176 protein-coding genes, 8 tRNA genes, 1 other RNA gene and 38 pseudogenes (2 of these 223 cut by a window edge) are annotated in these 230,686 nt (G+C 67.1%); 111 read left to right on the top strand and 112 right to left on the bottom strand.

Annotated elements, in window-relative coordinates; genetic code table 11:
* The 8 genes and pseudogenes from CKW46_RS01685 to CKW46_RS01650 form a co-directional block, all read right to left on the bottom strand.
* Positions 1–966, bottom strand: partial view of an arabinosyltransferase domain-containing protein gene (locus CKW46_RS01685; protein ID WP_482052708.1) — the 5' portion only. It extends 2,307 nt beyond the left edge of the window; the window shows 966 of its 3,273 coding nt (coding positions 1–966); its start codon is at positions 964–966; the stop codon falls past the left edge of the window.
* Entirely contained in the window at positions 966–2,930 is a 1,965-nt protein-coding gene (locus CKW46_RS01680) for a galactan 5-O-arabinofuranosyltransferase (RefSeq protein ID WP_015357625.1), read from the bottom strand. The genes CKW46_RS01685 and CKW46_RS01680 overlap by 1 nt, the downstream gene beginning before the upstream one ends.
* Before the next feature lie 2 nt (positions 2,931–2,932).
* On the bottom strand, positions 2,933–3,697 hold the full coding sequence (dprE2, locus tag CKW46_RS01675) for a decaprenylphospho-beta-D-erythro-pentofuranosid-2-ulose 2-reductase (RefSeq protein ID WP_011742444.1): 765 nt from the start codon (positions 3,695–3,697) through the stop codon (positions 2,933–2,935).
* Entirely contained in the window at positions 3,698–5,089 is a 1,392-nt protein-coding gene (gene dprE1 / locus CKW46_RS01670) for a decaprenylphosphoryl-beta-D-ribose oxidase (protein ID WP_015357623.1), read from the bottom strand.
* A gap of 99 nt (positions 5,090–5,188) precedes the next feature.
* Complete coding sequence (locus tag CKW46_RS01665) at positions 5,189–5,554, bottom strand: GtrA family protein (protein WP_085979938.1); 366 nt, start codon at positions 5,552–5,554, stop codon at positions 5,189–5,191.
* 134 nt (positions 5,555–5,688) lie between these two features.
* Complete coding sequence (locus CKW46_RS01660; RefSeq protein ID WP_012396854.1) at positions 5,689–6,174, bottom strand: GreA/GreB family elongation factor; 486 nt, start codon at positions 6,172–6,174, stop codon at positions 5,689–5,691.
* Between the two features lie 194 nt (positions 6,175–6,368).
* Positions 6,369–7,534 (bottom strand): annotated as a pseudogene (locus tag CKW46_RS01655) (SPFH domain-containing protein).
* A 32-nt stretch (positions 7,535–7,566) separates the two neighbouring features.
* Positions 7,567–7,797 carry an NfeD C-terminal domain-containing protein gene (locus tag CKW46_RS01650; RefSeq protein WP_012396852.1) on the bottom strand — a complete coding sequence of 77 codons (231 nt, stop codon included), beginning with the start codon at positions 7,795–7,797 and terminating at the stop codon, positions 7,567–7,569.
* Positions 7,798–7,853: 56 nt separating this feature from the next.
* On the opposite strand from CKW46_RS01650, the gene CKW46_RS01645 reads away from it, so the two are divergent.
* Positions 7,854–9,080 (top strand): peptidoglycan DD-metalloendopeptidase family protein, encoded by a 1,227-nt coding sequence (locus tag CKW46_RS01645; protein WP_482052706.1) that lies wholly within the window; start codon positions 7,854–7,856, stop codon positions 9,078–9,080.
* Positions 9,081–9,089: 9 nt separating this feature from the next.
* Here the strand turns inward: CKW46_RS01645 and CKW46_RS01640 are convergent.
* Positions 9,090–9,785 (bottom strand): annotated as a pseudogene (locus CKW46_RS01640) (NAD-dependent epimerase/dehydratase family protein); the annotation flags it as partial.
* Positions 9,786–9,802: 17 nt separating this feature from the next.
* Positions 9,803–11,005 (bottom strand): annotated as a pseudogene (locus tag CKW46_RS01635) (ISAs1-like element IS2404/ISMul1 family transposase).
* 143 nt (positions 11,006–11,148) lie between these two features.
* Between CKW46_RS01635 and CKW46_RS01630 the strand changes: the two are divergent.
* Positions 11,149–11,808 (top strand): annotated as a pseudogene (locus CKW46_RS01630) (amidohydrolase family protein); the annotation flags it as partial.
* A gap of 29 nt (positions 11,809–11,837) precedes the next feature.
* On the opposite strand, the pseudogene CKW46_RS01625 reads toward CKW46_RS01630, so the two are convergent.
* A pseudogene (locus tag CKW46_RS01625) lies at positions 11,838–13,932 on the bottom strand (PE family protein).
* Positions 13,933–14,114: 182 nt separating this feature from the next.
* Here CKW46_RS01625 and CKW46_RS01620 point away from each other — a divergent pair.
* Complete coding sequence (locus CKW46_RS01620; protein ID WP_011738479.1) at positions 14,115–14,420, top strand: ArsR/SmtB family transcription factor; 306 nt, start codon at positions 14,115–14,117, stop codon at positions 14,418–14,420.
* The gene (locus CKW46_RS01615) at positions 14,417–14,833 is read left to right on the top strand and encodes a VOC family protein (protein WP_011738480.1); all 417 of its coding nucleotides are present in this window, start codon (positions 14,417–14,419) and stop codon (positions 14,831–14,833) included. Before CKW46_RS01620 ends, CKW46_RS01615 begins: the two co-directional genes overlap by 4 nt.
* A gap of 110 nt (positions 14,834–14,943) precedes the next feature.
* On the opposite strand, the pseudogene CKW46_RS01610 reads toward CKW46_RS01615, so the two are convergent.
* Positions 14,944–17,675 (bottom strand): annotated as a pseudogene (locus CKW46_RS01610) (PE family protein).
* Positions 17,676–17,961: 286 nt separating this feature from the next.
* Between CKW46_RS01610 and CKW46_RS01605 the strand changes: the two are divergent.
* Genes CKW46_RS01605 through CKW46_RS01595 form a run of 3 tightly spaced genes read left to right on the top strand, consistent with a single transcriptional unit; the run spans position 17,962 to position 19,317 of the window.
* Positions 17,962–18,264, top strand: coding sequence for an alpha/beta fold hydrolase (locus CKW46_RS01605; RefSeq protein ID WP_238559462.1), 303 nt, complete (start codon positions 17,962–17,964; stop codon positions 18,262–18,264).
* A complete protein-coding gene (locus CKW46_RS01600; protein WP_238559461.1) occupies positions 18,265–18,603 on the top strand; it encodes an alpha/beta fold hydrolase in 339 nt (112 codons plus the stop codon).
* Positions 18,604–18,624: 21 nt separating this feature from the next.
* Positions 18,625–19,317 (top strand): SRPBCC family protein, encoded by a 693-nt coding sequence (locus tag CKW46_RS01595; protein ID WP_238559460.1) that lies wholly within the window; start codon positions 18,625–18,627, stop codon positions 19,315–19,317.
* 44 nt (positions 19,318–19,361) lie between these two features.
* On the opposite strand, the gene wzm is transcribed toward CKW46_RS01595, so the two are convergent.
* The 5 genes and pseudogenes from wzm to CKW46_RS01570 form a co-directional block, all read right to left on the bottom strand.
* A complete protein-coding gene (wzm, locus tag CKW46_RS01590) occupies positions 19,362–20,192 on the bottom strand; it encodes a galactan export ABC transporter permease subunit Wzm/RfbD (RefSeq protein WP_015357615.1) in 831 nt (276 codons plus the stop codon).
* A pseudogene (glfT1, locus tag CKW46_RS01585) lies at positions 20,189–21,117 on the bottom strand (galactofuranosyltransferase GlfT1). The gene wzm and the pseudogene glfT1 overlap by 4 nt, the downstream one beginning before the upstream one ends.
* Complete coding sequence (gene wzt, locus CKW46_RS01580; RefSeq protein ID WP_015357613.1) at positions 21,110–21,952, bottom strand: galactan export ABC transporter ATP-binding subunit Wzt/RfbE; 843 nt, start codon at positions 21,950–21,952, stop codon at positions 21,110–21,112. The pseudogene glfT1 and the gene wzt overlap by 8 nt, the downstream one beginning before the upstream one ends.
* A gap of 3 nt (positions 21,953–21,955) precedes the next feature.
* A complete protein-coding gene (locus CKW46_RS01575) occupies positions 21,956–22,489 on the bottom strand; it encodes a bacterial proteasome activator family protein (RefSeq protein WP_015357612.1) in 534 nt (177 codons plus the stop codon).
* Positions 22,490–22,501: 12 nt separating this feature from the next.
* Positions 22,502–24,475, bottom strand: coding sequence for a DUF6541 family protein (locus CKW46_RS01570; RefSeq protein WP_015357611.1), 1,974 nt, complete (start codon positions 24,473–24,475; stop codon positions 22,502–22,504).
* 130 nt (positions 24,476–24,605) lie between these two features.
* Between CKW46_RS01570 and CKW46_RS01565 the strand changes: the two genes are divergently transcribed.
* On the top strand, positions 24,606–25,802 hold the full coding sequence (locus CKW46_RS01565) for a cysteine desulfurase-like protein (RefSeq protein ID WP_482052704.1): 1,197 nt from the start codon (positions 24,606–24,608) through the stop codon (positions 25,800–25,802).
* A 39-nt stretch (positions 25,803–25,841) separates the two neighbouring features.
* Here CKW46_RS01565 and CKW46_RS01560 read toward each other — a convergent pair whose 3' ends face one another.
* The gene (locus tag CKW46_RS01560; RefSeq protein WP_482052703.1) at positions 25,842–26,834 is read right to left on the bottom strand and encodes an NAD(P)H-quinone oxidoreductase; all 993 of its coding nucleotides are present in this window, start codon (positions 26,832–26,834) and stop codon (positions 25,842–25,844) included.
* A gap of 39 nt (positions 26,835–26,873) precedes the next feature.
* Here CKW46_RS01560 and CKW46_RS01555 point away from each other — a divergent pair.
* Positions 26,874–26,963: transfer RNA gene (locus CKW46_RS01555), tRNA-Ser, on the top strand.
* Positions 26,964–27,462: 499 nt separating this feature from the next.
* Entirely contained in the window at positions 27,463–29,622 is a 2,160-nt protein-coding gene (locus tag CKW46_RS01550) for a PPE family protein (protein ID WP_117438142.1), read from the top strand.
* A gap of 25 nt (positions 29,623–29,647) precedes the next feature.
* Here CKW46_RS01550 and lipE read toward each other — a convergent pair whose 3' ends face one another.
* Both lipE and CKW46_RS01540 read right to left on the bottom strand, forming a co-directional pair.
* Positions 29,648–30,892: a lipase LipE gene (gene lipE / locus CKW46_RS01545; RefSeq protein ID WP_482052702.1), complete on the bottom strand. Its 1,245-nt coding sequence runs from the start codon at positions 30,890–30,892 to the stop codon at positions 29,648–29,650.
* A 36-nt stretch (positions 30,893–30,928) separates the two neighbouring features.
* Positions 30,929–31,753, bottom strand: a complete 825-nt coding sequence (locus CKW46_RS01540) for a crotonase/enoyl-CoA hydratase family protein (RefSeq protein ID WP_012396834.1) — start codon at positions 31,751–31,753, stop codon at positions 30,929–30,931.
* A gap of 23 nt (positions 31,754–31,776) precedes the next feature.
* On the opposite strand from CKW46_RS01540, the gene CKW46_RS01535 reads away from it, so the two are divergent.
* A complete protein-coding gene (locus CKW46_RS01535) occupies positions 31,777–32,361 on the top strand; it encodes a TIGR03086 family metal-binding protein (protein WP_015357608.1) in 585 nt (194 codons plus the stop codon).
* A 26-nt stretch (positions 32,362–32,387) separates the two neighbouring features.
* Here the strand turns inward: CKW46_RS01535 and CKW46_RS01530 are convergent, their stop codons facing one another.
* The gene (locus CKW46_RS01530) at positions 32,388–32,846 is read right to left on the bottom strand and encodes a DUF4334 domain-containing protein (protein WP_015357607.1); all 459 of its coding nucleotides are present in this window, start codon (positions 32,844–32,846) and stop codon (positions 32,388–32,390) included.
* Positions 32,843–33,928 carry an aromatic amino acid aminotransferase gene (locus CKW46_RS01525; protein ID WP_015357606.1) on the bottom strand — a complete coding sequence of 362 codons (1,086 nt, stop codon included), beginning with the start codon at positions 33,926–33,928 and terminating at the stop codon, positions 32,843–32,845. Before CKW46_RS01525 ends, CKW46_RS01530 begins: the two co-directional genes overlap by 4 nt.
* 86 nt (positions 33,929–34,014) lie before the next feature.
* On the opposite strand from CKW46_RS01525, the gene CKW46_RS01520 reads away from it, so the two are divergent.
* A tRNA-Ser gene (locus CKW46_RS01520) sits at positions 34,015–34,103 on the top strand.
* A gap of 32 nt (positions 34,104–34,135) precedes the next feature.
* Positions 34,136–34,208 (top strand) — tRNA-Arg (locus CKW46_RS01515).
* Between the two features lie 105 nt (positions 34,209–34,313).
* Here CKW46_RS01515 and CKW46_RS01510 read toward each other — a convergent pair.
* Together CKW46_RS01510 and CKW46_RS01505 are read right to left on the bottom strand one after the other, a co-directional pair.
* A complete protein-coding gene (locus CKW46_RS01510) occupies positions 34,314–35,342 on the bottom strand; it encodes a phosphotransferase family protein (protein WP_240274401.1) in 1,029 nt (342 codons plus the stop codon).
* Between the two features lie 5 nt (positions 35,343–35,347).
* Positions 35,348–35,695: a nuclear transport factor 2 family protein gene (locus CKW46_RS01505; protein ID WP_015357604.1), complete on the bottom strand. Its 348-nt coding sequence runs from the start codon at positions 35,693–35,695 to the stop codon at positions 35,348–35,350.
* Positions 35,696–35,819: 124 nt separating this feature from the next.
* Between CKW46_RS01505 and CKW46_RS01500 the strand changes: the two genes are divergently transcribed.
* The 4 genes and pseudogenes from CKW46_RS01500 (at position 35,820) to CKW46_RS01485 (ending at position 40,359) form a co-directional block, all read left to right on the top strand.
* The gene (locus tag CKW46_RS01500) at positions 35,820–36,764 is read left to right on the top strand and encodes a class I SAM-dependent methyltransferase (protein ID WP_482052701.1); all 945 of its coding nucleotides are present in this window, start codon (positions 35,820–35,822) and stop codon (positions 36,762–36,764) included.
* A 174-nt stretch (positions 36,765–36,938) separates the two neighbouring features.
* On the top strand, positions 36,939–38,420 hold the full coding sequence (locus CKW46_RS01495) for a PE family protein (protein ID WP_482053499.1): 1,482 nt from the start codon (positions 36,939–36,941) through the stop codon (positions 38,418–38,420).
* 157 nt (positions 38,421–38,577) lie between these two features.
* Positions 38,578–39,781, top strand: a pseudogene (locus CKW46_RS01490) (ISAs1-like element IS2404/ISMul1 family transposase).
* Positions 39,782–39,849: 68 nt separating this feature from the next.
* Entirely contained in the window at positions 39,850–40,359 is a 510-nt protein-coding gene (locus tag CKW46_RS01485; RefSeq protein ID WP_015357601.1) for an adenosine-specific kinase, read from the top strand.
* A gap of 16 nt (positions 40,360–40,375) precedes the next feature.
* Here the strand turns inward: CKW46_RS01485 and CKW46_RS01480 are convergent, their stop codons facing one another.
* Positions 40,376–42,178 (bottom strand): AMP-dependent synthetase/ligase, encoded by a 1,803-nt coding sequence (locus CKW46_RS01480; protein WP_482052700.1) that lies wholly within the window; start codon positions 42,176–42,178, stop codon positions 40,376–40,378.
* A 259-nt stretch (positions 42,179–42,437) separates the two neighbouring features.
* Here CKW46_RS01480 and CKW46_RS01475 point away from each other — a divergent pair, with 259 nt between their 5' ends.
* Positions 42,438–43,457 (top strand): AraC family transcriptional regulator, encoded by a 1,020-nt coding sequence (locus CKW46_RS01475; protein WP_482052699.1) that lies wholly within the window; start codon positions 42,438–42,440, stop codon positions 43,455–43,457.
* 91 nt (positions 43,458–43,548) lie between these two features.
* Here the strand turns inward: CKW46_RS01475 and CKW46_RS01470 are convergent.
* Positions 43,549–44,898 (bottom strand): annotated as a pseudogene (locus CKW46_RS01470) (WS/DGAT/MGAT family O-acyltransferase).
* A 52-nt stretch (positions 44,899–44,950) separates the two neighbouring features.
* Positions 44,951–46,450: a flavin-containing monooxygenase gene (locus CKW46_RS01465; RefSeq protein ID WP_117437192.1), complete on the bottom strand. Its 1,500-nt coding sequence runs from the start codon at positions 46,448–46,450 to the stop codon at positions 44,951–44,953.
* 305 nt (positions 46,451–46,755) lie between these two features.
* Here CKW46_RS01465 and CKW46_RS01460 point away from each other — a divergent pair.
* Positions 46,756–47,840 (top strand): annotated as a pseudogene (locus CKW46_RS01460) (NAD(P)H-dependent amine dehydrogenase family protein).
* Positions 47,837–48,610: an SDR family NAD(P)-dependent oxidoreductase gene (locus CKW46_RS01455; protein ID WP_015357595.1), complete on the top strand. Its 774-nt coding sequence runs from the start codon at positions 47,837–47,839 to the stop codon at positions 48,608–48,610. The pseudogene CKW46_RS01460 and the gene CKW46_RS01455 overlap by 4 nt, the downstream one beginning before the upstream one ends.
* A 34-nt stretch (positions 48,611–48,644) precedes the next feature.
* On the opposite strand, the gene CKW46_RS01450 is transcribed toward CKW46_RS01455, so the two are convergent.
* Positions 48,645–49,679 (bottom strand): D-2-hydroxyacid dehydrogenase family protein, encoded by a 1,035-nt coding sequence (locus tag CKW46_RS01450; protein WP_015357594.1) that lies wholly within the window; start codon positions 49,677–49,679, stop codon positions 48,645–48,647.
* 122 nt (positions 49,680–49,801) lie between these two features.
* Between CKW46_RS01450 and CKW46_RS01445 the strand changes: the two genes are divergently transcribed.
* Positions 49,802–53,728 carry a Pls/PosA family non-ribosomal peptide synthetase gene (locus CKW46_RS01445; protein WP_020726918.1) on the top strand — a complete coding sequence of 1,309 codons (3,927 nt, stop codon included), beginning with the start codon at positions 49,802–49,804 and terminating at the stop codon, positions 53,726–53,728.
* 14 nt (positions 53,729–53,742) lie between these two features.
* Positions 53,743–55,050, top strand: a complete 1,308-nt coding sequence (locus CKW46_RS01440; protein WP_482052698.1) for a M1 family metallopeptidase — start codon at positions 53,743–53,745, stop codon at positions 55,048–55,050.
* Positions 55,051–55,062: 12 nt separating this feature from the next.
* Here the strand turns inward: CKW46_RS01440 and CKW46_RS01435 are convergent.
* Together CKW46_RS01435 and CKW46_RS01430 are read right to left on the bottom strand one after the other, a co-directional pair.
* Positions 55,063–55,450, bottom strand: a pseudogene (locus tag CKW46_RS01435) (DUF2237 family protein).
* Positions 55,451–55,514: 64 nt separating this feature from the next.
* The gene (locus tag CKW46_RS01430) at positions 55,515–55,850 is read right to left on the bottom strand and encodes a PE family protein (RefSeq protein WP_117437196.1); all 336 of its coding nucleotides are present in this window, start codon (positions 55,848–55,850) and stop codon (positions 55,515–55,517) included.
* Between the two features lie 544 nt (positions 55,851–56,394).
* On the opposite strand from CKW46_RS01430, the gene CKW46_RS01425 reads away from it, so the two are divergent.
* Positions 56,395–56,778: a hypothetical protein gene (locus tag CKW46_RS01425; RefSeq protein WP_012396793.1), complete on the top strand. Its 384-nt coding sequence runs from the start codon at positions 56,395–56,397 to the stop codon at positions 56,776–56,778.
* A 129-nt stretch (positions 56,779–56,907) separates the two neighbouring features.
* Here the strand turns inward: CKW46_RS01425 and CKW46_RS01420 are convergent, their stop codons facing one another.
* The 3 genes and pseudogenes from CKW46_RS01420 to CKW46_RS01410 all read right to left on the bottom strand — a co-directional run bounded on the left by CKW46_RS01420 (position 56,908) and on the right by CKW46_RS01410 (position 60,178).
* Positions 56,908–57,657 (bottom strand): SDR family NAD(P)-dependent oxidoreductase, encoded by a 750-nt coding sequence (locus CKW46_RS01420; protein WP_117437198.1) that lies wholly within the window; start codon positions 57,655–57,657, stop codon positions 56,908–56,910.
* Positions 57,654–58,892: pseudogene (locus CKW46_RS01415) on the bottom strand (MBL fold metallo-hydrolase). Before CKW46_RS01415 ends, CKW46_RS01420 begins: the two are co-directional and overlap by 4 nt.
* Before the next feature lie 14 nt (positions 58,893–58,906).
* Complete coding sequence (locus CKW46_RS01410; RefSeq protein ID WP_015357589.1) at positions 58,907–60,178, bottom strand: sulfotransferase family protein; 1,272 nt, start codon at positions 60,176–60,178, stop codon at positions 58,907–58,909.
* 128 nt (positions 60,179–60,306) lie between these two features.
* On the opposite strand from CKW46_RS01410, the gene CKW46_RS01405 reads away from it, so the two are divergent.
* The 3 genes from CKW46_RS01405 (at position 60,307) to CKW46_RS01395 (ending at position 61,665) form a co-directional block, all read left to right on the top strand.
* Entirely contained in the window at positions 60,307–60,792 is a 486-nt protein-coding gene (locus tag CKW46_RS01405; protein ID WP_482052697.1) for a TM2 domain-containing protein, read from the top strand.
* A gap of 71 nt (positions 60,793–60,863) precedes the next feature.
* Positions 60,864–61,247: a YbjQ family protein gene (locus tag CKW46_RS01400; protein WP_117437201.1), complete on the top strand. Its 384-nt coding sequence runs from the start codon at positions 60,864–60,866 to the stop codon at positions 61,245–61,247.
* A 58-nt stretch (positions 61,248–61,305) separates the two neighbouring features.
* Positions 61,306–61,665, top strand: coding sequence for a hypothetical protein (locus tag CKW46_RS01395; protein ID WP_011741970.1), 360 nt, complete (start codon positions 61,306–61,308; stop codon positions 61,663–61,665).
* Positions 61,666–61,756: 91 nt separating this feature from the next.
* On the opposite strand, the gene CKW46_RS01390 is transcribed toward CKW46_RS01395, so the two are convergent.
* The 5 genes from CKW46_RS01390 to CKW46_RS01370 all read right to left on the bottom strand — a co-directional run bounded on the left by CKW46_RS01390 (position 61,757) and on the right by CKW46_RS01370 (position 68,965).
* Positions 61,757–67,297 carry a PE family protein gene (locus tag CKW46_RS01390; RefSeq protein ID WP_482052696.1) on the bottom strand — a complete coding sequence of 1,847 codons (5,541 nt, stop codon included), beginning with the start codon at positions 67,295–67,297 and terminating at the stop codon, positions 61,757–61,759.
* Positions 67,278–67,412, bottom strand: coding sequence for a PE domain-containing protein (locus tag CKW46_RS01385; protein WP_482052695.1), 135 nt, complete (start codon positions 67,410–67,412; stop codon positions 67,278–67,280). The genes CKW46_RS01390 and CKW46_RS01385 overlap by 20 nt, the downstream gene beginning before the upstream one ends.
* 457 nt (positions 67,413–67,869) lie before the next feature.
* Positions 67,870–67,959, bottom strand: a tRNA-Ser gene (locus CKW46_RS01380).
* Positions 67,960–67,988: 29 nt separating this feature from the next.
* A complete protein-coding gene (locus tag CKW46_RS01375) occupies positions 67,989–68,447 on the bottom strand; it encodes a nucleoside deaminase (protein ID WP_012396801.1) in 459 nt (152 codons plus the stop codon).
* Positions 68,444–68,965, bottom strand: a complete 522-nt coding sequence (locus CKW46_RS01370) for a tRNA adenosine deaminase-associated protein (RefSeq protein ID WP_011741974.1) — start codon at positions 68,963–68,965, stop codon at positions 68,444–68,446. The genes CKW46_RS01375 and CKW46_RS01370 overlap by 4 nt, the downstream gene beginning before the upstream one ends.
* A gap of 131 nt (positions 68,966–69,096) precedes the next feature.
* Here CKW46_RS01370 and CKW46_RS01365 point away from each other — a divergent pair, with 131 nt between their 5' ends.
* The gene (locus CKW46_RS01365; RefSeq protein WP_482053498.1) at positions 69,097–70,041 is read left to right on the top strand and encodes a prephenate dehydrogenase; all 945 of its coding nucleotides are present in this window, start codon (positions 69,097–69,099) and stop codon (positions 70,039–70,041) included.
* On the opposite strand, the gene CKW46_RS01360 is transcribed toward CKW46_RS01365, so the two are convergent.
* From CKW46_RS01360 to CKW46_RS01330, 7 genes and pseudogenes are all read right to left on the bottom strand, one after another.
* A complete protein-coding gene (locus CKW46_RS01360; RefSeq protein WP_036450676.1) occupies positions 70,004–70,603 on the bottom strand; it encodes a putative glycolipid-binding domain-containing protein in 600 nt (199 codons plus the stop codon). The two genes, CKW46_RS01365 and CKW46_RS01360, sit on opposite strands and share 38 nt — an antisense overlap.
* A gap of 4 nt (positions 70,604–70,607) precedes the next feature.
* A complete protein-coding gene (locus CKW46_RS01355; protein WP_015357580.1) occupies positions 70,608–71,354 on the bottom strand; it encodes an ABC transporter permease in 747 nt (248 codons plus the stop codon).
* Positions 71,351–72,031, bottom strand: a complete 681-nt coding sequence (locus CKW46_RS01350; protein WP_012396805.1) for an ABC transporter permease — start codon at positions 72,029–72,031, stop codon at positions 71,351–71,353. Before CKW46_RS01350 ends, CKW46_RS01355 begins: the two co-directional genes overlap by 4 nt.
* Before the next feature lie 9 nt (positions 72,032–72,040).
* Positions 72,041–72,766 (bottom strand): annotated as a pseudogene (locus CKW46_RS01345) (ATP-binding cassette domain-containing protein); the annotation flags it as partial.
* A 22-nt stretch (positions 72,767–72,788) separates the two neighbouring features.
* Positions 72,789–73,992: pseudogene (locus CKW46_RS01340) on the bottom strand (ISAs1-like element IS2404/ISMul1 family transposase).
* 142 nt (positions 73,993–74,134) lie between these two features.
* Positions 74,135–74,506: pseudogene (locus CKW46_RS01335) on the bottom strand (ATP-binding cassette domain-containing protein); the annotation flags it as partial.
* Positions 74,507–74,525: 19 nt separating this feature from the next.
* On the bottom strand, positions 74,526–75,473 hold the full coding sequence (locus CKW46_RS01330; RefSeq protein ID WP_482052694.1) for an ABC transporter substrate-binding protein: 948 nt from the start codon (positions 75,471–75,473) through the stop codon (positions 74,526–74,528).
* Between the two features lie 115 nt (positions 75,474–75,588).
* Here CKW46_RS01330 and CKW46_RS01325 point away from each other — a divergent pair, with 115 nt between their 5' ends.
* Positions 75,589–75,966, top strand: coding sequence for a LapA family protein (locus CKW46_RS01325; protein ID WP_011741980.1), 378 nt, complete (start codon positions 75,589–75,591; stop codon positions 75,964–75,966).
* Between the two features lie 62 nt (positions 75,967–76,028).
* Here the strand turns inward: CKW46_RS01325 and CKW46_RS01320 are convergent, their stop codons facing one another.
* Both CKW46_RS01320 and CKW46_RS01315 read right to left on the bottom strand, forming a co-directional pair.
* Positions 76,029–77,081 (bottom strand): phosphotransferase family protein, encoded by a 1,053-nt coding sequence (locus CKW46_RS01320; protein WP_020726931.1) that lies wholly within the window; start codon positions 77,079–77,081, stop codon positions 76,029–76,031.
* Positions 77,082–77,166: 85 nt separating this feature from the next.
* Positions 77,167–77,775: a histidine phosphatase family protein gene (locus CKW46_RS01315; protein ID WP_015357576.1), complete on the bottom strand. Its 609-nt coding sequence runs from the start codon at positions 77,773–77,775 to the stop codon at positions 77,167–77,169.
* A gap of 409 nt (positions 77,776–78,184) precedes the next feature.
* On the opposite strand from CKW46_RS01315, the gene CKW46_RS01310 reads away from it, so the two are divergent.
* The 7 genes and pseudogenes from CKW46_RS01310 (at position 78,185) to CKW46_RS01280 (ending at position 88,133) form a co-directional block, all read left to right on the top strand.
* Positions 78,185–80,986, top strand: coding sequence for a PE family protein (locus CKW46_RS01310; RefSeq protein ID WP_482052693.1), 2,802 nt, complete (start codon positions 78,185–78,187; stop codon positions 80,984–80,986).
* 208 nt (positions 80,987–81,194) lie between these two features.
* Positions 81,195–83,249, top strand: coding sequence for a PE family protein (locus tag CKW46_RS01305; RefSeq protein ID WP_482052692.1), 2,055 nt, complete (start codon positions 81,195–81,197; stop codon positions 83,247–83,249).
* Between the two features lie 172 nt (positions 83,250–83,421).
* A pseudogene (locus CKW46_RS01300) lies at positions 83,422–84,474 on the top strand (phosphotransferase family protein).
* A gap of 1 nt (position 84,475) precedes the next feature.
* A complete protein-coding gene (locus tag CKW46_RS01295; protein WP_482052691.1) occupies positions 84,476–85,240 on the top strand; it encodes an SDR family NAD(P)-dependent oxidoreductase in 765 nt (254 codons plus the stop codon).
* A gap of 17 nt (positions 85,241–85,257) precedes the next feature.
* Entirely contained in the window at positions 85,258–86,565 is a 1,308-nt protein-coding gene (locus CKW46_RS01290; protein ID WP_482052690.1) for an acyl-CoA dehydrogenase family protein, read from the top strand.
* The gene (locus tag CKW46_RS01285; RefSeq protein WP_015357571.1) at positions 86,562–87,164 is read left to right on the top strand and encodes a TetR/AcrR family transcriptional regulator; all 603 of its coding nucleotides are present in this window, start codon (positions 86,562–86,564) and stop codon (positions 87,162–87,164) included. Before CKW46_RS01290 ends, CKW46_RS01285 begins: the two co-directional genes overlap by 4 nt.
* A complete protein-coding gene (locus tag CKW46_RS01280) occupies positions 87,165–88,133 on the top strand; it encodes an NADPH:quinone oxidoreductase family protein (RefSeq protein WP_015357570.1) in 969 nt (322 codons plus the stop codon).
* Positions 88,134–88,139: 6 nt separating this feature from the next.
* Here CKW46_RS01280 and CKW46_RS01275 read toward each other — a convergent pair whose 3' ends face one another.
* Entirely contained in the window at positions 88,140–90,020 is a 1,881-nt protein-coding gene (locus CKW46_RS01275; RefSeq protein WP_482052689.1) for an alkyl/aryl-sulfatase, read from the bottom strand.
* 179 nt (positions 90,021–90,199) lie between these two features.
* Between CKW46_RS01275 and CKW46_RS01270 the strand changes: the two genes are divergently transcribed.
* Positions 90,200–90,685 carry a lipoprotein LpqH gene (locus CKW46_RS01270; protein WP_015357568.1) on the top strand — a complete coding sequence of 162 codons (486 nt, stop codon included), beginning with the start codon at positions 90,200–90,202 and terminating at the stop codon, positions 90,683–90,685.
* A gap of 114 nt (positions 90,686–90,799) precedes the next feature.
* Here the strand turns inward: CKW46_RS01270 and CKW46_RS01265 are convergent, their stop codons facing one another.
* The 4 genes and pseudogenes from CKW46_RS01265 to CKW46_RS01250 all read right to left on the bottom strand — a co-directional run bounded on the left by CKW46_RS01265 (position 90,800) and on the right by CKW46_RS01250 (position 93,525).
* Positions 90,800–92,314, bottom strand: a complete 1,515-nt coding sequence (locus CKW46_RS01265; RefSeq protein ID WP_482052688.1) for a sensor histidine kinase — start codon at positions 92,312–92,314, stop codon at positions 90,800–90,802.
* Positions 92,292–92,996, bottom strand: a complete 705-nt coding sequence (locus tag CKW46_RS01260) for a response regulator transcription factor (RefSeq protein ID WP_015357566.1) — start codon at positions 92,994–92,996, stop codon at positions 92,292–92,294. The genes CKW46_RS01265 and CKW46_RS01260 overlap by 23 nt, the downstream gene beginning before the upstream one ends.
* 121 nt (positions 92,997–93,117) lie before the next feature.
* Positions 93,118–93,274 (bottom strand): annotated as a pseudogene (locus tag CKW46_RS01255) (DUF6131 family protein).
* Positions 93,275–93,285: 11 nt separating this feature from the next.
* Positions 93,286–93,525 carry a hypothetical protein gene (locus tag CKW46_RS01250; RefSeq protein WP_117436520.1) on the bottom strand — a complete coding sequence of 80 codons (240 nt, stop codon included), beginning with the start codon at positions 93,523–93,525 and terminating at the stop codon, positions 93,286–93,288.
* 122 nt (positions 93,526–93,647) lie between these two features.
* Between CKW46_RS01250 and CKW46_RS01245 the strand changes: the two are divergent.
* The 3 pseudogenes from CKW46_RS01245 to CKW46_RS01235 form a co-directional block, all read left to right on the top strand.
* Positions 93,648–94,851 (top strand): annotated as a pseudogene (locus CKW46_RS01245) (ISAs1-like element IS2404/ISMul1 family transposase).
* 197 nt (positions 94,852–95,048) lie between these two features.
* A pseudogene (locus CKW46_RS01240) lies at positions 95,049–96,252 on the top strand (ISAs1-like element IS2404/ISMul1 family transposase).
* Positions 96,253–96,273: 21 nt separating this feature from the next.
* Positions 96,274–96,606, top strand: a pseudogene (locus tag CKW46_RS01235) (ISAs1 family transposase); the annotation flags it as partial.
* Positions 96,607–96,608: 2 nt separating this feature from the next.
* Here CKW46_RS01235 and CKW46_RS01230 read toward each other — a convergent pair.
* The 3 genes and pseudogenes from CKW46_RS01230 to CKW46_RS01220 form a co-directional block, all read right to left on the bottom strand.
* Positions 96,609–97,034 (bottom strand): annotated as a pseudogene (locus CKW46_RS01230) (dihydrodipicolinate reductase); the annotation flags it as partial.
* A 40-nt stretch (positions 97,035–97,074) separates the two neighbouring features.
* Positions 97,075–98,229: a hypothetical protein gene (locus CKW46_RS01225; RefSeq protein ID WP_482052687.1), complete on the bottom strand. Its 1,155-nt coding sequence runs from the start codon at positions 98,227–98,229 to the stop codon at positions 97,075–97,077.
* Complete coding sequence (locus CKW46_RS01220) at positions 98,226–99,557, bottom strand: hypothetical protein (RefSeq protein ID WP_482052686.1); 1,332 nt, start codon at positions 99,555–99,557, stop codon at positions 98,226–98,228. Before CKW46_RS01220 ends, CKW46_RS01225 begins: the two co-directional genes overlap by 4 nt.
* 84 nt (positions 99,558–99,641) lie before the next feature.
* Between CKW46_RS01220 and CKW46_RS01215 the strand changes: the two genes are divergently transcribed.
* Positions 99,642–100,085 (top strand): hypothetical protein, encoded by a 444-nt coding sequence (locus tag CKW46_RS01215; protein ID WP_015357562.1) that lies wholly within the window; start codon positions 99,642–99,644, stop codon positions 100,083–100,085.
* Between the two features lie 3 nt (positions 100,086–100,088).
* Here CKW46_RS01215 and CKW46_RS01210 read toward each other — a convergent pair whose 3' ends face one another.
* From CKW46_RS01210 to CKW46_RS01200, 3 genes and pseudogenes are all read right to left on the bottom strand, one after another.
* Entirely contained in the window at positions 100,089–101,462 is a 1,374-nt protein-coding gene (locus CKW46_RS01210; protein ID WP_482052685.1) for a CHAT domain-containing protein, read from the bottom strand.
* On the bottom strand, positions 101,459–103,192 hold the full coding sequence (locus tag CKW46_RS01205) for a hypothetical protein (protein ID WP_240274392.1): 1,734 nt from the start codon (positions 103,190–103,192) through the stop codon (positions 101,459–101,461). The genes CKW46_RS01210 and CKW46_RS01205 overlap by 4 nt, the downstream gene beginning before the upstream one ends.
* A gap of 83 nt (positions 103,193–103,275) precedes the next feature.
* Positions 103,276–103,713, bottom strand: a pseudogene (locus tag CKW46_RS01200) (lipoprotein LpqH).
* On the opposite strand from CKW46_RS01200, the gene CKW46_RS01195 reads away from it, so the two are divergent.
* Positions 103,712–104,341, top strand: coding sequence for an enoyl-CoA hydratase/isomerase family protein (locus tag CKW46_RS01195; RefSeq protein ID WP_308205588.1), 630 nt, complete (start codon positions 103,712–103,714; stop codon positions 104,339–104,341). The pseudogene CKW46_RS01200 and the gene CKW46_RS01195 overlap by 2 nt on opposite strands.
* Here the strand turns inward: CKW46_RS01195 and lucA are convergent.
* Together lucA and CKW46_RS01185 are read right to left on the bottom strand one after the other, a co-directional pair.
* Positions 104,247–104,736, bottom strand: a pseudogene (gene lucA, locus CKW46_RS01190) (lipid uptake coordinator LucA); the annotation flags it as partial. The gene CKW46_RS01195 and the pseudogene lucA sit on opposite strands and share 95 nt — an antisense overlap.
* A gap of 85 nt (positions 104,737–104,821) precedes the next feature.
* Positions 104,822–104,907, bottom strand: a tRNA-Ser gene (locus tag CKW46_RS01185).
* A 78-nt stretch (positions 104,908–104,985) separates the two neighbouring features.
* On the opposite strand from CKW46_RS01185, the gene ffs reads away from it, so the two are divergent.
* The 3 genes from ffs to CKW46_RS01170 all read left to right on the top strand — a co-directional run bounded on the left by ffs (position 104,986) and on the right by CKW46_RS01170 (position 108,391).
* Positions 104,986–105,082, top strand: an RNA gene (gene ffs, locus CKW46_RS01180) — signal recognition particle sRNA small type.
* 98 nt (positions 105,083–105,180) lie between these two features.
* Entirely contained in the window at positions 105,181–106,467 is a 1,287-nt protein-coding gene (locus tag CKW46_RS01175; protein WP_482052684.1) for an aspartate aminotransferase type Ic, read from the top strand.
* Positions 106,468–106,525: 58 nt separating this feature from the next.
* Positions 106,526–108,391, top strand: coding sequence for a DNA polymerase III subunits gamma/tau (locus CKW46_RS01170; RefSeq protein WP_482052683.1), 1,866 nt, complete (start codon positions 106,526–106,528; stop codon positions 108,389–108,391).
* A gap of 84 nt (positions 108,392–108,475) precedes the next feature.
* Here CKW46_RS01170 and CKW46_RS01165 read toward each other — a convergent pair whose 3' ends face one another.
* From CKW46_RS01165 to CKW46_RS01145, 5 genes are read right to left on the bottom strand one after another with little or no spacing between them, the layout of a single operon-like run.
* Complete coding sequence (locus tag CKW46_RS01165; protein ID WP_117435427.1) at positions 108,476–108,916, bottom strand: RDD family protein; 441 nt, start codon at positions 108,914–108,916, stop codon at positions 108,476–108,478.
* Complete coding sequence (locus CKW46_RS01160) at positions 108,913–109,458, bottom strand: hypothetical protein (RefSeq protein ID WP_172900612.1); 546 nt, start codon at positions 109,456–109,458, stop codon at positions 108,913–108,915. Before CKW46_RS01160 ends, CKW46_RS01165 begins: the two co-directional genes overlap by 4 nt.
* Positions 109,455–109,697, bottom strand: coding sequence for an LPXTG cell wall anchor domain-containing protein (locus CKW46_RS01155; protein WP_117435426.1), 243 nt, complete (start codon positions 109,695–109,697; stop codon positions 109,455–109,457). The genes CKW46_RS01160 and CKW46_RS01155 overlap by 4 nt, the downstream gene beginning before the upstream one ends.
* 12 nt (positions 109,698–109,709) lie before the next feature.
* Positions 109,710–111,029: a class I SAM-dependent methyltransferase gene (locus CKW46_RS01150; RefSeq protein ID WP_015357554.1), complete on the bottom strand. Its 1,320-nt coding sequence runs from the start codon at positions 111,027–111,029 to the stop codon at positions 109,710–109,712.
* A complete protein-coding gene (locus tag CKW46_RS01145) occupies positions 111,026–112,405 on the bottom strand; it encodes an FAD-binding oxidoreductase (RefSeq protein ID WP_499019358.1) in 1,380 nt (459 codons plus the stop codon). The genes CKW46_RS01150 and CKW46_RS01145 overlap by 4 nt, the downstream gene beginning before the upstream one ends.
* A gap of 79 nt (positions 112,406–112,484) precedes the next feature.
* On the opposite strand from CKW46_RS01145, the gene CKW46_RS01140 reads away from it, so the two are divergent.
* Positions 112,485–112,922 carry an SRPBCC family protein gene (locus CKW46_RS01140; RefSeq protein ID WP_015357552.1) on the top strand — a complete coding sequence of 146 codons (438 nt, stop codon included), beginning with the start codon at positions 112,485–112,487 and terminating at the stop codon, positions 112,920–112,922.
* Here CKW46_RS01140 and CKW46_RS01135 read toward each other — a convergent pair.
* Positions 112,919–113,680: an Rv3717 family N-acetylmuramoyl-L-alanine amidase gene (locus CKW46_RS01135; protein WP_020785288.1), complete on the bottom strand. Its 762-nt coding sequence runs from the start codon at positions 113,678–113,680 to the stop codon at positions 112,919–112,921. The two genes, CKW46_RS01140 and CKW46_RS01135, sit on opposite strands and share 4 nt — an antisense overlap.
* Positions 113,681–113,778: 98 nt before the next feature.
* Here CKW46_RS01135 and CKW46_RS01130 point away from each other — a divergent pair, with 98 nt between their 5' ends.
* Together CKW46_RS01130 and recR are read left to right on the top strand one after the other, a co-directional pair.
* Positions 113,779–114,222: a YbaB/EbfC family nucleoid-associated protein gene (locus CKW46_RS01130; RefSeq protein WP_011741924.1), complete on the top strand. Its 444-nt coding sequence runs from the start codon at positions 113,779–113,781 to the stop codon at positions 114,220–114,222.
* Between the two features lie 11 nt (positions 114,223–114,233).
* Complete coding sequence (recR, locus tag CKW46_RS01125) at positions 114,234–114,845, top strand: recombination mediator RecR (RefSeq protein WP_117435423.1); 612 nt, start codon at positions 114,234–114,236, stop codon at positions 114,843–114,845.
* Positions 114,846–114,860: 15 nt separating this feature from the next.
* Here the strand turns inward: recR and CKW46_RS01120 are convergent, their stop codons facing one another.
* Positions 114,861–115,556, bottom strand: coding sequence for a type 1 glutamine amidotransferase (locus tag CKW46_RS01120; RefSeq protein ID WP_117435434.1), 696 nt, complete (start codon positions 115,554–115,556; stop codon positions 114,861–114,863).
* Between the two features lie 4 nt (positions 115,557–115,560).
* Positions 115,561–116,802 (bottom strand): Mur ligase family protein, encoded by a 1,242-nt coding sequence (locus tag CKW46_RS01115; protein ID WP_482052682.1) that lies wholly within the window; start codon positions 116,800–116,802, stop codon positions 115,561–115,563.
* A 145-nt stretch (positions 116,803–116,947) separates the two neighbouring features.
* On the opposite strand from CKW46_RS01115, the gene CKW46_RS01110 reads away from it, so the two are divergent.
* The 3 genes from CKW46_RS01110 to CKW46_RS01100 are packed head-to-tail and all read left to right on the top strand — an operon-like array spanning position 116,948 to position 118,993.
* Entirely contained in the window at positions 116,948–117,937 is a 990-nt protein-coding gene (locus CKW46_RS01110; protein ID WP_482052681.1) for a DEDDh family exonuclease, read from the top strand.
* A 46-nt stretch (positions 117,938–117,983) separates the two neighbouring features.
* Positions 117,984–118,433, top strand: coding sequence for a hypothetical protein (locus CKW46_RS01105; protein ID WP_015357546.1), 450 nt, complete (start codon positions 117,984–117,986; stop codon positions 118,431–118,433).
* Positions 118,433–118,993, top strand: coding sequence for a TetR/AcrR family transcriptional regulator (locus CKW46_RS01100; protein WP_482052680.1), 561 nt, complete (start codon positions 118,433–118,435; stop codon positions 118,991–118,993). The genes CKW46_RS01105 and CKW46_RS01100 overlap by 1 nt, the downstream gene beginning before the upstream one ends.
* On the opposite strand, the gene leuA is transcribed toward CKW46_RS01100, so the two are convergent.
* Complete coding sequence (gene leuA, locus CKW46_RS01095; RefSeq protein WP_482052679.1) at positions 118,990–120,810, bottom strand: 2-isopropylmalate synthase; 1,821 nt, start codon at positions 120,808–120,810, stop codon at positions 118,990–118,992. The genes CKW46_RS01100 and leuA overlap by 4 nt on opposite strands.
* Positions 120,811–121,495: 685 nt before the next feature.
* Between leuA and CKW46_RS01090 the strand changes: the two genes are divergently transcribed.
* Positions 121,496–123,325 carry a hypothetical protein gene (locus CKW46_RS01090; protein ID WP_252872267.1) on the top strand — a complete coding sequence of 610 codons (1,830 nt, stop codon included), beginning with the start codon at positions 121,496–121,498 and terminating at the stop codon, positions 123,323–123,325.
* A 6-nt stretch (positions 123,326–123,331) separates the two neighbouring features.
* Here the strand turns inward: CKW46_RS01090 and CKW46_RS01085 are convergent.
* A pseudogene (locus tag CKW46_RS01085) lies at positions 123,332–123,598 on the bottom strand (hypothetical protein); the annotation flags it as partial.
* A 127-nt stretch (positions 123,599–123,725) separates the two neighbouring features.
* Here CKW46_RS01085 and CKW46_RS01080 point away from each other — a divergent pair.
* A pseudogene (locus tag CKW46_RS01080) lies at positions 123,726–124,929 on the top strand (ISAs1-like element IS2404/ISMul1 family transposase).
* Here CKW46_RS01080 and CKW46_RS01075 read toward each other — a convergent pair.
* A pseudogene (locus tag CKW46_RS01075) lies at positions 124,925–127,993 on the bottom strand (ABC transporter ATP-binding protein); the annotation flags it as partial. The pseudogenes CKW46_RS01080 and CKW46_RS01075 overlap by 5 nt on opposite strands.
* A 140-nt stretch (positions 127,994–128,133) precedes the next feature.
* On the opposite strand from CKW46_RS01075, the pseudogene CKW46_RS01070 reads away from it, so the two are divergent.
* Positions 128,134–129,336: pseudogene (locus CKW46_RS01070) on the top strand (ISAs1-like element IS2404/ISMul1 family transposase).
* Between the two features lie 18 nt (positions 129,337–129,354).
* Here the strand turns inward: CKW46_RS01070 and CKW46_RS01065 are convergent.
* Positions 129,355–129,690 (bottom strand): annotated as a pseudogene (locus CKW46_RS01065) (ABC transporter transmembrane domain-containing protein); the annotation flags it as partial.
* Positions 129,691–130,041: 351 nt separating this feature from the next.
* Between CKW46_RS01065 and CKW46_RS01060 the strand changes: the two are divergent.
* From CKW46_RS01060 to CKW46_RS01050, 3 genes are read left to right on the top strand one after another with little or no spacing between them, the layout of a single operon-like run.
* On the top strand, positions 130,042–131,307 hold the full coding sequence (locus CKW46_RS01060) for an aspartate kinase (RefSeq protein ID WP_012396734.1): 1,266 nt from the start codon (positions 130,042–130,044) through the stop codon (positions 131,305–131,307).
* 1 nt (position 131,308) lies between these two features.
* On the top strand, positions 131,309–132,367 hold the full coding sequence (locus tag CKW46_RS01055; protein ID WP_015357542.1) for an aspartate-semialdehyde dehydrogenase: 1,059 nt from the start codon (positions 131,309–131,311) through the stop codon (positions 132,365–132,367).
* A 7-nt stretch (positions 132,368–132,374) separates the two neighbouring features.
* A complete protein-coding gene (locus CKW46_RS01050; protein WP_482052678.1) occupies positions 132,375–133,511 on the top strand; it encodes a DUF4185 domain-containing protein in 1,137 nt (378 codons plus the stop codon).
* A gap of 41 nt (positions 133,512–133,552) precedes the next feature.
* Here CKW46_RS01050 and CKW46_RS01045 read toward each other — a convergent pair whose 3' ends face one another.
* Entirely contained in the window at positions 133,553–137,560 is a 4,008-nt protein-coding gene (locus CKW46_RS01045; protein ID WP_499018616.1) for a PE family protein, read from the bottom strand.
* A 197-nt stretch (positions 137,561–137,757) separates the two neighbouring features.
* Between CKW46_RS01045 and CKW46_RS01040 the strand changes: the two genes are divergently transcribed.
* The 9 genes from CKW46_RS01040 to egtE all read left to right on the top strand — a co-directional run bounded on the left by CKW46_RS01040 (position 137,758) and on the right by egtE (position 146,513).
* The gene (locus tag CKW46_RS01040) at positions 137,758–138,114 is read left to right on the top strand and encodes a hypothetical protein (RefSeq protein WP_408582291.1); all 357 of its coding nucleotides are present in this window, start codon (positions 137,758–137,760) and stop codon (positions 138,112–138,114) included.
* Between the two features lie 118 nt (positions 138,115–138,232).
* Positions 138,233–138,661, top strand: a complete 429-nt coding sequence (locus CKW46_RS01035) for a hypothetical protein (protein ID WP_020785275.1) — start codon at positions 138,233–138,235, stop codon at positions 138,659–138,661.
* A gap of 162 nt (positions 138,662–138,823) precedes the next feature.
* Positions 138,824–140,272, top strand: a complete 1,449-nt coding sequence (locus CKW46_RS01030; RefSeq protein WP_117438212.1) for a catalase — start codon at positions 138,824–138,826, stop codon at positions 140,270–140,272.
* 47 nt (positions 140,273–140,319) lie between these two features.
* Positions 140,320–140,967, top strand: coding sequence for a sensor domain-containing protein (locus CKW46_RS01025; protein WP_482053496.1), 648 nt, complete (start codon positions 140,320–140,322; stop codon positions 140,965–140,967).
* Between the two features lie 135 nt (positions 140,968–141,102).
* On the top strand, positions 141,103–142,392 hold the full coding sequence (gene egtA, locus CKW46_RS01020) for an ergothioneine biosynthesis glutamate--cysteine ligase EgtA (protein WP_015357534.1): 1,290 nt from the start codon (positions 141,103–141,105) through the stop codon (positions 142,390–142,392).
* Entirely contained in the window at positions 142,389–143,690 is a 1,302-nt protein-coding gene (gene egtB / locus CKW46_RS01015; RefSeq protein ID WP_012396726.1) for an ergothioneine biosynthesis protein EgtB, read from the top strand. Before egtA ends, egtB begins: the two co-directional genes overlap by 4 nt.
* The gene (egtC, locus tag CKW46_RS01010; protein WP_015357533.1) at positions 143,690–144,403 is read left to right on the top strand and encodes an ergothioneine biosynthesis protein EgtC; all 714 of its coding nucleotides are present in this window, start codon (positions 143,690–143,692) and stop codon (positions 144,401–144,403) included. The genes egtB and egtC overlap by 1 nt, the downstream gene beginning before the upstream one ends.
* Positions 144,400–145,365, top strand: a complete 966-nt coding sequence (gene egtD, locus CKW46_RS01005) for an L-histidine N(alpha)-methyltransferase (RefSeq protein WP_015357532.1) — start codon at positions 144,400–144,402, stop codon at positions 145,363–145,365. The genes egtC and egtD overlap by 4 nt, the downstream gene beginning before the upstream one ends.
* Complete coding sequence (gene egtE / locus CKW46_RS01000) at positions 145,362–146,513, top strand: ergothioneine biosynthesis PLP-dependent enzyme EgtE (protein ID WP_482052676.1); 1,152 nt, start codon at positions 145,362–145,364, stop codon at positions 146,511–146,513. Before egtD ends, egtE begins: the two co-directional genes overlap by 4 nt.
* 15 nt (positions 146,514–146,528) lie before the next feature.
* Here the strand turns inward: egtE and CKW46_RS00995 are convergent, their stop codons facing one another.
* On the bottom strand, positions 146,529–147,227 hold the full coding sequence (locus CKW46_RS00995) for a class I SAM-dependent methyltransferase (protein ID WP_482052675.1): 699 nt from the start codon (positions 147,225–147,227) through the stop codon (positions 146,529–146,531).
* A 28-nt stretch (positions 147,228–147,255) separates the two neighbouring features.
* Positions 147,256–148,719, bottom strand: a pseudogene (locus tag CKW46_RS00990) (glutamate-cysteine ligase family protein); the annotation flags it as partial.
* Positions 148,720–148,913: 194 nt separating this feature from the next.
* Here CKW46_RS00990 and glpK point away from each other — a divergent pair.
* Positions 148,914–150,380 (top strand): glycerol kinase GlpK, encoded by a 1,467-nt coding sequence (glpK, locus tag CKW46_RS00985; protein ID WP_499019356.1) that lies wholly within the window; start codon positions 148,914–148,916, stop codon positions 150,378–150,380.
* Positions 150,381–150,609: 229 nt separating this feature from the next.
* On the opposite strand, the pseudogene CKW46_RS00980 reads toward glpK, so the two are convergent.
* The 3 genes and pseudogenes from CKW46_RS00980 to CKW46_RS00970 all read right to left on the bottom strand — a co-directional run.
* Positions 150,610–152,885 (bottom strand): annotated as a pseudogene (locus CKW46_RS00980) (PE family protein); the annotation flags it as partial.
* A 159-nt stretch (positions 152,886–153,044) separates the two neighbouring features.
* Positions 153,045–153,749, bottom strand: a complete 705-nt coding sequence (locus CKW46_RS00975; RefSeq protein ID WP_482052673.1) for a PadR family transcriptional regulator — start codon at positions 153,747–153,749, stop codon at positions 153,045–153,047.
* A 133-nt stretch (positions 153,750–153,882) separates the two neighbouring features.
* A complete protein-coding gene (locus CKW46_RS00970; protein ID WP_117437296.1) occupies positions 153,883–154,788 on the bottom strand; it encodes an RDD family protein in 906 nt (301 codons plus the stop codon).
* Between the two features lie 104 nt (positions 154,789–154,892).
* Between CKW46_RS00970 and CKW46_RS00965 the strand changes: the two genes are divergently transcribed.
* On the top strand, positions 154,893–155,885 hold the full coding sequence (locus CKW46_RS00965; RefSeq protein ID WP_482052672.1) for a stage II sporulation protein M: 993 nt from the start codon (positions 154,893–154,895) through the stop codon (positions 155,883–155,885).
* A 4-nt stretch (positions 155,886–155,889) separates the two neighbouring features.
* On the opposite strand, the gene CKW46_RS00960 is transcribed toward CKW46_RS00965, so the two are convergent.
* From CKW46_RS00960 to CKW46_RS00940, 5 genes and pseudogenes are all read right to left on the bottom strand, one after another.
* Positions 155,890–157,212 carry a DUF58 domain-containing protein gene (locus CKW46_RS00960; protein WP_482052671.1) on the bottom strand — a complete coding sequence of 441 codons (1,323 nt, stop codon included), beginning with the start codon at positions 157,210–157,212 and terminating at the stop codon, positions 155,890–155,892.
* Positions 157,212–158,189, bottom strand: coding sequence for an AAA family ATPase (locus tag CKW46_RS00955; RefSeq protein WP_015357524.1), 978 nt, complete (start codon positions 158,187–158,189; stop codon positions 157,212–157,214). Before CKW46_RS00955 ends, CKW46_RS00960 begins: the two co-directional genes overlap by 1 nt.
* Positions 158,186–159,324, bottom strand: a pseudogene (locus tag CKW46_RS00950) (DUF4350 domain-containing protein). Before CKW46_RS00950 ends, CKW46_RS00955 begins: the two are co-directional and overlap by 4 nt.
* Positions 159,324–159,974, bottom strand: coding sequence for a DUF4129 domain-containing protein (locus CKW46_RS00945; protein ID WP_482052670.1), 651 nt, complete (start codon positions 159,972–159,974; stop codon positions 159,324–159,326). The pseudogene CKW46_RS00950 and the gene CKW46_RS00945 overlap by 1 nt, the downstream one beginning before the upstream one ends.
* Positions 159,975–159,994: 20 nt before the next feature.
* Positions 159,995–161,194 carry a hypothetical protein gene (locus CKW46_RS00940; RefSeq protein ID WP_482052669.1) on the bottom strand — a complete coding sequence of 400 codons (1,200 nt, stop codon included), beginning with the start codon at positions 161,192–161,194 and terminating at the stop codon, positions 159,995–159,997.
* 117 nt (positions 161,195–161,311) lie between these two features.
* Between CKW46_RS00940 and CKW46_RS00935 the strand changes: the two genes are divergently transcribed.
* Positions 161,312–161,776: a GatB/YqeY domain-containing protein gene (locus CKW46_RS00935; protein WP_012396712.1), complete on the top strand. Its 465-nt coding sequence runs from the start codon at positions 161,312–161,314 to the stop codon at positions 161,774–161,776.
* A 10-nt stretch (positions 161,777–161,786) separates the two neighbouring features.
* Here CKW46_RS00935 and nrfD read toward each other — a convergent pair whose 3' ends face one another.
* The 4 genes and pseudogenes from nrfD to CKW46_RS00915 form a co-directional block, all read right to left on the bottom strand.
* Positions 161,787–162,758, bottom strand: a complete 972-nt coding sequence (nrfD, locus tag CKW46_RS00930; protein WP_482052668.1) for an NrfD/PsrC family molybdoenzyme membrane anchor subunit — start codon at positions 162,756–162,758, stop codon at positions 161,787–161,789.
* Positions 162,755–163,546, bottom strand: coding sequence for a 4Fe-4S dicluster domain-containing protein (locus CKW46_RS00925; RefSeq protein ID WP_252872600.1), 792 nt, complete (start codon positions 163,544–163,546; stop codon positions 162,755–162,757). The genes nrfD and CKW46_RS00925 overlap by 4 nt, the downstream gene beginning before the upstream one ends.
* A gap of 95 nt (positions 163,547–163,641) precedes the next feature.
* A pseudogene (gene fdnG / locus CKW46_RS00920) lies at positions 163,642–166,808 on the bottom strand (formate dehydrogenase-N subunit alpha).
* A gap of 109 nt (positions 166,809–166,917) precedes the next feature.
* A complete protein-coding gene (locus tag CKW46_RS00915; protein WP_015357518.1) occupies positions 166,918–167,568 on the bottom strand; it encodes a TetR/AcrR family transcriptional regulator in 651 nt (216 codons plus the stop codon).
* 41 nt (positions 167,569–167,609) lie between these two features.
* On the opposite strand from CKW46_RS00915, the pseudogene CKW46_RS00910 reads away from it, so the two are divergent.
* Positions 167,610–168,803 (top strand): annotated as a pseudogene (locus CKW46_RS00910) (MFS transporter); the annotation flags it as partial.
* A 252-nt stretch (positions 168,804–169,055) separates the two neighbouring features.
* Here the strand turns inward: CKW46_RS00910 and CKW46_RS00905 are convergent.
* The 3 genes from CKW46_RS00905 to CKW46_RS00895 all read right to left on the bottom strand — a co-directional run bounded on the left by CKW46_RS00905 (position 169,056) and on the right by CKW46_RS00895 (position 172,169).
* On the bottom strand, positions 169,056–170,771 hold the full coding sequence (locus CKW46_RS00905; RefSeq protein ID WP_482053495.1) for a selenocysteine-specific translation elongation factor: 1,716 nt from the start codon (positions 170,769–170,771) through the stop codon (positions 169,056–169,058).
* A complete protein-coding gene (gene selA / locus CKW46_RS00900) occupies positions 170,759–172,060 on the bottom strand; it encodes an L-seryl-tRNA(Sec) selenium transferase (RefSeq protein ID WP_482052667.1) in 1,302 nt (433 codons plus the stop codon). Before selA ends, CKW46_RS00905 begins: the two co-directional genes overlap by 13 nt.
* Positions 172,061–172,074: 14 nt before the next feature.
* Positions 172,075–172,169, bottom strand: a tRNA-Sec gene (locus CKW46_RS00895).
* A 32-nt stretch (positions 172,170–172,201) separates the two neighbouring features.
* On the opposite strand from CKW46_RS00895, the gene selD reads away from it, so the two are divergent.
* The 3 genes from selD to CKW46_RS00880 all read left to right on the top strand — a co-directional run bounded on the left by selD (position 172,202) and on the right by CKW46_RS00880 (position 175,541).
* Positions 172,202–173,215: a selenide, water dikinase SelD gene (gene selD, locus CKW46_RS00890; RefSeq protein WP_482052666.1), complete on the top strand. Its 1,014-nt coding sequence runs from the start codon at positions 172,202–172,204 to the stop codon at positions 173,213–173,215.
* A 200-nt stretch (positions 173,216–173,415) separates the two neighbouring features.
* The gene (locus CKW46_RS00885) at positions 173,416–173,970 is read left to right on the top strand and encodes a type 1 glutamine amidotransferase domain-containing protein (protein WP_015357514.1); all 555 of its coding nucleotides are present in this window, start codon (positions 173,416–173,418) and stop codon (positions 173,968–173,970) included.
* A gap of 44 nt (positions 173,971–174,014) precedes the next feature.
* Entirely contained in the window at positions 174,015–175,541 is a 1,527-nt protein-coding gene (locus CKW46_RS00880) for an HNH endonuclease signature motif containing protein (protein ID WP_482052665.1), read from the top strand.
* A 19-nt stretch (positions 175,542–175,560) separates the two neighbouring features.
* On the opposite strand, the gene CKW46_RS00875 is transcribed toward CKW46_RS00880, so the two are convergent.
* From CKW46_RS00875 to CKW46_RS00855, 5 genes and pseudogenes are all read right to left on the bottom strand, one after another.
* Entirely contained in the window at positions 175,561–177,789 is a 2,229-nt protein-coding gene (locus CKW46_RS00875) for a SpoIIE family protein phosphatase (protein ID WP_482052664.1), read from the bottom strand.
* On the bottom strand, positions 177,786–178,412 hold the full coding sequence (locus tag CKW46_RS00870; RefSeq protein ID WP_012396699.1) for a SpoIIE family protein phosphatase: 627 nt from the start codon (positions 178,410–178,412) through the stop codon (positions 177,786–177,788). Before CKW46_RS00870 ends, CKW46_RS00875 begins: the two co-directional genes overlap by 4 nt.
* Positions 178,405–178,815, bottom strand: coding sequence for an anti-sigma regulatory factor (locus tag CKW46_RS00865; protein WP_117437283.1), 411 nt, complete (start codon positions 178,813–178,815; stop codon positions 178,405–178,407). Before CKW46_RS00865 ends, CKW46_RS00870 begins: the two co-directional genes overlap by 8 nt.
* Positions 178,805–179,194 carry an STAS domain-containing protein gene (locus tag CKW46_RS00860; RefSeq protein WP_117437282.1) on the bottom strand — a complete coding sequence of 130 codons (390 nt, stop codon included), beginning with the start codon at positions 179,192–179,194 and terminating at the stop codon, positions 178,805–178,807. Before CKW46_RS00860 ends, CKW46_RS00865 begins: the two co-directional genes overlap by 11 nt.
* A gap of 31 nt (positions 179,195–179,225) precedes the next feature.
* Positions 179,226–180,121, bottom strand: a pseudogene (locus CKW46_RS00855) (STAS domain-containing protein).
* 159 nt (positions 180,122–180,280) lie between these two features.
* Between CKW46_RS00855 and CKW46_RS00850 the strand changes: the two are divergent.
* The 8 genes and pseudogenes from CKW46_RS00850 to CKW46_RS00815 all read left to right on the top strand — a co-directional run bounded on the left by CKW46_RS00850 (position 180,281) and on the right by CKW46_RS00815 (position 184,654).
* Entirely contained in the window at positions 180,281–180,649 is a 369-nt protein-coding gene (locus tag CKW46_RS00850) for an STAS domain-containing protein (RefSeq protein WP_117437306.1), read from the top strand.
* Between the two features lie 71 nt (positions 180,650–180,720).
* Positions 180,721–181,230 (top strand): DUF6328 family protein, encoded by a 510-nt coding sequence (locus tag CKW46_RS00845; RefSeq protein WP_012396694.1) that lies wholly within the window; start codon positions 180,721–180,723, stop codon positions 181,228–181,230.
* 353 nt (positions 181,231–181,583) lie between these two features.
* Positions 181,584–181,754: pseudogene (locus CKW46_RS00840) on the top strand (PAS and ANTAR domain-containing protein); the annotation flags it as partial.
* A gap of 3 nt (positions 181,755–181,757) precedes the next feature.
* Positions 181,758–182,120, top strand: coding sequence for an ANTAR domain-containing protein (locus CKW46_RS00835; protein ID WP_499019353.1), 363 nt, complete (start codon positions 181,758–181,760; stop codon positions 182,118–182,120).
* Between the two features lie 251 nt (positions 182,121–182,371).
* Positions 182,372–182,521, top strand: coding sequence for a hypothetical protein (locus CKW46_RS00830; protein WP_231991688.1), 150 nt, complete (start codon positions 182,372–182,374; stop codon positions 182,519–182,521).
* An 89-nt stretch (positions 182,522–182,610) separates the two neighbouring features.
* The gene (locus CKW46_RS00825) at positions 182,611–182,922 is read left to right on the top strand and encodes a DUF4193 domain-containing protein (protein WP_012396691.1); all 312 of its coding nucleotides are present in this window, start codon (positions 182,611–182,613) and stop codon (positions 182,920–182,922) included.
* Positions 182,923–182,961: 39 nt separating this feature from the next.
* The gene (locus tag CKW46_RS00820) at positions 182,962–184,332 is read left to right on the top strand and encodes a cytochrome P450 (protein WP_482052663.1); all 1,371 of its coding nucleotides are present in this window, start codon (positions 182,962–182,964) and stop codon (positions 184,330–184,332) included.
* 70 nt (positions 184,333–184,402) lie between these two features.
* Complete coding sequence (locus CKW46_RS00815; RefSeq protein ID WP_020726850.1) at positions 184,403–184,654, top strand: hypothetical protein; 252 nt, start codon at positions 184,403–184,405, stop codon at positions 184,652–184,654.
* A gap of 36 nt (positions 184,655–184,690) precedes the next feature.
* Here CKW46_RS00815 and CKW46_RS00810 read toward each other — a convergent pair.
* The 4 genes from CKW46_RS00810 to ponA2 all read right to left on the bottom strand — a co-directional run bounded on the left by CKW46_RS00810 (position 184,691) and on the right by ponA2 (position 189,427).
* Positions 184,691–184,764: transfer RNA gene (locus tag CKW46_RS00810), tRNA-Pro, on the bottom strand.
* Between the two features lie 60 nt (positions 184,765–184,824).
* Positions 184,825–185,931 carry an L-cysteine desulfhydrase Cds1 gene (gene cds1, locus CKW46_RS00805; RefSeq protein WP_012396688.1) on the bottom strand — a complete coding sequence of 369 codons (1,107 nt, stop codon included), beginning with the start codon at positions 185,929–185,931 and terminating at the stop codon, positions 184,825–184,827.
* Complete coding sequence (locus tag CKW46_RS00800) at positions 185,928–186,941, bottom strand: metallophosphoesterase (protein WP_015357503.1); 1,014 nt, start codon at positions 186,939–186,941, stop codon at positions 185,928–185,930. Before CKW46_RS00800 ends, cds1 begins: the two co-directional genes overlap by 4 nt.
* Before the next feature lie 77 nt (positions 186,942–187,018).
* Positions 187,019–189,427 carry a transglycosylase/D,D-transpeptidase PonA2 gene (ponA2, locus tag CKW46_RS00795; RefSeq protein WP_015357502.1) on the bottom strand — a complete coding sequence of 803 codons (2,409 nt, stop codon included), beginning with the start codon at positions 189,425–189,427 and terminating at the stop codon, positions 187,019–187,021.
* 360 nt (positions 189,428–189,787) lie between these two features.
* Here ponA2 and CKW46_RS00790 point away from each other — a divergent pair, with 360 nt between their 5' ends.
* A complete protein-coding gene (locus CKW46_RS00790; protein ID WP_117437279.1) occupies positions 189,788–190,138 on the top strand; it encodes a WhiB family transcriptional regulator in 351 nt (116 codons plus the stop codon).
* A gap of 147 nt (positions 190,139–190,285) precedes the next feature.
* On the opposite strand, the gene bagB is transcribed toward CKW46_RS00790, so the two are convergent.
* Together bagB and bagA are read right to left on the bottom strand one after the other, a co-directional pair.
* Complete coding sequence (gene bagB / locus CKW46_RS00785; RefSeq protein WP_117437278.1) at positions 190,286–191,446, bottom strand: ATPase BagB; 1,161 nt, start codon at positions 191,444–191,446, stop codon at positions 190,286–190,288.
* The gene (bagA, locus tag CKW46_RS00780) at positions 191,443–192,465 is read right to left on the bottom strand and encodes an ATPase BagA (RefSeq protein ID WP_012396684.1); all 1,023 of its coding nucleotides are present in this window, start codon (positions 192,463–192,465) and stop codon (positions 191,443–191,445) included. Before bagA ends, bagB begins: the two co-directional genes overlap by 4 nt.
* A 76-nt stretch (positions 192,466–192,541) precedes the next feature.
* On the opposite strand from bagA, the gene sp36 reads away from it, so the two are divergent.
* From sp36 to CKW46_RS00765, 3 genes are read left to right on the top strand one after another with little or no spacing between them, the layout of a single operon-like run.
* On the top strand, positions 192,542–192,703 hold the full coding sequence (gene sp36, locus CKW46_RS00775; protein WP_012396683.1) for a Sp36 family protein: 162 nt from the start codon (positions 192,542–192,544) through the stop codon (positions 192,701–192,703).
* Positions 192,704–192,724: 21 nt separating this feature from the next.
* Positions 192,725–193,180, top strand: coding sequence for a RidA family protein (locus CKW46_RS00770; protein WP_011741882.1), 456 nt, complete (start codon positions 192,725–192,727; stop codon positions 193,178–193,180).
* 5 nt (positions 193,181–193,185) lie between these two features.
* The gene (locus CKW46_RS00765) at positions 193,186–193,992 is read left to right on the top strand and encodes an MBL fold metallo-hydrolase (RefSeq protein ID WP_015357501.1); all 807 of its coding nucleotides are present in this window, start codon (positions 193,186–193,188) and stop codon (positions 193,990–193,992) included.
* On the opposite strand, the gene crp is transcribed toward CKW46_RS00765, so the two are convergent.
* Both crp and CKW46_RS00755 read right to left on the bottom strand, forming a co-directional pair.
* Positions 193,989–194,663, bottom strand: coding sequence for a cAMP-activated global transcriptional regulator CRP (crp, locus tag CKW46_RS00760; protein WP_012396681.1), 675 nt, complete (start codon positions 194,661–194,663; stop codon positions 193,989–193,991). The genes CKW46_RS00765 and crp overlap by 4 nt on opposite strands.
* A 98-nt stretch (positions 194,664–194,761) precedes the next feature.
* Positions 194,762–195,130 (bottom strand): hypothetical protein, encoded by a 369-nt coding sequence (locus tag CKW46_RS00755; protein WP_012396680.1) that lies wholly within the window; start codon positions 195,128–195,130, stop codon positions 194,762–194,764.
* Positions 195,131–195,302: 172 nt separating this feature from the next.
* On the opposite strand from CKW46_RS00755, the gene nth reads away from it, so the two are divergent.
* The 4 genes from nth to marP are packed head-to-tail and all read left to right on the top strand — an operon-like array spanning position 195,303 to position 198,661.
* Entirely contained in the window at positions 195,303–195,983 is a 681-nt protein-coding gene (nth, locus tag CKW46_RS00750; protein WP_020726845.1) for an endonuclease III, read from the top strand.
* A gap of 19 nt (positions 195,984–196,002) precedes the next feature.
* The gene (locus CKW46_RS00745) at positions 196,003–196,647 is read left to right on the top strand and encodes a TlpA family protein disulfide reductase (RefSeq protein ID WP_482053494.1); all 645 of its coding nucleotides are present in this window, start codon (positions 196,003–196,005) and stop codon (positions 196,645–196,647) included.
* A 17-nt stretch (positions 196,648–196,664) separates the two neighbouring features.
* A complete protein-coding gene (locus CKW46_RS00740) occupies positions 196,665–197,462 on the top strand; it encodes an NUDIX hydrolase (protein WP_036451171.1) in 798 nt (265 codons plus the stop codon).
* A 5-nt stretch (positions 197,463–197,467) separates the two neighbouring features.
* Positions 197,468–198,661 carry an acid resistance serine protease MarP gene (gene marP / locus CKW46_RS00735; protein ID WP_020726844.1) on the top strand — a complete coding sequence of 398 codons (1,194 nt, stop codon included), beginning with the start codon at positions 197,468–197,470 and terminating at the stop codon, positions 198,659–198,661.
* Here marP and CKW46_RS00730 read toward each other — a convergent pair.
* The gene (locus CKW46_RS00730; RefSeq protein WP_015357497.1) at positions 198,654–199,619 is read right to left on the bottom strand and encodes an alpha/beta fold hydrolase; all 966 of its coding nucleotides are present in this window, start codon (positions 199,617–199,619) and stop codon (positions 198,654–198,656) included. The two genes, marP and CKW46_RS00730, sit on opposite strands and share 8 nt — an antisense overlap.
* On the bottom strand, positions 199,620–200,138 hold the full coding sequence (locus tag CKW46_RS00725; protein ID WP_482052662.1) for a phage holin family protein: 519 nt from the start codon (positions 200,136–200,138) through the stop codon (positions 199,620–199,622).
* 225 nt (positions 200,139–200,363) lie between these two features.
* Here CKW46_RS00725 and CKW46_RS00720 point away from each other — a divergent pair, with 225 nt between their 5' ends.
* Positions 200,364–201,062 carry a chymotrypsin family serine protease gene (locus tag CKW46_RS00720; RefSeq protein ID WP_015357496.1) on the top strand — a complete coding sequence of 233 codons (699 nt, stop codon included), beginning with the start codon at positions 200,364–200,366 and terminating at the stop codon, positions 201,060–201,062.
* An 8-nt stretch (positions 201,063–201,070) separates the two neighbouring features.
* Here the strand turns inward: CKW46_RS00720 and acs are convergent, their stop codons facing one another.
* Positions 201,071–203,053, bottom strand: coding sequence for an acetate--CoA ligase (gene acs / locus CKW46_RS00715; RefSeq protein ID WP_482052661.1), 1,983 nt, complete (start codon positions 203,051–203,053; stop codon positions 201,071–201,073).
* Between the two features lie 172 nt (positions 203,054–203,225).
* Here acs and CKW46_RS00710 point away from each other — a divergent pair, with 172 nt between their 5' ends.
* Genes CKW46_RS00710 through CKW46_RS00690 form a run of 5 tightly spaced genes read left to right on the top strand, consistent with a single transcriptional unit; the run spans position 203,226 to position 209,075 of the window.
* Positions 203,226–204,857 carry a peptide ABC transporter substrate-binding protein gene (locus CKW46_RS00710; RefSeq protein WP_482053493.1) on the top strand — a complete coding sequence of 544 codons (1,632 nt, stop codon included), beginning with the start codon at positions 203,226–203,228 and terminating at the stop codon, positions 204,855–204,857.
* A 1-nt stretch (position 204,858) separates the two neighbouring features.
* Positions 204,859–205,785, top strand: coding sequence for an ABC transporter permease (locus tag CKW46_RS00705; RefSeq protein WP_012396670.1), 927 nt, complete (start codon positions 204,859–204,861; stop codon positions 205,783–205,785).
* The gene (locus tag CKW46_RS00700; RefSeq protein WP_482052660.1) at positions 205,778–206,641 is read left to right on the top strand and encodes an ABC transporter permease; all 864 of its coding nucleotides are present in this window, start codon (positions 205,778–205,780) and stop codon (positions 206,639–206,641) included. The genes CKW46_RS00705 and CKW46_RS00700 overlap by 8 nt, the downstream gene beginning before the upstream one ends.
* Positions 206,638–208,293 carry a dipeptide ABC transporter ATP-binding protein gene (locus tag CKW46_RS00695; RefSeq protein ID WP_015357492.1) on the top strand — a complete coding sequence of 552 codons (1,656 nt, stop codon included), beginning with the start codon at positions 206,638–206,640 and terminating at the stop codon, positions 208,291–208,293. Before CKW46_RS00700 ends, CKW46_RS00695 begins: the two co-directional genes overlap by 4 nt.
* 11 nt (positions 208,294–208,304) lie before the next feature.
* Entirely contained in the window at positions 208,305–209,075 is a 771-nt protein-coding gene (locus CKW46_RS00690; RefSeq protein WP_015357491.1) for a hypothetical protein, read from the top strand.
* Between the two features lie 492 nt (positions 209,076–209,567).
* Here the strand turns inward: CKW46_RS00690 and CKW46_RS00685 are convergent, their stop codons facing one another.
* Entirely contained in the window at positions 209,568–210,425 is an 858-nt protein-coding gene (locus CKW46_RS00685) for an HAD-IB family hydrolase (protein ID WP_012396665.1), read from the bottom strand.
* Between the two features lie 519 nt (positions 210,426–210,944).
* Here CKW46_RS00685 and ssd point away from each other — a divergent pair.
* The 7 genes and pseudogenes from ssd to CKW46_RS00650 all read left to right on the top strand — a co-directional run bounded on the left by ssd (position 210,945) and on the right by CKW46_RS00650 (position 215,487).
* Positions 210,945–212,006: a septum site-determining protein Ssd gene (ssd, locus tag CKW46_RS00680; protein ID WP_482053492.1), complete on the top strand. Its 1,062-nt coding sequence runs from the start codon at positions 210,945–210,947 to the stop codon at positions 212,004–212,006.
* Positions 212,003–213,171: pseudogene (locus tag CKW46_RS00675) on the top strand (TadA family conjugal transfer-associated ATPase). Before ssd ends, CKW46_RS00675 begins: the two are co-directional and overlap by 4 nt.
* A complete protein-coding gene (locus tag CKW46_RS00670) occupies positions 213,168–213,956 on the top strand; it encodes a type II secretion system F family protein (protein ID WP_482052658.1) in 789 nt (262 codons plus the stop codon). Before CKW46_RS00675 ends, CKW46_RS00670 begins: the two are co-directional and overlap by 4 nt.
* A gap of 25 nt (positions 213,957–213,981) precedes the next feature.
* On the top strand, positions 213,982–214,584 hold the full coding sequence (locus CKW46_RS00665) for a type II secretion system F family protein (protein ID WP_482052657.1): 603 nt from the start codon (positions 213,982–213,984) through the stop codon (positions 214,582–214,584).
* Between the two features lie 24 nt (positions 214,585–214,608).
* A complete protein-coding gene (locus tag CKW46_RS00660) occupies positions 214,609–214,809 on the top strand; it encodes a DUF4244 domain-containing protein (RefSeq protein ID WP_117437266.1) in 201 nt (66 codons plus the stop codon).
* 35 nt (positions 214,810–214,844) lie between these two features.
* A complete protein-coding gene (locus tag CKW46_RS00655) occupies positions 214,845–215,132 on the top strand; it encodes a TadE family type IV pilus minor pilin (RefSeq protein WP_275540301.1) in 288 nt (95 codons plus the stop codon).
* A gap of 31 nt (positions 215,133–215,163) precedes the next feature.
* Positions 215,164–215,487 (top strand): Rv3654c family TadE-like protein, encoded by a 324-nt coding sequence (locus CKW46_RS00650; protein WP_020726834.1) that lies wholly within the window; start codon positions 215,164–215,166, stop codon positions 215,485–215,487.
* Between the two features lie 8 nt (positions 215,488–215,495).
* Here the strand turns inward: CKW46_RS00650 and CKW46_RS00645 are convergent, their stop codons facing one another.
* Together CKW46_RS00645 and CKW46_RS00640 are read right to left on the bottom strand one after the other, a co-directional pair.
* Positions 215,496–216,527 (bottom strand): PAS domain-containing protein, encoded by a 1,032-nt coding sequence (locus tag CKW46_RS00645; protein ID WP_011741858.1) that lies wholly within the window; start codon positions 216,525–216,527, stop codon positions 215,496–215,498.
* 491 nt (positions 216,528–217,018) lie between these two features.
* A complete protein-coding gene (locus tag CKW46_RS00640) occupies positions 217,019–219,334 on the bottom strand; it encodes a DEAD/DEAH box helicase (protein WP_482052656.1) in 2,316 nt (771 codons plus the stop codon).
* 248 nt (positions 219,335–219,582) lie between these two features.
* Here CKW46_RS00640 and cspA point away from each other — a divergent pair, with 248 nt between their 5' ends.
* From cspA to topA, 3 genes are all read left to right on the top strand, one after another.
* On the top strand, positions 219,583–219,786 hold the full coding sequence (gene cspA, locus CKW46_RS00635; RefSeq protein ID WP_007166602.1) for a cold shock protein CspA: 204 nt from the start codon (positions 219,583–219,585) through the stop codon (positions 219,784–219,786).
* A 144-nt stretch (positions 219,787–219,930) separates the two neighbouring features.
* Positions 219,931–220,509: a hypothetical protein gene (locus CKW46_RS00630; protein ID WP_011741857.1), complete on the top strand. Its 579-nt coding sequence runs from the start codon at positions 219,931–219,933 to the stop codon at positions 220,507–220,509.
* A gap of 203 nt (positions 220,510–220,712) precedes the next feature.
* Complete coding sequence (gene topA / locus CKW46_RS00625; RefSeq protein WP_482052655.1) at positions 220,713–223,517, top strand: type I DNA topoisomerase; 2,805 nt, start codon at positions 220,713–220,715, stop codon at positions 223,515–223,517.
* A gap of 10 nt (positions 223,518–223,527) precedes the next feature.
* Here topA and CKW46_RS00620 read toward each other — a convergent pair whose 3' ends face one another.
* Complete coding sequence (locus tag CKW46_RS00620; RefSeq protein WP_482052654.1) at positions 223,528–225,117, bottom strand: adenylate/guanylate cyclase domain-containing protein; 1,590 nt, start codon at positions 225,115–225,117, stop codon at positions 223,528–223,530.
* Between the two features lie 155 nt (positions 225,118–225,272).
* Between CKW46_RS00620 and CKW46_RS00615 the strand changes: the two genes are divergently transcribed.
* Positions 225,273–226,478, top strand: a complete 1,206-nt coding sequence (locus CKW46_RS00615; RefSeq protein ID WP_482053491.1) for a DNA polymerase III subunit delta' — start codon at positions 225,273–225,275, stop codon at positions 226,476–226,478.
* Between the two features lie 79 nt (positions 226,479–226,557).
* Positions 226,558–226,633, top strand: a tRNA-Thr gene (locus tag CKW46_RS00610).
* Between the two features lie 10 nt (positions 226,634–226,643).
* On the opposite strand, the pseudogene CKW46_RS00605 reads toward CKW46_RS00610, so the two are convergent.
* Positions 226,644–226,835 (bottom strand): annotated as a pseudogene (locus CKW46_RS00605) (hypothetical protein).
* A 191-nt stretch (positions 226,836–227,026) separates the two neighbouring features.
* On the opposite strand from CKW46_RS00605, the gene CKW46_RS00600 reads away from it, so the two are divergent.
* The 5 genes from CKW46_RS00600 (at position 227,027) to CKW46_RS00580 (ending at position 229,431) form a co-directional block, all read left to right on the top strand.
* The gene (locus CKW46_RS00600) at positions 227,027–227,416 is read left to right on the top strand and encodes a hypothetical protein (protein ID WP_499018599.1); all 390 of its coding nucleotides are present in this window, start codon (positions 227,027–227,029) and stop codon (positions 227,414–227,416) included.
* A gap of 223 nt (positions 227,417–227,639) precedes the next feature.
* The gene (locus CKW46_RS00595) at positions 227,640–227,834 is read left to right on the top strand and encodes an antitoxin VbhA family protein (protein WP_036427006.1); all 195 of its coding nucleotides are present in this window, start codon (positions 227,640–227,642) and stop codon (positions 227,832–227,834) included.
* An 11-nt stretch (positions 227,835–227,845) separates the two neighbouring features.
* A complete protein-coding gene (locus CKW46_RS00590) occupies positions 227,846–228,484 on the top strand; it encodes a Fic/DOC family protein (protein WP_117437261.1) in 639 nt (212 codons plus the stop codon).
* Between the two features lie 94 nt (positions 228,485–228,578).
* Positions 228,579–228,980, top strand: a complete 402-nt coding sequence (locus CKW46_RS00585; protein ID WP_482053490.1) for an alpha/beta fold hydrolase — start codon at positions 228,579–228,581, stop codon at positions 228,978–228,980.
* A 58-nt stretch (positions 228,981–229,038) separates the two neighbouring features.
* Positions 229,039–229,431: an alpha/beta fold hydrolase gene (locus tag CKW46_RS00580; RefSeq protein WP_482052653.1), complete on the top strand. Its 393-nt coding sequence runs from the start codon at positions 229,039–229,041 to the stop codon at positions 229,429–229,431.
* Between the two features lie 564 nt (positions 229,432–229,995).
* Here CKW46_RS00580 and CKW46_RS00575 read toward each other — a convergent pair.
* Positions 229,996–230,686, bottom strand: a pseudogene (locus CKW46_RS00575) (PE family protein) (it continues 1,189 nt past the right edge of the window).

Genomic DNA, 230,686 nt, shown 5'->3' with positions numbered 1-230,686 from the left:
CGGTGCCTCGGGCGTGCCGAACCAGCGGTAGTAGTTCGCCATGTAGCTGGCGTGCTCGGACACCCGGGCCATGGTCAGGATGTAGCCGTCGTCGGAGGTGTTGGCGCCGACGAAGTGCCACCACACCAACACGGCGGTGACCAGCCCGTCCAGCGCGCCGATCGACCACCAGCGCGGCGGCAGGATGCGCCGATGCCGGGTGCCGTCGGCGGTATCGAGGATGTGCAGAGCGACCAGGGCGACCGCGGTGGACAGCAGGCCGATGATCATCGCGGCCATCTTCAACGGGGTGGGGCTGCTGCTGTAGCGGGTGTCGATGGTCGCGGAGAAGCTCAGGCCCGGCGGTGTCGGCCCGGTCAGATCGGTGAACACCCCGACGATTTGCGGCCGGAAGTCGTAGCCGCTGCGTTCGCCGCGCAACGGCTCGCCCGGATGCTCGGCGTTGGGGCCCTGCTTGAGCCCGACGAATTCGGCGGTGACGCTCTCGGCGTGCGCGGTGAAGGTCAAACGCTGGCAGGCGGGGCTGAGCACTTGGCTCAGCGGCGCGGAGACCACCGGGACGTTGCGCACCACGAGAACCAGATCGTCGTTGGCGCGCTGAACGAGTAGTCCACGGTCGACGGCGTTGGGGGCTTGCTTGGGCACCGTCGACAGCAGCACCGTCTTGCCATTTTTCTGCGGGCCGGCCAGCCCGGCGGCCGCCGAACAGGGGATGGTGACTTCCAGGTCGGTGGCCACATAGCTGATCAGCGGTGCCTCGACGCTGCTGAACGTGCCATTCTGCGGCCAATTCAGCTTGGCCGTGGTCTGGTCGACCGGCAGCAGCGGGGTTGCCAGCGCCAGAAGGGTCCCCAGCAGACCCGTGACCACGGCGACGAGTCGGGCAATCCGGTACTTTGCTCCCGAATCGCTCACGGACGTAGATGGTAATTGTTCCAATGCGCCGGGTGCGGTCTTGGTCGCCATCAGGCGCTCGCCGCCGGCTTGCGGATGGCCAGCACGAAGGGGCCGATGGTCTCGACGGTGAAGCGTGGGTCGGCGAACAGCGCGGCCTTGAGGTCGACGGTGTAACGCCGGACGTTGGGCTGGTTGGGGTAGACGTCTTCGGCCAGCCGCAGCGTGTAGCTAGCGCCCGAACCGGGACCGGCGCCGCGTCGCATCAGGAAAACCGTTGGCGCCGGCCAGGGCAGTTTGTCCAGGGCCTGGACGAACTCGTCGGATGTCTTGATCTTGCCCCAGCTCTCGATCTGGGCCGCGCGCTTGTCGAACTGCGCCAGCGGGTTGGCGTAATGCGACGTCAGACCCTGAAAACCCCAGTAGGGGTAGTAGGACAGGAAGCTGTAGTCGGCGGTCATCACGACGACCTGATCGCGCGGCTTGCCGGTGACCTTGCGGATGGTCGTGTCGATCGTCGAGTAGTACTTCTCGGAACCGGGCGGGCGCTGATCGCCGCGCTCGCCGTAACCGTCGGTGTCGGTGTAGGCAATCGTGAGGTCGGGCCGCAACACGTCGGGAATGTCCTGGCTGAACGCGATCGCCCCGGCCAGTCCGATCGCGGCGGCGACGGGCAGCGCGGCGCGGCTGCGGACGGTCAGCGCACGCGTTCCTTCCAGGAAGCCAAAGACCCCGGCCGTGGCCAGCAGCACGGTCAGGGTCGGCTGCAACCGGAACGACAACAGGGTGGTGCGCGCCAGCGTGGTCAGCATCGACAGCAGTGACCACAGGTAGACGGCCAGCACGCCGATGGCCAGGGCGCCGGCCCGGGTCGAGGACCGTGCCCGCACCACCAGCCACAGGGTGCCCAGCATGCACAGCGCGCCCAGCAGCGAGAACTGCAGCATCGGGAAGGTCAGTTCGGCGCCGTCGGCGGGCAGGTAGTGCTGGGCGCTGCCGGTGTCGCTGACCGGGTCACGGGCCGCCCGCAACAGGTAGGGCAGCCAGGTGGTGGACGCGATCGTCGCAGCGATCACGGCGATCACGGCCAGCCGTCGCAGCGGATCCACCGCGGCCCTGAGCCCGCCGCGGCGCCACCGTGACACGACCAACAGCGCGGCCATCAGCGTGACCGTGAACGCGCTGTAGGCCACCAGCAGCGTGTACCAGGTGGCGGCGAAGCCGAGGAAGATCCCGGCGCCGACCACCGCGGCCCAGCCCCGAGCCGCCTCGGCGCCCAGCGTCACGTCAGCGTGGCTTTCGGCGTCGGGCGCCACGCTGGCGTGACGTTCGGGGGCGGGCGGGGCGCCGGCGCGCAGGCCCGACCACGTCAGCACCAGCACCGGCGGCAGCAGCACCGTGATCATCGCGGCGTAGGGCTCCGGCGAGCTGTAGGCCAGTGTCACCGCCGTGGTGGCGATGGTGACCAGCAGCGCGTACTCGAAGCGAATCATTCGCCACCACAGCACCAGCGCGACCGCGACCGCGACCGCGATCGAGGTGATGGCCCACGGCTTGAACATTTCCCAGGCGGGGCTGCCGGTCAGTGCCGCGGCGCGACCGCCGATCCAGAACCAGCCCGGCGGGTAGAACGGCGGCAGTCCGATGTAGGTCATGTCGTGCAGTGCCGGGCTGTCGGTCAGCCGGGTCAGGTATTCGGTGCGGAACTGCTGGTCCACCGAGATGCCGAACAGGTACAGCCGGGTGGCCCCCAGCGGCATGCCGAGCGTCACCACGGTGAACGCCGAGACTAACACCAAGCCACCCAGCTGAGCCGGCCGCCGCAGCCGGCCGCCGCGTCGCCAGGCCCAGCCGGCGCCGAGCAGGCCGGCCAGGCAGCCGACCTGGCCGACGGTTGTCAGCGCGTGCAGCTGGTTGGACGACGGAAAGGCCGGCCACTGCACCTGCGAAATGGCGGATAGGGCGACCACCGCGACCGTCACGGCCACCAGTACCGCGGCCGCCATCTGGCCGAGGGTGGCCAGTGCATTACGCATGCTCAGATTGGCAGCCTGCGGAAGATGCTCCGCGGGATGTGACGCAACACCATCATCACGTAGCGAAATGCTGCTGGCGCCCAAACCAGTTCCTTACCTTTTGCGGCGGCGGTCACCGCGAGGTTGGCGACGTACTCCTTGTCCACTGTCAGTGGAGCTTCCTTGACGTGTGCGCTCATCCGGGTGCGCACCTGACCCGGCCGGATCACCAGGACACGAACCCCGTGTTCACGCAGAGCCTCGGACAGCCCGAGGTAGAAGCCGTCCAGGCCGGCCTTGGTGGATCCGTAGACGAAGTTGGAGCGTCGTACGCGTTCACCGGCCACCGTGCTCATGGCGATGATCTGGCCGAAGCCCTGGGCCCGCATCTTCTCGCCCAGCAGCACGCCCACCGACACCGCCGCGGTGTAGTTGATCTCGGCGATCTGCACGGCCTTGTGCTGGTTTTGCCACAGCTCTTCGGCATCGCCGAGCAAACCGAACGCGACGATGGCCACGTCGACGTCGCCGCCGCCGAATGCCTGCTCGATCACCTTCGGGTGGCTGTCGGTGTCCATCGCGTCGAAGTCGATCAGCTCGACCGAGGAGGCGCCGGCGGCCTTCATCTGCGCGACCGCGTCGTCGCGGCCAGGGTCGTCGGGCAGGCAGGCCAGCACGATCCGGGCCGGAGCGTTACGCAGGTAGCGCTGGCAAATGGCCAGACCGATTTCGGAGGTGCCGCCGAGCAGCAGCACGCTCTGGGGATTTCCTACGGCGTCCAGCACCATTTAGAGCAGCTCCAAACGTCGGGCCATGTCGGAGGCGAACACCCCGCAGGGGTCCACCTTGCGGCGCACGGCGATCCATTCGTCGATGCGCGGATACATGGCGTGAAAGGTTTCAGCGGTGGTACGAGAGTCCTTGGCGGTGTAGAGGCGGCCGCCGAATTCCATGACCCGGCGATCGAGTTCGCTGACGAACTCGTTCAGACCCGCCTTGATCGGGAAGTCGACGCAGATGTTCCAGCCGGGAATCGGGAAGCTCAGCGGGGCCTGATTCCCGGCGCCGAACAACTTGAACACATTGAGAAATGAGTAGTGCCCGCTGGCCTGGATGTCGCCGATGATCCGCTTGAACTCGTCGACCGCCTCGGTGGGAACCACGAACTGATATTGCAGGAAACCCGCCGGACCATAGGCGCGGTTCCACTCACCGAACATGTCCAGCGGGTGGTAGAACTGCGTCAGATTCTGGACCTTGCCCCGATAGGTGCCGGACTTGCGGTACCAGAGCTCGCCGATGGGCCCGAAGGTGTATTTGTTGGCCAGCCCATTGGGGAATACGTCGGGAAATGTGAGCAGTTGCGGCGCGTCGAACTTCAGCGGATCCCGTTGCAGCTTGGTGGGGAGCTGGTCGATGGTGGCCAAGCAGCCGCGCGACACCGCGGCACGGCCCAGCTTGGGCGGCCCGCTGATCGCGTCGAACCAGGCGCTGGAATAGGTGTAGTTGCCTTCGCTGCCGTCGCTGTGCAACGCGATGGTTTCGTCCAGGCTGGCGGTGACGTCCCCGTCGGCGATGAAGTACGCGGTCTCGGTGGGTGTCATCTCGATGGTGGCGCGCAGGATGATCCCGGTCAGGCCGTTGCCGCCGACGGTGGCCCAAAACAGCTCGGTGTCTGCGGTCTCGGTGCCCGTCGGAGTGAGGTGGCGGACTTCGCCGTCGGCGGTCAGCAGGGCCAGGCTGCGCACATGGTTGCCGAAGCTGCCCGCGCTGTGGTGGTTCTTGCCGTGGATGTCGCATGCGATCGCACCGCCGATGGTGACTTGCCGGGTGCCCGGCAATACCGGGACCCACAGGCCCAGCGGTAGCGCCGCCTTCATCAGCTGGTCGAGATTCACCCCAGCATCGACGTCGACAAGCGTGCTGTCGGCGCTGATCGAGTGGATCTTGTTCAGCGGGCTCATGTCGATCACCAACCCGCCGCCGTTTTGCGCGTTGTCGCCGTAGGACCTGCCCAGGCCGCGGGCGATGACGCCCCTGGCGCCGGTGTCGGCGACACGCGCGACAGCCGTCGCGATCACCTCGGGATCTGGGGTGTGGAGCACCTCGGCCACCGACGGCGCGGTTCGACCCCATCCGGTCAGCCGGGTGGGTGTGGTGGGAACGGGCGCGCTAAACATCGTCAAAGAGGGTACCGCTTGGTTCGGCAAGGATGCCCACGCTCACGCCGGTATCGGGCGTTTTTGCCGGCGGGAAAGTGCAGTTTGGGCGGGACCGGCTCAGTGTCTACGGAAGATCACGGCCCGCTGCACCACGAAGTTGATCACCGTAGCAACGGCCTGGGCGATCACGAATGCGACCGGTATCGCCCACCCGCGATAGTGCATAAGTGCAAGACAGAGGTGGTTGATTCCGACCTGCACGGCGAAGGTGACCCCGTAGAGAGCCATCACGGCGGCAAATCGCGCCCCGCTTGGTGCCGCCTGGAACGTCCACCGGCGATTGATCAGGTAGGCGGTGATGGTGCCGATCACGACGCTGATGAACTTGGACAGGTCGACCTGCAGGCCGACCACCTTGTAGAGCACCACGTACACGCTGAAGTCGACGATTGCCGCGAAACCGCCGGTCACGATGAAGCGGATCATCTGAGTCGTCAGATGCAAATGCTGGCGCTGGTGCTCTTCGGCGGGCGCGGCAGCGGGCTCTGGCGGGATCATCGGGGGAAGTCTAACCAGGTTGGCGAGCGATTCTGGCGTTCTGTCGGGAACGGGCGCTACTAGGTGGGCAACTTGATCGAGAGGAGTTCCACCTGGCTCGGTCCGCGCGGGGTGGAGTAGGTCACCGTGTCACCCGCCTGGCGCCCCGCCAGGGCCTGCCCCAGCGGGCTGTGCGCGGTCAGCGTCTCGTACTCGTGGCCGACCGGGTTCTCCTCCACGATGGCGATCACGTGCATCGTGACCACCTCGCCATCGTCGAAGCGCAAGGTGACCTCGGTGCCACTTGGCAGCGTTTCGGACCCGGTCGCGTTGGATGGCCCGGCTTTCAGTCGCCGATCGAGCTCGTGGATCCGTTCGGTCAGCACGGCCAGTTCGTCGGCGCGCTGAATCGCCTCAGCCGCGTCGCCGTGATCGCCGATCATTCCGCGGTCGTTTTTGACCTCGATCTCCAGCCGGTCGTGGCGTTGCCGGAGCCGGGCCAGCTCGGCGGCGAGGTTATCGCGCGCTGCCTCTGCCAGCCCTGGTGATTGGACTTCCTCACTCACGTCCGTCGACCTTTCGTCCGATGTGGGTTGCCCGTAGTTCCGTTTGCTAATAACTCATCGGCCATGTGGCGTTCCAGTGTTACACCACTGACAGGCCGCCGTCGCCCGTATTCGTGAAGCGTTTACAGCCCGATAAAGTCCTGCGGCTTGCCCCGGACCGTCGTGGCCACCCGCCGGTGGCGCCAACCGCCTTGCTAGACGTTGTCTGTGGTTCCGGCGTTCCAGGGCGCCACCGCGTTCTCCCCGTCGTTGTCGTCAGCGACGCTGCCGCGCATCGCGTCGAAAATGGCGACCCCTTGAGAGACCAGCCCCGCGGCCACCTGGCTGAGCCCGTCGGCGCCATTGAGCACGGTGAGATTTGCGCCCGAGAGACCCAGGGCGGCCTTTTCGACGATGTCGGGCAGCTGGTCGATGAGCATGCGATCCAGCGCCACCCGGTTGTGCGACGCCGCAGCCTCGGCCTGGATCTTCATCTTCTCGGCGTCGGCGACGGCCAGGATGCGGACCCGCTCGGCTTCGGCCTCGGCCGGCTTGACCACCTCAGCGACCAGCTCCTGCTGGCGCAACTCGGCGGCCCGCTCGGCCAGTTCGGTGCGCATCTCGAGCACCTCGCGCTGGGACTGGGCCTCGGCCAGCGGACCGGCCTGGGCGGCCTGGGCCTGAGCCTTGTCGACCTCGGCCTTGTATTGCGCCTTGACAATGGCGGTCTCACGGGCGAATTCGGCTTGCTCGCGCTGCGATTCCTGCTCTGCCTCGGCGGACAACTGGTTGGCCTGCGCCTGGGCGATCTGTGCTTGCTGCTGGATCGCCGCATTGTGCGGTGCCGACATCGCGTCGATGTAGCCGAGCCCGTCGTCGTCGATCGACTGGATCTGCAGGGCGTCGACGTTGAGGCCGATTCGGGCCATCTCTTCCTTGGAACCGTCGAGCACCTCGGTCGCGAGCTTTTGGCGCTCCCGGATGATCTCTTCGACGGTCATGGAGCCGATGATCGAGCGCAGGTGGCCGGTAAAGATGCGCCCGGTCAAGACCGACATCTGGTCTTGTTCGGAGAGGAATCGTTGCGCCGCTGGTCTTGTTCGGAGAGGAATCGTTGCGCCGCGGCGATGATGCTCTCGGTGTCGTTGCCGACCTTGAAGGCGATGACCGCCCGGACGTTGAGCGTGATGCCCTGCTGGGTCACGCATTTCTCGGCGACCTCGGCTTCACACATCGCCAGCGTGAGGAAGCGGACCTTACGGAAGAACGGAACGACGAAGGACCCGTGGCCGGTTACCACGCGAAACGGCGCGTTGCCTTTGACCCGGCCCCCGGATATCAGCATCGCCTCATCCGGATCGGGAACCTTGTAACCGAGCATTGTTGGACTCCTTGAATTTTTCGTGGTTTGGATCAGAGAAGTTCGGTTACGACCAGATCGTTCCAGGGCTCGACGAGCACCGTCCGGGCTCCCCGAACCCCTACCACCAGCACCGTGGTGCCTTTGGGTAACGGATGGTCAGATCGTGCCAGGAAGGCCTCCTTGGAGCCCCGAACGGTGAGCAGGACCTCGCCGGCACCGTGTTTGCCGCGGGTCGCGACCACCAACGTCCCGACGCAACCGATCACCGAGGCGTCGCTCACACTTGCATATTCTTCCAGCTACTGGCTTTTGCGTTCTCGGGTGATAGAGAGACTGCATGCGGATTCTGGCGGTAACACGCGCGCACAACGCCGGACGGACGTTGGTGCGCACGTTGGACTCGTTGGCTGCGTTCAGCGACGACATCTATGTGATCGATGACCGCAGCACCGATGACACCGCCGAGATTCTGGCGAACCACCCTGCGGTGACGAATGTGGTGCGTGCCCGTTCTGATCTTCCCGCCACGCCCTGGCTGATTCCGGAGTCCACCGGGCTGGAACTGCTGTATCGGATGGCCGATTTCTGTCGCCCGGACTGGGTGATGATGGTCGACGCGGATTGGCTTGTCGAGACCGACATCGATGTCCGTGCGGCCCTGGCCCGCACCCCCGAGGACGTGGCGGCGCTGCTGTGCCCGATCGTGTCCAGTTGGGACGATCCCGAATACCCCGAGCCGATTCCGGTCATGGGAACCGCTGAAGCGCTGCGCGGGCCCTTCTGGCGCTGGTCTCCGGGTCTGCGTGCCGGGATCAAGCTGATGCACAACCCGCACTGGCCGGCCAATATCACCGACCACGGTCGGATCGGCCGGCTGGAGGGGGTCCGGCTGGTGCACGACGGTTGGTCGACGCTGGCGGAGCGGATCTCGAGAGTCGAGCACTATCTCCGGCTCGATCCGGATTACCGGCACAACTTCGGGGTGGCCTACGACCGGTCCCTGCTGTTCGGTTACGCGCTCGACGAGGTCGACCTGCTCAAAGCCGACTATCAGCGGCGCATCCGCGGCGACTTCGACCCGCTCGAGCCGGGCGGGCGGCTGCCGATTGACCGGGAACCGCGGGCCATCGGCCGTGGATACGGGCAACGCGCCGGTGGTTTTCACCCCGGTGTCGACTTTGCCGCCGACCCGGGAACACCCGTGTACGCTGTGGTGTCCGGGGCGGTCAGCGCTGTCGCTGATGTCGACGGCTTGTTGTCGATGACGATCTCGCAGGGCCCGGACCTCGACGTCGTCTATGTGTTTCGCCCGGTAGAGCGAAACGGGATGTCGGTTGGGGATCGGGTGCGCGCGGGTGCGCGGCTCGGCGCGATCGGCGCGGATGGCGACTCGGACGACGGCTATCTGCATTTCGAGGTCCGCCAGCGCGGCTCGCACGTCAACCCGCTGCGCTATCTCGCCAACCTGGGGCTGCGGCCGTGGCCGCCGCCCGGGCGGCTGCGGGCGGTGTCGGGCAGTTATCCGCCGGCCACCCCGTGCACGATTACCGCGCCCCAGCGCTAGTGGGGACGGTCATCCGTTCGCGGTCGACCTGTCGCCGAGCCCGTCCAGCTCGTATGCGTGCTGGGGCTGATCCTTAGCCCAGGCGATGTACCGGTCGATGCCTTCCCAAATATCGACTTGCGGCTCGAATCCGATGCTTCTCGCCAATGAGATATCGGCGGAAAATCGCTGGACCTCCCCAGGGCGGGCATCGCGATGTTCGATTGTGGCATCGAATTTACCCGCGACGTACTCGACGATATTCTTCACGCAGGTGTCTTTACCGCTGGCAAAATTGATCGTCTGGCCACGCAGGGACGGGGTCTGCAATATCAGGTTGTAGGCGTTCACAATATCGCTGATATAGAGATAATCGCGGCTCGAAGTGCCCGCGCCGAAAATTGTCAGCTTCTTGCCATTGATTGCCTGCCGGACGAGCCGCGGAATCAGCGCGCCGAATCGGCCGGTCTTTTGGCGAATTCCAAAGATGTTGAACGGGCGGACGATGGTGACGTCGATTCCGAAGGAGCGAAAATACGAGTAGCACAGCCGGTCGGCGGCGGCCTTGGACGCGGCGTAGGGGCTATTCGGTTTCAGTTCGGCGTGTTCGTCGAGGCGCTGGCCTTCCTCGAGATTGTGCCCATCTCCGTAAACTTCGCAGGTGGACACGTATATCAGCCGGTTGCGGTAGCGGCGCACCGCTTCGAGTGCTCGGTAGGTGCCCAGGGCTCCGGCGTTGTTGATTAGCAGGCTTGTGAGCTGGGGAATTGTGGATTGAGGAGGTCTAGGCGGCGGTTGGCGGTCAAAGCGGTGATCCGGCAGGCTTCGGCGATGTTGTCGGCGCCGTTGAGGCGGTGCAGATTGATCGCGGTGTTGCGTAGCGTTGCTAGGACCTGTGCGCCGTTTCCGGTATGTGCCCTTTGACGGTCTTCGTCGAAGGTGACGTCGCGTATCCAGTGCAGGCTGTTCTCGATTCCCCAGTGTTGACGCATCCAGGTCATGATCGCGGTAGGGCGGGCGTGCTCGAACGGCAGGCTGCAGATGGCATAGACCACCTCCACGCTGCGCTGGTCGGTGGCGGTGATCAAGCGTTCACGAGTGATCCGGATGATTTGTTTTGCGTAGGGGAAGCCGATTCCTCGTACAGCGGTGATGATTTGCAGGGTGCGGGTCTCGACACGGCCGTGGCCGCGGGAGTCATCGGTAGCGGCTGCGGGCACCTCGGCCCAGGGCAGCGCGGTGATACGCGCAAGTATTTTGGCTTGGTTGGACTTGACGATCATCAGGTAGTGCAACTTCAAGGTGGCGCAGATCAACTTCGCGGTGACGACCTGGGTATGCATCGCATCCACGGTGACCAGCCACCGCAAGCTACCCGGCAGCAGCGTGAGCAGGGCACGTACGCAGGGAATTTCATTGCTTTTCTCGGCGACAGCGAGTTGACCGAGCACCAATCGGGCACGGTGGGCGAACACCGACACGAGATGCGTGGCTGTCGCTTTGGCGCGTAAAGCACCACGCAGCATCTTGCCGTCCAACGCGATCGGCACCAATCCACTGGGGTCGCTGCTGGCCACGTGTGCAGTGAAATAACTGCCCATCCTGGCGTTGAGGTCGGCGGGGTCTAGCCGAGACAAAACAGCGCGAAAGGTCTTCTCACTGGGCCGCCGGAACCGGACCCCTAATTAGGCCAACACATCATCGGGAGCGGTGGCCGCCCATGTAGCAAAACCAGCATAGCCGCGCATCCCCGCGGCAGTGGCCAGAACCGCGATCGCCAACAAAGCCATCAGCGAATACCTCCGACCGCGTGGGTCCCTCGGGTCTGGCACCGAGACCAACACATCGAGAAACTCCGATCCGATGAGCTCGCTGCGCTCACCAGGACTCCAGCGGTCGAACACCTCTGGAACCGACGACACAGGCAATACTGAAACGGTAGGCACGGGCAACTCCAGACCAACGACGAACAGTAACCAACTCGATCGTTCTCCAGATAGCCCGTGCCTACACTCAGGCCCCAATAGCGCGGCACCAAAGATCATCAACCCAGCTCACAAGCCTGCTAATCAACAACGCCGGAGCCCTGGCCCGCACCGCCGGGCTGGGCATCCGGGGCGGTGCCGTTGTTTCCGGGTCATTCCAGGGGTTCGACCAAGGGTATTTGCGGGAATCGCTGGCGCGGTTGGGGCCCGGTTTTGTCGGGGTCACCCAGTTGCCCTCGACGATTTCGGACGCGGAGATACGCGATCTTGATGCCGCCGGAATCCGTGCGGTCCGGTTCAATCGCTATCGCGGTGGGCCCGAGACCATCGACGAATTGAACTCGTTCGCCCGCCGGGTTCACGACATTGCGGGTTGGCATGTCGAGCTCTATGTCGATGCCGCGCACCTCGGGCAGTTGGCCGATCAGCTCATTGCGCTGCCAGCGGTCAGCATCGACCATCTGGGCATGTCAGCCGAAGGGGTTGAGCTGTTGCTGCCGTTGGTGGACAAGGGGATTCGGGTCAAGGCGACCGGCTTTGGCCGGGTCGGTTTGGATGTGCGGGACACGGTGAAGAAGATCCACGCGGTCAACCCCGATGCCCTGATGTTCGGCACTGACCTGCCCTCGACGCGTGCTCGGCGCCCGTTCGAGGACAGCGACATCGATCTGATCAGCGAGGCGCTCGGGGACGCGGGCGCCAGCAAGGTGCTGTGGGAGAACTCTGCCGCGTTCTATCGGCTGGCCGAGGCCCAGGACCGGTAAAGTGCGTGCGGCGAGCGGGCCGTCCCTGATTAGCCCGATGCGCCGCCGGTGCCCGGTGTCCCGCCGGCGCCCTGGTCACCGGTCTGGCCCGACATTGCGCCGCTGCCGCCGGTCCCGCCGTCGCCGCCCTCGCCGCCAGTGCCGGCGTCACCACCGTCGCCCGCGTCGCCCATCTGGCCGAACATTCCACCCGAGCCGGCGGCGCCACCCGTGCCGCCGTTACCGCCATTGCCGCCGGCGCCACCCGTGCCGCCGTTGCCGCCATTGCCGTCGGTGCCGGCAGTCGTGCCAGTGCCAGCGCTGCCGCCATTTCCTCCGTTACCGCGCATGGCGCCGGCGCCACCGGCGGCACCCGAGCCACCCGTGCCGCCGTTGCCGCCGTTGCCGATCATGAGGTCGGTGGCGTTGCCGCCATCGCCGCCGTTGCCCCCCGCCCCGCCGCCGGACCCGCCGCTACCGCCGACCCCACCGTTGCCGCCGGACCCGCCCATGCTGGCGGTGCCGCCGTTGCCGCCATTGCCTCCCAGGGTGCCGGGCCCGCCGGTTTGGCCATCACCACCGCCGCCACCCAGGTCGACGCCCGTGCCACCCTCACCGCCGTTGCCGCCCTGCTGCCCGGCGAACACCCCCGGGCTACCCGGTCCGCCGTCGCCACCGATACCGGTGGTGTCAATGCCGTCGGTCCCGGGGTCAGCCTGCTCGAAGACCGGGTTTGGGGTGGGGTTGACGCCGGCGGCGCCAACGGTTCCGTTGCCGCCGTTTCCGTAAAGACCGCCGTTTCCGCCGGCGCCGCCGTTACCGCCGTCGGCGCCGGGTGTGGTGGGGGTGTAGCCGTCGCCACCTTTGCCGCCGTTTCCGGCCACGGTGGTGGGGGTGGCGCCGTCGGAGCCGTGGATGCCGGTGCTGGCTCCGGTGCCCCCGGCGCCGCCGGTCCCGCCGAGCCCTGGATTTCCGCCGTTGCCGCCCTTGCCGCCATCGAGATGGGTGGCATCGCCGGTCCCGCCGGTGCCGCCGTCGCCCTGTTGACCCTGGGCGCCGAACAGGCCGGCTTGTCCGCCGGCGCCGCCGTTTCCACCGGTGCCGCCGGTCCCGCCGTTGCCGCCGTCGCCTCCGGTGGCGCCGGGCGTGGTGGCGGCCGCGCCGATGCCGCCGATCCCGCCGGCCCCGCCCAGGCCGCCGGCCCCGCCGCGCCCGCCGCCGCCCAACAGCAGCCCGCCTTTGCCGCCGGCGCCGCCGTTTCCGCCGTTGCCGGCGGCCCCGCCGTCGCCTCCGGTTTGACCGGCTGGCCCGGAGATACCGGTAGCGCCGGCCCCACCGTTGCCGCCGGCCCCGCCCGCCGCTCCTTGGCCCAATAGGAATCCGCCGTCGCCGCCGGTGCCGCTGCTAGACAGGCCGCCGGCCCCGCCGCTGCCGCCGGACCCGCCGCTGCCGTTGTCGCCGGCCCCGGACAGCCACCCGGCCTGCCCGCCGGCCCCGCCCATCCCGCCGCCGCCACTAGTGCCGGTCCCGCCGGCTCCGCCGGTCCCTCCGGCTCCGGTCAACCAGCCGCCGGCCCCGCCGGTACCCCCGGCGCCTCCGGTGGCGCCCGCTCCACCGGCCCCACCAGCGCCGCCATTGCCGATTAGGCCCGCCGCGCCTCCGTTGCCGCCGGCCTGCCCCGCCGCTCCGGTTCCGCCGTTACCCCCGTTGCCCCACAGCAGGCCGCCATCGGCCCCGTTCTGCCCGGTCCCGTCGGCGCCGTTGGCGCCGTTGCCGATCAGGGCCCCGCCCCAGCAGTGCCTGGGTGGGCGCGTTGACCACGTTGAGCAGGTCTTGGGGCAGGCTCTGCAACGTTGCGGCACTCGAGGCTTCCGCACCGGAGTAGGCGTCGGCGCCCGCGGTCAACGCGGCCACGAAGCGGTCATGAAACTCCGCCGCCTGGGTGCTGACGGCCTGATAGGCCTGGGCGTGGTTGCCGAACATCGCGGTGACCGCCGCTGAGACCTCATCAGCGCCCAACGCACTCAACAGGGCCGTGGTCGGCGCCGCCGCCCACGCATTGGCCGTCTGCAGGCTGGATCCGATGGTCGAGACCTCAGCAGCGGCGGCGTTGAGCACCTCCGGGCTCGCGAAGACATAAGACATCGTTAGTTCCCCCGGCCGTTAGGCGCCGGACACCACCAAATCCGCGATCACCGCACCATGGGCACAGCACTCACTAGGAAAATGATAACACACGTTTCCGAGTTTGGGTAACGATTGCCCACCTGGGCGTGAGCGGCCGGCAAACCTTTATCCGTTGACAGGCAAGTAACGGCTTGCATATCGTGCGGGAGGTGGGCGATGTCTTCAAGGCGCTGGCGGATCCCACCCGGCGTGTCATCCTCGGCGAGCTGACCGATCGGAACGGCCAAACTCTCTTCGAGATCTGCGCTCGTCTGACTACGAAACATGGGATTTGTTCGACACGACAGGCGATTTCGCAGCACCTCGATGTGCTGGAGGCGGCTGGGTTGATCGAAACGCAGCGCGGCGGCCGGCAAAAATTCCACTATCTCAACACCGCTCCCCTTGGCCAGATCGCCAAGAGGTGGCGCATCGATACCGCCGACTCCGGAAGAGGGACTACATGAGGATCAATCTGGCCAGTGTCCTGGTCGACGACCAAGACAAGGCACTGCGCTTCTACACCGAAATCCTCGGTTTCCAGACCAAACACGACGTTCCGATGGGCCAGTTCCGATGGATTACCGTTGTCTCACCGGAGGACCCCGACGGCACCGAGCTGGTCCTCGAGCCCGACGAGCACCCGGCGGCCAAGCCGTTCAAGGACGCGCTGAGCTCCGACGGGATTCCGTTCACGGCCTTCGCGGTCGACAACGTGCAAGCCGAGTTCGACCGACTCCGGGCCCTCGGTGTTCGCTTTACCCAGGAACCCACCGAGATGGGGCCGGTGACCACCGCGGTTCTCGACGACACCTGCGGCAATCTCATTCAGATCCAACAGGCCGGCTCGCAGCCCGCGAGTGAAGGGTCGGGCGGTTGATAGATGCCGAAATCTCGGGTGCGCGCGAAAAGTAAGGATTCTGCCGGGCCGCGGCGCTGTGCCAACTGGCCAGGCCCACCGGTGGTTACTCCGTAGGCGGGTGTCGCGTATCAGGGGAACCCAGGTCCGCCGTCGCCACCGTTGGCTCCGGTGCCATCGCCGCCGGAGCCTCCGGGGCCCGGGGTACCGGTGCCGGGGGAGGTACCGGCCATACCGGCTTGGCCGGTAGATCCTGTGGCCCCGGTATCCCCGGACAGGCCGCTGGTGCCGTAGGGGGGACGGGGGTCGACGGGGTCGTAGCTAACGCCGCCGCTGCCGCCGTCGCCACCGGCACCGCCCTCACCGCCGGTCCCGCCGTTGCCGGCTGCGCCGCCGGTGCCGTTGGTGCCGGATTGTCCGTAGCTGCCGCCAGCACCCGCGGCGCCGCCGTCGCCCCGTTGCCTCCGGTGCCTCCCGTGCCGCCGGTGCCTCCGTCCCCGCCGTCGCCACCGTTCCCGGGGAGCGACGAGAGGCTGTTGCCGGTGGAGTCGCCGCCGTTGCCGCCGATGCCTCCGGTGCCCCCGGTGGCTCCGGTGCCGCCGTCGCCTCCGGCGCCACCTGTACCGCCGTTGCCGCCGTTGCCGTAGAGGCCGCCGGACCCGCCTGCTCCGCCCGCGCCGCCATTGCTACCGGTGCCGCCGGTGGCGCCGGTGTCGGCGTCGCCGCCGTCGCCGGCGTAGGCGGAGTTGCCCCAGGGAATGACGTAGTTGGCGTCGCCCCCGGCGCCGCCGTTGCCGCCGCTGCCCCCGCCGTACCCGCCGTTGCCGCCGTCGCCGGCTTGGCCGGTGAATCCGTTGGCGCCGGACGACGTGCCGCCGGTGCCGCCGTCGCCGCCTGCGCCGCCGCCGTCGCCGCCTGCTCCGCCGTCGCCGCCCCAGCCGCCTACCAGGGGACCGGTGCCGCCGGTGCCGCCGGCGCCGCCTTGGGTGCCGGGGCCGCCGATACCGCCGGTTCCGCCATTGCCTCCGAAGGGATTCGTGTCGCCCTGGCCGCCGCTGTTGTAGCCGTCGCCGCCGGTGCCGCCTTGTTGTCCCGCGGTGGTGCCGTCGCTGCCGGTCGTACCGTTTCCGCCGTTGGTGGTGGTGCCGTCGGTTCCGGAGGTGGCGGTGCTGGTGACGGGGTGGGGGGTGGGGTTGGTGCCGGTGGTGCCGGTGGCGCCGTTGCCGCCGTTTCCGCCGGTGCCGCCGTTGAGGGTGGGGTCGGTGGAGGTGTAGCCGTCTCCGCCGCGTCCGCCGCTGCCGTTGGTGGTGGTGGGGGTGGTGCCGTTGATGCCGTGGGCGGCGGTGTCGGTGCCGTCGCCGCTGGTGCCGCCGGCCCCGCCGAGTCCGCCGATGCCGGGGTTGGCGTGGGTGGCGTCACCGTTGGCGCCGGTGCCGCCGTCACCGGCGATCGCGCCGTCACCGCCGTCACCGCCGGCTCCGCCGGCCCCGCTGGTGCCGGTGGCGCCGTGGGTTGCGCTGCCCCCGGCGCCGCCGCCCCCGCCGGTTCCGCCGTTGCCGCCGTTGCCGCCGGCCCCGGCGTTTCCACCGTTGGTGCCGGCGGTGGTGGCGTTGGTGCTGTTGGCTCCGGCCGCCCCCGCCGCCCCCGCCGCCCCCGCCGCCCCCGCCGCCCCGCCGGTCCCGCCGGCCCCGCCGTCACCGGCGATCAGGCCGCCGGCTCCGCCGGCTCCGCCGTTGCCGCCGTTGCCGCCGTTGCCGTAGTCGCCGCCGTTTCCGCCGTTTCCGCCGTTGCCGCCGTTGCCGCCGTTTCCGCCGTTTCCGCCGTTGCCGCCGTTGCCGCCGTTGCCGCCGTTGAGGGTGGGGTCGGTGGAGGTGTAGCCGTCTCCGCCGCGTCCGCCGTCGCCGGCGTTGGTGGTGGGGGTGGTGCCGGCCAGGCCGTGGGCGCCGGTGTGTGAACCCGTCCCGCCGGTCCCGCCGGCGCCGCCGGCGCCGGGGTTACCGCCGTTGCCGCCGTCGAGGTGCAGGGCATCACCGTTGGCGCCAGCGCCGCCGTTGCCGGCGATCGCGCCGTTACCGCCGGTGCCGCCGTTACCGCCGGCCCCGGTTATCCCGGTGCTGCCGAACCAGCCGGTGCCACCGCCGTTACCGCCGGCCCCGCCGTTACCGCCGTTACCGCCGCTGGTCCCGGCGGTCGTCGCGGTTGCGCCCGCGCCTCCGGCTCCGCCCGCACCGCCGTTACCGCCGGCTGCACCGGCCCCGCCCGCCCCGCCGGCGCCTCCTGTGCCGGCCAGCTAACCGCCGTGCCCGCCGGCGCCGCCCGCGCCGCCCGTCCCGCCCGCGCCGCCGGCTCCGCCGCTGCCGATCAACCCGGCGTCGCCACCGCGGCCAGCGGCCTGACCCGCCGCCCCGGCCCCGCCGTTGCCGCCGTTGCCCCACAAGAGGCCGCCCGCCCCGCCGTTGTGGCCGCTGCCCGCGGCCGCGTCAACACCGTCACCGATCAACGGGCGCCCCAACACCGCGATCGTCGGAGCGTTCACCGCACCGAGCACATCGTCGCCGACGGTCTGCAACACCGCCGCACCAGCGGCCTCGGTCCGGCCATAGGAGCCCGCGGCCGCGGCCAACGCCGCCACGAACCGCTGATGAAACGCCGCCGCCTGCGCACTGACCGCTTGATAGGCCTGAGCGTGGCCACCGAACAACCCCGCCACCGCTGCCGACACCTCATCGGCACCCAACGCGCCCAACACCGTCGCGGTCGGACCCGCCGCAGCCGAACTGGCCGCACCAACATTGGAACCGACACCAGTCAGTAGCGCGGCCGCCGACTCCAGCTCCTGCGCAGAAACCACCAGATAAGACATCACTGATCACCCCACCCCGGAACGGACCAAGACCACACCGCCCGGAATTCACCGGAGGTGACCATCAACGAAACTCAGATGGTAGCGGTATGAGACCCGATGTTTCCTGAATTGGGGCAAGAAGTTTTTGGACGGTGTGGGTCGCCCTCACCGCGGTCATAGAAGAATGGCTGCCAGATGTCCGGTCGGCACGGTGGGCAACTCCCCGACGGACTCGCGAAGGGCCGGCGCAGGACCAATGCCGCCGCGACGAATGCCACGACTACGGTCGGCGACTTAGGAGACCATGAACGACGATTCAGAGCTGGCTGAATGGATCAGCGAGCAGCATTGGCGGCAACCAGTGCAGAGCACCGCAATGACCGTCGCAGACGGGGGCCGGTTTCGGGTCACCCGAGTCGGTGCGGGTCAGGGATCTCCGGTGGTGCTGCTCCCCGGGATGTTCGACAACCGTCGTCTGTATTTGTGGCCGGGTGGGGGTGGGCTGGCCGAAGCACTGGCCGATAGCGGCCTGGACGTATGGATCGTCGAGCGGCGCGGAGCAGGTGGGGTAGCCGTCGATACCGGGGTCCGCGCGGGCTGGGAGTAGATGGTTCGCATCGATCTGTCGGCCGTCCAACGGCTGATCGCCACCCACAACGGTCGTCCGGCATTCTGGGTGGCGCACTCGTTTGGTGGGGTGGCATTGGCCCGCGCCGCCGCACAGACGATGCAACAAGCGCAGGTCGCGGGGCTGGTGTTGGTGGAAAGCGCCGTCGATATCCCGTTGCTGGCGAATCGGGTGGTGGCCGCGACCGTGCAGGCCAGCATGTGGCGCGGTATGTTCCCGGCCCGGCTGTTTCGGCTCGGTCCCGAAGACGAGCCAGTGGCCGCCTTCCAAGACGCGATCTCCTGGGGCCGTGCCGAACGCGCTGGCGGCGAGTTGTAGGCGGCGCTGCAGGCCGTACACGTGCCCGCACTGGCCATCACAGCTCCCCGCGACGTCATCGCCCCCGCTGGGCGCTGCAAGCGGCTTGCGCAGGCATTCGGCAACGCTGACCGGCGCATCCAATCCGCTGCACGCCGCCACGGATTCGCCCGCAATCACAACCACGAATCCCCGCTGCTGCATCCCTCGGCGAGTGCGGACGTGTTTCCGTTCCTACGTGACTGGTTTTCCGCGCGCCTCGACGAGTGCCCGCCGGACACCGCGGCTACCGCCCCGGTCGGGCGGCACCGCCTGCAATACACCGTCGAACTCGACGCTCCACCTGAGTGGACCTTCGACGTGCTCACCCACCATTGGGCGACTTTGTGGCCGGTACGCCACCGGCGGGTGCGGGCCGGGGTGCATCCCCGTGCGCCGGACGGTCTGCGGTCGGTCCGGGCGCAACGCGCGTTGGGCGTCTGGCCGATCCAGGAGGAGATTGTCGGTCACCGGCCGGCGCGGCTGATCGAATATCGGACCATTCGCGGCCCGGTGCGCAATCATTTCGGCCGCATCGAACTCACCGCCGTCCCCGGACGCGGCACACAGCTGGACTACTCGATCAGCTCCGACACCCCGGCGTGGTTGCCCGGGCGCTTGCTGGCCGCCGTGCTGGATGTGACCTGGCGTTTCTACAGCCTGCCCCGGCTACGGCACCAAACCGGCGGCGGCTGATAGGCAAAGCACCAAGACGGGTTGGGTTGATACCGCTGGCGGCGCTACACCCAGTAGGGCACCCGCGCGCGGTATTGCCGCATCGCGAACGCCGCCAGCACCCAGCCGACGATCGTCAGTGCGATCACCACCAGCCAGTGCCTCAGCTCTTGATGGGCACCCAGCAATGGCGCGCGGACGATGTCGAGGTAGTGCAGCAGGGGATTGAGTTCGACAATGCGTGCCCACCGGCCCGCGCCCTGGCGGTGCAGGGTCTCGTCGTTCCAGATGATCGGCGTCATGAAGAACAGCAGCTGCACCAGCGAATTGAGCAGCGGTGCGATGTCGCGATAGCGAGTCGCCAGGATGCCGAAACATAATGACACCCATACACAATTGAGCACGATCAACCCCAGCGCCGGCACCACCGACAGGTCCGCCCAGGACCACGGCTTGGGAAAGATGATCGCGACGACGAAGTAGATCACGATGTTGTGTGCGAAAAAGATCATCTGCCGCCAAACCAGCCGGTAGACGTGCACGCTCAACGGTGCCGGCAGCTGTTTGATCAAGCCTTCGTTGGAGACGAAGACGTCGGCGCCGTCCAGGATGGCCGCGTTGATCAGATTCCAGATGATCAGCCCCAGGGTGACGTAGGGCAGATGTGCGGACAGCTCGAGGTGGAAGAGCTTGGAATACAGCCCGCCCATCGCCAGGGCGGTGGTGCCGGTCGCGATGGTGATCCAGAACGGCCCCAGCACCGATCTGCGGTAGCGCTGTTTGATGTCCTGCCAGCCCAGGTGCAACCACAGCTCGTGGCGCCGAAAGCCCTCCAGCAGGTCACCCCGGGCGCGGGCGAACGTCCTGGACTGGGCCGCCGCGTCGATGAACGTCATCTGGATCCTCCAAGATCGGGCTTTCCGAACTTCTCGTGACGCCCCAAGCGGCGCAACCGAATCCACTCCCGCAGACCCTTGGGGTCGTGGCGGGTCACCAGGAAGAACCAGCCGAACCTCAGCCACTCTTGGGGCAGCAACTTACGCAGGCCGGGCTGAGACAACACGTAGCCGCGGTTGCGGTAGGTGAAGAACCGTTTGCCGGGGTCGTCAGGGTATTGGGTGTGCATCCGGCCGCCGAGGATCGGTTTGAACTCGTCCGATCCGCACGGGTGCAGATAGGCCGTGTCCAGGCAGGTTCCGAAGGGTAGTCCGGACCGAACCAGCCGGCGGTGGATCTCCACCTCGTCACCCCGGATGAAAAGCCTCAGGTCCGGGACGCCGATCGCTTCCAGCGTCGACGCGCGGAACAGCGCTCCGTTGAACAGCGAGGCTATTCCTGCCAGCAACTCCTGGCCCGCCTCGGTGCGCAATTCGCTGGCGTGCCTGCGCCACACCAGGCCACGCCGCAACGGAAAGGCCAGGCGCTGCGGGTCGTCCATGTTGCAGACGACCGGCGACACTTCGGCCAGCCCGTACTTTTCGGCGCATGCCAACAGGGTCGCCAATACGCCGGTGTCCCGGGGCGCCCGTCGTCGTCGGCCAGCCACACCCAGTCGGCCCCCAGCGCCAGCGCGTGCAACATGCCGAGCGCGAAACCGCCCGCGCCGCCGAGGTTTCGACGTGACTTCAAGTAGGTGGTGGGGATCGGTTGTCCCGCAACAAGATCGCCAACCCGGTTGGCGCCGGAGCCCTCGGCAGCGTCGTTGTCGATCACGATCAGGTGATCGGGCAACCTGGTCTGGGTGCTCAGCACGTCCAGCGACTTGGCCAGCTCATCGGGGCGCCGGTGGGTGACCACGACGGCGATGACGGTGTCACTCATCCCCGGAAGCTTTGTGCGCCAGCGGCTGTTGAGCGACGTTGTCACGCTGCGTTTCGGCCAGCACGTCGCGCACGTGGCGGGCCGCGTCTTCGCCCTCGTAGGCCCGCACGACGTCCTCGATCCCGCCGCTGAGCTTGATCTCGCCGTGGTCGATCCACATCGCCGTCTTGCACAGCCGCGCCAGGAACTCGTTGGAATGGCTTGCAAAAACCAGGATTCCGGAACGCTCCACCAAACTCTGCAGCCGGGACTGGGCCTTCTTGAGGAACTCCGCGTCCACCGCGCCAATGCCTTCGTCAAGCAGCAGGATTTCCGGGTCGATGCTGGTCACCACGCCCATGGCCAGCCGGACGCGCATGCCGGTGGAATAGGTGCGCAATGGCATGGACAGGTAGTCGCCCAACTCGGTGAATTCGGCGATTTCGTCGACCTTGGCCAGCATCTGCTTGCGGGTCTGCCCCAGGAACAGGCCGCGGATGATGATGTTCTCGTAGCCGGAGATCTCGGGGTCCATGCCGATCCCCAGGTCGAAGACCGGCGCCACCCGGCCGGTGACCTTGGCCAGCCCACGGGTCGGCTCGTAGATGCCGGACAACAAGCGCAGCAGCGTGGATTTTCCGGCCCCGTTGTGGCCGACCAAGCCGACCCGGTCACCGTGTTCCAGGGACATGGTGATGTCCCGCAGGGCCTCGATGACGACGACGTTGGAGCTGTTGCGGCCGATGGAACCGCCGGCCTTGCCCAGGAAGGCCTTCTTCAGCGAGCGCGACTTGGCATCGAAGATGGGGAATTCGACCCACGCGTCGCGGGTTTCGATCCGTGGCAGTTCAGACACGGTCTAGAGGTACTGTCCGGTGCCGTGACCGTGGGGTTCCGGTTTGCCGATGCCTGGAGGCAGCGCACCCTGGCGCATCTGCTCCAGCTGCGCGCGCGCTGCCATCTGTTGGGCGAACAGGGCGGTCTGGATGCCGTGGAACAGCCCTTCGAGCCATCCGACCAGTTGCGCCTGTGCGATGCGCAACTCCGCGTCCGACGGCGCGGAGTCCTCGTTGAACGGCAGGGTCAGCCGGTCGAGCTCTTCGCGCAGTTCGGGTGCCAGACCGTCTTCGAGTTCGCGGATGCTGGTGGCATGGATGTCGCGCAACCGGTTGCGGCTGGCTTCATCTAGCGGTGCGGCCCGGACCTCTTCGAGCAGTTGCTTGATCATGGTGCCGATGCGCATCACCTTGGCGGGCTGTTCCACCAGGTCGGTCAGTGAGCGCTCGTCGGAGTCTTCGTCGGTTACCGCCATGAGCCTCGGGTCGATGCCACCGATGACCTCGACGTCCTCGGCCTCCGGGTCATCGTTGCCGGTACTCAATCCAGTCACCATCCTCTTACGTACCTACTTGGAGTGCGTCTGTGCGGTCTTGCCGCTCCACTCGTAAATTCGGGCTCCACCGTTGTCGTAAATTTTCTTCCACGACGGGGAATTCTCCAGAGAGACTAGCCCGTCGGGAACGGCGAACCCTCTGACCGTCGGGCTGCTGGTCAGGATGTAGCGAATATTGAGCACCTTGATCGACTCGACTACCCGGGGATCGGAATCGCCTCTACCTGCGTAGGCCCAGAAAATAAACCGGTGGTATCCCGGCCCCTGCTGCACGGGATAGTCGTAGTGGGTCCACAACGGATGCAGACCCGCCACGGCGTACATCCAGGCGGTGCCGTCGGTGTTGGCATTGCCGATCATGGTGTCGCGCGCGCCGGGCAGCGTCGCCAGGTACGCCATGGCGTCGAGGTCCTTCTGGTCGATCATCACCGAGTCGTACTTGTCGCCGAACAGGAACCGATGGCGCGGAAAGTAGTGCCAGGTGCTGACCAGGCAGACCCCCAGCAGTAGCGCCACGGTGACCGAGACCCAGAACGGTTGGGGCAGTGGCCGGAATCGATCCGTGAGTCCCCGCGCCGCCGCCACCACCAGCGTGACGATCCAGAACAAAGCCACGCCGGCCATCAGCATCAGCAGCAGCGTGGTGGCGGCCGCGATGCGGCGTGGATCGTTGTAGAAGAACTCGCCGAGCGACCCGGCCATCGCATCGATCGGACCGCCCAAGGGGGTTCCCGCATTGACGTTCATGACGACCAGCAGCAGCCACACCGCCAGCGGCCACCAAATCTTTTTGATCAGCAGAATGAACCCGCCGATCGCGGCCAGCGCAATCAGCGCGTACTGCACCGGGAAGTCGTTGAGATGGCGCGAATGCTGGAACACCGCATCGAACACGCCCCGCTTCTTGCTCAGGTAGGTGAGAAACGAATGCCCGGCGATGATGTCTTCCTGCTGTTCCACGCTGATGAACTGCGGCAACATGATCAACCCGGAAATCGCGGCCACCCCCGCCAGCGTCGCCAGATCGGCCAGCCGGCCCCGCACCGGATGCCACAGCGCCTCGAACAACCACCAGGCTGCGACCAAGAGCACGACCACCATGCCGCCCGCGATGTGCACCGACAGCACCCCCACCAGTGCCAGCACCGCTATCGGAATGCGGTCGCGGTGCCGCGGTGTCGAGGTGATCAACACCATCGCGGGTACCGCGACGCCGTAGGAGGCTAGATTGGGCATGGCCGCGGTGCCGAATTCCACGCAGGGCAGCGCGGTGAACGATGCGGACAGCGCCGCTGCTGTCGCCGCGGAGCCCGCGGTGCGCCATTCCGTCAGGTGGCCGCGCATCGCGCGCCAGGTCAGCGTTGCCGCGCTGACCGGAAACAGCCAGATCGCTGCGGCCAGCGAGTTCAGTGTATAGCCGGTGGTGGGCGCCGCGCCGGTGAGTTGGCAGAACACCGTGGTCAGGCCATGAAACACCGAGGGGTAGTACAGCAGCGCATGGGTTTCGACGTTGCGCAGCTCGCCCATGTGGGTAGGGGAGGCCTGGCCGGTGTCGAGAATGAAGCGCACGGTGTTGGCGTGCCAGACCGCGTCCCAGGTGCTGGGGATGGACTGCCAGTGCGGGATGCCCCGGTAGGCCGCCCAGGCAATGAACAGCGTCCCCAGCGCCACGCCCGCCGCGACGGTGAGCGCCGGGCCGCGGCTGACACCGCGGGCTTCTGCCTCCTTGTCGCGAAAGCGGCCGAGTAGCAGCTGGAAACCCGTTACCGCCGCGGCCACGACCGCCAGCGCCAGCAGCGCTGTCCAGCCGTTCCACGGGATGCCGAGCGCGCCGTAGGGGACGATCGCCAGTGCGATCACGCCGTAGGTCAGCGGCGGGCCCACCGCGATAGCGATCGGCCAACTGAGCTGCGCGATACGTGCGATGAGGGTCCCCGGCGCGATCAGCAGGATCAATGCGATCAGCGTTCCGAACCACAAGGTCACTCGACTAGTATGGCGGGGCCGGGTGACCTGGCTCCGGAAGCCGGAACGGTTGGAATGTCTGGAACGATCCGGGCCACCCGCTAAACGTCACCAATCCGCGTGAGTGGCTAGATTCTCTAAGGTGGCAGGCATGGCATATGACGTCGCCCGGGTGCGTGGACTGCACCCGTCCTTGGGCGACGGGTGGGTGCATTTCGATGCACCCGCCGGCATGCTCATTCCCGATTCGGTCGCGACCACTGTGTCCACGGCCTTCCGGCGTTCGGCCGCCAGCACCGCGGGCGCGCATCCGTCCGCCCGGCGCAGCGCCGCCGTGCTGCAAACGGCGCGGGAGGCGGTGGCCGATCTGGTCAACGCCGACCCGGCCGGTGTGGTGCTGGGCGCCGACCGTGCCGTGCTGTTGTCGGCACTGGCCGAGGCGTCGTCCTCACGCGCGGGGCTGGGGTACGAGGTGATCGTCAGCCGCCTCGACGACGAAGCCAACATCGCCCCCTGGCTGCGCGCCGCCCACCGCTACGGGGCCAAGGTGAAGTGGGCCGAGGTCGACATCGAGACCGGTGAGCTACCGACCTGGCAATGGGAGAGCCTGATCAGCAAGTCGACCCGGCTGGTCGCCGTCACCTCGGCTTCGGGAACCCTGGGCGCGGTCACCGATCTGCGGGCGATGACCAAGCTGGTTCACGACATCGGCGGCCTGGTCGTCGTCGACCATTCCGCCGCGGCGCCCTACCGGCTTTTCGACATCAAGGAGACCGAGGCCGACGTGGTCGCGATGAACGCGGTCGGCTGGGGCGGTCCGCCCATCGGGGCGATGGTCTTTCGGGAACCGGCGCTCATGCACAGCTTCAGCTCGGTGTCGACCGATCCGCACGCGACCGGCCCGGAACGGCTGGAGACCGGTTTACACCAATTCGGATTCCTGGCCGGTGTGGTCGCCAGCATCGAATGCCTCGCCTCGCTCGACGAGTCGGCGCGCGGAACGCGGCGCGAGCGCCTGTCGGTATCGATGCAGTCCGCGTCGGCCTACTTGAACCGGATCTTCGACTACCTGATGGTCTCGCTACGGTCGCTGCCGCTGGTGATGTTGATCGGCCGACCGGAGGCGCGGATACCGGTGGTCAGCTTCGCGCTGCAGGACGTGCCGGCCGACCGGGTGGTGCAGCGCTTGGCCGACAACGGCATCCTGGCGGTTTCCAACTCCAGTTCGCGGGTTTTCGATGTGTTGGGCGTCAACGATGTCGGCGGCGCGGTGACCGTCGGGCTGGCCCACTATTCGACGATGGCCGAAGTGGACCAGCTGGTGCGTGCGCTGGCCTCGTTGGGCTGAGCCCGGGGGTTGGGGGTTTCCCGACGGCCTACGTTCGGGCTAGCCGTCGACGGTGAGCAGGATCTTTCCGTAGCTCTGACCTGACAGCAGCAGTTGATGCGCCTGTGCCGCCTGCCCGATGGGCAGTCGGGAGCCGATGATGGGCCGCACCCGGTTGCTGGCGATCATCGGCCAGACCGAGGCCGTCACGGCCTGGGTGATCACGGCCTTGCCGTTCGGACCCTGCAGCGGCCGGGCCCGCAGCGTGGTGCCGATGACGCGAGCACGTTTGGTCAGCAGTTTGCCCAGGTTGAGTTCCGCTTTGATCCCGCCCTGCATGCCGATGATCACCAGCTGTCCGTCCACGGCCAGCGCGTCGACGTTGCGGTCCAGGTAGGCCGCGCCCATGATGTCGAGGATCACGTCGGCACCCGAACCGTCGGTCTCTTGCTTCAGGCGCGCCACGAAGTCCTCGTCGCGGTAATTGATGGTGATCTGGGCTCCCAGATCGCGACACAGCTGCAGCTTCTCGGACGACCCCGCGGTGACCGCCACGCGGGCGCCCAACGCGGTGCAGACCTGGATTGCGTGGCTGCCGATGCCGCAGGCGCCACCGTGAATCAGCACCAGCTGACCCGGCCCCAGGTGCGCGGTCATCACCAGGTTCGACCACACCGTGCAGGCGACCTCGGGCAGCGCCGCGGCGTCGATCAGGCTGACTCCGGGGGGCATCGGTAGCACCTGGCCGGCCGGAACGGCCACATACTCGGCGTAGCCACCACCGGCCAGTAGTGCGCAAACCTCTTGTCCAGCAGACCATTCCGTGACACCGTCGCCGATATCGGTGATGGTGCCGCTGACTTCCATGCCGATGATCTCGCTGGCTCCCGGCGGCGGGGGATACTTGCCGGCGGCCTGCAAGACGTCCGCGCGGTTGACGCCGGCGGCGGCGACCTTGATGACCACCTCGCCTGCCCCGGCCGTGACATCGGGTACTTGCTGCCAAACCAGATGATCCGCGGATTCGGCGACGATGGCGTGCACGAACGCCACGCTACTACCTCGGAATCGGGCCCAGCTACCCTTAGCAGCGGTGGCGTGGCAGAGCGGCCTAATGCACTCGCCTTGAAAGCGAGAGACGGCTAAAACCGTCCGGGGGTTCAAATCCCTCCGCCACCGCCATGTGATCGATCGAGCCGTCGGCGACCGTGCTGGTGGTCGCGCTACCGCGTGGTCGCGCCCTATGCGGAGCTCAGTAGCGGCTCAGTAGCGGCTCGATAGCAGCCCGGTAGCGGCTCAGTAGCAAGGCACCCGGACCGCACTTCCGCGCGGTGAGCATTCGGCTGGCACGGCCCGCACGTGCCGTAGAGACTTTGCCGGCCGAGGATTTTCGTGAGCAAGATCGACCCCCGGCAAGTTTTCGACAGCGCCTTTGAGTATTCGTATCTACGCATTCTTGTTTGAGCATTCGCGGCTGGGTATTCGCAACCGAGTAGTCGCATTTTGGCATCTTCCGGAGTCCCGTAACTTCGGGATCAAAACCCCGGCGACGCCACCGTTGCTGTCACGAAAAACTGGCAACTGGAGGGCATTTCGTATAGAAAGTGATGGCAGAAGGCGGCCGCTGCACTGCCGTGCATTTGGTTATTAATGGCACCCCTCGAGGACAGGGAGAGCATTAGTGAATTTCTTGGTCGATCCGCCGGAATTAACGTCGGCGCGAATTTATTCCGGTCCAGGTTCGGGGCAGATGTTCTCGGCCGCGCAGGCCTGGGATGGGTTAGCTGCGGAGTTACGCCTGGCGGCGTCCTCGTTCGAGTCGGTGACCGCAAACCTGATGGCTGGGGCCTGGCAGGGCGCGTCGGCGACGGCGATGGCGGCAGTAGCTACTCCCCATGCGGGACTGTTGCAGGGCCTGGCGGGCCAGGCCGAACAGGCCGCCGCCCAGGCCCGGGTAGTGGCAAGCGCCTTTGAGGCGGTGCGCGCGGCCACGGTGCACCCGGCCTTGGTCGCGGCCAACCGCGCTCAGTTTGTGTCGCTGGCGCTCTCGAACATCTTCGGGCAGAACGCGTCCGCGATCGCGGCGGTTGAGACGGACTACGAGGAGATGTGGGCGCAGGACGTGACCGCGATGGTCGGTTATCACTCGACCAGCTCGGCGGCCGCCGAACAGTTGACCCCGTTTCATCGGATGTTGGCGGGCCTGTCTGGCCGGTCGGTCAGCTCGGCGGTGGCTGGCGGTCGCCTCGGCGGCTTTGTCATCCCGGGCCTGTCCATCGGCAACCGTGGCCTGCTGAACCTCGGTCTCGGTAACGCCGGGAACCTGAACCTGGGCTGGGGTAACGCCGGCAACCCGAACCTCGGCAGCGGAAACACCGGTGGAATCAACCTGGGCAGCGGCAACACCGGTAGTTTCAACCCGGGTTGGGGAAACGCGGGCAAGCTCAACCTGGGCAGCGGCAATATCGGCAACATGAATCTGGGTAGCGGTAACACCGGGATTCTGAATGTGGGTAGCGGCAACATCGGGGATTTCAACCTGGGCAGCGGCAATATCGGCAACCTCAACCTGGGTAGCGGCAATATCGGCAAGGGCAACTTTGGGATTGGGAATACCGGCAACTTCAATCTCGGCGGCGGCAACACCGGCGGTCACAATTTCGGTAACGGCAACAGCGGCAACCACAACGTAGGCGGCGGAAACTACGGAAATTCGAATTTTGGCAGCGGGAATATCGGTTCCGGAAACTTCGGCTTCGGGAACTCCGGCAACAACAATATTGGCTTCGGCAACAGCGGCAACAACAATATCGGATTCGGTCTGACCGGAGATGGTCAGATAGGCATCGGCGGCCTGAACTCGGGCTCCGGAAATATTGGTTTCGGGAATTCGGGCAACAACAATATCGGCTTCTTCAACTCGGGTGACAATAATGTCGGTTTCCTGAATTCGGGCAGTGAGAACAAGGGCTTCATCAACTCGGGTCTTGGCACGGGGCGAGGCCCGAACTTGAGTGCGGGCATTGGAAATTCCGGCGACCTCAACACGGGCCTGTTCAACTCGGGTGGGTCGAGCGCGACTACCAACACCGGTTGGTTCAACTCGGGTTCCCACAACACGGGCATCGGAAACTCCGGCGATACCAACACGGGTTTCTTCAACTCCGGGAACCTCAATACGGGCTTGTTCAACTCGGGTGACGTCAACACGGGGCTCTTCAATTCGGGGAACAACAACTTCGCCGCCTTCAATGCCGGCAGCACGAACACCGGCAGCTTCAATGCGGGAAGCTCGAACACACTGGCCTTTAACTCGGGCGACTCGAACACCGGTTACGCAGGGTCGGGTAACTACAATACGGGGGGTTTCAACTCGGGGGCCAGTAACACGGGCTTTTTCTACTCCGGGGATCTCAATACGGGCATCGGCAGTCCAGTTGATCAGAACCTCGCGAATTCGGGATTCATGAATACCGGAACCGGAAACTCGGGAATCAGGGGAACCGGTGACTATAACTCCGGATTCGCTAATAGGGGAACTTATAACTCGGGTGCTGATAGCGCCGGGCACGAGGCCGGGATGACCAGTAACTCGGGCGTTCTGAACATTGGAAGCAACAATGCGGGATTCCTGAACTATGGCAACTATAATTCCGGATTCAGAAACACCGTCTACCCATCGGGAACGCCCGTTGGGAATACTTCTGGATTTGTCAATGTGGGAGCGGTCAATTCGGGATTCTTCAGTACCGGGACGGGCGATTCCGGCTTCGGGCAATTAGCTGACTATTCCTCGGGTGTGCTCAACGCCAAGGACTACATATCAGGTTACTTTCACTAAAATTCGCGGGCCCCGATCGGCGACATCACTCGACGGTTTTCGGGGGAATCTCAGCGGTGATGGCATTCTTGAGGGCGACGTAGCGTTTGGCGTCGGGATCCCTGCCGGGCTTTCCGCTGTTGATGAGGCCGACCGATAGCCCGCGGTCAGGGTCGGCCCAGGTGGCGATATTGACCAGCCCGAGATGTCCGAAGGCCGCCGGTGCATTTCGGCCGAACGGTCCGAATCTGTTTGAACCCAACATGAATCCGGTTCCCCAGCGCAGGGGAGCGAGTCCCGTCGCGAAATCGGGCCGCAAACGCCGGCATTCTGTGACCGCGCTGCGCACCGTTTCGGGCGCCATGATCCGAACCCCGTCGAGTTCGCCACCGCGGCGCAGGATCTCCATGAAACGGGACAGCTCGTTGGCGGTCGACACCGTGTTCGACGACGGGATGATGGTGCGCAGGAACAGCGGCTTGTTGGTGTAGGGGATGACCTCGTGCACGGTGCCGCCGATCGCCTTGCGGAACGCCACGGCGATCACCGGGGGCAACGGGCGCCCGGTGGCGTGGCTGGGCGCCACCAGCGGGAGGTCCTCCTCGGCGACGCCGAAGTTGGTCCAGCGAAAGCCCAGCGGGTCGAGGATCTCGGTGGCAAGGATGTCGCGAATCTCCTTGCCGGTGGTGGCCCAGATGATCTCGCGCATCAACGGTCCCCAGGTCAGCGCGTGGTAGATGTGCACCAGCCCCGGCGGGTAGAGCGGCCGCAGCTCGCCCAGCTTGCGTGCGGCGTACTCGTGGTCGTCGGCCCGGGTGACGTCGGGGCGGGGCCCGGTGGGGAAGGGGACGCCGGCACTGTGGGTCAGCACGTGCCGGATGGTGGTGCGGTCTTTGCCGTGGCTGGTGTAGCTGGGTATGTACTCGCAGACGCGGTCATCGAGCGAGAAGTGCCCGCGTTCGGCCAGCATGTGCACGACCGTGGCGGTGATGGCCTTGGCCGAGGAATACGTACAGAACGGTGTATCGGTGCTGACCGGGATTTTCTCGGCGTCGGGCGCATCGCTGGGTGCGTTACCCCAGCCGTGGCCAATCGCCCGGTTGAGCACCACCCGGCCGTTGTGCCTGATGCACAACTGGATCGCCGGATGCATCCCGGCTTGGTACCAGTACCGAGTGGCCTGCCAGATCCGCTCGATAGCCGCACTGTCGATTTCGGAGTGATCTTCCGCACCGAGCGCCGTGACGGCGTCAAGGTCGGCCGGGACTCGAATCCTGCCGTCTTCGGTCATACTCGCCACACCGCGAGGGTACGTGGAGGCCGCCGCCTACTCCCCGGTGAACTGGGGAGGCCGCTTGGCGAAGGTCGCCGATATTCCCTCGGTGAGGTCCTTGGACGGCAGAAACGCCGCATTCCAGGCCGCGACGTAGCGCAGGTTTTCCGCGACGGCCGACGCGCGCTGCTGGTCGAGGACGTCTTTGACGCCGTACACCGCCAGCGGGGGATTGGCGGCAATTTCGGTGGCGGTGGCGTGGGCGGCGGCCAAGGTTGCATCGGCGTCTTCGAACACCTGGTTGACCAGGCCGATCTTCTCGGCCCGAGCGGCGTCGATATCCCGACCGGTCAGCGCCAGCTCCCGCAGATGCCCGTCGTTGAGGATCATCGGAAGGCGGGCCAGGCTGCCCATGTCGGCGACGATGGCGAGCTTGACCTCGCGTATCGAGAACTTCGCATCGGCGCTCGCGTAGCGCATGTCCACCGCCGAGATCAGGTCGACGCCGCCGCCAATGCACCAGCCGTGCACCGACGCGATGGTCGGGGTCCGGCAATCGGCGACCGCATTGGTCGCCTTCTGCATCCGCAGCACCTCGGCATGAAAGTCGGTGCGGGGACGCGCGAGCGCCCCTTCGGCCATCAGCGGGGCGAAAGTTCCGCCCATCGCCGGCACGTCCAGTCCGTAACTGAAGTTCTTGCCCGACCCGGTGATGACGATCGCCCGCACATCACGGTCGGCGTCCAGCGCCGCGAAGACTTCCGGCAGCTCCGACCAGAAAGCGGGCCCCATTGCATTGCCCTTGCCCGGCCCGATCAACGTCACCTGTGCGACCTGGTCTTTGATCTCGACGGTGACAGATTCGTATGTTTCGCCCATGTCCAGACCGTAGCGTGGCGGACATGGCCTCTGATTTGCGACCCGGACCAGATTCTCCGCCGACCGACGAGCTGGCCAGCGCCGAACGCGCCCTGGCGGTCCTGCAGCAGGTGCTGCACCCGATCGGAGATGGTGACCTGTTCCGGCCAACGCCGTGCCCCGAGTACGACGTGTCCGGGCTGACTGGGCACTTGCTGAACTCCATCGTGGTCCTCGGCGGTATGGCCGGCGCCGAATTCACGATGCGCGACCACACCTCCACGCCGGAAGGCCAGGTGGTCAGCGCCGCGCGCCCGGCACTGGATGCCTGGCATCGCCGCGGCATGGATGGCGACGTGCCGCTGGGCCCCGCCTCGATGCCCGCCAGGGTGGCCGTCTCGGTGTTCTCGATTGAATTCCTGGTGCACGCGTGGGACTACGCGACGGCGGTGGGGCATGACATTCACGTCCCGGACTTGCTGGCCGACTATGTCCTGGGTTTAGCGCAGAACCTGATCCAGCCGCACAAACGCGGTGCCGCCGGGTTCGATGATCCGGTCCAGGTTGGCGACGATGTCCGCGGGCTGCACCGGCTGGTCGCCTTCACCGGCCGCAACCCGATCAGGTAGGCACCCTCGACGCCTCTGCGCGGGCCCTACACCCGTTCCAGATAGAAGTAGTAGTAGCGGCCGTTATCGAGAACGCCTTTGCCGTTCATGATGCCCATCACCGCGTCGTCGTCGATCCGCTTGAAGTGGTCGTGCACGGGCTGGCCGTCGTAGACCATCGTGGCGGTGGTTTCGCCCCGAAAGTCCTCGAGCCACAGGCTGGCCTCGCCCTTGCCCATCGCCACGTTGGAGAACTTCTGCCCATCGGCGTCCAGGCACACCAGCGGCTGCACATCGGTGGGGGAGGTGAAGGTCTTGCCGAACCAGCGGGCCTTTTCCAACTGCCCGTTCATCTTGTGACCGGTGTCGAACTCACCGCCCTTCCACTCGCCGATCATGCCGTCGATGCTTGCCGGTTCCAGGGTCGCCCAGAAGTCGTCGAGCTCGGCATCCGGAATCGCACCCACACGGTTTTTGAACTCGGTGAACGTGTCACGGGCGTTCATCGCGCACCGTCGCGGTGGGTGATCCAGCAGCGGGCGAACCGCAGCAGGGCGTCGTTCTCTTCGGGAGCGGCAATGGTGACTCGCACCCCGTCGGCCCCGTAAGGGCGGACCACGATGTGCGCCTTGGCGGCCTGTGTGACGAAGTCGGTGGTCCGGTCTTCCAGCGGTAGCCACACGAAGTTGGCCTGTGACGGCGGCACGGTGAAGCCGGCGGCACGCAGTTCGGCGCTGACCCTGCCGCGTTCGGCCACCACCGCGTCGGTGCGGGCCAACAGCTCATCGGCGGCCTGCACCGAGGCGATGGCCGCGGCCTGGGCGAGGCTGGACACGGTGAACGGCACGTAGACTTTGTCCAGCGCGGCGATCACGTCGGGCTGCCCCACCGCGTAGCCGACGCGCAGGCCCGCCAGGCCGTACGCCTTGGAGAAGGTCCGCAAGACCACGACGTTGCTGTGAGTGCGGACCAGGTGCGGGTTGTCGGGAACCGTGCCGTCGCGCAGGTACTCGACGTAGGCCTCGTCGATGGCGACCAGGATGTGCGGCGGAACCGAGCGAACGAACTCGGCGAGAGCCTCCGGCTGCACCACCGTCGACGTCGGGTTGTTCGGGTTGCAGACGATGATCAGCCGGGTGCGCTCGGTCACCGCGGCCAGCATCGCCTCGAGGTCGAAGGTGTGGTTGGTCAGCGGCACCTGAATGGCGGTGGCGCCGGCCACCTGCACCTGGGGTGGGTAGAGCTCGAAGCTGCGCCACCCGAAAATCACCTCGTCTCCCACCGACGCGGTGATCTGCACCAGCTGCTGGCACAGACTCACCGAACCGCACCCGACGGCGATGTGCTCGGGGCCGAAGTCCGCCGCGCTCAGCGAGCTGACGTGGCGGGCCAACGCCGCCTTGACCGCAAGGCAGCCGTTGTCGGGGTAGCGGTTGATCGACTGGGTGGCGTGTTCGATGGCCGCGCGCACGCTGGGCAGGGGGCCGAACACCGTCTCATTGCTGGCCAGTTTGATGGCTCCCGGCACTGTTTTGCCGGGAACGTAGACTGGCAACCCGGCCAATACGGGGCGTAGGCGGGCGGTCACTTCGACAGCATATGTTGCGGCTGTGTACGCTAAGCCTCCGGCGGCTCGGGGTGTTCCCAGCGTCGGGTACCCTCAGGAAGTCCAAAGGAGGCGTGCCAGAGCGGCCGAATGGGGCTCACTGCTAATGAGTTGTCCCCCTTCAAGGGGACCGGAGGTTCAAATCCTCTCGCCTCCGCGCGGTTCCTTCGGGGACACAACTGAACATCGGCGCCCGTAGCTCAACGGATAGAGCATCTGACTACGGATCAGAAGGTTAGGGGTTCGAATCCCTTCGGGCGCGCTTGATGATGTCTGAGGACATCCGAGTTGGCGGGAATCGGCCCGAATCCTCGACGGGGGTTCGGGCTTTTCTGCGTCGGCGCCGCGCCGCCGCCCGGGTTGCGGGCTAGGCGCCGATCAGCCCCAGTGCCCGTTCGAACAGGTGCACTGTGGCGGCATGGAGCTGATCGCCCACTTCTTTCTCGGCCTGGCCCGCGCAGGCGCGTGCCAGCGTGCCCTCGATGACGATGCCCAGCTTGAAGCAGGCCAGCACGGTGTACCAGGTGATGTGAGATAGATCTCGCGTGGTGTTGGCCGCATATCGCTGCAGCAGATCGTCGGTGCTGGCCAACCCGTCCTGGGCGCCCAGGGCGTGGCCGAACACGCTGGCCCCGTCGGACTGCCGCCAGGTGGCCAGCAGCCAGCCCAGATCCAGCAGCGGGTCGCCGATGGTGCACATCTCCCAATCGCAGATGGCCACCACCTCCGGCCCGGTGCGGGAGAACATGACATTGGCCATGTGGTAATCGCCGTGCAGGATGCCGGGCGTCCACGCCGTCGGGCGATGGCTGTCCAGCCAGCAGGACACTTCCCCGATGCCGGGGATGTCGGGTCCCGGGTAGCCGTCGTACTGCTGATAGGACTCCAGTTCGGCAAGCCAGCGCGGCACCTGGCGTTCCAGAAATCCCGCCGGCTTGCCGAAGTCGGCGAGACCCACGGCGGCATGGTCGACCGCGCCGAGCTTGGCCAGCGCGTCGGCCATCGACAGGCCCATCTGAAACCGGATGCTCGCGTCCCCGGCGTGCAGCGGCGGCAGCCCTTCACCGGCATTGAAGCCTTCGACGGGTTCCATCAGATAGAAGACCGCATCACCGAGCACCGTGAGGTCCGGGCAGGCGGCGATCAAACGTGGGTGTGGAACGTCGGTGCCGGCCAGCGCCGCAAGCACCTTGGTCTCGCGCAGGATCACGCTGTTGCTGCGCGGACGCAGGTGGCGGGGGCCGCGGCGCAGCACGTAGGTGCGTCCGGAGCGGGTGAACCGCAGCATCACGTTCTGTGTTCCACCGGTGACCGCGCAGACGTCGTACAAGGGACCTTCACCCAGTCCCTGCCCGGACATCCATTCCGCGACCGCGTCGGGATCCACCGGGTGCATCGGCGTCAGCCCTTGGCTTGTGGCGTGTATCGAACCGTTTGGGCCCGGATCATGCCGCCGTCGAAGATGAAGGTGTCCACGCCGTCGTCCACGCGGTGGTGCGCGGAATCGGCGGCCCATTCCAGGAACAACAGGTCGCCGTCGAAGACTTGGGATTTCAGGTCCCAGGTGGCCCCGGGCAGGTCGTCGAGCAACTTGACGAACACCTGGCGGATGGCATCCTTGCCGCGCGCGACACCCGCAGCGGTCAGGAGCACGGAGTCGTCGTCGTAGTCGGCGATGATCTCGTCGAGGTCACCGGCGGCGAGCGCGCGGCCGTGGTGGGCGAATACTTCCTGCGGCGTCCGTGTCATGGTGCTCCCTTGCAACCTGTAGACCCTCTGGGAAAAAGCGTAGGACACTCCCGGCGAGCGGCCACGGCCCGCGGCGGCTGCAAGACTGGATGGCTGGAACCCATTTCTGCTTGGGAGGCTGGCAATGCCACGAACCGACAATGATTCCTGGACCATCACCGAGAGCGTCGGAGCCACCGCCTTGGGTGTGGCAGCCGCCCGGGCCGCGGAGACCGAGAGCGAGAACCCCCTCATCGAGGACCCGTTCGCGCGAGTCTTTGTCGACGCCGCCGGCGATGGCATGTGGAGCATGTTCGCCAACCCCGCTTTGCTGGCCGGCGCATCAGAAATCGAGTCACAGGTGGGGGCGCGGGTCCGCCAGATGATCGACTTCATGGCGACGCGGACGGCGTTCTTCGACGAGTTCTTTCTGGGTGCCGCCGACGCCGGTGTGCGGCAGGTGGTGATCCTGGCGTCCGGTCTGGATTCCCGCGCCTGGCGGTTGCCGTGGCCGGACGGCACCGTCGTATACGAGCTTGATCAGCCCAGGGTGCTGGAATTCAAGTCCGCCACATTGCGTCAGCACGGTGCCCGGCCGACGGCGCAACTGATGAATATCCCGATAGATCTGCGCCAAGACTGGCCAGCGGCCTTGTTGGACAGCGGTTTTGACGCGTCTAAGCCGACTGCCTGGTCGGCGGAAGGGCTGGTGCGCTACCTTCCGGCGCGGGCTCAGGATCTGCTGTTCGAGCGCATCGATACGCTCAGCCCCGCCGGAAGCTGGCTGGCAACCAACGTGCCCCAGGAAGGCTTCTTGGATCCCGATCTGGTGCGCCGTCAACACGAGGAAATGCAGCGGATGCGAGCGGCGGCCGGCCGACTGGTGGAGATCCAGATGCCGGCCGTCGAAGACCTTTGGTACGCCGAAGAGCGCACCCCGGTCGCGGATTGGCTGGGTGAGCACGGCTGGCGCGCGTCGGCCACGACCTCGGCCGAATTGCTGACCCGCTACGGGCGTCCGGTGCCCGACGATGCCGAAGGACCCGTCCCGCCCACCCTTTTCGTGTCCGCACACCGGCCCGCGGCCTGATTAGCGCACGCCCGAACGCATTTAATGCGCAATTTATCCAAGAGATGAACGACGCTCACGGGTTCGGCTTAGGTTGGAATGGAAATGTAGTCGGTCTAGGGATTTCAACGTAATCGGCTGCGCTTCCGGAATGCCCACGATTGCCGACCACGGATGGAGGCAGCGTTGTCTCAGATGCCGCACATCGCGGTCGCCCCAGATCTTGTCGCTTCGGCCGCGAACCAGCGGGAGCGCATCGGTTCGGCGCTCAGCGCAGCAAATCTGACCGCCGCGGCGCCGACAACGACGGTGATGGCCGCCGGTGCTGACGAAGTGTCCACGGCCGTGGCCGCACTCTTCGGCGGGCACGCCCAGGAGCATCAGGCTTTGGTTGCCCGGGCGGAAGCCTTCCATCAGCAGTTTGTCCAGTTGATGACAACGGGTGCCGGGTCGTACGCGGCGGCCGAGGCGGCGAACACCACCCCCCTGCAGGCCGTCGGCCAGGAATTGCTGGCAGCGATCAATGGCCCCACCCAGGCCATCTTCGGGCGTCCGCTGATCGGCGACGGTGCCGCCGGGACGGCGACCGACCCCAACGGTGGCGCCGGAGGGCTGTTGTACGGCAACGGCGGCAATGGCTACTCCGAAACGACGGCCGGAGTAGCGGGGGGCGCCGGTGGCGCTGCCGGGTTGATCGGCAACGGCGGAAGTGGCGGGAACGGTGGAATCGGCGCCGCGGGCGGCGCCGGCGGCAGCGGTGGGTGGTTGTGCGGCAATGGCGGTGCTGGCGGGCAAGGCGGTGCTGGCGCGGCCGCGGTGGACGGCCTTGGCGTTGGCAATGGCGGGAGCGGGGGAGTCGGTGGTGCCGCCGGGCTCTTCGGTTCGGGAGGCGCGGGTGGCTCCGGCGGGGTCGGTGGGCTGAACGCCGGTGCCCAAGGCGTCTTCGATATCAGCGCCGGTGATGGTGGCGCCGGTGGCCATGGCGGCCATGGCGGTCTGCTGTATGGCTCGGGAGGTACCGGTGGACAGGGCGGTGGCGGCGGCGACGGGTTCCTCGCCACAAATGCCGACGGCGCCACCGGTGTGGTCGACTTCATGGGTGGGAGCGCAGCGGCCGGTTCCGCCGGCAACGGCGGGGCGGGCGGTGCCGCCGGACTGTTCGGTGCCGGCGGGGCGGGTGGTGCCGGTGGCATCGGCGGGCTCGCCGGGCCTACCGACAACGGTGATTTCATCATCGCGAGCTCTAGTTCAACAATCACGATCGGTTCCCTATTCGGCACTGGGGGAACCGGTGGCGATGGGGGAATCGGTGGCCACGGCGGATGGCTATTCGGCAACGCCGGCGCCGGTGGGCCAGGGGGATCCGGCGGTGCTGGAACCTACATCAGCCCAAGCGGCCGCCTCACCGTGGCGGAGTTTGCCGGCGGTGTGGGTGGTGGCGGTGGAGCCGGTGGAGGCGCGGGTGTCTTCGGCAATGGCGGCCTCGGCGGCCTCGGCGGGGCCGGCGGGGTAAGCGGCGACCACTCCGGTGGGAACGGTGGTGAGGGCGGCAACGGCGGTGATGCTCAGTTCGGCGGCCACGACGGAGCCGGGGGCCCAGGGGGTACCGGCGGCGGGGGAACCGCCGATGACGGCGTTGCCGGTTCGAATGGTTCGCCAGGACTGTTTTTCGGCTGAGCTGACCGAATACCCAGGGCTCCGGCGTTGTTGATTAGCAGGCTTGTGAGCTGTGTTGATGATCTTTGGTGCCGCGCTATTGGGGCCGGAGTGTAGGCACGGGCTATCTGGAGAACGATCGAGTTGGTTACTGTTCGTCGTTGGTCTGGAGTTGCCCGTGCCTACCGTTTCAGTATTGCCTGTGTCGTCGGTTCCAGAGGTGTTCGACCGCTGGAGTCCTGGTGAGCGCAGCGAGCTCATCGGATCGGAGTTTCTCGATGTGTTGGCCTCGGTGCCAGACCCGAGGGACCCACGCGGTCGGAGGTATTCGCTGATGGCTTTGTTGGCGATCGCGGTTCTGGCCACTGCCGCGGGGATGCGCGGCTATGCTGGTTTTGCCACATGGGCGGCCACCGCTCCCGATGATGTGTTGGCCTAATTAGGGGTCCGGTTCCGGCGGCCCAGTGAGAAGACCTTCCGCGCTGTTTTGTCTCGGCTAGACCCCGCCGACCTCAACGCCAGGATGGGCAGTTACTTCACTGCACACGTGGCCAGCAGCGACCCCAGTGGATTGGTGCCGATCGCGTTGGACGGCAAGATGCTGCGTGGTGCCTTTACGCGCCAAAGCGACAGCCACGCATCTCGTGTCGGTGTTCGCCCACCGTGCCCGATTGGTGCTCGGTCAACTCGCTGTCGCCGAGAAAAGCAATGAAATTCCCTGCGTACGTGCCCTGCTCACGCTGCTGCCGGGTAGCTTGCGGTGGCTGGTCACCGTGGATGCGATGCATACCCAGGTCGTCACCGCGAAGTTGATCTGCGCCACCTTGAAGTCGCACTACCTGATGATCGTCAAGTCCAACCAAGCCAAAATACTTGCGCGTATCACCGCGCTGCCCTGGGCCGAGGTGCCCGCAGCCGCTACCGACGACTCCCGCGGCCACGGCCGTGTCGAGACCCGCACCCTGCAAATCATCACCGCTGTACGAGGAATCGGCTTCCCCTACGCAAAACAAATCATCCGGATCACTCGTGAACGCTTGATCACCGCCACCGACCAGCGCAGCGTGGAGGTGGTCTATGCCATCTGCAGCCTGCCGTTCGAGCACGCCCGCCCTACCGCGATCATGACCTGGATGCGTCAACACTGGGGAATCGAGAACAGCCTGCACTGGATACGCGACGTCACCTTCGACGAAGACCGTCAAAGGGCACATACCGGAAACGGCGCACAGGTCCTAGCAACGCTACGCAACACCGCGATCAATCTGCACCGCCTCAACGGCGCCGACAACATCGCCGAAGCCTGCCGGATCACCGCTTTGACCGCCAACCGCCGCCTAGACCTCCTCAATCCACAATTCCCCAGCTCACAAGCCTGCTAATCAACAACGCCGGAGCCCTGCTGATCACCCGCGGGCCGAATCGCCGGAATTGATGGCAGCATGGAACCGTGACGGGAAAGGTTTCCACGACGACGGTGTCCTGGGATGTGGTTTCGGTTGACAAGCCCGAGGATGTCAACGTCGTCATCGGCCAGGCGCACTTCATCAAGACGGTCGACGATCTGCATGAAGCCCTGGTCGGGGTCAGCCCGTCGCTGCGGTTCGGGCTGGCCTTTTGCGAGGCGTCGGGCCCACGCTTGGTCCGCCGCACCGGCAACGACGCCGAGTTGGTCGACCTTGCCACCGACACCGCCCTGGCCATCGCGGCCGGCTACAGCTTTGTGATCTTCCTGCGCGAGGGCTTCCCGGTGAACATTCTCAACCCGGTCAAGGCGGTGCCCGAGGTCTGCACGATCTTCTGCGCCACCGTCAATCCCGTGGAAATCGTGGTCGCGGCGACTCCCCGGGGTCGCGGCATCGCCGCGGTGATCGACGGCCAGACGCCGCTGGGCGTGGAGACCGACGTGGATGTGACCGAGCGGCGCGAACTGCTTCGCGCCATCGGCTACAAACTTTGACGGCCTCGCGCCGCGGTCACTGCTTGCGGTAGAGCGAATCGATCTCGCCGGCGAATCGTTCGGCGACCACGTTGCGCTTCACCTTCAGCGTGGGGGTCAGCTCACCGGTGAGGACGGTGAAGTCCACCGGCAGGATGCAGAACTTGCGGATTGATTCCGCTTGGGAGACCACCTGATTAGCCTGTTTGACGGCCTGATCGATCTCGGCGGTGAGGTCGGGGTCATCGATGAGGTCCGCAACCGAGGCGGCGGCGGCCTTGCTGTGGTGCTGCTTCCAGACCTCGAAGCCTTCCGGATCGATGGCGATCAGCGCGCCGACGAAGGGCCGGTTGTCCCCGACCACCATCGCCTGGCTGATCAGCGGGTGCGCCCGCAGCTGGTCTTCGAGGACCGCCGGTGCCACGTTCTTGCCGCCGGCGGTCACGATGATCTCCTTCTTGCGACCGACGATCGACAAGAATCCGGCGTCGTCGACCGACCCCAGGTCACCGGTGTGGAACCACCCATCGACGATCGCCTCGGCGGTGGCCTTCTCGTTGTGCCAATAGCCGGTGAACACCACCCCGCCGCGGACCAGCACCTCGCCGTCCTCGGCGATCGCCATGCTGTTGCCGGGCAACAGGTTTCCGACCGTGCCCACTCGCTCTTGACCGATCCGGTTGGCGGTGATGGCAGCGCTGGTTTCGGTCAGTCCGTAGCCCTCGTAGATCGTCAGCCCGATGCCGCGGTAGAAGTGACACAACCGGGTGCCCAGCGGCGCTCCCCCGGAGACGGCGGCGTGACAATCGCCGCCCAGCGCCGAGCGCAGCTTCTCGTACACCAGCCGATCGAACAGTGCATGCCGGGCCCGCAGCAACAGGCCTGCGCCGCCGGTGTCCAGCGCCTTACTCCAGGCGATCGCGGTTGCGACGGCGAGATCGAAGATCATGCCGCGGCCGCTGTCGCGAGCCTTCAACTCGGCTGTGTTGTAGACCTTTTCGAATACCCGGGGCACCGATACCACGACCGTCGGCTTGAAGACGCCCAGCGTCGCCACCAGGTTCTTGATGTCGCCGGTGTAGCCGATGGTGACTTTGTTGGCGAACGCAAACATCGACAGCGACCGGGCCAGCACATGGGCCAGCGGCAGAAATACCAGCAGTCGCTCGCCCTTGCGCAACAGCGTCGGAAAGCATGGCGCCGCGCCGCGCGCTTCGTAGAGCAGATTGGAGTGGGTCAGCTGACAGCCCTTCGGGCGCCCGGTGGTGCCCGAGGTATAGATCAGTGTCGCCGGGTCGGAGGACCGCAGCGCTGCCAGCCGGTCGTCGAGTTGGTCGCGGGCTACCGATTTCCCTGCTTCGGCGAGCTTGTCGAGCGCCGCGGGCCCATCGGAGTCGAGGTGCAAGATCTTGCGCAAGCTGGGCAACTCATCGCTGAGTTGCTTGATCAGCTGGGCATGGGCATCGGTCTCGGCGACCGCCAATACCGCCCCCGAATCCTCCAGGACCCAGCGCACTTGCTCAGCCGAAGACGTGTCGTAGATCGGCACGGTCACCGCCCCGACCGAGAGGATCGCGTAGTCGAGGATCACCCACTCGTAGCGAGTGGCCGACAAGATGGCCACCCGATCGCCGGCATTGACCCCCTCGGCGATCAAACCCAGTGCGGCGGCCCGGATCTGCTGGGCGGCCTGGGCGCAGGTCACGTCCGTCCAGGTGCCGTCGACAAGCCGCTGAAAGATCACATGATCTGGGTCGTCTCGCTCATGCGTGTACACGCAGCTGGCGACGTTGTCCTCTGCGGTAACGGTGAAATCCGCGGGAACATCCCATTCACGCATGCTCAGCAACCTCTCCCAAGTCAGATCCGAAAGTCAGATAGCGGTGCCGGGGCCAAACAACTGAGTCAAGCTCTGTCGGCTCGCACCCATTCGAGATTAGGCGCCCAGCCGCCACCTTCCCAGTACCGGCTGAAAGCCTACGTTGCGGATCGGCCCTTGTGCCGCCATTCACACTTTGACCTGTAGATATCCAGCCGACCACCGGCCACGCCGACTCTGGTCCTTGACACGACGCGAGCTTGTGCAGAGTGTCGAGTGCATGTCCGTGGTGCGCGGGACCGGGCTCTCGAACTACCCGAACCTGGTTTCCGAATTGGGCGGAGACCCGGCGGCGCTGCTGCGCGCGGCCGGTGTCTGCGAGCAAGACGTCGGCAACTACGACGCGTTCATACCGGTGCGCGCGGTCATCCGAGCGATCGAGACAGCCGCGGCCGCCACGGGCACGCACGACTTCGGGCGGCAGCTGGCGCAGCGGCAGGGCATCGAGATTCTCGGACCGGTTGGGGTGGCGGCGCGCACCGCCGCGACGGTGGCGGATGCCCTGATGATCTTTCACACCTTCATGGCCGCCTACAGTCCGGCCATCCACATCGAGATCACGCCGCTGGCCCATACGCAGCGCTCGTTCGTCGCCATCGAGATTGTGCCCGACGATCCGATCCCCTGCCCGCACACGTTGGAGCTGGCACTGGGCGTCTCGTTGGGGGTGTTCCGTTTGCTGATGGGTGCCGACTACACCCCGCTGGCGGTGCATCTGCCGCACGACCCGTTGACCCCTCCGACCACCTATGTGCGGTATTTCGAGTGCACGCCCCACTTCGCGGAGCGCCGCAGCGGATTCACGGTGCGCAGCACCGACCTGGTCCGTCCGCTGCACCGCGACGAACTGGCGCACCGCGCGGTGGTCGACTACCTGAGCAGCATCACCCCGCTGGGCGCCGGGATCGTCGAATCGGTGCGCACCATGGCCCGCCAGCTGCTGCCCACCGGGGAGGCGACACTCGAGGTGGTCGCCGCGCAATTCCACCTGCATCCCAAGACCCTGCAGCGCAGGCTTGCCGACGAATCCACCACCTTCGCCGCACTCATCGACGAGGTGCGCAAGGAGACCGCCGATCGCTACCTGCGGACCACCGCCATGAGTCTGTCGCATCTGGCGCGCGAACTCGGCTACGCCGAGCAAAGCGTGCTGACCCGCTCGTGCAAACGCTGGTTCGGAATCGGGCCGGCCGCCTATCGCGCCAAGACCCGCGTGCGGGCTACCCCGCGACGGAGATAGCGACAACGACTCTTCCGGCATCACCGACTACCGGACCGCCGCGAGTGCGGACGGTTCCCAGCCAGCGGTAGACATCGGCGCTCGAGTTACGTCACAGCCCGACCGCACGCTCCAGCTCCTTAAGCGAGGTCTCCAGATGTCCGAGCATCCGCTGCAGATGCGGCACGCTGCTGCGGCAACCGACCAGCCCGAAGTCCAGCCGGTCGGCGGTACTGGTCAACGTGATGTTGAGCGCTTGTCCGTTGATTGGCGGCGACACCGGATAGTTGCGGACCAGTCGGGCACCGTTGAAGTATCGAGGCTCCCGGACGCCGGGGACGTTGGAAATGCAGACGTTGAACGGCGGCGGTGTCACCGTCGACAGACCCGGAAGCGTATTGAGCGCAGCGGGGCTCAGCAGCAGCAGCGACAGGGCCAACGCCTGCGCCCGGGGCAGTTGTGCCAGCACCTTCTTGTTGTCGCGCATCGAGGCGTGGATGACGGCCAAGCGCTGCGCCGGATCGTCAAGATGTGTCGCCAAGTTGCACAACACCGCACCGACCATGTTGCCCCCGACCGAATCACGCTCGGTGCGCAGGCTGACCGGAACCATCGCCACCAGCGGTGCGTCGGGCAACGCGTCGTTGTCTTCCAGGTAGCAGCGCAGCGCACCCGCGCACATCGCCAGCACGACGTCGTTGAGGCTCACTCCCGCAGCGTTTTTGACCGTCTCGACGCGGTCGATGTCCCATGACTGCGCGGCGCAGCGCCGCGCTCCGCCGATGGCGACATTGAGCATGGTGCGCGGCGTTGCGAACGGCAACGTCAGCTGCTGTTCCAATAGCGCGGACCGCGCCAGGCGCAGTGACGAGGGAGCCAGCCCCGCAACCGATCCGAGCATCCCGCCGAGTTAGCGCAGCGGGCCGGGCCGGGTCTGAACCCCGCGCGGCCGCTCCGGCGCCGGCGACCAGGTAGCGCGGAAGTTGGTGTCAGCGGGATCGGCCGGAAGCGACCGGCGCATCAGCGCGAGTCCGGAGACGCCGTCGATCAGCGCGTGGTGCATCTTCGAGTAGATCGCAAAGCGCCCGTCGTTGAGGCCTTCGATGACGTGTGTCTCCCACAACGGACGATGACGATCGAGCAGGTGGGCATGCAGCCTCGAGGTCAGTTCCAGCAGCTCACGCACCCGCCCCGGAGCCGGCAGGGCCGAACGCCGCACGTGAAAGCCGAAGTCGATGTCATCGTCGACCGACCAGCCCAGATTGGTGAGCACGCCCTGAAACGATGCGGGGCGCTTGCGGAACAGCGGGGCCACCTCGCGGCAGTCGAGCATCGCCTGGTGAGTCTCATGCACGAATGCCCGTCCCGCCCCCTCGGGAGGTTCGAACAGTTGCAGCGGACCGACATGCAGCGGATGCTCGCGCGACTCTGCTGACAAGAACAGCGCGTCAACCGGTGACATCAGTTCCATCGTCTTGTTACTCCTCGTGGTGGCTCGGCCCGTCTGCGGGCAGTCAGCCCGTCAAGGCCAGCGGGGGTGTGTCGGCGGCGGCCGACGCACTGAATTGCAGGTGGTCATCGTCGACCGGACCTTCGCGCAGCGTCGCGCGGTCTGCGCGGTAGTCCATGCAGGTCCGCCATGGGCCTTCGGTGCCCTGGTGGGGGAACGCGGCGGCGGCACGCTTGACGTATCCGGCGGTGATCTCCAGCAGCGGCCTGGTTGGCATCGACGCGGGCGCGTGCGGGCGACATATGTTGTGACCGTTGGCATCCATGTGGGCCAGCAGTCGGCAGAAGTGCTCGCACACCAGCCCGACCTTGAGCGTCCATGACGAGTTGGTGTAGCCGAAGACGTAGGCGAAGTTGGGGACGTCGCTGAGCAGGAAACCCTTGAAGGCCACCTTCTGGGAGACATCGACGGGTTCACCGTCGACCGACAGGCCGATGCCGCCGAAGGCGAGCAGGTTCAGGCCGGTGGCGGTGACGATGATGTCGGCTTCCAATTCACGCCCGGACTGCAGCCGGATCCCGCGCTCGGTGAACGTCTCGATCTGGTCGGTGACCACCGAGGCCCGCCCGTCGCGAATGGCCTGGAACATGTCGGCGTCCGGCACGGCGCACAGCCGTTGATCCCAGGGGTTGTAGTCGGGCCGGAAATGCTCGTCTACCGGATACCCGGTTGGCAGCAGCCGGGCGTTGAGATGGCGGATGACTCGCCGCGCCGCCCCGGGGTAGCGCTGGCAGAAGTGCCACACGAGTCGTTGCTTGGCGACATTCTTCTTGCGGGTGAGGGCGTAGGCCCGCTTCCGGCCGACCAGCTTGGGCAACGTGTTGGCGATGCGGTCCTTGGACGGCACCGGAATGATGTAGGTCGGCGACCGCTGCAGCATCGTCACGTGGCCGGCGGTCTCGGCCATCGCCGGCACCAAGGTGACCGCCGTCGCGCCGCTACCGATGATCAGCACCCGCTTGCCCCGGTAGTCCAGGTTTTCGGGCCACTGTTGCGGGTGCACCACCTGGCCGGCAAAGCGCTCGCGGCCGGGGAACTCCGGTGTGTAGCCCTCGTCGTACCGGTAATAGCCGCTGGCGCAGAAGAACCATTCGCAGCTCATGGTCACGCGTTCGCCGGAGCAGAGGCGCTCGATCGTGACCCGCCAGCGCGCATCCCGGGTAGACCAGGCCGCCTCTATCACCTTGTGCCCGAAGCGGATCGCCCGTGCGAGGCTATTCTCTGCGACCGTCTCCCGAAGGTAGGACATGATGGCGCCGGCACTGGCGATCGCCTTCTCGTTTTCCCAGGCCTTGAACTCGTAGCTGAACGTGTGCAGATCGGACTCCGAACGAATCCCGGGGTACCGGAACAAGTCCCAGGTTCCGCCGATGTCGTTGCGCGCCTCGACGATTGCAAACGTCTTTGCCGGCTGATGTTCCTGCAGGTAGTAAGCCGCGCCGATGCCCGAGATCCCGGCACCGACGATCAACACGTCGACGTGTTCGATGCTGCTGGAGTTCATTTTCGCGTGTCCTGTTCGGGTTGGCTGGCCCCACGGACCGCATTGTCCGCAGGGCGGTGGTTGAACCACCAAGAACACTTTGCGGCAGGACACGGCCCTCAGTCTTGACAGCAAGCGACAACTTTTTGACCATCAAGGACACCGGGTACCGACTAGGTCACAGCAGGTCGGTGGTGGTTTTCAACCCCGCGTCACGGAGCGCCCGGGCCCCTTCCCCTGCCGCCGGTGCACCCGCTGCGCGCCTCCCGCCGCCGTCGTTGACAGTGCCCGCCATATCGACATACCGTGCGTTTGGGAGGTCGCCGATGAGTGGTCCCGCCAAGCTTCGAGTCATCCAATGGGCGACCGGGGCGTTGGTAAGGCCGCCATCGAGTGCATACTCAATCACCCGCAGCTCGAGCTGGCCGGTTGCTGGGTGCACAGCGCCGCCAAACACGGCCTCGACGTCGGAACGATCATCGGCGCGGCCCGGTTTGGCGTTACCGCCACCAACGACGTCGACGAGTTGCTGGCGCTGGACGCCGACTGCGTCATGTACAGTCCGCTGGTCGCCGATGAGCAAGACGTCAAAGCGATTCTGCGCTCGGGCAAGAACGTGGTCACCCCGGTTGGCTGGGTTTATCCCGACCTCAGCAAACCGCGCGTCAAAGCGGTCGCCGATGCGGCGGTTGCCGGCAGGGTGACACTGCACGGGTCAGGCATCCACCCTGGCGGCATCACCGAACGATTTCCGCTGATGGTCTCCTCGCTCTCGTCCGCGATCACCCATGTCCGCGCCGAGGAGTTCTCCGACATCCGCACCTACAACGCGCCCGATGTGGTGCGCGACATCATGGGATTCGGCGTGCCCCCTGCCCAAGCCATGCAGGGACCGATGGCGGCGCTGCTCGAATCCGGATTCAAGATGTCGGTACGAATGATCGCCGACCACATGGGATTTCACATCGACCCAACGATCAGAGCGACACACGAGATCGCCGTGGCGACCTCCGACATCGCCTCCGATGTGCTGCCCATCGCCGCGGACACCGTCGCCGGCCGCAAGTTCCGCTGGCAGGCACTCGCCGACGGAAAGCCGGTGATCACCGCCGCGGTCAACTGGCTGATGGGGCAGGCCGACATGGACCCGGACTGGTCGTTCGGGGAGCGCGGCGAACGTTTCGAGATCGAGATCACCGGCGACCCGAGCGTGAGTCTGGTGTTCAAAGGCCTGCAGCCAACATCGATTACCGAAGGGCTGCAACGAAACCCCGGCGTCGTCGCGACCGCCAATCACTGCGTCAACGCCATCCCCGTTGTCTGCGCCGCCGATCCCGGCATCGCGACCTACTTGGATCTGCCGCTGTTCGCCGGCCGGCCGGCACGAGCCAGTCGAGGTCTCGAGCGGTGAGCTACTCGCATCCGGAATCACTACGGGGGCACGTCGCGATCGTCACCGGCGCCGCCCGCGGGGTCGGCAAGGGCGTCGCGGCCGCGCTCCTCGAACGTGGTGCCGCGGTGCTGCTGGTCGACATCCTCGACCAGGCCCTGGCCGCCACCACCGCCGAACTCGATTCGACGGGTCGCGCCAAAATGCTGGTCGCCGACCTGCGCGATCCCGACAGCGCGCAGCGGATCGTCGCGGCCGCGGTCGACGCCTTCGGCACGGTACACGGCCTGGTCAACAACGCCATCGCGACCAACGAGCCCAAACCATTCGTCGAGATCACCACCGAGGATCTGGCCCTGGACCACGACGTCGGCCCGCGGGCGACGTTTCTGCTGATGCAAGCGGTGTACCCGGTGATGGTCGAGGCTGGCGGGGGCTCGATCGTGAACCTGGGCTCAGGAACCGGCACCGGCGGCGAAGCCAAGTGGGGTGGCTATGCCGCGGCCAAGGAGGCGATCCGCGGATTGTCGAAAGTCGCCGCGCTGGAGTGGGGGCGCGACAACATCCGCGTCAATGTCATCTGCCCGTTCGCCGAGTCGGATGGGGTCAAGCTCTGGAAGCAGTTCGCCCCCGATGACTACGCCAAGGCACTGCGTCGGGTTCCGATGCGGCGCATCGGCGATGTTCGCACCGACGTGGGGGCGCTGGTGGCGTTTCTGCTGAGCAGCGATGCCTCCTTCATCACCGCGCAGACGATTCACGTCGACGGCGGAACCGGCTGCTTCCGATAGCCGCCCGGTGCGCGCGGACGCACTGGCCTGCCGGTCATGACGGTGGCCGCCGAACCGCTTGCGGGTTGGCGATCCGGATGGGGGCGCCGTCCAGCCAGGCGACCACCGCTTCCACGGTGTCGGCGTAGCAGGCACTCAGCATTTCGCGGGTGACATACCCGAGGTGGGGCGACAGGGTCACGTTCGGCAGCGATCGCAACCGGTGATCGACCGGAAGCGGCTCCACGTCATAGACATCGAGTCCGGCTCCGGCGATTCGCCCGGCCTCGAGCGCACCGATCAGCGCGCCCTCGTCGGCGATCGGGCCCCGGGACGTGTTGATCAGGTAGGCGCCGGGCTTCATCGCCGCCAGCTCGCCCGCGCCGACCAAGGCCCTGGTGCGCTCCGAAAGCACCACATGGATGGACACCATATCGGATTGGGCGAAAAGCACCGGCTTGTCCACCCGGCGCACGCCGTGGGCCGCGGCGGCCTCCTCGGTGAGATTCTGGCTCCACGCGATGACGTCCATCCCGAACGCCTTCGCGTATTCGGTCATCCGCTTGCCGACCCGGCCGAGACCGAGCAGTCCGAGCGTCTTGCCGGACAGCGTCATGCCCGTGGTGGTCTGCCAGCCACCCGCACGCAGCTGACGATGCTCTTCGGCCAGGTTGCGCACCGTCGCGATCAGCAGCCCCCAGGCAAACTCAGCGGTGGCGTCGCGCGCGGCCCTGAATCGGGGATGGGCGAAGTTCGAATGAGCGACCAGCACCCCGCGCTCGGTGGCCGCGGCCAGGTCCAGGTTGGGCAGGTTCATGCCGACGATGGTGATCAGCTTCAGGCGCGGCAACCGCTCGAGCAGCGAGCGCGGAAAGGCCATCCGCTCGCGCATGGTGCACACCGCGTCGAAGGCCGCCAGCGCCTCGGCGGCCTCGGCCTGGCCAAGATGGCGGTCGAAAACGGTGAGGGTGGCCCTGCCCCGCACCGGTGACCAGTCGGCGAGGTCGGTGGCCACGCGCGCGTAGTCGTCGAGAATCGCCACCCGGGGAACGTGGTCTTGGCCGAAGCCATGCGATGCCGGCTGGCTCATTTCCAGGCCCCTATCAGCTATCGACTCGTGTACCGCCCCCTCGCCACTGCATTGTGCCCGGCCTGGCGGCGCATCACCGTGCCGCTCGAGCGGCAATCTCGCCACAGTTGAGTAGGGTTCCTATGGTGGTGACGCCCGAGATCCCCGCGCACTATCTGTTGTCGAGCGCCGCACCCAACCCGCGCACCCTGATCGACATCATCTACGAGACGGCCGCGCGGTACCCGGACGCCGCGGCGATCGACGATGGAACAGTTCAGCTCACCTACAGCGAGCTGGTCGAAGACATGGAGGCCAGCGTGGCCTGGCTCGCCGCCAGGGGCGTGGGCCGGGGCGATCGGATCGGCATCCGGATGCCATCCGGAAGCTATGGGCTGTACACCGCGATCCTGGCGATACTTGCCGCCGGCGCGGCCTACGTGCCCGTCGACGCCGATGATCCCGACGAGCGCGCCGAGCTGGTCTTCGGGGAAGCCAACGTGGTCGCGGTGATCACCGAGGGCGGCATCGAGCGAACACTCGGGGCATCGCGCGGCTGGCGCGCCGGGGCGCCGCTGGTTCGAGACGATGCGTGGATCATCTTCACCTCCGGATCCACCGGTACCCCCAAAGGCGTTGCCGTCACCCACCGCAATGCCGCCGCGTTCGTCGATGCCGAAGCCCAGATGTTCCTGCAAGATAACCCGATTGGCCCCGGCGACCGGGTGCTGGCCGGTTTGTCGGTCGCCTTCGACGCATCGTGTGAGGAGATGTGGCTGGCCTGGCGCCACGGCGCCTGTCTGGTCCCCGCGCCGCGATCGCTGGTGCGCAGCGGGATGGACCTGGGGCCCTGGCTGGTGACCCGCGACGTGACCGTGGTTTCGACCGTGCCGTCGTTGGCCGCGCTGTGGCCGGCGGAGGCACTCGAAGCGGTGCGGCTGTTGATCTTTGGCGGCGAGGCGTGCCCTCCGGAATTGGCCGAGCGGCTCGCGGTGGATGGCCGGGAACTGTGGAACACCTACGGCCCGACCGAAGCCACCGTGGTCGCGTGCGCCGCCCGGCTCGACGGCACCGGGCCGATCAGCATCGGGCTGCCGTTGCCGGGGTGGGACCTGGCCGTCGTCGACGCCAACGGTCAGCCGGTCGGCTACGGCGAAGTCGGCGAGCTGGTGATCGGTGGGGTGGGGTTGGCCCGCTACCTCGACAGCGACAAAGACGCCGAAAAGTACGCCTCGATGCCGTCCCTGGATTGGACGCGCGCCTACCGCAGCGGCGACCTGGTGCGCCTCGAACGTGACGGGCTCTACTTCTGTGGGCGCGGCGACGACCAGGTCAAAGTGGGTGGCCGGCGCATCGAGTTGGGTGAGGTCGACTCGGCGTTGGTCCACCTGGCCGGAGTCAGCGGCGGCGCGGCCGCCGTACGCCGCACCGCCACCGGCACGCCGGTGCTGGTCGGTTACGTGGTCAGCGCCGATCCCGCGTTCGACATCGCCGCGGCGCGCCGTCAACTCGCCGAACATCTGCCCGCCGCGCTGGTACCGCGCCTGGTGCAAATCGACGAGCTGCCCACCCGCACGTCGGGCAAAGTCGACCGCGATGCGCTGCCCTGGCCGCCGCCCGGCAGCAGCGACACCGAAGAGACACCCGATCTGGCCGGCACGACGGGTTGGCTGGCCGGAATGTGGCGTGACCTGCTCGGCGCCGCCATCTCCGGCCCGGAGGCCGACTTCTTTGCACTCGGCGGCGGCTCGCTGGCGGCCGCGCAGCTGGTCGCCATGCTGCGCCACCAGTATCCGCAGGTCACCGTCGCCGATCTGTATGACCATCCCCGGCTCGGATCGCTGGCCGGGTTCCTCGATGAGCTCGGGCCGCCGCCGCAGGTTGACGAACGTGTCGTTGGCCCCACCCCCCGGCTGACCCAACTGATCCAGACGGCCGCGGCGATACCGCTGACCACCTTGGCGGCGTTGCCGTGGGTGACCTGGCTGGCGGTGGGCAACAACATCGCCCATGACTTGCACCTGGTGCCGTGGACCGTGTCGGTGAACTGGTGGCTGATCGTCGTGGCGTTCGTCGCGTTCGTGACACCGTTGGGCCGGATGGGCATCGCGGTGCTGTGTGCACGCATCCTGCTGCGCAAGGTGACACCGGGCAGCTATCCCCGCGGCGGATCGGTACACCTTCGGGTGTGGTTCGCCGAGCGGCTGGCCGAGGCCAGCGGGGCCGAAAACATGGCCGGGGCCCCGTGGCTGGTCTACTACGCCCGCGCGCTGGGCGCCGACATCGGCAAGGGCGTCGACCTGCAGGCGATGCCGCCGGTCACCGGACTACTGACGGTGGGGCACCGCAGCGCGATCGAGCCCGAGGTGGACCTGTGCGGACACTGGATCGACGGCGACCTGTTTCACGTCGGCGCCATCACGATCGGCAACGACGCAACGATCGGGTCGCGAACCACACTGTTGCCCGGCGCGGTGGTCGGCAAGAACGCCGATGTGGCACCCGGCTCCGGGGTGATCGACAAGATCAAGAACGGCCAGTACTGGAAGGGGTCACCCGCGGCCAAATCAGGCCGGGTCAATCACCCGTGGCCGGACCAGCGACCGCCGCGCCGAGGGCAGTGGGTGGCCGTGTACGGGTTGACCTCGCTGCTGCTTGCCGGTCTGCCGCTGCTGGCCGCGGTCACCGGCCTTGCGGTGATCGCGGCGGCGGTCCGGCACACCCGCAGCCTGTCCCAAGCGGTGCTGCCGGCGCTGTTGTGGACCCCGGTCGCGACGCTGGCCGCCACCGCCGTCTACGTGCTGGTGACGGTGCTGGCGGTGCGCGCGATGTCGATCGGGCTGCGCGCGGGCTACCACCCGGTACGCAGCCGGACGGGCTGGCAACTGTGGACGACCGAGCGGCTGATGGACGCTGCCCGCAACTATCTGTTCCCGCTGTATGCCAGCCTGCTGACGCCGATCTGGTTGCGGATACTGGGCGCCAAGGTGGGCCGCGGCACCGAGATCTCCACCGCCCTGGTGATCCCCAAGTTCACCGTGATCGAGGATGGCGCGTTCCTGGCCGACGACACCATGGTCGCCGCATACGAACTGGGCGGCGGCTGGATATATGCCGCGCCGACGACGGTGGGCCGGCGGGCGTTCTTGGGCAATTCGGGCATCACCCAACCGGGCCGGCGCGTCCCCGACGACGGGCTGGTGGCGGTGCTGTCGGCTACGCCGCCCAAGGCCAAACGCGGCTCCTCCTGGTTGGGCAGCCCGCCAATGAGGTTGCGGCGCAAGCCCGCCGAAGCCGATGCCGCGACCACCTTTGAACCGCCCCTGCGGTTGAAGCTGATGCGGGCCGCGGTGGAGACATGCCGGCTGCTCCCCATGATGGTGACCGTCGCGATCGGCCTGGCCGTGCTGGGCGGTCTGCAGGCGGTGGTGTTGGCGTTCGGGCCGTCAGGGATTTGGTGGGCCGCGCTGCTGGGCGGATTGGTTCTGCTGGCCGCCGGTGCCGTCGCCGGGGTGATCTCGGTCGTGGTGAAATGGCTGGTTGTCGGCCGGATCAAGGCCAGCGAATATCCCCTGTGGTCGTCGTTCGTGTGGCGCAACGAGCTGGCCGATACGTTCGTCGAAACCGTCGCGGCTCCGTGGTTCGCCCGCGCGGCCGGCGGCACACCCGTGCTGAACATGTGGCTGCGTGGCCTGGGGGCCCACATCGGCCGCGGGGTGTGGTGTGAAAGTTACTGGCTGCCGGAGGCGGACCTGGTGACCCTCGGCGCGGGATCCACCGTCAACCGCGGCTGCGTGGTGCAGACCCATCTCTTCCACGACCGAATCATGCGGATGGACAGCGTCGTTCTGGAACCCGGCGCGACCCTCGGCCCGCATTGTGTGGCGTTGCCCGCGGCCCGGTTGGGCTCGGGCGCGACGGTCGGTCCGGCCTCACTTGTTGTCCGCGGCGACGAGGTACCCGGGTCGACGCGCTGGCAGGGCAATCCGATCAGGCCGTGGCAGACTCGCCGCAAGAAGTCCAGCGGCACAAAACAATCCGAAGGCGGCGCAAAGGACACTGCCGCGTGAAAGCATCCGCCAAGATGCCGAAGAAAGCTATCAAAATCATCGATCCATACCTGCCCCAGAACGGCAACTTCGGCTACCGGGTTTCACGCTACGAGCTGGACCTGGAATACAAGGTTGCGATCAACCGACTGTCGGGAACGGCGACGATCACCGCGGTGACCCTGACCGAGTTGCAGGAATTCACCCTCGATCTATCCGATGCGCTGTCGGTGTCGAAGGTGTTGGTCAACGGCAAGCGCGTCGCGCGCTTTGCCAGCCGCAACGGCAAGTTGCGCATCGGGTTGACCTCGAAGCTGGCTACCGGAGTGGCGTTTTCGGTTCTCGTGCGTTACAGCGGAGCGCCGCGGCCCCTGCAAACGCTCTGGGGTGAAGTCGGATTCGAGGAACTGACCGAAGGGGCGCTGGTGGCCGGCCAACCCAACGGCGCGGCCTCGTGGTTTCCGTGTAACGACCATCCCAGCGCGAAAGCGGCGTTTCGCATCCAGATCAGCACCGAGAGCTCCTACCGGGCGATTGCCAACGGCAAGCTCGTCGGGCAGCGGGTACGGGCGTCACAGACCGTGTGGACCTACGAGCAGCCCGAACCCACCTCGACCTACCTGATCACCCTCCAGGTCGGCGTCTACGTCATGGCCCGGATGTCCAGGTCCCCGGTGCCGATCAGGGCGGCGCTGCCCGAACGGCTGCGCTCCGAGTTCGACCACGACTTCGCCGGGCAGCCGGCGATGATGCAGTTGTTCATCGATCTGTTCGGCCCGTATCCGCTGGCGAACGGATACACGGTCGTGGTCACCGACGATGCTCTGGAGATACCGCTGGAGGCGCAAGGCATCTCGATCTTCGGCGCCAATCACTGCGATGGCACCCGTTCCAGCGAACGGCTCATCGCGCACGAACTGGCGCACCAGTGGTTCGGTAACTCGGTGACGGCGCGGCGATGGTGCGACATCTGGCTGCACGAGGGATTCGCCTGCTACGCCGAGTGGCTCTGGTCGGAGCACAGCGGCGGGCCCAGCGCCGATGAGCTGGCCCGCTATCACCACCAGGAGCTGCGGGGGAAACCGCAAGACCTGCTACTGACCGATCCCGGGCCCCAACTGATGTTCGACGATCGCGTCTACAAGCGCGGCGCGTTGGCCCTGCACAGCCTGCGCGGGCGGTTGGGTGACGCGAAATTTTTCGCCCTGCTCAGGGATTGGACGAGGCGGTACCGGCACGGCACGGTCATCACCGACGACTTCACCGGCCTGGCCGCCAACTACGCCACCGAGTCGCTACGGGACTTGTGGGACACCTGGCTGTATTCGACCGCAGTGCCCTGACGCCGCCGGCCACTACAAGTTGGCCAGGTCATCGGGTACATCGACGGCGTGTTCTTGCAGCACCTCGAGTGGCACCAACTTCCAGTGCCCGCTCGTTGGTGGATGCCAGCATCACCGGCGCGGCGCAGCCGTCATAGTGGGCACGCAGCCAATTCACCGCGACGACGCACCAGCGGTCGCCTGGCAGCAGTCCGGGAAAGCGGTACTCCGGCACCGGGGTGGACAGGTCGTTGCCGATCGAACGCTGATGTTCGAGGAACTCGGCGGTCACCACCGCGCAGATCGTATGCCGGCCAACGTCCTCGGGCCCGGTAGCACAGCAGCCGTCACGATAGAACCCGGTGGGCGGCTCAGTCCCACACTGCTCCAACGGGTTACCCAGCACGTTGCGATCAGCCACCTGCCCAGTATCGCTCGTTCAGGCGCGAAATTGGCTGAAGCGGCGGGGATACCCAGCCACACGATCAGACGTTCGCCAACGCCGATCCCGACCGCCATCCGACGTCGATCAGGTTTCTGGCCACCGCCACGTCGGTGTCGGCGTACATCCGCGCGATCGCGTTGACGGCCTCGCCGGCCCTCCTGAGCTCTTCCTGCGCCGCCTGATTGAGGGCAAGCATTTGTCCGGCGTGTTTAGTGAACGCCAGCATCGCCTGGGTGGAAACCTCGTCGGCCCCAGCCGGCCGCACCGAAGTTATGGAAGTGGCCGCCGTCACGCCGGCCTGCAGACCCCGAAAGGCGCCTTCGGCCAACTGCGCACCAATATCGGCGGCGACCGGATCGATCGACATCGACTGCATCTGGTCCTCCTTAGTTGCGCGGACTTGGGCCCGATGACCGCAACGGCCGGATGAGCGCACACCAGTCCCGGATGGACCGTGACCGTGTGAGCGACACCACGACCAATGTTTATAGCGACAGTAGTAATTGGCCATAGTTGTATTCGTCAAGACTTTTACCATGGCGTTAGATTCCCGATGTTGAGCCCGGGGTAACGCCGGTAGCCGTTATGCCACCGCATATTTCGCGACTCGGCTCGTTCGGAGGCCCCTCCCGACGACTGAGCGGGCAGGACAGATGCGTGCGCTCGCAAACCGCGCCGCAGCGCTCATCGCACCCCCGGGAATCGCCGCGAGGCGGCTCCCGAACCGGCCGGCATTGCCCGCCCCCACCGATGCCGCCGGACCCGTCTTTCGAGCATCCGATGATGCGCGGCCCGCTACTGACGTTTGTCGGGCCGAGGTTTCACACGACGAAGGTGCGACGCACGCTGTACCAAAGCCGCCCCAGGGCCATACCCCCTCGGGTTTGCTGGCAAATCTACTTCGCGGTAGGTTCAGCCGCGTGATACTTACCGGTGCCTTTCTCGCGGACGCCGCTGCCGCGGTAGACAACAAACTCAACGTGTCGGGCGGCGTGCTGTCCCGTTTCGCGGTCGGGCCTGATCGTCTGGCCCGGTTTGTCCTGGTAGTGCTGACCCAGTCGAACCCGGGCAGCACGGATCGGCAGCTCACTGTCGAGGCACGGCCTCCCGCGGATGCCGAAGCCACCCGGCTGCAATTCGAGGTTCCGGAGGCCGCCGTGGCCGAGTTTCCGGGCTTCGCCTTCTTCGAGATCCAGCTGCGCCTTCCCATCGACGGCCGCTGGGAACTCGTGGCCAGCTCCGACACCGGGTCGGTCACGCTTCCGGTGCTGGTCACCGAGATGCCCCAACAGTTGGGCTTCTAGGCCCCCGTCAGTACCCTCCCCGGCCGCCCATCGGGGTCTGTGAGCGCCAGAAACGCGGTCCGATCGGGAAGCGGGCTCGGGACATCGGCGGTGACTTCCGGGGCATAGCCGTTGCCCTGCAGCGTCGCCTCAGACGCAATCCGACGCGCCGTCGACAACGAACACCGCCCCGTTGGTGTAGCTGCTGTGTTCGGTGCACAGGAACGCCACCGTGGGTGCGATGTCGCCGACTGATCCGAAGCGGCGCACCGGAATATGAGCAAGCTCCGCATCCACCAGCTCGGTCGCGAGATGCATCGGCGCGGTCATCGGGGTATCGATCGTGCCCGGCGCCACGGCATTTACCCGGATGCCCTTGGCCGCCCACTTGACCGCCAGGTTTCTGGTGACACAGATGATTCCCGCCTCGGCGGCTCCGTAGCCGGGGACCAAGGTGACCGCGCGCAATGCCGACATCGATGCCATGTTGACCACGCTGGCGCCTCCCACCGCGGTCGATGCCTTCAGCGAGCGGTAGAGACCCATGGTCAGCCGGTACGGACCGGTCAGATTGAGCTGTACCGAAGCGTCAAAACCATCCGGCTTCGATTCATCAAGTCCCCCAGGGAAATTCGCGCCGGCGTTGTTGACCAGGACATCCAGCCGGTCGAAGTGCTGTGTCAGCTGGGCTATCGAATCCGGGTCGGTGAGCTGCAGTTGCCGGTAAGTCATGCCGGACAAGTCGGTGTCGTAGTCCGCGGACCCCGGCTTGGTTCCGGTGACGGTGACCTGGGCCCCCGCGTCCCGGAACAGCATCGCGATCCCATGTCCGATCCCGCTGGTACCGCCGGTGATCAGGGCCGCAGTCCCAGTGAAATCGAAGCTCACCCGCGCCGTCATGAGTGGCTCGCTATCTGATGCTCTAGCCATGCGCTTTCCCAGAAGTTGGTACTGCAGGCGAGCAGGTTTTCGTGGGCTTGTCTGAGTACCTCACGGGCGCCCGGGTGGTCCCGCTCGATCAGCTCGGCAAGGTGGATCGCTTGCACCCGGGCGGCCGGAGACCAGATGAGCGCGGGCTCGATCCACAATCGCATCCGCGCCCGCCAGGTCCACCACATCGGCGGCGACAGCGTCGAATCCCACCGGATACAGCTCGGTTGTCGAGCGATGGTGGAACCAGCCCGAGTAGTTCTCCCAGATCGCCCGCACGTCCCAGGCCACCGTCCCATATCCCTGGCCGACGTCGTATTCGGCGGGGAGCACGATCTCGCGCATCAGGGTTTCCACATCCTTGCCGGCGTTCATCCCGGCGACGGTCTGATCGTGGACGTATGTGATGGCGTCGCGCAGTCGGGTGAGCTCGCAATAGATGAGCTCGGCGCCGGTGATCGGGTCAAAATGACCGGTCACCAGAATTTCGGGGCGCAGCGCGCGCACCCGCTCGATCGAGGCGATGGCAGCCAGCGCGTCGCGGTACCGGTCGCCACGCATGGTGACGAGGTTGGGGATGTGGCCGAATAGCGGACCAAAGGTATTTCCGCACAGACATATTCGTTCCTCCGGCAGCCAGACCACCAACGAGTCGGTCGTTTCTCCCCCCGGTACCGACACCAGCTCCATCCGTCGGCCGCCGACTTCCAGGACGAGCGTGTCCGCGAAATCAAGATCGACGTTGGGCACGCTCTGGCCGGCAGGCGGGTGGTACCGAGACGTCGCTGGATCGCCTGGATGCCGGCGCTCAGCGTGTCTTTGAAGGCGAAGGCACTGCGGCTGGCCCGATACGGGATGAGGCGCTCGTTGTCGTCGCGCCAGAGGGTCCAGTTCGCTTGTGCGACAACCTTTGTCTCGGGGTCGCGCACGCTGTCCAGGCCACCGACGTGGTCCACGTGGCCCTGGGTCAAGATGATGTAGCGCACCGGCGAGCAGTCCACGGCATCGAAATTCGCGCGGTGCACCGGGCCCTCAAATCCCATCCCTGTGTTGACCACCACCCGACCGTCAGCGGTGGTCAGCAAGTAGGAGTTCGACAGTCCCAGTGAACACCACAAGCCTGGCGCGATCTGCTCAGCCCGCTCAGCGGCCGCCGGGCGCATCGCATCGGCGCCCGGCCTGCTGCGGTAGACCGGTTCGAACATCGCGGTCGTCTCCTTCACTCGGGGCGGACATCAAACCTGTCGAAATAGAAGTCGAACCGTTCCCGAAGTTGCTCGGCCGAGCTGCCGAAATGACGTTGCAGGTGGTAGCGCACCCGACCGTGCTTGCCGCGCGGATTGCCGTCCAGGTACTGCTGAAACAGTCCGCGAACCTTCGGGGTTATCGCGACGCCGCTGCACCGGTAAAGCTCGTCCAGCAGCGCCATTTCGTTGCCGTTGAGCTGATGGAAGCCGATGTCGATGCTGCGGTCGGGCGGCACAATGTCACGGTCACGCACGCAGGCCCACAGCAGTGGATACACGCGGTCGCTCCAGTAGTCCAGCAGCCAGCCGGCGTCGATGCTGGTGCGGCGCAGCCGGTCAGAGTAGGCCATCATGGTGATGGTCGACTGGATCACCGCCACCGGATCACGGTGCGTGAAAGCCACCGTGGCGTCGGGAAAGGTCGCCATCAACGGGCCCAGCTGCTCGCAATGCTGCGGGCTCTTGAGGACCCAGGTTTGCGGGCCGCGCAGAAACGTCAGCGCCTGCAGCACCTTCTTCAGGTAGGCGTAATGGCGGCGTTGGTCGAGCCCCAGATAGTAGTCGCGCCAATCGGGCACCCGCGCATGCCATTCCAGGACATAGGAGGCCAGGTCCAGGTCGAGGAGCTCCACTTCTTCCTCGATCGCTTCGGGAAACCGGTCATGCATGGCGGCCACCACCGGAGCGGTGGCCATCAATGCATCATGCTCGGTTTTGGCCCTGGTGTAGCGCGGGTCCACGCCGAAGATGTCGGGGCCTTGGCCTCGGGCCGGGATCGGGTCTTGACTCTCCCAGTACGGCAGCGCACGCCGGCGCGGATCGGCAGCGAGCAGATTCACCAGATGGGTGGTGCCCGACCTCGGCATGCCCACCACGACGAACGGTTTTTCGATCCGGATCGATTCGATCTCGGGGTATCGGCGGATGAGGTCGGTCAATGAGAGGCGGTTGCGCAGCAGCCGAACCACTCGCTGCCGCAAGGACGAGCGGGTGAGCTGGGTGAGACCTTGGTCGCCTTCGATCGCTGCCACATGGGCCCTCAAGCGGTTTCCGAAGCCGTCGGTGTCGCCAAGGTCGTCGCCGACCCCGGCCTGGTCCACAGCTTCGGCGAGCAGTGCCGCGATGTCGAATTCGACGTGTCTGGACTCGGTGAACTGCAGAACCTGGCGCTGGACGTCGGTCAGCACGGGCCTCGTCAGATCGTCAAAGTCGATGTCAGCGATGTCAGTGCTGGAAGGTTCCACCGGATCCCCACTTCGACTTCGACATACTCCAAAGACGGTAGCCGCGGGTGTGGCCGTTTCGTCAAGCGACACCGGCTGGGGCCGGGGTAGCGTGGGGAGGCGAGATTACGAGGGGGTAGTGCTAGCCGATGGCGACACCGAATCAACCCGGAGGTTCCTCCGACGAGCCCCCCTGGGTCGGGCAGCCTTACGGCCAGCCGGGCCCCAATCCCCAGTTCCCACCGTCATGGGGGTATCCGGCTCAACCCGGGGGCCAGCCACAGCCATACCCCGGCAACCCGTCGTACCCGTACCCCAATTTCGCCCAGGCGCCAGATCCGCAGGCGCCCTTTGGACGCGATGCGATCAGCGGTGTGCTCCTTTCCGATAAGTCGGCCGCCACCGCCGGACTGCTGCAGCTGTTTTTCGGTTTCGCCGGGATCGGCCGGTTCTACGTCGGCTCGAATTCCGTTGCCACGGCTCAGTTGTGCCTCGGACTCGGCGGCCTGGCCTTCACCGTTTTCTGCCTCATCGGCTTTCCGTTTCTCATTGCCGCGGTGCTGTGGGGAATCGTTGACGCGATCATGATCTTCACCGGCAACGTTGCCGACAGCTACGGCCGCAAGCTGCGCTAGGCGCCCCGCCCACGCAGCGGTAGTCTGCAGCGCAATCACGTCGTATCGAACGTCCGCAGAAAGGTGGCCCGGTGCTCGTTGTCACGACCAATGACATTCCCGGTTGGGAAATCCAGCGGGTGTGCGGCGAAGTCTTCGGACTGACCGTTCGTTCCCGAAATGCCTTCTCCCAGATAGGCGCCGGATTCAAATCGATGTTCGGCGACGAGTTGCAGGGCATGACCAAGAACCTGGCCGAGAGCCGCAATGAGGCGATGGCCCGGCTGATGACCGAGGCCCGCAACAAGGGCGGCAACGCGATTATCGGGATGCGCTTCGACACCACCGAGCTCGGTGACGTATGGACCGAGATCTGCGCGTACGGCACTGCGGTGCAGGCGGTGCCGGTCACCGATGCCGCACGCTACACCGCGTCGCAGCTCGGTTATGGCGGCGCACCCCAGCCTCAGCAATAGCCGCGGGGCGCTCCGAGCCCCGCCGAGCGTGCCGTGACCATGGCTGTAGGTTCGGGGAGTGATAGTGGGGGCTTTTCTAGCCGAAGCGGCCGCTGCGGTGGATAACAAGCTCAACGTATCCGGCGGCGTTTTGTACCGATACTGGGTCGACACCGACCGGGCAGCACGGTTTCTGCTGGTGGTGTTGACCCAGACCGAAACCGACGACCCCCACCAGCGGATCGAAGTCGAGATCAGACCTCCTACCGATGACGAACCCCTGCTGATGGGATTCGAGCTGCCCGACGCCGCAACCACCGCCGAGGTCGGGTTCGCCATCTTCAACGTTGAGGTGAGCCTGCCCGTCGACGGCCGTTGGGTAATTGTGGTGACCGGAGGAGCGGGAGCGATCTCGCTTCCGTTGTTGATCAGCGGGTAAAACGGGCCCGGCTCGGCTAGATCCCAGTTATTCGCTTGTCCTGCAGGCCATCTTCTAACGCCGGACCGGGAATGGTTGGGTGTGGCATCGCTCAGCCCGGGTTGCCTGGTTCACCGTTGATCCCGTTATCGGAAGGCGCGCCACCCGCGCCCGTCCCGCCGAGGCCTCCGAACCCACCGCCGCCGCCTTGGCCGCCGATGACACCGAACCCGCCGTCACCACCGTCGCCGCCGTCGCCGCCGAAGCCGCCTAGTTTGCCATCGCCGCCTATCCCTCCAACGCCACCGGTACCGCCGGAGCCACCAGTGCCGCTTCCGCTAGCGCTACCGCCGCCGCCGTCACCGCCGGTGCCGCCACTGCCGCCGACCGTGAACAACGTGTCGCCCCGACCACCATTGCCGCCGGCCCCGCCGGCGCCTCCGACACCACCTACCCCGTCCTCGGTGGCACCTCCCAAGCCGCCGGAACTGCCCGCCCCGCCAACTCCACCATTTATGACGATGGTGCCGATAGCGGCATTGCCACCCTTGCCGCCGATACCACCGGCGCCGCCGACACCATCCCCGAATGCTTGACCACCGTTGCCACCGTTGCCACCGAGGCCGCCGCCCTCGCCCGCGCCGCCGGTGGCGTTTCCTCCGGCGCCTCCGGCCCCTCCTGCGCCTCCGGTGCCGTAGGTGCCAGTGGCGCCCGACGCTCCGCCGTCGGTACCGGCACCACCTGCCCCGCCCAGACCGCCCGAGCCGCCGTTGCCGCCGAGGCCGCCATTCGACGGGATGATGCCATCGCTACCCGCTCCGCCGGCCCCGCCGGCCCCGCCGGCACCACCGGTGCCGCCCTTGCCACCGTCGCCGCCACCAACTCCATTCACGCCGGCTCCACCGGCACCACCCTTACCGCCATCGCCACCTTGGGAGCCGAAACCGCCGGTAGCTCCTGCCCCCACGCCATCTGCTCCCGACGCGCCGACACTGCCGTTCCCGCCGGCCCCGCCATCGCCGCCGTGGCCGGCATCGCCAGCGGCACTAGCGCCATTGACGCCGGCAAGTCCTGCGGCGCCGCCAGCCCCGCCATCGCCGCCGTTGATACGGAAACCGCTCGGGTGGATATGGCCATCGCCGCCGCGGCCACCCACTCCGCCGTCACCGCCGTCACCGTTACGTGCGCCGCTGCCCCCACCGGCGCCTCCATTCCCGCCGGCCCCGGCGTCGCCGCCAGCCCCGGGGCCAGGGACACCCGGGCTGGCGGTGCCGTTCGCGCCGGCCCCGCCATTGCCGCCGGCACCGCCGTCACCGTTAACACCACCGACGCCACCGGAGTCACCGCCGGTTCCCCCGGCACCACCTGCGCCACCGATACCACCGGCAGCACCGGTGTTGAATCCGCCGCTTAGGCCTGCACCGCCGGCACCGCCCGCACCGGCGTGCCCGCCGTCACCAGCTGAACCCGCGATACCCGCACCGGCGCCCGCGGCACCACCAGCGCCGCCATCGCCGCCGGCTCCACCACCACCGGCCGTAGCCGCACTATCGCCACCGAGGCCGCCAACACCGCCCGCGCCACCGGCACCGCCGTCTCCGTTGACGCCAGTAGACCCGGCGCTGCCGCCAGCACCGCCAGCCCCGCCCATGCCGCCGTCGTAACCGAACAGGCCCGGTCCTTCGGCATTGCCGCCGGCGCCCCCGACGCCGCCATCGCCGCCGGCACCGCCGGCACCCGTGTTACCCGCACTGCCACCGCTGCCACCCGTGCCGGCCGCACCACCGGAACCGGCCGCACCACCGGCACCACCTGCGCCGCCGTCGCCGCCGTCCACGCTAGCGGGGACGCCGCTGGCCCCGGCACCACCCGTGCCGCCTGCGCCGCCTGCACCGCCAGCACCGCCGCTGCCGTTGACTCCGCCCGCAACACCATTGCCGCCGACGCCACCAGCTCCACTGGCACCCCCGGCCTTCCCGGCCGTGCCCGGGTCGCCCGAGACCACTCCTGCGCTGCCGTCGTCACCAGCGCCACCAGCACCCCCGGCGCCACCATCACCAGCGCTACCGGCTGCACCCGCAGCGCCTCCGGTGCCGCCGGTTCCCGCCGCGCCACCAGTTCCGGCGGCGCCACCAGTACCGCCGGTTCCGCCGTCACCGCCGGCCACACCGGCGCCGATACCACTGGCCCCGGCACCGCCGCCGCCACCGGCACCACCGTTGCCGCCAGCACCACCAGCACCGTTGACGCCGTTGAACGCGGCGCTGCCGCCGGCACCACCAGCACCACCAGCCCACCCGGCCGTACCCGAGTCACCCGGGTTGACGCCTACGCCACCGTGGTCGCCGGCGCCACCAGCACCGCCGGCACCACCGGCGCCACCGGTACCCCAAGCTCCCGTGGTACCTCCGCCGCCTGGGAACCCTGCCGCACCGCCGGTCCCTCCGGCGCCACCGGCACCACCATCAATGCCAGCACCGATGCCGCTGCCCCCGGCCCCGCCAGCGCCTGCCGCGCCACCGTTTCCGCTGGCGCCACCGACGCCGTCAACACCTCCGGCGCCACCGCCACCGCCAGCCCCGCCATCGCCGCCGCGGGCACCGGCCGCGCCGCTGCCGTCGATACCGGCACCGCCGAACCCGCCAGCACCGCCGTCACCTGCGCTGCCACCCGTGCCGCCGGCGCCCACACCGAAGCCTGCGTTGCCGCCGTTACCGCCCGCGCCTCCGGCACCACCCACACCGGACGTGCTCGTGCTGGAGCCACCATCACCGCCACGGCCACCGATACCGCCGGCGCCGCCGTCACCGTTGACACCGCCCACACCACCGGAGTCACCACCGGTTCCCCCGGCACCACCAGCGCCACCGATCCCGCCAGCCGCACCGGTGTTGAAGCCGCCACTGAGTCCCTCACCACCGGCACCACCGGCACCGGCGTGGCCACCATCACCACCGAGACCCGCAGCCCCGACACCGCCACCCGCGGCGCCACCCGCACCGCCATCACCACCAACACCACCGGAGCCCGCCACGGTCGCACTAGCGCCACCGGCCCCACCCGCAGCCCCGGCACCCCCATCACCACCGGAGCCATTAACACCGCCGGCCCCGGCACTACCCCCAACGCCACCAGCACCACCGGAGCCACCAGCAAAACCGGCCTGGCCCGCCAGGCTGGCATCACTACCCGCACCACCAGCGCCACCATCACCACCGGTACCGGACACACCCGCAGCACCGCCGACGCCACCGGTACCGGCCGCGCCACCGACGCCGGCCGCACCCCCAGCACCCCCGGTCCCGCCGTCACCGCCGGCCACACCCGCACCCACACCACTGGCCCCGGCGCCACCGCCACCACCAACGCCACCAGCACCACCAGCACCGCCAGCACCGTTCACGCCACCACCAACACCGTTACCGCCCGCACCGCCAGCGCCCCCAGCGCCACCGGCAAAACCAACCGCACCCGCCTCACCCGGCGCAACACCAGACACACCCTGGTCACCGGCGCCACCCGCACCACCAGCGCCACCAAAGCCACCATTACCGTCAGCACCGGCCACAAACCCACTGCCACCAGCACCCGCAGCACCACCGATGCCACCATCACCACCGGCACCACCAGCTAGGCCCGCACCGACCGCGCTGGCACCACTACCGCCACCACCGGCGGCACCACCACTACCCCCGGCACCACCGGTGCCGGTGGCCTCGGCCGCACCGCCGACACCGCCAGCCCCACCATCGCCGCCGCGGGCACCGGCCGCACCACCACCATCGATACCGGCACCACCGAACCCACCGAACCCGCCATCACCGGCCTGACCACCCGTACCGCCCGCACCAGCAACCATGCCGCTATCACCGCCGGCACCGCCAGCACCCCCAGCACCACCCACACCGGCCACCGTGGTGCTCGAACCACCATCACCACCACGGCCACCGCCACCACCAGCACCGCCGTCACCGTTGACACCGCCCACACCACCGGAGTCACCACCGGTTCCCCCGGCACCACCAGCGCCACCGATCCCGCCAGCCGCACCGGTGTTGAAGCCGCCACTGAGTCCCTCACCACCGGCACCACCGGCACCGGCGTGGCCACCATCACCACCGAGACCCGCAGCCCCGACACCGCCACCCGCGGCGCCACCCGCACCGCCATCACCACCGGAGCCCGCCACGGTCGCACTAGCGCCACCGGCCCCACCCGCAGCCCCGGCACCCCCATCACCACCGGAGCCATTAACACCGCCGGCCCCGGCACTACCCCCAACGCCACCAGCACCACCGGAGCCACCAGCAAAACCGGCCTGGCCCGCCAGGCTGGCATCACTACCCGCACCATCAGCGCCACCAGCACCGCCGGTACCGGCCACACCCGCAGCACCGCCGGTGCCACCAGTACCGGCCGCGCCACCCACGCCGGCCGCACCCCCAGCACCCCCGGTCCCGCCGTCACCGCTGGCCACACCCGCACCCACACCACTAGCCCCCGCGCCACCGCCACCACCAACGCCGCCAGCACCACCAGCGCCGCCAGCACCGTTCACGCCACCACCAACACCGTTACCGCCCGCACCGCCAGCGCCCCCGGCACCACCGGCAAAACCAACCGCACCCGCCTCACCCGGCGCAACACCAGAAACACCCTGGTCACCGGCGCCACCCGCACCACCAGCGCCACCAGCACCGCCAACACCGGCACCCGCGGTCTGCCCGGCGTTACCCCACAGCCATCCACCGGAGCCTCCGGAACCCCCGGCACCGGCGGCACCACCGGCGCCGCCATCGCCACTAGCACCGCCCGCCATATCGAAGCCCACACCGCTGGCCCCGGCACCTCCGCCGCCGCCTAGCCCGCCCGAAGCGCCCTCGCCACCGACCCCGCCGGCGCCGAACAACAACGATCGGCTCGCACCCCCGACAACACCAGCACCACCCGCGCCACCGACACCGCCAATACCTCCCCTGCCTCCTGGAGTACCGCTGTCGACGCCAGCTGCCCCACCACCACCGACCCCGCCCGCACCGCCGGCTCCGCCGGTGCCAAACAACAACGAACGCGCCACACCCCCGGCGCCACCAGCACCACCATGCCCGCCGATGCCACCGGCGCCGGCACCCACGCCCCCAGCACCACCCACACCACCGGAGCCACCCGCACCCCACAACCAGCCACCACTGCCCCCGGCCCCACCAGACCCGCCGGTCATACCCGCAGCACCGACGCCACCGGCACCACCCACGCCACCGGTGCCGATAAGACCCGCGGAACCACCGGCTCCACCGTTGGCTCCGGCCGCCCCCGACCCACCATTTCCGCCGTTGCCCCACAAGATCCCGCCGGCCCCACCGGCCTGCCCAGTGCCCGCGACCCCATCAACTCCATTACCGATCAACGGACGGCCGAACAACGCCATACTCGGCGCATTGACCACCCCCAGCGCCTGCTGTTCGAGCTCCTGCAACGGCCACATATTCAGCGCCTCGGCCTGCCCATAGGCGCTCCCGCCCGCGGTCAGCGCCCGCACGAAGTCGTCGTGGAGCAACGCCACCCGAGCACCCATCGCCTGGTACTCCCGACCGAAACCACCAAACAATTCCGCAATCGCGGCCGACACCTCATCACCGGCAGCCGGCAACACCCCCCACCGTGGCACCGGCCGCCGCCAGATTGGCCTCCCGAAGCCCCGCACCCAGACCCGCCAAATCCCGAGCAGCCGCCTTCAACAGACCCGGACCCACCGAAACAAACGACATCACACCACTCCTCTGCGATAGGCGGGCACCATCGGAAAAATGGGCTAAACCGCTCGTCACCCATCGGCTCCAGTGCCGATTCCCGCGTATCGTAAGTAGCGATGTGGCGAAATATATTGCCACACAGGTTATTTGAAACAAATCTGTCTAGTACGTGAAACCAATGTCTCGAACGGGAAGGCGCCGCCTCAAAACGGCTCTAGGCCGAGACCACACGTTGAAGGGACGCGACACCCGCCACTGGAGGGAGCAGTGGCTGGAGAGTTCTATGGTCGACCCGGTGCGTCACCGTTCGCGCGACCACGATGGCCACGGAGCTGTGATGCTGCCCGGCCTTGGTCCGCTCGTCGAAGATTGCGCGCCAATCCACGCCAAGAACAAAAACCCCGGCCGACGGCCGGGGAATCTGTAGCCGATGACGTGACCCGTGGTGTCACCCACGGGTCGACTCATCGCTTGGCGGTGGCGGAGGGATTTGAACCCTCGGACGGTTTTAGCCGTCACACGCTTTCGAGGCGTGCTCCTTAGGCCGCTCGGACACGCCACCGCCGAGCAGCTTACCGAACCGATGGCCCGTCACCCCAATCGCTGGCGGCCGAAGAACTCTTCCAGGGGCGCAGCGCACTCCTGCGCGAGGACACCACCGCGCACTTGCGGGCGGTGATTAAGCCGACGATCGCGCACCACATCCCACAAGGAACCGACCGCGCCAGTCTTGGGTTCCCACGCACCGAACACCAAACGAGCCACCCGCGCCAGCACCAGAGCACCCGCACACATGGTGCACGGTTCGACCGTTACCGCCAGCGTGGCGCCTTCGAGCCGCCACCCATCCCCGAGCACTCGCGCCGCCGCCCGCAACGCCAGGATCTCGGCGTGGGCGGTCGGATCGCCGAGTTCCTCGCGGGCGTTTACCGCGCGGGCGAGTTCGGTCCCGTCAGCGGAGATCACCACCGCACCGATGGGTACGTCGCGCGGACCGGCCGTCGCTGCTGCCGCCAGGGCGGCGCGGACCAGATCTTCGTCCGCGATCACCGACCGAGGCGGTCGATTATCGCCGACAGCTGCTCCGCGAAGCCCATTTCCCGGGCGATGCGGCCGAGTTGTTCGTCGGCGTAGAGGTCAGTCTCGTCGAGGATGACCCCCAGCACGGCCTCGGGCAGGCCGATATCTGCCAGCAGGCCCAAATCGCCTTCCTCGAACGGGTCGGCATCCTCGAGGTCCTCGGGATCTATTTCAGAGTCCAGGCTGTCTAGGACTTCAGCCGCGATGTCGTAGTCAAGTGCCGCGGTGGCGTCCGACAACAGCAGCCGTGTCCCTGAAGGCGCCGGACGCAGGATGACAAAGAACTCGTCATCGATGTCCAGGAGCCCGAAGACAGCTCCCGAGCTGCGCAATTCCCGCAGCTCGGTTTCGGCCTCCGACAGCGTGGCCAAGGCCTTCGGACTCATCGCGGCGCAACGCCATTTGCCTTCTTCACGAACCACGGCAACGCCGAAACCGTCCGGCGTTTCCGCGGACGGGCCTTTCGCTGCGGCCCGTTGTGCTCCCATGGGCGCTTACGGTAGTCGCTGGCCAGGTTTGTGACCAGATGACCCTTGACCAGCGCCGCTGGGCAAGCGCGGCGGCGGACACGCACAAGCAATACAAGTGTGCCAACCTTGGGACTGTGCAGACGACACCCGTGTGTGTACTCGGGCTGGGCTTGATCGGTGGTTCCATCATGCGGGCCACCGCTGCAGCAGATCGTGTGGTCTTCGGCTACAACCGGTCGGTGGAAGGCGCCAACGGCGCCCAGTCGGACGGATTTGAGGCCACCACCGATCTCGCCGAAACACTGGCCCGGGCCGCCGACACCACCGCATTGATTGTGCTGGCCGTTCCTATGCCGGCGTTGCCGAGCATGCTGACCCACATCCGCGAGTTGGCCCCTAACTGCCCGCTGACCGACGTGACCAGCGTCAAGACCGCCGTCTTGGAGGAAGTCATCGAGGCCGGTCTGCGCGAGCGCTTCGTCGGCGGTCACCCGATGACCGGCACCGCACACTCCGGTTGGGGGGCTGGTCACGGCGCCCTATTCACGCGGGCACCCTGGGTCGTCAGCGTCGACGACCACGTGGATCCCGTGGTGTGGTCGATGGTGATGCAGCTGGCGCTGGACTGCGGAGCGGTGGTCGTGCCGGCCAAGTCCGACGAGCACGACGCGGCCGCGGCGGCGATCTCACACCTGCCCCACCTGCTCGCCGAGGCACTGGCGGTCACCGCCGCCGAAGTCCCCCTGGCTTTTGCTCTGGCCGCGGGTTCGTTCCGGGACGCCACCCGCGTTGCCGGCACCGCTCCCGACCTGGTTCGGGCGATGTGCGAGGCCAACACCGGACAGTTGGTGCCGGCTGCGGACCGAATCATCGAATTGCTCAACCGCGCACGCGATTCGTTGGCCTGCAATGGCTCGGTGGCCGACCTGGTCGACGCGGGCAACGCCGCGCGCACCCGCTACGAGAGCTTCCCGCGCTCCGACATCTCCACGGTGACGATCGGCGAGCCGCGCTGGCGCGAACGACTGGCGGCGGCCGGCCGGGCGGGCGGCGTGATCAAATCCGCTCTGCCAAGCCTGGATAGTCCAGGATGAAACCTTCATCGTCGACGGTCACGGTGGTATCGGCGACCGGGGAGCGCAACTTGATGCCATCCAGGCGGCCCTCACTGCTGTAGCTCACGGTGGCCGCGTCGACACTCATCTCCGGCACGTTGACGTAGACCATCGGCAAGGTGATCATCTCCGCACGCTCGTGGATTCCGAGGCGCCGGATCGGCAGCGCGTTGAAGAACGGGCTGAACACCAGGTCGATGTCCAGCGCGCCGTTGTACCCCGCTCGGCTCTCACCCTGGTGGTCGGTGACCAACCACATGTTCTCTTCGTCCCGGGCGATCGCGAGCTGACGTTCCCGCTCGGCCAGCGTGACGGTCAGTCCGAACCGCTTGGTGGCGCCGGTCTCGTCGGTCTGCAGATCGTAGAAAGCGCCGAATGCGGGATTGCTGGCGGTAGCGGCCGCCACAATGCGGCCATTTGCCCTGATCCGCTTGCCGGACACCTGAATTCGTACCGATTCCATGCGCGAGACGTCTTGAGCACGCCACGTCAACATAGCCGTCCAGAGGCGCCGAGCCGGATCAGAGGAAACTGAGTTCACATCTCTACCGTAGGACGTGTGAACCAACCGCGGCGGAATTGGGACTAACTGCAACGTCAATTCGGTCATCTGGCTGGTGCCAGAACCTGCTCACGCGGCCGGTACCGGGCACCGACGCCCATCCCGCCAACGCCAGCAGCCCGTCCAAAGACAGCGCCAGCGCCGCCACCATCAGCGCACCGACTAAGGCGATATGGAACTGACGTTCCTTGATCCCATCGATCAGGTAGCGGCCCAGCCCGCCCAGGCTGGCGTAGGCAGCCACCGTCGCGGTGGCAACCACCTGCAGCGTCGCGCTGCGCAACCCGCCGAGTATCAGTGGCAGGGCGTTGGGCATCTCGACGCGCAACACCACCTGGGCCTCGGTCATCCCCATCGCACGGGCGGCATCGACCACCAGCGGGTCGACGCTGGCGATGCCCGCGTAGGTGCCGGCAAGTAGCGGCGGCATGCCCAACAGCATCAGCGCGACTATCGGCGGCCCCAGACCCAGCCCGAACAACAGCACACCGAGCAGCAACACGCCCAGCGTCGGCAAGGCGCGCAGCCCGTTGACCGCGCTCACCACCAGCAACTGACCACGGCCGGTGTGGCCGATGATCAACCCAATCGGTATGGCAACCAGTGCCGACGCCGTCACGGCCAGCGCGGTGTATTCCAGGTGCTCGGCGGTACGGTGAGCCAGGCCGGCCGATCCGGTCCAATTTGCGGCGGTGGACAAGTAGGACAGCGCCTGTTGCAGGAAGTTCATCGAGCCCCACCCACGATCGGAGATCTGAACCGACGCCGGCCACGCGAGCTGCGCTCCCACGGCGTGGCCAACCTGCCGGCCACGTTGAGCACCATGTCGATCAGAATGGCCAGGACAAACATCACGGTGATGCCGGCCACGATCTGGTCACTCTTGTCCATCAGGTAACCCGCGGTGAACCAGGTGCCCAGACCGCCGATGCCGATCACCGCCCCCACCGAAACCATCGCGATATTGGTCACGACGACCACCCGCAGGCCGGATACCAGCACCGGAATTGACAGCGGCAGTTCGACTTTCAGCATTCGCGCAATCGGCGAATAGCCGACCGCCACGGCGGCATCCCGGACCTGCGCGGGCACCGCATCCAGGGCCTCCAGCACCGCACGCACCAGCAGGGCGGTGGTGTAGGCCGACAGCGCGATGATCACGTTCGCCTCTTGCAGGATCCGCGTCTTGATGATCAGCGGCAACACCACGAACAGCGCGAGCGACGGGATGGTGAAGACCACGCTGGCGGTTGCCGTCGTCAACCGACGAAGCGTCGGTGCGTGCTGCACGAACAAGCCCAGCGGGATCGCGATCGCCGTACCGATCAGCACCGGAATCAACGACAGCCGCAGATGGACCATGGTCAGCGCCCAGGCGGTGCCGAGGTGGGTCATCAAGTAATGCATACCCGGGCCTTATCGCCGGCTTTTCAACGCGGACAGCACGTCATCGGCCAGCACTCCACCGATGACCTTGCCGCCGTCGTCGACGGCCACACCCATGGATGACGGCGACGACAGCGCGGCATCCAGCGCCTGGCTAAGGTTGCCGTTCGGCCGGAACACCGCCCCGACCACGGTCATGGCGTCCGGCAAGGTCGCACCATCGCGATGGCGGCGCAATCCGTCGGCGTCAATCCAGCCCACCGGGACGTCATCGTCGCTGACCACCAGCGCCCAGCCATCGGGCGGTTGCGACCGCCCCAGACTGCTCACACAGATCCGCTCGAGGTCATGCAGCTCGAGCCCCGCCCCATCGAAGAGTTGCAGCAACCGGTAGCCACGGCCCAAGCCAATGAATTTCGACACGAACTCATTGGCCGGGCGGGCCAGCAGCCGGGCGGGCTGGTCACATTGCTGCAACCGACCGCCCGGCGCGAACACCGCCACCACCTCACCGAGTTTGAACGCCTCGTCGATGTCGTGCGTGACGAAAACGATGGTCTTGTGTAGATCGCTTTGCAGACGCAGGATTTCGTTCTGCAGGTCATGGCGTACCACCGGGTCGACAGCAGAGAAGGCCTCGTCCATCAACAGGATCGGCGGGTCAGCCGCCAGCGCCCGCGCCAGCCCGACCCGCTGTTGTTCGCCACCGGAGAGTTGGGCCGGATAACGGCTGGCCACCTTGGGGTTCAGACCTACCCCAGGGCTCCGGCGTTGTTGATTAGCAGGCTTGTGAGCTGGGGAATTGTGGATTGAGGAGGTCTAGGCGGCGGTTGGCGGTCAAAGCGGTGATCCGGCAGGCTTCGGCGATGTTGTCGGCGCCGTTGAGGCGGTGCAGATTGATCGCGGTGTTGCGTAGCGTTGCTAGGACCTGTGCGCCGTTTCCGGTATGTGCCCTTTGACGGTCTTCGTCGAAGGTGACGTCGCGTATCCAGTGCAGGCTGTTCTCGATTCCCCAGTGTTGACGCATCCAGGTCATGATCGCGGTAGGGCGGGCGTGCTCGAACGGCAGGCTGCAGATGGCATAGACCACCTCCACGCTGCGCTGGTCGGTGGCGGTGATCAAGCGTTCACGAGTGATCCGGATGATTTGTTTTGCGTAGGGGAAGCCGATTCCTCGTGCAGCGGTGATGATTTGCAGGGTGCGGGTCTCGACACGGCCGTGGCCGCGGGAGTCGTCGGTAGCGGCTGTGGGCACCTCGGCCCAGGGCAGCGCGGTGATACGCGCAAGTATTTTGGCTTGGTTGGACTTGACGATCATCAGGTAGTGCGACTTCAAGGTGGCGCAGATCAACTTCGCGGTGACGACCTGGGTATGCATCGCATCCACGGTGACCAGCCACCGCAAGCTACCCGGCAGCAGCGTGAGCAGGGCACGTACGCAGGGAATTTCATTGCTTTTCTCGGCGACAGCGAGTTGACCGAGCACCAATCGGGCACGGTGGGCGAACACCGACACGAGATGCGTGGCTGTCGCTTTGGCGCGTAAAGGCACCACGCAGCATCTTGCCGTCCAACGCGATCGGCACCAATCCACTGGGGTCGCTGCTGGCCACGTGTGCAGTGAAGTAACTGCCCATCCTGGCGTTGAGGTCGGCGGGGTCTAGCCGAGACAAAACAGCGCGGAAGGTCTTCTCACTGGGCCGCCGGAACCGGACCCCTAATTGGGCCAACACATCATCGGGAGCGGTGGCCGCCCATGTGGCAAAACCAGCATAGCCGCGCATCCCCGCGGCAGTGGCCAGAACCGCGATCGCCAACAAAGCCATCAGCGAATACCTCCGACCGCGTGGGTCCCTCGGGTCTGGCACCGAGGCCAACACACCGAGAAACTCCGATCCGATGAGCTCGCTGCGCTCACCAGGACTCCAGCGGTCGAACACCTCTGGAACCGACGACACAGGCAATACTGAAACGGTAGGCACGGGCAACTCCAGACCAACGACGAACAGTAACCAACTCGATCGTTCTCCAGATAGCCCGTGCCTACACTCCGGCCCCAATAGCGCGGCACCAAAGATCATCAACCCAGCTCACAAGCCTGCTAATCAACAACGCCGGAGCCCTGAGACCTACCCGTTCGAGTACTTCGTAGGCCGCTTTGCGGGCGGCCCGGCGGGACTGCCCCTTCAACACCGGCACCGTCGCGACATTGTCGATCACCCGCTGATGGGGCATCAGCCCCGCGTTTTGGATGACGTAGCCGATTCCGAGGCGCAACTTCACCGGGTTCACCGTGGAGACGTCGGTGCCGTTGACGGTGACGGCGCCCGAACTCGGCTCGACCATGCGATTGATCATGCGCAGCGCCGTCGTCTTGCCACAGCCCGATGGGCCGACGAAAACGGTCAGCATGCCGTCGGCGACCTCGAGGCTCAGTTGGTCCACGGCGGTGGTGCCGTCGGCGTACACCTTGTCGACATTGTCAAACCTGATCAATGCGTTTCCCAGTTGGTCTCTAGGGCCGGATCGGATGATCGAAGCCGTTGTCGTGCAGCCATTTCCGTGCGGCCTCATTAGGGTCGATGCCACCGTTGCCCGATACCGAAGCGTTGAGCTCAGCCACGCCTTCGGTGGTCAACTTCGCGGACACCGCATCCAGGACGTCTTTGATGCGATCGGACTTCTTCTGCGAATTGAGCAGCGGCACAATGTTGCCGGCCCGAAAGTTGTGCTCCGGATCGGCGAGCACCACCAGGTGGTTCTGCCGGATCGCCGGTGACGTGCTGAAAATGTCGGCGGCGTCGACCGTTCCGTCCAGCAACGCGCGCACTGTTACCGCGCCGCCGCCGTCGTTGATCGTCACGAAATTCTGAGGTGAGATGTCGAGCCCGTATTTCTCGCGCAGCCCACGCAATCCGGACGGCCTGTTCTGGAACGCCGAGGGCGCCGCGAACCGCAGATTCGCGGAATGCGGGGCCAGGTCCGCGATCGTCTTCAGGTTCCACTTGCCGGCGGTCGCACTGGTGACGGTGACCGTGTCGGTATCCGAAGCCGGCGACGGCGTGAGAACCGACAGATCGCCGGGCAGCCGCCGGTAGAGCTCCAGTTCGACGGCGTCCAGCAGGGTCACGGTGGCGTGTGGGTCGAAGTACAGCAAGAGGTTTCCGATGTACTCCGGAACCAGATCGATGGAATGGTCCTTGAGCGCCGGGATGTAGGTTTCGCGGCTGCCGATTCCCAACCGCATTCCGACCTCGAAGCCATTTGCCCGCAACGCCTGTGCATAGAGTTCGGCGACAATCTGCGATTCCGGGAAGTCGCCAGACCCGACCACGATCGAGTTGATGCCACAGCTGGTGGTCCCGAACGGGTCCGAACTGCCACAGGCCGCGACCGAACACACCATCACAACGCACAGCGCTGCGGCGAGTGTTGCGCGGCACATGCGCCGCAGCGTCCCCATGCACCCGACACTATCGTCCGCAATGGTGTGTTGCCGCGCAGACGTGAAAGCGCAGCAAAGTTGCCAGCGGAGATTTAATTACCTTCACCGCGGAAAAAAGGGTAAACATGACGGTATGAGCAGCAACCAATCTGGCTCAGCTGGTCCCCCACCCCAGACCAAAGCGCCCTCGACGCCGGCGCCAAAGCCCGCTCCGAGTTCGGGGGAACCCCCGATCAAGTTCACCCGGGCGGCCGCGTTGTGGTCCTCACTGATCACCGGCTTCCTGGTGCTGATCGTCTTGCTGATCTTCATCGCCCAAAACACCGCCTCGACGGCTTTCGCCTTCTTCGGCTGGCATTGGAGCCTGCCCCTGGGCGTGGCGATACTGCTGGCGGCCGTGGGGGGCGGTTTGCTGACCGTCGCGGTCGGCACCGCGCGGATTCTGCAGCTGCGCCGCGAGGCGAAAAAGAGTCACGCGCAGGCACTGCGGGCCACCAACCCCGGGCGTTGACCGGCCGCGTACGCCAATCGGGCTCGCACCCCGGAAAACCCGGGCAGACATTCGATCTGAGGCTAGGAGATCGGCTTGCTGATCTCCGCCAGGCCACGAGAGATCAACGGCGAAACGACCTCGGGGGCCTCATCGGAGGCATCGGTTTTCCCATCGGCCAGCTCGGACATGCGTCTGCGGAAGTCGATACCGGCGGCGATGATGGCGAGTTTGAAGTAGGCCAACGCCATGTAGAACTCCCAATGCCCCAGCGACATCCCGGAAACCAGCGAATACCGGTCGGCCAACTCGTCGGCCGTCGGTAGCAATGGGGACGTCCAGGCGGCCTGGGTGTTGACGATCAGGTCCAGTGCGGGGTCGCGATACACGCACATCAGCGCCGCGTCGCTGAGCGGATCCCCCAGCGTCGAAAGTTCCCAATCGACCACCGCGCGAACCCGCGTCGGGTCATCGGCGTCCAAGATGGTGTTGTCGATCCGGTAGTCGCCGTGCACGATCGACGTGCGACTCTGCGTCGGAATAGCTTGCTGCAGAGCCGAATGCAGTCGCGCGACGTCGCCGTCACGGCGGTCGTCAGGCAACCGCACCAGGTCCCACTGCGACCCCCATCGACGCACCTGACGCTGCAGGTAGCCGTCGGGTTTGCCGAAATCGCCAAGCCCAACGGCGCCCGGATCGATGCTGTGCAGGTCGACGAGCACCCGGATCAGTGAGTCAACACAGCCGTCGATCGCCCTGCTACCCAGCACTTCGAGCTGGGCCCGCCGGCGCACCACCTGCCCGGCCACGAACTCCACAATCTGGAAGGGCGCGCCCAGCACCGTGTCGTCCTCGCACAGCGCGATCGCGCGGGCCACCGGAACCGGGGTGTCCTGCAGCGCCGCCACCACCCGGTATTCACGAGCCATGTCGTGCGCCGAAGGCGTCAACCCATGCAACGGTGGCCGCCGCACCAGCCAACTCGTCGCATCGTCGTAGACCCGGAATGTCAGATTGGAGCGGCCGCCGGAGATCAGCTCGCCGCGTAGCTCACCCTCTCGCCCCAGACCGAGTGAACGCAGATACCCGTCCAGCGCGGCCAGGTCGAGGCCGTCGAGTCGGTCTACCGAAGTCACCGAACTTGTTTACCACCGCCCACCACCCATTTGCTCCCCGGGCGTGTCGGCACGTCGAAATTCGTCGGCGGCAGCTGCCACTGGGCTACCACCGCTGGTTTCGGGGCAGCAGATCCCACACGTGTTCGGTCGAATTCACCGTGGCCACCGTGGCCTGGCCGGTCCGCGAGAACAGCAGCCGGGTGATCGAGGCGTAGTCGATAGGAAACGACAAGAGCCGCGCGGTCCCCAGAATCTCGTGCAGCACCACGTTGATCACTCCGCCATGGCTGAACACCGCGACCGTGTCGTCGGAGCCAGCCGCGGACACCACGTCGTCAACCACCGCACGAACCCGCGCACGAAAGGCGTCCTCATCGACCGCGCTGGGCAGCTTCCCCTGCGCCATCCGCGCCCACTCCTGGGGCTTCTCGGTGCGGATCTGCTCGACGGGAATGTAGTGCGGCAGGTCGCGGTCGTATTCGGCGAAGCGATCGTCGATGTCGATGGCCAGGCCGCGCGCGGTCGCGACGGGTTCGGCGGTCTGGACGGCACGGCGCTGTGGACTGCTGATCACCCGGGTGATGGGGAATCGGGAAAGCGCCTCGGGCAGGCGGCTGACCTGCGCTACCCCGGTGTCGGACAGGACCGGATCCGAACCTTCGCCATGCTCGCTGCGCAGCGGCAGCGCGTGCCGGACCAGCAGCATCTGCATATGGGCTCCCATGCGGTGGTTGGTGTGGTGCGCTGCCCACGGTCGGGGTCGCTCGGCCCAGCCTCGCACGTGGCCTCGCCGCATGGGGTGGCCGGTGCCCGCTGTGGTGGCCATTGTCCGAGCGCGGAAATCGTGGGTTCATGCCTGGTTTGGGCAGGCGCTGGCCGGGTTGTGGCTTTCGCGGGTGAGCCCCCCCCGGTTTGCGTGCGTGAGACGCGAACGGTGTCTGACGGTCAGCAATGTTGCTGTTCATCACCGCGGGGTTGAGACGGCCGCGAGAGCGTGGTCCGGGGTGGCCCTTCTCAACATTTGATGGCGGATTTGATTCGCCAATACGGCGCTGGCCTGCGCATTTATCGTCAGCGATGTTGTTGGGCCAAAGGCCTTGTCGACCGATGGGTGGTGCGCTGTGTCGTTTGTGAATGTGGCTCCGCAGCAGTTGAGTGCGGCGGCAGCGGAGGTGGCCGGCATCGGGTCAGCGGTGAGTACTGCCAGCAGGGCGGCGGCGGCTCCGACGATGGGGTTGTTGGCCGCTGGCGCCGATGAGGTGTCGGTGGGGATCGCTGCGTTGTTCGCCGATCACGCGCAGGAGTACGAGGTGGTGCTCGAGGAGTTTCTGGACGGCCTGCAGGGAGGGTTCGGGCGGACCCTTGACGCCGCCGCGAAGGCCTACGCGAGTGCGGAGGCCGCCAGCGCCGCCGCGTTGGGGCAGGTGTGGGACGCCACGGCCGGGCCGACCGCAGTGCTGTCCGGTGCCTACGAGGCGGCGGCCGCCACGGCCAAAGCCGGGGAGGGCCCGGTGGGGGTGGTGCAGGCGGTGATCGGCGCGGAATCTGACGCATTGTTGGTGCAGCCAGCACATACGCTGAGCCAGGCCTGGATCACCAGTCCGCTGGGCCAGGTGGTGGATCCGGTGATCAATGCGCCGTTCGAGGCAGCAATCGGGCGGGACTTGATCGGCAATGGCGCACCGGGGGTGGCCGGAGTCAACGGCGGCGCGGGCGAGGCGGGTGGCTTGCTGTTCGGTGATGGCGGGACGGGGGCGGCGGCCACGGCCACCACCGTTGCCGGCCGCGGTGGAGATGCGGGGTTGATCGGGACCGGCGGGGCCGGCGGAGCGGGTCTGGCTGGCTCGAGTGCGGCCACAATGGCCGGCGGAGCCGGCGGCCGCGGTGGATTGTTGCTCGGCGACGGCGGGGCCGGCGCGCCCGGGGCGGCGTCGTTTGACCCGAATGTTGCCGGGGGCGCCGGAGGCGCCGGCGGTGACGCCGGGAAAATCGGCGATGGTGGTCGCGGCGGCGACGGCGGGCACGGCGCCACCGGTACCGCCGGCGACGCGACCCATCTCGAAGGCGGCAGGGGTAGTGACGGTGGGGCCGGCGGCAAAGGAGGCAACGCCGGCGACTACGGCCACGGTGGGGCCGGCGGCACGGGTGGCCAGGGCGGCCAGGGCGGCACGGGCGGCGCCGGGCTCACCCCGGGCGACAAAGGGTTTCAAGGCGGTCTCGGGGGTAGCGGCGGGGTTGGCGGGGCTGGCGGCGAGGGCGGCCTGATCAAGGGCAACGGTGGCGTCGGCGGGGCAGGTGGCATCGGCGGGACCGGCGGCATCGGCGGTGACGGCTCACGAGGCGATACACCTCTAGGTCCCTTCAATGTTGACGGCCATTCCGGTGGGGACGGCGGTCGCGGCGGCCTCGGCGGCAACGGTGGTCACGGCGGCGTTGGTGGTGGGCACACCGCCGGAAACGGATTCAACGACGGCACCACGGGCGCCGGTGGTGCCGGCGGGCACGGCGGGAGTGGCAATCAGGGCGGTTACGGCGGCCTCAGCGGTGATGAATCGAGCAGAGCCGCCACGGGCGCCACCGGAAACGACGGTAACGACGGTAACGGCGGTAACGGCGGCAAGGGCGCCAACGGCAATGCCGCACTCGGCGCCAACCGCAACGGCGGCAATGGCGGTATCGGCGGTACTGGTTTCATCGGCGGCAACGGCGCTGCCGGAGTCAGCGCGGGAGGCGCAGGAGGCGCCGGCGGCGCCGGCGGTGAGGGCAACGGCGCCAACGACGTCGACGGCGGAATCGGCGGAAACGGCGGCGCCAGCACCGGAGGCACCGGCGGAAACGGCGGCGCCGGCGGAAACGGCAACGGCGGCACCGCAGGCACCGGCGGCAAAGGCGGGGATGGCGGCACCGCCAGCGATGACGGGGTTGGCGGCGACGGTGGTGGCGGGGGCCGAGGGGGCGACGGCAACACCCGATACACCCCAAGAGGAAACGTCGGTGGCCACGGCGGCAACGGCGGCGACTGTGGAAACGGCGGGATCAACGCCAACGGCGCGGCCGGCGGCGCGGGCGGCAACGGTGGCGCCGGCGGCGGCAGCACGTTGTTGGCCAACGGGCACGGCGGGGCCGGCGGGAATGGCGGCAATGGGGGCATCGGCGGCGAGAATGCGTCCAACCGCGGGGCGACTGGTGGTGCCGGCGGCACCGGCGGCGCCGGAACCACCGCCGGCAATGGGGGCCACGGCGGGACCGGCGGGACCGGCGGTGACGGCCAGACCGCTGCCGGCGTTGGTGGTAGCGGGGGTACCGGCGGCAACGGTGGTTCCTCCAACACTGCCCACGGCGTCGCCGGCAAGGGCGGGGCTGGCGGCGACGCCGGCGACGCCGGCCGCGGAGCACAGACTGGCGCCCAAGGCGGGCACGGCGGCAAGGGCGGGCTTGGCGGAGACAACGTCTACGGAGCCGGCGGCGCGGGCGGCGACGGCGGGCGCGGCGGCTCGGGCGGCTACGCCGGTAACGGTGGCCCCTGGTCAAGTCCCGGCACCGGCGGCACCGGCGGCACCGGCGGCACCGGCGGCACAGGCGGCACCGGCGGCGACGGCGGGTGCGGCGGCAGCGGCGGCGCCGGTGGAGACGGGGCGGGCACGTTCGCCGGCAACGGCGGCAACGGCGGCCTAGGTGGTGCCGGCGGCCTGGGCACCGACGGCTACGGCGGCTGGGGCGGCGAGGGCGGGTGGGGCGGCAACGCCGGCACCACCAGGGTGAGCTCCGCCGTCGGCGGCTCCGGCGGCAATGGCGGCCACGGCGGCACCAGCACCCTGAACGGACAGCAGGTTGTCGGCAGCGACGGTGGCCCCGGCGAAGGCCCCGGACCAAACCGCTCGGGCGGCGAGGGAGGCAGTCGCGGTCGCCCTGGTGGCCGCTAGTCGCCAACGTGATGTTGGCCCGCAGGGCCCCGGCGCGGCAGCCACGAGACGGCGTTGCCGCGTGGTGGAGATGAGCGGGTTGGGTGGGGATGGGTGAATTTTCCCGGAAAACCGGAATCGTCGGTTTTCAGATGGCTAGTATCGCTGTGCTCGCGGTGTGGTGATTGCGTGTTGGTGTTGGGCGAGCTACCAGTCGGGGGAGACGGTCATGTCTTTTGTGTTTGCTAGCCCGGAGGTGTTGGGGACCGCTGCCGCCCAGGCGGCGGTGATCGGCTCGGGTGTGCAGACCGCCGGGGCGTGGGCGGCGGGGCCGACCACGGCGTTGGCGGGAGCATTGGGCGCCGATGAGGTGTCGGTGGCGGTGGCCCGGCTATTTGATGGTCATGGGCAGGCCTATCAGACGATCAGCGCGCAGGCGGCGGTGTTTCATGGCCGGTTTGTCGCGGCGTTGGATGCGGCCGCGGATTCCTATGCCGGGGCCGAGGCGGCGGGGGTATCGGTGTTGCAGAGCGCCGGCGCCGATGTGATGGGGGCCCTCAATGCCCCGACGATGGCCTGGTTGGGGCGCCCGCTTATCGGTGATGGCGCCAATGGGGTGGATGGCACCGGAGGCAATGGCGGCGCCGGCGGCCTGTTGTGGGGCAATGGGGGTCGGGGCGGATCGGGTGCGGCCGGTCAGGCCGGGGGCCGTGGGGGCAGCGCCGGGTTGATCGGTACCGGCGGTGTCGGCGGGGCCGGCGGGGCCTCCGCGAGCGGGGCCGGCGGTGTCGGGGGCGGCGGGGGCGCCGGCGGCTGGCTGTTCGGTGCTGGGGGCCAAGGCGGGACCGGCGGCAATGGCCTGACCACCGCCGGGGTGGGGGGTCATGGCGGCGGCACGGGGTTGTTCGGGGCCGATGGGGCCGGCGGGGCCGGCGGCATCTCGGGTACGGGTGTGGGCGGTGGCGGCGGTCATGGCGGTAACGGCGGCTGGGTGGCCGGCGACGGTGGAGCCGGCGGGGCCGGGGGCACCTCCAACACTGGGGCCGGGGGCTCCGGTGGAGGCGCGGGCCGAGGCGGCTGGATGTTCGGTGATGGCGGGGCCGGCGGGGCCGGCGGGGCGGGTGCCCAGGGTTTGACCGGACAAACCGGCCAGACCGGACACGACGGCGGGGCCGGCGGTGCCGGCGGTGCGGGCGGAGCCGGAGGCGCGGGCGCAACCGCGACGACCGCCGGGACCAGCGGCGGCAACGGCGGTAACGGCGGTGGCACCGGCTGGTTCGGCAGCACCGGGATAACCGGGGCCGGCGGTAACGGCGGCACCGGCGGTAACGGCGCGATCGCCGGCAACGGCGGCGCCGGCGCCAACGGTGATGCCCTGCACCTCGACGGCGGTGACGGCGGCAACGGCGGTAACCCCGGCATCGGCGGACTCGGCGGGGCCGGCGGCACCAGCGGCGACGGCACCGACACCGCCGCCCACGGCATCAACGGCACCACCCCCACCACCACCACCAACGGCAGCGGCGGACGCGGCGGAGACGGCTACACCTCCACCGACCCCACCCTCAACGGCGGCACCGGCGGCAACGGCGCCTACGCCGGCCAAGCAGGCGGCACCGGCGGCAACGGCTACGCCGACTTCGACCAGCCCTTCGGCGGTAACGGTGGCGACGGCGGCAGCGGCGGACCCGGCACCATCGGCGGCACCGGCGGCTACGCCGCAATCGCCGGCGGCTGGGGCGGTGACGGTGGGGCAGGCGGCGACGGCAGCGGCGCCGGCGGAAACGGCGGCAACGGCGGCCTCGGGTTAGGCACCTCCGTCTTACCCGGCCAGGGCGGCGAGGGCGGCGACGGCGGCAACGGCGGCAACGGCGGCGGCACCGGCGGAACAGGCGGCAACGGCGGAAACGGCTTTCACGGCCCTGGCGGCGCGGCCGGTGACGGCGGGACCGGCGGTATCGGCGCCACCGGAGGCACCGGTAGCAACGGCGGAGCAGGCGTGGCCGGCGGCACCGGCGGCCTCTACGGCGACGGCGGCAACGGCGGAACGGGCGGCAACGGCGGAAACGGCGGCATCGGGGCTACCGGCGGCAACGGCGGCGCCGGAGGCGAAACCCCCTCAACCCAGAGCCCCGACGGTCAGCCCGGGGCAACCGGGGCGATGGGGGCTAGCGGCCAAGACGGCATCGCCGGCGCCACCCCCGGCACCGGCACCGGCGGACCCCCCGCCGGTGGACCCGACGGGAACGGGGGTGACGGCGGACCCGGCGTCCCTGGGCCCTAAGTGGCGATGCCCTGCTCGTCGCTGGGGCGCTGCTATATCCACGGCTCGCGCGCGTTCACCGAATACTCGGCGTATCAGACCACCGGGGTTCCGTGCGGCCACTGCTCGTCCGGGCCCGCCCCACTCCCACCGAGAATGCTATTCTCCAAAATGAGAGTTTGGAGTGCGGCCGATGGAGACCGAAGGCGGGACCTCGCTGAATGCGGCTGTTCTGGGGCGCTGGCTGGATAGCCGCCATGCGCCCGGCAGCGGCGAGGAGCCCGTGCTCGAGCAGCTCGGGGGCGGTTCGCAGAACACGCTGTATCTGGTGCGCCGCGGCGATCAGAGCATGGTGCTGCGCATGCCCGGCCCGCGTGCCGACGCGGCCCGCATTGACGGCTTGTTGCGCGAGATCCGGCTGGTAAGGGCCCTGTCCGGCACCGACGTGCCGCACGCAGAACTGATCGCTACCGACGAGACCGGATCGGTGCTGGGCATGCCGTTCTACCTGATGAGGGCCATCGATGGATGGAGCCCGATGGACGGCGGGTGGCCCGCACCCTTCGACACCGACCTGCCAGCCCGCCGCGGGCTGGCGCTGCAACTCGTCGAGGGGGCGGCCAAACTGGGCCGGGTGGACTGGCGCGGCCAGGGCCTGGAGGGCTTCGGCCGCCCGGACGGATTCCATGAGCGCCAGGTCGACCGGTGGCTGCACTTTCTCGCGGCCTACCAGGTGCGCGAACTGCCCGGGCTGGACGCGGCCTCGGACTGGTTGCGCCGCAACCGGCCGGCGCATTACACGCCGGGCATCATGCACGGCGACTAACAGTTCGCCAATGTCATGTTCGCCCACGGGGAACTCGCCCGACTGGCCGCGATTGTGGACTGGGAGATGACCACGATCGGCGACCCGCTGCTGGATCTGGCCTGGTCATTGCTGGGCTATGACGGTGAAGAGCCGCGCGCCGACGGGTTCTATCTGGACATGAGTGCCATGCCGAAGCGCAGCGAACTGCTCGAGCACTACGAGAAGGTCAGCGGGCTGTCCACCGACAACATCGACTACTACCTGGTGTTGGCGAACTGGAAACTGGGCATCGTGCTGGAGAAGACCTACGCCGCCGCCGTGCGCGCCGGGCCCCACACAGGCGGGGTGGATCCCAAGATCAAGGACGCGTTCGCTGCGATGATCCCCCGGCTGATCGCCACCGCCGCCGAGCTGGCCCGCGCAACCAAGGCGCGTTGAAATGGGTTATGCCGACCAGCTTTTCGACCTCACCGACCACGTTGTCCTGATCACCGGGGGCAGCCGCGGCCTGGGCCGGCAGATGGCCTTTGCGGCGGCACGCTGCGGCGCCGACGTGGTGATCGCCAGCCGCAACCTGGATAACTGCGTGGCCACCGCCACCGAGATCGAGTCCGAGACCGGGCGCTCCGCCCTGGCCTATCAAGTGCATGTGGGGCGCTGGGATCAGCTCGACGGGCTGGTCGCGGCGTCCTACGAACGCTTCGGCAAGATCGACACACTGATCAACAACGCGGGCATGTCGCCGCTCTACGACAAGCTGAGCGACGTCACCGAGAAGCTGTTCGATGCGGTGCTCAACCTCAACCTCAAGGGCCCGTTCCGGCTCTCGGCGTTGGTCGGTGAGCGGATGGTGGCTGCCGATGGAGGCTCCATCATCAACGTGAGTTCGGCCGGTTCGCTGCGCCCGAGCGCCGACATCATTCCCTATGCCGCGGCAAAGGCCGGGCTCAACGCGATGACCGAGGGCCTGGCGCGGGCATTCGGACCGACGGTGCGCGTCAACACATTGATGGCTGGGCCGTTTCTGACCGATGTCAGCAAGGCCTGGAACCTCGATGCGGCCACGCAGAATCCATTCGGCCACCTAGCCCTGCGGCGCGCCGGAAACCCACCCGAAATCCTCGGAGCGGCATTGTTTCTGGCTTCTGACGCATCCAGCTTCACCACCGGATCGATCTTGCGCGCCGACGGCGGCATTCCCTGAAAGACAGGAGCACGCGAATGCCTTGGGACTACTCCACCGAACCGGAGTTCGAGAAGAAGCTCGACTGGATCCGCGGGTTCGTGCGCGAGGAGGTGGAACCGCTCGAGGTGGTGTTCCCCGGCTGCGAGTTCCTGCCGCTCAACGATGAACGCCGCCGCATCGTGGATCCCCTCAAACAACGAGTTCGCGACGAAGGCTTGTGGGCCCCACATTTGGGTCCGGAACTCGGCGGGCAGGGCTTTGGCGCGGTGAAACTGACCCTGATCAACGAGATCCTGGGACGCAGCCCCTGGGCTCCGATCGTGTTCGGCACCCAGGCACCCGACACCGGCAACGCGGAGATCATTGCGCGGTTTGGCACCCCGGATCAAAAGGACCGCTACCTGCAGGGCTTGCTGTCCGGCGAGATCTTCTCCTGCTTCTCCATGACCGAGCCGCAGGGCGGTGCCGATCCGCGCGTCTTCACCACCCGCGCCGTCCGCGACGGTGACGATTGGGTGATCAGCGGCCGCAAGTATTTCTCGTCCAACGCCTCGGTCGCATCGTTTTTCATCGTCGTCGCGATCACCAATCCGGATGTGGCCGTTCACCACGGAGCGTCGACGTTCCTGGTCCCGGCTGGAACCAAGGGCTTGACCATCGAAGCCAACCACCACCTGGTCGGCGCCCTGCCCCACGAACCGGGTCACTCCCTGGTGCACTACGACGACGTTCGAGTCGGTGCGGATGCGCTGCTTGGGGAACCGGGGCAGGGATTTCTGATCCTGCAAACCCGCCTGGCCGGTGGCCGGCTGCATCACGCGATGCGCTCCATCGGGGTGGCGCAGCGTGCGGTCGAGATGATGTCACGTCGAGCGAAAAGTCGATTCACCCAGGGCAGTTCGCTGGCCGATAAGCAGTTGGTGCAAGCGTTCATCGCCGACTCCTACACCGAGCTGATGCCGTTCCGGCTGGCGGTGCTACACGCGGCCTGGATGATCGACACCGCCGGCGAGCACGCGGCGCGCGCCGAGATCGGCGCCTGCAAGATCCGGGCATCCCAAGTGCTCAAATCGATTGGTCTGCGTGCCATCCAGGTGCACGGCGCGCTGGGCACCACCGATCAGCTACCGCTGGTCAGCGTGCTACTCGGCGGTGTTGCGCTGGGGCTGGCAGACGGCCCCACCGAAGCCCACAAGGTGAACCTGGCGCGGATGCTGCTGAAGAACTACGAGCCCGAAGACCCGCAGTGGCCCAGCGAATCACTGGCCGTCCGGCAAGCGGCCGCCCGCGCCAAGTACGGCCAACTCGTCGACCGTGTTCCGGCCCTTCCCGATTCACCGTGAGCGATCGAGTCACCGCCGCAGTCGAGCGCGCGCTCGATGACCGCCAGCGCGAGGCCACCGAGGAAGTGGAGCGCATTCTCGCCGCCGCGGTGCGGGTGATGGAACGCGCCGCTCCCGAACCTCCACGGGTCAGCGACATCGTCGCCGAGGCCGGTTCGTCGAACAAGGCGTTCTATCGGTATTTCGCCGGCAAGGACGATCTGATCCTGGCCGTGATGGAGCGCGGTGTCGCCATTGTGGTGTCCTACCTGGAACATCAGATGGCCAAGGAGTCACGCCCGGACACCAAGATCGCGCGCTGGATCGAGGGCACGCTAGCCCAGGTTGCCGACCCACACCTGATCAGCATGAGTCGCGCGGCCGCCGGGCAACTGTCGAATTGGCTTGCAACCGACCGGGAAATGCTGCGCCCGCTGCGTGATCTACTCACCGCACCGGTCACCGCACTGGGCAGCTCCGACGTGGATCGTGACGTCGAGGCGGTCTACGGTTGCACGGTTGCGACGATGCGCAGGTACGTGGGTTCGGCCGAGCGGCCCGGCCGAGACGACATCGAGCATCTCGTACGGTTCTGTCTGCTCGGGCTGGGAGTCAGTTGAATGCGCGCGATCGTCTGTAACGCCTACGGTCCACCGGAAGATCTGGTGCTGGACGAAGTTCCCGATCCCGTTCCCGCACCCGGTCAGGTGCTGGTGCGGGTTCGCGCCGCGGCGGTCAACTTTCCCGACGTGCTGTTCATCGCGGGCAAGTACCAGATCAAGATCCCACCCCCGTTCGTCCCCGGCAACGAGATCGCCGGCGAAGTCGTGGGCGCCGGCGCAGGCGTGACTCTGGTTCCGGGGCAACGCGTATTCGGCACGACGTTCGGGGCGTTCGCCGAGTTGGCGCTGCTCGACGGGGCCGCGGCCCAACCCATCCCCGACGACGCCGACTTCGCGTCCGCCGCCGCGTTCGGCGTCACCTACCGCACCGCCTATCATGCGCTGCGCTCGGTAGCCCAAGTGTTGCAGGGTGATTGGGTTGTGGTGCTCGGCGCGGCAGGCGGTGTGGGCCTGGCCGCCGTCGATCTGGCGGTGGCGATGGGTGCCCGGGTGCTGGCAGCGGCATCCAGTCCGGAGAAGCTGGGTTTGTGCCGCCAGCGCGGCGCCGAGGCCGTCGTCGACTATGACCAGGAGGACCTGAAGCTGCGAATCCGGGAACTGACCGGAGAGAGCGCCCGCGTCGTCCTCGATCCCGTCGGCGGATCGTACGCCGAACCCGCGCTGCGTGGTCTGGCCCGCGGGGGCATCTTCGTCACCCTGGGCTACGCGGCCGGATCCATTCCGGCCATTCCGCTCAACCTGGTGATGCTCAAGAACCTCACCATCCGCGGCATGGAGATCCGCACCTTCATGGGCGACTACCCCGACGAGTGCGCCCGCGATGTCGCAGAGCTGTCACAGATGTTCGCCGCCGGAAAGATCCGGCCGCACATCGGCGCCCGCTTCCCATTGGCCGACACGCCTGCCGCGCTGCGCTACGTCGCCGAACGCAAGGTGCTGGGCAAGGTGGTGATCGACGTCGCGTGATGGCCGCTAGGGCACGATGATGTTGAAGTCGGGGTCCGGCTCATCGAGCACACCGGCCAGCGTCTGCAACACCGACTCGTCCCCGGAGACCTCGAGCCCGGGCGAGGTGACGTCGCCCATCGCCACGGCCAGCAGCCGAGACTTGTTCTGCAGCTTGACGGTTGCCGATGCCGTCGCTTCATCCGCGGCGACCTTGCGGTGCATCAGCACACCATTGCTCAGCGCAAGCCGGTAGTTGGCGTTGAGGTCCTCGAACGTCACATCGATGGTGAGGTCCAGGTCCCAGCTGCGCGGACCGTCGATGCGGATCGCCAGGCTGTCGAAGATCTGTTCCGGAGTCAGCTGGGTCAGCAGAGTCGGCGAGGTGGTTTGCACGGCGGTGCCGAACTTGCCGTCGCGCAACTCGGCCGCGCCGCACAGGAAGAAGTTGCGCCACACCGCGTTCTCGGCGCCATAGGCCAACTGCTCCAGTGTGTCGGCGTAGAGAGTCCGGGCCGCGGAATGCTCGCTGTCGGTGAACACCGCGTGATCGAGCAGCGTGGCCGCCCAGCGGAAGTCGCCGGAATCGAAAGCCTGCTGGGCGAGTTCAACCACCTGATCGATCCCGCCCATGGCCTCGACGTAGCGAGGCGCGAGCTCTTCGGGGGGATGCGGCCACAGCCGGCCGGGGTTGCCGTCGAACCAACCCATGTATCGCTGATAAACGGCTTTGACGTTGTGGTTGACCGACCCGTAGTAGCCGCGGGTATGCCAGGCCTGCTCCAATGCCGGCGGCATCTGGAACATTTCAGCGATCTCCACACCGGTGTAACCCTGGTTGAGCAGCCGCAGCGTCTGGTCATGCAGGTACGCGTAGAGGTCTCGTTGCAGCGCCAGGAATTCGACGATGCGTTCACGGCCCCAGGTCGGCCAGTGGTGGGATGCGAAGACCACGTCGGCGCGGTCGGCGAACGTATCGATCGCCTCGGTGAGGTAGCCCGACCAGGCATGCGGGTCACGCACCAGCGCGCCGCGCAGCGTCAGCAGGTTGTGCAGATTGTGGGTGGCGTTTTCGGCCATGCACAGGGCGCGGAACTTCGGGAAATAGAAGTGCATCTCGGCGGGGGCTTCGGTGCCCGGCGCCATCTGGAATTCGATCTCCACGCCGTCGATGGTGTGTTTTTCCCCGGTCGAACGGATGTCGACAGTCGGGTTGATGATGGCGACCTCGCCGGTCGATGGCGTCTGGCCGAGCCCGCAGCCCACTTGCGCCTGCGGTCCACGTTCGAGCAATGTGCCGTACATGTAGGTCGCACGGCGGGTCATCGCCGGTCCCGCGTAGACGTTCTCCTGAACGGCATGCTCGGTGAAGCCTTGCGGGGCGAGCACCTTCACCTTGCCCGCGTCCACGTCGTCCTGAGAGGTAACGCCGAGCACTCCGCCGAAATGATCGACGTGACTGTGGGTATAGATCACCGCGACCACCGGCCGGTCCGCATCGCGGTGGGCGCGGTACAGGGTCAACGCGGCGGCCGCGACCTCGGTGGATACCAAGGGGTCGATGACGATGATTCCGGTGTCACCCTCGACAAAGGTGATGTTGGACAGGTCGAATCCGCGAACCTGGTAGATGCCCGGCACGACTTCGTACAAGCCTTGTTTGGCAGCCAGTGTCGATTGGCGCCACAGACTGGGATGCACCGATGTGGGCGCGGGGCCGTCGAGAAACGAATACGCGTCGTTGTCCCACACGACTCGGCCGTCGGCGGCCTTGATGACGCACGGGGTCAAGGCCGCGATGAAGCCACGGTCAGCGTCGTCGAAATCTCGGGTGTCCTGTAGCGGTAGGGAGTGTTCGCCATGAGCCGTTTCGATCGCCGCGGTAGGGGGTTTGTGGTCCACCGGCACTACATTGCCATCAGCATCACCGCCGTCGATAGGCCGGTGCAGCGACTTTGCGCGGCGATGTGTCAGCGAACTCGGAAATATTTTTCTCGCGGTCCCTAGACCTCGGGTCCAGTTAACCCGCATACTGCCGAAGCCGTCCTCAATGCCGATGGCCGCTACACACGGGCAAAGGAGCACAGGTGAAGCGTGGACTGACGGTCGCGGTTGCCGGAGCGGCCATTTTTGTCGCGGGTCTTTCCGGATGTTCGAGCAACAAGTCGACCACAAGCGGTGGCGAAAGCTCGAGTACGGGCTCGACATCAGCAAGCACCGGAGGCGGTCAAGCCTCCGGCACAAAGGTCCTCATCGATGGGCAAGACCAGCACGTGACCGGCTCCGTCGTATGCACGACGGCCGCGGGCAACGTCAACATCGCGATCGGTGGAGCAGCCACCGGTATCGCCGCGGTGCTCACCGACGCCAACCCCCCGGAGGTCAAGTCGGTCGGGCTCGGCAACGTCAACGGCGTGACGCTGGGCTACACGTCGGGCACCGGCCAGGGCAACGCCTCGGCGACCAAGGACGGCAGCAGCTACAAGATCAGCGGCACGGCGACCGGGGTCGACATGGCCAACCCGATGTCCCCGGTGAACAAGCCGTTCGAAATCAACGTGACCTGCCCCTAGTCCGCCCACGGTGACGATGCGGGCCCAAGCGCCCGCGGTGGGCGGCCCAGCAATTCGGCTGGCCCAATGATCAACAGCGTCCGCTGAGTTGCCGGGGCTACTGCGGTCGGCAACTCAGCCGGGCGGCACGCCGGATCGTTGCCACGCGTCAAGTGGCAGCCGCACCGCACACTCGGTGCGTCCGGGTGAGCTGTTGACGGTGATGGTGCCGTTGTGCGCCTTCACCACGGCCGCCACGATCGCCAGGCCCAGGCCGGTGCTGCCGCCCTTGCGGGAGCGGGAGGTATCACCGCGGGCGAACCGCTCGAATATCTCCGACTGCATCGCCTCGGGAATGCCCGGACCGTTGTCGATCACCTCCAGCACCACATGCGTCGGCCCACTACTGAGCCGGGTGGTGACGACGGCGCCGGGGCCGGTGTGGATACGAGCATTGGCCAGCAGGTTGGCGACGACTTGGTGTAGCCGTGCGGCATCGCCGGTGACGACTACCGGTTCTGCGGGCAGGTCAAGCTCCCACTGCTGATCCGGTCCGGCGATATGCGCATCGCTGACGGCATCGACCGCCAGCCGGGACATATCGACCGGCTCGCGTTCCAGCGGACGGCCGGAGTCCAGCCGGGCCAGCAGCAACAGGTCCTCGACCAGACTGGTGATCCGCTCCGTCTCGGACCCCACCCGGCTCATCGCATGGGCGACCGCGGCACGGTCGTCACCCATTCGTTGCGCCAGCTCGGTGTACCCGCGAATCGCGGCCAGCGGGGTGCGCAGCTCATGACTGGCGTCGGCGACGAATTGACGAACCCGCGTCTCGCTTGCCTGCCGGGTCGATAGTGCGGCGGCAATGTGATCGAGCATCCGGTTGAGCGCCGACCCAAGCTGACCCACCTCGGTGTCGGGGTTGGCGTCGGTCTCCGATACCCGCACCGGCAATTCGACTTCGCCGCGATCCAACGGCAAATCGACGACTTCCGTTGCGGTTTGGGCCACCCGGCGCAACGGGGCCAGTGCCCGCCGAATGATAATCGCGCCGGCGGTGGTGGCCGCGACCAATGCGACGACGGTGACGATGCCGAAAATGATCAGCATTCGGATCATGGTCGCGTCCACATCCGACATCGAAAGGCCGGTGACGATGAGTTCGTCACCGCGGCGGCTCAGGGCGGACACCACCCGGTAGCGGCCCAACCCATCGAGGTTCAGTGTTACCGGATCTTGGCTGCCGGCGACGGCCGCCAGCTGGGCCTGCGCCGTCGGGCTGATTTCGGCACGGTCCCCACTATTGGTCAGATACCCTGCAACGATCGCCTTGCCGTCCCTGACCACGGCGCCGACCATGCCGGCCGGCTGGCCCGGGGCATCCAGAAACCGCGGCCCGGGGCCGGGGCGCCAGTATCGGTGCTGGTGCCGCCAGAACCGATGGGACGACTCGGGGTACATCAACGCCGATCGATGCGACGTTCCGCCCAGTTGCCCGTCGAGCTGTGCGACCAGGTGGTGATGCAGCGCCAGTTCGGTCGCGGCGGTGATTCCCACACAGACAACGGCTAGGACGAGGATCTGCCCGACCAGCAGGCGCAGCCGAAGCGACCAGGCGCCCGGTTTCCTAACGAGCCGGTTTGAGGACATAACCTGCGCCGCGCAGCGTGTGAATCATGGGTTCGCGACCGTTGTCGATCTTCTTGCGCAGGTAGGAGATGTAGAGCTCGACGATGTTGGACCGGCCGCCGAAGTCATAACTCCATACCCGGTCCAGAATCTGCGCCTTACTCAGTACCCGCTTGGAGTTACGCATCATGAACCGTAGCAATTCGAATTCGGTTGATGTCAACGAAATCGGCTCGCCGGCGCGTGTCACTTCATGACTGTCCTCATCGAGCACCAGGTCCCCGACGACCAGCTGAGCCCCGCTGTCCACGGTGGTCACACCGGTGCGTCGCAGCAGCGCCCGCAGCCGCAGCACAACCTCCTCGATGCTGAACGGCTTGGTCACGTAATCGTCTCCGCCAGCGGTCAACCCGGCGATGCGATCCTCCACCGCATCCTTGGCCGTTAACAGCAGCACCGGCAGCCGTGGGTTCTCCTTACGCAAGCGATGCAGGACTTCCAGCCCGCTCATGTCGGGCAGCATCACGTCGAGTACGACGACGTCAGGGCGCTCGGCGCGGGCGGACGCGATCGCAGACGCGCCATCGGAGGCGGTGGCGATGTTCCAGCCCTCGTAACGCAGTGCCATTGACACCATCTCGGCCAGAACGGGTTCGTCATCGACGACCAACACGCTTACCGGTTGACCATCGGCCCGGCACATCACAACGCGCTCAGCCGAACTGCGGGGGGCGGTCACGGTTTCCAGTATCCGCTCCGGGCTAGGCCGAAGCTATGCCGTTGCTATGCGCAGGCTGTGAAAGGCGGGCGTTGAACTCCGGCGGTCAGTACCAATACCGCCGGCCGGCCACCGGGCGCCCCACCGAACCCATGACCCACAACACCGCACCGATCACCAACAGGATGACACCAAGGGTGGTCAACAAATGAATATCGAACACAAATTCCCAGGATAAACAGGATGGCACCGACGACGATCATGACGACTTCCTTTACATTGCGAGTGCGTGATCGATTGATTCCATTGCGCTAGGTTGCGGCAAATGGCAGTCCCTTACTTTCGGGTTGACACCGAAGTAATTAAGTGGCCCAGCGAGCACCGTGACTGCAACGGTTCCCACTGAGGCACAACTTGTTTGCTGACCCTTGAAGTAGCCTCGCTGCCATGTCGCGAATACTCCAATGAGCAACCACACGAGCACAATCGCCCCCAGGGCTCCGGCGTTGTTGATTAGCAGGCTTGTGAGCTGGGTTGATGATCTTTGGTGCCGCGCTATTGGGGCCGGAGTGTAGGCACGGGCTATCTGGAGAACGATCGAGTTGGTTACTGTTCGTCGTTGGTCTGGAGTTGCCCGTGCCTACCGTTTCAGTATTGCCTGTGTCGTCGGTTCCAGAGGTGTTCGACCGCTGGAGTCCTGGTGAGCGTAGCGAGCTCATCGGATCGGAGTTTCTCGATGTGTTGGTCTCGGTGCCAGACCCGAGGGACCCACGCGGTCGGAGGTATTCGCTGATGGCTTTGTTGGCGATCGCGGTTCTGGCCACTGCCGCGGGGATGCGCGGCTATGCTGGTTTTGCCACATGGGCGGCCACCGCTCCCGATGATGTGTTGGCCTAATTAGGGGTCCGGTTCCGGCGGCCCAGTGAGAAGACCTTCCGCGCTGTTTTGTCTCGGCTAGACCCCGCCGACCTCAACGCCAGGATGGGCAGTTACTTCACTGCACACGTGGCCAGCAGCGGCCCCAGTGGATTGGTGCCGATCGCGTTGGACGGCAAGATGCTGCGTGGTGCCTTTACGCGCCAAAGCGACAGCCACGCATCTCGTGTCGGTGTTCGCCCACCGTGCCTGATTGGTGCTCGGTCAACTCGCTGTCGCCGAGAAAAGCAATGAAATTCCCTGCGTACGTGCCCTGCTCACGCTGCTGCCGGGTAGCTTGCGGTGGCTGGTCACCGTGGATGCGATGCATACCCAGGTCGTCACCGCGAAGTTGATCTGCGCCACCTTGAAGTCGCACTACCTGATGATCGTCAAGTCCAACCAAGCCAAAATACTTGCGCGTATCACCGCGCTGCCCTGGGCCGAGGTGCCCGCAGCCGCTACCGACGACTCCCGCGGCCACGGCCGTGTCGAGACCCGCACCCTGCAAATCATCACCGCTGCACGAGGAATCGGCTTCCCCTACGCAAAACAAATCATCCGGATCACTCGTGAACGCTTGATCACCGCCACCGACCAGCGCAGCGTGGAGGTGGTCTATGCCATCTGCAGCCTGCCGTTCGAGCACGCCCGCCCTACCGCGATCATGACCTGGATGCGTCAACACTGGGGAATCGAGAACAGCCTGCACTGGATACGCGACGTCACCTTCGACGAAGACCGTCAAAGGGCACATACCGGAAACGGCGCACAGGTCCTAGCAACGCTACGCAACACCGCGATCAATCTGCACCGCCTCAACGGCGCCGACAACATCGCCGAAGCCTGCCGGATCACCGCTTTGACCGCCAACCGCCGCCTAGACCTCCTCAATCCACAATTCCCCAGCTCACAAGCCTGCTAATCAACAACGCCGGAGCCCTGCAATCGCCCCGACAACTCCGCGCCCACGCATGGTCAGGGCTCCGGCGTTGTTGATTAGCAGGCTTGTGAGCTGGGTTGATGATCTTTGGTGCCGCGCTATTGGGGCCGGAGTGTAGGCACGGGCTATCTGGAGAACGATCGAGTTGGTTACTGTTCGTCGTTGGTCTGGAGTTGCCCGTGCCTACCGTTTCAGTATTGCCTGTGTCGTCGGTTCCAGAGGTGTTCGACCGCTGGAGTCCTGGTGAGCGCAGCGAGCTCATCGGATCGGAGTTTCTCGATGTGTTGGCCTCGGTGCCAGACCCGAGGGACCCACGCGGTCGGAGGTATTCGCTGATGGCTTTGTTGGCGATCGCGGTTCTGGCCACTGCCGCGGGGATGCGCGGCTATGCTGGTTTTGCCACATGGGCGGCCACCGCTCCCGATGATGTGTTGGCCTAATTAGGGGTCCGGTTCCGGCGGCCCAGTGAGAAGACCTTCCGCGCTGTTTTGTCTCGGCTAGACCCCGCCGACCTCAACGCCAGGATGGGCAGTTACTTCACTGCACACGTGGCCAGCAGCGACCCCAGTGGATTGGTGCCGATCGCGTTGGACGGCAAGATGCTGCGTGGTGCCTTTACGCGCCAAAGCGACAGCCACGCATCTCGTGTCGGTGTTCGCCCACCGTGCCCGATTGGTGCTCGGTCAACTCGCTGTCGCCGAGAAAAGCAATGAAATTCCCTGCGTACGTGCCCTGCTCACGCTGCTGCCGGGTAGCTTGCGGTGGCTGGTCACCGTGGATGCGATGCATACCCAGGTCGTCACCGCGAAGTTGATCTGCGCCACCTTGAAGTCGCACTACCTGATGATCGTCAAGTCCAACCAAGCCAAAATACTTGCGCGTATCACCGCGCTGCCCTGGGCCGAGGTGCCCGCAGCCGCTACCGACGACTCCCGCGGCCACGGCCGTGTCGAGACCCGCACCCTGCAAATCATCACCGCTGCACGAGGAATCGGCTTCCCCTACGCAAAACAAATCATCCGGATCACTCGTGAACGCTTGATCACCGCCACCGACCAGCGCAGCGTGGAGGTGGTCTATGCCATCTGCAGCCTGCCGTTCGAGCACGCCCGCCCTACCGCGATCATGACCTGGATGCGTCAACACTGGGGAATCGAGAACAGCCTGCACTGGATACGCGACGTCACCTTCGACGAAGACCGTCAAAGGGCACATACCGGAAACGGCGCACAGGTCCTAGCAACGCTACGCAACACCGCGATCAATCTGCACCGCCTCAACGGCGCCGACAACATCGCCGAAGCCTGCCGGATCACCGCTTTGACCGCCAACCGCCGCCTAGACCTCCTCAATCCACAATTCCCCAGCTCACAAGCCTGCTAATCAACAACGCCGGAGCCCTGCACCGACCAGCGCAGCGTGGAGGTGGTCTATGCCATCTGCAGCCTGCCGTTCGAGCACGCCCGCCCTACCGCGATCATGACCTGGATGCGTCAACACTGGGGAATCGAGAACAGCCTGCACTGGATACGCGACGTCACCTTCGACGAAGACCGTCAAAGGGCACATACCGGAAACGGCGCACAGGTCCTAGCAACGCTACGCAACACCGCGATCAATCTGCACCGCCTCAACGGCGCCGACAACATCGCCGAAGCCTGCCGGATCACCGCTTTGACCGCCAACCGCCGCCTAGACCTCCTCAATCCACAATTCCCCAGCTCACAAGCCTGCTAATCAACAACGCCGGAGCCCTGGGCAAACCCCGGACTGACGCCGGATCCGAAGATCGTCGAGCCGCCGTGGCGGCAGGCCGCCAGAATCCGGTCACGGCCGGCGCCCAGGTTGTGCCCGGTGATGAACGCCGCCGTGGTCACCACATTCACTCCGGCCGACAAGATGCGCACCAGTTCGTCCACGTCAATCCACATCGGGTTGTAGACCACGCAGTCCGGTTTGAGGGCCAGCAGCGCCTCGACGTCATTGCTGGCGGTGATGCCCAGCGGTGCCATGCCGCACAGTTCGCCGGCGTCGCGCCAGGCCTTCTCCTGCGACCAGGCGTAGCACCCCACCAGTTCCAGCGCGGGGTGAGTCGCGATCGCCTGCAGCGAACTCTTGCCGACGTTTCCGGTGGTCCATTGCACGACCCGATAACTGTTTGGCACTCGCTCAGCATAAGAATCGGGGCGGATCTTCGAGGGGGAATCAGTAGGCGGACTCACTGGCCAGGATCTCGGCCAGAAAAGCGTCCGGTGGCGGCCGGTCCAGCCGGTCGCGCACCCAGCGGCGCACCCGGTCGCGGGTCTGGCGTGATTCCGCGATGTCGGCCCCGATCACTACCGACGTGGCGGCCCAGTTGTGGTCCCATGCCGAGGTCTGGGTCATGGCGCGCCGTTGCGCGTCGACGAGTGCGACCGTGGCCCGGCCGCCGGCATCCAGCGCGCCGGTGCCGCTGGCCTCACCGGAGCGCACTCGGACCGGCACGTCGGTGGCCGGCTGTGCTCCGATGAGGGCGGCCCGCACGACGGCGACAACGGCGGACCCGGCCGGTCCGCCGGGCTCGATCGTCCAGTCGACGGTGTCTTCGGCCGCATCGAATATCGCCGGCGGTACTCCGTCCCAGTTGATCGACGCCACGCCACGGCCGATCGACGCCGCGCCGCGCGGGCCTTGCCCGGCGCCGGCGGCCAGCGCATAGTCGTCGCGCCGTCCCGTCGGCATCGTCACCGCGACCGATGAATCATCAATTGCGGCAGAAAGTTCCGTCCAGCCGGCGCCGTCCGTGCCCACCTCGTCGGCAAGATGAGCCCCGGCCCGCACCAGTGCGCGAATGCGTGCATCATCGGTCCGGACATGTGCGGTCAGGGCGCCGGCGTGCGGCGCCAGCAGTTCGGCGACGTCCGAATCCAGGGTGTCGTCGGTGAAGAAGCCCTGTGCCCCGACCGTCAGCAGTGCGACCTCGACGTCGAGCAGCGCCCGGTCCAGCCCGGCGATGTCGTCGCGTTGACTGGCCGGCCACCAGCGCCGCAGCCAATGGCCGACGGCCAGGCGTCGCAGGCCGGCGGCGGAGCCCGGGATGAGCTCGACGCCGCGGAGGTCGACGTCACCCGCCGGGTGCCCGGCCACCGCCGAGAGCACCGCGACGTGTCCGGATTCGCCGACCACACGCCAAAGCCAGTCGGCGCGCGCCGCGTCGGTGAAGGTGATGCGGGTAGCCGCCTCCCCGCGCGGGTCATCAATGACCCAGGACAGCACCGCCCCACTGACTTCCAGCAGCGCAATCAGTGGAGACGCCGGGAGTTGCTCGTCGGGGCCAGTGGCACCGGTGCTCCACAATCCTGACTCGGCCACCAGTTTCATCCGGCCACCTGCAATTCCAGCATCGACTTGATCCGCTGCCGATGGTCGAGACTCACCGAACGCGCGACACCGTCGAGTAGCGACCGCACGTCGTCGACGTCCGCGCAGGGCTCCTGCCAGACATCGCGCCCGTGCAGTCGTGCCCAAAGTCGGCTCAGGTAGGGCTGGGCGTAGGCGGCCAAGTCGTCGACCACCTGACGTTGTCGTGGATGAATCGGCCCGCCGTCGGCAAGGTAGCGGCGGGCGTGCAGCACGTAGGCCTCTTTGCGCAGCCGCGACTGAATCTGCGCGGCCAATGCGTAGCGGTTGGTCATGGTTCGGTCCAAGGGGGCCAGTTCGACGGCGACTTCGATCCCGGCCACCAGGGTCGCCTGCTTGTCCTCGCCGAGCAGGCCCCATGGGGCGCAGGCCCGGTCGACTTCCTCCTCGCACAGTAAGGGGATGTCTGGCAACGCATCTCGGTCCAGGGCGCGGCGGAGGGTGGCACGCACCCGATCCACCACGGTCCGGTCCAGGGGACGGTCGCTGGCGGAGCCGGCATTGACGGTGGGGGGTTGTTGTGGCGCAACCGAACTCAAGTCCAGTGCGACTATCGACCAGGGCAGCTCGCCAGATTCGACGCGCGCCAGTGCGCCGAGGTCGTATGCGGTGGTGGAGCCGGCCAGCATCGACCAGGCGCGCTGGCGTGCGATGACGGCACCGTGGTTGGGAGCGGGGCCCAGCGCCGTGCCCAGTGCGGTCCGGAACGCATCGATCGCCGCGCGGCAGGTCGAATCCGGTGCCCGCACGTCGCGCCAGCTTCGACTGAGTTGATCGGTAAGCGCGGCCACCACTTCCGGACTTGCCAGATATTCATGCAACACCTCGATCGCGGTGCGGTCGCGCCCCTGATGGATCTCGTGCAGCACCGTCGCCGGGGTTTCACGATCACCGGCCGCGGGCGGGCCCTTGGTGATCGCCAGCTCGAAGCACACCGGGAAGTACAACTCCTGGGCGTCTCCGCTGCGGATCCGCAGCTTGCGCCGCTCGGTTTTGAGCACATCGAACCACGATGCCGCAGAGCATAATTGGACAGCGCTGCCAAGGATCGCGTCGTGCATCAACGTCGCGGTGGCCGGGTCGACGACGGGCGCTGAATACTGGGGATTCGACCGCAACCGCAGCACCAGTGGATCGATGATGCGCTTGACGGTGCGACTCAACGGACCGCCGTCATCGCTGCTGAGCAGTTCGACCCCGGGGCCGATCGCGCGCCACGCCTGATCGATCACCGCGCGGCGGGGACTGCCCACCGCTACGGTCGTCGTCAACTGTGGATCCGCGCACATGTCAACAGGATAGGGGCATTGACGCGGATACTGATATTCCCAAAGTTGGGTTCGGTAGCCGATTGTCCCCGCGAGGCTGGCGCTATGAGCAAACCCAAGATGCTGGCCATCGGCGCCGAAGTTGCGCTGATCGCAACCACCCTGTGGTACCTGGTGATGCGCGACTTCCGGATCGCACTGGCCGGGATCGGGTTTGCTCTGGCCACGGTGAGTCTCATCGGCCACGCCAGCTACGCGGCACGACGGATGCCGGGGGTCGCTCGGACGGTCGGAGTGGGTACGGTGCGCACGGTCGAAGGCGGCGAGGCCGAACCTGGCGACGGTGAGCGCCAGATCTGGATCGAAGTGGCCAGCGTGCACGGCGCCACCTTCATCGGCCGACTAGTGCAGGACGACACGGAAACAGACACGGCGACATTGCGCCCCGGACTGGTGGTGTTGGTGGCGTTTGATCCCGCCGACCGCCAACAGCTTTCGCTGCCCGATGACGTGTTGGCCGTTCGCGCCAGGGGTCTGGCCATCGGTTGACCATCAGCGTGCCCCGTCGACGGCGAAACTGACCACCGCACCCCAATACAACGGACTGGCGCTGGCCTCGCCGTCACGCCAGCGTCGCATTTGGGCGCGCTGCCAGCGATTTACGGCGCACCCGGCTTCGTCGGCCTCGTGGGCCGAATCGATCGCGGCGACGATCTCGGTCATCGGGTCGGTCATCGGGTCTGCCGGATCGCCGTCCTCGGCGACGAACTGCCGATAAGCCGCGGTGGTGGGAAGCGACCACAGGGTGGCGGTCACCAGCTGCGCCCCGCCCAGGATGGTCGCCGCCACCAGTCCGGTTGCCTCATCGAATTGGTAGTCGCCGCCGGAGGCACAGGCCAGCAGCGCCACCCGCGGTGGCATCGACATCCGCAGCGCCATCAGATCCGAGGCGGTCAGCGGCCGGTGGTCGCCGATCGCGGGGGCATCCCCGGGTATTGCGGCACCACACGCCAGATGCAGCGCCGCATGGTCGGCATGCCCACCCTCGCTATCGGCCGAACTGGCATGCCCGACGTACAAGAGCCGACTTGGTTGTTGCACCAGCAATTTCGACAGCCAGTCCCGGTCGGTATCCCTGCGGCGGAACAGCTCACTGGGCGAGTCGACCGCCGGCAACACGGGGCGACGTCGCATCAGTTCGGCAAAATGCCTGGCGAGCGGGGTTTCCTCCGACGGCCTGCCCAGCACCGATCCCAGTGCCGAGTCGGGCCGCTGGCCGGGCACGCGCGGGTCGAGTATGAGTATCGGCGGGCCGTCTTTGCGGGCGGCCCATCGGGCCGGCACGCGCGCGGAGTGCACGATGTTCTGGGGCACCGCCAGAAGGATGTCGACCAACTCCATCAGCCGGTAGCCATCGGTGTACTCGGTGATGTCGGCAAGCTGCCAAGGGATCCGGGCGGCCGCTCGGCCGCTGGCGGTGATCGCCTCCTGGCGAGCCCGCACCAACTCTTCCCGGGTGGGCCCCGCGGTCGGCAACGCCAGCAGCCCCCAGGGCACCCGCGCCAGCCGGGCGCTGGGCGAGATGAACAGCACCGGCCGCGGCGATGCCGCGCACTCGGTCAGCAGTTGCCATCCGGGCGTGCCGATCAGCAGTACCCCCAGTATGAACGCGACCGTCAGTTCGCTGTCCCGCGTTGCGAATGGGCCCCAGCAAAGTGCGCGTTCGATGGCCTCGCGCCGGTCCTCGTTGCCGTGGGGCTCGGGTAGTGCGTCGGTCAGTTCGGCCAAGGCCGCCAGCAGGATCCGCTCGTCCACCACCCAGTTGACGGTTCTGGATGGTTGGCTGACCACGCGCAGACTCGCGTAGGTGGTGATCCCGACGTCGGCGTAACGCAGCACCAGAGTGGGGCGGTCCGAGTCGTTCATGGCCAGGTGGACCAGACGGGCTCGGCGGACGTGACGGCGCGACCGTAGCGTTGCAGCGCCAGCGCGCGATAGTGGCTCAGGATCGGTGGGGCGTCCGGTTGCATCTGCAAGGGCGGCAAGGGGCCCAGGCGTGTCAACGAGTTCGCCCCCTGCCGTGACGTCCCCGCTGCGGCGGCGGCCGGTTCGTCGGTGTCGACGAACGCCGGCGCGGTGGCGGTCGATGCCCACTCGCCCATGGCTTCGCGTGGCGGAGCGGGGCTAAACGTTCCTCGGGCGCTGTGGTATTCGACCAGTTCACTGATCAGCTCGGTATTTTCCCACTCCCAGGCGACGGCGAACGCGCCGGCCAGAATCGGGGCCGAGACATGGCTTGCCCAGCGTGATCTCGCGTCAGCGTCAGCGATCGAATAGCGAACCGAGTCGACGGCGAGCGCCGCGGGAACCTTGAGTTCGGCGGCCTGTTCCAGCTTGCTCATCGCACGCCAGTACCCCTCGGTGCCGATCTCACCGTGCAGCAGGCCGATTGACTCGGCTTGGCGGGCTTCGGTCTGCTGCAGTGTCTCCTCCGGATCGCCTGAGCCGTCGAACCCCAAGTCCGCCAGCGCGTCTGCCCGCCACACCGTGCCCAGATGACTGTCGAGTTGGGCGTACTGAAGCCAGCTGCTGCGAGGCGATGAGTCGAGCAGTTCCCGCGCCTGCGCGATCATCTCCACGGCTTGCGTGAAGCGGCCCCAAAAGATGGCTATCCAGCTGCGCTGCAGCAGAATGCGGTGCAGGTACAGGGGCCTTCCCAGGTCACGCCAGTGCTTTTCGGCGTTCGCCCAGCATTGGTCGGCGACCTCGAGCGCACCGCTGGCCAGTCGGGTAAGGCCAAGGTAGAGCCAGCAGCGGGCGACATCGTGTGCGCGCGCGTAGCGGGAGATGATCGGCTCCGCTTCGGAGACCAGCTGCTCGGTGGCCGCGTGGTCGCCGACCACCCAGCGCGCCGCCGCTCGTTCTAATTGTGTTCTGGCGAAGGCAAATTCCCATCCCCTGGCCTGAGCGCGGGCCCCGGCGCGTCGCAGCCACGGTTCGGCCTCCGACAATCGTCCTGTCTCGACGCAGAACCTGCCGTATGCGGTGGCCCCGTACACCCAAAGGTGATCGGAGTATTCGGCGTCGGAACCGGTGTCCGGCCGGTTCAGCGTTTCGAGCACGGATTCCCAATTCGGCACCGCGTGGGTGTGTAGATCGTCGTCGCACAACGCGCTTGCGCACAGAATCCGGGCGTGGGTGAGCAGGAGTCGGTGCTCACCGGCAAGGTCGGGGAACTCCGCGCCGGCTGAGTCGGCCAGCGCGGTGAGTTGCCGCGCGGCGCCTTCGTGATCGCCCTCGGCCGCGCACAGGCCAATCTGCAGCAGGGCGGCGCGCTGGGAATAGCGGCAGATGAGGTGCCTGACTTCGGTGTCCGACAGCTGTATCTGGGCGGCCGCCTCCGGCAGGGTACCGTCGAGAATCTTCGAGTAGCTGGCCAAGCAGTCACGAATGCGCCGGACGCACTCGCGCACGCCCTCGGTCGCGCCGCGGACCAGGTAGATCTCGCCCAGCTGCGCGAATACCTGCAGTGCGAGGTCATCGCGATCGGCTTGTTCGATTTGCGGCAGCAGCGCGATCAGCAGCTCCCGGGCCGCGTCCTCGTCCGCGGCCAACGCCAGGTGCCGGGCGTGTTCGAGATCGCCGGAGATCGACACGGCTGCATCATAAGTCCGTTTTGACCGCGACAGACCGGACCGGTGGACAAGCGATGCTTGGCCACCGGCCGGCGCCCCCTGCATCAGCCGCACGTCACCTTGATGCTGAAGTCCTTGGTGATCATTCCGGCCATCGGGTTCTTCATGTCGGCACCTTGCGCCTGGCCGGTGATGGTGTAGGTCTTGCCCTCCACCGCAACCTTGGCCGAGCCGACCTTGGCACCCATGTTGTCGGTGACAGACAATGCGTTGCCGTCCACCACAAGCGCCAGCGACTCGACTCGCGGAGTGGCCTCATCGGTCATCACCACCGCCAGTGCCTGCTGGCCGCCGGCGGAGCCACTACCGATGTCGATCTTGCCGCCCTGCTTGACGCAGGTCACCGAGGCCGGGTCCAGGCCAGGAAGATTCGTGCCGCCCACCTAGACCTGCGTTCCGCCACCGCCGGTGGAGACACTTGATGCCGGGCTGGCTGAGTGGCCGCCGCTGGAGCAGCCCACCAGCGCCGATGCGCAGCCAATGGTTCCAATCGCAGCCGCGATAACACGTTTCACTGGATTTCCTTCTATCATGCGCCGCCCTGGTGGCGCCGTCATGGGAGTAAGTACAGAACGCCCGGGTTGCTACCGATCCCAACTATTTGGCTCGACCGCCGTGGTGGTGGAGTGTGTGACTGTGATTGAGATTCAGGCCGTAGACGCCGTGCAAGTGCTCACCCTCTCGTCCGGGCGGGTCAACGCCCTCGATGTCGAGCTGCTGACCGAGTTGACCGATGCGCTGCGCGAACTGGGCTCCTCACACGGTGGCGCGCTGGTGCTCACCGGCGCCGGACGAGTGTTCTCTGCCGGGGTCGACCTGAACCGGGTGGTGCAGGGCGGGACCAGCTATACGGATCGGCTGATTCCAGCGTTATCGGACGCGTTTGACGCGATGTTCGGCTACCCGGGCCCTACCGTGGCCGCGATCAACGGTGCCGCCATCGCGGGCGGGTGTGTGCTGGCATGCGCGTGCGACCGTCGACTGATCGGCGCCGAAGCCGCGATCGGTGCCTCTGAGGTGCCCTTCTTGCGGCGGCGGCGCTGCTTGGGTTCTTTCACCTTGATCGGTTTGGGCGGTGGCGGTGGCAATTCCGCGACAAACGACAGGTAGAACGCGAAGAAGCCGAGTACCGCAATGGCGGCAGCGGCCCCGTAGATCCCGAACAGCCATTGCCCCACCGAGTCCAGGCTGAGCCAGATCTCGCTGATGGCGGTCCCGATGATCAGCACCCCGGCCAGCACGTGCGCCACGATCGCCCATGTCCGAATCGATAGCGCCAGGGCAGGGGTGCCAAGTTCCGGCTTGCGGGTACGCAGCAGGGTGAACACCACCGGCAGCGCGGCCAGGCCGAACAGGGCGCCCGCGGTGATCCGGAGCCCGGTCCCCAGCGAGTGGGCGGTATCGCCCATCAATTCGGGCCAACGGGGCAGAACGAAGAAGAAGTAGAGGACGCCTGCGCCGATCGAAAACGACGCGTGCCACAGCATGGCAACCTTGCGCCCCATACCCCTCCTCGTACTGTGAGCCGGAGCCAGTCAAGCTGACCAGCCCACACTGTCCGCCCGCGCATCGGCGCGGGCGCGACCATTGCGGAGGATGCGGGATTTGAACCCGCGAGGGCTATTAACCCAACCCGCGTTCCAGGCGAGCGCCATAGGCCACTAGGCGAATCCTCCGCCGATATGGTAGCCGCTGTCTCGGCGCCCGTGTTCCGCGGCCGCCGACGAATGTCTCCGCGGAGGTATTAGACTCGCGGCAGGACCCCGCGCGGCGTCTATCCTGTGAACTCCCCCAGGGCCGGAAGGCAGCAAGGGTCAATGGGCTCTGTCGGGTGCGCGGGGTCCCCCTTTGTCCGGGGCGGCCCACCAGGTGCCAACCAGCAAGAACTGGCCTGCAACCGCTCAAGACCTGCATGTTTGATCCACGGTTTTCGACGGTGAAAGGGCCGCATGGTCTCGTTCGATTCGCTCAGCCCTGAAGAGCTAGCCGCTTTGCATGTCCGCCACGAGCAGGACTACGCAAACCTGCGCGGTAAAGGCCTGTCCCTGGATCTCACCCGAGGCAAGCCGTCTTCTGAGCAGCTGGACCTGTCTAATCAACTGCTGAGCCTGTCCGGTGGCCAGGACTACCGCGACCCCGAGGGCCTCGACACCCGCAACTATGGCGGCCTGCATGGCCTGCCGGCGCTGCGCGCCATCTTCGGTGAGTTGCTCGGCATCCCGGTCCAGAACTTGATCGCGGGAAACAACTCCAGCCTGGAGCTGATGCACGACGTGACCGCGTTCTCCATGCTCTATGGCGGGGTCGACTCGCCCCGGCCTTGGGTAAAGGAGCCGGACGGCATCAAGTTCCTGTGCCCCGTTCCCGGCTATGACCGCCATTTCGCCATCACCGAAACGATGGGTGTGGAGATGATCCCCGTCCCGATGGTCGAGGACGGCCCCGACGTCGATCTGATCGAGGAACTGGTCGCCGTCGACCCCACGATCAAGGGCATGTGGACCGTACCGGTGTTCGGCAACCCCACCGGTGTCACGTATTCCTGGGAAACGGTGCGCCGGCTGGTGCAGATGCAGACGGCGGCACCGGACTTCCGCTTGTTCTGGGACAACGCCTACATGGTGCACACCCTCACGCCGGACTTCATCCGGCAGGTTGACGTGCTGGGGCTGGCGGCCAAGGCCGGCAATCCGCACCGGCCCTACGTTTTCGCATCCACGTCGAAGATCACCTTCGCCGGCGGCGGCGTCAGCTTCTTCGGCGGGTCGTTGGGCAACATCGCGTGGTATCTGCAGTACGCCGGAAAGAAGTCGATCGGTCCGGACAAGATCAACCAGCTGCGGCACCTGCGGTTTTTCGGAGACGCCGACGGCGTACGCCTGCATATGCGCCGCCACCAGCAGATATTGGCGCCCAAGTTTGCGGTGGCGCTCGAGATCCTCGATCAGCGGCTCAGCGATTCCAAGATCGCGTCGTGGACCGAGCCCAAGGGCGGGTATTTCATCAGCCTCGATGTGATGCCGGGGACCGCGCGCCGCACCGTGGCGTTGGCCAAGGACGCCGGGATTGCCGTCACCGAGGCGGGCGCGTCGTTCCCGTATCGCAAGGATCCCGAGGACAAGAACATCCGGATCGCGCCGTCTTTCCCGTCGCTGCCCGATCTGAGCGACGCGGTCGATGGTCTGGCGACCTGTGCCTTGCTCGCCGGCACCGAGGCCTTGCTGGCCCGCCCGTAGTTCCCGCTCGGACCAGTGGATTCCGCAATAGTCCGCCAGCCTGAGTAGCCTGCTGACCGTGGCTCTCTACCGTAAATATCGTCCGGCGACCTTCGCGGAGGTGGTGGGGCAGGAGCATGTCACCGAACCGCTGTCGATCGCCCTGGAGGCCGGCCGGATCAACCATGCGTACCTGTTCTCCGGGCCGCGCGGCTGCGGCAAGACGTCGTCGGCGCGCATCCTGGCGCGGTCCTTGAACTGCGCGCAGGGCCCCACGGCCACGCCGTGTGGAACCTGCGAGTCCTGCCAGGCCTTGGCGCCCAGCGCGCCCGGCAGCATCGACGTGGTCGAGCTCGACGCGGCCAGTCACGGCGGTGTGGACGACACCCGGGAATTGCGGGATCGCGCGTTCTACGCGCCCGCGCAGTCGCGCTACCGCGTGTTCATCATCGACGAGGCGCACATGGTGACCACCGCCGGTTTCAACGCGCTGCTCAAGATCGTCGAAGAGCCCCCCGAACACCTCATCTTCATCTTCGCCACCACGGAACCGGAGAAGGTGCTGCCCACCATCCGGTCGCGCACCCACCACTACCCGTTCCGCCTGCTGCCGCCGCGCACCATGCGAGGTCTGATCGGGCGGATTTGTGAGCAGGAGGGCGTGGTCGTCGACGAGGCGGTGTATCCGCTGGTGACTCGCGCCGGCGGTGGTTCCCCGCGTGACACGCTTTCGGTGCTGGACCAGCTGGTGGCCGGGGCGCAGAGCAACCATGTGACCTACCAGCGAGCGCTGGGACTGCTGGGTGCCACCGACGTCGCGCTGATCGACGACGCCGTGGACGCGCTTGGCGCCGGGGATGCCGCGGCGCTGTTCGGGGCGGTCGAATCGGTGATCGACGCCGGGCACGATCCTCGTCGCTTCGCCACCGACCTGCTGGAGCGATTCCGCGATCTCATCGTGCTGCAAGCGGTTCCCGACGCCGTGTCTCGCGGGGTCGTGGACGGCCCCGAAGATGTGCTGGATCGGATGCGGGAGCAGGCGGCGCACCTCGGGTCGGCGACGCTGACTCGCTACGCCGAGGTCGTACAGGCCGGGCTGGGCGAGATGCGTGGCGCGACGGCACCCCGGCTGCTGCTGGAGGTGGTGTGTGCCCGGCTGCTGCTGCCCTCGGCCAGCGACGCCGAATCGGCGCTGTTGCAGCGCATCGAGCGGATCGAGACCCGGCTGGCCATGTCGATACCGGCCGGTGCGGGAGCCACCTCGGCCCCAGCGCCGGAAGCGCCGGCCGCGCCGCGGGCGACGACCTCCGCCCGGGCGGAGGCCAAAGAGATGGTCAGGCAAAGCATGCGCCGGCCGGCACCACCAGAGCCCAAGTCCGCGCCAGAGCCGCCGCCGGCTCCCGAACCCCGGCCGGCGCCCGAACCCCGGCGGGCGCCCGAACCCCGGCCGGCTCCGGTTCCCGAACCGGTCTCGGCTCCCGGGGAGCTCAATGCCGCCGCGGTTCGCAGCATGTGGCCGACCGTGCGCGAGAAGGTGCGCCAGCGCAGCCGCACCACCGAGGTGATGCTCGCCGCCGCCACCGTTCGTGCGCTCGAAGACAACACGCTGGTACTGACCCACGACTCGGCGCCGCTGGCCCGGCGGCTGTCCGAGCAGCGCAACGCCGACGTCATCGCCGAGGCGCTCAGAGATGCGTTGGGAGTCAACTGGCGGGTGCGCTGCGAGGTGGGCGCCGCGGAACCCGCCGCAACCCCGACGCCGGCCAAGGCCGCGGCCCCGGCGGCGGATCCCGTTGCCGTCGATTCCGCCCGGCGTGAGGAAGAGGAAAGCCTGCTGGCCGAAGCCGGTCGCAGCGACCCGTCCGAGCCGCGCCGCGACCCCGAGGAAGTGGCGCTCGAACTGCTGCGCAATGAGCTGGGTGCCCGCCGCATCGACAACGCCTGACCTCGCGCGTGCCGTTGTGCCGCGCGACATCCGGGTGCTTGCGCGGCGTCAGACCGGTTCGTCCGGGCCGGTCGCGGCATGGGGTCATGAATAAACGACCCGACTACGGAACACGATGTCCTGCAACGATCTTCGCTGCCGGTCGATCGCAACCCAGATCAACCCGACCGGGAACAGAACGCAGCCGATCGCCCGTAGCGTCGCGACCAGTGGGCGTAGGCGATGTGAGTGTCGTCCGGCGACTCGAAGCCCCATCATCACCGCGCCGGCGGTGCACCCCGAAACCGCCCAACAGCCGGTGAGGTATCCGACGGCGACCACAAAGGTGACCAGGGTGGAAAACACAACGTTGAGCGCCGGCAGGCTGAAGGACACCGGGGAGTAGACCAGCTTGACCAGGATCAGGCCGAGGTAGAGCGCACCCATGATCAGCAGAACGACCACCAGATCGATGACGGCTGCCAGCCCCCGGGTGACGATGCCGGCCGCACGCCCATCGGCGGGCGCCGGATCGGAGGAGATCACTGATCGTCCCGGTCACGCCCCAGAACCCGGTCAACGATCCTGGCGACGCGGTCATCGGCCCGTTCGCCTTGGCTGCGAACGTCGGTCATCACCTCGGCCGTTACCGAACTTGTCGACTCACGGATGATCCCGGGCAGGTCGACACCGTCGATCACCTTGTCCGCCAGGGTGATCAGATCGATCCGGTTGATCACTGCATCGATGTCGACCTCGGCGACCAGGGCGTCCAGATCAAGCCGTTCGCGAACCAGAGCGGTCAGGTCGATCTGGTCGAGTACCAGATCCACCAAATCGCCGGCCATCGGCAGCACCCGCGCCCTGAGCGGGTCCACATTCTGCGCGAGCCACCGGTCGCCTCGCTGCGACAGTTCGTCGATGCCTTGCCGCACCCATGACCCGACCAGCGGTAGTCGTTGCACGTTTCGGAATAGGCTCTGCCCCCATCCCAGCGCGATCGCCGTGGCGCCGACGCTGACGGAAACCACCGGGTTTCTGATCACGTCTACGCCTTTTTCGGCCGCCCGGGGCAAGCCATGGCTCATTTCCGGCGGCGTCGACGCAGCAGCAGGCCCACCAGGATGCCCAGCACAAACATGGCGCTCAGCAGCAGCCACATGGGCGACTCGACGGTGACCCACAGCAAGTGCATCTGCGGGCGCTCGCGGTTCTGTGCGATGAAGATCGCCGCCAGCACGACGAGGATCAGCGCGACCCAGTGCCGTACCGCGAACCTGCGGGCCCGGCGCCCTGTCGAAGTTGCGGCGGCATCGTCTGGCGGCATAGCGATCTCCTCCTAGGCCGTCCACCACGGCCGTAGCGGCAGGTCATCTTCGCCCCAGGTGTCGACGTTGGCGGCGAGCACGTGATGCAGCTGCAGGTTGTTGCGCTCAAACGCCACTCGCGAGGCCGCCATGTACAGGCCCCATACCTTGGCGATGGGCAGTCCGACTTCGGCGACCGCCACGTCCCAGTGCTTGACGAGGTTGTGGCACCAGTCGCGAAGCGTCAGCGCGTAGTGCTGCCGCAGGTTCTCCTCGTGCAGCACCTCGAAGCCGACTTCCTGGATCTCGGTGATGATGCGGCCGGAGCCGGTCAGCTCCCCGTCCGGGAAGACGTAGCGGTCGGTGAACCCGCCGGCGAAGGATGTCGACTTGTTGTCGTGGCGGGTGATGCAGTGGTTGAGTAGCAGGCCGCCGGTGCGCAGCTTGGATTTGAGCAAGCCGAAATAGGCGGGATAGTTGCGGACGCCGATGTGCTCGGTCATTCCGATCGACGAGACGGCATCGAACCCGGTCTCCACCACGTCCCGGTAGTCGCAGTGGCGCACCTCGGCCAGCTGCGCCAACCCCTCGTCGGAGATCTTCTGTTGGGCCCACGTCGCCTGCTCGGCCGACAGCGTGGCGCCGATGACCCGGACCCCGTGGCGCGCGGCGTAGCGCACCATCCCGCCCCAGCCGCAGCCGACGTCGAGTAGGCGATCGCCCGGCCGCAGCCGCAGCTTCTCGAAGACCAGCCGGTACTTGTTCTCCTGAGCCTCTTCCAGGGTTGCCCGTTCGTTCGGATAGACCGCGCAGGTATAGGTCATCGACGGCCCGAGCACCCACTCGTAGAAGGTGTTCGAGACGTCGTAGTGGTGGTGGATGGCCTCGGCGTCGCGGGTCTTGCTGTGCAGGACGCCCTCGGCCATTCGGCGCCACCGCGGCGGCGTCTCCTGCGGCGGCGGCGCGATCGGCAACAGATGCTCCACCCCGATCGAGCGCACCACGTTGGCCAGCACCCGCGCTGACGGCCGTTTGAACTCGACCCGGTCGGTCAACGCTTTGAGCAGCTCATACGGATCGCCGGGATGCACACCGTGGGGCTGTAGGTCCCCCGATACGTAGGCCCGGGCGAGGCCGAGTTCCCCCGGCGCCGTCGCCAGGTAGGTGGTGCCGCGGGGGGAGGTGAGTTCCAACCCCATTTCCGCGTCGTTGCAACCGGCGGTGCTGCCGTCATACGCACTGAACTTCAGTGGCTGGCCGCCGGTCGCGGTGAAGATCGCCAGGACCTCGGCAATACTGAGTCTGCCGCCGTTGGCATTCGGGGGCTGGTTGGCTTCTTTCGTTGCAGTCATCGTCGTTGCACCGCCTTTGCGTAGAGATCGAGCAGACGCGAATCTGGATCGTAGGTTTTCTTCACCGTTTTGTACGACTCCCCGCCGTACAACTCATCGAACTCTTCTCGGGTGTAGTAGCTGTCGGAGTAGAGCGACTTGTGTCCGTTGAGCTCGCTCACCTTCGTCTCTATCTCCCGGTTGGTTGCCCCCTCGGTGGCGCCGGCCGGCACCGAGGACCAGAAGCCGATATTGACGTAGCTGTGGTCCGGCCGGATCGGATACAGCGGCCAGCCGTCATTGTCGCGAAGCCGTAAGGGGCACAGCCAGATCGGTGCGATGGGTACCGTTTCCAAAAACCATGTCATGAAGTCCTGGGTGCGCTCGATGGGAACCTCGACATCCTGCACCACTCGCTCTCGCGGGGGGCGCCCGTGGCGCTTCTCGATCCGGTCGGCGATTCCGAAGCGCTGGTCGAGTTCCACCAGCTTCCAGTAGGCGCTGCTGCGCCGGTACCGCCGCGGCCACCAGCGCCGCAGCGTCGGGTTCTGCGCGCCGAACGCGCGTGAGCACCAGAACCAGTCGGTGTCCCAGCGCCAGAAGTAGTCGTGGGTGGTCAGGCGGTCCGCTTTGACGCCGCTCTCGTGCTGGATCGACCGGTAGTAGATGTCTTTTCCGGTGTAATCGCTGACCGGGCCCGGCGTTGCGGTCCGCACACCGACGCACAGGTAGCTTTCGTCGGCGCTGAAGACCACGCCGTCCAGGTAGTCCACCGCCATCCCGTCCAGGCCCCCGGTATCGACAATGCGCTCCATCGCCGCGACCAGTGCCCGCAACGAGTCGAATCGGATGTGCTGCAACGCCACAAAGGGCTTGACCGGCTCCAGCAGGATCTTGAGCCGAGTCGAATAGCCCAGCGTGCCATAGGAATTAGGGAAGGCTCGATACAGATCGGCGTGCCGGTCGGCCGATACCGTCAGCAATTCGCCCGCGCCGGTGAGGACGTCCATTTCGAGCACCGACTCGTGCGGCAGGCCATTGCGAAACGATGCCGACTCGATGCCCAAGCCGGTGACCGCGCCGCCGAGCGTAATGGTCTTCAACTGCGGAACCACCAGCGGCGACAGACCGTGCGGCAGCGTGGCTGCGACCAGGTCCTCATATGTGCACATGCCGGCCACGTCGGCGGTGCGGGCGTCGGGATCGATGCTGATCACACCGGTCAACCCGGAGGTGTCCAGACCCCGAACATCGCGTTTGGCGCGGGCGCGGAACAGGTTTGAAGTGGGTTTGGCCAACCGGACCGTTGCGGTCGTGGGAATGGATCGATAGCTAGCCAGCAATCGCTCTACGCCCGATGTGTGGGCGGACAGTCCAGATCCAGTACCAGGCACCACATATATCGTAGTCACCGACCACAGCCCCTGCATCCGTGTGTGGGCTGCACCGCGATTCATGACAGAGGAGTTGCGCCTGATGGGACAGGTGAGCGCAGCCAGCACGATCTTGATCAATGCTGAGCCTGCGGCCGCTCTTGCCGGAGTGGCCGATTATCAGAACGTTCGTCCGAAAATTCTTTCCCCGCAATACAGCGAGTACCAGGTGCTCGAAGGGGGTCAGGGACAGGGCACCGTCGCAAAGTGGCGACTGCAGGCGACCAAGTCGCGCGTCCGTGACGTGCAGGTCGGCGTGGATGTCGCAGGCCACACGGTGATCGAAAAGGATGCGAACTCATCCATGATCATCAACTGGACGGTGGCTCCGGCGGTGCCGGGCTGCAGCGTGACCGTCAAGGCCACCTGGAACGGCGCCGGCGGGGTCAAGGGCTTCTTCGAGAAGACGTTTGCCCCGCTGGGTTTGAAGAAGATCCAGGGTGAAGTGCTGGCCAACCTCAAGTCCGAGCTGGAAAGCTAGCGCGCCTGGCCCTGGCTGGCCAGAAAGCCCGCGACCCCGCGGACCAGCGCGTTGGCATACTTCTGCCGCCCTTCGGGGGACTCCATCAGCGCCGAGTCCGCGGGGTTCTTCATGTTGCCCAGCTCGACCAGGATCGACGGGTACTGGGCCAGGTTCAGCCCCGCCAGATCCGAACGCCCGTACAAGCCGTCCTGCCCGATGTAGTTGGCCGGCGGAATACCCGAGGCCCGCAACTGGTCGCGCATGACCCGCGCGAACTGCACCGAGGGACCGGCCTGGGCCGCGTTCAGCGGCGGGGACGAGTAGTTGACGTGAAAGCCGCGGCCGGTGGCCGGGCCGCCGTCGCCGTGCAGGCTGACGACCGCGTTGGGATGTAACGCGTTGGCCGTGTTGGCGCGTTCGTCGATGCACGGACCCAGCGCGTTGTCGTTGCCGCGGGAGAGCGCCGTTCGTACGCCCAGCGCGTTGAGCGCGGCGCGCAGTCGCAGGGCGGTGTCCCAGGTGAACGTGTGCTCCGGGTAACCGCTGTTGCTCGATGTCCCGCTGGCCTGGCAGTCCTTGGTGCCGCCCCGGCCGGTGGGGACCTGACGCCCGATCGATGCGTCGTTGGCGCCGTTGTGCCCAGGGTCGATGAAAACGACCATGCCGGCGATGTTGGAAGGGGCTGCGGCCGCCGTTGGGAGCAGGGGTGTCAACGCCGCTACGAGCATCCCGATGACCATGGCGATCCCGACACGCGGGCTGACTCCTACGTCCACTGCGCAACGGTAACGCCGCGCCGTCTAGGCTGGTTGTTTCAAATCGCCATACAACCGCAGGCGAAACCAACTCGAGACCAAGATGCTAGGGGACTGTCATGCAACCCGGCGGCGACATGTCGGCACTGCTCGCTCAAGCACAGCAGATGCAGCAGAAGCTACTGGAAGCCCAGCAACAGCTGGCCAATTCCGAGGTACACGGTCAAGCCGGTGGCGGCTTGGTCCAGGTCGCTGTCAGGGGCAGCGGCGAACTGGTCGGGGTCACGATCGACCCCAAGGTGGTCGACCGTGACGACATAGAGACGCTGCAGGACCTGATCGTTGGTGCCATGCGCGATGCGTCTCAGCAGGTGACCAAGATGGCGCAGGAGCGCCTGGGTGCGCTGGCCGGCGCGATGCGCCCGCCCGGCGCGCCCGGTGCCCCAGGAGCGCCGGGAGCGCCGGGAATGCCGCCACGGCCGGGTGCGCCGGGAATGCCAGGTATGCCGGGTGCCCCGGGCGCACCGGGTATGCCAGGCATGCCGGGTGCCCCGGGGGTCTGACCGGCCCCGGCATGTTCGAGGGACCCGTTCAGGATCTGATCGACGAGCTCGGCAAGCTGCCGGGCATCGGCCCCAAGAGTGCCCAGCGCATCGCGTTTCACCTCTTGTCGGTTGAGCCGCCGGACATCGACCGGCTGACCGCCGTGCTGGCCAAGGTCCGGGACGGGGTGCGCTTCTGCGCTGTGTGCGGGAACGTCTCCGATGACGAGCGTTGCTGCATTTGCGCGGACCCGCGCCGGGACGGGGCCCTGGTCTGCGTCGTCGAAGAGCCCAAAGACATCCAGGCCGTCGAGCGAACCCGCGAATACCGCGGTCGCTATCACGTGCTGGGCGGGGCGCTCGATCCGCTTTCCGGGATCGGTCCCGAGCAGCTGCGAATCCGCGAGTTGCTGACTCGCATCGGTGATCGGGTCGACGGCGTCGATATCACCGAGGTGATCATCGCCACCGACCCCAATACCGAGGGCGAGGCGACGGCCACCTACCTGGTGCGGATGCTGCGCGACATCCCCGGCCTGACCGTCACCCGGATCGCGTCGGGGCTGCCGATGGGTGGTGACCTGGAGTTCGCCGACGAACTCACCCTGGGCCGCGCGTTGACCGGCCGCCGCGCGATGGTCTGAGTTCGGCGGGCGGCGCTAGCGCGCCGACAACCGCTCTCGGCGCAACAATTCCACTTCCGGTAGCTCCAGCGGCGCCAGCGCTCCGACCACCTTGCTCAGCAGCAGGTCGGCCAGCTCGGGGTTGCGGGCCAGACACGGCCCGTGCATGTAGGTCGCGACCACGCTGCCCTGGACGACGCCGTCAACGCCATCGCCCGCCCGGTTGCCCGCACCCTTGACCACCGCACCCAACGGCGATGCCGCTGGGCCCAGAACGGTACCTCCGCGGTGATTTTCGAAACCCGTGAGCCGCTGGGTCAACCCGGGCAGCAATGGCTTGCTGATCAGCTCACCGATGGTGCGGGTCTGTTGCGGAGAGGTGGTCGCATCGAGCAGGCCGACACCGTCGACACGTTCGCCCGATGAGGTTTCATACCAATGCCCGAGTACCTGGACGGCCGCACAGATCGCCAGCACGGGTGCGCCCCGGCCGGCCGCGCGCTGCAGTCCCGGGTGCTGCAGCAGGTGCCGGGTGGCCAATCGCTGCGCGTAATCTTCCGCGCCGCCCAGCGTGTACAGGTCCAAGGAATCCGGTACCGGGTCGGAAAGGGTGATCTCGACGATCTCGGCGGGGATGGCCCGCAGGCGTAGCCGTTGGCGCAGCACGACGGCGTTGCCGCCGTCACCGTAGGTACCCATCACGTCGGGCAACACCAGGCCGATCCGGACCACAGAGTCAGCCATTGCGCGTCAACCTCCGCTGCAGCTGGAGGAACGCGGTGTAGTTGGCGACCACCTCCACCGGTCCCGGCGGGCAAGACTCGATGGCCGCCACGGTGTCGTGCACCAGGGTGTGCTGCACGCCCGCGTAACCCAGGCGCACCGCCAGGTCGGTGCCGCGCTCACCGGCGGCCACCACCGGGGTCGTTTTGAACGCCTCGGCGAAATGTTCGAAGCGCACATCCCACAGCCAGGACAGATCCTCGCCGTCGGGCACTTGTCCGTTGACGGAGATGACCACTCCGGCGGCACGTTCGTCCACCATCGACAGCGCTTCCTGCCAGCCGGCCGGGTTCTTGGCCAGCAGGATCCGTGCTTGGTGGCGGCCGAGAGCGAAGCTGCGGTAACGGCCGGCGACCTCGTCGACCTCGGCGACCGCGGCGACGGCCAACGCCGGATCCGCGCCCAACGTGACGGCGGCCGCGACCGCTTGGGTGGCGTTTCCCCGATTGACCGCGCCGGGCAGCGCCAGCCGCATCGGCAGCGCCAGTCCGTCCGGCCCGTACACGGCTTCGTCATCGAACCACCACTGTGGTCTGGGCCGTTTGAAGTCGGCGCCGGTGGAGTACCAGTGCCCGGGTTCGCGAACGATGACCTCGCCGCTGCGCGGGCAGCTCACCGAGTCGTTCGACCAGGAACCGCCGGCGGCCACCCACACCACGTTGGGGCTGTCGTAGGCCGCTGAGGTCATCAGGACGTCGTCACAGTTGGCCACCACCACCGCGTTCGGGTGGCGGGCCAGGCCGGCCCGCAGGGTGCGTTCGATCACGTTGATCTCGCCGACGCGGTCCAGCTGATCCCGGGACAAGTTCAGGAGCACCAGGACCGCCGGCTCGACGGCGTCCGACACGTGCGGGACGTGCATCTCGTCGACTTCCAGCGCCGCGAGTCCGGCACGACGGTCGGCGGCCAGCGCGGCCACCAGGCCGGCGTCCATGTTGGCACCCTCGGCGTTGGTGGCGACGGCGCCAAGGGTGCTCAGGGCGGCCGCGGTCATCCGGGTGGTCGTCGATTTGCCGTTGGTGCCGGTGATGACGACGGTGCGCCGACCGCTCGCGAGCTGGCGCAACACCGAGCGGTCCAGGGTCATTGCGACCAGGCCGCCGATCATCGCACCGGCTCCGCGACCGGTGACTCGAGACGCCCAACGCGCGCTCGAACCTGCGGCGAGGGCTAGCCGGGCACGGGCGGTTATCACCCGGGCAGTTTAAGGGCGATCGCAACCTTGGCGCTGGGGGCCGAGTGCAGCGGGTCGTGGCCAAGTAACGGGCCGTCCCCAAGTTGAGGCCGACACGAGGCGCAACGACGCCGGTGATGTCGGCCCGACGTGCCATTCTCATCGTGTGAGCCAGAACTGGGGACGGCCGGCCAGCCACCCGGGTGAGGGTTGGGCCGTCGTCGATGTCGAGACCTCGGGATTTCGGCCGGGGCACGCCCGGGTCATCAGCGTCGCCGCGCTTGGGCTGGACGCAGCCGGCAATGTCGAGCATTCCGTGGTCAGCCTGCTCAATCCCGGGGTGGATCCGGGCCCAACCCACGTGCACGGTCTGACCGCGGCGATGCTCGAAGACCAGCCTCAGTTCGCCGACATTGTCGGTGATCTGACCGAGCTACTGCGCGGCCGCACGCTGGTGGCCCACAATGCCGCGTTCGACTACTCGTTTTTGGCCGCTGAGGCTGAACTGACAGATGCCGAGCTGCCGGTGGATTCCGTCATGTGCACGGTCGAGCTGGCCCGGCGGCTGGAACTCGGAATCGACAACCTCAGGCTGGAGACGCTGGCCGCACATTGGGGCGTGACCCAGGAACGGCCGCACGACGCTTTCGACGACGCACTGGTCTTGAGCGGGATCCTGGCACCGGCGCTGCAACGGGCCCACGAACGCGACGTTTGGCTGCCGATTCATCCGGTCACCCGGCGCCGGTGGCCCAACGGCCGGGTGACCCACGACGAACTGCGCCCGCTCAAGGCGCTGGCCTCCCGGATGCCCTGCCCCTACCTCAACCCGGGCCGCTACGTCTGTGACCGGCCGCTGGTCCAGGGCATGCGGGTAGCGCTGGCCGCCGAGGTGGGCCGAACCCATGAGGAGCTCGTCGAACGGATCCTGCATGCCGGACTGGCCTACAGCGATGGCGTCGACCGGGAGACATCGCTGGTGGTGTGCAACGAAGACGCCCCTGATCAGGGCAAGGGCTACCACGCCCGGCAGCTGGGTGTGCCCGTGCTTACCGACACGCAGTTCATGGACCGGGTTGGCTGTGTGCTCGGCGGCACCAGTGCCGAGAAATTCACCGACCACACTCTGGTCGAAGAACAGTTCGCGCTCTTCTGAGGCCAACACTCTTGTACCACTACGGACGTAGTGTTATGGTCGCGCCATGAGTACCACTGCATCCGTAGTAGACAAGTCGTCCCGGCAGAGCGCCTACCGCCGGCACGGCTATTTCTTCCGCCAGGCGGCCATGCTGACCATCTCGCTCGGGTTCGCATTGCACGTCTACCGGGTGATCTTCGGAGACGAACTCACCCTGAAGTACGTGGCGACCGTGGCCACGGACCGAATCCTGCTGATCCCGATGACGTATGCGGCCATCACCGGCATCCTGGTGTGGCCCCGGGTGCGGTTCGCCAATGGTCGGCATCGGGCCTTCTTCACCGCATCGATCGTCTACATCGCCGGTAGCGTGCCGCTGCACATCTACATGTCCTATGTGGTCCGGGATCTGTCCATCGTCAGCTGGTTTCCCATGTGGTTCAGCTACCTGCTGTTGATCGCGGTGTACCCGGCATTCCTGACGATGTTCTGGCGGTTGCGCTACAAAGACTGATGCCGCCGAATCCGCAACGCCGTGCCCAGATCCTCGACGCCGCGATCGACATCCTTGCCGACGTCGGTGTCGGGGGTCTTACGCATCGGCAGGTGGACGATCGCGCGGGTCTGCCCGCCGGCACCACATCGAACTACTTCCGCACGCGTCAGGCCTTGCTCGAAGCCACGGCATCGCGCACCGTCGATTTGCATTGGCAGCGAGTGCAGGTGCTGCGGTCCGCGGTCGGGTCGTTGTCCCGAGACGGCGTCAAAGCGTTGATGACGAAGATGCTCACCGACCCCGATGAACAGTTCCGCCGCAACACCCTGGCGAGGTTCGAGCTGTTCATGGAGGGCACGAGACGGCCAGAGCTGCAGCCGTTCCTGGTGGAGTTGCAGCGTGCCGCGGTGAAGTCGGCAACCCTGATCTTCGAGGCCGCGGGCTTTGCCCCGACGCCCGAGCAGATGGATCAGTTGAGCCGATTGCTCAACGGCTACGTCTTCAGCCACCTCACCCTGCCCGGCGACGACCCGGCCGCACTGGTCGACCGGCTGCTACCCGCGTACTTTGACGCCTAGCGCGACGCCCGGTTGATCGCCGACACGACGGCCCGCAGTGACGCGGTGGTGATCGACGGCGCGATGCCCACGCCCCACACCGTCTTGCCGGCCACGGAGGCCTCCACGTACGCCGCCGCCTGAGCGTCGTCGCCGGCGCTCATCGCGTGCTCGGAGTAGTCCAACACGGCCACGTCGAACCCGACGGTGCCCAGCGCGTGAACGAACGCGGCCAGCGGACCGTTGCCCGAGCCACTGATCTCGGTCTCTTTGCCGTCGATCTTGACGGTGGCGTCGATGCTGGTGGTGCCGCCATCTTCCTCGGCGGCAATGACGCGCTGTTTGATCCGCTCCAGCGGGCGCACCGGCGCCAGGTACTCCTCGGCGAACGCGTCCCACATCTCTTTGGGCGAGACCTCGCCCCCTTCGCCCGCGCTGCCCTCGGCGATCTCTTGGATCGCGCGCGAGAACTCGATCTGCAGCCGTCGTGGCAGGGCCAGGCCGTGGTCGGCCTTCATGATGTAGGCCACCCCACCCTTGCCGGACTGCGAGTTGACTCGGATCACCGCTTCGTAGGTGCGTCCGACGTCCTTGGGGTCGATGGGCAGGTAGGGCACCTGCCACAGCATGTCGTCCATGTCGGAATCGGCAGCGTCGGCATCGAACTTCATCGCGTCCAGGCCCTTGTTGATGGCGTCCTGGTGGCTGCCGGAGAACGCGGTGTAGACCAGGTCCCCGCCGTAGGGGTGACGTTCGGGCACCGGCAGCTGGTTGCAGTACTCCACGGTGCGCCGGATCTCGTCGATGTTGGAGAAATCGATCTGCGGGTCCACGCCGCGGGAGAACAGGTTCAGCCCCAGGGTCACCAGACACACGTTGCCGGTGCGCTCGCCGTTGCCGAACAGGCAGCCCTCGATCCGGTCGGCGCCTGCGGCGAAGCCCAATTCGGCTGCGGCGACGGCGGTTCCGCGATCGTTGTGGGGATGCAGGCTCAGAATGACCGACTCCCGGTTGGCCAGGTTGCGGCTCATCCACTCGATCGAGTCGGCGTAGACGTTCGGGGTGGCCATCTCCACGGTGGCGGGCAGATTGAAGATGATCGGGTTTTCCGGGGTGAGCTGGATGACTTCGGCCACCGCGTCGCACACCTGTTTGGCGTATTCCAGCTCGGTGCCCGTGTAGGACTCCGGTGAGTACTCGAAGCGCCACTGGGTGTCGGGGTATTTGGCCGCTTCCTCGACGCATCTGCGGGCGCCCTCGGTCGCGATCGCTTCTACCGCGGCCCGGTCGGCGCGGAACACCACGCGGCGCTGCAGGATCGACGTCGAGTTGTAGAAGTGCACGATCACCTTCGACGCCCCAGCGCACGCCTCGAACGTGCGCTCGATCAGCTCGGGGCGGCACTGAGTCAGCACCTGGATGGTGACGTCGTCGGGAATGGCGCCTTCGGTGATGATCTCGCGGACGAAGTCGAAGTCGGTCTGGCTGGCCGAGGGAAAGCCGACCTCGATCTCCTTGTAACCCATCCGAACTAGCAGGTCGAACATGCGCCGCTTGCGGGCCGGGCTCATCGGATCGATCAGTGCCTGGTTGCCGTCACGCAGGTCCACCGCGCACCACAGGGGGGCGCGGTCGATGACGCGGTCGGGCCAGGTGCGGTCGGTAACCCGGATGTGTTCGACTTCCTCGGCGAACGGCCGGTAACGGTTGACCGGCATCGAGGAGGCTCGCTGGGGGTTCCAGACGGGTTGGCCCGGCGACGGTGGGCCAGCGGGTTTGACGATGGTGCGCGCCGAGGTGAAGGCGTCGGGACCAGGGGCTTGCGAAGAGTTTGTCACGGTAGTTGCTCCGGGGGTGGCGAGAAGGAACTTCAGACCGGCGCATCGCGAACACCCGCGACGGGAAGCCGGTCTGGATCAGGCCCCGTCGCGGCGTCCGAGGAGGAGCACCCGCTGCACGCAAAGAACTCTACCGCGATCGGTGCCTCGGACAAAAAGGCCCAAGGGCAAACCACCGTTGGGCCGTCCGGGTCCGGCGCAAAGCGGCGATCGGCAACCCGGACCGCGACCCGGACGGTGAACCGGACCGCAAACCGGACGGCAAACCGGACGGGAGTGTCGTCGCTGTCGATCGCGGACCTTGGCTCCCGCCGTCGACTGAATGCGTTTCCGCGCTGAGGATTCCGAAGGCTAATGGAGCCCGGGTGTGCTCGGTGAAAACATCAATACCGTTGTGGCTTAACGGAAAACTTGTCGGGGTGGCCTAGCTCCGCGGCGGTCGCCGCCATAAATGAGAAAGGCTTTTCTGCCAATTCCCTGGCATTAATACTCAGCAACTTTCAAGCATTCGAGAGTAGAGTGCGCTGCCGCACAGCAGTGCCCTGCATGAGAGTGGAATCACACCAGGTTAGGTGGGTTATTTGACGTACGTTTAACGCGATCGGCCGCCAGAGAAGCGGACATGGGCTTCTCGGACTTGATCATCCGCTATCGCACCTTCACTTCTCAGCTAGGGGTATCGCTCATGCAGCTTGGCGCGACATTATCGTCGACCGATAATGCCAATGGAATTCAGCTAGCCAAATTCAACTCCGATGATGTGCTGCCAATGAATTTCGCGCCTCCGATCGGTCCGGAACTGGTATCGCCTGAAGAACTTCCCGCCGCCTGGGCGTACAAGCGCTTCCGTGATCTGGAGGAGAAAGAGTCCTACCGCAGCACGCTATTGGCGGAGCTCACCAAAGCCTTCGAGATTCTGAGCCCGCAGGACGCCGCCACCGCAACCGCAGGGCTGCAGGACCTCTTGGGGCAAATGGCAGAGCAGGGCGCGGTAGTCCTCGCCGACATCGTCGAATCGGACGCCTTCCTGGAATTGGTTGCGCGCTACGACGAAATCATGGCGCAGGAGGGCAGCGGTAGCTTCATCCACCGCTTCGTGGACCTGCGGCGAACCGTAGGGCTTCTGACCGATCCTGAGGTCAACAACCCGATGGTGCACCCGTTGATGATCACGCTCATCTCCTACGCGGTCGGCGGTCCGATCTGGATGGTTGATGAACGTGCCAAGGACGCGGAGCCGTTGTCCGTCCTGGCGCAGGACAACATGCTGCACATCGACAACACGCCGTTCAATGACGAGTACAAGATCATCGTCACCTGGCGCCGCGGAACTGCCAAGGGGCCGGCCGGGCAGAACTTCACCTTCCTGCCTGGCACCCATCAACTCGCCCGCACCTGCTTTGTCAACGAGGCCGGGGAACCGTGGTCCAGCGAAAATGCGTCGATCTTCACCACCACCGAGAGGATCAGGCGGGTATTCGACGCGCAGATGCAGTTGAGGGACCAAGACCGCCCGGTCGTCATCGAGGTCAGTGATTCCGAACGGCCGCTGAGCACCGTGTTCGCCGCCGGTTCCCTGGTGCACCACCGGTTCCGCACCGCCTCCGGAAATGCGCGCAGCTGCATCATCATGGCCTTCCACCGCGTGGCCGATAACCCCGGCCGTCTGGTCAGCGACGTCGAGGACACGCCCTGTGCCTCGCTGAGCGAACTGTTGACCAGCGGTGTCCCCGATGAGTCCTACCAGCAGCGCTTCATTACCACCCTGTGCGCTGCAGCCGGCCAAATCGCCGAACTGCTCGCCAAGTGGAAGAGCACACCAGAGCGTCCGGTGCCGCTGCCGCTGCAGGAAAGGCAGATCGATGGTCGGCGGTTCGAGGAGTGGATTTCCGTATCCACCGAGGCTCCGCCTGTCCAGGAGATCCGCAACCGCGAACAGCCCATCCCCTACGGTGAGGTGTTGTCATCGGAGGAATTCTTCGATCTGGTGTGGCGACTGATTCGCTTTGACAAGCATGGTCCGCTGGATCTGGTTCTGTACCACGACAACCGCGAGGAACCGCTCAAGTGGGCGCGAAACCTGATTCGTGAGATGTCGGCGGACCGGTTGCGCGAGCGGTTGTCGGGCTGGAGTGCCGATCTCGGACACCACCGTCCGGCCGACTGCCTGCGCCCGCTCCAGGTGCACGCCTTGGTCTCCGAGGTGCTGCGGACGCTACCGCTGGATGGAAACCAGACCCCTCCGGCCGACTGGGACAACGACATGCTGGGAATGAGCCTGGCCGCCGCCGCGCGCTCGGTGCGACAGCTCCTCGAGGACATTGCCGAGGCCGTGCTGCGGTGCGAGGACATGCCGGCCTACCTCTCGACCAGCCTGTTCGCGTTCTGGATCGTGGACTCCGCCTACAGTTTGGACGGTCGGCGCAACCTGGTGGTCCAGGACTGCACTCGTCGTCTGCTGCGGCACTACGTCATGCTGGCGCTGACCGCGATGCCCGAGGCTCCGGTTGCCTGATCCCCGCTAGAGGACATCCGTGTCGGGGGAATGGACCAGCAGTTCGGTTGGGATCGGCCGATCGTCGGATGGCGACGGCCGGCCCACCCGGCTGTGGGCCGCCCACAGCGCGGCATAGCGTCCGCCGGCGGCCAGTAGCTCGACGTGGGTGCCGTCCTCGACAATGGTTCCCTGCTCGAGAACCACGATCCGATCTACGAATTCGGCAATTGCCAACTCGTGGGCAATGATCAACGTGGTCCGGTCGGCTGCCAGGCCAGGGCTCCGGCGTTGTTGATTAGCAGGCTTGTGAGCTGGGTTGATGATCTTTGGTGCCGCGCTATTGGGGCCGGAGTGTAGGCACGGGCTATCTGGAGAACGATCGAGTTGGTTACTGTTCGTCGTTGGTCTGGAGTTGCCCGTGCCTACCGTTTCAGTATTGCCTGTGTCGTCGGTTCCAGAGGTGTTCGACCGCTGGAGTCCTGGTGAGCGCAGCGAGCTCATCGGATCGGAGTTTCTCGATGTGTTGGCCTCGGTGCCAGACCCGAGGGACCCACGCGGTCGGAGGTATTCGCTGATGGCTTTGTTGGCGATCGCGGTTCTGGCCACTGCCGCGGGGATGCGCGGCTATGCTGGTTTTGCCACATGGGCGGCCACCGCTCCCGATGATGTGTTGGCCTAATTAGGGGTCCGGTTCCGGCGGCCCAGTGAGAAGACCTTCCGCGCTGTTTTGTCTCGGCTAGACCCCGCCGACCTCAACGCCAGGATGGGCAGTTACTTCACTGCACACGTGGCCAGCAGCGACCCCAGTGGATTGGTGCCGATCGCGTTGGACGGCAAGATGCTGCGTGGTGCCTTTACGCGCCAAAGCGACAGCCACGCATCTCGTGTCGGTGTTCGCCCACCGTGCCCGATTGGTGCTCGGTCAACTCGCTGTCGCCGAGAAAAGCAATGAAATTCCCTGCGTACGTGCCCTGCTCACGCTGCTGCCGGGTAGCTTGCGGTGGCTGGTCACTGTGGATGCGATGCATACCCAGGTCGTCACCGCGAAGTTGATCTGCGCCACCTTGAAGTCGCACTACCTGATGATCGTCAAGTCCAACCAAGCCAAAATACTTGCGCGTATCACCGCGCTGCCCTGGGCCGAGGTGCCCGCAGCCGCTACCGACGACTCCCGCGGCCACGGCCGTGTCGAGACCCGCACCCTGCAAATCATCACCGCTGTACGAGGAATCGGCTTCCCCTACGCAAAACAAATCATCCGGATCACTCGTGAACGCTTGATCACCGCCACCGACCAGCGCAGCGTGGAGGTGGTCTATGCCATCTGCAGCCTGCCGTTCGAGCACGCCCGCCCTACCGCGATCATGACCTGGATGCGTCAACACTGGGGAATCGAGAACAGCCTGCACTGGATACGCGACGTCACCTTCGACGAAGACCGTCAAAGGGCACATACCGGAAACGGCGCACAGGTCCTAGCAACGCTACGCAACACCGCGATCAATCTGCACCGCCTCAACGGCGCCGACAACATCGCCGAAGCCTGCCGGATCACCGCTTTGACCGCCAACCGCCGCCTAGACCTCCTCAATCCACAATTCCCCAGCTCACAAGCCTGCTAATCAACAACGCCGGAGCTCTGGCTGCCAGGCCCAGGGTCGCCCAGTGCACCAAGGCCTCGGTAGCGGGGTCCAGGGCGACGGTGGCCTCGTCGAGCAGCAAGATGTCGGAATCGACCAGCCGCGCCCGAGCCAACGCCAGCAATTGCAGCTGGCCGGCGGACAGATTCCGGCCACCTGCGGCCACCTCATGCTGGTACCCGCCATCGAGCGCGGCGATCATGGGGTGTGCACCCACCTCGCGCGCGGCCCGTTCGACCTGCGCGTCGGTGGCATCGGGACGCCCGTATGCGATGGCATCACGGACCGTCCCGGCAAATAGGTAGGGTTCCTGCGCCACGATGCTGAGCCGGCTGCGGTAGCCGTCGATATCGAATTCCCGCAAGTCGCAACCATCGATCCGGATGATTCCGTCCGTCGGGTCGTAGAACCTGGACACCAACTTCATCAGGGTCGATTTCCCTGACCCGGTGGAGCCGACGAACACCACCGTTTGGCCGGCGGGAATCCGCAGATTGATCCCGGCCAGTGCGGGCGCATCCCGGGTCGGGTACCGGAAGTGAACGGCGTCGAACTCGATCTCACCGCGCAGCGTTCCCACCGGCGCCGCCGACGGCGAAAATGCGGTCGGTGTGTTCAGCAGCGACCGGATCCGTCCGACGGCAACCGCCGCGCGCTGATACTCGTCAAACATTTGGGACAGCTTGTCGACCGGCGCGAACAACATTTCGACATAGAGCAGGTAGGTCACCAGCGCGCCGACCGAGAGCACGCCCGCCTGTACGTCGCGGCCCCCTTCGAACAGCACCAGTGTCGTTGCCAGGCTGCAGGTTAACGGTACGAGCGGAAAATACAGCGCCAGCAGCCGTTGAGCACGGACGCGGAGTCGTCGGTAGTCGTCGCTGTGCGCGAAATACGTTTGAAGTCCAACGTATTCGGCACGGTAGGCCTGTGCGACTCGCAGCCCCGCGGAGTACTCCCGAAGGGTGGCGGTCACGGTCCCAAGCCGCTGCCGCGCCTGCCGGTAGGTCCAGCTCGACGCCCGGCGGAATTGCCAGGTCGCCAGGCCCAGCATCGGCAAGGTGGCGAAGATGAGCAACGCCAACTTGGCGTTGATGGCCAGCAGTGCCGCCAGAATGCCCACCGCCGTCATCAGGCTGACGATGGCGATGACCAGGCCCGTGCGCAGGAACGCCACGATGGCGTCTACGTCGGCGGTGACCGCGGTAATGATCTGGGAATCACCGTTGTCTTCGAAGGCGTCTAGGTCCAGACGCTGCGCATGGGCAAATACCAGGGAGCGCAATCGGAACAGCGCCTTCTCCCCGGCGGTTCCGGTGACCACGGCGCTGCCCCACTGTGCGACCAGGCGGATGGCCACGATGGCGGCGCCGGCCAGTGCCGCCCACCACAGCGCCGTTAGCACGTGCTGACGGATGCCGACATCGATACCGTGCCTGATGAGCAGGGGCGGCAACAATCCCGCACCGGTCTCGAGGGCTACCAGCAACAGGCTCACGATCAGTGGCCCGCGGAAGTCGTGCAGCAGCCGGCGCAACAGGTCGGGCTTGGGCGAGTGGTCGCTGGGTCCGGTCGCGTCAGCGGCGACGTCGATGGCCTCCGGTTCCGATTCCGGCTCGGGCACACCGTCTTCGAACGCGAGACTACGCAGGGGATCTGTTGCGGGCGAGAGTAGTTCGCGATAACGCGAACAGCGTCCCCATAGCTGTTCCGGGGTGCCGATATCGAGCAGATGCCCGGAATCGAGCACCGCGACGCGGTCGGCCAAGGACAGCATGGAGCGGCGGCGGGTGAAGATGACCGCGGTCCGGTCTGCGAGGACCTCCCGCAACACGTCCTGGATCGAAGCTTCGATGACCGCGTCCACGGCCGAGGTCGGCTCGTCCATGATCAACAATCGGGGATTGCCAACGAGCGCCCGGGCCAGCGCGATGCGTTGCCGCTGCCCGCCGGACAGCGTCAATCCCTGCGCTCCGACCGGCGTCGCGTAGCCGTCCGGCAACGTGTTCACGAACTCGTCGATATGCGCCGCCCGGGCCGCGGCGGTGATCTGCTCCAGCGTCACGTTCGAGCGGCCGTAGGAGATGTTCTCACCGATAGTTCCGGAAAACAGGATGGCCTGTTCGGGCACCAGGCCGATAGCCGAGCGCAACGAATCCAGAGTCAGGTCGCGCACATCATGGCCGCCGACGCGGACCGCTCCCGCGGTGACGTCATAGCAGCGCATCGCCAGCAGCGCCAAGGTGGATTTGCCGCTGCCTGGCGGGCCGACCACGGCAAGGGTTTCCCCGGGCCGAACGGAGAGGTCTATGCCGCGCAGGACGGGGTGTTCGGCCGCATAGCCGAACGATGCCTGCTCGAAGGCGAGGGATACCGGAGTCGACGAGGGCAGCTGCTTGGTGCCATCGACCAGAGTCGGCCGGCTGTCGATGAGTTCGAACACCCGGATGGCGCCCGTCCGCGCCTGCTGCGCGATGGTGAGCATCCCCGCCAGATCACACGCCGGGCGCGACACCAGGGTCAGGCAAGACCAGAAGGCAACGAAGGTGCCCACCGTGATCGTGCCCTGCGCCGCCATCCATCCGCCGACCGCGAGGACCGCCATCTGCCCGAAGGCGGGCAGGCTTTGCAGCAGCGGGCCGAAGTATGCGTTGAGCCGGGCTACCCGCACGCGTGCTGCATAGAGCGCGCGGCCGGCAGTCGTGAGTTTCACCGTCTCCTGGGACTGCTGCCCGAAGGCCTTGACGACATGAATCCCGCTGACCGCGGCGTCGACCACACCGGTGACCACGGCATTGCGTTCTTGCGCGGCCTCGGTGGCTACCGCCAGCAGGCGGCGGCTGCGATGGGCGACCAGGCCGATCAGCGGGACAAGTAGCACCACGAGCAAAGCCAGTGGTAAGGACAGCCAGGCCATCACCGCGAGGCAGAGCAGCAGCGTAAGCAGATGCCGGATCACATTGGGCAGGTCGAACAGCAGCGTCTGCACCAGTTCCAGGTCATTGGTGGTCCGGACGATGAGCTGGCCGCTGCTCCAGCGGTCCAGGGCTCCGGCGTTGTTGATTAGCAGGCTTGTGAGCTGGGTTGATGATCTTTGGTGCCGCGCTATTGGGGCCGGAGTGTAGGCACGGGCTATCTGGAGAACGATCGAGTTGGTTACTGTTCGTCGTTGGTCTGGAGTTGCCCGTGCCTACCGTTTCAGTATTGCCTGTGTCGTCGGTTCCAGAGGTGTTCGACCGCTGGAGTCCTGGTGAGCGCAGCGAGCTCATCGGATCGGAGTTTCTCGATGTGTTGGTCTCGGTGCCAGACCCGAGGGACCCACGCGGTCGGAGGTATTCGCTGATGGCTTTGTTGGCGATCGCGGTTCTGGCCACTGCCGCGGGGATGCGCGGCTATGCTGGTTTTGCCACATGGGCGGCCACCGCTCCCGATGATGTGTTGGCCTAATTAGGGGTCCGGTTCCGGCGGCCCAGTGAGAAGACCTTCCGCGCTGTTTTGTCTCGGCTAGACCCCGCCGACCTCAACGCCAGGATGGGCAGTTACTTCACTGCACACGTGGCCAGCAGCGACCCCAGTGGATTGGTGCCGATCGCGTTGGACGGCAAGATGCTGCGTGGTGCTTTACGCGCCAAAGCGACAGCCACGCATCTCGTGTCGGTGTTCGCCCACCGTGCCTGATTGGTGCTCGGTCAACTCGCTGTCGCCGAGAAAAGCAATGAAATTCCCTGCGTACGTGCCCTGCTCACGCTGCTGCCGGGTAGCTTGCGGTGGCTGGTCACCGTGGATGCGATGCATACCCAGGTCGTCACCGCGAAGTTGATCTGCGCCACCTTGAAGTCGCACTACCTGATGATCGTCAAGTCCAACCAAGCCAAAATACTTGCGCGTATCACCGCGCTGCCCTGGGCCGAGGTGCCCGCAGCCGCTACCGACGACTCCCGCGGCCACGGCCGTGTCGAGACCCGCACCCTGCAAATCATCACCGCTGTACGAGGAATCGGCTTCCCCTACGCAAAACAAATCATCCGGATCACTCGTGAACGCTTGATCACCGCCACCGACCAGCGCAGCGTGGAGGTGGTCTATGCCATCTGCAGCCTGCCGTTCGAGCACGTCCGCCCTACCGCGATCATGACCTGGATGCGTCAACACTGGGGAATCGAGAACAGCCTGCACTGGATACGCGACGTCACCTTCGACGAAGACCGTCAAAGGGCACATACCGGAAACGGCGCACAGGTCCTAGCAACGCTACGCAACACCGCGATCAATCTGCACCGCCTCAACGGCGCCGACAACATCGCCGAAGCCTGCCGGATCACCGCTTTGACCGCCAACCGCCGCCTAGACCTCCTCAATCCACAATTCCCCAGCTCACAAGCCTGCTAATCAACAACGCCGGAGCCCTGTCCAGCGGTCCTGCTGCCGGCCGCCCCAGCGCATCAGCGTCGCAAACGCGTCCACGCGGAGGTCATGCTGCACCAAATGGGCGATTCGACCGCCGTAATGCCGGCGCACGAAGGTCATGAAGTAGATCGCAACCGCAGCGGCAACCAGCACCAGAGCCCACGGCGCCAGAGTTCTGTGATCCGGCGCGATCGCATTGTCTATGACGCGTTTGGTGACCAGCGGAACCATGACCGTGATCGCGGTGCCGACCACCGACGCGAACAATCCTAGCAGCAGGTCACGCCGGTACCGGAGAACGTATCGGGACAACCGTCCCCACCAGTTCGTCCGCATCCCGCCACAGCCCTTTCCCGCGAACCCGGACGACCGCCAGCCCAAATGCGCTGGTGGCCGCCGCAGGCATTCTCCCACGCTGCCCGGATCACCTGCACATCTGCGAAATTTGTCCGGGGCCGCCACCCGGAACGAGTGAACTTGGCCTCGCCTCGTGATGAACCCCGCCGGTTGCTGGTCACCAGCGGGCGGCGTACCTGCGTCTTCGGGTGATGCCCGGCGCGCGCCGCCCTCGACGGCCGAACCGTGGCCCCGCGGCATCGAAATTAATTGAGATGCGCCGACACGTATCCTGTTGTGGACTTATACCACCAGTGGTGGTTGCGCAGCTTCGGTATGGGAAGGGAAACAGTGGCGCTCGTCGTGCAGAAGTACGGCGGATCCTCGGTGGGCAATGCCGAACGGATTCGCCGCGTCGCCGAACGCATTGTCGAAACCAAGAAGCAGGGCAACGACGTCGTCGTCGTGGTCTCTGCGATGGGCGACACCACCGACGACCTGATGGACCTGGCGCTGCAGGTGTGTCCGGTACCGCCGCCGCGCGAACTCGACATGCTGCTGACCGCGGGCGAGCGCATCTCCAACGCGCTGGTGGCGATGGCGATCGAATCACTGGGTGCGCATGCACGGTCCTTCACGGGTTCACAAGCCGGCGTGATCACCACCGGCACCCACGGCAACGCGAAGATCATCGAGGTCACGCCGGGACGGCTGCAGGCCGCGCTCGACGAAGGCCGGATCGTGCTGGTCGCCGGCTTCCAGGGGGTGAGCCAAGACAGCAAGGACGTCACCACCTTGGGCCGCGGCGGATCGGACACCACCGCGGTCGCGCTGGCCGCCGCGCTGGGCGCTGACGTCTGTGAGATCTACACCGACGTGGACGGCATCTTCAGCGCGGACCCGCGCATCGTGCACAACGCCCGCAAGCTGGACACCGTCACTTTCGAGGAAATGCTCGAGATGGCGGCCTGCGGCGCCAAGGTGTTGATGCTGCGCTGTGTGGAATACGCGCGCCGGCACAACATTCCGGTGCACGTCCGCTCTTCTTATTCGGACAAACCGGGCACCCTCGTTGTCGGATCGATCAAGGACATAGCTATGGAAGACCCCATCCTGACCGGCGTCGCGCACGACCGCAGCGAGGCCAAGGTGACCATTGTCGGGATACCTGACATCCCGGGCTATGCGGCCAAGGTCTTCCGGGCCGTCGCCGAGGCCGACGTGAACATCGACATGGTGTTGCAGAACGTGTCCAAGGTCGAGGACGGCAGGACCGACATCACCTTCACCTGTTCGCGAGACAGTGGCCCCACGGCGGTGGCCAAGCTGGACTTGCTCAAAGACGAAGTCGGCTTCACCCAACTGCTCTACGACGACCACATCGGCAAGCTGTCGCTGATCGGCGCGGGCATGCGCAGCCATCCCGGTGTCACCGCGACGTTCTGTGAGGCGCTGGCAGCGGTCGGCGTGAACATCGAGCTGATCTCCACCTCCGAGATCCGGATCTCGGTGCTGTGCCGCGACACCGAGCTGGACAAGGCGGTTGTCGCCCTGCATGAGGCGTTCGGTCTCGGCGGGGAGGAGACGGCCACGGTCTACGCGGGGACGGGGCGCTGAGATGGGTGCCACCGGCTTGTCGATCGGGATAGTGGGGGCCACCGGCCAGGTCGGTCAGGTCATGCGCGCGCTGCTCGATGAGCGTGACTTTCCGGCGACCTCCGTCCGGTTCTTCGCATCCGCTCGGTCGCAGGGCCGCAAGCTGCCCTTCCGCGGCCAGGAGATCGAGGTCGAAGACGCCGAGACCGCCGATCCCAGTGGGCTGGACATCGCGCTGTTCTCGGCCGGTGGGGCCATGTCGAAGGTGCAAGCGCCGCGGTTCGCCGCCGCCGGCGTGACGGTGATCGACAACTCGTCGGCCTGGCGTAAAGACCCCGACGTGCCGTTGGTGGTGTCGGAGGTCAACTTCGAGCGCGATGTCGCGAACCGCGCTGGGCCTCTCACGAAGGGCATCATCGCCAACCCGAACTGCACCACGATGGCGGCGATGCCGGTGCTCAAGGTGCTGCACGACGAGGCTGGGCTGGTCCGCATCGTGGTCTCGTCGTATCAAGCCGTGTCCGGTAGCGGGGTGGCGGGCGTCGAGGAACTGGCGACCCAGGTGCGCGAGGTGATCGACGGCGCCGAGCAATTGGTGCACGACGGTGCGGCCCTGCAGTTCCCGGCGCCGGTGAAGTATGTGGCGCCGATCGCGTTCAATGTGGTGCCGCTGGCCGGATCGTTGGTGGACGACGGCTCCGGCGAGACCGACGAGGACCAGAAGCTGCGCTTCGAGAGCCGCAAGATTCTGGGCATTCCCGACTTGTCGGTCAGCGGTACCTGCGTGCGGGTACCGGTGTTCACCGGACACTCGTTGTCGATCAATGCCGAATTCGAGCGGCCGCTCTCGCCGGAGCGGGCGCGCGAACTTCTCGACGGGGCCCCGGGCGTCAAAGTCGTCGACGTGCCGACGCCGTTGGCCGCGGCAGGAGTCGACGAGTCGCTGGTCGGTCGCATCCGCCAAGACCCGGGTGTGCCAGACGGGCGCGGCCTGGCGCTGTTCGTGTCGGGGGACAACCTGCGCAAGGGGGCGGCGCTGAACACCATCCAGATCGCCGAACTGCTGGCCGCTGACCGGTGACCTAAGGGTGAGCTCCGCCCTGGTCGTGCGGTGCTCCCTGCTTGTCGTGCTGGTTATTGTTGCCTCGCAATGTTTTTGGATCGCCCACGCCGATCCGCCGGCGCCGGGGCCCGCGCCCATTCTGCCGCCGTTGGCGCCCGGCCAAGTGTTGCGCATGGGGCCAACCGCCGGCACCGGAACGCCGACCGGCGACTACGGCATTGGCGCCACCGATCTGTGCGAGTTCGTCGAATTCCCCACCGAGCTGTTGCAGGTGTGCGGCGATAGCTTCGCCGGCCAGGGTGTCGGGTTCGGCGGCTGGTACTCGCCGATCGCATTGCGTGTCGACACCGCGTCCGTCGACGACCCGGCAGGGGTGCGCTACACCGGAGTCACGGGCATCGGCAGCCCGCTGCTTGCCGATCCCACACCTGCCGGGAACTCGCAGCTGCCCGCCGGAGTGGTGCAGATCAACCGGCACAACTACCTGATGGTGACCACGACCAAAGACCTGGAGCCGCAGAGTTCGAGGCTGGTGTTGGCGGTGCCGGAGCGTGCGGGCTGGCAGACCATCGCGGGCACCCAGCGCGCGGCCCGGTATCAGGACGGGTCACAGACTCAGATCAGCGGGTACTACGACCCCATTCCCACCCCCGATTCGCCCGGCGGCTGGGTGTACATCGTGGCCGACAATTTCACCCGCAGAGATCCGGTGCTGCTGTATCGGGCGACGCCGCAGACCTTCATCGACCGGTCCAAGTGGCAAGGCTGGGCCGGCGGGCCCGGCGGCGGTTGGAACAAGCCGCCGACACCGCTCTGGCGCGATCAGGTCGGCGAAATGAGCATTCGGCAGATCGATGGCATGACCGTGTTGTCGTATTTCAACGCGACCACTCTCAACATGGAAGTGCGAGTGGCCGCCAATCCGACGTTGCTGGGAGATGCGCCGATCACGACGGTGGTGCAGCACGACGAGTGGCCGGAACCCGCGGAGAGTCTGCCGCCGCCATTCGACAACCGGCTCGCCCAGCCCTACGGCGGCTACATCTCGCCCGGCTCCATCCTCGACGAACTGCGGATATTCGTCAGCCAGTGGGACACCCGCGCGCGGATGAGCGGGCCGTATCGGGTGATCCAATTCGCGGTGAACCCGTTCAAGTCCTGAGCGGGGTTGGGGACGCATTCGGTTCCGCGAGCAGTTCGGACCTAAACGCCCCCCGCGCCGCCGGCGCCGCCGGTGCCGCCGTCGCCGCCGGTGCCTGCTGGTAGCCCCACGACGCTGGTGGTGGGCTGGCCCAGGCCACCGGTGCCGCCGGTCCCGCCGACGCCGCCGGCACCTCCGGTGTTGGTGGAAATGCCGCCGGTGCTGGTCCCGCCGACCCCGCCTTGGCCGCCGGCCCCGCCCGCGCCGCCATCGACGGTGGCGCTCAGCGATACCGGCACGGTGATGTTGCTGCCCGTACCCCCATTGCCGCCCTGACCGCCGGCGCCGCCGCTTTCGGCGAGGTCACCGGTGCCCCCGGCGCCGCCGTTGCCGCCGTTGCCGCCGTTGTAGCCGGTATTGGTCACGTGGTTGTAGAAATTGTTGAAGACGTTGCCCCCGTTGCCGCCGGTACCACCGGTGCCGCCGGCGCCGCCGATCGGGCTCGAGAACGTGCCGCCGGTTCCGGCCGTGCCCGCCGCACCGCCGTTGCCGCCGTTGCCGCCATTGCCGGCGTTGATATTCGCGACCGCATCACCACCGCTGCCGCCCTTGCCGCCATCGCCACCCGCGCCGCTGGCGCCGTCGGTACCGCCGGTGCCCGAGTCGCCGCCGGTGCCGCCCATCCCGCCTTCGTCGCCGCCGCCACCGTTGCGGCCAACTCCGGCGAAGGTCGTGCCGTCGCTGCCGTTGCCGCCGTTGCCGCCGCGGCCACCGGCACCGCCGTCGCCCGCGGTGGTACCGGAGCCGGCGTTGCCGCCATCGCCACCCGCGCCGCCCGCGCCGCCGAGTTGTCCACCGAAGGTGGACCCGCCATCGGTCCCGCCGTTGCCGCCAGTGCCGCCGGCGCCGCCGACGCCGCCGTCTCCACCGACGGATCCGGCGCCGGAGGCAAGGCCGCCGTCGCCACCCAGACCGCCCTTCCCGCCGGAGCCGCCGATGCCGGGTACGACGCTGGTGCTGCCGGTTGCACCCTTGCCGCCGACGCCGCCGATGCCGCCCACGCCGCCGTCCCCGCCGGTGTTGCTGGACAGGCCTCCGGTGCTGGTACCGCCGTTACCGCCGTTGCCGCCGTTGCCGCCGTTGCCGCCGTTGCCGCCGTTGCCGCCGTTGCCGCCGTTGCCGCCGTTGCCGCCGTTGCCGCCGTTGCCGCCGTTGCCGGTCTTGGCATTGCTGCCGCCGTTGCCGCCGTCGCCGCCGCTGCCACCGGCCCCGCTGGTGCCGCCGGCGAAGGAATTGCCGCCGTCGCCGCCCTTGCCGCCGTTGCCGCCGCCGCCGCCATCGCCGCCGGCGGGGCCGCTGGCGGTAACAGTGTCGCCACCGTCGCCGCCGGTGCCGCCAGCACCGCCAGCACCGCCGTGACCCGCAACGAAGCCGCTACCCGCATCCCCACCGTCGCCGCCCATGTCACCCGCGGCGCCGGTATCGCCGGTGTTGCCGTGGCTTCCGGGCCCGCCGTTGCCGCCGTCGCCGCCGACCCCGCCGGCGCCGAGCCCGGCGCTGCCGCTGCCGGAGGTACCGGCGTCACCGCCATCGCCGCCGGCGCCGCCGGCGGGGGCAACCCCTGCGCCGACTCCGGTGTCATCACCGCCGGATCCGCCGTGCCCGCCGGCGCCGCCGCTACCGGCCTTGCCGCCGACCCCGCTGAACCCGGCTCCGCCGTTGCCGCCGTCACCGCCCCTGCCGCCGATGTCGCCGGACAGGCCGGGGTCACCGGCATTGCCGGCGCTACCTGCCCCGCCTTTACCGCCGTCACCCCCGGTGCCGCCGCTGCCCGTGGTCACGCCGGCGCCGACGATGCCGGCGTCGCCGCCGTCGCCGCCGACCCCGCCAGCGTGTGCGACGGCTGCGCCGGTCCCAGTGTCGATACCGCCGGTGCCCCCTTCTCCGCCCGTTCCGCCGCTGCCCGCGTTGCCGCCCACGCTGCCGGTGCCGGTGGCGTTGCCGCCGTTACCGCCTTGACCACCCGCGCCGCCGGCGTCGCCGGTAAGGCCGGGGTCAGCAATGTTGCCGGTGCTGCCCGCCCCGCCGTCACCGCCGTTGCCGCCGGTGCCGCCGCCGCCCGCGCCGGCTGCGCCAGTGCCGACCGCACCCGCGTCACCGCCGGCGCCGCCGTTGCCGCCGGCGGGCGCCACGGTGCCGCCGGTTCCGGTGTCGGCGCCGCCGTGACCGCCGTGACCGCCGGCCCCGCCGCTGCCGGCGTTGCCGCCGTTGCCGCTGAACCCGGCGCCGCCGTTGCCGCCGTCACCGCCCCTGCCGCCGCCATCACCCGCGAGGCCGGCATGGCCGGTGTTGCCCTCGCTGCCTCCTCCACCGGCTCCGCCGTCGCCGCCGACTCCGCCGGTGCCCGCGGTGGCGCCGGCGCCGGCGATGCCCGCATCCCCGCCGCTGCCGCCGGCGCCCCCGCCCGGGGCAACGGTGGCGCCGGTTCCGGTGTCGGCGCCGCCGGCGCCACCCAGGCCGCCTTTGCCGCCGTTGCCGGCATGACCGCCGACGCTGCCGGCGCCGGTGGCATCGCCGCCGTTGCCGCCTTGGCCGCCGTGGCCGCCGGTGTCGCCGTCGAGGCCGGGGTCCCCGGGGTTGCCGATGCTGCCGGCCCCTCCGTGACCGCCGGCGCCACCGGTGCCGCCCCTACCCGAGCCGGCGCTGCCGCTGCCGGCTACCCCGGCGTTGCCGCCGTCCCCGCCGGCACCACCGGCCGGGGCGAGGGTTGCGCCGGTACCGGTGTCCGCGCCGCCGGCCCCACCGTCACCGCCGGCTCCGCCGCTACCGGCATTGCCGCCGACGCCGCTGAGGCCGGTTTCACCGTTGCCGCCGGCGCCGCCCTTGCCGCCGGCGAAGCCGGCGTTGCCGGCCGTGCCCACATCACCGTTGCCGCCGTGGCCGCCACCGCCGCCGGCGCCGCCGGTCCCCACACCTGCGCTGCCGGTGCTGCCGAACAACAACCCGCCGGCACCGCCGGCTCCGCCGGCACCGGCCGCCCCGCCCATCCCGCCGGCGCCACCGTCGCCCCCCACCGTGCCAAAGGTCACCCCGGTGCCGCCGGTGCCGCCGTTGCCGCCGATGCCGCCCACTCCGCCCGCGCCGCCGGCACCTCCGGTACCGAACAGCAGGACCTTGTCGGCACCGCCGGCCCCGCCCGCACCGCCGGAACCGCCCGCATAGCCGATCCCGCCGGTTCCACCGGCATCGCTGCCCGCGCCGCCGGCCGCACCGGCACCGCCCGCACCCCCGGCACCGCCCGCTCCGGCGGAGCCGAACCAGAACCCGGTGTGCGCGCCGCCGCTGCCGCCCGCGCCACCGGCAGCGCCGTCGCCGGCCACGCCCGCGCCACCAGCTCCACCCGCGCCACCAACGCCGCCGGTCACGAACGGACCGGTGCCGCTTCCTCCGTTGCCGCCGATCCCGCCGGCGAAGCCTGCCGCCCCGAGACCGCCGGCCCCCAGGAAGAGCCCACCGTTACCGCCGATCCCGCCGGCGCCGCCCACTCCGGCCCCGCCGGAGCCGCCGACCCCGCCATTGCCGAACAGGCCGGCCGACCCGCCCGCCCCGCCATTACCGCCGGGCGCACCGGACCCGCCGTTGCCCCCGTTGCCCCACAGCAGCCCACCATCGCCGTCGGCTTGCCCGGTCCCCGGCAAGCCATCGGCACCGTTGCCGATCAACGGGCGGTCGAACAGCGACTGGGCGGGCGCGTTGATCACACCCAGCAGGGCCTGCAGCGGTGCGGCGTTGGTGGCCTCGGCCGCCACATAGGCGCCGGCACCGGTGGTCAACGCCCGCACAAAATCGGCGTGAAACTGCGCGGCCTGGGAGCTGAGTGCCTGATAGTCCAGCGCGAAGGTGCCAAATAGCCTGGCAATGGCCGCAGAAACCTCATCCTGAGCCGCGGGCAGTAACTGCGTCGTGGTCGCCGCTGCCGCCGCGTTGGCCTCGCTGATCGTGGATCGGATCCCGGCCAAGCTCTCGGCTGCCGTCGTGACCAGTTCAGGTGAAGCGAACAGATAGGACATCCCGTGGCTCCCTGGAGCGTCTGTGCGAATCGCTTACGTCTGCGTAAATCGCTTAACCGCATATGGTTCGCCGAGGTCACGGGGCGTTAGTAGGGTCTTTAGGCCCAATCCTGGGCGCCGCGGATCAACGGTCGGGGCACGGCTCATAGCTGCTACATAAGTAGTCCATAGCCGCCACTATTGTTTCCTTAGGCATCATTCGTGTCATGAGTGAAACGTCCGAAACTTCTGCCGCACCAACTTCGACCGTGGTCGCGCCGCCGCCACCACCGCAGCACCAGACTCCCAAGGTCTTCAAGGCCGCGGCGTGGGTGGCCATCGTTGCCGGGATCGTGTTCATCGTCTCGGTGATCTTCTTCACCGGATTCCGACTCGGTATGCACAGCGGTCACGGTGGTTTTCACCGCCGCCACCACCACAAGCACCACCCCGCGATGATGCTGCGCCCGGGAATGCACCACGGTGGAGCCCCGGCGGTCAGCCCCGGCTCCGGCCCGGGTGGGCCCGGCGAGGTCCCGACCTCGGTTGCGCCTTCCACCACACCAGGGCGCTAGACGACACCTTGACCCGGTAGCCCGGAGCTCGGCCCCCGAGCTCCGGGCTACATCAATTCATGGCAACTTTGCGGCTCAGACTCTTTACGGTTCCTGCAGGTTGAGCAATATTCGAAGGATGAGTGAAACATCCGAACCCGCAACTCCGCCGCCTGCGGTCGCTACCGCTGCGCCACCCCCACCGCCGCCGGTGGAAAAGGTGCCCGCTCTCTATCGGGTCGCGGCGTGGGTCGTCATCGTCGCGGGAATCACCTTCATCGCCTCGACCCTGTTCTTCGCCGGCGCCCTGGTCTTCGGGCACGGCGCCTGCCATCATCATCGCCACCACCATCACGGCATGTTCAAGCCCGGCGGTAGCGGTGGTCCGGGCGGTCCCGGCGGCCCCGGCGGGATGTTCTTTCTGCCCGGTCCGCCTCCTCCGGGGATGGGGCCGGGCATGGGTCCGGGCATGGGGCCCGGGATGAGCCCCGGCCCGCACGGGGGCGCCACCGGCCCCGTCCAAACACCGAGCGCACCCGCTCCCAGCACCCCACCGGCTCGCCCCTAGCGCCGCGCCGCCCGGTGATTCGGGCGCCAGAAATTGGGTATGGGTAACTAGGTGCCGGTACTGCGCGCGGTGCCAGGTGATAGCTGGCAGCGGTATCGGCAGATGTCCCATGGCTTTTCGCGGACCAGCCCAAACAGCCCAATCACGCAAGGAGGTGCCGAAATGGCGGAACGCTACACCACCACCGACGCCGGCAATCCCGCGCCCAGTGACGACCAATCGCTGACCATCGGCCCCGACGGACCGATCCTGCTGCAGGATCACTACCTGATCGAACAGATGGCGATGTTCAACCGGGAACGCATCCCGGAACGCCAGCCACACGCCAAAGGTGGCGGCGCGCACGGCCACTTCGAGGTGACCCACGACGTCAGCAAGTACACCCGGGCGGCGGTGTTCGCGCCAGGTGCCAAGACGGACACGCTGATCCGCTTCTCCACCGTTGCCGGCGAGCGCGGCAGCCCGGACACCTGGCGGGACCCGCGTGGTTTCGCGTTGAAGTTCTATACCTCAGAGGGAAACTTCGACATGGTCGGCAACAACACGCCGGTCTTCTTCATGCGCGACCCGTTGAAATTCCAGCACTTCATCCGGTCCCAGAAGCGCATGCAGGCAACGAATCTGCGTGACCACAACATGCAATGGGACTTCTGGAGCCTGTCGCCGGAGTCCGCGCACCAGGTGACCTGGCTGATGGGTGATCGGGGGATTCCCAAGAGCTGGCGCCAGATGAACGGCTACAGCAGCCACACCTACAGCTGGATCAATGCCGCCGACGAGATCTTCTGGGTGAAGTACCACTTCATCACCGATCAGGGCATCGACTTCCTCACCCAAGAGGACGCCGACCGGTTGGCCGGTACGGACGGCGACTACCACCAGCGCGACCTCTACGAAGCGATCGAGCGCGGTGACTTTCCCAGTTGGACACTCAAAATGCAGATCATGGGGTTCGAAGAGGCCAAGAGCTATCGGTTCAATCCCTTCGATCTGACCAAGGTCTGGCCACACAGCGACTATCCGTTGATCGATGTCGGCAAGTTGACCTTGGACCGCAACGTCACCGACTACCACACCGAGATCGAGCAAGCGGCGTTCGAGCCCAACAACATCGTGCCCGGTACCGGGCTGAGCCTGGACAAGATGCTCTTGGCCCGAGGGTTCTCCTACTCCGACGCGCACCGGGCTCGGTTGGGCACCAATTACCGCCAGATCCCGGTGAATTCGCCGATAGTGCAGGTCAATAGCTACTCTAAGGATGGCGCGATGCGGGTGCGCAACGCGTCGGATCCGGTATACGCGCCCAACTCCTATGTTGGCCCCCAGGCCGATCCGGCCCGCGCCGCGGAGGTGCGCTGGCACGCCGATGGGCAGATGATGCGCGCCGCGTACACGCCGCACCCCGAAGACGACGACTGGGGCCAGGCCGGCACCATGGTCCGCGAAGTTCTCGACGATTCAGCACGGGATCGGTTGGCCAGCAACATCATTGGGCATGTTTGCAAAGGTGTGAAGGAGCCGGTGCTCTCGCGCGTCTTCGAGTATTGGCGCAATGTCGATCCCGATCTGGGCAAGGCGGTTGAGGAAGGGGTGCGGGCCAATTCCAGTTGAGCGCGGCCTCGCCTGGCATGATCGGCCTCATGACCAGTCCGACCCTCATGCGCCCCGCACTGGCGGCAGCGCTGCTCGGGCTGGGAGTGACTGCCTCGTTGGTGGCTTCGCCCGCGTTGGCCAACCCGTCGGATCCGGGCGTGGTGTCCTACGCGGTCCTCGGCAAGGGGTCGGTGGGCAATATCGTCGGCGCGCCGATGGGGTGGGAGTCGGTGTTCACCGAGCCGTTCCAGGCGTACTCGGTTGACCTACCGGTGTGCAATAACTGGGCTGACATCGGGCTACCCGAGGTATTCAACGATCCCGACCTCGCCTCGTTCAACGGGGCTACCACGCAGACCTCTGCCACTGACCAGACTCACTACGTCAAGCAGGCGGTCGGTGTATTCGCCACCACCGATGCCGCGAGCCGGGCGTTCCATCGCGTCGTCGACCGAACCGTGGGTTGTTCGGGGCAGACCACAGCCATGCATCTGGACAACGGCACCACCCAGGTTTGGTCGTTCGACGGTCCCGCGCCCACGGCTACCGACGCGGCGTGGACCAAGCAGGAAGCCGACACCGACCGGCGCTGCTTCAATCAAACCCGGCTGCGTGAAAATGTGTTGTTGCAGGCCAAAGTCTGCCATTCTAGCAACGGCGGTCCCGCGGTCAACGTGCTGGCTGGGGCAATGCAGAACACCCTGGGCCAGTAATCCCCACGAATGTGGGTACCCGTCTGACCCGTGCAACCAAAACGTGCGGGAATATGTCGGGACGGTCTGGAAGATGGCATGTGGCGGTTATCGTTGCCGATAGCCGCGCAGCATCCGGCCCGGAGGGATCGTGATATGACGTTCGCCCCCAGTCCTGCGGCGACGTCGCAGCTGGACAGCTCCCGTGCGGCCGACGCCGACATCGCCGGTTCGGCGGTCGCGGCGCAGTACATCGCCAATGGGTGCCTGGTCGACGGCCCCATTGGGCGAGTCGGTCTGGAGATCGAAGCGCACTGCTACGACCCAGCCGATCCGCATCGCCGCCCGAGCTGGGAGGAGATCGGCGACGTTCTCGAGGGGCTGGGAAAGCCGCCGGGCGGGAGTGCGGTCACCGTCGAACCCGGCGGGGCCGTGGAATTATCGGGTCCACCGGGCGACGGCATCCTGGCCGCCATCGACGCGATGCACCGGGACCAAGCCGTGCTGCGGTCGGCCTTTGCCGACGCCGGGTTGGGCCTGGTCTGTCTGGGCGCCGACCCGATCCGTCCGACCATGCGGATCAATCCGGGTGCGCGCTACCAGGCCATGGAGCAGTTCTTCACCGCCAGCCAATCCGGGATGGCCGGCGCCGCAATGATGACGTCGACCGCCTCGATCCAGGTCAACCTGGACGCCGGACCGCAGTCGGGATGGGCGTCTCGGGTGCGGTTGGCGCACGCCCTGGGGCCCACGATGATCGCGATCGCCGCGAACTCGCCGATGCTGGGCGGCGAGTTCTCCGGCTGGAGATCAACGCGGCAGCGGGTGTGGGGGCAGATGGACGACGGCCGATGCGGGCCGATCCTCGGGGCCAGCGCGGATGATCCCGCCACCGACTGGGCGCACTACGCGCTCAAGGCCCCGGTGATGCTGGTGCACAATCCGGATGCCGTGGCGGTGACCCACCATGTGCCCTTCGCCGACTGGGTGGACGGTCGGGTCTTGCTGGGCGATCGGCGGCCGACCTACGCCGATCTCGACTACCACCTGACCACGCTGTTCCCGCCGGTGCGGCCACGCCAGTGGCTGGAGATCCGCTATCTGGACAGTCTTTCCAACGTGTTCTGGCCCGCCGTGGTGTTCACCCTGGTGACGCTGCTGGATGATCCCGGCGCCGCAGAGCTGGCCTTCGAGGCCGTCCAGCCGGTCGCCACCGAGTGGGACACGGCGGCGCGCGCGGGCCTGGGGGATCCGCGGCTGCATGCGGCGGCCAGCCGGTGTGTGGCCATCGCGGCCGAACGGGCGCCGGCCGAGCTTGCCGACGCCCTGCAGTCGCTGCTGGCCTACGTGCAGCGGGGCCGCTGCCCCGGTGACGACTTTGGCGATCAGGTGACCGAGCATGGCGTCGCGCCGGCGATCGCGCGGCTGGCCCGAGGGGAACAGTGACCTCACGAGAACGACTTGCCGAGGACCTGGATCGGGTCCGGACCCAAACGTTGCGGCTGGTCGATTTCGACGACGCCGAACTTCGTCGCCAGTACGACCCCCTGATGAGCCCGCTGGTGTGGGACCTGGCCCATATCGGTCAGCAGGAGGAGCTGTGGCTGCTACGTGAGGGCGACCCGGATCGGCCGGGGATGCTGCCGCGGGCGGTCGAGGGTCTCTACGACGCCTTCGTGCACAACCGGGCCAGTCGGGTCGAGCTTCCGCTGCTGTCCCCGGCGCAGGCGCACTCATATTGCCGGACGGTCCGCGGGGCCGTCCTGGATGCTCTCGACGCCCTGGACGGACAGGGCGATGACTTCACGTTCGGCATGGTGATCAGCCACGAAAGCCAGCACAACGAGACGATGTTGCAGGCACTGAATCTGCGATCCGGCCCGCCGTTGCTGGGGCAGACCCCCGCCTTGCCTCCCGGACGGGCGGGCCTGGCCGGAACGTCGGTAGAGGTCCCCGCCGGGCCGTTCGTGCTGGGTGTGGACGGTAGCGCCGAGCCGTACTCACTGGACAATGAGCGTCCCGCCCACCCGGTCGACGTTGCGGCGTTCCGGATCGGCCGGGTGCCGGTCACCAATGCCGAATGGCAGCACTTCATCGACGACGGCGGCTACCAACAGTCGCGGTGGTGGTCACCGCGCGGCTGGGCGCACCGCCAGAGCGCCGGCCTGAGCGCGCCGCAATTCTGGAACGCCGATGGGCGAACCCGCACCCGATTCGGCTACCAGGAAGACATCCCGGCCGATGAGCCGGTGCAGCATGTCACCTACTTCGAGGCCGAGGCCTACGCGGCCTGGGCCGGAGCCCGGCTACCCACCGAGATCGAGTGGGAGAAGGCGTGCGCGTGGGACCCGGTGACCAATTCGCGCCGCCGCTATCCGTGGGGGGACTCCGCGGGGCCGGTCGGCAACTTCGCCGCCCACGCCAACCTGGGTGCCACGGCGTTGCGTCCGGCACCGGTCGGTGCGTATCCGGCCGGCGCTTCGGCGTACGGAGCCGAGCAGATGCTCGGTGATGTCTGGGAATGGACCGCGTCGCCGCTGCGGCCCTGGCCGGGCTTCGCCCCGATGATCTACCAGCGCTACTCGCAGCCGTTCTTCGACGGCGACTATCGGGTGCTGCGCGGTGGATCTTGGGCGGTCGAGCCGGCCATCCTGCGGCCCAGCTTCCGGAACTGGGACCATCCGTATCGACGCCAGATCTTCGCGGGCGTTCGGTTGGCGTGGTCCATTGAGGATGCCGCCTGATGTGTCGTCATCTCGGTTGGCTCGGCAGCGAGGTCACGCTTTCCTCGCTGATCCTGGATCCGCCTTACGGTCTGCGGGTGCAGTCGTATGCGCCGCGCCGCCAGAAACACTGCCTGATGAACGCCGACGGCTGGGGTGCCGGCTTCTTCGACAGCCGTTACGACGACCCCGCACCCAGGCGCTGGCGTAGCCCGGCTCCGCTGTGGGGTGATGCGTCCTTTGATTCGGTGGCGCCGGCATTGCGCAGCTCGTGCGTGGTGGCCGCGGTGCGTTCCGCAACCGTCGGAATGCCAATCGACATCAGCGCGACCGCCCCATTCACCGACGGCCGCTGGCTGTTGTCGCACAACGGTATCGTCGACCGGGCCGTGTTGCCGCGCAGCGATTCAGCCGAATCGGTATGTGACAGCGCATTGCTCGCGGCGGCCATCTTCGAGCGCGGTCTGGATGCGCTGGGCGACACGATCCGCGAGATCGGGGCCGCCGATCCAGGTGCCCGGCTTAATGTGCTGGCCGCGAACGGGTCTCGCTTGCTTGCCACTACCTGGAACGAAACCCTTTCCATCCTGCGTCGCCCCGATGGGGTGGTGGTGGCCAGTGAGCCCTATGACAACGACACCGACTGGGAAGATGTGCCGGACCGGCACCTGGTCGAGGTCACCGCGGAAGGGGTTACCTTGACCGCATTGGAGCCCACGAAAGGAACGCGATGACGCTGTCGCTATCCAACCACCTGGCCGAGGACTCGGTCTATCTCGCGTTGCGTCGCGACGTGTTCGACGGGCTGCAGAAGAGCCCAAAGTCGCTGCCGCCCAAATGGTTCTATGATGCCGTCGGCAGTGAGCTGTTCGATCGGATCACCCGATTGCCGGAGTACTATCCGACCCGCGCCGAGGCGCAGATTCTGCGTGCCCGGTCGGCCGACATCGCGGCAGCCAGCTCGGCCGACACCCTGGTCGAGCTCGGCAGCGGTACTTCGGAAAAGACGCGGCTGTTGTTGAATGCGCTACGAGACCGCGGCCTGCTGCAAAGATTCGTTCCCTTCGATGTCGACGAAAGTGTGTTGTCGGCGGCCGCAAGCGCGATTCAAAGCGAATATGCCGGCATCGAAATCAATGCCTTCTGCGGTGATTTCGAGGAACACCTGGCCGAGATCCCGACCGGCGGGCGTCGGCTGTTCGTCTTCTTGGGCTCGACGATCGGCAACCTCACGCCCGGGCCCCGAGCGGAGTTCCTGGCCGGCCTGGCCGCGGTGATGCGGCCCGGAGACAGTCTGTTGCTGGGCACCGACCTGGTCAAGGACACCGACCGGCTGATCCGCGCGTATGACGATGCCGCGGGAGTGACGGCGCGGTTCAACCGCAACGTGCTCGCCGTGGTCAACCGAGAACTCGATGCGGATTTCAACGTGGACGCCTACCAGCACATCGCCCGCTGGAACAGCGTGGAGGAGCGCATCGAGATGTGGCTGCGGGCCGAGGGCCGGCAGCGGGTGCGGGTGCGTGCGTTGGGATTGACCGTCGATTTTGCTGCCGGTGAGGAGATGCTCACCGAGGTTTCCTGCAAGTTCCGGCCGGAAGGTGTCAGTGCCGAGCTGGACGCGGCTGGCCTGCGTCGCATCCAGTGGTGGACCGACGAGGCCGGCGACTTCGGACTGTCCCTGGCCACCAAGTGACCGACACCCTGGCCGACCGGTGGCGGGCGGCACGTCCTCCGGCGGCGGGACTGCACTTGGACAGTGCCGCCTGCTCGCGGCAAAGTCTCGAGGTGCTGCGGGCCGTCGCCGCCCATGGTCTACACGAGGCGGAGGTCGGTGGATACGTGGCCGCCGAGGCTGCCGCACCCGTGCTTGATGCGGGGCGCGCCGCGGTTGCGACCTTGTGTGGCGTGCCTGACGCGCGGGTGGTGTTCACCACCGGCTCGCTGCACGCACTGGATCTGCTGTTGGGCAGCTGGCCGCGGGAGAGCCGGACGCTGGCCTGCCTGCCCGGCGAGTACGGTCCCAACCTGGCGGTCATGGCCGCGCACGGATTCGAGGTTCGCCTGCTGCCGACGCTGGACGACGGCCGGCTCGCCCTTGACGATGCGGCCTACGAACTCGAGGAAGACCCACCGGAGCTGGTGCACCTGACGCCGGTGGCCAGCCACCGGGGCACCGTGCAGCCGCTGGCCATGATGGCCGAGCTCTGCCGCGAGCTGGGGCTGCCCCTGGTCGTCGACGCCGCTCAGGGGATGGGCCAGATAGATTGCGCCGTGGGCGCCGATGTCACGTATTCGTCGTCGCGCAAGTGGCTTGCCGGGCCGCGCGGTGTCGGAGTGCTGGCCATGCGCCCGGAGGTGCTGGATCGGTTGACGCCGCGCCTGGCGCCCCCGGATTGGTCCCCGGATTCACCGTCCACGTCGGTCGCCCAGATCCTGGAGTTCGGCGAAGCCGATATCGCGGCGCGAGTTGGTTTTTCACTAGCGGTGGGGGAGCATCTGGAATATGGGCCGGCGTTGATCCGGGCGCGCCTGGCCGAGCTGGGCGCCGCGGCCCGTCGGGTGCTGGCGGACGTGGACGGCTGGCTGGTGGTCGAAGAGGTCGACGAGCCCAGTGCGATTACCACTTTGGCGCCAATCGACGGCGCCGACCCGGCGGCGGTGCGGGAGTGGCTACTCGAGCAGCGCCGGATCTTGACCACCTACGCCGGAATTGCGCGGGCGCCCCAAGAGCTGACGGCCCCGGTGCTACGCGTCGCGCCACACGTCGATACCACGGCCGAGGATCTGGAAAACTTCGCTGAAGCGCTGATCGAGGCGACCGCGGCGACCACCGCTACCTGACGTTGCGGGGCTTGCTCACGCCTTGTGCGCGGTGAGCAAGTAGGCGGGAAACTTCATCCGACCCTTCTCGTCTCGTTGGTGCGGCGGAAACTCGATTGGCGATCCAGCTGGCAGCGGCGGGATGACCGGCACGTTGGCGTGGATGAATGCCGGCCGGATCTCGTCGATCTCCCAATAGTTGCCCACCGCGGCCCGCAGCTCGTCCTCGTCGACCTCATTGGGCTTGGTCTCCAACGCGGCCGGGAAGGCGCCCTTGGCGAACACCAGCACGAAATAGCTGGCCCCGGGGGCCGCGGCGCGGTGCACCGATTTCAGGTAATCGTCGCGCCCCGACACCGGCAGCGAGTGAAACAGGGTGCTGTCGATCACCGTGGCGAATCGGCCGGCGGAGCCGGCCGGATAGGCGTTGAAGTCGGTGATGTCGGCCTGCACGAAACTGGTGTTGCCCAATCCGCGTTCGGCCGCGGCTTTGGTAGCCGCCGCGATGGCGGTGGGTGTGATGTCGATGCCCACCACCGTGTACCCCTCGGCGGCCAGTGCCAGCGACAACTCGGCGTACCCACAGCCGGCATCGAGCACGTCGCTGTGGATCTTTCCGGCCGCGATCAACGCCGCCAGTTCGGGCTGTGGTTCACCGATATTCCACGGCGGCGGACCCTCGAACGCCCCTTGCTGCTGGTATGCGTCGTCCCAGTCCATCACCGGAGAAGTCATGATTGCCAACCCACTCGCGCTCTATCGGCCAGCTATGTACCGGCTCGTTGGCATGCATGTGTTCGCAATAGCGGCGCAGCATTTCGGCCAGCGCGTCATCGCGGTTCATCCCCCGGTCCTGCAGCGCGGCCACGGTGGCCACCTGCCAGCTCGCTCCGTTGCGGCGGCTCTCGGCGCGGGCTTCGATGACGCCCAAGAACCGCTCCCGCACCTCGTCGGCGACACCGGATCGCTGCAGTCCTTCATGTGCCATCGGCAGCAACGTGCCCAACACCAGTTGCTGTGTCGTCACCTCACCCAATCCCGGCCAGTGCAGCCGGGCGTCGATCCCATAGCGGGCCGCGGTCAAGAAACTGTCTTGTGCGGTAGCAAAACTCATCTTGGTCCACGGTTGGGGGTCGGCCTCGGCCAAGGTGCGCAGCGCACCGTAGTAGAACGCCGAATTGGCCAGCATGTCGATGACGGTCGGTCCGGCGGGCAACACGCGGTTCTCCAACCGCAGATGTGGCCGCCCGTCGGCGACGTCATACACCGGCCGATTCCAGCGGTAGACCGTGCCGTTGTGCAGGCGCAATTCGGCCAGTTGCGGGGCCCGGCCGGCCGCAAGCTCGGCGACCGGATCCTCGTCGGACACCTCGGGCAGCAGCGACGGAAAGTAGCGGGCGTTCTCCTTGAACAAGTCAAGGATCGAGGTGATCCACTGTTCCCCGAACCACACCCGGGGGCGCACCCCCTGCGTCTTGAGCTCCTCCGGCCGGGTGTCGGTGGATTGGGTAAAAACCTCGATCCGCGTCTCCGCCCACAGCTGGTGGCCGAAAAAATAGGGTGAGTTGGCGCCCAGCGCCAGCTGCGGCCCGGCCAGCATCTGGGCCGCATTCCAGTTGGGCGCGAAATCGTCGGGCGACACCTGCAGATGCAATTGCATACTGGTGCAAGCGGATTCGGGGGCAATGGATGCCGCCCGCCAGCTCAATGGCTCCGGGCCCGAGATATTGATCGGGATGTCCTCGCCGCGGGCATCGAAGATGGAGTCGTTGAGTGCGCTGTAGCGGGTCGATTCGCTCATCCAGTCTTGCGCGAAGTGCCGGGGCATCAGCGTGGGCAGAATGCCGATCATCACGATGTGGGCGCCGCCGGAGTTCGCCTTCTGCTCGGCAGCGTTGAGGCTGGCCCTTACCTCCTTTTCCAGCTGCAGGCCGGTATCGCCGGGAAGCGGCCGGGGCGGCACATTGAACTCGATATTGAACGCGCCCAATTCGGATTGATAGGCCGGGTCGGCGATCGCGTCCAGCACATACCGATTCGACATGGCGGGCTGATAGTCGCCGTCGACCAGGTTGCACTCGATCTCCATGCCGGTGAGCGCTTCGTCGTCATCGAAGCCGCTCTGTGCCAGCATCGTCTCGACGACGTCGACACATAGTTGCAGTTTGCGCCGGTATTCCCGCCGGTGTACGCGGTCATACGTGGTGCGCTTGACCTCTTCGCCCACTAGGCCGATGCAACCGGTTTAGCGTCTGCAGCGCAAGTGTCAGCCCGTTTACCACCGGTCTTCGGCCGGGCCGAGGCCCCGATAGACCATCATGGACGATTACATCCAGTGTTCGATGTCACCCGAGGAGAGCAGTGGCCGATTCCCCCGACTTTGTAGCAGCCATCGACCAGGGCACCACCAGCACTCGCTGCATGATCTTCGACCACCAAGGCGCCGAGATCGCCCGTCACCAACTCGAGCACGAGCAGATCCTGCCCCGCGCCGGCTGGGTGGAACACAACCCGGTGGAAATCTGGGAACGCACCGCCTCGGTGCTGATGTCGGTGCTCAACGCCACCGATTTGTCGCCGAAAAATATTGCCGCACTGGGAATCACGAATCAACGTGAAACCACGCTGGTGTGGAACAAGCGAACCGGCAGGCCCTACTACAACGCGATCGTCTGGCAGGACACCCGCACCTATCGCATCGCCTCAGCGCTAGACCGTGACGGTCGCGGTGACGTGATCCGCCGCAAAGCGGGATTGCCCCCGGCGACCTATTTCTCGGGCGGCAAGCTGCAGTGGATTCTGGAGAACGTCGACGGGGTGCGCGCCGCCGCCGAACGCGGTGATGCCCTCTTCGGTACCCCGGACACCTGGGTGCTGTGGAACTTGACCGGCGGCCCGCGCGGCGGCGTGCACGTCACCGATGTGACCAACGCCAGCCGGACCATGCTGATGAACCTGGAAACCCTGGACTGGGACGACGAGCTGCTGTCATTCTTTTCCATCCCCCGCGCGATGCTGCCCGCGATCGAGCCGTCGTCGCCGCTGCAGCCCTACGACATCACCCAGGACACCGGTCCGGTCGGCGGTGAGGTACCCATCACCGGCATGCTCGGCGACCAGCACGCGGCCATGGTCGGCCAGGTGTGTCTGGACGCGGGCGAGGCGAAAAACACCTACGGCACCGGCAACTTTCTCCTGCTGAACACCGGCGAGACCATCGTGCGATCCAGCAACGGCCTGCTGACCACCCTGTGCTACCAATTCGGCGATGCCAAACCCGTGTACGCGCTGGAAGGGTCGATAGCCGTAACCGGCTCCGCGGTGCAGTGGCTACGCGATCAGTTGGGCATCATCAGTGGCGCCTCGCAGAGCGAGGCGCTGGCCCGGCAGGTCTCCGACAACGGCGGGGTGTACTTCGTGCCGGCATTCTCGGGCCTGTTCGCACCGTATTGGCGCTCCGATGCGCGCGGGGCGATCGTGGGGCTGTCGCGGTTCAACAACAACGCCCACTTGGCTCGCGCGACGCTGGAAGCGATCTGCTACCAGAGCCGCGATGTGGTGGACGCCATGGAAGCCGACTCGGGCGTGCGACTCGAGGTGCTCAAGGTCGACGGCGGCATCACCAGCAATGACTTGTGCATGCAGATCCAGGCCGACGTGCTCGGGGTGGACGTGGTGCGGCCGGTGGTCGCCGAGACCACCGCGCTGGGCGCCGCCTATGCGGCGGGGCTGGCCGTCGGTTTCTGGGCCGATCCGTCGGACCTGCGGGCCAACTGGCAAGAGGACAAGCGCTGGACGCCGCAGTGGACCGATGACCAGCGCGCCGCCGGATATGCCGGTTGGCGCAAGGCCGTGCAGCGGACCTTGGACTGGGTCGACGTGTCCTAGCGGCCGGTTACGGCGAGCCGTCGAGCCCGTCTTGGCCAATCAGCGCTCCGCCGGTGCCGCCGCCGCCGGGACTGCCCGGGGTGCCGCCGCTGCCGCCGTTGCCACCGTCACCGGTCAATCCGGCGTTGCCGCCGGCCCCACCGGCCCCGCCGCTGTCGGCGCCGCCGACGTAGTCGCCCTCGCCACCGGTGCCTCCGCTGCCGCCGTTGCCTGACAACTGCCCACCGGTGCCGCCCGCCCCGCCTTGGCCTCCGGCACCGGTAAAGCTGATTCCGCCGGCACCGCCGGCTCCGCCGCCGCCCAGCAACACGGCTTGCCCCCGGTCCCGCCGGTCCCGCCGGCCGTGGACCCGAATCCGCCGAACCCGCCGGCGCCGGCGTCGGAGAACACCAGCCCGGCACTGCCGCCGGTCCCGCCGGCCCCGCCGATTCCGCTGTAGCCGGATCCGCCGTTCCCGCCGCCGCCGCCGCTGCCGAACAACGTCCCGGCGTTGCCGCCGGACCCACCGTTGCCCCCGGGTCCGCTGGTGTTGTAGCCGCCCGCCCCACCGGTCCCGCCCGGTCCGCCGAGCAGGCCGGCATCGCCGCCGGCCCCACCGTTACCGGGGGTGCCGCCAAAGCCGGCCCCGCCGTTGCCGCCGGCGCCACCGCCGGCACCGACCAGCCCGCCGCTTCCTCCGGCTCCGCCGTCGCCCCCGTCGTTGAACCCGGCCCCACCGACCCCACCGGCGCCGCCGGCGCTCAATAGTCCGCCGGCCCCACCGGTTCCGCCGGTACCTCCCGAAGCGCCGCCGCCTCCGCCGCTTCCGCCGCCTCCGCCGCCTCCGCCGTCGCCGAGTAGCCAGCCGCCGGGTGTGCCGTCGGTCCCGCTTCCGGCCGCACCCGGGGTGCCGTTGCCGATCAGTGGGCGCCCGGTGAGCGCCTGGGTGGGCTCGTTGATCACGCCGAGGGCTTGTTGCTGCAGGTTGTGTAGTGCCGAAGTGCTTGCCGGTGCGTTGAAGCCGTCCAGTCCCAGCAGCAGGCCGCTGATCCCGCCGGCGCCCGTGCTGCCGGTACTCAGGCCGGTGCCGCCGGTGCCGGCGTTGCCGCCGTTGCCGATCAGCACGCCGTTGCCGCCGTTGCCGCCGGCTCCACCGACGCCCGCACCGAAACCGAAGCTCTCGCCACCGGCGCCACCGGCGCCGCCGTTGCCGATCACCAGGCCGGCCCGGCCCCCGGCCCCGCCGTCGCCGGCGCCGACGCCACCGACTCCGCCGACCCCACCGCTGCCGAACAGCCCGGCGTTGCCGCCGGCTCCTCCGGCACCTCCGACGTCGTTGAGGGCGACGGCCGCGCCGCCCGCCCCGCCGGCCCCGCCGCTGCCGAACAGCAGCCCGGCATTGCCGCCGGCCCCGCCGGTGCCCCCACTGTCAGACATGTCGGTGCCGCCTGTTCCACCGGTCCCGCCGGCCCCGCCGGCCCCGCCTCGGCTGTATGCGTCGGTGCCGCCGGCCCCACCGTTGCCGCCAGTACCGGCGATCAGTCCGCCCGCCCCGCCAGCGCCGCCGGCGCCGCCCTCGTGATTGACGCCGGTCCCGCCGGCACCACCGTCGCCGCCGCCGGCGCCGAGAAACCCGGCCAACGCCCCGCCGGCGCCACCGGCCCCACCGCTCGCACTGACACCGGCGCCGCCGGCCCCGCCGAGCCCGCCGCCGCCGAAGAGTCCGCCGGCCCCGCCAACACCTCCGGCGCCGCCGGCGCTGCTGGAGCTGCCGCCGGCCCCACCGTTGCCGCCAGTACCGGCGATCAGTCCGCCCGCCCCGCCAGCGCCGCCGGCGCCGCCCTCGTGATTGACGCCGGTCCCGCCGGCACCACCGTCGCCGCCGCCGGCGCCGAGAAATCCGGCCAACGCCCCGCCGGCGCCACCGGCCCCACCGCTCGCACTGACACCGGCGCCGCCGGCCCCGCCGAGCCCGCCGCCGCCGAAGAGCCCGCCGGCCCCGCCAACACCTCCGGCGCCGCCGGCGCTGCTGGAGCTTCCGCCGGCCCCACCGACCCCGCCCGGGCCGAATAGCCATCCGCCGGCGCCACCCGTTGAGCTGCCGCCGGCCCCGCCGTTACCGATCAGCCAGCCGCCAGGCGCCCCATCGGTACCCAGGCCAGGGGTCCCATTGGCGCCGTTGCCGATCAAGGGACGGCCGGTCAACGCCGCAATGGGCTCGTTCACCGCGGCGAGCAATCCGGCGCTGCTGGCCTCCGCTCCGGAATGGGCGCCCGCGCCTGCGGACAGCGCTTGGGCCAACCGGGTATGGAATTCCAGAGCCCGCGCGCTGAGCACCTGATAGCCCTGGCCGTGGCTGGAGAGCACGGTCGCGATAGCCGCGGACACCTCGTCCTCGGCTGCCGCCACGATCTGCGTGGTTTGAGAGGCCGCGGCCGAGCTGGCCGCGCTGAGCGTTGAGCGCAGCGCGGCCAGGTCCGTGGCCGCGGCCTCGATGATCTCGGGAACCGCCATCACGTAGGACAAGTGAATCCCTCCCCAAACGGGCGCACGATCTAACTGGCGCCCAATCATTCGCGTTATAGTCAGCGAATCAGACGTAATCCGATCTGGGTTGGGGAATCCCGGTTTTCATAGATGTTTGCGATATTTAAGTTGATTGAGTAACCAACCGGATGGTAGTGATCACTCCTCGCCGAGAATGCCGTAGATCTCCTGGCGCGCGTTGTTGATGATGTCGATGACGCGTTGCTGCTGCTCGGGGCTGGCGGCGTGGGCCGTTTGCATAACCGCGCCGATCAGCTGGCGCATCGCCGTGCGCAGGTTGATGTGTGCCGGGTCGACACCTTCGGCGATCTCATCCCACGGTGGGGTTTCGATCTTGTCGGCGGCCTCGCGTCCCTGTTCGGTCAGCTCGAAAAGTTTCTTGCTGCCATCGGATGCGCTGGCCGCGATCAGGCCCTCGTCATCGAGCAACTGCAGGGTGGGATACACCGAGCCGGGGCTGGGGCGCCACAGGCCGTTGCTGCGGTCGGCGATCTGCTGGATCATCTCGTAGCCGTGCATGGGCTGTTCGCTCAACAGCACCAAGATGGCCGCGCGCACGTCACCGCGCCGTCCACGGCCGGGGCCGCCGGGGCGCCCACCGCCTCGTGCGCCACCGGGGCCGAAGCCGAAACCGAGCCCGGGGCCAAAGCCGGGGCCGAACCCGCCGCCGAACCCGAGCGGTCCGTCATGGTCGGCGTCGTGGTCGCGGAGGTGTTCGAAGAATTCGCGCCGGGCGTGCCGCCTGGCGCTGTGTAGGGCACGCCGCTGTGCCGGTCCGGGTCCGAAGCCGAACCCGGGTCGCGGGCCGAACGGTCCGCCGGGGGGTGTGAACAGGTTGTTCATGTTGTGTTCCTTACGTGTCTTTTGGAAGGTCGCCACGATGGACGACTGGTATATCGAATACACATCACGATATATCGTGATCGAACGTAAGACAATGCCCGGATCGGCCGGCCGATCTGGATTGCGCGCGTCGTCAGCTCGGTGGCGAGAACCCGCCGCCGACGGGGCCCTGCGGCGGGCTCGGGGCCGGGTCGGGTGCGAACGGGGGCTGGATTAGGGGCTGGGGCGCGGGCTGGCCGGGCCACCAGACCGGAGCCGGCGGGGTCTGCGGCGGCCATCCCGGGGGTGCGCCTGCTCCCGCGGGGCGCAGCCGGGCCAGCTCGCGGCGGTGTCGCTCGGCGAGTACCGCGGCAAGCACGAGCTGTGGAGGCGTGCCCGGAGGCGGTGGCGGGGCGATGTGGGACAGCACGTCCCCGGCGATGCGATAGGCCATCTGGTGGCGCAACCGCAGATCCAGTTGTGGCGCTCGGGAAAGGAATTGGCGCGCGACCTCGGCCTGGCCCGCGCTGAGGCCGGAGAGCTGCAGCGACGATGCCCACCAGGCCAGGGTCGGTGGCATGGCCGGCGGTGGCGCCAGCCGGGGGCCGCGCTCGCTGACGACGATTGTGCCGGCGAAGATGTCACCGACACGTTTGGCTTTCGGCGATAGCATGCTGCAGATCACGGCCGGGCTGCCCAGCAGCATCCAGATCTCCACCACCGCCGCCAGCGCGCGAAACAGTGCCTGGCGGAAGCGTTCTGGGCCGCCGTCATCGGACACCACGCGCAGGCCCATGGCAACCTTGCCCAACGAACGGCCCCGGGTCGCCGTCTCCATGATCACGGGATAACCGACGAGCACCAGCACCGTGAAGATGATCAGGAACGCGATGGTCAATGCTTCGTCGAGTTCGCTCAGCGAGGCTGCCCACAGCGTCAACCCCATGATGTAGCCGATGAACATCACGGTCATGTCGATGATCGCGCTCACCGCGCGTACCGGCAGCTGGGCGATCTGCACGTCCAGCACCACCGCGTCCCCGGTTACCACCTCCGACATACCTGGGAACGGTACAGGCAGCCCGATCCCGCGGGATGGCTGCCGGTGTCGCGCCGGATGCCCGCCGTGACCTGGGCGAACCCCCGGCGGGATAGGCTGCGCGGGTGGATGTCGACGCGTTCTTGCTGACCCACCGCGCCACCTGGGACCGGCTCGACCACCTAGTCAAAAAACGTCGCTCGCTGACCGGCGCCGAGATCGATGAACTCGTTGAGCTCTATCAGCGGGTATCCACGCACCTGTCGATACTGCGGTCGGTGTCGTCGGATCCGTTGGTGACCGGCCGGCTCTCGAGTCTGGTTGCGCGTGCCCGCGCCGCGGTCACCGGTGCGCACTCGCCGCTGAGCAGCACGTTTGTTCGGTTCTGGACGGTGTCCTTTCCGGTGGTGGCCTACTGTGCCTGGCGCTGGTGGTTGGCGACGGCGGTGGCATTCTTCGCGGTGGCGGCGCTCGTCGGGTTCTGGGTTGCCGGTAGCCCCGAGGTGCAGTCCGTCATCGGAACCCCCGCTGAGATCCACGAATTGGTCAACCACGACGTCGAGTCCTACTACAGCGACCACCCCGCGACCGCGTTTGCGCTGCAGGTCTGGGTGAACAACTCCTGGGTGGCCGCCAAGTGCATTGCGATGTCGGTGGTGTTGGGGGTGCCCATCCCGCTGGTGCTGTTTCAGAATGCGGCAAATGTGGGAGTGATCGCGGGCCTGATGTTTGCGGCCGGCAAGGGCGGGGTGCTGTTGGGCCTGCTGATTCCGCACGGATTGCTGGAGTTGACGACGGTCTTCCTGGCCGGTGCGGTTGGGATGCGGCTGGGCTGGTCGGTGATTGCGCCCGGCGACCGGCCGCGCGGGCAGGTTCTTGCCGAGCAGGGCCGCGGGGTGGTGTCGGTTGCCGTGGGTCTGGTGGGTGTGCTGTTGGTATCCGGGCTGATTGAGGCCATGGTGACGCCGGCGCCGTTGCCGACCTTCGTCCGGATCGCCATCGGCGTCATGGCCGAGGCGGCGTTCTTGGGCTACATCGTCTACTTCGGCCGCCGCGCGGCCAAAGCCGGAGAGACCGGTGATATCGAGGACGCACCCGACGTGGTGCCCACCAGCTGAACCCCTACAGCCGGCCGGTCGCTTTCATCGCCAGGTAGCGATCGGCGAGTGCCGGCGCAATTTCGGTGGGCGGCGCGTCGACGACCTCCACGCCGCTGCGGCGCAGGCGAGCGGCGATTGTGCCCCGGTCATTTCGGGCGCGTTCGGCGGCGGCCGCGTCATACACTGCCGCCGCGTCGGAACGCCCGATGGCCAGTTGATCGACCCGAGGGTCGGCGACCGCGGCCACCACCACCTGATGTTTGGCCGATAGCTGCGGCAGCACCGGCAGCAGGCCTTCGTCGAGGGCCGTCGCGTTGAGGTCGGTCAGCAACACCACCAAGGAGCGCCGGCGAGTCCGCCGCGCAATTGTGGCAACCATTGACCGCCAGTCGGATTCGACCAGCGCCGGCTGCAGCGGGGCCATCGCGTCGACCAGCTGGGCCAACAGTTCGGTGCGCGATGCGCCGAACACCGCCGCGCGGCTCACCCGGTCATGGGCGAGGAAGTCGACGTGATCGCCGGCCCGCGACGCCAGTGCGGCCAACAGCAGCGCGGCATCCATGGACCAATCCAGTCGCGGCCACCCCGCGGGATCGGCGTCGGTCGGGTCCACGCCAACCCGGCCCGCCGCCATGCGCCCGGTGTCGAGCACCAGCACCACGCGTCGATCGCGCTCCGGGCGCCAGGTGCGGACCATGACGTCGGCGCGGCGTGCGGAGGCGCGCCAGTCGATCGACCGCACGTCATCGCCGACGACGTATTCACGCAGCGAATCGAATTCGGTGCCCTGCCCGCGGATCAGCGTGGGCAACAATCCGGCGATCTCACGCAGCTTGGCCAGCCGCGACGGCAGGTGTTTACGGGACAGGAACGGCGGCAGCACCCGGACCTGGCCCGGCACCACCTGGGAACGCTGCCGCCCGGCCAGGCCCAGCGGCCCGATCGAGCGGGCTGTGACGGCGGCGCAGTGTTGGTCACCGCGGCGCACCGGTTGCAGCGCGGTGTTCACCTGCTGGCGCTCACCGGCGGCGATATTGATCGGGTGGGTGCGGGGCTGGGCACGCGCACTGGGCGGCCAGGCGTCGCGGACCAGGCCGCGAAACCGGCGGCGCCCCACATTGTGGATCACCAGGGCGGCATCGGCGGGCTGGCCCAACCGGATCGAGCTGTTTGCGCCGCGCGTGTAGCTCAACTTGCGGGGGCTGGCCGCCAGCGCGACGTCGATGGCCACCGCCACCGCCAATGCCAGCAGCAGCATTCCGAAAGCCCGTGGCGGCCAGGGGGACAGCGCGATCGGCAGCACGCCGATCAGCGCCATCAGTCCGGTTCGTCCGGTCAGGATCACTAGCGGGGCACCGGAACCGAGGCCAGAATTCCGTCTAGGACCCCGTCGGGGGTGGCGCCTTCGAGCTCGGCCTCCGGGCGCAACATGATCCGGTGGCGCAACGTCGGGCGAGCCATGGCCTTCACGTCATCGGGGGTCACGTAGTTGCGTCCGGATAGCCACGCCCAAGATCGGGCGGTGCCCAGCAGTGCGGTCGCGCCACGCGGTGACACACCCAGCTGTAGGGCGGGGGAGGACCTGGTGGCTCCCACGATGTCCACGATGTAGCCCAGCACCTCGTCGGCGATCAGCACCCGGCTGACGGCCTCGCGCCCGGCGGCCAGCTCGGCCGGGCCGGCCACCGGTTTGATCGCGGACAGGTCGCGGGGATCGAAGCCGTGTGCGTGGCGGCCGAGAATGGCGATCTCGGACTCCCGCGAGGGCAGACCCACGTTCAGCTTCAGCAGAAAACGGTCGAGCTGGGCTTCGGGCAGCTGATAGGTGCCCTCGTATTCGATGGGGTTCTGCGTCGCGGCCACGATGAACGGGTCCGGCAGCGGCTTGGCCTGGCCCTCCACACTGACTTGGCGCTCTTCCATCGCCTCCAACAGCGCCGCCTGCGTCTTGGGCGGGGTGCGGTTGATCTCGTCGGCGAGCATCAGATTGGTGAACACCGGGCCAGGGCGGAAGGCGAACTCCGCACTGTGCGCGTCGTAGACCAGGGAACCGGTGACGTCGCCGGGCATCAAGTCGGGAGTGAACTGCACCCGCTTGAATTCCAGCTGCAGTGCGGCGGCCAGGGCGCGGACCATCAGCGTCTTCGCCACCCCGGGGACGCCTTCCAGGAGCACGTGGCCCCGGCACAGCAGCGCGATCACCAAGCCGCTGATCACCCCCTCCTGGCCGACCACGGCCTTGGCGATCTCGGCACGTAATCCCAGCAATGCTTCGCGGGCCGGATCCGTGGTCGGGGACTGGGTGGGAGCCGGATGTGTCACGAGTGAGTGACCTGCCTTTCGATGTCGTCGAGTGCGCGGGCAAGCTGCAGTAGATCGTGGTCGTCCGCCGGTGGGGGCCAAACAGGTGATACCAGACGTATCCCGCGTCGGCGCCGCTGCGCTGGGCAACGGTGATCGCGACCGCTTGCGGGTCCGCGCTGGAGCCGATGCCGAGTCGGGGTAGTAGCCGCTGCAATGTCGCGGTGCGCAGCGCATCCGCGGCGCGATCGCGGGCCCGACGGGACCGGTACAGCCGGCCGCGCCCCTCGACCGTCTCCGATGCCCGCACCACCACGGGCATCTCCTCGGCCACCAGGGGGCCCATCCGGCGGCCCTTCCGCAGCGCCACCAAGATCACGGCCAGCCACAGCTGCCAGACGATCCAGCTGACGTTGGCCGGGATGAGATCGGAAAGCGAACTGGGAGATGATGTTTCACCCTCGACGAGGTGAGGTGCGTACCAGATGAGACGGGGCCGGGCGCCCGCCAGGTTCATCGCCAGCGCCGCATTGCCCTGCTCCAGCAATCCGTCGTTGGTCATGAAGTGATTGCTGCCCACCACGGTGACGGTTCGCCCGACGTCCTGGTAGCGAACCAATGCCCCGCCGTAGCAACTGATCATCGCGAGTTCGCCCTTGCCCCGATACGCGTCGCTCGGCCCAAAACGCACCGTGCCGGCTCGATCAGCTTCACGCAGTGGGCAATCCGGCCGGATGGCGAGCGTCTCTGCGGCACCGACGCGCAGCTTCGGCGTCAGCACCCTGCGGGTGCGCGCCGTGGGTTCCACCAGCAAGAGGTCGCCGGGGACGCGTGAGAGCCGGTTGAGTAGGGCGTTGTTGGCCAGATACTGGGTTTGCGCCACGAGTAGCAGCGTGTCGGCGCGGGCGGCGTTCTCGACGTCGGCGACGGTGTTGGCGACCACCACCTCGACCCCACCTTCGCGCAGCAGTGTCACCAGCGCACGAGCACCCGAGCCGCTGGTCGATTCCGGGTCCATCGTGCCGCCGGGGCGCGGCGCGGTCAGGTAGGTGGCAATCGAGGCGATGACGGTGACCGCGGCCAGGGTGAGCAGCACGCCACGCCATGGTTTGCGTTTCCGGCTGGGGGTGTGCGCCGACTCGGCGCGTGCGGGCATCACCGGACCTGCGCCCAGGAGTCGCTGGGGGCGGGTCGCCCCACGCTCGGCGATGCGGTGGAACGTGAGCGCAAGTGGTCGTCGAGGTCGGCGATCAGCTGGTAGGCGGCTTCGGTGCCGGGCCGCTCACCGTAGGTCACGTCATTGAAGGCGGCCGCCGCCTGCGCCAATTCGCCGGCCAGATACGGCAACACATCGCCGGCATCGTTGGCCAACTCGTTGGCGGTGCGCCCGGGCGCGGGGTTGAGCACACCGGTCTCCTCCAATTCGCGGGCGACCGCGCGCAGCCGGTGCCGGATCGCCGCGGCCCAATTGCTGTCGGCGGCATAACCTTGCGCCGTGGCCCGGTGCTGGGCGGCGGTGAGTTGGCCGGCATCGAAGAGCTGGTAATCGCCGCCGCGATTGGTACGTAGGGTGCGACGTGCGATGTTGATCGCGACAACCACGGCGATCACCAGCAGGATTACCAATACGGTGATGGTGAACCAGCCGCCGGACACCGACGAGCCCTTCTCCAGCAGCCGATACAGCAACTCGTTGATCCAGTCGTTGAGATGCTGGGACAACGAACTCTTGGGATAGATGGGTTTATCGAGTTCGCGCTGTGCGGCCTGGTGCGCGGCATCGCGGTCGATGTCGATGGAAGGCACTGTCCGTCCTCACGAGTCCATTAGAGCGGCCGGGTGAGCCAGAGGGTGTCGGTGGACTCCACGGCGGCGGGGCCGCCGGCGGCCCCGGTTTGCAGAACCAGATCGAATGCCTCGGCCCGCATCCGCCGGTCGGTGTAAAGCAGCACGACAACCCCGGCGGTGAATGGCGCGGTAATGATCTGGCTGATCGCCGAGCCGATGGACGACAGGGTCATGCCCAGCAGAAACATACCGGTGGAACTCTCGCTCGCGGTGGCGCCCAGCAGTATCTGGCCGACGATGCCAAACGGCGCCGAGATCGCGCCACCAACCAGGCCGACCACGATCGCGGTCAGCAGTCGGATGCCCAGAACCCGCCAGAAGCCGCCGGTTACCAGCGCAAACGATCTCGTGATCGCGTCGACCAGCGGCAGCCTCTCCAGCACGATCAGCACGGGCGCGAACATCAGCACCGTGTACAGGTAGGTCACCAGCAACCCGACCAGCAGCACCAGCGGGAAGCCCAGCAGTGCCGCGGTCGCTCCGTTGGCGGCGGCGGCCACCCCGACCAGGATGACGACCACCAGGCCCGCGAGCGCAACGAGTCCGGCGCCTTCCAGCAGCGCCAGGCCGATCAGCGCCAGGATCCGCCCACGGACCCTGGCCCAGGCTTCGCTGATGGTGATCGGCGACCCGAATACGGCCCGCCCGACGACGACGGTGAGTATTCCGCTGAGCAGCATGCCACCCAGCCAGCTCACCAGCAGGCCGGCCGCCGCGGAGCCGGTCCACGCGCCCACCACGCCCCAGCTCAGTTCGGACGGGTGAGTGTCGAAGCGACTGGCGGCTTCCAGCGGGCCGATCGTGGCGAGCAATGTGATGACCTGCATGACCACCACGACGATGGCGGTCAGGCCGAGCGTCGCTTTCGGATTGGCCCGGATGTAGCCGACCGCGCCGTTGAAGATGTCGCTCAACGTCAAGGGGCGCAGCGGGATGATCCCGGGTTTGACGGCGCCGGGAACCAGCGGCGGCCCGTAGCCCGGAGGCGGCGGCCCGTAGCCGGGCGGTGGCCCGTAACCGGGGGGCGGCCCGTAGCCGGGTGGTGGTCCGTAGGCGGGTGGTGGTCCGTAGGCCGGCGGTGGGTCGGCATACCCCGATGGCGGGTAGCCGGCTGCTTCGTACCCGGGAGCTCCCGAATTCGGCTCGACCGGATATCCCGGCGGCGGCAGCGTGCTCACCGGGTGCAGCGGCTGTCGTCGATGGTCATGTGCTCCATCCTGTCGGCGGTTGGGGTAATTCTCAATGTAGGCATGTAGTGTCGGGCGCCCCGCCCATTGGCGCGTAGCGTTTCTCCCATGGCGGAACTCAAATCCCGGCTCCGGTCGGATCTGACCAAGGCGATGAAGTCGCAGGACAAGTTGCGTACAGCGACGTTGCGTATGGTGCTGGCCGCGATTCAAACCGAGGAAGTCTCCGGCAAGCAGGCCAAAGAGCTCACCGATGACGAGGTGCTCAAGGTGCTGGCCCGCGAGTCCCGCAAACGCGGTGAGGCCGCCGAGATCTATACCCAGAACGGGCGTGGCGAGATGGCCGCCAACGAGCATGCCGAGGCACGAATCATCGACGAATACCTGCCGACTCCGCTCACCGAGGCGGAATTGGCCGATGTCGTCGACACCGCAATTGCTCAGGTGGCCGAGCAATTGGGACAACGGCCCCACATGAAGCAGATGGGGATGGTCATGAAGGTCGCCACCGAGATCGCCGAGGGCAAGGCCGACGGCGCCCGGCTCTCCACCGCGGTCAAAGAACGCCTGTAGCGCGCCTGGCTCAACTCCCGCCGCGCGCGGCCCGGCCGGTGTCGACCCGCTCGCGCTGGGGCACCACCACGTACTTGGGATCGCGGGTGGATTCCACCCCGGCCTCAAACACCCCGAACCGCTGTAGCGCACTGCCGGTGAGCAGGGCCAGGCCGCACAGCGCGGCGCCAAGGCGGTTGCGGCCCGCGGCGAGCGTGCCCAGCGCCCCGCCGACGGTCAGGTATTCGGCCCACTTGCGGGTCCGGTGCGCCGGCCCTGTCGTATAGGCCTCGCCGACCAGGCCGAGCCGCCGCTCGAGCAGCCGCGACGCCGCCACCTCCAGCGCCGCACCCGCGACGCTCATCCGCCGTGCCAGAGCGGCTTCGGCGACCGGTGCCAGCAGCATGCCCAATCCGCCGCCGCTGGCCGCGGCCGAGCCGGTGAAGACGAAGGGCAGGTACGGATGGGCTTCGTGCCAGGCCGGGACTGCCGTCTGGGACAGCAGCACGGCGGTATAGGACGCGACACCGGGAGCCACCGCGGCCGCCGACAGGCCCGCGGGCCGGGCCAACCGGGCCAGCAGCGCGCCGAGCCAGGTGCGCCGTAGCCGCGCCGGCATCAGTTCGGCGGCCCCGGCCAGCCCGGCGCCGGGCCCGTAGGCGGCCAGGATCCAGGTCCCCACGCTCATCGGCGAACTCGGCTTGGCCACCCGCAGCATGTGGTGAAACCGTTCCGGGCGGCCAAGATCGGCGATCAGGAAGTAGGAGCCGGCCGCGATGCTGGCCAGGGCGCCGACCCTGCTCACCCGGCGCAGTGCCGGTTGGCCGTTGAGATCGGCTCCCGCGGCCAGCAGCGCCGAACCCGCCGACAGGCCTCCGGAGAACAGGTAGGCGGCGATCTTCCACTCCCAGGCGGGTGTCTTGAGTACCGGGCGCCCGTAGTAGGAACGGAATTGCGCCCGCGGCACCGCGAGCTGCTCCCGGCTGCCCCGGCCGCCCGTCATGGCCGCCCTCGCCCGGCGAACGCCGACACGGCGATGGCAACCAGGGCCGACGCCGCCATTCCGGCGTAGCGCCACATCGCCGGCGTGTCACGGGTGGGCACCACCGGGTCCGGGGGTAACCCGTAGACCTCCGGCTCGTCAAGCAGCAGAAAGAAGGCGCCGTTGCCGCCGACCCCGTCGTTGGGGTCATGGCCGTAGAGCCGGGCTTCGGGCACCCCGCGGTCGTGTAGCTGCTCGACGCGGTGTGCGGCGCGCTCGCGCAGTTCCTCTAGCGGGCCGAACTGAATCGAGTTGGTGGGGCAGGCCTTAGCGCATGCCGGTTCCAGACCGTCGCGCAGCCGGTCGTAGCACAGCGTGCACTTCCAGGCCCGTCCGTCGCCCTCGCGCCGCTCGATGACTCCATACGGGCAGCCCGACACGCAGTAGCCGCATCCATTGCAAATATCTTGCTGCACAACCACCGTGCCGAACTCGGTGCGGAACAACGCGCCCGTCGGGCACACGTCCAGACAACCCGCGTGGGTGCAGTGCTTGCACACATCCGAGCTCATCAACCAGCGGAAATCGGTGCGGTCCTGCGGGCCGCTCGCCTGCCCGGGCCGCTCGAACTTCGGAACCCCGAGATCTACCGGGGGGCGGGCCTGTTCGATGAATGCGACGTGGCGCCAGGTGCTGGCCCCCAGCATCCCGGTGTTGTCGAAGGACATCCCCAACAGATTGAAGCCGTCGTCGGGAACCTCGTTCCATTCCTTGCAAGCCACCTCGCAGGCCTTGCAGCCAATGCAAATCGAGGTGTCGGTGAAGAATCACACTCGGGGTGGATGGTCGGTGTACCCGGCGTCGCCGGCGGGATCATCGAGCGGGCCGTAGAAGGTGTTGCTGCTCATGGGCTTTCCTCCGGATCCGGGTGCGCGATCCCGTCGTCGCGGGTGGTGTCCAGATGCGTGCCGGTTTCCGTGGTAATCCCGGCCCGGCGGCGGTATTCGGCGATGTAGTCCAGTAATGCCGGTCCGCGGGGGCGCCGGCCGGGCTGGACATCGCAGGTGGCGACCTTGCTCTCCTGGATGAAAACGTTGGGGTCCAAGACCACCCCGAGCAGATCGTTGACCACGTCACCTTCGACCAGCCCGGTGTATCCCCAGTGGTATGGCATCCAAACCTGTTGCAATACATGGTCTTCAATGCGCAGCGGGCGCATCCGGTCGGTGACGAACACCCGGGCGTCCACCGCGGTGCGGCTGGTGATCACGTGCGCCCAGCCCATATGGGTCAGCCCGCGCATGCGTGCCAACTCCGGTGACACCTCCATGAACAGCGCGGGCTGCAGCTCGGTGAGGTAGGGCAGCTGACGACTCATCCCCCCGGCGGTGTGGTGCTCGGTCAGCCGGGCCGCGGTGAAGACGAACGGGAACACCTCGCCGTGTGCTTCCGGTGGGGAAGGGTTGGACGGGTTGTCCTTGCGCCCGAACACGATTCGCGTCGGGTTGCCCTGCTGGGCATACAGTGCGTTGCGTACCGGCGATTCGTGCGGCTCGTAGTGCGTCGGCAGCGGGCCGTCGGCCAGGCCGCTGGGGGCGAACAGCCAGCCCTTGCCGTCGGCCTGCATGACGAAGGCGTCATCACCGCGCAGCGCCTCGACGCCGACGGCACCCTCGGGTGGGCGGTAGCCCGGCGGCTTGTGCTTTTCGAAATCGGGCACATCGTGGCCCGTCCACTCGCCCAGCTCGGCATTCTACCACACCAGCTTCTTACGCTCGCTCCACGGCCGGCCCTGCGGGTCGGCGGATGTCCGGTTGTAGAGCACCCGGCGGTTCAACGGCCAGGTCCAACCCCACTCGTTCTCATAGGGGCGCTGCTCGTCGCGCGGTTTGCGCCGCGCCGCCTGGTTCACCTCGTCGGCGTAGACACCGGAGTAGATCCAGCAACCGCAGGCGGTGCTGCCGTCGGCCTTCAGACTCGGGTAGCCGTCGATGGTCCGGCCGGTGCCCAGATCGATCCCGTTCATGTGGCGCAGCACATCTGCACCGGACGGCTCGTCGCCTTCGGTGGCGTAGTCCCAGGCCAGCTGAAGCAGTGGCCGGTCGCGCTCATCGGTTGAGCCGGAGAGCTTTTCGCGCAGCTTGCGGCCCAGATGGTAGAAGAACCACAGCCCCGAGCGGGCGTCGCCGGGCGGATCGACGGCCTTCTCCCGCCACTGCAGCATCCGCTGGGTCTGGGTGAAGGTGCCCGCCTTCTCGACGTGGGAGGCCGCCGGGAAGAAGAACACCTCGGTGCGGCAGGTCTGCGGCGAGATCTCACCGGTCTCCACCTCCGGCGCCTCCTTCCAGAAGGTGGCGCTTTCGATCATCACCAGGTCACGCACCACCAGCCAGTCCAGGTTGGCCATTCCCAGCCGCTGCATGCGGCCGTGGGCGGATCCGACGGCCGGATTCTGGCCGAGCAGGAAATAGCCGAACACCTTGCCGTCGATCATGTCCATCACCGTGCGGTAGGTGCTGTGGTCGCCGTTGATCCTGGGCAGGTAGTCGAAGCAGTAGTCGTTGTCGGCGGTTGCGTGCTCGCCCCAGTACTCCTTGAGCAGGGACACCATGTACGCATCGGCGTTGTGCCAGAAGCCCTTTTGGTTTCGGCTCTTGATGTTGTCCAGGTAGTCCGACAGGGTGGCCTGGCCGGCATAGGGCATGTCCAGGTAGCCCGGCAGCAGGTTGAACAGCGTCGGCACATCCGTGGAACCCTGGATGCTCGCGTGTCCGCGCAGGGCGAATATGCCCCCGCCGGGCCGGCCGATGTTGCCCAGCAGCAGCTGGATGATCGACCCGGTGCGGATGAACTGGGCGCCCATCGAGTGCTGGGTCCACCCCACGCTGTACACCAGTGCGGTGGTGCGCTCCCGGCCGGAGTTTTCCGTCCAGGCCCGGGCTACTTGTAGGAAACTCTGGGCTGGCACCCCGCAGACCCGCTCGACCATCTCGGGGGTGTAGCGGGCGTAGTGCCGCTTGAGGATCTGGTAGACGCAGCGCGGGTGCTGCAGCGTCGGATCGGCGTGATCGCCCGGTTGGTACCGCCAGGTGGCCGGATCGTAGGAGGCGCTGGCGTGGTCGTAACCGCTGAAAAGACCGTCGAGATCCTCGGCGTCGCAGTAGTCCTCGTCGACCAGGAACGGCGCGTTGGTATAGGCGGTCACGTATTCGCGGAAGTCCAGATCGTTGGACAGGATGTAGTTGATCACCCCGCCGAGGAACGCGATGTCACTGCGGGCGCGCAGCGGCACGTGCCGGTCGGCGACCGCGCTGGTGCGAGTGAAGCGCGGGTCGATGTGGATGACCTGGGCGCCGCGTGTCTTGGCTTCGATCACCCACTGGAACCCCACCGGATGGGCTTCGGCCATGTTCGAACCCATGATGACGATGAAGTCCGAAGTGGCGAGGTTTTGCTGGTAGTCCGTCGCCCCGCCGCGACCGAAGGAGGCTCCCAGACCGGGAACCGTGGCGCTGTGTCAAATACGGGCTTGGTTCTCGATCTGCAGCGCGCCCAGCGCGGTGAAGAGTTTCTTGATCAGGTAGTTCTCTTCGTTGTCCAGGGTGGCACCACCGAGGCTGGCGATTCCCAGGGTGCGGCGCAGGGTGTGCCGGTCGGCATCGAAGTCCTGCCAGCCCTTGCTGCGGGCGTCCAGCACCCGGTCGGCCACCATGTCCATGGCGGTTTCGAGGTCGAGGTCTTGCCACTCGGTGGCGTATGGCGCCGGTAGCGCACCGTGGTTTCCCGTTGCGCACCGGTGACGAGCTGCTTGCTGGCGGATCCCTTGGGGCACAGCCGTCCTCGGCTGATGGGGCTATCCGGATTGCCCTCGATCTGAACGACTTTTCCGTCCTTGACGTACACCTTTTGCGCACAGCCGACCGCGCAGAACGGGCACACCGAATGCGCGATCTCGTCGGCGGATGCGGTTCGTGGTTGCAGCTGCGCGGACCGTTTGGACTGGGCGGCCTGGCCGCGCCCCAGCGGATCGGCGCCGGTGAGCTGCCGGTAGATCGGCCAGGACTGGATCAACTTGCCGACGTCCTTGTTTCGGCTCATCAGCGTCACCTTTCTCCGGCCCCGGCTCTGCTGAGACTACGCGATGGGACCCGGTGTCGCCTACCTTCGGCGGCGCTGCCAACTATCGTCCGGTTGTATTGCCGGACAGTGTGTTTGGCGCAGGCCGGCGGGCGTTCGCAGTGGTTGATCTCAACGCAAGGTGCAGCAAGGGTGCGTACTGGCGAATTATTTCATCGTGGGTCATCGAGCAGGCGGGTTCCAGGCACAGGATGTAGCGGGTCACGATCAGACCGGCAATCTGACTGCAGAACATCGAGGCGCGTTTGCGCGCGTCTGTTCCGCCGAGCTGTGCCGCGATCTTGTCGATCAGCTCGCGCTCGACCATTTCCTTCACCCGGTTTGCCAGCGCCGGATCGTGGGCGGCGCCGGCCACCAACGCCCGCAGCGATGCGCCGCTGGCCGGGTCTTCCCACAATGCCAGCAGCCCGGCCAGGACACGCTGGGGAAATGTCGTCGGGTCGCCTTTGGCGACCGCCCGATCGAGCACATCGGCGGGGTTTGCCGACAAGGCAAGAGCCTCGCCGACGAGCCCCCGTTTCGACCCGAAGTAGTAGCTGATCAGTGCGAGGTCGACGCCGGCCTCGGCCGCCACCGACCGCAGCTTCACCCCTTGGTAGCCGCCTGCTAGGAAACGTCGCTGCGCGACCTCGAGGATCTTGGCCCGCGTATCGGGCTTGCCGGCCCTGCGCCCCCTGGCCCTCGAGTAATTCATCACCGTTGAAATATTACCGGCGCGCGGGTCACGGTGGGCGGATGCTCACCACGTTGCCAACCCCGCCGCAGACCCCGCTGGTTCGCAGGCCCAGGCATCAGGGTCTGGTCTTGACCGTCACCTGCCTGGCCTTGGGAACGGTGGTCGCGGCGATGGCCTCGCTGAATGTGGCGCTGCCCGATATCGCCCGGCAGACCCATGCCGACCAGACCCAGCAGGCTTGGATTGTGGACGCCTACAGCCTGGTGTTCGCATCCTTGCTGCTGCCCGCCGGCGCGGTGGGGGACCGCTACGGCAGACGGTTGGCGCTGCTGGTCGGCCTGGTTGTGTTCGGCGCCGGATCCGGGGTGGCCACCCTGACCACCAACCCCACCGCGCTGGCCGGGCTGCGTGCCTTGCTGGGAGTCGGCGCCGCGCTGATCATGCCCGCCACGCTGTCGACCATCACCAGCAGCTTTCCGGCGCAGCGACGCGCCGCTGCGGTCAGCATCTGGACCGCCGTCGCCGGTGCCAGCGGGGTGGTGGGCTTGCTCGCCTCGGGGCTGTTGTTGCAGTGGTGGTCCTGGCAGTCGATTTTTTGGCTGAACGTGGTGCTGGCCGCGGTGGCGCTGACCGGCACGCTGCTCTTTGTGCCGGAGTCGGCCGAGCGCGATCCGCTCCCGCTTGACGTGGTTGGCGCGGTGCTGGCGGCCGCGGGCATCGCGGTGCTGGTCTACGCGGTGATCGAGGCTCCGGCGTACGGCTGGACCGATCCGGTCACGGTCGGCGGTATCGCGCTGGGCCTGCTCATCCTGGCCGGTTTCGTCGTCATCGAGATGGGGCGCCGCTACCCGTTGCTCGACCCGCGGCTGTTCACCAACAGACGCTTTGCGGCCGGCTCGCTCTCGATCACCCTGCAGTTCTTCGCGCTGTTCGGCTTTCTGTTCGTGATCATGCAGTACCTGCAATCGGTTCGTCACTACAGCGCGCTGACCGCCGCACTGGGCCTGTTGACCATGCCGATCGGGATGATTCCCAGTTCCCGGCTCAGCCCCTACCTGACGGAAAGATTCGGCATCCGGCTTCCCTGGGTCGCCGGCCTGCTCATTGTGGCGGAGGGGCTGATGGTGCTGGCGCACCTGGACAGCGCCGACCCCTACTGGCACATCGCCAGCGGATTGATCCCGCTGGGGGCCGGGCTGGGGCTGGCGATGCCTCCGGCCACGACCGCGATCACCGGCGCGCTGCCCTCGCGTCTGCAAAACGTCGGCTCGGCCGTCAACGACTTGGCTCGTGAGCTCGGCGGCGCGCTGGGTATTGCCGTGCTGGGCAGCCTGCTGACCGCGACGTATCGCAATCATCTCCCCACCGCCGGGGCCGTCTCGGCGTTCTGCACCGGCCTGCACGTCTCCCTGACCGGCGCCGCCCTGACCATCGTTGCCACCGCGATAGCGGTGGCCGCGCTGTTACGCCGGCCCCACCGGCCCGGCCGCCACCGGCGGTCCCGATCAGCCTGGCGTGGTCGGCAACGTGCGCGTGCCGGCTTCACCGCGGCGAGTGATCCGAAGCGCGTCGAGCTGTTCCAGCAACGGCACCGCGACTCGGCGGGTGGTTCCCAGGACCCGACGCGCCTGGCTCACCGTGAACGGCTGGGGCAGTGTCGCGAGGATCTCGGCCGCCCGCTCGAACGCGTCCGGACCGAGCATGACCGCGTCGGCGACCCGGGTCAGCCGGCCGGCGCGTACCGCCGCGGCCAGCTCACGCGCTCCGAGCCCCAGCTCACCCAATTCGTCGGCTTCCGGGGCGCGAAACGGTTCGGCGGCCAGCCGTCCTTCGAGGGTGCGCACCGCCGCGTCGACCCGCGCTGGCAGGCCCGTGCCGGGCGGTCGCACCAGCCCGTCGGCCACGTCCAGCCCGGTTCCCACCAGCAGCGGGGGAACCAGCTCGGCGGCAGGGAGTCCCACTTGCTGGCGCAGCGTTTCCAATGGCATCCCCGCCGCGACATCGTGGTCGGCGGCCCAGTGGGTGACCGTTGCCGCGGCGTGTTCGCGTCTGGCGGCCCACCACTGCGGATCGACCAGCCAATCGCCCACCCGCAATCCGGCGAGCGGCAGCCCCATCGCGCGCAGCACCGCGGCCCGCGCACACTGTGGCGGCCGGATCCGCCCGCCCGCCAGTTCCTGGGCCCGCTCGCGCGCCGCACCGCGCCGGCGCAGGCTGGGCGGGGCGACGTCGAGGACCTCGATTCCGGCCGCGATCCGATGTTGCCCGGGGTCGCGCAGCAGTCCGATGTCGCCGACCCGCAACGGCAGCGGCCGGCTCAGCCGCAACCGTGCCGCTTCGGCTCCCAGCGCGCGCACGTACACCGGCACCGCCGCCGAGCCGAGGTGCGCCACCAGCTCACGGTGCAGCTTGACCGCGGACCGCAGGGACACGTCGATCTCGGTGGTGTCCAGCCAGGCCCCCGGAGTGCGCACGGTATCGCCGCGAGCGATGTGCCGGCGATCGACGCCTCGCAGGTTCAGCGCGACCCGGGCCACCGCCGCGACCTCGGTGTGATCGCGGCCCAGCGATTGCAGGCCGCGGACGGTGACGCGCTGTCCGGCGTGTTCGAGTTCGTCGCCCACCCGGATGGTGCCGGCGCTCAGCGTCCCGGTGACCACCGTGCCCGCACCGCGGACCGTGAAGGCGCGATCGACCCACAGCCGTACATCGGCGTCGCGGTCGGGTTCGGGGAGCCGATCGGTGAGCGCGAGCAGTTTGGTGCGCACCTGGTCCAACTCGGTGCCCAGCGCGACAAATGGGTCAGCCATCGATGTGGTGGCGAACCGTTCGGATGCCGCTCGAATGGCCGGACCGGGGTCGGCCAGATCGGCCTTGCTGATGACCAGCAGCGCGTGCCGAACCCGCAGCGCATCGAGGGCGGCCAGATGCTCCTCGGACTGCGGCATCCAGCCCTCGGTGGCGGCCACCACGAACAAGACCGGGCTATCCGGCGGCATCGCCCCCGAGCCGGCGAGCATGTTGGTGACGAATCGTTCATGGCCCGGTACGTCGACGAATGCCAGCTGGCGCCCATCCAGCTCGGTCCAGGCAAAACCCAGATCGATGGTCAGCCCACGGCGCTGTTCCTCGGCCAGCCGGTCCGGCCACATGCCGGTGAGCCGGTGCACCAACGTCGACTTACCGTGGTCGATGTGCCCGGCGGTGGCTATGACAAACACGCCCGCACCGCTGCCAACAGCAGCTCGTCCTCCTCGGGAGCCACGGTACGCAGATCCAGCAGGCACCGGCCGGCCTCGAGGCGGCCGACGACCGGCGGGCTACCGGTGCGCAATGTCGCCGCATAGGACTCGGGCAGGCTCAGCCCGGCGCTGGGCAACTCGACACCGGGGGCCCCACCTCCGCCGATGGCCGCGATGCAGTCCACCGCCGTCGCCCCCACGCTCTGGGGCAGCTGCGCGATGATCCGCTGGGCCCGCGCGCGCAGATCGGTCAGGTCGGCGCCCAGCGCTTGGGCGACCGGCGTCGGCGGGCCCACCACGGTGGCTTCCAGGGCCGCGAGCGTGAGTTTGTCCACTCGCAGGGCCCGCGCCGCCGGATGGCGGCGTAGCCGTTCGATCAGGTCGGCATCGCCGAACAGCAGGCCGGCCTGTGGGCCGCCGAGCAATTTGTCACCGCTGGCGGTGACCAGGTTGGCACCGTCGCGCAGCATCGTTGTCGCATCCGGCTCGTCGGGCAGCAGTGGATGTGGCGCCAACAGCCCTGACCCGATGTCGACCACCAGCGGGGCGTCCAGCTGCGCGAGTTCGCCGACGCCGACCGCCGAGGTGAACCCGGTGACGTGGAAGTTGGACGGATGAACCTTGAGTACAAAGCCGGTGTTCGGGCCGATCGCCTCGGCATAGTCGCGCAGGCTGGTGCGGTTGGTGGTGCCGACCTCACGCAGCCGCGAACCCGTGGACGCCAGCAGTTCCGGGATGCGGAAGCCGTCACCGATTTCGACCAGCTCGCCGCGGCTGAGCACGATTTCCTTACCCGGGGCCGCCAGCGTGAGGGCGGTCAGCAGCAGGGCGGCGGCGTTGTTGTTCACCACGTGCACGCCCGCCGCGCTGGGCACCGCGCGGGCCAAAGCGGCCAGCGCGCTGCGGCCGCGGCGGGCACGCCGGCCGGTGGCCAGATCGAACTCGACGTCGGTGGCCCGGCCGGCGGTCACCACCGCGTCCAGTGCGGCCCGCGATAGCGGCGCTCGCCCGAGGTTCGTGTGGACCACGACGCCGGTGGCGTTGATGACCGGCCGCAAAATCGATGCCGTGCCGGGAAGCGCGTCGATCGCGTGCTCGGCGACTTGGTCCGGCTCGATCTCGCCGGCGCGGGCGCGCTGCTGGGCCTGCAGAATCACCGATTTCACCAGGGTGCGCCCGAGCGTGCGCTGGGCCTCGGCCAGCTTGGGATGGGCGAGCAGCACGTCGGTGCGCGGCACCGCGCGGCGCCGGTCGCTGCCGTCACCCATGGCGATCGGCGCGGTGGCGGAGGCGGACGGGAATCGAACCCGCCAACGGCAGCAGCTGTCGCTCGACGGTTTTGAAGACCGCGCCGGTCACCAGACCGGAGACGCCTCCCTGGGCCATAGCGACAATTATGGGCGACGATTATGGGAATGGTGACAGACCAAGGGACTTACCGACTGACTCAGTACGCCCATGGCGGCGGGTGCGCCTGCAAGATTCCGCCTGGCGAGCTGGAGGAGGTGGTTCGGGGCCTGGGCGCGGCCGCGCCACGTGATCCGGTCGGCGAGCTATTGGTCGGGCTGGAAAGCGGTGACGACGCGGCCGCGGTGCTGATTGCCGAGGGCACCGCGCTGATCGCCACCACCGACTTCTTCACCCCGGTCGTCGACGATCCCTACGACTGGGGCCGAATCGCCGCCACCAACGCGCTTTCGGACGTGTACGCGATGGGCGGACGGCCGGTGGTAGCGGTGAACCTGTTGGGATGGCCGCGCGATGTGCTGCCCTTCGAGTTGGCGACCGAGACACTGCGCGGTGGCCGCGACGTCTGCGCCAGCGCGGGTTGTCATCTCGCCGGTGGGCACAGTGTCGATGACCCGGAACTCAAGTACGGGCTTGCCGTGACCGGGATCGCAGACCCGAATCGTCTGTTGCGCAACGACTCCGGTAGGCCAGGAACTCCGCTTTCGCTGACCAAACCACTCGGAATCGGGGTGCTGAACAGTCGGCACAAGGCCACCGGGGAGCGCTTTGCGCAAGCCATTGACGCGATGACCACCCTCAACGCCGACGCGGCCGCCGCCGCGGTGGCCGCCGGCATCGAATGTGCAACCGACATTACGGGTTTCGGGTTGCTCGGGCATCTGCACAAGCTGGCGCGGGCGAGCGGGGTCACCGCAGTGATCGACTCGACCGCGGTGCCCTACCTGGACGGGGCGCGCCAGGCGCTGGCCGCCGGATACGTCAGCGGCGGCACACGCCGCAATCTCGAGTGGGTGGGCCCACACGTCGACCTGTCCGCGGTCGATGAGTCCGAGGCGTTGCTGCTCGCCGACGCGCAGACCTCCGGTGGGCTCCTGATCGCGGGGGAGATCCCCGGTGCACCCGTCATCGGGGAGCTGGTCGCCCGCGCCGACCACACCATTGTGGTGCGCTGAGTTTGCGCGCCTGACGCTAGTTTGCCCGGTGCCGACCTGGGTAACCCGGTATGTGGTTTCGGCCGAAACAGTGCGGTCTTGACGTCTTGGTCTGCAGCGGCCACTTCTCGCCAACCGTTGCTGCACGCATTACGGGCGGCCTCGGGCTGACAACCAGGGCAAGGCCATGACCTATGAAACCTATGAAGGAGTATTCACATATGTCCGACGAATTGAACGGCAAGAGTATTGCCATGCTGGCCGCCGACGGAGTCGAGAAAGTCGAACTCGAGCAACCGCGCGCCGCCCTGCTGCAAGAAGGCGTGCGGGTCGAGGTGCTGTCGCTGCAAGAAGGTGACATCCAGGCCCGTGACCACGATCTCGAACCGGCGGGCAGATTCGCGGTTGACCGTCCGGTGCGGGCCGCGTCGGTCGCCGAATTCGACGGTTTGGTGCTACCGGGCGGAACGGTGAACCCGGACAAGCTTCGGATGGACAAAGCTGCGGTCGATTTCGTCCGCGACTTTGTGGAATCCGGAAAGCCTGTTGCGGCAATCTGTCACGGCCCCGTGATGCTGGTGGAGGCCGGTGTGGTCCGAGGGCGAACGATCACCTCATATCCGAGTATTCGCACCGACCTGCGCAATGCGGGTGCCAACGTGGTCGACGAAGAGGTCGTGGTTGACGGCAATCTGATGACCAGCCGCTCACCGTCGGATCTACCGGTGTTCTGCGCGGCGATCGTCAAGCAATTCGCGGCCGGGGCATGCCACTGAAATTGGGTGCGCGAGTGTCGGACACCGCCGCTAGTATCGAATGTATGTTCGAATCGATGGGGGCGGCCACGCGCACCGACCACCCCTGTGATGCGCTCGCCGAGCGGCGCCAGTTGCGCACCCCGACGGCAGAGTCGGTGGGTTGGGTGCAGCGGATCGGTGCGGCCGCGCGGGCCGAGAACCGCGCCGCGGCCGCGCAGCTGATCGAGATCGGGCAATTGTTTGCCTACCGGCTGTCGCGGTGTTCGGAGACCGAGGACTGGGCGGTCGACACCATGGAGGCGGTGGCGGCGGAGGTGGCCGCGGGGCTGCGGATCAGTCAGGGTTTGGCGGCCAGCCGGCTGCGCTATGCCCGGGCCCTGGGTGAGCGGCTGCCCAAGACCGGCGCGGTATTCGCGGCGGGTCAGATCGACCTGCGGGCGTTTCAGACCATCGTGTTCCGCACCGATCTGATCGTTGACGCGCAGGTGATGGCCGCCGTGGATGAGCTGGTGGCCCTCAACGTGGGGCGGTGGCCATCGATGACGAAGGCCCGTCTGTCCGGACAGGTCGACGCCATCGTGGCCCGCGCCGATGCCGATGCGGTGCGCCGCCGTAAGGAACGCCACGCCGACCGGGAGATCTGGATAGGGCAGGACGCGGATGGAATCTCTCGCATCGACGGCAGCATGTTCACCATCGACGCGCACGCCTTGGACCGGCGGCTGTCGGCGCTGGCGGCCACGGTGTGCGCGCAGGATCCCCGCAGCCGGGAACAGCGGCGCGCGGATGCGCTCGGGGTGCTGGCCGCCGGTGGAGACCGGTTGGGATGTCGCTGCGGGCTCCCGGACTGTGCGGCCGGTGCCCGGCCCGCTGCCCAGTCGGTGGTGATCCATGTGATCGCCGAACGGGCCACACTCGACGGCGACGGCGGGGCTCCGGCCTGGGAGGTGGGGGCTGACGGACTTGTCACTCCGGAATTGGTTGCCGAGCTGGCGAAGTCGGCCAAGCTGGTGCCGCTGCGTCACCCCGGCGATATCCCGCCGGAACCGGGATATGTGCCCTCGAAGGCGTTGGCGGACTTCGTGCGGTGCCGGGATCTGACCTGCCGTTGGCCCGGCTGCGACCAGCCCGCGCTGAACTGCGATCTGGACCACACGATCCCGTACGCGCAGGGCGGGCCCACTCACGCCTCGAACCTGAAGTGCTACTGCCGCACCCACCATCTGGTCAAGACCTTTTGGGGCTGGCATGACCAGCAACTGCCCGACGGAACCCTGATCCTCACCTCGCCGGCCGGACACACCTACGTCACCACCCCGGGTAGCGCCCTGCTATTCCCCAGCCTGTGCCGTTCCACCGGCGGACTGCCGGCAGCCGAGGTCGACCCACCATCGGACTACTGCGACCAGCGCAGCGCGATGATGCCTCGACGTCAGCGCACCCGGGCACAAGACCGCGCCCGCCGCGTCGCCACCGAACGTCGTCAGAACCACCACGCCCGCAGCACCCAGCCGGGCGGGCAAGCCAGATCCGCCGCGCCGCCGACGCCGCCGCAGCCCGAGCCCCAGTCCCATCCACCGCCATTCTGAGACCCCCGGCTGCGGTGCGTCAGTCCTCCGCGGGCAACCGAAATGTCATGTCGATGGCGGTGCCGCCCGGACTGTTGTCGATTTCCACTTCATCGCTGATGGCCCTGATCAGCGTCATGCCTCGACCGCCGTTGCCCGGGTCGGCCGCGGGCTTCTTCCAGGAACCGGAGTCGACGACCCGGGCGTGAATTGCCCCGTCGGCGGCTTCAACGTCGAGTAGCATCGTCCCCACGCTCTGCCCGCGATAGGCGTGCTCGATGCAGTTGGTGCACGCCTCGCTGACCACCAGCACAATGTCACTCGCCTGCTCGTCGGGAACTTCGGCGGCCTGCAGCCACGACAGCAACTGGCGCCGAACAATGACCAATTGGTCTGGGGTAGCACTGGTTTCAATCCGCAGCGGCCCGTGCTGGTACCGATAGGCCACCATCGCGACATCGTCGTCGTAACCCCCGGTGGGGGCCAGCTGACTCAGCACCGCGTCGGCGACGGCATCGATCGGCAGCATCACGGAGTCGGCCACCACATCGGCCACCCGGCCCAGCCCCTCGTCAATCGACTCGTACCTTCGCTCGACCAAGCCGTCGGTAAACAGCAGCAGCGTCGACCCTGGCGGCAACACCTGAGTCGCTTCGGGTCTGGGCTCCACCCGGCGCACCGCCAGCGGCACGGACCGGGCATCGGTCAGCAGGACGGGCCCGGACTTCGGCTCGGCGAGCACCGCGGGCATATGGCCGGCATTGCTGTAGTCGAGGATGCCCGATTCGGTGTCCAGGATGGCCAGGAACACCGTCGTGCAATAGGCATCGGGAATCAGCGATGCCGCCGCGTCGAGTTGTTCGAGCAACAGCGCCGGTTGTGCACCGGTGAGCAAGAGTGCGCGCGCCGAACTGCGCAGCTGGCCCATGATCGCGGCGGCCGGCAACCCGCGCCCCACGCAGTCGCCGACGACAATGCCGATGCGGTGCTCACCGATCGGCAATACGTCGTACCAGTCACCGCCGATCTCGAGCGGCGGCACCGCGGGCTCATAGCGCACCGCAAAACCGGGCGGTGGTTTCACCGGCGGCAGCATGGCCCGTTGCAAGGTCAACGATGTTTCCCGGGCGCTCTCGAACTGCCGGACGTGCCCGATCGCCAGGCTGAGGTGACCGACGAGGACCGTGACCAGCAGCCGATCCTCGGCGGTCACCCAGCGCGGTGCCCCAAGTTCCAGCCACAAAGCGACGTCCGCGGTGCCGGAGAGCACCGCGACCAGCCCCTGTGCCCTGCCCGGGGAGTTTGGCCACTCGATCGGTCTGGCGGTCAGCGGGAGTTGGGCACGGGCGCCCAGGAACGTCTCGCGCAGCTGCGGATCCAGGGCACGCCAGGACGATTCCGCCGGTTCCCCGGCGACCTGCACGGTAGGTTCGCCGTCACTTGGTGGCCACATCACCGCGACCACACGTTGCACGTCGACCGCGGTACGGCACTCGTCCAGGGTGATCGAGAGCACCTCGGAAACGCTCTTGGCTACGCTCACCGATGTTGCCAATCGCAGCACCGCGCTTTCTCGGGCGGCGAAGGCGCGTTCGGCCGTGATGTCGCGAACGGTGCCGACGTAGACGTCCCGGTCCGAGCCGGATCCGTGAACCGCGTTGATACTCACCGCAACCCAGGACAGATGGCCATCTTGATGGCGAATCGGTGTTTCGTAGTCGGCGCTGCCCTCATGTCGAACCCGCTCTTGCTGTTGTGCCGCGGATTTGCGGTCCACCAGCCACGGGTGTGGCCACCGGTAGGGCAAGCCTTCCGGCGGATAGCCCAGGATCTCGGCGAAGGCGTTGTTCATGTCGATCACGGCGCCCTCATGGTCGGCGACGAAGAACCCTTCCTGTAACGAGTTCACCAGGGCGCTGCGGAACTTGTCGCGGTGCGCGAGATCCTCGGCGCGGGCCCGCTGCTCCTCGTAGCGTTTGGTGCCGTCCAGAAATCCGCGCGTCGCAACGTCCAGCGCGGCCAATGTCTGCAGCAAGAACTCCAGCGCGACCGACCGGTCGGACCCAGGGTTCGGCGAGATTTCGTCGAGCAGCCGGAAGTGGTTCTCGATGATGTCGAGAATGCTGACCTGTTCCTGCAGGGCCCGGCGGCCGAACTCATGCCCGACGGCCAGACTGTTCTCGTCGCGGGTGTCCAGATACGCGCGCAGCGCGTCGGCGTACTGGGTCTGGAACGCATCGACGGCGCCGAAGTCTCCGGTCTCGGTCATGTCGATACGCCCCGGTGGCGTGCGGCGAGGACAAGGGCGTCGTCGTTTTCTTTGGCGTGCTTGACCAGAATCTGTTCGGCGATCACCGGGGCGGACGCCGCAAAATCGATGTGATCCAGGTAGTCCTCGGCGACGCCGTCGCTGGCTATGACCAGTAGATCGCCCGCGCGCATGGGAACCATTTTGGCCGGGGTGATCTCCGGGATCCGGTAGCCGACAATGCCGGGGGTCAGTCGCACGCTGGATCGGACCTGCACGCCGCTTACCGCCTTGGCAACCAGGTTGGCGCTGACATTTCCCACCCCCGTCCACACCAGTTTGCCGGTGGGCAGATCAATCCTGGCCAGGGTCATCGCGACCCCCCTGCTGCCGGTCAGGACCCGATGACAGAGCTGGATCAACACCTCGAGACGTTCGCCGCGCGCATTCTTGACCACCTCGACGGCCCGCAACGCGGCGCTTTCGGCGGCCGGGCCGTGCCCCAGCCCGTCCATCACCCCGAAGAGTGCGGAGTCGTCCTCGGTCTCGACGGCGATCGGCTGGTCGCCGAGAGCGTGCTCACCGGGCCGCGGGCGACCGGCCGTCGCCCACTCGATTGGCCCGAATCGGCCACTATCACGCACGAGGCGGAACCCATTTCCACATCTCGACGATCGTTCCGCGGCCTACCACAGACTCCACGATCAACCGGTCCATCAGGCGCCGCGCTCCCGGCAAGCCCATGCCCAGCCCGCGCCCGGTCGAGTAGCCGTCCTCTATCGCGCGCTCGATGTCAGCGATGCCGGGACCGTCGTCTTCGGCGCGCACCACCAGGGCCTTGCGGCCCTCCCGGTCCTGCACGGCCACCCGAACCGCGCCGCGACCGGCATAGCTGGTGATATTGCGCGCGATTTCGGAGATCGCGGTGGCGATCATGGTGACGTCGGTCAGCGAGAATCCGAGGTCGAGGGCGAGTTGATGACCGGCTTTTCGGGCGGTGACGATGTCGTCGGGATGGTTGATCCCGACCACGCTCTCATCCGCCACCGTCGGGCCCGATCGTCGACTTCCGTAGTCCCAGTTGCTTGTTCAGCAGCGCCACGCCCTCTTCGAGGTCCAGGACGGTTTTCATGTCGTCGAAGGTCAGGCCCAATTGGACCATTGAAAACGCGACTTCTGGCTGCAGGCCCACGATCACGGTGGTAGCACCACGCAATCGGGTCATGTGGGCGATGGTCTGCAACGAACGCGCCGCGAACGAATCCATCACGTCGATGGCGGTCACGTCGACCACAATGCCCTGGGCGCGAAAGCGGCTGACCCGCTCCATGAGGTCATGCCGGAGGCGTTCGGTGTCGCTGTCGGTCAGTGCGGACTGAACCGTCGCGATCAGAATCGGACCCTGTTTCAAGATCGGTACTGGCATGACAAACCCTCGATGGCTCGACCTGTGCGGACTAGTCGCCGGTGCGAGTGACTGCGTAGCCCAGCAGCCGCTCGGCTTCCTCTATTCCCCTTGTAAATCGCCCACGGCATTCATCTTCGAAAGGTCGAGTCCGATGGTCACCAGCGTCAGTGCGATCTCGGAGGACAAGCCGGTGATGATCACGTTCGCGCCCATCAATCCGGATGCGTCGACGGTTTGGACCAGGTGGTTGGCCACCGTCGAGTCGATGGCGGGCACCCCGGTCACGTCGATGACCACGACCTTGGCGCGGTTGGCCCGGATGGCCCGCAGCAGTTGCTCGGTGACCTGTCGGGCGCGCTGACTGTCCAGCACTCCGATGATCGGCAGAATCAGCAGTTGCTCGCGCACCTGCAGCACGGGCGTGGACAGCTCCCGGATCGCCTCCTGCTGCTGCCGGATGATGCGCTCACGCTCCTGCACGAAGCTCACCGCGACGGTGTTGGCGATGCGGTTGGCCGCCGGTTCGTAAGCGTCCAGAACTCGGCTGAGCACCTCGAAGTCCGTCTGATACTTCTCGAACAGCGAGCGGGCCAGCACGTCGCGCAGCAACAGGACGATGCCGACGACCTCATCGGTTTCCACGCCCCTGGGAATGATGCGTTCGGAGAGATCACGTGCGTAGGCCTGCAACGCCTCGACGCTTCCGGTCTCGAGCACCTCGACGTAGTTGTCGTACACCGCGGTCGCTTCGGAAAAGATCTCGTCGGGCGTCATCGCCGTGAGCAGCCGCGCCTCGGTGATGCTGCGGGCCCACTTCTCGCGCAACGCGGTTCGATTTTGCCGCAGATGCTCGACCAGCTGCGGCAGCAAACCTTCGCTAGACACGCCGATCGGCCCAGAGCTGGTACTGATGCTGCTGCTGAAGACGGACGGCGAATCTGACATTTGGCCTCCCAAGTGCCGCGCCGCGCTCCGCAGGGCGCTGATCATATGGCGAGACTAGCCTGGAGGCCGCTGTGGAACGCGTTGAGGTCTTCTGCTTCTCGCAGTTCGTGAGGCAGGTTAGGCTTGCAGCACACCGAAGGCTCGGACAAAGGACCGCCATTGTCAGCTCCCGATTCGATCACCGCCGTGGTCACCGATCACGATGGAGTCACCGTGCTCAGTATCGGCGGCGAAATTGATTTGGTTACTGCTCCGGCCCTCGAAGAAGCCATCGGCGCTGTCGTTGCCGATAACCCGACGGCGCTGGTCATCGACCTTTCCGGGATGGAGTTCCTCGGCTCGGTGGGGCTGAAGATCCTGGCCGCGACCTACGAGAAGCTCGGCACTGCGGCCGAGTTCGGCGTGGTCGCGCAGGGGCCCGCGACCAGGCGGCCGATTCACCTGACCGGTCTGGACAAGACTTTCCCGCTCTACCCCGCCCTCGATGACGCATTGACCGGCGTGCGGGACGGCAAGCTCAACCGCTAGCGCCTGCTTTTCGCTTCGGCTACTCGCGTTTTCGGGCACCGAGGGTTCCCTCAGGTGCGATGATCACGAACATGGATGTCGATCATCCGGAACGAGATCAACGCTGGGATTACCGTCGGCGGCGGGAAACCGAACTGGAACGGCTCGACCGCAACTGGACCAGCCTGCTGCAGGAGCTGCGGGTGGTGCAGACCGGGGTTCAGCTGCTGACCGGGTTCCTGCTGATGCTGCCGTTCCAGCAGCGCTTCGAGGTTCTGGGGCTACACACGGTGTATTTGGCGACGGTGGCGTTCTCGGTGGGCGCGACGATCTTGTTGGTCGCCCCGGTGGGCATGCACCGGTTACTGTTCCGGCGACACCGTCTTGTGGTGCTGGTTTCGGCGGCACATCGCTGCGCCTATGCCGGGTTGGTCCTGCTGGGGCTGGCGTTGACCGGGGTTACCGCCCTCATCTTCGATGCGGTGTCAGGACGTACCGCGGCCATCATCGCCGGGTCGTGCGCGCTGGTACTTTTTGCGCTCTTCTGGGTGCTGGTCCCGCTGCTGCTGCGCACCCGCGACGTGCAGCTTCCCGACTACTGATCGTTTCCTTGCGTGTGAGTTGTCGCCTTGGTGGGTAATTTCCGGTTGAGCTACCGGTCTCAGGGGGAATAGAAGAAGCAAGGGCAAGATCCGGGGAACGGCCAGTTTGGGGCTTGGCTGGCCGAATGGAGAAGGGGGAGCGACCATCTGGGGCGCAGACGCCGGCGGGGCCGGAATGAAAAATGCGGAGGGCGCAGCAGTCCAGCGATGTGGGCCGCTGATGGCGCGCTCCGGAATGGATTGAGCCGGTGCGCGCGGGTACGTCGTTACGGTGGAATCGCTGGTCAAGGGTGGGGCGCTTCCGCTACATCGCTCGTGATGATCGCTGGGAATGGTCAGATGAGCTGGCTCGGATGCACGGCTATGAGCCGGGTCGGGTCAGGCCGACCGCCGATCTGCTGGTTGCGCACAAACATCCCGATGACAAAGCGGTCGTCGCTGAACTGGTAGACCAGGTGTGTCGTTATGGAAAGCCATGCAGCAATCGGTTTTGCAGTATCGATACGGGTGGCGTCGTACACATCGTCGTGGTGCTGGCGAATCCGCTCTATGACGGTCACGGGTCGCTGGCCGGCACTGCCGGGTTCTATGTCGACATCACCGAACAATATGAGGTCGACATGCAAAAGCGGTTGACCCAAGCGGTCACCGTGGTCAACGCCCGAAGGGCGGTCATCAATCAGGCCATCGGGATGCTGATGCATGAGTACCGGCTGGATGCCGAGTCCGCTTTCCAGGTGCTGGCCAAGTGGTCGCAGAAATCCAACACCAAGCTGCGGCTGTTGGCCGAGCGTGTCGTCGGCGACCCCGACGGGCGAAACGTGCTGCTCAACGAGGCCGCGGACACGGTCGGGGAACTGCTGCGCGCCGCCCGCAACGGGCATGGTTAACCTGTTGCAGTTCAGCGACATCACAGCCGGCGTATAGACCAGTCTCAGATTGGACTATGCGGCAATAGTGTCCATAGGATATATAAGCTGCCCGTCGATGTGCGCTGCCCATGGTCCGCGTTTGATCGTCCCTGCTGGGAGTGAGCATGATTTGCACCGGGAATAGCGTTGTGCGGGTTGATGACCGGCTGGAGCCGGCCCCCGGCGAGACCGCCACGAGCGTGTCGGGCTTGGTTGCGGCAGGTGTTTGGGTGATCGGCCTGGTGATCGGCCTGATCGCGTTGGGAATCGGGCAGGTGGGGATCGCGTCCACAACGCTCGGCGTTGCGATTGTGGCCCCCTGGCTCGGGCTGGCTGCGGCGTCGCGCAGCCGCCGCACTCCGGCGCGCGTACGCGCCTAGGTGTGGCCCGCGGCCGATCGGGGTACTGCATGTGCCACGGGTAATCACATCCGGTGTGTAGCCCGGTCACTCTGCAGGAAGGACCGCCGATGCCGGCCGCCAGCGATTACGATGCCCGCCGCATACCCGATTCCGACGCCGCCGATCCGTCCGGTCTGCGCGAGCTGGCACCCACTTTGCCGAGGTCGTCGACCGCGACCATCGATGCCGTCGACGACGACCCCAATGCGGCGCCCGTCTTCGAACCCCCGGGTGCGGATCTGTCCGGCGAGGAACTGTCGGTCGCGGTGATTCCGCAACGCAGCGACGAGTTCATCTGCTCATGCTGCTATTTGGTGCAGCATCGCAGCCGGTTGCGCAGTTCGATCGGTCAGCTCCCGGTCTGCGCCGACTGTGTGTGATTCTTGACCCCGCGGTAGGCGCCGTGTTGGGTCGTTAGGGTGCCTGCATCCGCTCCCTCGGCGCGCACACCGCCGGCTCTGCGCCGACCGCCCGGCCTACCTGCCCCGCGCCGCTTGCGTACGGTGTTCGCCGCCGCCTACGCGGTCGCATACCTGGTTGGTGGCGAGCGGCGAATGCTGCGATTGATCCGGCGCTACGGGCCGATCATGACGATGCCCATCCTGAGCCTGGGAGACGTGGCGATCGTCTCGGACCCGGCACTGGTCAAAGAAGTCTTCACCGCGCCGCCCGACGTGCTCCTGGGCGGTGAGGGAGTGGGACCCGCGGCGGCGATCTACGGGGCGGGTTCGATGTTCGTCCAGGAAGAGCCCGAACACCTGCGGCGGCGCAAGCTCCTGACGCCGCCACTGCACGGCACGGCGCTGGTCCGTTACATGCCGATCATCGAGGAGTCCACCCGCGCGGCGATGCGCGATTGGCCCGTCGATCGTCCCTTTGAGCTGCTTGGGGCGGCCCGGGCGCTGATGTTGGATGTGATCGTCAAGGTCATCTTCGGTGTCGACGATCCCGACGAGGTGCGGCGGCTGGGCCGGCCTTTCGAACGCCTCCTGGACCTTGGGGTTTCCGAGCAACTGACCGTCCGCTATGCGCTGCGCCGAGCGGGAGCGTTGCGGGTATGGCCACAGCGGGCGCGCGCCTACCGGGAGATCGAGGACGTCGTCATGCCGCTGATCGCGCAGCGGCGCAGTGACCTTGGCCGCACCGAACAGCGCGACATCCTGGGGCTGCTGATCAGCGCCCGGGGCGATGACGGTGAGCAACTGTCTGACCAAGAGATACGTGACGACCTCATCACGTTGATGCTGGCGGGCCACGAAACCACCGCGACGACGCTGGCATGGGTTTTCGACCTGCTGCTACACCATCCCGATGCGCTGCGGCGCGTCCAGGAGGAGGCCGAGGGCGGCACGGAAACCTTCACCACCGCGGTGATCAACGAGACGCTGCGGGTCCGGCCGCCAGCCCCTTTCACGGCCCGCGTTGCCGCGCGCCCGTTCCGGCTCGGGGGCTACCTCATCGACCCCGGCACCCGAATCGTCGTCCACATGATCGCAATCAACCGCAACCCCGACGTGTATGAGCAGCCGAACCAGTTTCGTCCCGAGCGGTTTCTGGGCACGCGGCCGCAAACCTATGCCTGGGTTCCGTTCGGCGGGGGCACCAAACGCTGTCTGGGCGCCGCTTTCTCCATGCGGGAGTTGGTGACCGTGCTGCACGTGTTGTTGCGGGAGGGGCAGTTCACGGCCGTTGACGAGGCGCCCGAGCGCATCGTGCGGCGCTCCATCATGCTGGCCCCCCGCCACGGCACCCGAGTGCGCTTCCGGCCCCGGCTCCAAGAATCCTTTTAGAACCCTCCAAGCGCGGGCCCCGAGTCTGGTGACAGCAACGGAACCGTCCGCCATGAAGGGAACAGCAGCCATGACCACCATCGACCTGCAGTCCGCATCCGCTTCGCCGGCGGCGCCGGTCCGCGAGACGAACGTCTATGCTTCGGCCGCGCTGGCTTTCGGCATGGTCGGTGCGGTCGTTTTGAGCGTCATCTGCGCGATCGCCGCGCTGGTCGACAGCAAGAAATCGGATCAGGGCCGAGCCGAGGCGATCGCCGGCCTGGTCATGTCGGCAGGCTGGGTCGCGGTGCTATTCGCACTGGCCCACTGGCATGTCGTCTAGTGGCTAAGAGCCGAGACAGACCTGCGATGACCTGAGTCGGGGTGGCGGGATTCGAACCCACGGCCTCTTCGTCCCGAACGAAGCGCGCTACCAAGCTGCGCCACACCCCGCTTGAAGCCACGACAGCCTATCGCACCGGCCCACCAACTCACTAAACAGCTGGCCAGAGGCTAGTTCCAGGCGCACGAGCGCTCGAACTCGACCAAGGCCTGGGCCGGATCGGTCGGATCCAGCCCCTGAGCGCTGACCCATTCGTCGTTGAAATAGGTCTCGGCGTAGCGATCGCCACTGTCGGCGAGCAAGGTGACCACCGAGCCGCTGCGGCCGTCGGCGACCATCTCGGCCAGCAGGCCGAACGCGCCCCACAGATTGGTGCCCGTGGACGGACCCACCCGACGGCCCAGAACGGCGCTCACGTGGCGTGCTGCCGCGATTGAGGCGGCATCGGGGACAGAGACCATACAGTCGACCACACCGGGCAGAAACGACGGCTCAACACGCGGGCGGCCGATGCCCTCGATCCGAGAAGACTTGGGCATCACGATGTCGTAGCGGTCCTCGGCGTAGGCGGGGAAGAACGCGGAATTCTCCGGGTCCACCACGCACAGTCGGGTCGTGTGCCGGCGGTAGCGGATGTAGCGCCCGATCGTCGCGCTGGTGCCGCCGGTGCCCGCCCCCACCACGATCCATTCCGGAATGGGGTGCTGCTCCTCGCCCATTTGGGCGAAGATCGACTCGGCGATGTTGTTGTTGCCGCGCCAGTCGGTGGCACGCTCGGCGTTGGTGAACTGGTCCAGGTAGTGGCCGCCGGTTTCCTTGGCGACCCGCTCGGCCTCGGCGTAGACCTGGCTGGAGTTCTCCACGAAATGGCACCGGCCGCCTTGAGCCTCGATCAGCGCAATCTTGGAGGCGCTGGTCGCGGCCGGCATCACGGCGACGAACGGCAGACCCAGCAGGGCCGCGAAATACGCCTCGGAGACGGCCGTGGAACCCGAGGACGCCTCGACGACCGTGGTGCCCTCGCCGATCCAGCCGTTGCACAACGCGTACAGGAACAGCGACCGAGCCAGCCGGTGTTTGAGGCTGCCGGTGATGTGAGTCGTCTCGTCCTTGAGATACAACTCGACGTTCGCGTCGTTGCTCCACGCCGAGGGCAGCGGGTAGCGCAGCAGGTGTGTGTCGGCGCTGCGGCGGGCGTCTGCCTCGATCAGCCGGACAGCATTGTCCGTCCAATCCCGGGCCAGACTGCGGACCGCAACGCGAGCCTGCCCGCTCAACGGATCGACATGGTTGGTTGGGAGCGGTCCAGGTTGCTGCTGGAATCTCGGCCGCCCATCGGGGCGGCGATCAGCGTCAGCAGGGTCGCCTCGGGTCGGCAGCAGAAGCGAACCGGGGCAAACGGGGACGTGCCGATCCCGGCCGAGACGTGTAGGCGCATGTTCGCGCCCCACTGGGATGCGCCCTTGGCCCGGGTGCGATCCAGCCCGCAGTTGGTTACCAGGGCCCCGTAGAACGGCAGGCACAGCTGCCCGCCGTGGGTGTGGCCCGCCATCACCAGCTGGTAGCCGTCGGCGGCGAAGCGGTCCAGCACCCGGGGCTCCGGAGAGTGGGTGAGCCCCAGCCGCAGGTTGGCGGCCGGGCTCGCCGGGCCCGCGATCGCGTCGTAGCGGTCCCGATTGATGTGCGGGTCATCCACCCCCGCCGCCGCGATGTGCAGGCCGGCCACCTCGAACTCGCGCCGGGTGTGGGTGAGGTCGAGCCAGCCGCGCTCGGTGAACGCCGCGCGCAGATCCTGCCAGGGCAGGGGTTCGCCGCGAACCCGGTGGCCGGGGTTGATCAAGTAGTTCGCGGGGTTCTTCAGGCGCGGCCCGAAGTAGTCGTTGCTGCCGAAAACGAACACCCCCGGCCGGGACAGCAGGTCGCCCAGGGTTTGCACGACCGCGGGCACCGCCTTGGGGTGGGCCAGGTTGTCTCCGGTGTTGACCACCAGATCGGGCTCCCAGCTGGCCAGCTCGCGCAACCAGGCTTGTTTGCGTCGCTGGTTGGGCAGCATATGAAGGTCACTGAGGTGCAGCACGCGCAGCGGCGTGGAGCCCGGGCTCAGGACCGGCATCGTGACCTCGCGCAGCACGAACACGTTGCGTTCGATGAGCGAGGCATAGCCGATCCCGGCGACCGTCGTGCCGAGTGCTACGGCACTGCCGCGCAGTAGGACGGATGCGGCCCGATGCCGGCCGCTAAGCGGCCCGGGGAGCAGCTTGGTGATCGGTGGTTGGGCATAAGCCATGCAGGCAGGATACTGCCGGTTGCCGACTGCTCGCTCGTGCCGCCACCAGATCCCCCGGGGAGGCCCTCGGGAGGCCCTTAGGGAGGCGGCGGTGCCAGCAGCGGAATCGTGATCGGCGGCAAGCCGGGAATCTCCACGACCTGCGACCCGACCGGGGGCGGCGGTTCACCTTCCGGCGGCGGCGGTGCCGGCGGGATGCCGTTGCTGATTTGGATCGTGATGATCGACCCGGGGATGGTCTGGCCGCTCGGGGAGGTGCCGACCACCTCGCCGTATCGGGCGCTGCTGTTGACCGCGTTGGGTTGATCGGCGACCTGGAATCCCGCCTCCTTGAGGCGCTGGCGTGCCTGGTCCACGTCCAGACCCGCCACGCTGGGTACCCGAGAGCCGGGCGCGCCGTCCACATAGCGCGGATCGGTGGGCGGCAGCTGCACCTCGCCGAAGTCGGTGGCGATCGGCTTCAGCGCGGTGAACCAGGTACGGGCCGGCTCGTTGCCGCCGTACAGGTCGCCGTTGCCGCAATGGCGCAGCGGCCCCGAACACAGATCCGTCGGATTGGTCGAGTCGTCGTAGATGTAGTTCGCGGCCGCGTACCGGTTGGTGAAGCCGACGAATCCGGCCGACCGGTGGGCCTCGGTGGTGCCGGTCTTACCGGACACCGGCAGGCTCCAGCCGGCCGCGCCGGCCGAACCCGACGCCGTGCCGCCGCCCACCGCGTCCTTGCTCATCGCGTTGGCCAGCGTGTTGGCCAGGCCCTCGGGCACCACCTGGTCACATGTTTCGGTGGTGACGGCAACCTCGTTGCCGTTGCGGTCGATCAGCTTGTCGACCGGGTTGGGTGGGCACCACACGCCACCCGAGGCCAAGGTGGCCGCGACGTTGGACAGTTCCAGCGCGTTGACCTCGATCGGGCCCAGGGTGAAGGAACCGATGTTCTGGCGCTTGACGAAGTCGGCCAGACTCTCGTTGCTGTCCGGGTTGTAGTCGCGGGCGGTGCCGGGATTGGCGTAGGAGCGCAGTCCGAGCTTGATGGCCATGTCCACGGTGCGCGACACACCGACCTGCGAGATTAGCTTGGCGAAGGCGGTGTTGGGCGAGGTGGCCAGCGCGTCGGTCACGCTCATGGAACCTCGGTAGTTACCGGCGTTGATCACGCACCAGGTGTCCTTGGGGCAGCCCTTGGCCCCACCGCTGCCCAGGCCCTTGCCCTGGAACCGGCCCGGTACGTCGAGTTGGGCATTGATGCCCATGCCCATGTCCAGGGCGGCGGCCGTGGTGAAGATCTTGAAGATCGACCCGGCGCCATCGCCGACCAGGGAGAACGGCTGCGGTCGCATGGTTTCGCCGGCGTTGATGTCCAGGCCGTACTTACGGTTGCTGGCCATCGCGAGCACCTGGTGAGACTCCTTGCCAGGCTTGATGACGCTCATCACGCTGGAGATGCCGGGCAGGGTCGGGCTGGCGAACTTGTCGATGGCCGCCTTGACCGGGACCTGGACGTCGGGGTCCAGCGTGGTGCGGATCAGGTAGCCGCCCCTGGCCAGCTGTTCCTTACTGATTCCGGCGCGCGATAGGTACTCCTGGACGTAATCGCAGAAGAAGGCGCGATCGCCCGCGGCGATGCAGCCCCGGGGCAGCTCATTGGGTTGCGGCAGGATCCCCAGCGGCTCGGCCTTGGCGGCGCGCAGTGCGTCGGCCTCCGACGGGATGTTCTGGATCATGGTGTCGAGGACCAGGTTGCGCCGTGCCAGCGCACCGTCGGGGTTGGTGTAGGGATTGAGCGTGCTGGTGGACTGCACCATGCCCGCCAGCAGCGCGGATTGCTGCCAGTTCAGCTCCGAAGCGTTGATGCCGAAGTAGGTCTGGGCCGCGTCCTGCACGCCGAATGAGTTGTTCCCGAAGGACACCAGATTCAGGTAGCGGGTCAGGATCTCGGGCTTGGTGAAGGTCTTGTCGAGGGTGAGGGCCATGCGGATCTCGCGCAGCTTGCGCGCCGGGGTGGTTTCGACGGCCGCCCGCTTCTCGGCGTCGGTCTGGGCCGTCACCAACAACTGGTAGTTCTTGATGTACTGCTGCTCGATCGTGGACCCACCCCGGGTGTCGAGGTCGCCCGAGGCGTAGCCGGCCAACCCGGTCAGGGTGCCTTTCCAGTCGACGCCGTTGTGTTCGGCGAAGCGCTTGTCCTCGATCGAGACGATCGCCAGCTTCATGGTGTTGGCGATCTTGTCGCTGGGGACCTCGAAGCGGCGTTGCGAATACAGCCACGCGATCGTGTTGCCCTTCGCGTCGACCATGGTCGATACCGCGGGGACTTCGCCCTGCAGCAGCTGCGCCGACCCGTTGGCCACTACTTCGGAGGCCCGGTTGGACATCAGACCGATGCCGCCGGCAAAGGGAAACATCAGCGCCGCGGCGACGATGCTGGCGAGCAGACAGAACCCTGAGAGCTTGAGCAGGGTGAGTGCGGCCGGGGGACGCTCGGACATGCGTACTACAGTAGCGGCCCCCTTGTCACGCCTCCGCGCCGCGCGATCGAAAAAAACTTTTTGCCCGAGGTGGGCCGGCGTGTCGCCGGGGGGAGAGCCAATATTTGCGCTCGCGTCACAGGTCAGGGGCAAAAACGGGGACCAAGGCGGACTGTTTCCCCCGGCCGATTGGCACAACTCGGGACGATCGTCCCAAAAAATCCGTTATCGGACTGTTGCGCAATTGCCAGCTGACCACCTAACTTATATACGCAGTGAGATTCAGGTAACACCGATGTGGACAGTGTGTCGTTTGTCGCAACATCGGCTGGTACCCGAGGTGGGCGGTCGCGTAAGCGGCTGGGAGGAAGGGATCAGCTCGTGTCGGGAATTCGTCCTGTTGATGGAAGGGCAAACCTAACGTCGGCTCAGAACCTACTGAGCACTGGCGAGGCTGAAGAACGGATCAACTGGGTATCAAAGGCGCTCTGCCGGGCTACCGACCCGGACGAACTCTTTGTTCGTGGTGCCGCACAGCGCAAGGCCGCGGTGATTTGCCGGCACTGCCCGGTGATGCAGGAATGCGGCGCCGACGCGCTCGACAACAAGGTCGAGTTCGGCGTCTGGGGCGGCATGACCGAGCGGCAACGCCGGGCGCTGCTCAAGCAGCATCCCGAGGTGGTCTCGTGGTCGGACTACTTCGAGAAGCGCAAGCGCCGCAACGTCGGATAGAGCGCACGTGACCGGGGGTCAGCGCAACGGCGGGCAGTCCCTTCCTGATTACTTTTTTGTTACACGCGCCGGTTGGATGCACTCTAATTGTCTTGTGCCCAATAGGAACTGGCGTGTGCCCAATTGGCCCGACCGTCGCGGTCGGTCCTAACGGGCTGGCGTAGCGCCCCCGCCATTGCCGGCGGCGGTGATCTGATCGGCGAGTGCGCGCAGGGCGTCCAAGTCGGAAACGTCGAATGGCAGCGACGGCACGCCGATGATCGGCACATGCGGATTGGCCCCGGTGAATCGGGACAGCAACCGAATCTCGCGCTTGGCTGTCTGTGCCCGGTCGGCGTGGATGCGCAGCACCGCCGCCGTCAGCGCGGCCGTCTCCGAATCGGCGTGCTCCTCGTCCAAAGTTTCGGTTGCGTCGATGGCCCGTTCGACCGGCAGCCCGCACAGGGTCGGATGGGTGCGGTTCAACACCAGTCCGGCCAGCGGCATGCTTTCTTCCGAGAGTCGGTCCACAAAGAACGACGCCTCGCGCAGCGCGTCGGGTTCGGCCGCCGACACCACCACAAACTGGGTGCCGCGGCGCTTCAGCAGGGCGTAGGTCCGGTCGGCCTTCTCCCGAAAGCCGCCAAAGGTCGCATCCAGTGACTGCACAAAATCGGCCGCATCGCCGAGCATCCTCGAACCGAGCACCGCCGACATGGCCTTCATGGCCAGGCCCATCACGCCCGTCACCAAGCGGCCAATGCCTCGGCCGGGAGCGAGCAGTAGCCGCCACAGGCGGCTGTCCATGAAGCTGCCCAGGCGCTTGGGTGCATCCAGGAAATCAAGAGCATTGCGCGACGGCGGGGTGTCCACCACCACCAGGTCCCACCGGTCCTGGGCCAGCAGCTGTCCCAGCTTTTCCATTGCCATGTATTCCTGCGTGCCGGCAAGGGACGTAGCGACGGTTTGATAGAACTGGTTATCCAGAATCGATTGTGCCCGTTCGGATCCGGAGTACTGGATCACCATTTCGTCGAACGTTCGGCGCATGTCGAGCATCATCGCGTGCAGCTCACCGGAGACCTCGGGGGCCAACGGCACTCGTTGGGGCACGTTGCCGAGATCATTGACGCCCAGCGCCTGTGCCAGTCGCTTGGCGGGGTCGATGGTCAGGACGACCACGGTGCGGCCATATTCGGCCGCTCGCAACGCGATCGCCGCAGCGGTGGTGGTCTTGCCGACGCCTCCGGCCCCGCAGCACACCACCACACGGTTGGCGGTGTCGGCCAAGATGGCCGCCATGTCAAGAGTTTTCGGCACGCTACTCATCGAACCCCCTGCTGTGCAAGTGATTCCGAAAGCTCGTACAAGCTGCCCAAGTCGACTCCATCGGAGATTGTCGGTAGTTCCAGTCGCGCCACTTGCAGGGCGTCGAGTTGCTGCGCCGTCTCGGCACGCGCGGTGATTCGGGTCGCGTGTTCGATGGTTTCGGTCAGCAGCCCGGCGAAATCGGCATCCGCGAGCTCAATTCCGGCCATTGCCAGCCCGGACCGCACCGAGTCCGCGTCAACGTCTCCCTCGGCGGCCTTGGCGAGGTCCCCGGGATCCAGATAGGCCGGAATATTTCGGTTCACGATCACGCTGCCGATCGGCAATTCCATCTCGGCCAGTTCTTCGATGGCTTCCAGCGTCTCCTGCACGGGCAGCGCTTCCAGCAGGGTCACCAAATGGATGGCGGTCTGGTCGGAGTGCAGCAGGTTCACCACGCCCTCGGCCTGCGAATGCACCGGCCCGCCCTTGGCCAGGTCGGAGACGGCCTTGGTGACGTCGAGGAAGCGCGCGATCCGGCCGGTCGGGGGCGAATCGACAACGATCGCGTCATAGACCGGCAGCCTGTTTTTGTCGACGCGGACCACCGTCTCTTTGATCTTTCCGGTGAGTAGCACGTCACGCAGGCCGGGTGCGATCGTGGTGGCGAATTCGATGGCACCGATCCGGCGCATTGCCCGGCCCGCGATGCCCAGGTTGTAGAACATCTCGAGGTACTCCAGGAAGGCGGCCTCGATGTCAATCGCCAGTGCATTGACCTGACCGCCACGTTCGGCGGTCGCGATCTTGACTTCTTGGTATGGCAGCGGCGGAACGTCGAAGAGCTGCGCAATGCCTTGGCGCCCTTCGACTTCGACGAGAAGGACCTTGCGGCCCCCCGCTGCTAGGGTAAGTGCGAGAGCCGCCGCGATCGTGGACTTTCCGGTGCCGCCCTTGCCGGTTACAAAGTGCAAGCGGGCCTTCGACAAGCGCGATGGCCACCCGACGGAACCGCTGCCGCTAGATGTGTTTGCCACCATCGCATGCTAGCCCTACCGGCCCGTATGGGAACCGGCCTGGCCGAAGGTTTTCAAGTTCGACCGATAAGCTCGCGCTATGACCCAATCCACCACATGGGAGTACGCGACGGTTCCGCTGCTCACGCACGCCACCAAACAGATCCTCGATCAATGGGGAGCCGATGGCTGGGAGCTGGTGGCGGTGCTGCCCGGCCCAACCGGTGAGCAGCACGTCGCCTACCTGAAGCGTCCGAAGTAGAAGTAAAGGGTCTTGATTCTGATGAACGCTACATCCCGGCTCGCCGAACTGGGTATCACGCTTCCGCAGGTGGCGGCGCCGCTGGCGGCCTACGTCCCCGCGGTACGAACCGGCAATCTCATCTACACCGCGGGGCAGCTGCCCTTGGAAGCCGGAAAGCTCCTCGGCACCGGCAAGGTTGGCGCCAACGTCACACCGGAGGAAGGTAAGGCGCTGGCGCGTGTCTGCGCGCTCAACGCGCTGGCCGCGGTGAACTCCCTGGTGGACATCGATTCGGTGACCCGGGTGGTCAAGGTCGTCGGGTTCGTCGCCTCCGCGCCGGGCTTTCACGGTCAGCCCAACGTCATCAACGGTGCCTCGGATCTGCTTGCCGAGGTGTTTGGCGACAAGGGCGTGCACGCGCGTTCGGCGGTCGGTGTCGCGGAGTTGCCGTTGGACGCCCCGGTGGAGGTCGAGCTGATCGTGGAGGTCGGCTAGCCGCCGTGTCCGAGACAGCCGGGTCGCTGACGCATCCTGCACACGGCCGGTTACGGCCGGTCACCGACCTTGCCTCGGTCCTGGTTGCCGATAACCCGGGTCTGCTGACCCTGGAGGGCACCAACACCTGGGTGCTCCGCGGCCCACGCAGTGACGAACTGGTTGTCGTCGATCCCGGCCCGGCCGACGACGAGCACATTGCCCGAATCGCCGCGCTGGGCCGCATCGCGCTGGTGCTGATCAGTCACCGCCATGGCGATCACACCGACGGCATCGACAAGCTGTTCGAGCGCACCGGTGCGCCCGTGCGCGCCGCCGATCCCCAGTTCCTGCGCGGTGACCCGGTGGCGTTGAGCGACGGCGAGGTCATCGATGCCGGCGGGCTGAAAATCACCGTGTTGGCCACCCCGGGACACACCGCGGACTCGCTGTCGTTCGTGCTCGAGGATGCCGTGCTCACCGCCGACAGCGTGTTGGGGCGGGGGACGACCGTCCTGGACAAGCAGGACGGCAGCCTGTCCGAATACCTGGAATCGCTGCATCGGCTCCGCGGTCTGGGGCCGCGCATGGTCCTGCCCGGCCATGGGCCGGACCTGGCCGACATTCGGATCGTCGCGCAGGGATACCTGGCGCACCGCCAGGAGCGGCTCGAGCAGGTTCGCTCGGCGCTACGGGAACTCGGCGAGCAAGCCAGCGCTCGCCAGATCGTCGAACACGTCTACGTCGACGTCGACGAGAAGCTCTGGGATGCCGCCGAGTGGTCGGTTCAGGTGCAGCTGAACCATCTGCACCAAGCCGGGAGCCAGTCCTAGCGGGCTCGGCGGGCCAGCCGTTCGGAGTCCGAGATGAGCACGCTCTTGCCCTCCAGGCGGATCCAGCCCCGATGTGCGAAGTCGGCCAGCGCCTTGTTGACCGTTTCCCGGGAAGCGCCCACCAGCTGGGCGATCTCCTCCTGAGTCAAGTCGTGGGTGACCCGCATGGCGCCGCCCTCTTGGGTGCCGAAGCGCTGCGCGAGCTGCAACAGCTGCTTGGCCACCCGGCCGGGCACGTCGGTGAAGATGAGGTCGGCCAGGTTGTTGTTGGTCCGGCGCAGCCGGCGGGCCAGAACCCGCAGCAGCTGCTCGGCGATCTCCGGCCGATCGGCGATCCATGCCCGCAGCGCGTCGCGGTCCATTGACACCGCCCGCACCTCGGTGATTGTGGTCGCGCTGGAGGTCCGAGGTCCGGGGTCGAAGATCGACAGCTCACCGAACATGTCGGACGGTCCCATGATGGTCAGCAGGTTCTCCCTGCCGTCCGGCGACCTACGTCCGATTTTCACTTTGCCGGCGACGATGATGTACAGCCGATCACCGGGCTCACCTTCAGCGAAAACCGTGTGTCCGCGGGGGAAGTCAACGGGCTGCAGTTGTTTGGTTAATGCTGCGACCGCGCCGGGTTCAACCCCTTGGAAGATTCCTGCCCTTGCCAGGATCTCGTCCACGTTGCCTCTTCAGCTTTCCAACGAAGTGATATGGGCGGGCCAATCTGTTGACCGTTGCCGAGTCTAAAGGTTATGCCAATCAGTACGACGTGCCAACGCTACACACGATTCACGTGTCGGGTCGACGTAAACTGCGGATTGGTCCGCAACTGGGCGTGCAGGTGGTTGAACGCGCCTTCCACCCCAGGCACGGCGTGATGCTTCCCGGTCAGGGCCCTTGGCGCCGAGGCGTCGCTGAGAGCCAGCGCTTGGCGCCGATGCAGATATTCCAATGCTTCGGGCATCCCCTCGCGGGCCAACGTGCGTACGTCGACGGCCCGAGCGTGGTCGAGAAACTCGGCGACGTCGGAAGCGCTCACGGTGTCGTCGGACAGCGCTACCTCCAGCCGACCCAGACCGAGCGTCGTCAGAATCAGCAACGCCGGAATACCCGCGACCAGCAACCATGACACAAGGAGAGTAAACACGGCTTCGAATCAACACCAGGTCTCAGCGAGATCACGAAATCAGTACTCTGTCGTAGGTGAGCGTGGCAAAGGTGTCTGGGGGGTCCAAGCCCACCGCGAATGCGTCCACCCCAAGTTACCCAAGCGCTGGTCCGAAGAGACCCGGACAGCCTTGGTGCGGCGGGCGCGTCGGATGAATCGCAAACTGGCACAAGCGTTTCCCCACGTGTACTGCGAGCTGGACTTCACCTCGCCGCTGGAGTTGGCGGTGGCCACGATTCTTTCGGCGCAGAGCACGGACAAGCGGGTGAATTTGACGACGCCGGACTTGTTCGTGAAATACCAGACGGCGCTGGATTACGCCCAGGCCGATCGCGCCGAATTGGAAAACCTTATCCGCCCCACTGGTTTCTATCGTAACAAGGCGAACTCTCTCATCGGCCTCGGGCAAGCTCTCGTCGAGCGGTTCGACGGCCAGGTGCCGGCCACCATGGAGGAGCTGGTGACGCTGCCCGGGGTCGGGCGCAAGACGGCCAACGTCATCTTGGGCAATGCCTTCGACGTTCCCGGGATCACCGTGGACACTCACTTCGGCCGACTGGCGCGACGGTGGCGCTGGACCGCCGAAGAAGACCCGGTCAAGGTGGAACACGCGGTCGGCGAGCTGATCGAGCGCAAGGAGTGGACGCTGTTGAGCCACCGGGTGATCTTCCACGGCCGCCGCGTCTGCCACGCTCGCAAACCGGCGTGCGGCGTGTGCGTGCTGGCCAAGGATTGCCCCTCCTATGGGCTCGGTCCTACGGAGCCGCTGCTCGCCGCACCACTCGTGCAGGGTCCGGAGACCGAGCACCTACTGGCCATGGCCGGGCTGTGACCGCGCGCTAGTGCCGGAGCTGACGCGGTTGACACCTGGGGCTCGCTGGACCATTGCGGTGCTGGCGGTAGTGGTCGCGCTGATAATCGCGTTGGCCGCCCAGCTGCGAGAGGGTTCCGGGCCGGCGGGGCACACCGGTGCGCCGGTCGCGCGCGAACATCGTGATGCTGACACGCCGGCTGCCCTGGCCGGGCCACGACGGCGCTCGAACCTGCCGCCCTGTCCGGCCGGCGGCGCTGGTCCCGGCCCGGCCCGGTTGCAGGGCGTGGTGGTGGAATGTGCGGCCAACGGTGCGCCCGTCGATGTCGCCTCCGCCGTGGCCGGCCGCCGGGTGCTGCTCAATCTGTGGGCGTATTGGTGCGCGGAGTGCACGGCCGAATTGCCGGCGTTGGCCGAGTACCAGCGACGCGTTGGATCCGAGGTGACCGTGCTGACCGTTCACCAGGACGAGAATGAAGCCGCCGCACTGGTGGAATTGGCCGACCTCGGCGTTCGGTTGCCGACCCTGCAAGATGGCCGCCGCAAGGTGGCGGCCGCGCTGGGGGTCGCGAATGTGATGCCCGCGACTGTGCTCCTGCGGCCGGACGGTAGCGTGGCCCAAACCCTGCCGCGAGCTTTCGGCAGCGCCGACGAGATTGCGGCTGCGGTCGGAAACCCGGCGTGACGAGCGCTTGGCCTAACCTGCCCGACCGGCCCGACCAGCCCGACAAGGAGGCACCGGTGAACGCGACCGTTGCCCTAACTCCCGAGGTCGGTCCGTCCTGGCTGCGCCCACTGGTCGACAACATCGATCGGGTGCCCGATGCGGTTCGGCGGCGGCTGCCGGCCGACGTGTTGGCGATGGTGACCGCAGCCAGCTCGACCGCATCGTTGCGTCGCGACGAGCGCGATGCCGCGGTTCTGGTGCTGTTCTCGGGTCCGGAGTCGGCCGACGGCCGGGTGCCCACCGATGCCGACCTGCTGCTGACGGTGCGAGCGTCGACGTTGCGCCACCATGCCGGTCAGGCGGCCTTTCCCGGAGGTGCGTCCGATCCCGGCGACGACGGGCCGGTTGCCACCGCCTTGCGTGAGGCCCACGAAGAAACCGGGCTCGACGTCAGCAGGCTTCATCCCCTGGTCACCATGGAGCGGACCTTCATTGCGCCCTCGCGCTTCCACGTCGTTCCGGTCCTGGCCTACTCGGCCGATCCCGGTCCGGTGAACGTCATCAACGAGGCCGAAACGGCGATCGTGGCGCGAGTTCCGGTCCGAGCCTTCATCAATCCGGCCAACCGGCTGATGGTGTACCGGCGTACGTTGAGCCGGCGCTGGGCCGGACCGGCGTTTCTGCTGAATCAAATGCTGGTTTGGGGATTCACTGGCCAGGTGATTTCGGCAGTGCTTGATGTTGCGGGGTGGTCGGAGCCCTGGGATACCAGCGACCTGCGTGAGCTGGATGACGCGATGGCGCTGGTCGGCGAGCAGGGTGGGCTGCGATGAACTCGATGACCCCGTCACAGTGGCTGGACATCGCCGTCTTGGCGGTCGCCTTCATCGCCGCTGTCTCCGGCTGGCGCTCCGGCGCGCTGGGCTCGATGCTGTCCTTCGCCGGTGTGCTGCTGGGTGCGATCGCGGGTGTGTTGCTGGCGCCCCATATCGTCAGCCACATCAACGCCCCGCGGGCCAAACTTTTCGCCGCGCTGTTCCTGATCTTGGGGCTGGTGGTGGTCGGCGAGGTCGCCGGCGTGGTGCTGGGACGGGCCGTCCGCGGCGCGATCCGTAACCGGCCGATTCGAGTGATCGACTCCGTCATCGGGGTCGGAGTGCAGCTCGTTGTGGTGCTGACCGCGGCGTGGTTGTTGGCGACGCCATTGACACAGTCCAAGGATCAACCGGAGCTGGCGGCGGCGGTTCGTGGTTCGCGGGTACTGGCTCAGGTCAACGAGGTGGCGCCCACCTGGCTCAAGACGGTGCCCAAGCGACTCTCGGGGTTGCTGAACACGTCGGGTCTGCCGGCCGTCTTGGAGCCGTTCAGTCGCACCCCGGTCATTCCGGTCGCCTCGCCAGATCCGGCGCTGGCGCGAAATCCGGTGGTCGAGGCCACCGCGCCAAGCGTGCTCAAGATCCGCAGCCTGGCGCCGAGTTGCCAGAAGGTGCTCGAAGGCAGCGGCTTCGTGATCGCGCCGGACCGGGTGATGACCAATGCCCACGTGGTGGCGGGGGCCAACAGTGTGCAGGTGTTTGCCAGCGGCAAGCCGCTGGATGCCACGGTGGTCTCCTATGACCCCTCGGTGGACATCGCGATCCTGGCTGTGCCGGGTTTGCCGCCGCCACCACTGATCTTCGCCGAGCGGGAAGCGCCAACCGGTACCAACGTGGTGGTGCTGGGTTATCCCGGCGGCGGGAATTTCACCGCGACTCCGGCCAGGATTCGCGAGGCCATCCGACTCAGCGGCCCCGACATCTACCGCAACCCGCAGCCGGTGACCCGCGACGTCTACACTATCAGGGCCAACGTGGAGCAAGGTGATTCGGGCGGGCCGCTGATTGATCTCAACGGCCAAGTGCTTGGCGTGGTGTTCGGCGCGGCGGTCGACGACCCGGACACCGGGTTTGTCCTCACCTCCGGCGAGGTGGCCAGTCAGCTGGCCAGGATCGGCGCTACCGAGCGCGTCGCCACCGGATCCTGCGTCAGCTGAGCCGCGCGTCGCGGGTCTGCTCGAAAAACCGCATCAGGTGCCGGTTGATCTCTTCGGGCGCTTCCTCATGGCTGTAATGGCCCACGCCGGCGACCGACACGTAGCGTCCGTGCGGTGCATAACGTTGGGTGCGCTCCACCGGGGCGGCCAGGACGTAGGGATCGGCGTCGCCGCGTAGGTGCAAGATGGGGACGCCGGGGCGTTGATTCATGGAGCGCATGAATCGGTGGCCTTCCCCGCGTAGCTGGCTGCGCACCGCCCAGCGCTGGTACTCCAGTGCGCAGTGCGCGGCGGCCGGGATCTGGATGGCCCGCCGCAGATAGCCGATGCTCTGCGAGAAATCTTCCGAGGCCGCCCATTTGGCGCTGGTGCGGCTGCGGATCAGCCGTTCGATTTCCTCGGCGTTATCCCGGGTCAGCAAACGTTCGGGCCACAGCGGCACCTGGTAGCGCAACAACGTCGGCAACAGCGCGCGCCCCTGATCGCGCCTGGTCAGGGTGGATCGCCGCAGCGCGGCCGGGTGCGGTGAGCTGATCAACGCGATGGCACGCACCAATCGGGGATGCAGTAGCGCGGTGGTCCAGCAAGCCAGCCCGCCGTCAGCGTGGCCGACCAGGGTGGCCGAGGAATGTCCGAGCGCACGGATCAGTCCGGCCGTATCGCCGGCCAGGGTCCAGCCGTCATAGCCGCGGGGCGGTTTGTCGCTGCCGCCGTAACCGCGCAGGTCGACGGCGACCACCCGGGCACCGGTGAGCCCGCGCAGCTGATGACGCCAGGACCACCAGAACGACCCGAACCCGTGCAACAGCATCACCAGGGGCTGGGTGGTGCTCGGTGCGTTATCGCGCTGGCCGGCCGGGACGGCCTCGACCACATGAAACCGGATGCCGTTGGCGTGGATGTCCAGATGGCGCCATGGCCCGTCGATGCGGGTGATCGACGGATCTGGTGCGGGCATTTACCAACCCGAAGGATCAGTGACCGGCTTGCCGGGCGCGGGGGCGGAGGGTTCGACCGCGGTGGACTTGTCGTGGCCCGGGATCAGCGCGGTGCGGGTCTCCTTGACCGACTCGATGGTTTGTCGTGGTCCTCGGATCCGGCGGACTTTCAAGAAACCCAGCAAGGCGAGCATGCCAGTGGTCAAAACCATGAGGCCGAACACAATGAGAAACGCCACCCAACGCCATAGCCAGGTGTCGAGCAGCTCGGCGAGGAAAAAGAACAAGAAAAAGGTGGAGTAGAACAGCACCATCAGGGCGGCAATGAAGAAAACGCTGCCCGTCAGGCCCTTCTTGACATCACGCGTGATCTCGGCGCGCGCCAGTTCCACCTCGGCCCGCACCAGCGTCGACATCTGAGTTGTCGCGTCTTTGATCAGGTCGCCGATCGACGGCTCAGCCGGCATGGCATGCGGGTCCGCCAACGGAATCGTGGTCAGCGTGCTGGGCACACCGTTCTTGCGATCAGGTTTGCTCACAGACGGTCCTCTCGATTTGACGGCCGCGGTTTGGCGGTCGTCGCGGATTATGTTGCCATGCGCTTCGGTGCCGTACGAGGCGAGTCGATCACCGCGCGGGACGGGGCCGGATCAAGCCGGTTAATTGACGCTTGCGCACCATTCCAACAGCAACGGGGCAGGTCCCGCGATCATCTACACTGGCGCATCTGTTCTGATGTTTGACCAGCCGACGGGAGTACCACTTTGCAGACGGCACACCGCCGCATTTCGTCGGCGATCGTGACCGTGCTCTTGGCCCTTGTGTTCGGGCCCGCCAACTCTGCGGCTGCCGACGACAAGGTTCCGTTGGGTGGCGGTGCCGGCATCGTCGTCAACGGGGGCACTTTGTGCACCCTGACCACCATCGGGCACGACAAGAACGGCGATCTCATCGGTTTCAGCTCCGCGCACTGCGGGGGTCCCGGCGCCCCGGTCGCCGCCGAAGGGGCCGAAGACAAGGGCGTGGTGGGCACCATGGTTGCCGGCAACGACAGCCTTGACTATGCGGTGATCAAGTTCGATCCGGCCAAGGTGACACCGGTGGCCAACTTCAACGACTTTGCGATCAACGGCATCGGCCCGGACCCCACCTTCGGGCAGATCGCGTGCAAGCAGGGCCGCACTACGGGCAACTCCTGCGGGGTGACCTGGGGGCCGGGCCAGGATCCCGGAACCATCCTGATGCAGGTCTGTGGCGGCCCCGGCGACTCCGGGGCGCCGGTGACGGTCAACAACATGCTGGTCGGGATGATTCATGGCGCGTTTAGTGACAGCCTGCCCACCTGCATCACCAAATACATCCCGCTGCACACCCCCGCGGTGGTGATGTCGATGAACGCCGACCTGGACGACATCGCGGCCAAGAACCGGCCCGGATCGGGGTTCGTCCCAGTACCGGGCTGAGGCCTCAGCTATTTGGCGGCGTTGCGAATCGCGTCGAACACCGTGGGATCGAGCAGTGTCGAGGTGTCGCCGAGTTCGCGCTTTTCGGCGATGTCACGCAGCAGCCGCCGCATGATCTTGCCGCTGCGGGTCTTGGGCAGCTCCGGCACCACGTGGACCTCCCGTGGGCGGGCGATGGGCGAGATCGCCTCGGCCACCTCGGCGCGCAACTCCTCGCTGGTCCCGTCGTGCTGCTCGTAGTTGCCGCGTAGCACGACGAACGCGCAGATGGCCTGCGTGGTGGTGTCGTCGACCACCCCGACGACCGCCGCCTCAGCCACACCCGGGTGACCGACGAGTGCCGATTCCACCTCCGCGGTGGAGATGCGGTGCCCGGACACGTTCATCACGTCATCGATACGGCCCAGCACCCAGATCGCCCCGTCGGAGTCGAGGCGGGCCCCGTCCCCGGCGAAGTAGTAGCCCTTGTCCTCGAACTTCGACCAGTAGGCGTAGTGGAATCGCGCGGGGTCGCCCCAGATGCCGCGCAGCATCGATGGCCATGGCTGGTCCAGGACCAGGTAGCCGGTGACGTGCGTGCCCTCATCGGTCTCCGGCGCCAGCGGATCGCCATGATCGTCGACCACCTTGGCCGAAATGCCGGGCAGCGGAGTCATCGCCGACCCGGGTTTGGCCGCCGCGATCCCGGGCAGCGGTGAGATCATCGCCGAGCCGGTCTCGGTCTGCCACCAGGTGTCCACAATCGGCGTGTGTCCGGCGCCGACGACGTCGCGGTACCAGCGCCAGGCCTCGGGGTTGATCGGTTCGCCGACCGAGCCCAGCAGCCGCAGGCTGGACAGGTCATGCGCGTCCGGGATCGCGCGGCCCCATTTCATGAAGGTGCGAATCAGCGTCGGGGCGGTGTAATAGATTGTGACACCGTATTTTTCGATGATCTGGAAGTGACGGTGTTCGTCGGGCGTATTGGGTGTGCCCTCGTAGAGGACCTCGGTGATGCCGTTGGCCAGCGGACCGTACACGCCATAGGTGTGGCCGGTGACCCAGCCGATGTCGGCGGTGCACCAGAACACGTCGGTCTCGGGCTTGACGTCGAAGATGGTGTGCACCGTGTAACAGCACTGGGTGAGGTAGCCGCCGCTGGTGTGCACGATGCCCTTGGGCTTGCCCGTGGTCCCCGAGGTGTACAGCAGAAACAAGGGCTGCTCGGCGTCGAAGGGCTCCGGTGTGTGTTCGGGTGACGCCGAGTCGACGACGTCATGCCACCACAGGTCGCGTTCGTCGTTCCAGGACACGTCGATTCCGGTGCGCCGCACCACCAGGACATGCTTGACGGGGCTATCCGGCTGACTGACCGCCTCGTCGGCCGCGTCCTTGAGCGGAGCCGGATGGCCGCGACGGAACTGCCCGTCGCTGGTGATCAGCAGCTTGGCCTGGGCGTCGACGATCCGGGCGTGCAGAGCGTTGGCGGTAAAACCGCCAAAGACCACGCTGTGCATGATTCCCAGCCGCGCGCAGGCCAGCATCGCGATCACGGCCTCGGGGATCAACGGCAGATAGATGGCGACCCGGTCGCCGGCCACCAGGCCGAGGCCGGTCAGCGCGTTGGCCGCCTTGGATACTTCGGCCTGCAGATCGGCGTAGGTCAGCGTGCGGCTGTCCTCGATCGGCTCGCCCACCCAGTGGATCGCGACGCGATCCCCGTTGCAGGCCTCGACATGGCGATCCACGCAGTTGTAAGCGACGTTGAGTTTGCCGCCGACAAACCAATTGGCGAACGGCGCATCCGACCAGTCCAACACCTCACCGAATGGGGTGGCCCAGGACAACCGGTCGGCCTGTTTGGCCCAGAATGCGAGCCGGTCCTCTTCGGCCTCGCGGTACAACTCGGCGCGGGCGTTCGCCTGCTCGATGAATTCGGCCGGGGGAGGGTAGGACGACGGTTCTTCAGCACTGGTGGCGGTCACTGGCGTGTCTCCTATGTTGAGCTTCATCGAGCTCTTCTTCGCTCGGCGTGAGCCTAACTCGCCAGGATGTAAATGCCACTGATGGCCTGGGGGGGAACGTCGCCGCGATATCGCCAACGCGCCGATCGCCATCAGGACGGCACCGATGACAATGAGCCGGGTGCCCGGCGCTCTACTCGGCGGCGCCGCGGGGGCCAGTATGGTCGCTGTCATGCGGCGGATGCGGGCCACCCTGGCAGTCGTCGCCGTGTTGCTGGCGGTCTCACCGGTGGCGGCCTGCGGCGGCGGCGTGCTCAGCCCCGATCTGGTGCTGGTCAACGGTGGGGAGCCGCCGAACCCCCTGATCCCGACCGGCACCAACGACAGCTACGGCGGTCGCATCATCGACCGCCTGTTCGCCGGCCTGGTGTCCTATGACGCCAAGGGCAAGCCGTCGCTGGAGGTGGCGCAGTCGATCGACACCACCGACAACGTCAACTACCGGATCCTTCTCAAACCCGGCTGGAGATTCACCGACGGCTCACCGGTAACCGCGCATTCATTTGTCGACGCCTGGAACTATGGGGCGCTGAGCACGAATGCACAACTGCAACAACACTTCTTCAGCCCGATCGAGGGATACGAGGAGGTGGCCGGTGAGCCGGGGGAAGGAAAGCCGACCACGATATCGGGATTGCATGTGGTCAACAACCGGGAGTTCACCGTGCGGCTGCGCGCGCCGACCATCGATTTCATGTTGAGCCTGGGACATAGCTCGTTCTATCCACTGCCCGAGGCCGCCTTCAAGGACATGGCCGCGTTTGGCCGCAACCCGATCGGCAACGGCCCATACCGGCTGGACAGTGGCGGCGAGGAACCGGCGTGGGAACACAACGTCAAGATCGACCTGGTGCCCAATCCGGATTACCGGGGCAATCGCAAACCCCGCAACAAAGGTCTGCGCTTCGAGTTCTACGCCAACCTCGAAACCGCCTACTCCGATCTGTTGTCCGGCAATCTCGATGTCCTGGACACGATTCCGTCCAGCGCGCTCACCGTCTATGGGCGCGACCTCGGGGATAACGCCACCAGCGGCCCTGCCGCGATAAATCAGACCCTGGATACCCCGTTGCGGTTGGCACATTTTGGTGGGGAGGAGGGGCGGTTGCGCAGGTTGGCGCTGTCGGCGGCCATCGACCGGCCCCAGATCTGCCAGCAGATCTTCAACGGAACCCGCAGCGCCGCGCGCGATTTCACGGCCCGGTCACTGCCCGGATTCGACCCCCACATTCCGGGTAACGAGGCCCTGGACTTCAACCCGCAGCGGGCGCGGCAACTTTGGGCGCAGGCCAACGCGATCTCACCGTGGAGCGGCAGCTACGCCATCGCCTACAACGCCGACAGCGGCCATCAGGAATGGGTGGACGCGGTGGCCAACAGCATCAAGAATGTGCTGGGAATCGAGGCGATGGGTGCGCCGCAGCCCACCTTCGCGGGTTTGCGCACCCAGATCACCAACCGAACCATCGACACCGCATTTCGCGCGGGGTGGCAGGGCGACTTTCCTTCGATGATCGAGTTCCTGGCTCCGCTGTACGGAACCGGTGCGGGATCCAATGATGTCGGCTATTCCAACCAGGAGTTTGACGACGCCCTGGCGGCTGCCGCGGCCGCGCCCACCCTTCAGGAGGCCGATCGGCTGGCCAACGTCGCGCAGCGAATCCTGTTTCACGACATGCCAACGATCCCGCTGTGGGACTACATCGCCGTTGTCGGGTGGTCCACCGAGGTCAGCAATGTGCAGGTGACGTGGAACGGTCTGCCCGACTACGAGAACCTCGTCAAGGCCTGACATGGTTTGGTACGTAGCTCGCCGGATCTTGGCGATGGTGCCGGTGTTTCTCGGCGCGACACTGCTGATCTACGGCATGGTGTTCCTGCTGCCCGGGGATCCGTTGGCGGCCATCGCCGGCGATCGGCCGTTGACGCCCGCGGTGGCGCAGCAGCTGCGCGCGCGCTATCACCTCGACGACCCATTTCTGGTGCAGTATGCCCACTACCTGGGTGGTGTCCTGCACGGCGACCTGGGCCGCGCATATTCCGGGCTGCCGGTCAGTGCTGTTCTGGCGCATGCATTCCCGGTGACCATTCGGCTGGCCTTGATCGCGCTCGCGGTCGAGGCCGTGCTGGGGATCGGCTTCGGGGTGATCGCCGGATTGCGCCAAGGCGGCATCTTCGACGCCACGGTGCTGCTTACCGGGCTGATCATCATCGCGGTGCCGATCTTCGTGCTGGGCTTCCTGGCGCAATACCTCTTCGGTGTGCGACTGGGGCTGGCGCCGGTCACGGTCGGGGCCAGGACGACTTTGGACCGGTTGCTGTTACCCGGGATGGTGTTGGGCGCGGTGTCATTCGCCTACGTGGTGCGGCTGACGCGGTCCGCGGTGGCCGCCAACGCCCATGCCGACTACGTCCGCACCGCGACGGCCAAGGGGTTGTCGCGGCCCCGGGTGGTGACGGTGCACATTCTGCGCAACTCACTGATCCCGGTGGTGACGTTTCTGGGCGCGGATTTGGGCGCGCTGATGGGCGGCGCGGTGGTGACCGAAGGCATTTTCAACATCCACGGTGTCGGCGGGGTGCTGTATCAGGCGGTCACCCGGCAGGAGGCGCCGACGGTGGTGTCGATCGTGACGGTGCTTGTCATGGTTTATCTGCTCACCAATCTGCTGGTGGATCTGCTCTACGCGGCGCTGGACCCACGGATTAGATATGGCTGAGCTCGGGGGCTTTTGGTTCGATATCCTCGGCGGCTTGCGGCGGCGGCCCAAGTTCGTCATCGCGGCCGTCCTGATCCTGTTCATTCTCGTCGTCGCCGCGTTTCCGTCCCTGTTCACCGGGATCGACCCCAGCTACGCCGATCCCAGCCAGAGCATGTTGAGCCCGTCTACGGCGCATTGGTTCGGCACCGACCTGCAGGGCCATGACATCTACGCACGCACCGTCTACGGAGCCCGCGCCTCGGTCGTGGTGGGACTGGGTGCGACGGCGGCCGCGTTGATTGCCGGCGTGACGTTGGGGGCCCTGGCCGGCTACTACGGAGGCTGGCTGGACGCCGTGGTTTCGCGCATCACCGATATCTTCTTCGGTCTGCCTCTGCTGCTGGCCGCGATCGTGCTCATGCAGGTGATGCATCACCGCACGGTGTGGACCGTGATCGCCATCCTGGCGTTGTTCGGTTGGCCGCAGATAGCCCGGATCGCCCGCAGTTCGGTGCTCGAGGTGCGCGGCAGCGACTTCGTTCTGGCCGCCAAAGCATTGGGAATGAGCCGGTTTCAGATCCTGTTGCGCCACGCGCTGCCCAACGCGATCGGGCCGGTGATCGCGGTAGCCACGGTGGCCCTGGGCATCTTCATCGTCACCGAAGTCACGCTGTCATACCTCGGGGTGGGTCTGCCGCCGACGGTGGTGTCCTGGGGTGGCGACATCAACGTGGCGCAGATGCGACTGCGGGCCGGCTCGCCCATCCTGTTCTATCCCGCCGGTGCGCTGGCGGTGAGCGTGCTGGCCTTCATGATGATGGGTGACGCGTTACGCGACGCCCTGGATTCGGCATCACGGGCGTGGCGGGCATGAGCACCGCGGCGGCCCCGCTGTTGTCGGTGCACGGCCTGCAGGTCCGGTTCGGCACCGACGAACCCGTGGTTGCCTGCATGGATCTGAGCGTTTATCGCGGGCAAACCGTTGCGGTGGTGGGAGAGTCGGGATCCGGTAAGTCCACCGCGGCCGCGGCCATCCTGGGGCTGCTGGCCCCCGGTGGCCGAATTACCGCTGGCCGCATCATTTTCGACGGACGTGACATCACCTCGGCGGACCGGCGCGTGATGCGCACCATTCGGGGCCGCGAGATCGGCTACGTTCCCCAGGACCCGATGACCAATCTCAACCCGGTTTGGAAGGTCGGCTTTCAGATCCGGGAGGCATTGCGGGCCAACACCGATGGGCGCGACGCGCGACGGCGCACGGTAGAGCTGCTGGCCCAGGCCGGGATGCCGGACCCGGACAAGCACGCCCAGCGCTACCCACATCAACTGTCCGGCGGCATGTGCCAGCGCGCCTTGATCGCCATCGGGCTGGCCGGCCGGCCCGCTTTGCTCATCGCTGACGAGCCGACGTCGGCACTGGACGTCACCGTGCAGCGTCAGGTGCTCGACCATTTGCAGCGCCGAACCGACGAGCTCGGCACCGCGCTGCTGCTGATCACCCACGACCTGGCGCTGGCGGCCGAACGGGCCGAGTCGGTGCTGGTTGTCCATCACGGCGTGGTGGTGGAATCCGGTACCGCAAGCGACATTCTGCGCAGTCCGCAGCACGAATACACCAAGCGACTGGTGGCCGCCGCACCGTCGTTGACGGTGCGTGACCCGCGCCGAGCGCCGGCGAGGGGCCCGGTTCCTGGCGGGGCGGACCAGCCCGCCGGTGGTTGCGGCGACATCCTGAGCGTCTCGGAATTGACCAAGATCTATCGGGAGTCCCGGGGCGCGCCCTGGCGGCGCGGCGAGTTTCGGGCCGTCGATAGCGTGTCGTTCCGATTGCGGCGGGCGAGCACCTTGGCCATCGTGGGCGAGTCGGGATCGGGCAAATCAACGGTCGCGCGCATGGTGCTGGGTCTGCTGCAACCGACCTCGGGCACGGTGTCCTTCGACGGAGCCCGAAACCAGCCGGACAAGTTGGATCGCGACGCGCAGCTGGCCTTTCGGCGCCGGATACAGCCGGTGTTCCAGAACCCGTACAGCAGCCTGGATCCGATGTACTCGGTGTTCCGCGCCATCGAGGAACCGCTGCGCATCCACCGCGTCGGCGACCGTGCGCAGCGCCGGCAGATGGTGGCCGAGCTCGTCGACCAGGTGGCGCTGCCGTCGTCGGTGTTGGGTCGGCTGCCCCGGGAGCTGTCGGGTGGCCAGCGGCAACGCGTGGCGATCGCCCGAGCGCTCGCGCTGCGCCCCGACGTGCTGGTGTGCGATGAGGCGGTCTCGGCGCTCGATGTGCTGGTGCAGGCCCAGATTCTGGATCTGCTGGCCGAATTGCAGGCGGACCTGGGCCTGGCGTACCTGTTCATCAGCCATGATCTGGCGGTCGTGCGGCAAATCTCCGACGACGTCCTGGTCATGCGCGCCGGTCAGGTGGTGGAACATGCCCCGACGGAGGAAGTGTTCACCCGGCCCGGCGCGCAGTACACGCAGCGCCTGCTGGAGTCCATTCCAGGTGGCCCGGTGGCTCCCCGCTAGGTTGACATGCTGTGACTGCTGACCCGCTGGCCGCGCTGATGGAGCTCCCCGGCGTCGGTGACGCCAGCGACCGCGCCCGCGAGGCGCTGGGGCAGGCGCACCGGCATCGGGCCAACCTGCGTGGCTGGCCGGTGACCGCTGCCGAGGCCGCGCTGCGCGGGGCCCGCGCCTCCTCGGTGCTCGACGGTGGCCCCACGCGACTGGAAGATTTGGTGGACGCGTCCGCCGGTTACCCCGTTGTCAATGATCCGGTCTTCGGGGGCGCGCTGCGAGTGGCGCAGGCGCTCGAAGGCGGCGCGGGGCCGTTGGTCGGCGTGTGGCAGAAGGCGCCGCTGCAGGCGCTGGCGCGTCTGCACATGCTGGCCGCCGCTGACCTGGCGGCCGACGGCGGGTTGGGCCGCCCGCGCGCCGACGCGGGCATCGGGCCTCGTCTGGAACTGCTTGCGGATCTGGTGACACGACCGACGCGAGCGTCGGCGCCCGTTATCGCCGCGGTCGCCCATGGAGAGCTGTTGACGCTGAGGCCATTTGGCACCGCCGACGGCGTCGTCGCCCGCGGGGTGTCGCGGCTGGTGACCATTGCGACCGGACTGGATCCGCACGGACTCGGGGTGCCCGAGGTGAGTTGGATGCGACAGCCCGTTGGCTACCGCGATGCCGCGGATCGATTCGCCGAGGGCACGCCCGCCGGGCTGGCGGCCTGGTTGGTGCTGTGTTGCCGAGCGATGGAGGCCGGGGCGCAGGAGGCTCTGGCGATCGCAAACTCGGTGCCGCGTAGCTAGCCGTTGATAGCTGGCGCCCCGCATTTGCGTCGCAATCGCACCGAAATAGGAATTGTTCCAGAAATGCAATGCGGGCGGCGACCGAAAGGATTTTCGAGTCGCCGCCCGCCAACACGGATCTCGGTTACCAAGCGTGCATTTGTGGGCTGCGTGGGTTGGCCTCGGCGCTTTTGCGACCCTTCTGGCTACAGCCCCACCCAAAGGGCCGTCGGTACCATCTGAATTTCGCAATTACGCAGGCCCGCAACACTTCTGCCATTATCGCGGCTATGACTCCGCGTGGGTTCCGGGGGCCGTGCTGGGTGCCCGGGTCGGGAGGACGAACCTTCTCTTCCGGTTCGACCTTGGCTTCACCGGGCTGCCGTGACTCCATTTCTACTACTGGAGCCTGGGCGCAGCAAGGCCTAATTCATGAAAGTTCTGCAACGACTTATTTTTCGGGCGCGCAAAACGTTTGCTCGAGAGGTAGCTGCTGGCGCCGGGACGTCGGTGCTAGAAAGCGAAGCGGCGCAGCAACAGGTAGCTGACCGCTCCGGCGGCCAGTGCGCTGATTCCGACCGCGGCGCTAGTGGCGATCGCGGCGCCCGACGGTGCCGGGATGCGATCACGCAAAGACACTGGGCGAGAGAAGGACAACACCGGCCAACCCCGCTCCATGGCTTCCTTGCGCAAGCCGCGGTCGGGGTTGACCACCGAGGGGTGGCCGACGGCCTCGAGCATGGGCAGATCGGTGATCGAGTCGGAGTAGGCGTAGCAGTGTTCCAGCGGATAGCCCTCACGGGCGGCCAGCTCGCGAATCGCCTGAACCTTGCCTTCGCCGTAGCAATAGAAGGCGACCTCGCCGGTGTACTTACCGTCCGCCACGACCATCCGGGTCGCCATCGCGTGGGTGGCGCCCAACGCGCGGGCGATCGGGCCCACAATCTCCTCGCCGGAGGCGGAGACCACCACGACGTCACGTCCACACAGTTTGTGGCCGGCTATGAGGTCTGCGGCTTCGGCGAACACCAGCGGCGTCACGATGTCGTGCAGCGTCTCGTTGACTATCGACTTCACCTGTTCCGCGTCCCAGCCGGTGCACATGTTGGTCATGTGGGTGCGCATCCGGTCCATCTGGTCATGGTCGGCGCCGGAAAGCAGAAAGATGAACTGCGCATAGCTGGATTTGAGCACGGCTCGTCGGTTCATCAGGCCCTGCGCGAAGAAAGGTTTGCTGAACGCCAGCGTGCTGGATTTGGCGATGATCGTCTTGTCCAGGTCGAAAAACGCCGCGGTGCGGGCGCGCGCAGGAGGCTTTTCCGGTGACTGCGGTGAGTCTTGTTGCTGCGCGGCCGGGTCGGAGACGGTCACCAGACCAGCATAGGTGTGCGGTCTGTCGAGCCGTGATCGCGCCGTCCGCGACGGCGATTGACAATGAATGTTGTCGACGTGTTGCCCTTATTTGTACGGCTCAAGCCGTATTTTGCGATTTGCACCGATACTTGCGTTAATCCAGTCTGGCATGTGTATAGTAAGCATTACTCGGCCATGAGCCGAGGGTGCATCAGTCCGACCCCCCGGGGCTGAAGCACGACGACCTCCGCCGCCCCCCTGGCGGGGGTCGTCCCTTTTGTGGGGTAAAAAATTTTCGCCTCCGTCACTCCAATGCCTTGCGGCACCCGTTTTGGCGCCCTCCGGGGAGTTGCGGAGATTCTCGAAGTCCTGGTGGTCCGGGCCGGCTCGGAGCCGGGCGGCCCGCGCGATTGTGCACAGCTGCGTCTCTTTCCACAAATTCGCGATTGACCCTGGTGGGCACGGGCGCTCGGCCGGCACGGTAGCTGGGTGACCAAGCCACTTCATACCGCGACCGACAGCGCCGGCGTGTTGTCGATGCTTGTCGACCCGAAGCTGCGTGACGAGCTGGATCGAGTCGCCGCGGCCGTGGGCGTTCGGATCGTCCATGGCGACGGTCGCAAACCGGTGACGCGAAAGGCATGGTCGGCCGCTGGCGCCGTGGTGCTCGATCCCGCGGCAGCGCGGGGTTTGAGCCAAGCCGCCTTGCCCCGGCGCGCCCACGTCTGCCTGCTGACCGGAGCTGAGGCCGGGACCGATACCTGGGTGACCGCCGTCGCGATCGGCGCCGGCGCCGTGTTGCAGATGCCCGAACAAGAGGGTGAATTGATCCGCGAACTCGCCGAAGCGGTCGAGGCAGCGCGGGACGAGGGTCTTGGCGGCGAGGTCGGCCAGGTGATTGCCGTCATCGGAGGCAGTGGCGGAGCGGGGGTTTCGTTGTTCGCGGCCGCCCTGGCCCAAAGTGCCGCCGATGCTCTGCTGGTTGACCTGGACCCCTGGGGTGGGGGCATCGATCTGCTGATGGGTTGCGAAAACCTCCCCGGCCTACGCTGGCCGGACCTGTCCTTGCAGGGCGGACGGTTGGCCTGGTCGGCCGTGCGCGATGGCCTGCCGCGGCACCGGGGGATAAGCCTGCTGTCGGGTACCCGGCGCGGCCAGGAGTTGGATTGCGGTGCGGTTGGCGCGCTCATTGACGCCGGTCGCCGCGGTGCAGTGACCGTGGTCTGTGATCTTCCCCTACGGCTGACCGACGCCGTGCAGGTCGCACTGGACCGCGCCGATCTCGTCGTGCTGGTCTGTCCCTGCGACGTACGCTCCTGCGCTGCCACCGCAACGATCGTTCCGGTGCTTGCCGCGATCAATCCCCACCTGGGACTGGTGGTGCGCGGGCCGTCGCCGGGCGGGTTGCGGGCGGCGGAGGTGGCCGATATTGCCGGGGTGCCTTTGCTTGCATCGATGCGAGTGCAGCCTCGGTTGGTCGAGCAACTCGAACACGGCGGACTGCGATTGCGGAGGCGATCGCCGCTGGCCGCCGCGGCCCGCCGGGTGCTCGCGCTACTGCCGAATTCGACGGCGGTACCGGGCGGTCGGGCCGCATGAACGGACCACTGATCGAACGTGTCCGTGAGCGGCTGACGACCGAACCCGGGCCGCTGAGACCCAGCGTGGTGGCGGCGGCGATCCGCGCCGAGTCTGGCGGGATGCTTGGCGACACGGAGGTGCTCGCCAATCTTCGGGTGCTGCAGACCGAGCTGACCGGTGCCGGCATTCTCGAGCCTCTGTTGTGTGCCGACGGCACCACGGACGTCCTTGTCATCGCGCCCGACGCGGTGTGGGTTGACGATGGAAACGGGCTGCGCCGCAGCGAGGTTCGATTCGCCGACGAGGCGGCGGTGCGGCGGCTGGCGCAACGGCTGGCGTTGGCGGCGGGACGCCGGCTCGATGACGCGCAACCCTGGGTGGACGGACATCTCGGTGGGATCGGTACCGGTGGACTGACGGTGCGGCTGCACGCCGTGCTGCCACCGGTGGCCGCCGCCGGCACCTGCCTGTCGCTGCGCGTGCTGCGGCCCACCACAGTGGATCTGGCGGCGCTCATCGCCGCCGGCGCGATCGCCGAGCAAGCCGCCGAGCTGGTCGGTGAAATCCTTGCCGCGCGTCTGGCATTCCTGGTGTGCGGGGGTACCGGTGCCGGAAAGACGACCCTGCTCGCCGCGATGTTGGGAGCCGTCGCCGGCTCGGAGCGGATCGTGTGCGTCGAAGACGCTGCGGAATTGGCTTCGAGGCACCCACACCTGGTCAAAATGGTGGCCCGCTGCGCGAATGTCGAAGGCGCCGGCAAAGTCACGCTGCGCCAACTCGTCCGCCAGGCGCTGCGGATGCGGCTCGACCGCATCGTCGTCGGCGAGGTTCGGGGAGCCGAAGTGGTGGACCTGCTCGCGGCGCTGAACACCGGACACGAGGGCGGCGCGGGCACCGTGCACGCCAACAGCCCCGGTGAGGTTCCGGCTCGGCTGGAGGCGCTGGGCGCCCTGGGGGCTTGGACCGCGCGGCGCTGCACAGCCAGCTTGCCGCGGCGGTGCAGGTGCTGCTGCACGTCACCCGTGATCAGGGTGGGCGGCGCCGGCTCAGCGAGATTGCCGTTCTACACAGGGCCGAAGACGGTCTCGTTGCGGCGCTGACCGCGTGGCACGCGGACCGGGGCATGGCGCAAGACGGCGGCGCCGTGTTGCGCGGCCTGCTCAGCGGGCGGGGGACGCCATGACCGGTCTGGTGCTGGCCGCGCTGATGGTTGCGGCCGCGATCGCCGTGCTGTCGGTTCCGGTGCGGCGCCGGATCAGCGTCAACGATGTTCGTGGGCACTCGAATTGGCTATCCGCAACGCGATGGCTCGGCTGTCTGCTCGCCTGCGCGCTGGCGGGCGCCGTCCTGGTGATGCCACTGACAACCGTGCTGGCGGGGACCGCGAGCCGGCGTCGTCGCCGGCGCCTGGTCCGTGCCCGCGGCGTGCGGGAGGGGTGGGCGTTGGAGGCGGCACTCGAGATTTTGGTCGGTGAGCTGCGCGTGGGTGCCCATCCGGTGCGCGCATTCGGCGTCGCCGCCGACGAAACCGATGGTCCGGTGGCTGCGGCCATGCGTGGTGTGGCGGCACACGCCCGATTGGGTGCTGACGTCACCGGTGGCCTGCGTGCGGCCGCCCGGCGGTCGGCCCTGCCCGCGCATTGGGAACGACTAGCCGTGTACTGGCAATTGGCCAGTGACCACGGTCTGGCCATCGCCACCCTGATGCGGGCCGCCCAACGTGATGTCGCGCAACGTCAACGATTTTCGGCAAAGGTTTCGGCGGGACTGGCCGGCGCCCGCGCCAGCGCGGGCATTCTGGCTGGGCTGCCGGTACTCGGGGTAGTGCTGGGGCAGCTCATCGGAGCCCAGCCGTTGGCCTTCTTGCTCGGCGGGCATCTGGGCGGCTGGCTGCTGGTGGTCGGCCTGGCCCTGGCGGCCGGTGGTCTGTGGTGGTCGGACCGGATCACCGACCGGGTGATGGCATGAGCAGGCCCCGATTGGCAGCGCGCCCATGAGGGTTGCCGCAATCTTGTTGGCCATGGCCCTATCGGTGGGGGGCCGGCGCGCGGTGGTGCGGGCACGGCCCAGGACGCCGTCGCACCCGGGTGCGCTTGGGGTGGAACAGCCAACCCGGCCAGCGCGTGGTGAGGATCCACTGGCGTTCGCATCGTGCCTGGATGTGTTCGCCACTTGTCTGGCCTCGGGCATGGCGGTGTCGGCCGCCGCCGCGGCGACCGCCCGATCGGCGCCACCGGGGCTCGCGCGGGTGCTGTCGCGCGCGGCCGAGTTGCTGATGTTGGGCGCCGACCCGTCCGTAGCCTGGTCGGCCCCGCCGGAGTTGCCGCTGAGTTCGGTCGACGGCCACGTAGATGCGTTGCTGCGCTTGGCGCGGCGCTCGGCTTGCTCCGGTGCCGCACTCTCCGATGCTGTCGGCGAACTGGCCGCGCAGTCACGCCACGATGCGACGCACGCGGCCACGGCGGCCGCCGAACGTGCCGGTGTGCTCATTGCCGGTCCCCTCGGGTTGTGTTTTCTACCGGCCTTCGTGTGTCTGGGCATTGTTCCGGTGCTGGCCGGGTTGGCCGCCAAGGTGCTGGATTCCGGTCTGCTGTGACGATCCGGGGAAGGGAAGGTATTGATGAACAACATTTTTCGGGTGATGCTGGCTCGCCTGACACTTCTGGCGACCGACGACTCGGGCATGTCCACCGTCGAATGTGCTTTGGGCACAATCGCAGCGGCCGCTTTCGGCGCCATCCTGTACACGGTTGTGACCGGAGATTCGGTCGTGTCCGCGTTGACCCGCATCATCACCCGGGCGCTGAGCACCAAGGTCTAGGTACCGATGCCGGGTTCAGCAGTGTTGAAGCGGCCCTGGCGATCGCCTCGCTGGTCGTGGTACTGGGGCTGTGTCTGGCCGGGATCTGTGCGTTGTCAATGCAATTGCGCTGCGTGGATGCCGCTCGCGAGGCGGCCCGGTTGGCCGCGCGTGGCGACACTGGCACGGCCCTGCGGGTCGCTCGAGCGATTGCGCCGCCGGCCGCGCGGGTTCGGCTGCGAAGAGACGGTGAGCTGGTGCTCGTCTCGGTGGTTGCACGTTCAAAGCTATTGCCGGAATTGGCTATATCCGCTGAGGCGGTCGCCGTCGCAGAGCCGGGATGACCGCGGTTCGGCTACCTTGCTCGCGGCCTCGATGATTGCCGTCTTGCTGTGCATTGCCGGCACCGGTGTGTACCTGGGTGCGGCGATGGTGGCTCGGCACCGGGCTCAGACGTCGGCGGATCTTGCCGCACTGGCCGGCGCGGCACGGCTAAGCTCCGGTGCGGCGCAGGCCTGCGCGCGTGCAGCGGCGGTGGCCCGGGCGATGCGGGTCGGTGACGTCGGATGTGTGGTGCGTGAGCTTGACGTGGTCGTCACGGTCGAGGTGCCGATCGGCATTGCGGGCGCCGCGCGCGCGGTTGCCAGGGCCGGGCCGATCGATACGCCAGAGCGGGCCCACTCAATTCATCGACAGTGAAATCGGGTCTACTCTGCGGCCGCCGGAAGGCCGGCCTCGGCGAGTTCTTCCTCGCTGGGCAATCGCAGCGAAATCAGTCCGGCGAACGTCTCCGGTTCGAGTTCGATTCGGTTGACCGTGACGTGGACCGGCACCCATTCGTCAGCACCGCGCCCGGGTAGCCGTAGCACCGCGCTGGCCGCCCCTTTCGCGAATTTATCTGTCATGGAAGTGATCACAGGCCTGTCGTCGGGATGAACCCGCGGCCCGTCTTCCTCGCTTCGCCTCCAGTCGTAGAAGGAGCACGGCTCATCGAGCCACTTGAGCAGCGACCAATTGTTCAGGTCAACCAGTGCGCGGTGAACTCCGACTTGCGCAAGTCCGTTCAGTATCCGCCGGGCCAGATCGTCGATCGGCACCACCGGTTCTTTCTGCTCGGCCCGCCAATTGATCGCTCGTGCGACCAGGTGTTCACGGCCGTCTGGGCCCTCTTCCAGGGCGCTGTGTACGGCAAATCCGATTCGGATCGGCTTCCCGCGCCAGTCGGTTAGATCCCATGTGCTGCACAAAGTTTGACCTGGCTCCGGTTTGACGACCATGGCCAGGAACTTGGTCTCGTTCGGGTTGAGCTCCCGGGACGGCAGATCTTCGGCGAAGGCCCGGCCGTAGGTGACTTCGAGGTCCGGATTCTTGCCGCTGTTGGCCAACGACTCCCGGGTGTCGGTTGCCACTCCCAGGGTCAGATTCCACTTGAGGGGGCCTGGCGTTGGCCGTTCGGGCGGCTCCTCGTTGGCGGGACCGGTCCACACGTGCACACCATGAATGCGGCCGTCTGACATCACGACTGGTTCGGTGCGGATCACCCGGTCACTCTTGGGAGTGATGCTGGTCAGGCTCTGCCCAGTCTGTAGCGATTCGGCGATCGCGGTGCGAACTGCGGAAAGGTAGGGGCTGCGGCGCAGGAACTTGGTGATCGGAACGAGACTTTTGAGTTGACGCCCCTGCGCCACCACCGCGGGTTCGTCCCCCAGGGTCTCCACGAGCAGCCAGTCGTGGGTCATAGGCGCAGTCTACTGTTCGCTAGAGGCGGCCACGAGTCGGTGGGTATCCAACGATATTGGAATCCCGTTGCCGCACAGCGCATACCTGCTGACATATCCGGGCAAACGCCACCACGCTGTCCCGGTTGCCCCCGGACGTGCCCAGCCGGCCTTTGACCAGCGCGAAACTGCAACGTATGCCGCTACCCGGCAATGCAACTCGCCGATGCTGAGCGGCTCGTTGGCCGCGGCGCCGCACGGCCGCAACGAAGGAAGCCGCTGCGCGTGGTGATTTGCGCGCCTAGTGACATCCGGGTAGTTTTCTGCTGCACCCGCACCGTCGGGGGTGTGAGCGGATTGTGTACGTCCAGCCGTTCGCTGCACGGGATGATGGCTCATCATCCAGATCGGTGGAGGTCGACCGTCGAGGGGTCGGTCGCCGTCCGCCGGGTGTGCAAGATGACTCGCGAACAGCCGGTATGCCAGTCCTGCCTGGCCGGGCCCCGGTGTTCCTAGAGTAAATCGTCACCGACTTGCGACAGCACCAGTCGCAGTACCTGCATGGCGCCCGCCTTGTCGAGGGGATCGTTACCGTTGCCGCATTTGGGGGACTGCACGCAGGACGGGCATCCGCTCGGGCATTCGCAGGCCTCGATCGCCGACGCAGTGGCTCCCAGCCAGGTGCGCGCCCGTCGAAAGCCGCGTTCGGCGAATCCCGCCCCACCCGGATAGCCGTCATAGACGAAGACACTGGGCAGTCCTTCGGGCCCGATAGCGGTGGAAATGCCGCCGATGTCGCCGCGGTCGCAGCTGGCCACCAGTGGCAGCAGCCCGATCGCCGCATGCTCGGCGGCGTGCAGCGAACCGGGAATCGCGACGGCGTCGACACCATTTCGCAACAGCTCTTCTGCGGTGATGGTGTACATGACCGCGGTCGTGGGCAGCACGTGTTCGGGCATATCCAGCTCGACGAAATCGATCACCTCACCGGAAAGCCGGCGCCGTAGGTAGCCCACCACCTGGTGGGTGACGGTCACCGGCACCAAGCCGACGGTGACGGGCCCGAACTCCAAGCGCTCGCCGGATCCGGTTACCGCGATGTCGGTGAGCTCGCGCGCAAAGGTCGCATAGCCGGGATCGGCGGCGTGGACGAAGGCGAGCCCTTCTTCGGTGTCCAGGGAGTCGACGACGTAGCTTTCGCCCTGATGCAGATAAACGGCACCCGGATGCACCGATGCCGGCGCCTGATCGGCTCCGACGTTGCCCAATAGCCGGCCGGTGTCGGCCTCCACGATGACGACCTGCCCACCGATGGAACCCCGGATGTCCACCGCGGCGTGCGGTTGCACCCCCGGTGCCGGAAAGTACTTGTCGCCGCGCCGGCGCAGCAGACCGTCATCGACGAGCGTTTCGACCACCTCGACGGCGCGAAGCTCGTGGACTTCTAACGCATCGAGCGGAAGTTCTGTTGCCGCGCAGAGCAACTGTGGCCCCAGCAAGTAGGGATTGCCGGGATCTATCACCACCCGCTCCACCGGCTTGTCCAGGAGCGCCGCGGGATGGTGCACCAGATACGTGTCGAGCGGATCATCGCGCGCGATCAACACCACCAGCGCACCCTGGCCACGCCGGCCGGACCGCCCCGCCTGCTGCCAGAAGGATGCGACGGTTGCGGGGAATCCGGCCAGCACCACCGCATCCAGCCCGGCGATGTCGACGCCCAACTCCAGCGCATTGGTGGTGGCCAGACCGCGCAGCCGGCCCTCCGTCAATGCGTGTTCGAGACAGTTGCGGTCCTCGGGCAGATAACCGGCCCGATACGACGCCACCGTGTGCGACAACTGGGGCGCAATGTCTTGCAGCCGCGCCTGCGCGCCCAGCGCGGTGAGCTCAGCGGCCCGCCGTGACCGGACGAAGGTCAAGGTCTGCGCTCCCTCGACGATCAGATCGGCCATCACTCGCGCCGCCTCGGTGCCGGCGGAGCGCCGCACCGGGGCGCCGTTTTCGCCGGTCAGGTCGGTCCGCAGCGCGGGTTCCCACAGTGCCACGGTGCGGGCCCCCTGGGGCGACCCATCCTCGGTGACCTCCGCAACCGGCTGGCCGATCAATTCGGCGGCGGTGGCACCCGGTGAGTCCGTCGTCGCGCTGGCGAAGATGACCGTCGGGTGCGCCGAGTAGCGTGCGCACAATCGCAGCAGACGGCGTAGCACCATTGCCACATTCGAGCCGAAAACACCCCGATAGTAATGACATTCGTCGACGATCAGATATCGAAGATTTCGCAACAGAACCGCCCAGCGGGCATGGTTGCGCAATATCGACAGATGGATCATGTCCGGGTTGGAGAACAACCATCGGGAACGCTCGCGGGCAAAGCGGCGCACTTCATCGGAACTGTCGCCGTCATAAGCCGTGGGCGCGACATCCCTAAGTCGTTCAACGTTGGCAACCAGCGCCTGCGCGGTGCGCAACTGGTCGTGGCCCAGCGCTTTGGTCGGCGACAGATATAACACCCGGGCGCGGGGGTCGGCCGCCAGCGCCGCGAGGACGGGAAGTTGATAGGCCAGCGACTTGCCGGACGCGGTACCTGTGCTCACCACCACGTGACGGCCGTCATGGGCCAACTCCGCGGCCGTGGACTGGTGTGACCAGGGGGCGGTGATGCCACGTTGGGTGAAGGTGCGCACGACGTCTGGCTCGGCCCATTGCGGCCAGGCGCTCGGCTGACCCGCATGCGGCGGCAGCTCGGCGACATGGTGTAAAGGATGTTCTCCGGTCGGGGTACCGGCGAGCGCGACGGCAAGCAATTCGCGCCCGAAACTTATCATTTGCAAACCCTTCACAATTCATCGACGACAACGGGCTGTCGCCGACGCCATGAACATGATTGACTAATCGCGGTCGTAGCTTCTGTGTTCGTGTCAAACTTTCGCAGGATCGACGTTGCGGCCGCGGTTCCTGCGAGGTTATCGGTCGGGTGAAGTTCCGGCGACTCTGCGAGGTATGGCGGTCGCGGCTTGGCCCGGGGCACCGAGAGGCGGTGCACCGCACCCAGAAGAAAAGGAAAGATCGAGAGATGCCACAGGGAACTGTGAAGTGGTTCAACGCGGAGAAGGGGTTCGGCTTCATCGCCCCCGAGGATGGCTCCGCGGATGTTTTTGTCCACTACACGGAGATCCAGGGTTCGGGCTTCCGCACCCTTGAAGAGAACCAGAAGGTCGAGTTTGAGATCGGCCACAGCCCTAAGGGCCCCCAGGCCACCGGAGTCCGCTCGGTCTGATCCGAGCAGATTCTGACGAATCCCCCCGACGTGATCCCGCTGAGCGGGTCCGGCGGGGGGTTTTCGTTTCTGCCGTGAGCGCCTTGGTCGCCGCGCCGGACGGGGAGAACCCGCGGACCGGGTTACTGGCCTACTGTCGGTGGCGTGAGTCAGCTGTCCTTCTTTGCCGCGGAGTCGGTGCCGCCCGCGGTCGAGGACCTATCCGGAGTGTTGGCAGCATCCGGCCAGGTCGTGATGGTTGGTGCTGGTGCGCGGCTGTCGGTGGTGGTCGGGGAGTCCTGGCGAGCCGAAGCTCTCGCCGAGATGATGCGGGAGGCGGGCCTGGTGCCTGAGATCACCCACACCGACGAGGACACGCCGCTGGTGCGTACCGCCGTAGACCCCAGATTGCGCGCAATCGCCGCGGAGTGGACCCGTGGTGCGGTCAAGACGGTTCCGCCGCGATGGCTGCCAGGTCCGCGAGAGCTGCGCGCCTGGGCGCTGGCCGCCGGCAGTCCCGAGGCCGACCGATATCTGCTGGGGCTTGATCCGCACGCACCCGATACACATTCGCCGTTGGCGTCGGCTCTGATGCGAGTGGGCATTGCACCCACTTTGATCGGCACCCGAGGGGGCCACCCGGCGCTGCGGATAAGCGGGCGACGAAGGCTATCGCGCCTGGTAGAGAACGTGGGGGAACCCCCGCCCGGTGCCGAAGCGTTGGCTCAATGGCCCCGGGGCTAGGCGCCTGTGGACCCCGGTTTTCCGGGGAGCTGAATTGCAGCCAGTTTGCGCAGGCCCGCCTTAGGGTGCGAAATTGTCTGTTGCCCGCAGGTGGGAATGTCGGGCTATTGGATTTCGCCTGAAATTCAGCAGCCGGCCTGGCACTCTTCTGCAAGGGTGGCCCCGCCAGCGGGGCTGGGATGAGAGATGGAGCGTAACCGCAGTTGGCTGACCCGAAAACGAAGGGCCCTGGAAGCCGTAGCAGCGGCGGAAATGGGAGCGGCCGGCGACTTGTCATAGTCGAGTCGCCCACCAAGGCGCGCAAACTTGCTATGTACCTGGGGCCCAGGTACATAGTCGAATCCTCGCGTGGCCACATCCGCGACCTGCCGCGGGCCGCCGCGGATGTGCCCGCCAAGTTCAAGTCCGAGCCGTGGGCGCGCCTCGGCGTCAATGTCGACGCGGACTTCGAACCGCTCTACATCATCAGCCCGGAGAAGAAGAGCGCAGTCAGCGAGCTCAAAGACCTGCTCAAAGACGTCGACGAGCTCTACCTGGCCACTGATGGTGACCGCGAGGGCGAGGCGATCGCCTGGCACTTGCTGGAAACCCTCAAACCGCGCGTGCCGGTCAAACGGATGGTCTTCCACGAGATCACCGAACCGGCCATCCTCGAAGCCGCGGAAAACCCCCGTGACCTGGACATGGACCTCGTCGATGCGCAGGAGACCCGGCGCATCCTGGACCGGCTGTACGGCTACGAGGTCAGTCCGGTGCTGTGGAAAAAGGTCGCGCCCAAGCTGTCGGCCGGCCGGGTGCAGTCGGTGGCCACGCGGATGATCGTGCAGCGAGAGCGCGACCGGATGGCGTTCCGCAGCGCGTCCTACTGGGACATCGTCGCCACGCTGGACGCCAGCGTGTCCGACCCGAAGGCCGCGCCGCCCACCTTTGTCGCCCGACTGACCAGTGTGGACGGCTTGCGGGTGGCCACCGGTCGCGATTTCGACTCGCTGGGCACGTTGCGCAAGGCCGACGAGGTCACCGTGCTCGACGAGGCCCGGGCGTCCGCGCTGGCCACCGGCCTACACGGCGCGCAGCTGAGCGTGGCCTCGGTCGAGGAAAAGCCCTACAGCCGCCGTCCGTACCCACCGTTTATGACCTCGACGCTGCAGCAGGAGGCCGGCCGCAAGTTGCGGTTTTCCGGTGAGCGGACGATGAGTATCGCTCAGCGGCTCTACGAAAACGGTTACATCACCTACATGCGAACTGACTCGACGACCCTGTCGGAGTCGGCGATCAACGCCGCGCGCACCCAGGCGCGCCAGCTCTACGGCGAAGAGTATGTGGCCTCATCTCCGCGCCAGTACACCCGCAAGGTGAAGAACGCGCAGGAGGCGCACGAGGCCATCCGCCCCGCGGGTGAGACGTTCGCAACCCCCGACGCCGTGCGTCGTGAACTCGACGGCGACGAATTCCGGCTCTATGAGCTGATCTGGCAGCGCACGGTGGCCTCCCAGATGGCGGATGCCCGCGGCACCACGCTGAGCCTGCGGATCGGTGGTAGCGCGGGTGAGCAGCAGGTGGTGTTCTCGGCGAGCGGTCGCACCCTGACCTTCCCCGGGTTCCTCAAGGCCTACGTGGAGACGGTGGACGAACTGGTCGGTGGCGAGGCCGATGACGCCGAGCGGCGCCTGCCGAATCTGACGCCGGGCCAGCGGCTCGACGCGGTCGAGCTGACCCCGGACGGGCACACCACCAACCCGCCCGCCCGCTACACCGAGGCCTCGCTGGTCAAGGCCTTCGAGGAGCTGGGAATCGGACGCCCGTCCACCTACACCCCGATCATCAAGACGATCCAGGACCGCGGCTACGTACACAAGAAGGGCAGCGCCCTGGTGCCGTCGTGGGTGGCGTTCGCGGTCACCGGATTGTTGGAGCAACATTTCGGGCACCTCGTCGACTACGGCTTCACCGCGGCGATGGAAGACGAGCTTGATGCCATCGCATCTGGTCAGGAGCGGCGCACCGACTGGCTCAACAACTTCTACTTCGGTGGCGACCACGGCGTGTCTGATTCGGTGGCGCGCGCCGGGGGGCTCAAGAAGCTCGTCGGTGTCAACCTCGAAGGCATTGATGCGCGAGAAGTCAACTCCATCAAGCTGTTTGACGATGAGCAGGGGAGTCCCATCTACGTTCGGGTGGGCAAGAATGGTCCCTACCTGGAACGCACCATAACCGGCGAAGACGGTGAGCCGACCCCGCAGCGCGCCAACCTCAATGACTCGCTGACACCCGACGAGCTGACCCTGGTGCTGGCCGAAGAGCTATTCGCCACGCCGCAGGAAGGTCGCGTGCTGGGCATCGACCCGGAATCCGGCCACGAGATCGTCGCCAAGGACGGGCGCTACGGACCGTATGTGACCGAGATTCTTCCCGAACCTCCCGCACCCGAAGCCGGGACCGAGGCCCCCGCCAAGAAGAGCAAGAAGGCCACCGGGCCCAAACCCCGCAGCGGTTCGCTGCTGCGCAGCATGGACCTGCAGACGATCACCCTCGAGGACGCGCTCAAGCTGCTCTCGCTGCCGCGCGTGGTGGGCACGGATCCCGCTTCCGGCGAAGAGATCACCGCGCAGAACGGGCGCTATGGGCCATATCTGAAGCGCGGCACCGATTCTCGCTCGCTGGCCACCGAAGACCAGATTTTCTCCATCACCCTTGACGAAGCGCTCAAGATCTACGCCGAACCCAAGCGTTCTGGCCGGCAGAGCGCTTCGGCTCCGCCGCTTCGTGAGCTGGGGACCGATGCCGCGTCGGGCAAGCCGATGGTGATCAAGGACGGGCGGTTCGGTCCGTACGTCACCGACGGTGAAACCAATGCCAGTCTGCGCAAGGGCGACGAGGTCGCGTCGATCACCGACGAGCGGGCCTCGGAATTGCTGGCTGACCGCCGGGCCCGAGGGCCGGTGAAGCGAGCCGCCAAGAAGACCACCCGCAAATCGCCGGCGAAAAAGGCCGTCAAACGCGCGTGACCGGGGCCGGTTAGCTACCGCTTTTGGTGGAGACCTGTTGGGCTACAGCGAGGTTCAGCGGGCGGGCCAGCTGGGTCGGTGCGGTCCGTCCGCGTAGTTCGACGACTTCGGTGACGTCCCAGCACAAGGCTTCGGCGTCTAGCGCCCCGCTGATCGCGATCGCCGAGGCCAGCACGTGGCCTTCCTCGAGCTTGGCCAGCTCGGTGAGTCGGGCGGCCTCATTGACCGGGTCGCCGATCACGGTGTATTCGAAGCGGGCCTGCGCGCCGATGTGGCCGGCGATGGCCCTGCCGGCCGACACCCCGATGCCGAACTCCGCAGATCCCAGCACCGGAATGAGTTCGTCGTGCAACTCGCGCGCGGCGCGCAGCGCGGCGCCGGCGCCGTCGGGGTGTTCGATCGGTGCGCCGAAAATCGCCAGGGCGGCATCGCCCTGGAACTTGTTGACGAATCCGCCGTGGCGCGCGACGGTGTCGACCACCACCCGGAAGAATTCGTTGAGCAGGCCGACCACCTCGACCGGTGGTCGGGTCGCCGCCAGCTGGGTCGAGCCCACCAGGTCGACGAACAGCACCGCGACATCGCGTTCCTGCCCACCAAGCTCGGTACCGCGTTCGATGGCGCGCCGGGCCACGTCCTCGCCGACATATCGACCGAACAGGTCGCGCAGGCGTTGCCGCTCGGACAGGTCGCGGACCATGTCGTTGAACCCGGCCTGCAGCAGGCCCAGCTCGCTGGCGTCGTAGATCTGCATGTGCGCGTTGTAGTTGCCGCGCTGCACCTCCGACAGCGCCCAACGCAGCTGGCGCAGCGGATCGGCGATCGACATGGACACCAGCAGCGTGCTGGCCGAACCGATCGCCAACGCTGCCAGCGCGAGCAGCAGGATGGGATTGAACAGCTTGTCCGGGGTGGCGTGCAGAATCGCCATCTTGTCGGCCACCACGGCCAGCACGATCGCCAACAGCGGTACCGCGGTGGACAGCACCCAGGCCAGCATCAACCGCAAGATGACCCCGGGCGACCGCAAGTTCTCCGGTACCCCACTGCGTAGCGCGGCCACCGCGACCGGCCGCAGCACCCGCTCAGACTGCAGGTAGCCGATGATCGCGGTGGCGATGGCGCCCAGGGCGGTGGCAATCGCCACCACGGGCGCCGCATAGCGAGCCACCGACCAGCTGGCGACGATGAAGATCACGCTGCCGATCGCCCACGAACCGACGCTGATCAAGGTGCGATAGAACGGCATGCGCAGCACCCGGCTGCGGGCCAGCTCGGTGGCGGACGGGTCGGCCGCCGCAACCAGATTGTCGCGGCGCTGCCACCGGAAGACCGGCACCAGCAGCTTGAGGTTCAATGCGAACCCGGCGAGGAACAAGGTAATCACGGAGGTGAGGAAGATCGCCAGATTCAGTGGTGGTAGATCCTGCAGCTGGATGCGATCGTTGGGTGGCAAGCCATAGCGCAGAAAGCCCAGAACGAATAGGCCGCCGATGATGTCGGCCTGCAACATACTCAGCGAAAACACCGGCCACGGAGTGCGCACTACCCACCGGGCGAACCCGTTGATCCGCCCGGGCAGGGTTGCCACGGTAGCCACCAGCCCACCGTATCCGGATGGGGGGACTCGCCGGAAACCTACGTGGGACTCGGCAAGTCGTTACCGAGTCGACTCGAGACGGGAAAGATAACGGAAATGTCGCGAAACGGTAGCCAATCGGTATCTGTCGGCGGGGACTAATAGTGTCCACGGTGATGTCTGGGGTATTTGCGCGGCTGGTAGGCCAGGGGGCGGTGGAATCGGAGCTGCTCGCGGCCGCGAGGTCAGCTCGCAGTGATTCGACTCACAGTTCGGGGTTTGACGGGGATATGACACATGCGTGGCTGATCACCGGGCCCCCGGGCTCGGGGCGGTCAATCGCCGCATTGTGCTTCGCCGCGGCGCTGCAGTGCACGTCAGACGGCGATCCGGGGTGCGGACGTTGTCGGTCCTGTTTGACCACCATGGCGGGGACTCACGCGGACGTGCGGCGGGTGATTCCCGAAGGCCTCTCTATCGGAGTTGACGACATGCGCGCGATCGTGCAGATCGCATCGCGCCGCCCAACCACCGGGCGCCATCAGATCGTGCTGATCGAAGACGCCGATCGGTTGACCGAAGGTGCGGCCAATGCCCTGCTCAAGGTGGTCGAGGAGCCGCCCGCATCGACGGTGTTTCTGTTGTGCGCACCATCGGTGGATCCCGAGGACATCGCGGTCACGTTGCGGTCCCGGTGTCGCCATGTCGCGCTGGTGACGCCGCCGACCACCGCGATTGCCCAGGTACTGATCGACAACGATGGGTTGGCGGCCGAGACGGCGAATTGGGCGGCTTCGGTCAGCGGTGGCCATGTGGGCCGGGCGCGGCGGCTGGCCACCGACCCGGAGGCGCGGCAGCGACGCGAGCGAGCGTTGGGGCTGGTTCGTGACGCCGCGACGCCGGCGCGGGTCTACGCCGCGGCCGAGGAGTTGGTCGCCGCCGCCGAGGCCGAGGCGCTGGCGCTGACTTCCGATCGCGCCGAGGCCGAAACCGAGGAGCTGCGTACCGCACTGGGGGCTGGTGGCACCGGGAAAGGGACTGCCGGCACGATGCGTGGCTCCGCCGGCGCGATCAAGGACCTGGAACGGCGGCAGAAGTCCCGCCACACCCGGGCCGCGCGCGATGCGCTGGACCGGGCCCTGATCGACCTGGCCACCTATTTTCGGGATGCGCTGCTGGTTTCGGCGAAGGCCGACCAGCCGCGGGCCAACCATCCGGACATGGCTGACGGGGTCGCTGCGCTGGCCGCACACGCGACTCCGGAGCGGCTGTTGCGTTGCATCGAGGCCGTGCTGAACTGCCGTGAAGCGCTGTCGATCAACGTAAAGCCAAAATTTGCGGTTGACGCCATGGTGGCAGCCATTGGGCAACAACTGCAGTAGCGGGGGGCCGGTCGGTCGATCCGGACTTGGGCGGACCTGCCCGCCTGCCGTAGACTCGTGCCGCCCGGAATGAGGGCACGCCGCCTTAGCTCAGTCGGTAGAGCGATTCACTCGTAATGAATAGGTCAGGAGTTCGATTCTCCTAGGCGGCTCCACCTGTACAGGTCAGGCTGGGTAATTACCCTGCCTGTTCGTGTTCGACGGCTTGAAGGGCGCGGATAGGGCGCGAATACTCATCTAGGCGGCGGTGTAGTCGGGCACCGGCACGGACTGCTCGACGTAGTGCCGCCGGGTGATTTCGCTGCTGCTGTGTCCGGCCTGCCGGGCCGAGGCTTCCAGCCCTATCGCGCGCTCTATCGCGGTGACGACGGACTTGTGGATCGAGTGCGGCACAACCTACTTGAAGTCCTCGCCGCGGATCGCCCGCCAGCGGGTGCGGACATTGGCCTCTGGCTGGTGCGTGCCTCGGCGGGGCGTGCTCTCGCAGCGTCGCGGCTCCGAACTCCGGGGTCGTGACGGTGTAGGGCTCGCCGCCGGCCTTGTGCCCGGTGGGATTTCTTGTCGAGTCGGTTACCGATGTACACGGTGACGGGACCGTCACCGTCGAGGCCGTGGATGTCGTCCCAGGTGAGTGCGAGCACTTCGCCGATGCGGGCGCCGGTGGCCAGCAGTACGTCGAAGATGCGCAGCCGGTCATACCCGCGCGCGGGTCCGCGATTCGATCGACCGCTCTGCCATGCAGCGATCCTCCGCCGCATCTCCACGGCGTCGTCGGGGTGGGGGCGCGCGGTTTGGTCGCTGACCGTGGTGGTGTGTACGCGGGCGTCGACGGGGGAGTAGCCGAGCGCAGGTACCGGTCGACCCGTTGTGTGGTGAGTTCACGCAGTCGGACGGTCCGCAGGGCTGGGATGAGCAGCTTGCCGATTACCCCGGCGTAGGCGTCGAACGTGTCCTCGGTTTTGCGCGGCCCGGCGCCGTTGGTGTGGGCCGGAGCAGTGTCGGCCCGGTACGTGTTGCGGGACGCCGTCGATTACATGGCCAACGAGACATGATGTTCGTACATCAGCGGTGGAGAACCGTGCTGTGTTTCCTTGATGGGCAAGCCTCTCTGCAATGTCAGTGCTGTCGACTATGCTGGTCAGACCCGCAAAATCAGATGAGGTGTTTGTCCAGGTGACCGAGTTGCAGAAGGCGAAGCGGCGCATCAGGACTGTCAGGGCAACCCGCCGCAACACCGAGCTGGAGGGCACCCGCAGCACCGCCGCTACCCGTGCCGATCAGGACGACTACGCCCGCGGCAAGATTACGGCAGCCGAGTTAGGTGAGCGCGTCCGCCGCCGGTACAACATCCAGTAACCGGGCCTGGAGTGCCGCATCCATGGGACACCGGCGATCACGAACGGAACTGGCAGGGCTACTTCATCCCCGGTACTTCCGTCTTACGGAACCGGGTCGGCGCCCGAACGCATGCCGAACTGCGTGACGCCGAGAACGACCTCGTTGAGGCCCGGGTGATCGAACTCCGCGAGGAACCCAATCTGCTGGGCGACCGCACCTACGATCTTGCATACCTGCGGGCGATTCACCGCCAGCTGTTCCAGGACGTTTACGTCTGGGCGGGAGACCTGCGGACAGTCGGCATCGAGAAGGAAGACGAGTCCTTCTGCTCGCCGGGTAGCATCAGTCGGCCCATGGAGCATGTCGCCGCGGAGATCCACCATCTCGATCGGCTCAGAGTGATCGACGACGGCGATCTCGCTGGCAAGGTCGCATACCTATACGACCACGTGAACTATGCCCACCCGTTCCGCGAGGGCAACGGCCGCTCCACCCGCGAGTTCTTCGATCTCCTGTTGTCCGAACGCGGTTCTGGCTTCGACTGGGGGAAGACTGACCTGGAAGAGTTGTACGGCGCTTGTCACGCAGCGCGCGCCCACTCTGATCTCACAGGCATGGTCGCGATGTTCACGAAGATCCTCGACGCCGAACCCGCTTACGACTTCTGATCGCACTGTACCTCCTGCTGTCAGCTGGTAACGGTGCGTGTTCAATCGGTGCGAGTTGGTCGGCGGCCCGCCGGGGAGTGGCTCCTGGGTGGGAATGACCTGTTCGACTACTTCCTTGGGCCACGGTTCGAAGCCTTTCCAAAGACTTCCCACCTGGTTGGGGATGGTGTCAGACTTCCTCATGGCCACCGACAAGACGGGGTTGGTGCTCCTGCACGGCGGGGCTGGGTCGGGCAGGGCATGGCAAGACGTGGTACCCGTCGTTTCGAGATATCACCAGGTGCATGCGCCGACGGCTCCCGGCCACCGAGGCGGACCCCCAGTGCAGAGGCGGCCAGCGACCGCGGCGGATGAGCGCTACCTCGACGAGCAAGGACTTCAACGCCCGCATCTGGTCGGCCATTCGATGGGCGGCTATTTGGCGATCGAATTGGCTCGGCGCGGCCGCGCAGCAACAGTGTGTGTTTGCGCCAGGTGGCTTCTGGGCGTCGGGTGACGGGCTGCGAGAAAGGACGCTGTCACGAGCGCTGGGAGGCGCCGGAATCGCTCGCCTGATGCGACCCATCATGCCGCTGGTGTTGAAGTCGCCGAGGGTCCGCCGACTTATGTTCCAGGATGGCGCGTGCCACGGCGATCGGATAAGCGCGCACCGGGGTGTTGAGATCTTTGACGACTTCCTCGGATGCACGGTCGCCAACGAAGTATTCTCAACCGACGAGGAGCAGATTGCCCCTTTGGACCCGTTGCCCTGCCCCGTCACGGTGGCGTGGTCGGAGAAAGACGAAATTGTTCCCGTCACGTCTTACGGCCCTAATGCGCGTGCGCGCCTGCCGCAGGCGACGTTCGTAACTCTGCCTGATGTTGGGCATGACCCTATGGTCGACGATCCCGAACTAGTCGCACGGACGATTCTGAGCGTGACGACAGCGAATGCACCCCAGGTGTAACGCCGCAACAACAGTGGCGGCCAACGGGCGGCTTCCGGTTCCGCGACACTTCAGGCGCTGCGCATCGGCCAGTGCCCGTCTCGAAGGAAGCCGTGAAGTACAAGATCGGCCTTGTCTTGACTCTGGCAGGTATGGCAAGTCCTATCGCTCTCGCGCCCTGCGGCCTTGCAGGCCGCGTGCGCTCGCGGTCTACCGGCGTCCGCGGCTCCGGCCCGTGTTCCGGCTGGCCGTTCGTGTGGGTTGCGTGAGGTGGGTGGGTCGCTTTGTGGTGGTGGGGGTTGGTTGTCGTGCTCACTGCCGGCCTGATTGTGCCGGGCATTGGGGCGATTGTTCTCGGGGACACGCGGCGTGCATCCGTGCGTGAGAGAGGGCGGGAGAACTCGGTTCCGGGGCGCGAAAACCCTGCGCGCGCCTGCACTCAGAGGCGCATTCGAACATGCATGCGATGCTCTGAGCTGCGCGGATCTGAAATCCCTGGGAACGAGACAACGCCTGATCCCGCTTTAACCATCATGAATAGGTCAGGAGTTCGATTCTCCTAGGCGGCTCGTTTGTTTGTGGTGGTCAGCCGTGCGGGCCGGTCGCGCCCGCCGTGCCGGCGGTGCCCGCTTTGCCGTCTGCGCCCGCGGTGGCCCCGCTGCCGCCGGCACCGAAGCCGCCGGCGGCGCCGCCAGCACCACCCGCGCCCCCAGCGCCAGGGGCCCCCGTCGAGCCGTCGGCGCCGGCGTGGCTGAACAAGATGCCTCCCTGACTGCCGATGCCGCCCACCGAGCCGGTGGCGCCGCCCTCGCCGCCCTGGGCGCCGTCACCGCCGTTGCCGCCGTCGCCGCCGAAGGCGATTTGAGTGGATCCGTTGCCGCCGGCACCACCCGCGGCACCTGCGCCGCCCGCGCCGCCGGTGCCGCCGGTCCCGCCCGCGCCGCCGCTGCCGCCGTCGCCGCCGTTGCCGATCAACAGGCCACTGGTCCCGGCGTCACCGCCCCTACCGCCGACGCCGCCCTCACCACCGATGGCCATCGAATTAGCGCCGGAGCCGCCGTTACCGCCGATGCCTCCACGGGAGCTTCCGTCTCCACCGACGCCGCCCCCGGCGCCCGAGCCCCCCGCACCGCCGGTGCCGCCGGTCCCACCAACACCGCCGTCGCCGCCGCTACCGCCATTGCCGAACAGCAGGCTCGCCGCCCCGCCGTTGCCGCCGTTGCCCCCGGTGCTGCCGTTACCGCCGGTGCCGACAGAAGGGTCAGAGTCGCCGCCG

It is taken from the genome of Mycobacterium liflandii (genome assembly GCF_022354805.1).
In the GTDB taxonomy this organism is placed as follows: Bacteria; Actinomycetota; Actinomycetes; order Mycobacteriales; family Mycobacteriaceae; genus Mycobacterium; species Mycobacterium marinum.
Note: the sequence above shows the minus strand (reverse complement) of the source record. Positions and strands in the feature narration are given on the sequence as shown.

Bases quoted from the DNA above. Each gene is read 5' to 3' on its own strand.
- CKW46_RS01480 (WP_482052700.1), bottom strand. From the start codon at position 42,178: ATGCGTGAATGGGATGTTCCCGCGGATTTCACCGTTACCGCAGAGGAC.
- CKW46_RS00875 (WP_482052664.1), bottom strand. From the start codon at position 177,789: ATGACCGAGACCGGAGACTTCGGCGCCGTCGATGCGTTCCAGACCCAG.
- CKW46_RS01465 (WP_117437192.1), bottom strand. From the start codon at position 46,450: ATGAACTCCAGCAGCATCGAACACGTCGACGTGTTGATCGTCGGTGCC.
- CKW46_RS01615 (WP_011738480.1), top strand. From the start codon at position 14,417: ATGAGGATCAATCTGGCCAGTGTCCTGGTCGACGACCAAGACAAGGCA.
- CKW46_RS01440 (WP_482052698.1), top strand. From the start codon at position 53,743: ATGCCGAAGAAAGCTATCAAAATCATCGATCCATACCTGCCCCAGAAC.
- ponA2 (WP_015357502.1), bottom strand. From the start codon at position 189,427: ATGTCCGAGCGTCCCCCGGCCGCACTCACCCTGCTCAAGCTCTCAGGG.
- CKW46_RS01215 (WP_015357562.1), top strand. From the start codon at position 99,642: ATGAGCAAACCCAAGATGCTGGCCATCGGCGCCGAAGTTGCGCTGATC.
- CKW46_RS01220 (WP_482052686.1), bottom strand. From the start codon at position 99,557: ATGTGCGCGGATCCACAGTTGACGACGACCGTAGCGGTGGGCAGTCCC.
- CKW46_RS01025 (WP_482053496.1), top strand. From the start codon at position 140,320: ATGCGCCCCGCACTGGCGGCAGCGCTGCTCGGGCTGGGAGTGACTGCC.
- CKW46_RS01475 (WP_482052699.1), top strand. From the start codon at position 42,438: ATGTCCGTGGTGCGCGGGACCGGGCTCTCGAACTACCCGAACCTGGTT.
- CKW46_RS00975 (WP_482052673.1), bottom strand. From the start codon at position 153,749: ATGAACAACCTGTTCACACCCCCCGGCGGACCGTTCGGCCCGCGACCC.
- wzm (WP_015357615.1), bottom strand. From the start codon at position 20,192: ATGACGTTCATCGACGCGGCGGCCCAGTCCAGGACGTTCGCCCGCGCC.
- CKW46_RS01325 (WP_011741980.1), top strand. From the start codon at position 75,589: ATGAGCAGCAACCAATCTGGCTCAGCTGGTCCCCCACCCCAGACCAAA.
- CKW46_RS00640 (WP_482052656.1), bottom strand. From the start codon at position 219,334: ATGATAAGTTTCGGGCGCGAATTGCTTGCCGTCGCGCTCGCCGGTACC.
- CKW46_RS01510 (WP_240274401.1), bottom strand. From the start codon at position 35,342: ATGCACCCGGTGGATCCCGACGCGGTCGCGGAATGGATGTCCGGGCAG.
- CKW46_RS00585 (WP_482053490.1), top strand. From the start codon at position 228,579: ATGACCTGTTCGACTACTTCCTTGGGCCACGGTTCGAAGCCTTTCCAA.
- CKW46_RS01500 (WP_482052701.1), top strand. From the start codon at position 35,820: ATGCCACGAACCGACAATGATTCCTGGACCATCACCGAGAGCGTCGGA.
- CKW46_RS01450 (WP_015357594.1), bottom strand. From the start codon at position 49,679: ATGAGCCAGCCGGCATCGCATGGCTTCGGCCAAGACCACGTTCCCCGG.
- selA (WP_482052667.1), bottom strand. From the start codon at position 172,060: ATGGGTGACGGCAGCGACCGGCGCCGCGCGGTGCCGCGCACCGACGTG.
- ssd (WP_482053492.1), top strand. From the start codon at position 210,945: ATGCTTGTCGACCCGAAGCTGCGTGACGAGCTGGATCGAGTCGCCGCG.
- nth (WP_020726845.1), top strand. From the start codon at position 195,303: ATGAATCGCAAACTGGCACAAGCGTTTCCCCACGTGTACTGCGAGCTG.
- CKW46_RS00860 (WP_117437282.1), bottom strand. From the start codon at position 179,194: ATGCCAGTACCGATCTTGAAACAGGGTCCGATTCTGATCGCGACGGTT.
- CKW46_RS01605 (WP_238559462.1), top strand. From the start codon at position 17,962: ATGAACGACGATTCAGAGCTGGCTGAATGGATCAGCGAGCAGCATTGG.
- CKW46_RS00995 (WP_482052675.1), bottom strand. From the start codon at position 147,227: ATGACTTCTCCGGTGATGGACTGGGACGACGCATACCAGCAGCAAGGG.
- CKW46_RS01355 (WP_015357580.1), bottom strand. From the start codon at position 71,354: ATGAACTTCCTGCAACAGGCGCTGTCCTACTTGTCCACCGCCGCAAAT.
- recR (WP_117435423.1), top strand. From the start codon at position 114,234: ATGTTCGAGGGACCCGTTCAGGATCTGATCGACGAGCTCGGCAAGCTG.
- CKW46_RS00695 (WP_015357492.1), top strand. From the start codon at position 206,638: ATGAGCACCGCGGCGGCCCCGCTGTTGTCGGTGCACGGCCTGCAGGTC.
- CKW46_RS01370 (WP_011741974.1), bottom strand. From the start codon at position 68,965: ATGGGAGCACAACGGGCCGCAGCGAAAGGCCCGTCCGCGGAAACGCCG.
- dprE1 (WP_015357623.1), bottom strand. From the start codon at position 5,089: ATGTTTAGCGCGCCCGTTCCCACCACACCCACCCGGCTGACCGGATGG.
- cspA (WP_007166602.1), top strand. From the start codon at position 219,583: ATGCCACAGGGAACTGTGAAGTGGTTCAACGCGGAGAAGGGGTTCGGC.
- marP (WP_020726844.1), top strand. From the start codon at position 197,468: ATGACCCCGTCACAGTGGCTGGACATCGCCGTCTTGGCGGTCGCCTTC.
- CKW46_RS00660 (WP_117437266.1), top strand. From the start codon at position 214,609: ATGAACAACATTTTTCGGGTGATGCTGGCTCGCCTGACACTTCTGGCG.
- CKW46_RS01155 (WP_117435426.1), bottom strand. From the start codon at position 109,697: ATGCCGCCAGACGATGCCGCCGCAACTTCGACAGGGCGCCGGGCCCGC.
- CKW46_RS01575 (WP_015357612.1), bottom strand. From the start codon at position 22,489: ATGGTGACTGGATTGAGTACCGGCAACGATGACCCGGAGGCCGAGGAC.
- CKW46_RS00845 (WP_012396694.1), top strand. From the start codon at position 180,721: ATGGATGTCGATCATCCGGAACGAGATCAACGCTGGGATTACCGTCGG.
- CKW46_RS01565 (WP_482052704.1), top strand. From the start codon at position 24,606: ATGGCATATGACGTCGCCCGGGTGCGTGGACTGCACCCGTCCTTGGGC.
- CKW46_RS01210 (WP_482052685.1), bottom strand. From the start codon at position 101,462: ATGAACGACTCGGACCGCCCCACTCTGGTGCTGCGTTACGCCGACGTC.
- CKW46_RS01420 (WP_117437198.1), bottom strand. From the start codon at position 57,657: ATGACGGCGCGGGTGAGCTTCGATTTCACTGGGACTGCGGCCCTGATC.
- CKW46_RS01045 (WP_499018616.1), bottom strand. From the start codon at position 137,560: ATGTCCTATCTGTTCGCTTCACCTGAACTGGTCACGACGGCAGCCGAG.
- glpK (WP_499019356.1), top strand. From the start codon at position 148,914: ATGATCTTCGACCACCAAGGCGCCGAGATCGCCCGTCACCAACTCGAG.
- CKW46_RS00700 (WP_482052660.1), top strand. From the start codon at position 205,778: ATGGCTGAGCTCGGGGGCTTTTGGTTCGATATCCTCGGCGGCTTGCGG.
- CKW46_RS00880 (WP_482052665.1), top strand. From the start codon at position 174,015: ATGTTCGAATCGATGGGGGCGGCCACGCGCACCGACCACCCCTGTGAT.
- CKW46_RS01140 (WP_015357552.1), top strand. From the start codon at position 112,485: ATGGGACAGGTGAGCGCAGCCAGCACGATCTTGATCAATGCTGAGCCT.
- bagB (WP_117437278.1), bottom strand. From the start codon at position 191,446: ATGAGTAGCGTGCCGAAAACTCTTGACATGGCGGCCATCTTGGCCGAC.
- CKW46_RS00935 (WP_012396712.1), top strand. From the start codon at position 161,312: ATGGCGGAACTCAAATCCCGGCTCCGGTCGGATCTGACCAAGGCGATG.
- acs (WP_482052661.1), bottom strand. From the start codon at position 203,053: ATGAAGCTCAACATAGGAGACACGCCAGTGACCGCCACCAGTGCTGAA.
- CKW46_RS00670 (WP_482052658.1), top strand. From the start codon at position 213,168: ATGACCGGTCTGGTGCTGGCCGCGCTGATGGTTGCGGCCGCGATCGCC.
- CKW46_RS00885 (WP_015357514.1), top strand. From the start codon at position 173,416: ATGTCCGACGAATTGAACGGCAAGAGTATTGCCATGCTGGCCGCCGAC.
- CKW46_RS01055 (WP_015357542.1), top strand. From the start codon at position 131,309: ATGGGTGCCACCGGCTTGTCGATCGGGATAGTGGGGGCCACCGGCCAG.
- CKW46_RS01680 (WP_015357625.1), bottom strand. From the start codon at position 2,930: ATGCGTAATGCACTGGCCACCCTCGGCCAGATGGCGGCCGCGGTACTG.
- CKW46_RS00730 (WP_015357497.1), bottom strand. From the start codon at position 199,619: ATGCCCGCACCAGATCCGTCGATCACCCGCATCGACGGGCCATGGCGC.
- CKW46_RS01105 (WP_015357546.1), top strand. From the start codon at position 117,984: ATGAGTACCACTGCATCCGTAGTAGACAAGTCGTCCCGGCAGAGCGCC.
- CKW46_RS01280 (WP_015357570.1), top strand. From the start codon at position 87,165: ATGCGCGCGATCGTCTGTAACGCCTACGGTCCACCGGAAGATCTGGTG.
- egtD (WP_015357532.1), top strand. From the start codon at position 144,400: ATGACGCTGTCGCTATCCAACCACCTGGCCGAGGACTCGGTCTATCTC.
- bagA (WP_012396684.1), bottom strand. From the start codon at position 192,465: ATGGTGGCAAACACATCTAGCGGCAGCGGTTCCGTCGGGTGGCCATCG.
- CKW46_RS01330 (WP_482052694.1), bottom strand. From the start codon at position 75,473: ATGGGGACGCTGCGGCGCATGTGCCGCGCAACACTCGCCGCAGCGCTG.
- CKW46_RS00710 (WP_482053493.1), top strand. From the start codon at position 203,226: ATGGTCGCTGTCATGCGGCGGATGCGGGCCACCCTGGCAGTCGTCGCC.
- CKW46_RS01290 (WP_482052690.1), top strand. From the start codon at position 85,258: ATGCCTTGGGACTACTCCACCGAACCGGAGTTCGAGAAGAAGCTCGAC.
- CKW46_RS01150 (WP_015357554.1), bottom strand. From the start codon at position 111,029: ATGACTGCAACGAAAGAAGCCAACCAGCCCCCGAATGCCAACGGCGGC.
- CKW46_RS01530 (WP_015357607.1), bottom strand. From the start codon at position 32,846: ATGAACGCCCGTGACACGTTCACCGAGTTCAAAAACCGTGTGGGTGCG.
- CKW46_RS01160 (WP_172900612.1), bottom strand. From the start codon at position 109,458: ATGAGCCATGGCTTGCCCCGGGCGGCCGAAAAAGGCGTAGACGTGATC.
- CKW46_RS01645 (WP_482052706.1), top strand. From the start codon at position 7,854: ATGCGGATTCTGGCGGTAACACGCGCGCACAACGCCGGACGGACGTTG.
- CKW46_RS00815 (WP_020726850.1), top strand. From the start codon at position 184,403: ATGACCACCATCGACCTGCAGTCCGCATCCGCTTCGCCGGCGGCGCCG.
- lipE (WP_482052702.1), bottom strand. From the start codon at position 30,892: ATGACCGAAGACGGCAGGATTCGAGTCCCGGCCGACCTTGACGCCGTC.
- CKW46_RS01385 (WP_482052695.1), bottom strand. From the start codon at position 67,412: ATGTCGTTTGTTTCGGTGGGTCCGGGTCTGTTGAAGGCGGCTGCTCGG.
- CKW46_RS00645 (WP_011741858.1), bottom strand. From the start codon at position 216,527: ATGACCCACGACTGGCTGCTCGTGGAGACCCTGGGGGACGAACCCGCG.
- CKW46_RS00970 (WP_117437296.1), bottom strand. From the start codon at position 154,788: ATGTCGGAGGTGGTAACCGGGGACGCGGTGGTGCTGGACGTGCAGATC.
- CKW46_RS01260 (WP_015357566.1), bottom strand. From the start codon at position 92,996: ATGTGCCGGGCCGATGGTCAACCGGTAAGCGTGTTGGTCGTCGATGAC.
- CKW46_RS01430 (WP_117437196.1), bottom strand. From the start codon at position 55,850: ATGCAGTCGATGTCGATCGATCCGGTCGCCGCCGATATTGGTGCGCAG.
- CKW46_RS01600 (WP_238559461.1), top strand. From the start codon at position 18,265: ATGGTTCGCATCGATCTGTCGGCCGTCCAACGGCTGATCGCCACCCAC.
- selD (WP_482052666.1), top strand. From the start codon at position 172,202: ATGGGAATGGTGACAGACCAAGGGACTTACCGACTGACTCAGTACGCC.
- CKW46_RS01535 (WP_015357608.1), top strand. From the start codon at position 31,777: ATGGCCTCTGATTTGCGACCCGGACCAGATTCTCCGCCGACCGACGAG.
- CKW46_RS01035 (WP_020785275.1), top strand. From the start codon at position 138,233: ATGAGTGAAACATCCGAACCCGCAACTCCGCCGCCTGCGGTCGCTACC.
- CKW46_RS00650 (WP_020726834.1), top strand. From the start codon at position 215,164: ATGATTGCCGTCTTGCTGTGCATTGCCGGCACCGGTGTGTACCTGGGT.
- CKW46_RS01265 (WP_482052688.1), bottom strand. From the start codon at position 92,314: ATGTCCTCAAACCGGCTCGTTAGGAAACCGGGCGCCTGGTCGCTTCGG.
- CKW46_RS01225 (WP_482052687.1), bottom strand. From the start codon at position 98,229: ATGAAACTGGTGGCCGAGTCAGGATTGTGGAGCACCGGTGCCACTGGC.
- CKW46_RS00770 (WP_011741882.1), top strand. From the start codon at position 192,725: ATGAACGCTACATCCCGGCTCGCCGAACTGGGTATCACGCTTCCGCAG.
- CKW46_RS01315 (WP_015357576.1), bottom strand. From the start codon at position 77,775: ATGCAGATGCTGCTGGTCCGGCACGCGCTGCCGCTGCGCAGCGAGCAT.
- CKW46_RS01495 (WP_482053499.1), top strand. From the start codon at position 36,939: ATGCCGCACATCGCGGTCGCCCCAGATCTTGTCGCTTCGGCCGCGAAC.
- CKW46_RS00915 (WP_015357518.1), bottom strand. From the start codon at position 167,568: ATGAATTACTCGAGGGCCAGGGGGCGCAGGGCCGGCAAGCCCGATACG.
- dprE2 (WP_011742444.1), bottom strand. From the start codon at position 3,697: ATGGTGCTGGACGCCGTAGGAAATCCCCAGAGCGTGCTGCTGCTCGGC.
- CKW46_RS00615 (WP_482053491.1), top strand. From the start codon at position 225,273: ATGTCTGGGGTATTTGCGCGGCTGGTAGGCCAGGGGGCGGTGGAATCG.
- CKW46_RS01175 (WP_482052684.1), top strand. From the start codon at position 105,181: ATGGTCTCGTTCGATTCGCTCAGCCCTGAAGAGCTAGCCGCTTTGCAT.
- CKW46_RS00800 (WP_015357503.1), bottom strand. From the start codon at position 186,941: ATGGCTTATGCCCAACCACCGATCACCAAGCTGCTCCCCGGGCCGCTT.
- CKW46_RS01305 (WP_482052692.1), top strand. From the start codon at position 81,195: ATGTCTTTTGTGTTTGCTAGCCCGGAGGTGTTGGGGACCGCTGCCGCC.
- CKW46_RS01505 (WP_015357604.1), bottom strand. From the start codon at position 35,695: ATGACACGGACGCCGCAGGAAGTATTCGCCCACCACGGCCGCGCGCTC.
- CKW46_RS00580 (WP_482052653.1), top strand. From the start codon at position 229,039: ATGCGACCCATCATGCCGCTGGTGTTGAAGTCGCCGAGGGTCCGCCGA.
- CKW46_RS01030 (WP_117438212.1), top strand. From the start codon at position 138,824: ATGGCGGAACGCTACACCACCACCGACGCCGGCAATCCCGCGCCCAGT.
- CKW46_RS00665 (WP_482052657.1), top strand. From the start codon at position 213,982: ATGAGGGTTGCCGCAATCTTGTTGGCCATGGCCCTATCGGTGGGGGGC.
- CKW46_RS01130 (WP_011741924.1), top strand. From the start codon at position 113,779: ATGCAACCCGGCGGCGACATGTCGGCACTGCTCGCTCAAGCACAGCAG.
- egtA (WP_015357534.1), top strand. From the start codon at position 141,103: ATGACGTTCGCCCCCAGTCCTGCGGCGACGTCGCAGCTGGACAGCTCC.
- CKW46_RS01405 (WP_482052697.1), top strand. From the start codon at position 60,307: ATGGCGACACCGAATCAACCCGGAGGTTCCTCCGACGAGCCCCCCTGG.
- CKW46_RS01090 (WP_252872267.1), top strand. From the start codon at position 121,496: ATGCAGCTTGGCGCGACATTATCGTCGACCGATAATGCCAATGGAATT.
- sp36 (WP_012396683.1), top strand. From the start codon at position 192,542: ATGACCCAATCCACCACATGGGAGTACGCGACGGTTCCGCTGCTCACG.
- CKW46_RS01195 (WP_308205588.1), top strand. From the start codon at position 103,712: ATGGTTCCAATCGCAGCCGCGATAACACGTTTCACTGGATTTCCTTCT.
- CKW46_RS01445 (WP_020726918.1), top strand. From the start codon at position 49,802: ATGGTGGTGACGCCCGAGATCCCCGCGCACTATCTGTTGTCGAGCGCC.
- nrfD (WP_482052668.1), bottom strand. From the start codon at position 162,758: ATGACGGGCGGCCGGGGCAGCCGGGAGCAGCTCGCGGTGCCGCGGGCG.
- CKW46_RS01350 (WP_012396805.1), bottom strand. From the start codon at position 72,031: ATGCATTACTTGATGACCCACCTCGGCACCGCCTGGGCGCTGACCATG.
- CKW46_RS01540 (WP_012396834.1), bottom strand. From the start codon at position 31,753: ATGGGCGAAACATACGAATCTGTCACCGTCGAGATCAAAGACCAGGTC.
- CKW46_RS00825 (WP_012396691.1), top strand. From the start codon at position 182,611: ATGCCGGCCGCCAGCGATTACGATGCCCGCCGCATACCCGATTCCGAC.
- CKW46_RS01295 (WP_482052691.1), top strand. From the start codon at position 84,476: ATGGGTTATGCCGACCAGCTTTTCGACCTCACCGACCACGTTGTCCTG.
- CKW46_RS00705 (WP_012396670.1), top strand. From the start codon at position 204,859: ATGGTTTGGTACGTAGCTCGCCGGATCTTGGCGATGGTGCCGGTGTTT.
- CKW46_RS01100 (WP_482052680.1), top strand. From the start codon at position 118,433: ATGCCGCCGAATCCGCAACGCCGTGCCCAGATCCTCGACGCCGCGATC.
- egtC (WP_015357533.1), top strand. From the start codon at position 143,690: ATGTGTCGTCATCTCGGTTGGCTCGGCAGCGAGGTCACGCTTTCCTCG.